The sequence below is a fragment of the Aliidiomarina quisquiliarum genome, from assembly GCF_023922585.1.
GTDB classification, from domain to species: domain Bacteria; phylum Pseudomonadota; class Gammaproteobacteria; order Enterobacterales; family Alteromonadaceae; genus Aliidiomarina; species Aliidiomarina quisquiliarum.
Window position 1 is genome coordinate 114,019 of sequence record NZ_JAMFTN010000021.1, and the last position, 203,057, is coordinate 317,075.

At 49.0% G+C, this 203,057-nt stretch carries 193 protein-coding genes and 2 pseudogenes (1 of these 195 running past the window's edge); 142 read left to right on the top strand and 53 right to left on the bottom strand.

All coding sequences use genetic code 11. The features are described from left to right. A protein-coding gene (locus tag M1L23_RS08515) for an efflux RND transporter periplasmic adaptor subunit (protein WP_252626902.1) crosses the window boundary here: on the bottom strand, positions 1–239 show its beginning. Its footprint begins 892 nt before the window's first position; the window shows 239 of its 1,131 coding nt (coding positions 1–239); it begins with the start codon at positions 237–239; the stop codon falls past the left edge of the window. 80 nt (positions 240–319) lie between these two features. Then, positions 320–961, bottom strand: coding sequence for a TetR/AcrR family transcriptional regulator (locus M1L23_RS08520; RefSeq protein WP_252626903.1), 642 nt, complete (start codon positions 959–961; stop codon positions 320–322). A gap of 195 nt (positions 962–1,156) precedes the next feature. On the opposite strand from M1L23_RS08520, the gene M1L23_RS08525 reads away from it, so the two are divergent. Genes M1L23_RS08525 through M1L23_RS08540 form a run of 4 tightly spaced genes read left to right on the top strand, consistent with a single transcriptional unit; the run spans position 1,157 to position 6,287 of the window. Then, on the top strand, positions 1,157–3,148 hold the full coding sequence (locus M1L23_RS08525) for an acyltransferase family protein (protein WP_252626904.1): 1,992 nt from the start codon (positions 1,157–1,159) through the stop codon (positions 3,146–3,148). Further along, the gene (locus tag M1L23_RS08530; RefSeq protein WP_252626905.1) at positions 3,145–4,425 is read left to right on the top strand and encodes a nucleotide sugar dehydrogenase; all 1,281 of its coding nucleotides are present in this window, start codon (positions 3,145–3,147) and stop codon (positions 4,423–4,425) included. The genes M1L23_RS08525 and M1L23_RS08530 overlap by 4 nt, the downstream gene beginning before the upstream one ends. A gap of 15 nt (positions 4,426–4,440) precedes the next feature. Next, positions 4,441–5,346 (top strand): glycosyltransferase family 2 protein, encoded by a 906-nt coding sequence (locus M1L23_RS08535; RefSeq protein WP_252626906.1) that lies wholly within the window; start codon positions 4,441–4,443, stop codon positions 5,344–5,346. Positions 5,347–5,372: 26 nt separating this feature from the next. Further along, complete coding sequence (locus tag M1L23_RS08540; RefSeq protein ID WP_252626907.1) at positions 5,373–6,287, top strand: Dyp-type peroxidase; 915 nt, start codon at positions 5,373–5,375, stop codon at positions 6,285–6,287. A gap of 12 nt (positions 6,288–6,299) precedes the next feature. On the opposite strand, the gene argR is transcribed toward M1L23_RS08540, so the two are convergent. Continuing rightward, positions 6,300–6,779 carry a transcriptional regulator ArgR gene (gene argR, locus M1L23_RS08545; protein ID WP_420840635.1) on the bottom strand — a complete coding sequence of 160 codons (480 nt, stop codon included), beginning with the start codon at positions 6,777–6,779 and terminating at the stop codon, positions 6,300–6,302. A gap of 135 nt (positions 6,780–6,914) precedes the next feature. Here argR and mdh point away from each other — a divergent pair, with 135 nt between their 5' ends. Beyond that, positions 6,915–7,850 (top strand): malate dehydrogenase, encoded by a 936-nt coding sequence (mdh, locus tag M1L23_RS08550; RefSeq protein WP_252626909.1) that lies wholly within the window; start codon positions 6,915–6,917, stop codon positions 7,848–7,850. 76 nt (positions 7,851–7,926) lie between these two features. On the opposite strand, the gene ispB is transcribed toward mdh, so the two are convergent. Then, positions 7,927–8,898 (bottom strand): octaprenyl diphosphate synthase, encoded by a 972-nt coding sequence (ispB, locus tag M1L23_RS08555; protein ID WP_252626910.1) that lies wholly within the window; start codon positions 8,896–8,898, stop codon positions 7,927–7,929. 245 nt (positions 8,899–9,143) lie between these two features. On the opposite strand from ispB, the gene rplU reads away from it, so the two are divergent. The 8 genes from rplU to M1L23_RS08595 all read left to right on the top strand — a co-directional run bounded on the left by rplU (position 9,144) and on the right by M1L23_RS08595 (position 15,580). Continuing rightward, entirely contained in the window at positions 9,144–9,455 is a 312-nt protein-coding gene (rplU, locus tag M1L23_RS08560; protein WP_252626911.1) for a 50S ribosomal protein L21, read from the top strand. A gap of 18 nt (positions 9,456–9,473) precedes the next feature. Next, a complete protein-coding gene (rpmA, locus tag M1L23_RS08565) occupies positions 9,474–9,731 on the top strand; it encodes a 50S ribosomal protein L27 (RefSeq protein WP_252626912.1) in 258 nt (85 codons plus the stop codon). Positions 9,732–9,864: 133 nt separating this feature from the next. After that, a complete protein-coding gene (gene cgtA / locus M1L23_RS08570; RefSeq protein WP_252626913.1) occupies positions 9,865–11,037 on the top strand; it encodes an Obg family GTPase CgtA in 1,173 nt (390 codons plus the stop codon). A gap of 37 nt (positions 11,038–11,074) precedes the next feature. Continuing rightward, positions 11,075–11,566 carry a type 3 dihydrofolate reductase gene (folA, locus tag M1L23_RS08575; RefSeq protein ID WP_252626914.1) on the top strand — a complete coding sequence of 164 codons (492 nt, stop codon included), beginning with the start codon at positions 11,075–11,077 and terminating at the stop codon, positions 11,564–11,566. Positions 11,567–11,685: 119 nt separating this feature from the next. Beyond that, positions 11,686–12,075 carry a DUF3718 domain-containing protein gene (locus M1L23_RS08580; RefSeq protein ID WP_252626915.1) on the top strand — a complete coding sequence of 130 codons (390 nt, stop codon included), beginning with the start codon at positions 11,686–11,688 and terminating at the stop codon, positions 12,073–12,075. A 164-nt stretch (positions 12,076–12,239) separates the two neighbouring features. After that, positions 12,240–13,697 (top strand): alpha/beta hydrolase, encoded by a 1,458-nt coding sequence (locus M1L23_RS08585; RefSeq protein WP_252626916.1) that lies wholly within the window; start codon positions 12,240–12,242, stop codon positions 13,695–13,697. A 9-nt stretch (positions 13,698–13,706) separates the two neighbouring features. Beyond that, positions 13,707–14,441 (top strand): ABC transporter ATP-binding protein, encoded by a 735-nt coding sequence (locus M1L23_RS08590; RefSeq protein ID WP_252626917.1) that lies wholly within the window; start codon positions 13,707–13,709, stop codon positions 14,439–14,441. After that, the gene (locus M1L23_RS08595) at positions 14,438–15,580 is read left to right on the top strand and encodes an ABC transporter permease (RefSeq protein WP_252626918.1); all 1,143 of its coding nucleotides are present in this window, start codon (positions 14,438–14,440) and stop codon (positions 15,578–15,580) included. The genes M1L23_RS08590 and M1L23_RS08595 overlap by 4 nt, the downstream gene beginning before the upstream one ends. 35 nt (positions 15,581–15,615) lie before the next feature. Here M1L23_RS08595 and M1L23_RS08600 read toward each other — a convergent pair whose 3' ends face one another. The 4 genes from M1L23_RS08600 to folE2 form a co-directional block, all read right to left on the bottom strand. Beyond that, positions 15,616–16,632: an adenosine kinase gene (locus M1L23_RS08600; protein ID WP_252626919.1), complete on the bottom strand. Its 1,017-nt coding sequence runs from the start codon at positions 16,630–16,632 to the stop codon at positions 15,616–15,618. Positions 16,633–16,745: 113 nt separating this feature from the next. Then, complete coding sequence (locus M1L23_RS08605; RefSeq protein ID WP_252626920.1) at positions 16,746–17,687, bottom strand: cobalamin biosynthesis protein CobD/CbiB; 942 nt, start codon at positions 17,685–17,687, stop codon at positions 16,746–16,748. 75 nt (positions 17,688–17,762) lie between these two features. Next, positions 17,763–18,323 carry a DUF2726 domain-containing protein gene (locus M1L23_RS08610; RefSeq protein ID WP_252626921.1) on the bottom strand — a complete coding sequence of 187 codons (561 nt, stop codon included), beginning with the start codon at positions 18,321–18,323 and terminating at the stop codon, positions 17,763–17,765. Positions 18,324–18,431: 108 nt separating this feature from the next. Beyond that, positions 18,432–19,397 (bottom strand): GTP cyclohydrolase FolE2, encoded by a 966-nt coding sequence (folE2, locus tag M1L23_RS08615; protein WP_252626922.1) that lies wholly within the window; start codon positions 19,395–19,397, stop codon positions 18,432–18,434. Positions 19,398–19,552: 155 nt separating this feature from the next. Between folE2 and M1L23_RS08620 the strand changes: the two genes are divergently transcribed. Continuing rightward, positions 19,553–19,906 (top strand): Hpt domain-containing protein, encoded by a 354-nt coding sequence (locus M1L23_RS08620; protein WP_252626923.1) that lies wholly within the window; start codon positions 19,553–19,555, stop codon positions 19,904–19,906. A gap of 7 nt (positions 19,907–19,913) precedes the next feature. Here M1L23_RS08620 and arcA read toward each other — a convergent pair whose 3' ends face one another. The 8 genes from arcA to mutH all read right to left on the bottom strand — a co-directional run bounded on the left by arcA (position 19,914) and on the right by mutH (position 28,526). Continuing rightward, complete coding sequence (arcA, locus tag M1L23_RS08625) at positions 19,914–20,639, bottom strand: two-component system response regulator ArcA (protein ID WP_252626924.1); 726 nt, start codon at positions 20,637–20,639, stop codon at positions 19,914–19,916. A 112-nt stretch (positions 20,640–20,751) separates the two neighbouring features. After that, a complete protein-coding gene (locus tag M1L23_RS08630; RefSeq protein WP_252626925.1) occupies positions 20,752–22,353 on the bottom strand; it encodes a sensor histidine kinase in 1,602 nt (533 codons plus the stop codon). 78 nt (positions 22,354–22,431) lie between these two features. Beyond that, a complete protein-coding gene (locus M1L23_RS08635) occupies positions 22,432–23,436 on the bottom strand; it encodes a class I SAM-dependent methyltransferase (protein WP_252626926.1) in 1,005 nt (334 codons plus the stop codon). Further along, entirely contained in the window at positions 23,426–25,093 is a 1,668-nt protein-coding gene (locus tag M1L23_RS08640; protein WP_252626927.1) for a DUF342 domain-containing protein, read from the bottom strand. The genes M1L23_RS08635 and M1L23_RS08640 overlap by 11 nt, the downstream gene beginning before the upstream one ends. 207 nt (positions 25,094–25,300) lie before the next feature. After that, a complete protein-coding gene (locus M1L23_RS08645) occupies positions 25,301–26,332 on the bottom strand; it encodes a succinylglutamate desuccinylase/aspartoacylase family protein (protein WP_252626928.1) in 1,032 nt (343 codons plus the stop codon). 2 nt (positions 26,333–26,334) lie between these two features. Further along, positions 26,335–27,240 (bottom strand): 30S ribosomal protein S6--L-glutamate ligase, encoded by a 906-nt coding sequence (gene rimK / locus M1L23_RS08650; RefSeq protein ID WP_252626929.1) that lies wholly within the window; start codon positions 27,238–27,240, stop codon positions 26,335–26,337. After that, on the bottom strand, positions 27,237–27,674 hold the full coding sequence (locus M1L23_RS08655) for an ATP-dependent zinc protease family protein (RefSeq protein WP_420840636.1): 438 nt from the start codon (positions 27,672–27,674) through the stop codon (positions 27,237–27,239). The genes rimK and M1L23_RS08655 overlap by 4 nt, the downstream gene beginning before the upstream one ends. Positions 27,675–27,830: 156 nt before the next feature. Continuing rightward, on the bottom strand, positions 27,831–28,526 hold the full coding sequence (gene mutH / locus M1L23_RS08660) for a DNA mismatch repair endonuclease MutH (RefSeq protein ID WP_252626931.1): 696 nt from the start codon (positions 28,524–28,526) through the stop codon (positions 27,831–27,833). Positions 28,527–28,663: 137 nt separating this feature from the next. On the opposite strand from mutH, the gene rppH reads away from it, so the two are divergent. From rppH to tcdA, 8 genes are read left to right on the top strand one after another with little or no spacing between them, the layout of a single operon-like run. Continuing rightward, entirely contained in the window at positions 28,664–29,173 is a 510-nt protein-coding gene (rppH, locus tag M1L23_RS08665) for an RNA pyrophosphohydrolase (RefSeq protein WP_252626932.1), read from the top strand. Positions 29,174–29,178: 5 nt separating this feature from the next. Continuing rightward, positions 29,179–31,449: a phosphoenolpyruvate--protein phosphotransferase gene (gene ptsP, locus M1L23_RS08670; RefSeq protein WP_252627126.1), complete on the top strand. Its 2,271-nt coding sequence runs from the start codon at positions 29,179–29,181 to the stop codon at positions 31,447–31,449. 1 nt (position 31,450) lies between these two features. After that, positions 31,451–32,245: a sulfite exporter TauE/SafE family protein gene (locus M1L23_RS08675; protein WP_252626933.1), complete on the top strand. Its 795-nt coding sequence runs from the start codon at positions 31,451–31,453 to the stop codon at positions 32,243–32,245. Between the two features lie 3 nt (positions 32,246–32,248). Beyond that, positions 32,249–33,067 (top strand): prolipoprotein diacylglyceryl transferase, encoded by an 819-nt coding sequence (gene lgt, locus M1L23_RS08680; RefSeq protein ID WP_252626934.1) that lies wholly within the window; start codon positions 32,249–32,251, stop codon positions 33,065–33,067. Beyond that, the gene (locus M1L23_RS08685) at positions 33,064–33,897 is read left to right on the top strand and encodes a thymidylate synthase (protein ID WP_252626935.1); all 834 of its coding nucleotides are present in this window, start codon (positions 33,064–33,066) and stop codon (positions 33,895–33,897) included. Before lgt ends, M1L23_RS08685 begins: the two co-directional genes overlap by 4 nt. 2 nt (positions 33,898–33,899) lie before the next feature. Further along, positions 33,900–34,934 (top strand): response regulator, encoded by a 1,035-nt coding sequence (locus M1L23_RS08690; protein WP_252626936.1) that lies wholly within the window; start codon positions 33,900–33,902, stop codon positions 34,932–34,934. After that, positions 34,928–35,410: a PAS domain-containing protein gene (locus M1L23_RS08695; protein ID WP_252626937.1), complete on the top strand. Its 483-nt coding sequence runs from the start codon at positions 34,928–34,930 to the stop codon at positions 35,408–35,410. The genes M1L23_RS08690 and M1L23_RS08695 overlap by 7 nt, the downstream gene beginning before the upstream one ends. Continuing rightward, a complete protein-coding gene (tcdA, locus tag M1L23_RS08700; RefSeq protein ID WP_252626938.1) occupies positions 35,410–36,180 on the top strand; it encodes a tRNA cyclic N6-threonylcarbamoyladenosine(37) synthase TcdA in 771 nt (256 codons plus the stop codon). The genes M1L23_RS08695 and tcdA overlap by 1 nt, the downstream gene beginning before the upstream one ends. Here tcdA and M1L23_RS08705 read toward each other — a convergent pair. Beyond that, on the bottom strand, positions 36,177–36,593 hold the full coding sequence (locus M1L23_RS08705) for a SufE family protein (RefSeq protein ID WP_252626939.1): 417 nt from the start codon (positions 36,591–36,593) through the stop codon (positions 36,177–36,179). The genes tcdA and M1L23_RS08705 overlap by 4 nt on opposite strands. A gap of 176 nt (positions 36,594–36,769) precedes the next feature. Between M1L23_RS08705 and M1L23_RS08710 the strand changes: the two genes are divergently transcribed. From M1L23_RS08710 to M1L23_RS08735, 6 genes are all read left to right on the top strand, one after another. Next, positions 36,770–37,519 carry an electron transfer flavoprotein subunit beta/FixA family protein gene (locus M1L23_RS08710; protein ID WP_252626940.1) on the top strand — a complete coding sequence of 250 codons (750 nt, stop codon included), beginning with the start codon at positions 36,770–36,772 and terminating at the stop codon, positions 37,517–37,519. Further along, complete coding sequence (locus M1L23_RS08715) at positions 37,516–38,445, top strand: electron transfer flavoprotein subunit alpha/FixB family protein (RefSeq protein ID WP_252626941.1); 930 nt, start codon at positions 37,516–37,518, stop codon at positions 38,443–38,445. The genes M1L23_RS08710 and M1L23_RS08715 overlap by 4 nt, the downstream gene beginning before the upstream one ends. Positions 38,446–38,660: 215 nt before the next feature. Next, on the top strand, positions 38,661–40,472 hold the full coding sequence (locus M1L23_RS08720; protein WP_252626942.1) for a DUF1302 domain-containing protein: 1,812 nt from the start codon (positions 38,661–38,663) through the stop codon (positions 40,470–40,472). 231 nt (positions 40,473–40,703) lie between these two features. Continuing rightward, a complete protein-coding gene (locus tag M1L23_RS08725) occupies positions 40,704–42,956 on the top strand; it encodes a sulfatase-like hydrolase/transferase (RefSeq protein WP_252626943.1) in 2,253 nt (750 codons plus the stop codon). Then, complete coding sequence (gene ung, locus M1L23_RS08730; protein ID WP_252626944.1) at positions 42,949–43,665, top strand: uracil-DNA glycosylase; 717 nt, start codon at positions 42,949–42,951, stop codon at positions 43,663–43,665. Before M1L23_RS08725 ends, ung begins: the two co-directional genes overlap by 8 nt. A 174-nt stretch (positions 43,666–43,839) precedes the next feature. Then, on the top strand, positions 43,840–44,007 hold the full coding sequence (locus tag M1L23_RS08735) for a DUF3545 family protein (protein ID WP_252626945.1): 168 nt from the start codon (positions 43,840–43,842) through the stop codon (positions 44,005–44,007). Between the two features lie 76 nt (positions 44,008–44,083). Here the strand turns inward: M1L23_RS08735 and suhB are convergent, their stop codons facing one another. Continuing rightward, positions 44,084–44,887 (bottom strand): inositol-1-monophosphatase, encoded by an 804-nt coding sequence (gene suhB, locus M1L23_RS08740; protein WP_252626946.1) that lies wholly within the window; start codon positions 44,885–44,887, stop codon positions 44,084–44,086. 142 nt (positions 44,888–45,029) lie between these two features. On the opposite strand from suhB, the gene trmJ reads away from it, so the two are divergent. Next, entirely contained in the window at positions 45,030–45,758 is a 729-nt protein-coding gene (gene trmJ, locus M1L23_RS08745; RefSeq protein WP_252626947.1) for a tRNA (cytosine(32)/uridine(32)-2'-O)-methyltransferase TrmJ, read from the top strand. A 22-nt stretch (positions 45,759–45,780) separates the two neighbouring features. Beyond that, entirely contained in the window at positions 45,781–46,947 is a 1,167-nt protein-coding gene (locus tag M1L23_RS08750; protein ID WP_252626948.1) for an IscS subfamily cysteine desulfurase, read from the top strand. Between the two features lie 6 nt (positions 46,948–46,953). On the opposite strand, the gene msrA is transcribed toward M1L23_RS08750, so the two are convergent. Further along, the gene (gene msrA / locus M1L23_RS08755; protein WP_252626949.1) at positions 46,954–47,493 is read right to left on the bottom strand and encodes a peptide-methionine (S)-S-oxide reductase MsrA; all 540 of its coding nucleotides are present in this window, start codon (positions 47,491–47,493) and stop codon (positions 46,954–46,956) included. A 227-nt stretch (positions 47,494–47,720) separates the two neighbouring features. Between msrA and ndk the strand changes: the two genes are divergently transcribed. The 8 genes from ndk (at position 47,721) to der (ending at position 56,279) form a co-directional block, all read left to right on the top strand. After that, complete coding sequence (gene ndk, locus M1L23_RS08760; protein WP_252626950.1) at positions 47,721–48,152, top strand: nucleoside-diphosphate kinase; 432 nt, start codon at positions 47,721–47,723, stop codon at positions 48,150–48,152. A gap of 124 nt (positions 48,153–48,276) precedes the next feature. Next, entirely contained in the window at positions 48,277–49,410 is a 1,134-nt protein-coding gene (gene rlmN, locus M1L23_RS08765; RefSeq protein WP_252626951.1) for a dual-specificity RNA methyltransferase RlmN, read from the top strand. A gap of 55 nt (positions 49,411–49,465) precedes the next feature. Continuing rightward, the gene (locus M1L23_RS08770; protein ID WP_252626952.1) at positions 49,466–50,485 is read left to right on the top strand and encodes a RodZ domain-containing protein; all 1,020 of its coding nucleotides are present in this window, start codon (positions 49,466–49,468) and stop codon (positions 50,483–50,485) included. Between the two features lie 18 nt (positions 50,486–50,503). Next, positions 50,504–51,631 carry a flavodoxin-dependent (E)-4-hydroxy-3-methylbut-2-enyl-diphosphate synthase gene (ispG, locus tag M1L23_RS08775; protein ID WP_252626953.1) on the top strand — a complete coding sequence of 376 codons (1,128 nt, stop codon included), beginning with the start codon at positions 50,504–50,506 and terminating at the stop codon, positions 51,629–51,631. A 75-nt stretch (positions 51,632–51,706) separates the two neighbouring features. After that, positions 51,707–52,984 carry a histidine--tRNA ligase gene (gene hisS, locus M1L23_RS08780; protein ID WP_252626954.1) on the top strand — a complete coding sequence of 426 codons (1,278 nt, stop codon included), beginning with the start codon at positions 51,707–51,709 and terminating at the stop codon, positions 52,982–52,984. Positions 52,985–52,997: 13 nt separating this feature from the next. Next, complete coding sequence (locus M1L23_RS08785) at positions 52,998–53,615, top strand: YfgM family protein (protein WP_252626955.1); 618 nt, start codon at positions 52,998–53,000, stop codon at positions 53,613–53,615. Continuing rightward, positions 53,615–54,814 (top strand): outer membrane protein assembly factor BamB, encoded by a 1,200-nt coding sequence (gene bamB / locus M1L23_RS08790; protein ID WP_252626956.1) that lies wholly within the window; start codon positions 53,615–53,617, stop codon positions 54,812–54,814. The genes M1L23_RS08785 and bamB overlap by 1 nt, the downstream gene beginning before the upstream one ends. Before the next feature lie 25 nt (positions 54,815–54,839). Beyond that, on the top strand, positions 54,840–56,279 hold the full coding sequence (der, locus tag M1L23_RS08795; RefSeq protein ID WP_252626957.1) for a ribosome biogenesis GTPase Der: 1,440 nt from the start codon (positions 54,840–54,842) through the stop codon (positions 56,277–56,279). Between the two features lie 7 nt (positions 56,280–56,286). Here the strand turns inward: der and hslO are convergent, their stop codons facing one another. Together hslO and hslR are read right to left on the bottom strand one after the other, a co-directional pair. After that, positions 56,287–57,198 (bottom strand): Hsp33 family molecular chaperone HslO, encoded by a 912-nt coding sequence (gene hslO / locus M1L23_RS08800; RefSeq protein WP_252626958.1) that lies wholly within the window; start codon positions 57,196–57,198, stop codon positions 56,287–56,289. A 10-nt stretch (positions 57,199–57,208) separates the two neighbouring features. Continuing rightward, on the bottom strand, positions 57,209–57,607 hold the full coding sequence (gene hslR / locus M1L23_RS08805; RefSeq protein WP_252626959.1) for a ribosome-associated heat shock protein Hsp15: 399 nt from the start codon (positions 57,605–57,607) through the stop codon (positions 57,209–57,211). A 232-nt stretch (positions 57,608–57,839) separates the two neighbouring features. Between hslR and gspC the strand changes: the two genes are divergently transcribed. The 13 genes from gspC to M1L23_RS08870 all read left to right on the top strand — a co-directional run bounded on the left by gspC (position 57,840) and on the right by M1L23_RS08870 (position 70,136). Further along, positions 57,840–58,724, top strand: a complete 885-nt coding sequence (gene gspC / locus M1L23_RS08810; RefSeq protein ID WP_252626960.1) for a type II secretion system protein GspC — start codon at positions 57,840–57,842, stop codon at positions 58,722–58,724. Positions 58,725–58,733: 9 nt separating this feature from the next. Beyond that, positions 58,734–60,815, top strand: a complete 2,082-nt coding sequence (gene gspD / locus M1L23_RS08815) for a type II secretion system secretin GspD (protein WP_252626961.1) — start codon at positions 58,734–58,736, stop codon at positions 60,813–60,815. Then, positions 60,787–62,391, top strand: a complete 1,605-nt coding sequence (gene gspE, locus M1L23_RS08820; RefSeq protein ID WP_252626962.1) for a type II secretion system ATPase GspE — start codon at positions 60,787–60,789, stop codon at positions 62,389–62,391. The genes gspD and gspE overlap by 29 nt, the downstream gene beginning before the upstream one ends. Beyond that, positions 62,391–63,611, top strand: coding sequence for a type II secretion system inner membrane protein GspF (gspF, locus tag M1L23_RS08825; protein ID WP_252626963.1), 1,221 nt, complete (start codon positions 62,391–62,393; stop codon positions 63,609–63,611). The genes gspE and gspF overlap by 1 nt, the downstream gene beginning before the upstream one ends. A gap of 14 nt (positions 63,612–63,625) precedes the next feature. Further along, complete coding sequence (gene gspG / locus M1L23_RS08830; protein WP_252627127.1) at positions 63,626–64,066, top strand: type II secretion system major pseudopilin GspG; 441 nt, start codon at positions 63,626–63,628, stop codon at positions 64,064–64,066. 11 nt (positions 64,067–64,077) lie between these two features. After that, positions 64,078–64,683, top strand: coding sequence for a pilus assembly FimT family protein (locus M1L23_RS08835; RefSeq protein WP_252626964.1), 606 nt, complete (start codon positions 64,078–64,080; stop codon positions 64,681–64,683). Beyond that, positions 64,677–65,051, top strand: a complete 375-nt coding sequence (gspI, locus tag M1L23_RS08840; protein WP_252626965.1) for a type II secretion system minor pseudopilin GspI — start codon at positions 64,677–64,679, stop codon at positions 65,049–65,051. Before M1L23_RS08835 ends, gspI begins: the two co-directional genes overlap by 7 nt. Beyond that, positions 65,051–65,662 (top strand): type II secretion system minor pseudopilin GspJ, encoded by a 612-nt coding sequence (gspJ, locus tag M1L23_RS08845; RefSeq protein ID WP_252626966.1) that lies wholly within the window; start codon positions 65,051–65,053, stop codon positions 65,660–65,662. Before gspI ends, gspJ begins: the two co-directional genes overlap by 1 nt. Next, the gene (gene gspK, locus M1L23_RS08850; RefSeq protein ID WP_252626967.1) at positions 65,659–66,699 is read left to right on the top strand and encodes a type II secretion system minor pseudopilin GspK; all 1,041 of its coding nucleotides are present in this window, start codon (positions 65,659–65,661) and stop codon (positions 66,697–66,699) included. The genes gspJ and gspK overlap by 4 nt, the downstream gene beginning before the upstream one ends. Next, a complete protein-coding gene (gene gspL / locus M1L23_RS08855) occupies positions 66,692–67,888 on the top strand; it encodes a type II secretion system protein GspL (protein ID WP_252626968.1) in 1,197 nt (398 codons plus the stop codon). Before gspK ends, gspL begins: the two co-directional genes overlap by 8 nt. Then, entirely contained in the window at positions 67,888–68,451 is a 564-nt protein-coding gene (locus M1L23_RS08860) for a type II secretion system protein M (protein WP_252626969.1), read from the top strand. Before gspL ends, M1L23_RS08860 begins: the two co-directional genes overlap by 1 nt. A 1-nt stretch (position 68,452) precedes the next feature. Further along, positions 68,453–69,205, top strand: coding sequence for a type II secretion system protein N (locus M1L23_RS08865; RefSeq protein WP_252626970.1), 753 nt, complete (start codon positions 68,453–68,455; stop codon positions 69,203–69,205). Between the two features lie 88 nt (positions 69,206–69,293). Further along, on the top strand, positions 69,294–70,136 hold the full coding sequence (locus M1L23_RS08870) for a mechanosensitive ion channel domain-containing protein (RefSeq protein WP_252626971.1): 843 nt from the start codon (positions 69,294–69,296) through the stop codon (positions 70,134–70,136). Here the strand turns inward: M1L23_RS08870 and xseA (M1L23_RS08875) are convergent. Continuing rightward, the gene (gene xseA, locus M1L23_RS08875) at positions 70,133–71,488 is read right to left on the bottom strand and encodes an exodeoxyribonuclease VII large subunit (protein ID WP_252626972.1); all 1,356 of its coding nucleotides are present in this window, start codon (positions 71,486–71,488) and stop codon (positions 70,133–70,135) included. The two genes, M1L23_RS08870 and xseA (M1L23_RS08875), sit on opposite strands and share 4 nt — an antisense overlap. Before the next feature lie 134 nt (positions 71,489–71,622). Here xseA (M1L23_RS08875) and guaB (M1L23_RS08880) point away from each other — a divergent pair, with 134 nt between their 5' ends. From guaB (M1L23_RS08880) to M1L23_RS08890, 3 genes are all read left to right on the top strand, one after another. Next, entirely contained in the window at positions 71,623–73,089 is a 1,467-nt protein-coding gene (gene guaB, locus M1L23_RS08880; RefSeq protein WP_252626973.1) for an IMP dehydrogenase, read from the top strand. A 49-nt stretch (positions 73,090–73,138) separates the two neighbouring features. Beyond that, positions 73,139–74,716, top strand: coding sequence for a glutamine-hydrolyzing GMP synthase (guaA, locus tag M1L23_RS08885; protein WP_252626974.1), 1,578 nt, complete (start codon positions 73,139–73,141; stop codon positions 74,714–74,716). Positions 74,717–74,827: 111 nt separating this feature from the next. Continuing rightward, positions 74,828–76,330, top strand: a complete 1,503-nt coding sequence (locus M1L23_RS08890; RefSeq protein WP_252626975.1) for a transposase — start codon at positions 74,828–74,830, stop codon at positions 76,328–76,330. 878 nt (positions 76,331–77,208) lie between these two features. Here M1L23_RS08890 and M1L23_RS08895 read toward each other — a convergent pair. The 3 genes from M1L23_RS08895 to M1L23_RS08905 form a co-directional block, all read right to left on the bottom strand. Beyond that, positions 77,209–79,152 carry a sigma-54-dependent Fis family transcriptional regulator gene (locus M1L23_RS08895; RefSeq protein ID WP_252626976.1) on the bottom strand — a complete coding sequence of 648 codons (1,944 nt, stop codon included), beginning with the start codon at positions 79,150–79,152 and terminating at the stop codon, positions 77,209–77,211. A 209-nt stretch (positions 79,153–79,361) separates the two neighbouring features. Then, a complete protein-coding gene (locus tag M1L23_RS08900) occupies positions 79,362–80,507 on the bottom strand; it encodes a saccharopine dehydrogenase family protein (protein WP_252626977.1) in 1,146 nt (381 codons plus the stop codon). A 368-nt stretch (positions 80,508–80,875) separates the two neighbouring features. Then, complete coding sequence (locus tag M1L23_RS08905; RefSeq protein WP_252626978.1) at positions 80,876–82,846, bottom strand: sigma-54-dependent Fis family transcriptional regulator; 1,971 nt, start codon at positions 82,844–82,846, stop codon at positions 80,876–80,878. Between the two features lie 945 nt (positions 82,847–83,791). Here M1L23_RS08905 and M1L23_RS14860 point away from each other — a divergent pair. Both M1L23_RS14860 and msrB read left to right on the top strand, forming a co-directional pair. Continuing rightward, on the top strand, positions 83,792–83,917 hold the full coding sequence (locus M1L23_RS14860) for a hypothetical protein (protein WP_256473707.1): 126 nt from the start codon (positions 83,792–83,794) through the stop codon (positions 83,915–83,917). Between the two features lie 394 nt (positions 83,918–84,311). Beyond that, complete coding sequence (msrB, locus tag M1L23_RS08910; protein WP_252626980.1) at positions 84,312–84,791, top strand: peptide-methionine (R)-S-oxide reductase MsrB; 480 nt, start codon at positions 84,312–84,314, stop codon at positions 84,789–84,791. 100 nt (positions 84,792–84,891) lie between these two features. On the opposite strand, the gene M1L23_RS08915 is transcribed toward msrB, so the two are convergent. The 3 genes from M1L23_RS08915 to fba form a co-directional block, all read right to left on the bottom strand. Beyond that, positions 84,892–85,959 (bottom strand): methyltransferase, encoded by a 1,068-nt coding sequence (locus M1L23_RS08915; RefSeq protein WP_252626982.1) that lies wholly within the window; start codon positions 85,957–85,959, stop codon positions 84,892–84,894. Positions 85,960–86,138: 179 nt separating this feature from the next. Next, complete coding sequence (locus M1L23_RS08920) at positions 86,139–86,624, bottom strand: hypothetical protein (RefSeq protein ID WP_252626984.1); 486 nt, start codon at positions 86,622–86,624, stop codon at positions 86,139–86,141. A gap of 853 nt (positions 86,625–87,477) precedes the next feature. Continuing rightward, on the bottom strand, positions 87,478–88,542 hold the full coding sequence (gene fba, locus M1L23_RS08925) for a class II fructose-bisphosphate aldolase (protein WP_252626986.1): 1,065 nt from the start codon (positions 88,540–88,542) through the stop codon (positions 87,478–87,480). A gap of 291 nt (positions 88,543–88,833) precedes the next feature. Here fba and M1L23_RS08930 point away from each other — a divergent pair, with 291 nt between their 5' ends. The 6 genes from M1L23_RS08930 (at position 88,834) to M1L23_RS08955 (ending at position 94,104) form a co-directional block, all read left to right on the top strand. Further along, on the top strand, positions 88,834–90,024 hold the full coding sequence (locus M1L23_RS08930; protein WP_252626987.1) for an MFS transporter: 1,191 nt from the start codon (positions 88,834–88,836) through the stop codon (positions 90,022–90,024). A 159-nt stretch (positions 90,025–90,183) separates the two neighbouring features. After that, positions 90,184–91,467 carry an MATE family efflux transporter gene (locus M1L23_RS08935; RefSeq protein WP_252626988.1) on the top strand — a complete coding sequence of 428 codons (1,284 nt, stop codon included), beginning with the start codon at positions 90,184–90,186 and terminating at the stop codon, positions 91,465–91,467. Between the two features lie 145 nt (positions 91,468–91,612). Next, positions 91,613–91,855 carry a hypothetical protein gene (locus tag M1L23_RS08940; protein WP_252626990.1) on the top strand — a complete coding sequence of 81 codons (243 nt, stop codon included), beginning with the start codon at positions 91,613–91,615 and terminating at the stop codon, positions 91,853–91,855. A 189-nt stretch (positions 91,856–92,044) separates the two neighbouring features. Then, positions 92,045–92,269 carry a DUF3565 domain-containing protein gene (locus tag M1L23_RS08945; RefSeq protein WP_252626992.1) on the top strand — a complete coding sequence of 75 codons (225 nt, stop codon included), beginning with the start codon at positions 92,045–92,047 and terminating at the stop codon, positions 92,267–92,269. Between the two features lie 307 nt (positions 92,270–92,576). Next, positions 92,577–93,551: a hypothetical protein gene (locus tag M1L23_RS08950; protein ID WP_252626994.1), complete on the top strand. Its 975-nt coding sequence runs from the start codon at positions 92,577–92,579 to the stop codon at positions 93,549–93,551. Between the two features lie 127 nt (positions 93,552–93,678). Next, a complete protein-coding gene (locus tag M1L23_RS08955; protein ID WP_252626996.1) occupies positions 93,679–94,104 on the top strand; it encodes an HIT domain-containing protein in 426 nt (141 codons plus the stop codon). Positions 94,105–94,125: 21 nt separating this feature from the next. On the opposite strand, the gene M1L23_RS08960 is transcribed toward M1L23_RS08955, so the two are convergent. The 5 genes and pseudogenes from M1L23_RS08960 to xseA (M1L23_RS08975) form a co-directional block, all read right to left on the bottom strand. Then, complete coding sequence (locus tag M1L23_RS08960) at positions 94,126–96,246, bottom strand: putative bifunctional diguanylate cyclase/phosphodiesterase (protein ID WP_252626997.1); 2,121 nt, start codon at positions 96,244–96,246, stop codon at positions 94,126–94,128. A gap of 441 nt (positions 96,247–96,687) precedes the next feature. Beyond that, complete coding sequence (locus M1L23_RS08965; protein WP_252626998.1) at positions 96,688–97,206, bottom strand: hypothetical protein; 519 nt, start codon at positions 97,204–97,206, stop codon at positions 96,688–96,690. Positions 97,207–97,424: 218 nt separating this feature from the next. Continuing rightward, positions 97,425–97,598: pseudogene (locus M1L23_RS14865) on the bottom strand (PA3496 family putative envelope integrity protein); the annotation flags it as partial. Positions 97,599–97,703: 105 nt separating this feature from the next. After that, positions 97,704–98,510 carry a M23 family metallopeptidase gene (locus tag M1L23_RS08970; RefSeq protein WP_252626999.1) on the bottom strand — a complete coding sequence of 269 codons (807 nt, stop codon included), beginning with the start codon at positions 98,508–98,510 and terminating at the stop codon, positions 97,704–97,706. Beyond that, positions 98,507–99,877: an exodeoxyribonuclease VII large subunit gene (gene xseA, locus M1L23_RS08975; protein WP_252627000.1), complete on the bottom strand. Its 1,371-nt coding sequence runs from the start codon at positions 99,875–99,877 to the stop codon at positions 98,507–98,509. Before xseA (M1L23_RS08975) ends, M1L23_RS08970 begins: the two co-directional genes overlap by 4 nt. 135 nt (positions 99,878–100,012) lie before the next feature. On the opposite strand from xseA (M1L23_RS08975), the gene guaB (M1L23_RS08980) reads away from it, so the two are divergent. From guaB (M1L23_RS08980) to trbL, 10 genes are all read left to right on the top strand, one after another. Next, positions 100,013–101,476 (top strand): IMP dehydrogenase, encoded by a 1,464-nt coding sequence (gene guaB, locus M1L23_RS08980; protein WP_252627001.1) that lies wholly within the window; start codon positions 100,013–100,015, stop codon positions 101,474–101,476. 124 nt (positions 101,477–101,600) lie between these two features. After that, on the top strand, positions 101,601–103,178 hold the full coding sequence (gene guaA / locus M1L23_RS08985) for a glutamine-hydrolyzing GMP synthase (RefSeq protein WP_252627003.1): 1,578 nt from the start codon (positions 101,601–101,603) through the stop codon (positions 103,176–103,178). 304 nt (positions 103,179–103,482) lie between these two features. Further along, the gene (locus M1L23_RS08990) at positions 103,483–104,685 is read left to right on the top strand and encodes a tyrosine-type recombinase/integrase (RefSeq protein ID WP_000954590.1); all 1,203 of its coding nucleotides are present in this window, start codon (positions 103,483–103,485) and stop codon (positions 104,683–104,685) included. A gap of 147 nt (positions 104,686–104,832) precedes the next feature. Next, positions 104,833–105,054, top strand: a complete 222-nt coding sequence (locus M1L23_RS08995; protein WP_001179606.1) for a helix-turn-helix transcriptional regulator — start codon at positions 104,833–104,835, stop codon at positions 105,052–105,054. 4 nt (positions 105,055–105,058) lie between these two features. Beyond that, entirely contained in the window at positions 105,059–105,886 is an 828-nt protein-coding gene (locus M1L23_RS09000; protein ID WP_001162384.1) for a helicase RepA family protein, read from the top strand. Continuing rightward, the gene (repC, locus tag M1L23_RS09005) at positions 105,873–106,754 is read left to right on the top strand and encodes a replication protein C, IncQ-type (protein ID WP_000743064.1); all 882 of its coding nucleotides are present in this window, start codon (positions 105,873–105,875) and stop codon (positions 106,752–106,754) included. The genes M1L23_RS09000 and repC overlap by 14 nt, the downstream gene beginning before the upstream one ends. A gap of 1,032 nt (positions 106,755–107,786) precedes the next feature. Then, positions 107,787–107,975: a FitA-like ribbon-helix-helix domain-containing protein gene (locus M1L23_RS09010; protein ID WP_000024442.1), complete on the top strand. Its 189-nt coding sequence runs from the start codon at positions 107,787–107,789 to the stop codon at positions 107,973–107,975. A 140-nt stretch (positions 107,976–108,115) separates the two neighbouring features. After that, positions 108,116–108,895, top strand: a complete 780-nt coding sequence (trbJ, locus tag M1L23_RS09015; RefSeq protein WP_000836966.1) for a P-type conjugative transfer protein TrbJ — start codon at positions 108,116–108,118, stop codon at positions 108,893–108,895. A gap of 12 nt (positions 108,896–108,907) precedes the next feature. Further along, entirely contained in the window at positions 108,908–109,144 is a 237-nt protein-coding gene (gene trbK / locus M1L23_RS09020; RefSeq protein WP_000718002.1) for an entry exclusion lipoprotein TrbK, read from the top strand. A 10-nt stretch (positions 109,145–109,154) separates the two neighbouring features. Next, positions 109,155–109,907 carry a P-type conjugative transfer protein TrbL gene (trbL, locus tag M1L23_RS09025; RefSeq protein ID WP_252627004.1) on the top strand — a complete coding sequence of 251 codons (753 nt, stop codon included), beginning with the start codon at positions 109,155–109,157 and terminating at the stop codon, positions 109,905–109,907. 66 nt (positions 109,908–109,973) lie between these two features. On the opposite strand, the gene M1L23_RS09030 is transcribed toward trbL, so the two are convergent. Both M1L23_RS09030 and erm(42) read right to left on the bottom strand, forming a co-directional pair. Continuing rightward, positions 109,974–110,936, bottom strand: coding sequence for an IS30 family transposase (locus tag M1L23_RS09030; protein ID WP_252627006.1), 963 nt, complete (start codon positions 110,934–110,936; stop codon positions 109,974–109,976). Positions 110,937–111,015: 79 nt separating this feature from the next. Continuing rightward, positions 111,016–111,921 (bottom strand): 23S rRNA (adenine(2058)-N(6))-methyltransferase Erm(42), encoded by a 906-nt coding sequence (gene erm(42) / locus M1L23_RS09035; RefSeq protein WP_252627007.1) that lies wholly within the window; start codon positions 111,919–111,921, stop codon positions 111,016–111,018. Positions 111,922–112,340: 419 nt separating this feature from the next. On the opposite strand from erm(42), the gene M1L23_RS09040 reads away from it, so the two are divergent. From M1L23_RS09040 to M1L23_RS09050, 3 genes are all read left to right on the top strand, one after another. After that, on the top strand, positions 112,341–113,051 hold the full coding sequence (locus tag M1L23_RS09040; RefSeq protein ID WP_194433555.1) for a recombinase family protein: 711 nt from the start codon (positions 112,341–112,343) through the stop codon (positions 113,049–113,051). After that, entirely contained in the window at positions 113,048–113,272 is a 225-nt protein-coding gene (locus M1L23_RS09045; protein ID WP_000743213.1) for a hypothetical protein, read from the top strand. The genes M1L23_RS09040 and M1L23_RS09045 overlap by 4 nt, the downstream gene beginning before the upstream one ends. 210 nt (positions 113,273–113,482) lie before the next feature. Beyond that, the gene (locus tag M1L23_RS09050) at positions 113,483–114,976 is read left to right on the top strand and encodes an IS91-like element ISCR2 family transposase (protein WP_001120888.1); all 1,494 of its coding nucleotides are present in this window, start codon (positions 113,483–113,485) and stop codon (positions 114,974–114,976) included. A gap of 235 nt (positions 114,977–115,211) precedes the next feature. On the opposite strand, the pseudogene glmM reads toward M1L23_RS09050, so the two are convergent. From glmM to M1L23_RS09070, 4 genes and pseudogenes are all read right to left on the bottom strand, one after another. After that, positions 115,212–115,454 (bottom strand): annotated as a pseudogene (gene glmM, locus M1L23_RS09055) (phosphoglucosamine mutase); the annotation flags it as partial. Between the two features lie 86 nt (positions 115,455–115,540). After that, a complete protein-coding gene (gene sul2 / locus M1L23_RS09060) occupies positions 115,541–116,356 on the bottom strand; it encodes a sulfonamide-resistant dihydropteroate synthase Sul2 (RefSeq protein ID WP_001043260.1) in 816 nt (271 codons plus the stop codon). Between the two features lie 404 nt (positions 116,357–116,760). Further along, positions 116,761–118,230, bottom strand: coding sequence for an MDR family MFS transporter (locus M1L23_RS09065; RefSeq protein WP_252627008.1), 1,470 nt, complete (start codon positions 118,228–118,230; stop codon positions 116,761–116,763). Positions 118,231–118,284: 54 nt separating this feature from the next. Further along, complete coding sequence (locus M1L23_RS09070) at positions 118,285–118,857, bottom strand: TetR/AcrR family transcriptional regulator (RefSeq protein ID WP_252627009.1); 573 nt, start codon at positions 118,855–118,857, stop codon at positions 118,285–118,287. Between the two features lie 259 nt (positions 118,858–119,116). Between M1L23_RS09070 and M1L23_RS09075 the strand changes: the two genes are divergently transcribed. Both M1L23_RS09075 and tadA read left to right on the top strand, forming a co-directional pair. Beyond that, on the top strand, positions 119,117–120,529 hold the full coding sequence (locus tag M1L23_RS09075; RefSeq protein WP_252627010.1) for a Na+/H+ antiporter NhaC family protein: 1,413 nt from the start codon (positions 119,117–119,119) through the stop codon (positions 120,527–120,529). A 2-nt stretch (positions 120,530–120,531) separates the two neighbouring features. Further along, positions 120,532–121,074 (top strand): tRNA adenosine(34) deaminase TadA, encoded by a 543-nt coding sequence (tadA, locus tag M1L23_RS09080; protein WP_252627011.1) that lies wholly within the window; start codon positions 120,532–120,534, stop codon positions 121,072–121,074. A 231-nt stretch (positions 121,075–121,305) separates the two neighbouring features. Here the strand turns inward: tadA and mltF are convergent, their stop codons facing one another. Next, positions 121,306–122,763: a membrane-bound lytic murein transglycosylase MltF gene (gene mltF / locus M1L23_RS09085; RefSeq protein ID WP_252627012.1), complete on the bottom strand. Its 1,458-nt coding sequence runs from the start codon at positions 122,761–122,763 to the stop codon at positions 121,306–121,308. Positions 122,764–122,930: 167 nt separating this feature from the next. Between mltF and purL the strand changes: the two genes are divergently transcribed. Then, the gene (purL, locus tag M1L23_RS09090) at positions 122,931–126,809 is read left to right on the top strand and encodes a phosphoribosylformylglycinamidine synthase (protein WP_252627013.1); all 3,879 of its coding nucleotides are present in this window, start codon (positions 122,931–122,933) and stop codon (positions 126,807–126,809) included. Between the two features lie 38 nt (positions 126,810–126,847). On the opposite strand, the gene M1L23_RS09095 is transcribed toward purL, so the two are convergent. Beyond that, a complete protein-coding gene (locus M1L23_RS09095) occupies positions 126,848–128,188 on the bottom strand; it encodes an alkaline phosphatase (RefSeq protein ID WP_252627014.1) in 1,341 nt (446 codons plus the stop codon). Between the two features lie 22 nt (positions 128,189–128,210). After that, entirely contained in the window at positions 128,211–128,816 is a 606-nt protein-coding gene (gene smrA, locus M1L23_RS09100; RefSeq protein ID WP_252627015.1) for a DNA endonuclease SmrA, read from the bottom strand. Between the two features lie 173 nt (positions 128,817–128,989). Between smrA and M1L23_RS09105 the strand changes: the two genes are divergently transcribed. Together M1L23_RS09105 and M1L23_RS09110 are read left to right on the top strand one after the other, a co-directional pair. Continuing rightward, complete coding sequence (locus M1L23_RS09105) at positions 128,990–130,873, top strand: DUF294 nucleotidyltransferase-like domain-containing protein (RefSeq protein WP_252627016.1); 1,884 nt, start codon at positions 128,990–128,992, stop codon at positions 130,871–130,873. A 2-nt stretch (positions 130,874–130,875) separates the two neighbouring features. Next, the gene (locus tag M1L23_RS09110) at positions 130,876–131,532 is read left to right on the top strand and encodes a 3'-5' exonuclease (RefSeq protein WP_252627017.1); all 657 of its coding nucleotides are present in this window, start codon (positions 130,876–130,878) and stop codon (positions 131,530–131,532) included. Positions 131,533–131,566: 34 nt separating this feature from the next. Here M1L23_RS09110 and M1L23_RS09115 read toward each other — a convergent pair whose 3' ends face one another. Beyond that, the gene (locus M1L23_RS09115) at positions 131,567–132,733 is read right to left on the bottom strand and encodes a flagellar assembly protein T N-terminal domain-containing protein (protein WP_252627018.1); all 1,167 of its coding nucleotides are present in this window, start codon (positions 132,731–132,733) and stop codon (positions 131,567–131,569) included. A 98-nt stretch (positions 132,734–132,831) separates the two neighbouring features. Between M1L23_RS09115 and M1L23_RS09120 the strand changes: the two genes are divergently transcribed. After that, complete coding sequence (locus tag M1L23_RS09120; RefSeq protein WP_252627020.1) at positions 132,832–133,317, top strand: LPP20 family lipoprotein; 486 nt, start codon at positions 132,832–132,834, stop codon at positions 133,315–133,317. An 11-nt stretch (positions 133,318–133,328) separates the two neighbouring features. Here M1L23_RS09120 and flgN read toward each other — a convergent pair whose 3' ends face one another. The 3 genes from flgN to flgA form a co-directional block, all read right to left on the bottom strand. Next, positions 133,329–133,766 (bottom strand): flagellar export chaperone FlgN, encoded by a 438-nt coding sequence (flgN, locus tag M1L23_RS09125; RefSeq protein WP_252627021.1) that lies wholly within the window; start codon positions 133,764–133,766, stop codon positions 133,329–133,331. Between the two features lie 2 nt (positions 133,767–133,768). Then, positions 133,769–134,098: a flagellar biosynthesis anti-sigma factor FlgM gene (gene flgM / locus M1L23_RS09130; protein ID WP_252627023.1), complete on the bottom strand. Its 330-nt coding sequence runs from the start codon at positions 134,096–134,098 to the stop codon at positions 133,769–133,771. Between the two features lie 104 nt (positions 134,099–134,202). Then, on the bottom strand, positions 134,203–134,889 hold the full coding sequence (gene flgA, locus M1L23_RS09135; protein ID WP_252627026.1) for a flagellar basal body P-ring formation chaperone FlgA: 687 nt from the start codon (positions 134,887–134,889) through the stop codon (positions 134,203–134,205). 221 nt (positions 134,890–135,110) lie between these two features. Here flgA and M1L23_RS09140 point away from each other — a divergent pair, with 221 nt between their 5' ends. The 22 genes from M1L23_RS09140 to M1L23_RS09245 all read left to right on the top strand — a co-directional run bounded on the left by M1L23_RS09140 (position 135,111) and on the right by M1L23_RS09245 (position 157,589). Next, positions 135,111–136,070 (top strand): chemotaxis protein CheV, encoded by a 960-nt coding sequence (locus M1L23_RS09140; protein ID WP_252627027.1) that lies wholly within the window; start codon positions 135,111–135,113, stop codon positions 136,068–136,070. Between the two features lie 16 nt (positions 136,071–136,086). Next, on the top strand, positions 136,087–136,923 hold the full coding sequence (locus M1L23_RS09145) for a CheR family methyltransferase (RefSeq protein ID WP_252627028.1): 837 nt from the start codon (positions 136,087–136,089) through the stop codon (positions 136,921–136,923). 139 nt (positions 136,924–137,062) lie between these two features. Then, positions 137,063–137,461: a flagellar basal body rod protein FlgB gene (gene flgB / locus M1L23_RS09150; protein ID WP_252627029.1), complete on the top strand. Its 399-nt coding sequence runs from the start codon at positions 137,063–137,065 to the stop codon at positions 137,459–137,461. Positions 137,462–137,463: 2 nt separating this feature from the next. Beyond that, the gene (gene flgC, locus M1L23_RS09155; protein WP_252627030.1) at positions 137,464–137,910 is read left to right on the top strand and encodes a flagellar basal body rod protein FlgC; all 447 of its coding nucleotides are present in this window, start codon (positions 137,464–137,466) and stop codon (positions 137,908–137,910) included. A gap of 21 nt (positions 137,911–137,931) precedes the next feature. Continuing rightward, positions 137,932–138,618, top strand: coding sequence for a flagellar hook assembly protein FlgD (locus M1L23_RS09160; protein ID WP_252627031.1), 687 nt, complete (start codon positions 137,932–137,934; stop codon positions 138,616–138,618). A gap of 33 nt (positions 138,619–138,651) precedes the next feature. After that, positions 138,652–139,983: a flagellar hook protein FlgE gene (gene flgE / locus M1L23_RS09165; RefSeq protein ID WP_252627032.1), complete on the top strand. Its 1,332-nt coding sequence runs from the start codon at positions 138,652–138,654 to the stop codon at positions 139,981–139,983. A 162-nt stretch (positions 139,984–140,145) separates the two neighbouring features. Then, complete coding sequence (gene flgF, locus M1L23_RS09170) at positions 140,146–140,889, top strand: flagellar basal-body rod protein FlgF (RefSeq protein ID WP_252627035.1); 744 nt, start codon at positions 140,146–140,148, stop codon at positions 140,887–140,889. A 37-nt stretch (positions 140,890–140,926) separates the two neighbouring features. After that, positions 140,927–141,715, top strand: coding sequence for a flagellar basal-body rod protein FlgG (flgG, locus tag M1L23_RS09175; protein WP_252627036.1), 789 nt, complete (start codon positions 140,927–140,929; stop codon positions 141,713–141,715). Between the two features lie 24 nt (positions 141,716–141,739). Then, on the top strand, positions 141,740–142,414 hold the full coding sequence (gene flgH, locus M1L23_RS09180; protein WP_420840637.1) for a flagellar basal body L-ring protein FlgH: 675 nt from the start codon (positions 141,740–141,742) through the stop codon (positions 142,412–142,414). 85 nt (positions 142,415–142,499) lie between these two features. Continuing rightward, a complete protein-coding gene (locus tag M1L23_RS09185; protein WP_252627128.1) occupies positions 142,500–143,582 on the top strand; it encodes a flagellar basal body P-ring protein FlgI in 1,083 nt (360 codons plus the stop codon). A 43-nt stretch (positions 143,583–143,625) separates the two neighbouring features. After that, the gene (gene flgJ / locus M1L23_RS09190; protein WP_252627038.1) at positions 143,626–144,639 is read left to right on the top strand and encodes a flagellar assembly peptidoglycan hydrolase FlgJ; all 1,014 of its coding nucleotides are present in this window, start codon (positions 143,626–143,628) and stop codon (positions 144,637–144,639) included. Positions 144,640–144,652: 13 nt separating this feature from the next. After that, positions 144,653–146,662 (top strand): flagellar hook-associated protein FlgK, encoded by a 2,010-nt coding sequence (flgK, locus tag M1L23_RS09195; protein WP_252627040.1) that lies wholly within the window; start codon positions 144,653–144,655, stop codon positions 146,660–146,662. A gap of 10 nt (positions 146,663–146,672) precedes the next feature. Further along, a complete protein-coding gene (flgL, locus tag M1L23_RS09200; RefSeq protein WP_252627042.1) occupies positions 146,673–147,908 on the top strand; it encodes a flagellar hook-associated protein FlgL in 1,236 nt (411 codons plus the stop codon). A gap of 212 nt (positions 147,909–148,120) precedes the next feature. Next, positions 148,121–148,939: a flagellin N-terminal helical domain-containing protein gene (locus M1L23_RS09205; RefSeq protein WP_252627044.1), complete on the top strand. Its 819-nt coding sequence runs from the start codon at positions 148,121–148,123 to the stop codon at positions 148,937–148,939. 134 nt (positions 148,940–149,073) lie between these two features. Next, on the top strand, positions 149,074–149,493 hold the full coding sequence (locus M1L23_RS09210) for a hypothetical protein (RefSeq protein ID WP_252627045.1): 420 nt from the start codon (positions 149,074–149,076) through the stop codon (positions 149,491–149,493). A gap of 195 nt (positions 149,494–149,688) precedes the next feature. Beyond that, positions 149,689–150,507, top strand: a complete 819-nt coding sequence (locus M1L23_RS09215; protein ID WP_252627046.1) for a flagellin N-terminal helical domain-containing protein — start codon at positions 149,689–149,691, stop codon at positions 150,505–150,507. A 363-nt stretch (positions 150,508–150,870) separates the two neighbouring features. After that, the gene (locus tag M1L23_RS09220; RefSeq protein ID WP_252627047.1) at positions 150,871–151,692 is read left to right on the top strand and encodes a flagellin N-terminal helical domain-containing protein; all 822 of its coding nucleotides are present in this window, start codon (positions 150,871–150,873) and stop codon (positions 151,690–151,692) included. A 341-nt stretch (positions 151,693–152,033) separates the two neighbouring features. Further along, entirely contained in the window at positions 152,034–152,471 is a 438-nt protein-coding gene (locus M1L23_RS09225) for a flagellar protein FlaG (RefSeq protein ID WP_252627048.1), read from the top strand. Positions 152,472–152,498: 27 nt separating this feature from the next. Next, positions 152,499–153,941 carry a flagellar filament capping protein FliD gene (fliD, locus tag M1L23_RS09230; protein ID WP_252627050.1) on the top strand — a complete coding sequence of 481 codons (1,443 nt, stop codon included), beginning with the start codon at positions 152,499–152,501 and terminating at the stop codon, positions 153,939–153,941. A gap of 12 nt (positions 153,942–153,953) precedes the next feature. After that, on the top strand, positions 153,954–154,385 hold the full coding sequence (gene fliS, locus M1L23_RS09235) for a flagellar export chaperone FliS (RefSeq protein WP_252627051.1): 432 nt from the start codon (positions 153,954–153,956) through the stop codon (positions 154,383–154,385). Positions 154,386–154,396: 11 nt separating this feature from the next. After that, positions 154,397–154,681 carry a hypothetical protein gene (locus M1L23_RS09240; protein WP_252627052.1) on the top strand — a complete coding sequence of 95 codons (285 nt, stop codon included), beginning with the start codon at positions 154,397–154,399 and terminating at the stop codon, positions 154,679–154,681. 22 nt (positions 154,682–154,703) lie between these two features. Next, positions 154,704–157,589 (top strand): 6-hydroxymethylpterin diphosphokinase MptE-like protein, encoded by a 2,886-nt coding sequence (locus M1L23_RS09245; RefSeq protein WP_252627053.1) that lies wholly within the window; start codon positions 154,704–154,706, stop codon positions 157,587–157,589. Here M1L23_RS09245 and M1L23_RS09250 read toward each other — a convergent pair. Genes M1L23_RS09250 through pseB form a run of 3 tightly spaced genes read right to left on the bottom strand, consistent with a single transcriptional unit; the run spans position 157,540 to position 161,907 of the window. Further along, positions 157,540–159,753 (bottom strand): 6-hydroxymethylpterin diphosphokinase MptE-like protein, encoded by a 2,214-nt coding sequence (locus M1L23_RS09250; protein WP_252627054.1) that lies wholly within the window; start codon positions 159,751–159,753, stop codon positions 157,540–157,542. The genes M1L23_RS09245 and M1L23_RS09250 overlap by 50 nt on opposite strands. 1 nt (position 159,754) lies before the next feature. Beyond that, positions 159,755–160,909 (bottom strand): UDP-4-amino-4,6-dideoxy-N-acetyl-beta-L-altrosamine transaminase, encoded by a 1,155-nt coding sequence (gene pseC, locus M1L23_RS09255; RefSeq protein ID WP_252627055.1) that lies wholly within the window; start codon positions 160,907–160,909, stop codon positions 159,755–159,757. Continuing rightward, positions 160,906–161,907, bottom strand: a complete 1,002-nt coding sequence (gene pseB / locus M1L23_RS09260) for a UDP-N-acetylglucosamine 4,6-dehydratase (inverting) (protein WP_252627056.1) — start codon at positions 161,905–161,907, stop codon at positions 160,906–160,908. Before pseB ends, pseC begins: the two co-directional genes overlap by 4 nt. Before the next feature lie 239 nt (positions 161,908–162,146). Here pseB and M1L23_RS09265 point away from each other — a divergent pair, with 239 nt between their 5' ends. Beyond that, positions 162,147–162,416 (top strand): hypothetical protein, encoded by a 270-nt coding sequence (locus tag M1L23_RS09265; RefSeq protein WP_252627057.1) that lies wholly within the window; start codon positions 162,147–162,149, stop codon positions 162,414–162,416. A 156-nt stretch (positions 162,417–162,572) separates the two neighbouring features. Here M1L23_RS09265 and rpsT read toward each other — a convergent pair whose 3' ends face one another. Then, positions 162,573–162,839, bottom strand: coding sequence for a 30S ribosomal protein S20 (gene rpsT / locus M1L23_RS09270; RefSeq protein ID WP_252627058.1), 267 nt, complete (start codon positions 162,837–162,839; stop codon positions 162,573–162,575). Positions 162,840–163,164: 325 nt separating this feature from the next. Here rpsT and murJ point away from each other — a divergent pair, with 325 nt between their 5' ends. The 22 genes from murJ to M1L23_RS09380 all read left to right on the top strand — a co-directional run bounded on the left by murJ (position 163,165) and on the right by M1L23_RS09380 (position 184,951). Further along, entirely contained in the window at positions 163,165–164,682 is a 1,518-nt protein-coding gene (gene murJ / locus M1L23_RS09275) for a murein biosynthesis integral membrane protein MurJ (protein ID WP_252627129.1), read from the top strand. 119 nt (positions 164,683–164,801) lie between these two features. Next, positions 164,802–165,776, top strand: coding sequence for a bifunctional riboflavin kinase/FAD synthetase (ribF, locus tag M1L23_RS09280; RefSeq protein ID WP_252627059.1), 975 nt, complete (start codon positions 164,802–164,804; stop codon positions 165,774–165,776). Further along, positions 165,769–168,624 carry an isoleucine--tRNA ligase gene (gene ileS, locus M1L23_RS09285; protein ID WP_252627060.1) on the top strand — a complete coding sequence of 952 codons (2,856 nt, stop codon included), beginning with the start codon at positions 165,769–165,771 and terminating at the stop codon, positions 168,622–168,624. The genes ribF and ileS overlap by 8 nt, the downstream gene beginning before the upstream one ends. Then, on the top strand, positions 168,624–169,157 hold the full coding sequence (gene lspA, locus M1L23_RS09290; RefSeq protein WP_252627061.1) for a signal peptidase II: 534 nt from the start codon (positions 168,624–168,626) through the stop codon (positions 169,155–169,157). Before ileS ends, lspA begins: the two co-directional genes overlap by 1 nt. Next, the gene (gene fkpB / locus M1L23_RS09295; RefSeq protein WP_252627063.1) at positions 169,150–169,590 is read left to right on the top strand and encodes an FKBP-type peptidyl-prolyl cis-trans isomerase; all 441 of its coding nucleotides are present in this window, start codon (positions 169,150–169,152) and stop codon (positions 169,588–169,590) included. Before lspA ends, fkpB begins: the two co-directional genes overlap by 8 nt. A gap of 2 nt (positions 169,591–169,592) precedes the next feature. Continuing rightward, positions 169,593–170,543: a 4-hydroxy-3-methylbut-2-enyl diphosphate reductase gene (ispH, locus tag M1L23_RS09300; protein WP_252627064.1), complete on the top strand. Its 951-nt coding sequence runs from the start codon at positions 169,593–169,595 to the stop codon at positions 170,541–170,543. Positions 170,544–170,651: 108 nt separating this feature from the next. Beyond that, positions 170,652–171,146, top strand: a complete 495-nt coding sequence (locus tag M1L23_RS09305; RefSeq protein WP_252627065.1) for a prepilin-type N-terminal cleavage/methylation domain-containing protein — start codon at positions 170,652–170,654, stop codon at positions 171,144–171,146. Continuing rightward, positions 171,140–171,610 carry a hypothetical protein gene (locus M1L23_RS09310; protein ID WP_252627066.1) on the top strand — a complete coding sequence of 157 codons (471 nt, stop codon included), beginning with the start codon at positions 171,140–171,142 and terminating at the stop codon, positions 171,608–171,610. Before M1L23_RS09305 ends, M1L23_RS09310 begins: the two co-directional genes overlap by 7 nt. Beyond that, positions 171,598–172,044 carry a hypothetical protein gene (locus M1L23_RS09315; RefSeq protein WP_252627067.1) on the top strand — a complete coding sequence of 149 codons (447 nt, stop codon included), beginning with the start codon at positions 171,598–171,600 and terminating at the stop codon, positions 172,042–172,044. Before M1L23_RS09310 ends, M1L23_RS09315 begins: the two co-directional genes overlap by 13 nt. A gap of 3 nt (positions 172,045–172,047) precedes the next feature. After that, positions 172,048–172,392 (top strand): type IV pilus modification PilV family protein, encoded by a 345-nt coding sequence (locus tag M1L23_RS09320; protein ID WP_252627068.1) that lies wholly within the window; start codon positions 172,048–172,050, stop codon positions 172,390–172,392. A 114-nt stretch (positions 172,393–172,506) separates the two neighbouring features. Beyond that, positions 172,507–174,609 (top strand): flagellar biosynthesis protein FlhA, encoded by a 2,103-nt coding sequence (flhA, locus tag M1L23_RS09325; RefSeq protein ID WP_252627069.1) that lies wholly within the window; start codon positions 172,507–172,509, stop codon positions 174,607–174,609. Between the two features lie 35 nt (positions 174,610–174,644). After that, complete coding sequence (flhF, locus tag M1L23_RS09330) at positions 174,645–176,051, top strand: flagellar biosynthesis GTPase FlhF (protein WP_252627070.1); 1,407 nt, start codon at positions 174,645–174,647, stop codon at positions 176,049–176,051. A gap of 109 nt (positions 176,052–176,160) precedes the next feature. Then, the gene (locus M1L23_RS09335; protein WP_252627072.1) at positions 176,161–177,000 is read left to right on the top strand and encodes a MinD/ParA family ATP-binding protein; all 840 of its coding nucleotides are present in this window, start codon (positions 176,161–176,163) and stop codon (positions 176,998–177,000) included. Then, entirely contained in the window at positions 176,993–177,718 is a 726-nt protein-coding gene (locus M1L23_RS09340; RefSeq protein WP_252627073.1) for an RNA polymerase sigma factor FliA, read from the top strand. The genes M1L23_RS09335 and M1L23_RS09340 overlap by 8 nt, the downstream gene beginning before the upstream one ends. A 39-nt stretch (positions 177,719–177,757) precedes the next feature. Then, entirely contained in the window at positions 177,758–178,141 is a 384-nt protein-coding gene (gene cheY, locus M1L23_RS09345) for a chemotaxis response regulator CheY (RefSeq protein ID WP_252627074.1), read from the top strand. A 19-nt stretch (positions 178,142–178,160) separates the two neighbouring features. Beyond that, entirely contained in the window at positions 178,161–178,904 is a 744-nt protein-coding gene (locus M1L23_RS09350; RefSeq protein WP_252627076.1) for a protein phosphatase CheZ, read from the top strand. A 12-nt stretch (positions 178,905–178,916) separates the two neighbouring features. Beyond that, positions 178,917–181,052, top strand: coding sequence for a chemotaxis protein CheA (locus tag M1L23_RS09355; RefSeq protein ID WP_252627078.1), 2,136 nt, complete (start codon positions 178,917–178,919; stop codon positions 181,050–181,052). Between the two features lie 8 nt (positions 181,053–181,060). Continuing rightward, positions 181,061–182,215 carry a protein-glutamate methylesterase/protein-glutamine glutaminase gene (locus M1L23_RS09360; protein ID WP_252627079.1) on the top strand — a complete coding sequence of 385 codons (1,155 nt, stop codon included), beginning with the start codon at positions 181,061–181,063 and terminating at the stop codon, positions 182,213–182,215. Positions 182,216–182,223: 8 nt separating this feature from the next. Beyond that, positions 182,224–183,000 (top strand): ParA family protein, encoded by a 777-nt coding sequence (locus M1L23_RS09365; RefSeq protein ID WP_252627081.1) that lies wholly within the window; start codon positions 182,224–182,226, stop codon positions 182,998–183,000. A 20-nt stretch (positions 183,001–183,020) separates the two neighbouring features. Beyond that, positions 183,021–183,893, top strand: a complete 873-nt coding sequence (locus tag M1L23_RS09370; protein ID WP_252627082.1) for a chemotaxis protein CheW — start codon at positions 183,021–183,023, stop codon at positions 183,891–183,893. 29 nt (positions 183,894–183,922) lie between these two features. Then, entirely contained in the window at positions 183,923–184,426 is a 504-nt protein-coding gene (locus M1L23_RS09375) for a chemotaxis protein CheW (RefSeq protein WP_252627083.1), read from the top strand. Between the two features lie 9 nt (positions 184,427–184,435). Further along, complete coding sequence (locus M1L23_RS09380) at positions 184,436–184,951, top strand: DUF2802 domain-containing protein (RefSeq protein WP_252627084.1); 516 nt, start codon at positions 184,436–184,438, stop codon at positions 184,949–184,951. Positions 184,952–185,028: 77 nt separating this feature from the next. On the opposite strand, the gene M1L23_RS09385 is transcribed toward M1L23_RS09380, so the two are convergent. Both M1L23_RS09385 and fliK read right to left on the bottom strand, forming a co-directional pair. Further along, a complete protein-coding gene (locus M1L23_RS09385; protein ID WP_252627086.1) occupies positions 185,029–185,277 on the bottom strand; it encodes an EscU/YscU/HrcU family type III secretion system export apparatus switch protein in 249 nt (82 codons plus the stop codon). Beyond that, the gene (gene fliK, locus M1L23_RS09390) at positions 185,274–186,320 is read right to left on the bottom strand and encodes a flagellar hook-length control protein FliK (RefSeq protein WP_252627087.1); all 1,047 of its coding nucleotides are present in this window, start codon (positions 186,318–186,320) and stop codon (positions 185,274–185,276) included. Before fliK ends, M1L23_RS09385 begins: the two co-directional genes overlap by 4 nt. Before the next feature lie 123 nt (positions 186,321–186,443). On the opposite strand from fliK, the gene ccmA reads away from it, so the two are divergent. The 11 genes from ccmA to M1L23_RS09445 are packed head-to-tail and all read left to right on the top strand — an operon-like array spanning position 186,444 to position 195,406. Next, positions 186,444–187,073 (top strand): cytochrome c biogenesis heme-transporting ATPase CcmA, encoded by a 630-nt coding sequence (gene ccmA, locus M1L23_RS09395; RefSeq protein ID WP_252627089.1) that lies wholly within the window; start codon positions 186,444–186,446, stop codon positions 187,071–187,073. After that, complete coding sequence (gene ccmB, locus M1L23_RS09400) at positions 187,073–187,759, top strand: heme exporter protein CcmB (protein ID WP_252627090.1); 687 nt, start codon at positions 187,073–187,075, stop codon at positions 187,757–187,759. Before ccmA ends, ccmB begins: the two co-directional genes overlap by 1 nt. Position 187,760: 1 nt before the next feature. Next, the gene (locus tag M1L23_RS09405; protein ID WP_252627091.1) at positions 187,761–188,516 is read left to right on the top strand and encodes a heme ABC transporter permease; all 756 of its coding nucleotides are present in this window, start codon (positions 187,761–187,763) and stop codon (positions 188,514–188,516) included. After that, positions 188,516–188,740 carry a heme exporter protein CcmD gene (gene ccmD / locus M1L23_RS09410; protein ID WP_252627092.1) on the top strand — a complete coding sequence of 75 codons (225 nt, stop codon included), beginning with the start codon at positions 188,516–188,518 and terminating at the stop codon, positions 188,738–188,740. Before M1L23_RS09405 ends, ccmD begins: the two co-directional genes overlap by 1 nt. After that, positions 188,737–189,246: a cytochrome c maturation protein CcmE gene (gene ccmE, locus M1L23_RS09415; RefSeq protein ID WP_252627095.1), complete on the top strand. Its 510-nt coding sequence runs from the start codon at positions 188,737–188,739 to the stop codon at positions 189,244–189,246. The genes ccmD and ccmE overlap by 4 nt, the downstream gene beginning before the upstream one ends. Positions 189,247–189,248: 2 nt before the next feature. Next, positions 189,249–191,234 (top strand): heme lyase CcmF/NrfE family subunit, encoded by a 1,986-nt coding sequence (locus M1L23_RS09420; RefSeq protein ID WP_252627096.1) that lies wholly within the window; start codon positions 189,249–189,251, stop codon positions 191,232–191,234. Further along, positions 191,231–191,779, top strand: coding sequence for a DsbE family thiol:disulfide interchange protein (locus tag M1L23_RS09425; protein ID WP_252627097.1), 549 nt, complete (start codon positions 191,231–191,233; stop codon positions 191,777–191,779). The genes M1L23_RS09420 and M1L23_RS09425 overlap by 4 nt, the downstream gene beginning before the upstream one ends. A gap of 15 nt (positions 191,780–191,794) precedes the next feature. Then, positions 191,795–192,271, top strand: coding sequence for a cytochrome c-type biogenesis protein (locus tag M1L23_RS09430; RefSeq protein WP_252627098.1), 477 nt, complete (start codon positions 191,795–191,797; stop codon positions 192,269–192,271). A gap of 3 nt (positions 192,272–192,274) precedes the next feature. Next, on the top strand, positions 192,275–193,474 hold the full coding sequence (gene ccmI / locus M1L23_RS09435; protein WP_252627099.1) for a c-type cytochrome biogenesis protein CcmI: 1,200 nt from the start codon (positions 192,275–192,277) through the stop codon (positions 193,472–193,474). Further along, complete coding sequence (locus tag M1L23_RS09440) at positions 193,471–194,367, top strand: MlaA family lipoprotein (RefSeq protein WP_252627100.1); 897 nt, start codon at positions 193,471–193,473, stop codon at positions 194,365–194,367. The genes ccmI and M1L23_RS09440 overlap by 4 nt, the downstream gene beginning before the upstream one ends. A 55-nt stretch (positions 194,368–194,422) precedes the next feature. After that, complete coding sequence (locus M1L23_RS09445) at positions 194,423–195,406, top strand: response regulator (RefSeq protein WP_252627101.1); 984 nt, start codon at positions 194,423–194,425, stop codon at positions 195,404–195,406. Here the strand turns inward: M1L23_RS09445 and M1L23_RS09450 are convergent. Next, entirely contained in the window at positions 195,384–195,782 is a 399-nt protein-coding gene (locus M1L23_RS09450; protein ID WP_252627103.1) for a DUF6170 family protein, read from the bottom strand. The two genes, M1L23_RS09445 and M1L23_RS09450, sit on opposite strands and share 23 nt — an antisense overlap. 208 nt (positions 195,783–195,990) lie before the next feature. Here M1L23_RS09450 and M1L23_RS09455 point away from each other — a divergent pair, with 208 nt between their 5' ends. From M1L23_RS09455 to M1L23_RS09475, 5 genes are all read left to right on the top strand, one after another. After that, on the top strand, positions 195,991–197,403 hold the full coding sequence (locus tag M1L23_RS09455; protein WP_252627108.1) for a BCCT family transporter: 1,413 nt from the start codon (positions 195,991–195,993) through the stop codon (positions 197,401–197,403). A gap of 12 nt (positions 197,404–197,415) precedes the next feature. Further along, positions 197,416–199,275: a DUF294 nucleotidyltransferase-like domain-containing protein gene (locus M1L23_RS09460; protein WP_252627109.1), complete on the top strand. Its 1,860-nt coding sequence runs from the start codon at positions 197,416–197,418 to the stop codon at positions 199,273–199,275. Between the two features lie 3 nt (positions 199,276–199,278). Beyond that, positions 199,279–200,046 (top strand): 3'-5' exonuclease, encoded by a 768-nt coding sequence (locus M1L23_RS09465; RefSeq protein WP_252627112.1) that lies wholly within the window; start codon positions 199,279–199,281, stop codon positions 200,044–200,046. Between the two features lie 1,313 nt (positions 200,047–201,359). Beyond that, a complete protein-coding gene (locus tag M1L23_RS09470) occupies positions 201,360–201,602 on the top strand; it encodes a helix-turn-helix domain-containing protein (protein ID WP_252627113.1) in 243 nt (80 codons plus the stop codon). Beyond that, the gene (locus M1L23_RS09475) at positions 201,592–202,743 is read left to right on the top strand and encodes a type II toxin-antitoxin system HipA family toxin (protein ID WP_252627114.1); all 1,152 of its coding nucleotides are present in this window, start codon (positions 201,592–201,594) and stop codon (positions 202,741–202,743) included. Before M1L23_RS09470 ends, M1L23_RS09475 begins: the two co-directional genes overlap by 11 nt. Positions 202,744–203,057: the final 314 nt, after the last annotated feature.

A 203,057-nucleotide genomic window follows, 5' to 3' on the forward strand; every position in this document is an offset into this window, starting at 1 on the left:
CCCGACACCTGTGCCCGTACTTCAACTTCACGAGACCCTTGTACCCGCGCTGGCAACTCAATTTTATAGCTGGCGGGCTCGGCTGTTACATTTTGTACGGTAACCAGTGCTGGTGGCATACCACCTTGACCCTGTTGAGGCGCTTCGTTACAAGCAACAAGAAACAAAGCACTACCAGCAAGGGCAATGCCAGCAAGTAGGCTGCGGTGTTTAAAGGGGGTGGTGCTGTGTGTTTTCATATAGGTTGTTTCTCCGTGAACAAATTCGTGGCGTTGCAATTAACAATAGTTGTACAGTGTTTGAAATAATGAACGAGCAATTAATCCACAAGTAAATATTGAGTTGGATTGTCGCTGCGTAAAATGCCATGTAAATAAAACTCAAAAATATCATCAAGCTGCTGGTAAGCGGTTAAACCGTCTTGACCACGAAAGCTCATATAACCGGCGCCATGCATTAGCTCACTAAAGCGTGCCATCATGGCGTCGATGCTAATGTCGCGAACCGGAAAGCGGTCAATGACTTCTTGGAATAATGCGACCCATTCATGGTTGCACGTACGCATACGCTCAAAATAGGTTGGGGTAATGGCACTACCAAACTCAGCTCGCTCTTGAGCAAACAGCTCAATGGTTTCTGGGTAGTGATCAAAAAACAGGAAGTAGGCGCCCATTACCGCCTTAATTTTTGCCAAGGGGTTGTTGATGCTTTGCCCAGCCGCGTGCAAGCGCTCTCTTAAAATATCTAGCTGACGATGTAAGGCTTCACTAAACAACTTTTCTTTGGTAGGAAAGTAACGATAAAGAGTTCCTTTGCCTACGCCTGCTAAATCGGCAATGGCTTGGGTGTCGGCAACTTGATAACCGCGCTCAGCAAATACTTTGGTAGCGGCAGTAAGTATTTCTGCTTGCCGCTGCTCAGGTGATTTGTGTACACGCTTCTTTTTTTCAACGTTCGTCATGAAGTGATTGTTACCAAATGTTAAAAGATCGGCAGTTTCTATGCCGTAGTTACATATAGGACGGACTGGTCAGTCCGCGGTTCGTGGGGATAGTACAGAATAACTAGCGGGGGATCAATAGGCATTTCAGATATACAGCTGTGTTTTCATTATGTATGATCCTTGTAACAATAATTAGAATGTGGGCAAAGTATCTTGTTTGCGCTTAAAAAAGCAGGGTTTCGTTACGATATCAATGGATTGCGCGCATGGGCCGTTATGTCGGTATTGCTGTTTCATTTTGCAGTACCAGGCTTTGCAGGTGGTTTTGCCGGCGTAGATGTGTTTTTTGTTATATCTGGCTTGTTAATGACCGACATTATTGTTTCAGGCCTTCATCAACAACGCTTTCAACTGGGGGTATTTTACTTAGCACGGGCCAAACGTATTTTTCCGGCCTTAATTGTTTTGGTTGCAGTGTTATTAACCGCCGCTTGGTTTGTATTGCCCACCCCTGATTACCAAGAGTTAGGATCTCAGTCGGGCTATGCCTTAGGCTTTATATCTAATATAGATTTTGCCCGAGCCGATAATTACTTCGACAGTGCAGCCCACGAAAAATGGTTGTTGCATACCTGGTCGTTAGCGGCCGAGTGGCAGTTTTACATGGCTTTTCCGCTGTTGTTAATGTTGGTGTACAAGCTGGCTCGGGGCAATTTAGGTTGGATATTTGTCACTTTAGTTACGCTTTTTATTAGTTCATTTGCCTATAGTGTATGGCTAACGCCAAGGTCGCCAAATGATGCCTTTTACTTATTACCGGCCCGAGCCTGGGAAATGGCCGCAGGTGGTATTGTATATATGTTGGCGCATTTAAAACGTAAACCACAAGTTCCAACCTGGTTATATGCAGCTGGTTGGTTGGCAATAATAGCTACCTTTGTGTTCGTGAGTAACGAAACTCAATGGCCAGGGCCTTGGGCTTTTTTTGCCGTTGCGGGAACAATGCTGGTGCTACTGGCCGATCGGCAATCGAATATGTTAATTCGCCACCCAGTTGCACAATGGCTGGGCTTACGCTCCTATAGTATTTACTTATGGCACTGGCCACTGGCGGTATTGTTGTTTTTTATACAACAGCAAGGAACTTTAAGCTGGGTGTTATTAATGATGGTGTTAAGCTTAGTGCTTGGCCATTTGTCGTACCAATGGGTAGAAAACCCCACCCGCAAGGGCCTAACAGCGTTGAACATGAAGCCAGCAACAGCTATTTTATTAGCCAGCCTAGTGTTCACTTTTATCCCTTCTACTATTATTAAAAAAAGCCACTTTGGTGGCCGTGTCGACCCCGCCATTGACCTGATTGCCAGCGAAGTGAAAAATAGTAACCCATTGCGTAGTAAGTGCTTAGCACGTAACTCTAGTGGGGCGCCAGTGGGTTGTACCTACGGTGCAGAACAGCATGAGAACCCACAACTGAGTATAATAGTACTAGGCGACAGTCATGCGGGCTCGGTAGTACGAGCGGTAGAACGGGCATTGCCGCGCAGCGACCAGTATGTGCTCGACTGGACCATGAGCGGCTGTTCTATTATTGCAGGTATACAATCAACCACCGACTTTAATTATGCCTGCGACGACTTCGTGGCTGAAACCATGTTACGCAGCAAAACTTTACCTAGTCATGTGCCATTATTAATAGTAAACCGTTATGCCCAATATATTATTGGCCTTGAGCAGGAAGAAGCGCAGGCGCCTAAATATTATATTACTGAGCCGCATAAGGACCGAAACGAAGCTTTTTTTGCTGAAATGACTACAGGATTAATTAATACTGCCTGTGCGTATGCGGAAGACCGCCCAGTTTATATGTTGCGGCCAATTCCTGAAATGCCCGCAAATGTGCCGCAAGTTATGTCTCGTAGCTTATTGTTTGGCGGCACGCTAGAGCGTGTGGCGCTACCACGAGTAGTTTATGAGTCGCGCCAGGCGCGCATAATTGCCGCCCAAGACGAAGCTGCGGCACAATGTGGCATTGAAATCGTGGAAGTGGCAGAAACCTTTTGTGATCAAGAATACTGCTGGGGTGATAAAGCCGGACGGCCCATTTACTACGACGATGATCATTTAAGTGAATATGGCGCTGATTTTTTAGCGGCTGAATTTAAACGAATAACAACACGAGCAGCAGCACCGGAGGTCGAATGAGCGATAAAATATGTGTGGTAGGTCTAGGTTATGTGGGCTTACCGCTAGCAGTAGCTTTCGCTGAGCACCACCAAGTACTAGGATTTGACGTGAACGCAAGCCGCGTTGCAGCCTTAAACCAAGGCGTTGACGACACTAAAGAAGTCGGCAGTAAAGAGCTCTTAGCAGCTATGGCTGGTGCCAACCCCAAGCTGTGTTTTAGTAGCCAGGTAGCCGATAGTGCCGACTGCACAATTTATATTGTTACCGTTCCTACGCCCATTGATAGTGCCAACCGGCCTGACTTAAGCCCGTTGATTATGGCTTCTCAGGCGGTGGGCTCAGTGCTAAATAAAGGCGATTTAGTTATTTATGAGTCGACGGTTTACCCAGGGGTAACAGAAGACGTGTGTGTGCTTGAGTTAGAAAAAGCGTCGGGTTTGGTATTTAACCAAGACTTTTTCTGTGGTTATTCCCCTGAGCGCATTAACCCGGGCGATAAAAACAAAACATTCAAAAACATTTTAAAAATTACCTCGGGATCAACGCCGGAAATTGCCATTCGGGTTGACGAATTATATAAAAAAGTGGTTACCGCTGGTACCTACTTAACCTCGAGCATTCGCGTGGCAGAAGCCGCCAAAGTGATTGAAAATACCCAGCGCGACGTGAACATAGCACTAATGAACGAGCTGGCGCTAATTTTTAACCAAATGGGTATCGACACTCGGGAAGTAATTGAAGCTGCGGCTACCAAGTGGAACTTTATTAAACTGTTCCCTGGTTTGGTAGGTGGGCACTGTATTGGCGTAGACCCTTATTACCTTACCTTTAAAGCGGAAGAACTAGGGTATAGCCCCAACTTAATTTTGTCGTCGCGGCATATCAATAATGGCATGGCAAAGTATGTGGCGGAACGAGTTATTAAACTTATGATCGACGACGGCTTGGTTATTAAAGGGGCTAAGGTATTAGTTCTTGGTTATAGCTTTAAAGAAGACTGCCCCGATATTCGCAACACTAAAGTGGCAGATATTGTTGCTGAACTGAACGATTATGGCGTTAACACCACGGTACACGACAGTGGTGTGGGTGTTGCGCAATTGACCGCAGTGGGTGGTTTCGACGTGGCCCATAACCCACGCACCGACGGCAAAAAATACGATGCGGTTATTGTTGCCGTTGGGCATAAAGAATACTGTAGTTACAGCCAGGCCGAGTTTGAAAACTTATGCCAAGGCACACCTATTCTTGTAGATGTAAAAGGTATTGTGCCAAAACCAAGCTGGCGGTTATAAACTGAGGAGCCACGAATGAGCGAAAAATTAGTCTACGCAGTGGATGTACCTTGGTATCAAGGAATTCAAGAGTTTGCTTTGCGCATGGCGGTAAGTAAATTACTTCCTATGCGCTTTCTATATGGCAAAGCGCCGCAGCAACTTAACCCTAAAACGGGCCGTTTAAGCATAGAAATAGTAAGTCATTGTTGGCGCTATTCACATTTGCATGCTTACCAGCTCAGTTCACTCGTTCAGCATGCCCCCGAAAATGTAGACATTATTATGACAGTTTTCCACGCGGCCGAAGACGAGGCAACCTGCCAACTGTTGGAGTTTTTTGGCCAACGCCAAGTGGCCAACGTAACTTGGAACTGGCAACAAATAGCGGCACCCGACTTATTTCGTCGGGCCATAGGTCGTAATCGTGTAGCCAAAACCACTAAGGCCGATTGGGTATGGTTTGCCGACTGTGACTTAGTATTTGGTGAAGGTTGTTTAGACAGTTTGGCTCAATCGTTACAAGGTCGCACAGAACCCTTGGTGTTTCCTGCGCAAGAGCGTATTACCCCATTGCTAACCGACGACAGCCCAATGCTGAAAGCAGCAAAACAGCCCAAAATAGTGAGTGTGAATGCTGACGACTTCACCCTGCGGGTGTTAGAACGGGCGGTGGGTGCTTACCAAATTGTGCATGGCGACGTATGCCGTTCTATGGGCTATTGTGCCGATATAGGTGCTTACCAACGGCCTACCGACCGCTGGAAGAAAACCTTTGAAGACCGTGCATTTCGCTGGTTATTGGGCAGCCACGGCGTGCCAGTAACGGTTGATTCAGTGTACCGTATTCGGCATATTGAAAAAGGCCGCTACCATGGTGGCAAAACCAGTTCAAAAATGCGGCAAACCATTCGTAAAGTACAAGATGCTACCCGCGATTAACGTTAAGAAAAAGGATAAGGAACACAATGCACAAACCACAAGAAGGAATCTGTGCAGAACCTAGCATTCACAGTTGGGTGTTGTTATTAGATGTAACTTCCGACGATGTGCATGGCTTACGCCAGCAAATAAGCCGATTTCCTCAATTTGCCGATAAGTTAGCCGACCGATTTTCTGAAGCGCACCTAAGCTGCGTATTAGCCGTGGGTGAAGGCTATTGGGATATTCTTGCCTCAACGCGCCCACGGGAGTTAGCACCACAGCCAGAATTCCCTGATAGCGACTATCCTTTACCTGCTAGCCACGCTGACTTAGCGCTAATTTTTCGTGCCGATCGTATGGATGCTAACTACTTTGCCGGTCGGGTGATGCTAGAGTGGCTACAAGACTTTGTGGCACTAAACGAAGAAGTGCATGGCTTTCGTTATTTAGACGGCCGTGACTTATTTGGCTTTAAACTAGACACGGACATGCCCCATGGCTTGCAGCGTCGAGCTTTAGCCTTGGTGCCAGACAGCGACAGTAAAGAATTTGCTGGTGGTAGTTATTTATGGCTGCAACGTTACTTTTTAGATCTGAAGCGCTGGGACACACTAAGTGTTGAAGCGCAGCGCGACATAATGGGGCGTGAAAAAGTAAGTGGTCAGCCGTGGCCCACAGAAGGGGCTAACCACCATGTCAAAACTAAGCGAACCCTTAGCAACGATCAAGAGCTGGCCTTGTGGCGAGTACAAATGCCGGTAGCTAGCATGCAAACGGCGGGCGAGTTGGTATTTCATTGGAGTCGGTCGCAAAAAGATATTGAGCAATTCTTAGCACAGCGATACTGCGCCAGTGAACTAAATGAGGTAAGTGCAGATCCGTTATTAAACTACCAAACCGCTGAACGCAACGACATTATGTTTGCGCCGTCGCGTACCTGGTTAGCTGAACTGAAGTGATTATAAATTAGCTTAGGGTGCGTGGGTTTCAAATAGGCGACGCACGTTATCAATGGTTTGCTCAATATTTTGTACTTTCACGGGGGCAATAAATATAGTGTCGTCGCCAGCAATAGTGCCTAACACGCCTTCTTTTTTACCTACCGAGTCGAGTAACCGCGCAATAAGCTGAGCGGCACCTGGCGTAGTGCGAATAATCACCATTACGTCGTTGTGCTCTACGTCTAACACTAATTGTTTTAGCGAGCTGCGAGCCGAAGGCATGGAAAATTCAGGTGGCAAGCAATACACCATTTCCTCTTTGCCATTGCGTGCCCGAACGGCGCCAAGGCGACTAAGCATGCGCGACACTTTCGATTGATTCATCGAATGAAAACCTTGCTCTTGCAAGGCTTCAACAATTTCGGCTTGCGATGAATAGCGCTCTTCTTTTAATAGCGTGCGAAAAGCTTCTGTTAGGGGGTCTTGGTGTGAAGTACTCATAAGCTCCATAAATATTCAATATCAGACAAACTAAGTGTACCGTATAATAAGGCTTACACCTAGTATTGCTAATGTGGCAAAAGTTGTATTTCAAGGCAACATAATATAGTGTTTGTGCCCTGCAACTGACAAACGGAGTGAGACATGAAAGTAGCAGTTTTAGGCGCCGCTGGCGGTATTGGCCAGGCGTTATCTCTTCTTTTAAAAACCCAACTACCAGCAGGGTCTGAGCTGGCATTATTCGACATTGCACCAGTTACACCTGGTGTTGCAGTTGATTTAAGCCATATCCCTACAGCGGTTGCGGTAACAGGTTATGGCCAAGACGGCTTAACTAAAGCACTAAAAGGTGCTGATATTGTAATTATTCCAGCGGGCGTACCACGTAAGCCGGGTATGGATCGTTCAGACTTATTTAATATGAACGCGGGCATTATTCGCAATTTGGTCGAACATATTGCAGATACCTGCCCTAAAGCCCTAGTAGGTATTATTACCAACCCAGTTAATACCACCGTGGCTATTGCTGCTGAAGTATTAAAGCAAAAGGGTGTATACGACAAAAACCGTTTGTTCGGGGTAACAACACTTGACGTTATTCGTGCCGAAACCTTTGTTGCTGAACTGAAGGGGCTAAGCCCAACCGACGTCACAGTGCCGGTTATTGGTGGCCACAGTGGTACAACTATTTTGCCACTATTGTCTCAAGTGCAGGGTGTTGAATTTACTGCTGCTGAAGTTGAATCATTAACCTTACGTATTCAAAACGCCGGTACGGAAGTGGTTGAAGCGAAAGCGGGCGGTGGTTCAGCAACGCTTTCTATGGGCTATGCCGCAGCACGTTTTTGCGCTTCGTTAGTAAAAGCAGTGCAGGGCGAAGAGGTTGTTGACTACGCTTATGTGGAAAGCAATGGCGGTGAGGCCGACTACTTTGCCCAAGCAGTACGCTTAGGGAAAGACGGCATTATTGAAATATTACCCTACGGTGAATTAAGCGAGTTTGAAACCACGTCGAAAAACGACATGTTAGCAGGCTTGAATAAAGACATTAAAATGGGCGTGGACTTCGTTCACGGTTAATATGCGCCTATACAGGCATTAAAAAAGGCAGCTGGGTGAATTTCCTCAGCTGCCTTTTTTGTAACTAAAACAAGGGTTAGGTAACCCGTTCAACGGAAAGATGGGCAAGAGCTACCAAGGCGTCTTTATACTCACCTGGTGGAAACAGCTCAAGCTCAGCAATTGCCAAAGCACACTGCTCTAAGGCTTTGTTTTTAGTGTACTCAAGGGCGCCGGTACGTTCCATTATGGCTAGAATTTGGTCGAGTTTGTCGCGTTCGCCGCCATTTTCTATGGCATGACGTATTAATTCAGCATCGTCGCCGGTGCTTTGCCACATGGCATATAGCAACGGTAAAGTTGGCTTGCCTTCAGCTAAGTCGTCGCCGGCATCTTTACCCATGGTGGCCACATCGGCAGTGTAGTCGAGTAAATCGTCTACTAATTGAAAAGCCGTACCTATGTGGCGGCCATAGTTAGCCGCAGCTTGTTCAACATTGGCTGGCTGGTGGCTGATCACTGCAGCCAGTTGCACTGCTGCTTCAAATAGCCGAGCGGTTTTACTGTAAATAACATTGAAGTAGCTTTCTTCGGTGGTGTCGGGGTCGTTGCAGTTCATTAACTGCATTACTTCACCTTCAGCTATAACGTTGGTGGAGTTGGCTAAAATTTCCATTACCCGCATAGACTTGGTCGACACCATTAGCTGAAAAGAGCGGCTGTAAAGGAAGTCACCAACCAACACACTAGCTTCATTGCCAAAGCGCGCATTAGCAGTTTCTTTGCCGCGCCGCACGTGAGAGTCGTCCACCACATCATCGTGTAACAGTGTTGAAGTATGAATAAATTCAATGATAGTGGCTAACACGTGATGTAGTTCTCCCTTATACCCAAGGGCACGGGCAGCTAATACAGTTAACAAGGGGCGTATACGTTTACCGCCACTATTAATAATATAAAAGCCAAGTTGATTAATAAGAACAACATCTGAGCGTAGCTGTGAATTGATCAGATCATTGACTGCTGCCATGTCGTGTTGAGACAGCGATTGAATCGCAGATTGGTCCATGATTACTAATAACCCTTGTCGGATCATTTAAATTGAGGCTTTATTTTACCGATAAATAGAAATTCTTCCAGCCCTTATGCCGTGTATCGTGTATACTTCAGCCTATAAGTAGACGAGTGTAGGTAGATAAAGCAATAAAACGTATTTTTTATATACGTTCGTCTTGCTTTTCTAGGGTGAATTTTGTAGAATTCGCAACCTGAATTTAGATTGAAGCGCCCAATAGGGCATTTTGGAGAATAACTATGTACGCGGTATTTCAAAGTGGCGGTAAGCAACACCGTGTCACCGAGGGCCAGACCGTTCGCCTGGAAAAGCTAGAAGTAGCTACCGGTGATACCGTTGAGTTTGAGAATGTTCTCATGCTCTCTGATGGTGATAAAGTAACTATTGGTGCTCCTTTTGTGGCTGGTGGTAAAGTTACAGCGGAAGTTGTAAGCCACGGTCGTGGTGACAAAATTAAAATCGTGAAATTCCGTCGTCGGAAGCATTCACGTACACAAATGGGTCATCGTCAGTGGTACACTGAAGTGAAAATCACCAGTGTTGGCGCGTAAATAGAGGAGTAACGACAAATGGCAACAAAAAAAGCAGGTGGTTCTACCCGTAACGGTCGCGACTCAGAAGCCAAACGCCTTGGTGTAAAACGCTATGGCGGCGAGTCAGTACTTGCAGGTAACATCTTAGTTCGTCAGCGCGGTACAAAGTTTCACGCTGGGGTAAACGTTGGTGTTGGTCGTGACCACACCTTGTTCGCTAAAGTTGATGGAAAGGTTTCTTTCTCTCAAAGCGGACCAAAAAACCGTAAGTTCATCAGCATCGAAGCTGAATAAAAAACTTAGCGTTTTTGACAAAAACCCCGCCTTTACGCGGGGTTTTTTCGTATAAGGCCCAGTATTTTGTTAGAATGTATGGGTAAAGTAATTCAAGTATGAAGGTTTTCTTGCAGCAGGTAATTAAAATACCATGAAATTCGTTGATGAAGTTGACATTCGAGTAGAAGCAGGCGACGGCGGTAGCGGTTGCATGAGCTTTCGGCGCGAAAAATATATACCTAAAGGTGGCCCCGACGGTGGTGATGGTGGCGACGGCGGCGACGTATACCTGATTGCCGATGAAAACCTTAATACCCTAATTGATTACCGCTTCGAGCGCACCCACCGTGCGGGGCGTGGTGAAAACGGCAAAAGCCGTAACTGTACCGGTAAGCGGGGTGAAGACATCGTGCTTCGAGTACCTGTAGGTACCCGCATTCGCGATCAACAAACCGATGAAGTGATTGGTGACTTAACCACCGACGGTGCCAAAGTGTTGGTTGCAAAAGGTGGTTTCCATGGCCTTGGTAATACCCGATTTAAAAGCAGCACCAACCGAGCGCCACGGAAAAAAACCTTAGGTACACCAGGCGAGCATCGGGTGTTATTGCTTGAGCTAATGTTATTGGCCGATGTGGGCTTGCTAGGTATGCCAAACGCGGGTAAGTCGACGTTGATACGCTCCGTATCTGCGGCACGGCCTAAAGTAGCCAACTACCCATTTACAACCCTAACGCCTAATTTAGGTGTGGTACGGGTGTCGCCGCACCAAAGCTTTGTTATTGCCGATATTCCAGGCTTGATTGAAGGTGCGGCAGAAGGCACCGGCTTAGGTATTCAGTTTTTAAAACATTTAGAACGTTGTGGATTATTACTCCACTTAGTTGATGTAGCTCCCTTTGATGAAACTGATCCTGCACAAAATGCGGTGATTATTATTCAAGAATTGGAAAAATACAGCCCTAGTCTTGCGGCTAAGCCCCGTTGGTTGGTATTAAACAAAACCGACTTAATTGATGCTGAAGAGCTTGCCGAGCAGCGGGAAAGAATTACCAGTGCCTTAAACTGGGAAGGGCCGGTGTTTGAATTGTCGGCGTTAACCGGGAAAGATTGTAACAAGTTAACCCAAGATATTATGCTGTATTTAGAAGACTTATGGGCGCAACAACCCGATGAAGCTGAACAAGAAGCAGACGCGGTAGAGTTCAAGTGGAGCACGCACCATAAACAACAAATGACCTATGTAGACGAAGACGACTTTGACGAAGATGATGATGACTTCGACGATGATATTGACGACGGTCATGTGGTTTACGAACGCTAACGGTTGTGTGGTTGGGTTAGCTTAAGGAGCGGCAGCAATGCAACATATTTCTTTGGTTGCCGCTATGGCAAACAATAGAGTCATTGGCAAAAACGGCCAAATGCCCTGGCATTTGCCAAGCGAATTGCAGTACTTTAAAGAAATTACCATGGGTAAGCCTATTGTGATGGGGCGTACTACGTTTGAGTCGATTGGTAGGCCCTTACCAGGTAGGCAAAATATAGTTATTTCTCGTCAGCCGCATTTATTGCCTGCTACAGTAGACGCAGTAAAGTCGCCTGCCGAGGCGTTAGCGTTAGTGGCACAGGCTGCAGAAGTAATGGTAATAGGCGGTGGGCAAATTTATGACTGTTTTATACCCCATGCGACGCGGATGTATTTAACCCATATAGATATGGCCGTGGAAGGGGATACCTACTTCCCCATTTGGGATGATAAACAATGGCTTAGAAAAAAATTAAGGCAGGTGCCAGGTGTTAATGCCGAACAACCTGCTTATACTAGCTATGTTTATGAAAAGCTGCGATAACAAGCAGGTTTAGCACGCCACATGTCGGTAATCTGATTTGTTTCTATTGCCTATGTTGCGTAGAATTATAATAGTTCGTACTTTGTTTATTTAGTAAAGTAAGGCCTTGGGGGGCTTCTATGAAAAAATTGTTTGTTACTATAGTGAGTGCTGCTGCAATGCTTGCAAGCGCAACTGTGGCGAATCTTACTGTAACAGGGGCAGCTCAGGCAGATGCTTTAGCCCAGAACTTATGTACTTATGTTGAAGGTAATGACCGTTTACGTATGCGCCAGAAGCTGCGTGAAGACAGACTTCAACTACGACGGGTATATGAGTCGATAGTTTGCAATGGAATGACCTTAATTCAGTTTGCTATGCATACGGGTTCAGACGATATCGGTGAGTTTATGGTATCGCAGTTACCAGGCTCGGCGCTTGAAAGCACCGGTGATTTAGAGTGGGCAGAAAGTAATGGCCATGGCAATGGCAGTGTTGCCCAAGCCATTCGCGAGCGTATTGGCGGCTAATAGCCAAGGTTAGTATTATAACTTCAAAAACCACCGCAGCGTTGTTGCGGTGGTTTTTTTATGGTTTTAAATTAATTTTAAAGCGGCTTGCGAATCAGGAAAGTTGTTGTAATAAATATACCTTTTGGGTACAAATACCTATCATTTTTTTAAGGCTACTTGTTATGCATAGATTAATAACCCTTATTGGGTGCGTTGTTGTTCTTCTGCTCGGTTTTTATCTACCCTCAGCAACAGCGACCAACCTAGAAATGGCTCCATGCCATTTGAAAGGCTTTGCCGAACAGGTGGAGTGTGGCTACTTAAGCGTGCCCGAAAATTATGCCGAGCCAAATGGTAAAACCATTGCGATTCACGTGGTACGTTTACCTGCTGTAGCCACGGCTGCCGATAAAGACCCATTGTTATTTTTGGCGGGGGGGCCTGGGCAAGCGGCCACAGAAATTGTTGGCGGTATTGCGCGTATATTTAGAGACGTGCGGCAAACCCGCGACTTGTTATTTATCGACCAGCGCGGCACTGGCAAGTCGAACCCGCTGGACTGTGAAGTAACTGATTTAAATACCCTATGGGATGCGCTTGTATTAGAAGACAATGAACTTGATATAAGTACTGAAATAGCAGCTTGTGCTGCTAAACATAAGGTTAACTACCAGCATTACTCTACCTTAAATGCGGTGCGCGATTTTGATGCCGTGCGAGAAGCTCTAGGCTATGCCCAAGTGAACCTTTATGGTGGCTCCTACGGTACGCGGTCGGGGTTAGCTTACATGCGCGAGTTTCCCGCAAGTATTCGGGTAGCAGTACTTGATGGGGTAGCACCACCTCAGGTGAAGTTAGGTTTATTTAGCCAGTCTGCTAATGCTGCTTTTCAGCGTATGCTCGCCGACTGTGCCGCGCAAGAGGCCTGCCATAACACCTTTCCAAATTTGGCTGAGCAATACAGCCAGTTAATCGAGCGGCTTGGTAAGCAGTCTGAGCTGGTTACTGTGCCTGATCCGCGCAGCCATAGGCCAACCGACGTACGCATAACAGTGAACCGAATAAACCAAATGATTTTCCCAGCACTTTATAGCCCGCGCAGCCGTCAACTTTTACCCTTTGTTATTAGTGAAGCAGCCGCTGGTAACTATTTACCCATAGCGGGGCTATCGGGCCCGGTTGACAGAGAGTCAGCCATTTATATTGGCTTGCATTTGTCGGTGATCTGCCAAGAAGACGTACACCGTATTGTTGCTGCCGATTTTGAACAAGAATCAGCTGGGCAATATATGGGTAGTACCATGATGGAAAACTTCATTGCCATGTGTGTTGAATGGCCGGTAATGCCAAGTGAAACGCCCGTATGGGAGCCAGTGAGCAGCGATATACCTACTTTGCTGTTGTCCGGTGAACAAGATCCGGTAACGCCGCCTGCTTGGGCTGAGTTGGCTGCAGCTACCTTAAGCAATGTTACCCATGCGGTGGCAGCTGCAGGTGGGCATACAATTGCCAGCCATACCTGCGCCAACGAAATTGCCACGCAATTCATTCGTAACCCGAGTGCCACTGTCGATACCTCATGTTTAGCTGAAACCAAGGTATTACCTTTCTTATTGAACATTAATGCCCGCGGTATGTAGGAGCGAACCATGATTGAAGTAACCGAGTTAAGAAAAACCTACAAAGAAGTGACAGCATTAAATGGGTTAACCTTTAACGCTAACGACGGTGAAATTACCGGGTTATTAGGGCCCAATGGCGCAGGAAAAACAACCTGCTTACGGAGCTTATATGGGTTAATTAAACCTGATTCTGGCAGAGTACAAGTAGATGGATTATCGCCGGTAACTGAACCAATTGAAGTGCGGCGTAGTATTGGTATTTTCCCCGACAAATTTGGCTTGCACGAACGCCTTACCGCCCGAGAGCATATTCGTTATATTGCCGAATTACATGGCTTTCGTGGCGAGGCAATGCTAGAGCAGGTGGACAGGGTAATTGCTGAATTAAAAATGACAGATATTGCCGACCGTCGTACACAGGGCTTTTCCCAAGGGCAGCGCATGAAAGTAGCCTTGGCGCAGGCCATTGTGCACCAACCGAAAAACCTTATTCTTGACGAGCCAAGCCGTGGTTTAGATGTAATGAGCACGCGAATATTACGCGAACTGATGTTTGGGTTACGGGAACAAGGGCGCTGCATTTTGTTTTCTAGCCATGTTATGCAAGAAGTTGCTGCGCTGTGTGATCGGGTGGTTATTATGGTGCAAGGCCAAGTAGTAGCGAACGATTCGCCGGCCGCTTTGTGTGCCATGACAGGTAAAGCAAGTTTTGAAGACGCCTTTGTGCAACTGATAGGCACCGACGAGGGGATAATGGCATGAGCCGTACACTGCTAACAATTTGGTTGAAAGAATTGAAAGACGCCATACGTGATCGCCGCTCGTTGATGGCGGCTATGTCGTACGCGTTCTTTGGCCCTATGCTGATGGCGGTTGCCTTTTTTGCGGTGGTGAAAGAAGCAACGTCGGAAAGTGACTTAAAAGTACAATTAGAAGGGCAAGAGTATGCGCCAGAATTAGTGGAGTTTTTGCAACATAAGGGCATTTTAGCAGCCACAGAAGAAGACCTAGATACGGGCATAAAACTAATTATTCCGGCCGACTACCAAGAGCGCTTAGCAGCGGCGAAAGCAGTTAGTATTACTGTTCGCGCCGACTATTCCGAGCGCAAAAATAGTAGCAACAGGCAGCGTGTTGAACGGGCCTTAACCGAATATAATCAAGTGGTTGCTAGTGCGCGCTTAATGATGCGGGGTATTAGTCCAGAAGTGATGTACGCGGTAGTAGCCGAGCGCCAAGACACCGCCACCAAGGAGTCGCGTGCAGCGCTAATAATGGGTACTGTTATGGTATTTGTACTGATGTCGGTATTTTTTGCCGGCATGAATGTGGCTATAGACACCAGTGCAGGGGAGCGGGAGCGTAACTCCTTAGAATTTCTGTTGGCGCAACCGGTGCGGTTAATAGACTTAGTAACGGGCAAAGCCTTAGCGGCTAGTACCTTTGCCATGCTGGGTGGGGCGCTAACTTTAATTATGATACCAGCGGTGTTTTTATTTGTACCGCTAGAAAAACTGGGTATCGATATTTCCTTTGGCTTTGGTAAGCAAGTTATGTTGGCCTTAGTGTTGATACCTTTAGCAATATTGGCAAGTGCGCTGCAGTTGTTTGTGTCTTTTATGGCGAAAAGTTTTAAAGAAGCACAAACCTATATTACCTTCGTTATGTTCGCCCCCATGACGATTGTGTTCGTGTTGGAATTCACTCGTTTTAGTCACGCGGCATTAGACTACTTGCCAGTAACGTCGCAACATCAGGTGCTTTTAGGCTCTATTAATGGCGAGCCAGTGAGTGTTTTGGCTATGGCTATTGGTGCTTTAGGCACACTTGCGGTTGCAGCGCTGATTTTGTTAGCAGTGCAATGGAAATTACGTAGCGAAAAAGCAGTGTTTGGTTTGTAACAGTAGGGCAGCTAGTGCTTAGCTGCCCGGTTACCTTAAGCCGAAATGGCTGTTAAACCGGTCAGCTCGGCAAGAATTTTAGTGTGCGTGGCGGCGGGCAAACGGGGGCCGTAATGGGTTACTAGCTCGGCAGCAGCTCGGCTGGCCAAAGCCCCCGACTGAGCCGTAGACCAACCTTGGGTAACCCCGTATAGGTAGGCACCAGCAAACATGTCGCCAGCACCGTTGGTGTCGATGGCTTTTACTTTAATACCAGGAACTTGTACGCGTTTATCGCGGGTGCCTATTACGGCGCCATCTTTGCCTCGGGTAATAACAACTTCTTTGCTGAACTGAAGTAATTGTTCAATAGCACATTCTAAATTATCGGTTCCCGTATAAAGCTGTGCTTCTTCACGGTTACAAAATAACAGGTCAATACCAGGGCTTAAGAACTCTTCCAGGCCTTCACGGAAATACTTCACCATCGAGGAATCGGAAAAAGTTAAGGCTATTTTGGTATCCGCTTGCTTGGCAATTTTACGCGCTTCACTAACGGCGGCACGGGCTATTTCTGAAGTGGCTAAATAGCCTTCAATATATAAATAGTCACTGTTAGCAATAACGTCGCGCTGTAATTCAGCTAGGGAAAAGTCGATGGTAACGCCTAAAAAGGTGCACATGGTGCGTTCAGCGTCTGGGGTAACCATAACCACGCATTTGCCGGTGTGACCGTCGTTGTTTTGCACACTTAAACGGTTTTCAACACCCGCTTGGTTAAGGTCGTTGCGGTAAAACTCGCCGTCGTCGTCGTTAGCAATTTTACAACAGTAAAAAGCATTGCCACCAAATTTACTTAGCGCCACCATGCTATTTGCAGCAGAGCCGCCGCCGACCCTTTTTTCGAGCTTAAACTCTTTATGCAACTCGCCCAGCAGCAACTGTTGTTGCGGCTCATCGAGTAGCGTCATAATGCTTTTTTCGAAATTGTGAGTTTCTAAAAACTGGTCTGTAACTTGAAACTCGCGATCGACAAGGGCATTACCTAGCCCAACTACGTGATATTTTTTCATTTATCCAGGTCATTGAGTGAGAGTGCAGGCGGCGCATTATATAGCAAACAGCACTTAGTAACCAGTCGCACGTCTGCAATGACGCCTAGCCAGCAGCAATCCAGTAAGTTGAATTAGCCTTTAACAAATAAAAAAATGAGCACGGCAATAAATAACAAAAACAGTTGTACTGCATTAAGGTACTTTATGGTTGTTATAATGCGCTTGTTAGACCCAGCCTTAGGATGCTTAAAGCGAGGGCGAGTCATTCTTTTGTGGTTATATTTTATCGGGCCACCAAGTTCAAGCGGAAAAACCAGCGTTAAGGAATGCCACAGCTGTTGTTCGTGCTGACGAACATAAGGCAAAGAAAATGACTTTCTTGCTGTTACTAGCTGGGCACCCTGCAATAGGGCTAGGGTGAGTAAATATGGTGGCCAATTAACCAGCTTAAATAACGCTGCAGAAATGGTACCAAAGTCGCGCCAATAAGGTAATTGTGCTGGCCAAGCACGGTTTAGCTCAAAGCACACACGGTAACCAAGAGCAGCTATTGGGCCTAGTACCACAAACCAAAATAACACCCCAAACCAGGCTTGCAGTTGTCGTTTTACGCAGTGTTCGCTGGCGGCTTTTTCAATTCCTAACACCGACAAAGGCGCGCAGTCTCTGTTTAACCAGCGTTGCAAGCGAGTGCGAGCCAGCTGTTTTTGGCCGCGCTGTAAGGCCTGTTGAATAAGCTTGGCTTCACGCTGCCATGGTTGGCTAAATAAGCTCAACCATAGTATTACGGCTGCAAACCATAGCTTTAATTCAGCGAGCCAAAATAATAAGGCTGGTATAGCAACCCACAGCAATAGCAGCAGCAGTGTAGCCATTAACCCTGAAATGCGTTGTTGCGAGCGGGGCCGAGTTATGTCTGGGTGAACCCGGCGAGCAAGTTGTAGTGCCATTTGCCGCAGCACCCAAAAAGGATGCAAGTGCACTGGAAGAGGAAAGGCGCGCTCTGCTAAAGGCACGCCTAGTAAAAGAATAATTGCTAAGTGCTGGTTCAGGGTAAGCCAGAATTCAGTCACGCTTTGTTGTCCGCAATGAAAGCCGTCATGGGGTAGCTGTAGCTAAGTAGCAGCTGTTTTGTTGCCTTAAGATTATCAGCTTGCTAGGGCAGCGTCACTTTCTTCCGTATGGCCACGCTTGGGTCCTGCAGCACGAACATAGTCGGCTTGGCGAAGCTTGGCTTGAATAAACTCGCCTAACTCGTCTGGGCGGTAACCTGGGCGTGCTTTAAAGCGCAAAAAAGGCACACCAGCGGCTGACAAAGCGTTTTTTAAAAACCAATTGCGCTTCATTTGTGCACTTGACGGCTCTATGGCTTCAAGCTCAATAACCGCAGCCACACGCATTGTGGTTTTGTCGCACAGTACAAAATCGACTAAGCGGTTGTTTAACTTTTGATTGGCGTCGCGTTTGGCGGCGGTTGACAAGCCTTGTTGACGCACTTTAACCACATCGCCAAGGCGAATTTTAGTGAAAACACGATAGCGATCACCGCAACCACGCTCAAGTAGGTTCAAAAACGAATCTTCTGTGGCAGTGAAAAAACTTTCTTGGCGCTTTTTATAGGGGTAAGGAGCGAAGCTTTCAGAAACTCGCGCCGCTAAAATGGCAACTGCAATCAATGCAACAATAAATAAAATGAGCACGTATTCCATAAAAATTACCTCAGTGTCGAAATGATGGCGCATTCATGTGGAATACGCCGTTATATCGTTACTGATGCAATTCTCTTGCCAAATAGGTACAGGCCTAGTTTTTGTAACTTATGGCTGAAAACCGTTGGCAATGCCTTTGGTAACAATGGCTACCGCATCGTGGGCATGCAGCGACTCGTAATGGTTTACTCGTACTCTGAAGTCAGTGACGTGGTTGGTTTGATTCAGCTGCTGCTTTAAAATTCGCGCCGCGTCTTCACAAAACATATTGTTTTGGGCGTTTAATCGCGCAAATTCCTGTTCGTCTTCACGCTTTACGGCGGCCTGTACCGGGGTTTTTAAAACCCGCTCAGCACTGTCGATTAAGGCTTTAATAGGAAAGTTTTTGGCTTGATTGTCTAAGCGTACTTTAATTTCAGCAACAGAGCGTTGGCTATGGGGTGTTGCAACAATACCGGCGGTGGTGCCTAACCATTCGGCAATTTGCTCGGTGTCTAGCTTGTTGCCACTAAAACGGTTACGAAACGCTTCTTGAATAAGCTGTCGAGCCAGCGCGGCAGAACAAGGGCAGGTCGAAGAGTAGGTAACATCGACACTTAGGTCACAATGAAAATGGCCGTCAATTACGGCAGCGTTAAGTTCAACGGGGTAAGCCTTCCAGCCCGTGTTGTCACTTAATAATGAAGGCCGGCGAAGGTGGTAGTCAAAGCGTAAGGCCACACTAGCCCGTTGGCTTAAACCTTGGTGGCTAGTAAGGAAGCTTTGTAATAAGGCTTTCAAGTCGTTTAGGCTTACCTGGCCGTTGGCAGAAAGCTGCTCAAGCGCTAGGTATAGCCGCGACATGTGAATGCCCTTAGCGTCGGCTACATCTAGGCTTACATAGGCATCGATGCGCGCATTAATAGGGTGCTGCTCACCTAATTCATCGATTAAAATTAAAGGCATGTCAATGTTGCTCATACCTACCCAATCTAGAGTACCTTGATGCTGGCTGTTAGTATCAGCGGCAATGTCTGGCATGTCTGAAGCTGGTGCTTGAGCAGCTTCACTTTGCTTAGTTAATTCGTTGTACATAGTAGGTGTATAGTTCCTCGTCGGCGACCGAAGCGAACAAATGCACTTCACTCTATCCGGTGTAATTTCATAATAGACAGGTTATCATAACTTACCCCATTACGAGTAGTATTGGGCTTTAGATCTACGCGCAATTTACAATATTAGGAATTTATATGAGTCATATTGATACCACACTGCTTGAACAGTATGTGAGCATGCTAGGGCCGAATGGATTGCGGGAAAGTATGACCACCTTTAACGAGCTTATGCCTAGTTATATGGATGAGCTAAAAACAATGGTGGCAGCCAAAGACTCATCGGCAACGCGTCGGCAAGCGCATAAAATGAAAGGTGCCTGTCGCTCATTAGGGTTTGTGCGTTTGGCTTTAGCCATGGAATACATTGAAAAAGATGCCTGGCATTGGCAAGGAGTAGAGTCGCTACTCATGTCTTGGCCCACAGAAATGAGCCAAGACATTAAAACAGCAACCGAATGGCTTGATAAGAATAGCCCCGACCAAGCCTAAGAATGTCTTAGGCTACTTTCACTTCTACGTCGCCCACAAAACGGTACCCTTCACCATGAATAGTGGTAATAAGGTTTGGCGTTTCTGGGTGCGACTCAAAATGGCGGCGAATACGGCGAATGGCCACGTCTACGGTGCGGTCATTTGGGCGTAACTCCCGGTCGAGCATTTTCTTTACTAGGGTTTCGCGGTCATGAATTTTACCCGGTTGGGTAAGAAACAGCTCTAGTGCGCGGAACTCACTTTTTGGTAAACGAAACACTTTTTGTTCTGGAGAATATAGGCAGCGGCTATCGCAGTCTAAAATCCAGTTGCTAAAGTGGTATTGGCGGCTACCTTCTACCATAAACTCTTTCGGGGTATTAATTTGCTCAATACGACGAGACAAATTTCGCGCCCGAATAGTTAATTCCCGTGGGTTATACGGCTTAATTAGGTAGTCGTCGGCACCTAGCTCGAGTGCTAGCAAGCGGTCTTCGTCGCTGTCGCGGCCGGTTAAGAAAATAAGCCCTATATTTTTCTGTTCCCGTAGCGTTTCAGCAAGTTCAAGGCCACTTTGACCAGGCAAGTTAACATCCATAATAATTATATCGATGTCCTGCTGGGCCATAATATGTTCCATTTGTCGGCCATCAGCCGCGTCGAACACCTCGTAGCCTTCTTGTTGAAAAAGGCGGGAAAGTGTTTGGCGGGTAATAACCTCGTCTTCTACAATCAGCAGTTTTACAGTCATAATTGCTTCCATGGTGGTCGCTCGCTGGGTTCTTTAGTAATACCAGCAAATAATAAGTCGTTTGCCTATAAGGATATGATTTATTGTCTAATTAATGCAAGAGCTAATCATATTATTCTGTCAGTGGTATCTTAACAGTGATTAATGTGCCCTTACCCAAGGTGCTTTCGCACTCAATACTACCCTTTAAGATTTGGGTTACAAGATTATAGACTAAATGCATACCTAAGCCAGTGTGCCCACCTACGCGGGTTGAGGTCATGAAGGGCTCAAAAATTCTGTGTTGCATTTCGTCGTTCATGCCAAGGCCATTGTCTTGGCATGAAATAAAGAGCAGTTCATCGTTATTATCCACTTGCAGCTCTATAGTACCCTTTTCTTGCCCCTTAAATCCATGCAATAGGGCGTTTTCCAATAACTCGGCAATAATTGTTTCTAATGGTCGGCGTCGTTGCGTGATAATTTGATCAGGAGCCTCTACCTGTAAAGTAACTATAGGGCCCTGTTGCAGCAAAGGGCGAATATGGCTTGCCACACTTTCAGCGAGCAGTTTTAATTTAATAGCCTCAGGCGCCTCTTTAGCGTGCTCAAAAGCAAGGCTACGAAAGCTGCCAATAAGTTCGCTAGCACGAGCTAGGTTACGTTGTACGATATCAATATTGCTTTTTAGCTCGTGTAAAATGTTAGTGCTTGCGTTAGTACTTAGGTTTTCAATGTCGTTGCTAAAAGCATTAAGTTGCTCTTCCAATATACTAGCGGCAGTCACCGAAAGGCCAATAGGTGTGTTAATTTCATGGGCAATACCAGCCACCATATCGGTCATGGAGGCTAAGCGCTCTGTTTCTATGCGTCGGTGTTGGCTGGCATGCAGCTCTTCAAGGGCTTCAATAAGTTCGCTGTTAGCCGCCCGTAAGGCTTGGGTGCGCTGGGCTATTTTAACTTCAAGCTCGTTAGTAAGGGCTTTATGTTGCTGGTCGCTGGCTTCACTATGTAGGCATACACGTTGTAACTTATCTAGGATACCGTTCACGCCAATACTAAACTGGCTAATTTCGTTATATTTTGCAGGCGGTAAGCGCAAGTGGTAGTTTTTTTGAATGTGAATTTCTCGCAATTGGTTATTGATATCATTTAGCGGCCTTAATAGGCGGCTGTGAATAATTCTGGCAAGCACGGCAGCCAGCAAAGTTAACACAAAAATAGCTGCCAAATGGAGCAGTGTGGTGTGCCTTATATAATTGTTTGATTCAGCTAATGACGTTCGTATGTAAATATAGCCAGCAATACTGTTGTCGCTATTCAGTAACGGGGCAGCAAGTTCAATATGCTGATCGCTTAACTGCGGCTGGTTTAGCGGAGGTAGTTGGTTGGCTCGGCTAGGAAGTGGGTCCATGCTAGAACGGTTATAACTAGTAAAATACTTTGTGTCTGTTGCTGAAACTCGATACAGGTGCAGGTGGGTTATGAAGCTAGAATGTTGCAAATTGCCCAGTACGCGGGCAGCTTGGTTGGCGTCGTCATTTTGTACTGCGTCAAGCAAACTTGGGCTAAGTACGCTAATTGCATTTTGCGTACGTTTGATAAGCGCTTCTTTATAGTGTTGGTTTTGCAAGTAAATGGAGCAGGCAAAAGTTATCAATAGAGCAAGGCCAGTTACCGCAGCCACGGCAATGGATAGGCTTTGCTTAATTGAGTTTCCATGGTTCTCTAGCATTTTTACTGCCAGCTTGTTACGAACTTGTTAATCATGGCGATATAGTAGCGCGTACCTTGTTTAAAATACAAGGCTAGGCTAACGCGCTATGGTTACTGTGTAGCGGTTATTCTGGGCAATAGTGTTAACCTGCTTGAACTCGTTTTGCAGTAAGCTTGGCCAAGGTAAAAAGTTGTTAGCCACCATAACCACACGCCCACCAGGGTTTAAGTGTTGCTTTAGCGACTGAATAAAGCGCGTGGTAATGCGGTAGTCGGTTTGTTTACCTTGGTGGAAGGGCGGGTTGGTAATAATCCAGTCGAAGCGTTCAGTTACCTGCTGGAAGCCGTCGGAAAGCCGAACCTCGTGTGCTGTGCTGCAGCTTGCTAAAGTAAGGCTGGCTGCCGTTGTGGCTAGGGTGCTTAAGTCGATGGCAAGCAATTGAGTGATGGGCCGGTTGGCGCATAACCAAGCAGAAATAACGCCGCTGCCACAGCCAAAGTCGAGCACTGTTCCAGCTATATTCGCAGGCATATGTTCGAGCAGCAGAGCGGTGCCAGCGTCGAGCCGATTTTCACCAAATACACCGGGCAAAAAGAATACGTTATAGGTTTGGCCTTGAATGTTTAAGTGCGTGCATTGTGGAACGTCTGCAGCAACAAAAGGTTGGGTGCTCAGCAGCTCGGTTCTAATGAGTTGGCAGTGGCTACCACTGGCTTGCTTGTGTAAGGCGGCAAAACCCGGAATAGACTTTTTTAGCAGTGCTCGTATACCGCTGTCGTTGGCACCAACAATATAACAAGGGGTATGTATAGGTAGTTGGTTGGCAAGTTGCTGAAATATAAAATCGGCTAAGGCTTTTTCTTTGGGCAAAAAAACCACCACCGCATGGCAGTTGCTGTTGTGCTGGAAGTAAGCGTTAACTTGCTGCCCATGCTTCGGTGTCAAGTCTGCCGTGTAAACACCACTATGGGCATATATATGCCAAGCAGTATCAGCCCCTTGGACAGCCAAGTCGGCGGGTGGGTTTACAAATAAAACAGCGGAATATTGCTCAAGTATCTGCTGGCGCTGCAATAGGCGCCATGTGTTATCAAGACTCAATCTCTACCTTTCCTTCCCTTAAAATTACGGTGCAAGGCCCGCGTGGCTCGTGAAAGCGGGTTATTTTATCATGAAATATAAACTCGGCACCTAAATGCATTACTTTATTTATATGCACTCGCACTGTTGGGTGGGGCGGTTCATTGTCGCGCAGTGACAGCAGTTTACTGCGCGCGGTAGAAATTTGCTGCTTCGTATTATCAAATAGTTTTTTTAATGTGTGGCGAAAGTCTACGTTAAAGCTGTCTGGGTTAGCCAAAAAAGCCTCTTTAGCTTTTAATAGCTTACGCTTGGTTAATACCAATTCTTTTAGTGCCTTGGTGGCCTCGTCTACGGCGGCTAAGTATTCTTCACTTTGCAGCGGAACATTAAAGTGTATTCGGGTTTTTGTGCCCGCTGGGGCGCCTAGTTGGCCAACAAATAAGTCGTCGACAATTTCAATATTGCCGCCAATTACCTTTCCAGCAGCGGCCTTACCTTCACCGCCAACATGAATTTTGTCCGCGGAAATCACTTTGCAGTGGGTAAGTTGGCGCTCAATATGCACCCCATGTAATGCGCTAAGGGTTGCATATTGGCAATAGGCTACCCAAATACTGGCGTCGGAAATAATGCGCGTGCTGTGCTCTATTAGGCCATGCTCATCGTCGTTATCGGTTTCGGTGTGGCGGCCAATAACACCTTTGGTTACGGTAATGTTTCCTTCAGCCCGAATGATAGCTGAATCGACATAACCATTTACTGTAATGTCGCCCGTAGCGCTTACGCGCATGCCTGGGGTAACGTTACCGTCAATAATAATTGAACCGTCGTAGTCGATATGGCCAGTTGAAATATCGACACCTTTTAGCGTTAAGGTGTCATCTACGTTGGCCAAGTTGTCAATGAAAGTGGGTAAGCCATCAACGGTTGCTACCAGTATGTCGGGGTTGTCGATGTCGATGGCGGTGCCAATGCCCGCTTTTAACGGCTTGTCTTTACCGTCTTTGGCGTTAATCGCTTCGCCGGTTACCGTATAGCCTGGAATGCCAGTGGTAAAAGGAATTCGCTGCAGTATGGCGGTGCCTTCCTTCACCGACACTAAGGCACCAAAGTCGCGCATATCTACCCTGTGTTTGTCTTTTGGTTGGGGTTTTAATATACGCATGCGGGCGTCTTCAACTAGTTTTTTGAACCAAGTGTCGGTGCCGTCTACCGCCGCTTTGCCCTTAGCTATAAGTACCGTAAGCGAGGCGCCTGGAGGGGCTTCTCGGCTATGGGCCACTACCGCTTCAATAGCCCGCCGGCGAATACCATTAACGATACCTGCGTTGCGCAATTGGTTCAGTACTTGTTCGGTTACTAGCGAGGTGCCGCTGTAAGGTGCTTCTACAATAGCTTCGACTTCCATTTTGTCGTCGGAAAGCCGCAATGACAGTTGTGCCGGGCGTTGTTCGCCAATACGTATGCTTATTAACGGCGCAGTAGACTCGCCGCTTTCTAACATAAAATTGCGCGCTAAATTAGCCCATGTTTCGTCGCTAACAAAGTAATTATTATACTCTGAACTGCGAAAGGCTTTTTCAAGGCTAGCAGGATCAAGAGTGTCGCTCGACGTTCCCCTAGGAATCTCGATATATAGTTCACGCCGTTTTAGCTTGAAGTTAATGCCATTCATTACAGAACCTTATGAACCCTTATAGTTATTATTCTTGGCTCATTTGATTAGGATATCGGTTTTATCTTAAAACCTTTGCTTATACAACACTATAGCTACAATTAGGCATAAATAGCCAAGCTAGTATGTGGTGTGACTTGATCTTAGCTTACCCCATTGTAGTTAATAGTATATAGGTGAATATAGGGTGGTGCCTAACACGCCCAGTTAAAGGGGAGTGTCTGGGTAGGCTTCAACAAAAGTGTCTACCATTTCTGTGGCTGTTGGTATTTCTTCTTGGCCGAAGCATGCGATATGAAACAGGGCTTCGCCTTCGTTACTTACGGGAATGTTACTCATGCCAATAATAATGCCGTCGATAGGGGAAACAATGCTTACGGTGTCAATTTGGTGGGGGGCGGCAATAGCAGCAATTACTTGCCCTTTACTAACGGTTTGACCAAGTTCCACTTTAACCAACACAATACCGTCGCGGCTGGTGCGTACCCACAATGAACGTTGGGCAAAGACAGGTGTTACTTTTTTCCGGGTGCGGCGACCCTTCATCATTTTTAGCATTTTCATAACGTTGGTCACGCCGTTTAAACCAGCTTGAATAGAGGCGTAATCGAACCGTAAGGCTTCGCCTGCTTCATATAAAATAAGCGGAATACCAAGTTCTGTTGCCTGTGAACGCAGCGAGCCGTCGCGATCTTTAGCGTTCATAATTACGGGGCAATTAAAGGCTTCTGCCATGGCTGTCGCTTCGTCGTTATCAAAATTCACCCGAATTTGCGGTAAATTACTGCGGTGAATGGCGCCCGTATGTAAATCGATAATATGGGTGGCGCGCTCCACTAACTGGGTACGAAATAAATAGGCCAGCCGGCTACCTAAGGCACCACGCTCTGAACCAGGAAAACAACGGTTTAAGTCGCGGCGGTCTGGTAAGTAGCGCGATTGTTGAATAAAGCCAAACATGTTGACTACGGGTACTACTAATAGAGTACCTACCAATTCCTTGGGGTCGACTTTATTAATTAGCCGGCGACATACTTCAATGCCATTTAATTCGTCACCATGTATGGCCGCACAAACTAATAATACTGGTCCGGGTTTTGTGCCATGGATTACTTCCACATGCAGGTCGAGTGGCGTGTCGTTATATAAACGCGCAGCTGGTAACCGCACCGTTTGTTGTGTACCAGGTGCAGTACTACTGCTGCCTAAATCGAAATTGGCAAAGCGTTTACGGGCCATAATTAGCCTCTTCCTTTGGTTTTGGTTTTATGGGCTTTGGCGGTTTTCTCAATAAAAGAAATAATTTGTGAAGCAATGTCTTTTTCTGTTGCTACCTCTATACCTTCTAGCCCAGGTGACGAATTTACTTCCATTACTAAAGGGCCGTGGTTCGAACGTAAAATATCAACCCCAGCAACATTCAAGCCCATGGTTTTGGCCGCTTTAATTGCGGTAGTGCGCTCTGCGGGACTTAATTTCACTAAGGTGGCACTGCCGCCACGGTGCAAGTTGGAACGGAATTCACCGGGCTTCGCTTGGCGCTTCATGGCGGCAATAACGCGATCACCAATAACAAAGCAACGAATGTCGGCACCGCCAGCTTCTTTAATATATTCCTGCACCATAAAGTTAGCGTTAAGCCCCATAAAAGCTTCGATAACACTTTCAGCTGCTTGGCGGGTTTCAGCTAACACCACACCAATACCTTGGGTGCCTTCTAGTAACTTAATTACCAGCGGGGCACCACCCACCATGTCAATTAAATCAGGAATGTCGCTAGGTTTACTGGCAAAGCCGGTTACGGGCAAACCAATACCTTTGCGGGAAAGTAATTGTAATGAACGCAACTTGTCACGACTGCGGCTAATAGCTACCGACTCATTGAGTGGGTAGGTGCCCATCATTTCAAATTGGCGCAGCACAGCGGTGCCATAAAAAGTAATAGAAGCACCAATACGGGGAATGACCGCATCGAAGCTTTCTAAAATTTGCCCACGTACATGCATTTCGGGCTCTTTAGCATTAATATTCATGTAGCAACGTAATGGGTCGAGCACTGAAACCGTGTGGCCACGAGCTTCTGCAGCTTCAATTAACCGCCGTGTTGAATATAAGTTTCGGTTGCGTGACAGTATTGCAATTCTCATTCAGGTTCTCCAAATAGAAAGGAAGCCGCTGGGTTTACCATAAAGCGTCCATTCAATGCTTGTCGGCCAAGCAACATCCGAAACCTCATAGTGTCTCGGTTAGTAAGTGTTAACTCGGCTGGAAAAGATAGCCCGCCTGCCTTCATTGTGGTTTCTATCACGTAGCGTATTTCTTTATGGCCGCCCGAGTCGGTTACTTCACGCTCTTCAAGTATAGGGGCTTCACAAATATGCTCAGCATCACTACCTTGCTGCGGGTGAACCCATATTTTTAACCAGTCGGCGCCGTTTTTTTGAAAACGCTCAAGTTTGAAAGCATGCAAACAAGAGGTTTTTGCACCTGTGTCAACTTTGGCTTTAATGGCGGGAATATTTAAGTCGGGAAGTGATACCCACTCTCGCCAGCCACTCGCTTTAAGATTTGTTGTCAAAATGTTTTTCCTAAGTTGGCAATTATATTTTAATAGCGTTGTATGTTCGTTATAGCTTGTTCAGGTCAGTAAGCCAAAATAAATTAACAGCATAAGTAGGGCCCAAAGAACCATAAAGCGTAGTCGTCGGCAGGTTGGGCACGGGGGGCGTTTAGGCAATTATAACTCCAATGCTTCAGCGAGTACCTGAAAGGTGAATTCTTTTTTCAAATAATACCCTCGCGGCCGGGTTTGTATCATTTGCCCTTTGGGCCCTATAGCGGGAGTTAATACACTGCCGTCGGCGGCTTTGGGCCTTAATTGCAATACGGTGCCGGTGCGAGCGGTAATTTGCTCAATTTGGCCAAGCACAATGCGCTCGGTAATTTCTTCCCAGTCTTGTTGTAACGCCGCGTTTTGTTGCACGGTAGGGCTCCATAATACCGCAGGCCCAATCACTCGCTCGCCAGGAGGCACTTCACGGCGGCCATCGAGTGGCACCCATAGTACCCGTTGTAGCTTGTTGTGCACATTACTTTGTTGCCAGTGCACGCCATTTAAGTGTAATAGCGGCGCAATGCATACATAGGTGGTTTCTAAAGGCATGCCCTCAGCATTAATAGGAATGGTTTTTAGCTCAACTCCTAAGTGTGGAAAGTCTTGCTCTTGGCGCGACCCTGCCGAAGCGCCTAAGTAAAGTTCAAGTAACTGGCCAGCCCAGCCTTTCGCTTGGCGCAAATGGCTGGGGGTAACCCAGCCGGCTTCGGTAGCTAGCTGGCCTAAGGAATAACCTGCCAACGCACGGGCGCGAGCAAATAGTTCGGCTTCGTTGTTAGGCGCCGTAGTGGCAGGTTGGGGAGCATTGCTATTGATCATGGTTCACTTTAAATAGCCCAGACAGTAACCTATGTTAGCTGCGGCTTAAATGCGGTTCAAGTGAAGAACTTAGATTGCCCGAAGGCGTACTTTGTGGTTGAATTGAAGCAATAGAACAAATAACTGAGGATGCTCAAGTGATAGATGCCGAAGGCTATCGTTCAAATGTCGGCATAGTGATTTGCAATGAGCATGGTCAAGTATTCTGGGCCCGCCGTTATGGGCAACAAAGCTGGCAGTTTCCCCAAGGTGGAATCGACGCAGGTGAAACCCCCGAGCAAGCAATGTACCGCGAGCTGTATGAAGAAGTGGGGTTACACAAAGAACAAGTAGAGTTGGTTTATACCAGCCGGTATTGGTTGCGGTATCGATTACCGAAACGCATGGTGCGTAAAGGCCAGCAGCCTTTATGTATTGGTCAAAAGCAAAAGTGGTTTTTATTAAAACTTACTTGCCCAGAATCAGACGTGGATGTGTTGCAGTCTAGCCACCCTGAATTTGACGGTTGGCGTTGGGTTACCTTTTGGTACCCTGTGCGCCAAGTTGTGTCATTCAAACGTGATGTTTATCGCCGTGCGATGAAAGAGTTTGCGCCCGTGGTTATGCCACTTAAACATAAAAAAATAAAACGTAAGCGCAGGCGTTAAGTATGATGTTAAGTACGCTCCAACGTATTGTCGAGTCGGTTAACCAAGCCCCTGAATTTAACGTGGCCCTCGACACCATGGTGCGTAATGTTAAAGCGGCCTTAGGTACCGACGTGTGTTCGGTTTACCTTGCCGATCACGAGCAGCGCGAATTTGTGCTCATGGCAACCGACGGCTTGAACTTGGTTGAAGGTGAGCGCGTTGTGCTTGAGTTTGGTGAGGGCTTAATTAGCCTTGCTGCGGAACGAGAAGAGCCGCTTAACATTGCCGACGCCAGTACCCACCCCAACTTTAAATTAGTTGAAGGCCTTGCTGAAGAACCTTATCGGGCGATGCTGGTGGCACCCATTATTCACCAACGACAGGTGCTTGGTGTATTAGCGGTGCAGCAAAAATTAGCCCGGGCTTTTTCCAGTAATGAAGAATCGTTTTTAGTTACTTTGGCTGCGCAATTAGCAGCTGTTGTTGCACACGCAGAAGCCAAAGACCTAGTGTCTGATCAGCGTTCACCGTGGTTGCGTAACTTGCGTGCCGTGGCAGGTGCACCAGGCGTTGCTATTGGTCATGCGTTTATTGGTAAACCGCTGGCCAGCTTAAGTGCTGTGGTTCCGCGGCGCACCGAGCAGCCCATGCAAGAGAAGCATAAGTTTCGTAAAGCAGTATTAAAAACCCGCCAAGACTTGCGGGCGTTAGCGGCCCAAGTAGCCGAGTATGTGGCGGAAGACACCCTAGCTATTTTTGATGTGTATCAAGGCTTGCTAGACGCTGCCAGCTTAGGCAATGCGGTGGAAAACAAAATTAAAGAAGGCTGGCAGGCCCAAACCGCAGTAAAGCTGGTAGTAGACGACTTCGTTAGCCAGTTTGAAGACCTTGACGACTCGTATTTACGCGAGCGAGCGGTAGATGTACGCGATCTTGGCCAACGGGTATTGGCGCACCTACAAGATAGCGGCAATGTCACCATGGAAGTGCCAGACCAGTCTATTTTAGTAGCGGAAGAAGTGACCGCCAGCATGCTCGCTTCCATTCCTCGGCATCGCTTACAGGGGTTGGTGTCGTTGCGGGGTTCGCCCAATAGCCATGCGGCAATTATGGCCCGCAGTATGGGGGTGCCAGCCGTATTTGCAGTGGAAGACGTGCCACTGAATTACCTAGAAGACCAATACTTAATTGTTGACGGCTACAGCGGCGATGTATTTATTAACCCGCCTGCCCAGGTACTGAAAGAATACCAAGAATTGCTGTTAGACGAACTAGAGCTGGCTAATTTAGTTGATAGCAATAAAAACTTAGCGGCAGAAACTAGCGACGGTATACGGGTTGAATTGCAAGTGAACGCCGGCTTGAACGTTGATCATAACGAAGGCCGCGGTGCCCATAATGGTATCGGTTTATACCGCACTGAAATACCCTTTATGATGCGCGAGCGTTTCCCGACAGAAACCGAACAGTTTGAGTTGTATCGCGAGGTATTTAAAAATTACCGTGGGCAGCCAGTGGTAATGCGTACTCTCGACGTGGGCGGCGACAAGCCTTTGCCCTACTTTCCAATTAAAGAAGACAACCCTTTCCTTGGCTGGCGCGGTATTCGCATGACCCTAGATCACCCAGAAATATTTTTGGTGCAAGTGCGGGCTATGTTGCGCGCCAATGTGGGCTTCGACACGCTAAAAATACTCTTGCCAATGATAACCTCCGTTGATGAAGTAGACGATGCAACCCGGCTAATAAGCCAAGCCTACTTTGAAGTACGTAGTGAATTACAACAAAATGGTGAAGAAGCCAGCCTACAGCGCCCACAATTAGGCGTCATGATAGAAGTTCCCGCCATTTTGTACCAGCTCGACAGCATTGCGCAGCGAGTCGACTTTTTTTCAGTTGGCACCAATGATTTAACCCAATACTTACTTGCTGTAGACCGTAATAACCCACGGGTAGCTAGATTGTATGAAGCCTATCACCCCGCGTTATTAACCGTACTGCAAGACATTGTGGCCAGCTGCAATAGGCTGGGCAAGCCGGTTAGTGTGTGTGGTGAACTAGCAGGCGACCCTGGCGGGGCGCTGTTATTGTTAGCCATGGGCTACCGTAGTTTAAGTATGAGTGGCCACAACATTGATAAAATACGCTGGATAGTGCGCCAAGTTGAAGCACCTATGTTGCAAGTGCTACTTAACCAAGCGTTAACTGCTAAGCACCCCGACGAAGTGCGCAAAGTGGTAAGTATGAAACTAGAGAGTTTAGGGCTAGGCGGCTTTATTCGAGCGGGGAAATAATATGACAGCTTTGGCTACTTTGCTATTAGGTGGTGTGTTTGCCGGTTTGCTGTCAGGCATGTTAGGCATAGGTGGCGGTATTTTAGTGGTGCCACTGTTAATATTTTTACTTCCAGTAATGGGTTTACCGGCCGCTATTATAGTACCAACCGCTATTGGCACCAGTTTAGCTACAATTGCCATAACCACGTTTTCCAGCGCTTATGCACACCAGCGCCATGGCAATATTCAATGGCCATGGGTAAAGCAGCTGGCACCAGTATTAATACTTGGTGGGGTACTTGGGTCTTGGGTAGGGGTGTCTATTAACCCACTCATATTACAGCGAGTATTTGCGCTGATGTTACTTGTGTTAGCCATTCGTATGATTTGGAAGCGGCAACCCCGAAATAAAGAAAAAGCAATAAAAAACTGGAAAGTACGCAGTTTTGGTACAGCAATAGGTGCTATTTCAGCTTTAATTGGTATTGGCGGCGGTGCCTTGGTGGTGCCATTACTGCATTATTACCAAGTTCCTATGGCCCGAGCCGTGGCTGTGGCAGCGGTTTGTAGTGTAGTATTAGCAACTTTTAGTACTCTGCTTTATGCCACCATGGGTGGCAGTGCTCATGGGCTTGAAATACCTTGGCTGGTGGGTTTTATTTATGTACCAGCTTGGCTAGGTATTGCAGCTACCTCGGTATTATTTGCTCCAGTTGGGGCAAAAGTGGCCACCCGTTTGCCAGTTCGCTATTTACAACGAGTGTTTGCTAGCTTGTTAATAGTGGTTGCCATTCATTTATTAATTACAGGATAAAACATGATCGCCGAACCCTTACAGTACCCACAAATCGATCCAGTTTTAGTCAGCATTGGCCCCTTCGACTTGCACTGGTACGGCTTAATGTACTTAATTGGCGCCATGTTTGCGTATTGGTGGGGCAGCAAGCGTGCTACCGCCGACCCTTTTTGGCACAAAGAACAGTGGCAAGACTTACTGTTTTGGGGTTTTCTAGCCCTTATTTTAGGTGGCCGTATTGGCTATGTACTGTTTTATCAATTCGGCACCTTTCTGCAACACCCGCTGTATATATTTAATATCATGTCTGGTGGTATGTCGTTTCATGGCGGTATGTTGGGGGTTATTTTAGCCTTAGCTATATTTGCCAAAAAACGTCAGGTTAGTTTGTGGCAAGTGGGTGACTTTGTGGCACCACTGGTACCGGTAGGGCTTGGTTTAGGCCGTATTGGTAACTTTATTAATGGCGAGCTGTGGGGCCGAGTAACCGATGTTTCTTGGGGCATGGTGTTTCCCCACGCTGGCGCTTTTGCCCGCCATCCGTCGCAGTTGTATCAAGCGCTCGGCGAAGGGCTTTTGTTGTTTGTATTGTTATGGTGGTTTAGCCGTAAGCGCCGCCCAGTTGGAGCCGTGGGTGGGCTGTTCTTAGTAGGTTACGGAGCTGCCCGTTTTGTAGTTGAATATTTCCGCGAACCCGATGCCCATCTTGGTTTGCTTGGCTTCTTTAGTATGGGGCAGTGGTTGTCGTTACCTATGATTATAGCAGGCGCAGTAATTATGTTATTGGCATATAAGAAAAATGGGTTAGCCGCAGCCCGTAAGCTAGGAGGAAAAGCATGAAGCAATATTTAGAATTAATGGCCCATGTACTGGAACACGGCACGGTAAAAGAAGATCGTACAGGTACTGGTACTCGCAGTGTGTTTGGTTATCAAATGCGCTTCGACTTAGCTGCAGGCTTTCCTTTGGTCACCACGAAAAAGTGCCACTTGCGCTCTATTATTCATGAATTACTATGGTTCCTGAAAGGCGACACTAACATTCAATACTTAAAAGACAATGGTGTGTCTATTTGGGACGGTTGGGCCACTGAAGAAGGTGATCTTGGCCCAGTGTATGGGGCCCAGTGGCGTAACTGGGAAACACCTAATGGCGACAGTATTGATCAAATTAGCGAGTTAATTGAACAAATAAAAACCAACCCCGACTCGCGCCGATTATTAGTTAGCGCATGGAACCCAGCGGCCTTGCCTAAAGCAGGCTGGTCGCCACAAGAAAACGCCAAGCAAGGCTTGCAAGCGTTACCTCCCTGCCACACACTTTTTCAATTCTATGTGGCCGACGGTAAGCTTTCTTGCCAACTATACCAACGCAGTGCCGATATTTTTCTTGGTGTCCCCTTCAACATTGCTAGCTACGCCTTATTCACCTTAATGGTGGCGCAAGTGTGCGGCCTAGAACCTGGCGACTTTGTACACACCTTTGGCGATGCACACTTATACTCGAACCACCTAGAACAGGCCAAACTGCAATTAAGCCGCAAGCCCAAAGCATTACCAACAATGAAAATTAACCCAGCGGTATCAGACATTTTTAGCTTTAAATACGACGACTTTGAACTCGAAAACTATCAGGCACATCCGCATATTAAAGCCCCGGTTGCGATTTAATTATGCCATTACACGTACTAATTTGTGACGACTCGTCGCTCGCCCGAAAGCAATTGGGCCGAATATTACCAGCTTCATGGGACATTGAGCTTAGCTTTGCCGAACATGGTAAAGAAGCGCTCGAACTTATTCGGCAGGGTAAAGGCGAACTAACCCTGCTCGACTTAAATATGCCGGTTATGGACGGCTACGAAACCCTAGCCGAAATACGCAAGCACGACTTGCCAGCCATGGTGTTGGTGGTGTCGGGCGATATTCAGCCGGAAGCAAAAGCGCGGGTGTTGCAACTGGGGGCCTTTGAGTTTATTCGTAAACCAACCGACGTAGCCACCTTAGAACGGATACTAATTGAGTATGGTTTTTTTACCGCGCCAGAAGTAAGCGAAACCAGCCCACCGACTAAAGTAGTTCGCCCGGAACGGGGCAGCACCATTCAAGTAAGCCAGCGTGACATGTACCAAGAAGTGGCTAACGTAGCCATGGGGCGTGCGGGCGAACTATTGGCGCGGGCGCTGAATGTGTTTGTCGAGCTGCCAATTCCTACGGTGAACCAAATAGCCGCTTCGGAACTGCACATGGTGTTGTCGTCGGTGGAAGGCGCCCATACGGTGTCAGCGGTTACCCAAGGCTTTACCGGCGACGGTATTCATGGTGAAGCCATGGTTATTTTTAACGACGCCAGTTTTAAAGACATGGGCCGCTTGCTTGGTAATGACATTAACGACCAGCGTTATGAACTTGAAGCCTTGCTCGATATTGGCAATTTACTGATAGGTGCTTGTTTACAAGGTTTAGGCGAGCAGTTGTATGTGCGCATGAATCAAGCCCACCCGGCTATATTAGGCCGTAATGTGTCGGTGGCAGAATTGCTCAAGTCGTCAAAAACGCGATGGGAACAAGTGTTGGCTATTGAAATAGGCTACAGGTTAGAAGGCTTTGCCATTGAATTCGACTTATTGTTGTTATTCCCTAGTAGCTCGCTGCCCGCGCTAGAGCGTCAGTTAGCTTATTTGTTGGAGGGCGACGAACCATGTTAAATGGCGACGAGATGAACGACCTACACATGAAAATGAATATTTTAGCGGCCATTGATGTAGGTATTGTGGTGGTAGATCGCACCTTTGCCATTTCCATGTGGAATGAATTTATGGCCAACCATAGCGGTAAACGCCCCAGTGAAGTGCAAGGGCGTAACTTGTTCTCAGTGGCGCCAGAAATAGACCAAGCATGGTTTCAAGGCAAGGCCAAACGTACTTTCAGCCTGGGTAGCCGAGCGTTTATTATTTGGGAGCAGCGGCCATTTTTATTCCGCTTTTCACCTTATCGACCGGTAACAGGTACCGCTCCTTATATGTATCAAAACATTACGTTGCTGCCCCTTAGTAATGCCCGTGGCGAGGTAGAAAACTTAGGTATTATTGTTTACGACGTCACCGACACGGCGGAAGCGGCACGCTCGGAAGCCTTGCTAAGGCGCCGAGTGACTGAAAAGCCCAAGTGGAAAGAATTCTAATGACAGACTATGCCCGTCGTTTTGGTGGTATTGAACGCCTATATGGTCAAGCCGACGCACAGCGTATTCAGCAATTGCACTTGGCAGTAGCTGGCTTGGGCGGAGTTGGCTCTTGGGCGGCGGAAGCCCTAGCCCGCACAGGCGTTGGTGCGCTAACGCTGATTGACATGGACGACATTTGTTTAAGCAACGTGAACCGGCAGTCGCATGCGTTAACCAGTACAGTAGGACAACTCAAAACAGAGGTGCTAGCCGCCCGTTTGCTAGAAATAAATCCCGCCCTAAACATAACCATAGTAGACGACTTTATTCGTGCAGACGAGCCCGCAGCAGACTTACCAGAAGGGCTTCACGGGATGCTCGACGCTATTGACAGCGTGGCCCCGAAAGTGGCGCTTTTGGCTTGGTGTGTGCGCAACAAGCTGCCGGTAGTAACCACTGGCGGAGCTGGCGGGCAAATAGACCCCACTGCAATTCGTATTACCGATGTGGCGCGCGTGCAGCAAGACCCCTTAATGGCAAAAGTGCGGTATGAACTGCGGCGCCGCTATGGTTATAGCAAAAACCCCAAACGTAAATTTGGTATCGACTGTGTGTATTCAGAAGAGCAGTTACGTTACCCCGTTGGCGATGGCACCGTGTCGCACGCTAAACCGGGGTTGGCAGGGGGGCGGCTCGACTGTGCCACAGGCTTTGGTGCCTCGCTGATGGTTACCGGCTCATTTGGTTTTTTTGCTGCTGCGCGTTTATTACAACGGGTATTGCGCTAAAGCAAGTGGGCACTTTTTAGCTGTAAAGCCTGCACCACTTGGTGTAAACCATTGATGCGTGACTCGCTTAAGTGTTCGGCCAAGGCACATTGCTGCAGCCAGTGGTGAAAGTTAAACTGTTGTAAGTAAGCCACGGGTTGTTGTTGCAATGGCGCTGTAAGTACCAGTAATAATGCTTTCACTAAGCGAGCGTCGCTGTCGGTGTTAATGCAAAGCTTATGGTCTTTTAATTCAACCGTTAGCCACACTTGGGCCTGGCAACCACTGACTTGATTTAAGTCAGTACGAATTGTTGCCGGTGTGTTAGCGTGTTTGGCAAGCAAAAGTAGCTCGCGATAACGTTGTTCCCAACCACGGGCACCACTTAATTGTTGCTGAAGAAGCAAGGCGTCATGGTTAAGCTTTTGATTCATTGAAAGAAAACCTAGTAAGTAGCATTTAAAAGAAGGAAATTAAGGGCGTTGTTACCCGTGATCCGCAGCGAAATTTCGTCTATTATAGCGTTATCACTTGTACGATGCAGGCTGCTTTTACATAATGGCAGGCAAATTTATTCCCTTCCAGGATCTTTAGGATAAGGAAAGTAGTTATGAAAATTTTGGTCGCGGTTAAACGTGTGATTGATTTCAACGTAAAAGTACGTGTGAAAGCTGATCAGTCAAACGTAGACCTCAGTAATGTTAAAATGGCATTGAACCCATTTTGTGAAATTGCCGTTGAAGAAGCAGTGCGCTTAAAAGAAAAAGGCGTTGCGGAAGAAGTGGTAATAGTGTCGATTGGTCCGAAAGCGTGCCAAGAGCAAATTCGTACAGCGTTGGCGCTTGGTGGCGATCGTGGCATTCATATTGAATGTGACGACATGCCCGATTCATTAGTGGTAGCTAAGTTATTGCAAGCGGTTATTGCTGAAGAAGCACCGCAGCTGGTTATTTTAGGTAAGCAGTCTATCGACTCTGACAACAACCAAACTGGGCAAATGCTAGCGGCATTAACCGACATGCCACAAGGCACTTTTGCCTCAGAAGTTGTGGTTGATGGCGACACCGTGCAAGTTACTCGTGAAGTTGACGGCGGTTTACAAACCGTTGAACTTACGCTGCCGGCCATTGTTACCACCGACTTACGCTTGAATGAACCACGTTATGCGTCGTTGCCAAATATTATGAAAGCAAAACGCAAACCTCTCGATGTTAAAGCAGCGGCAGAAATGGGTGTAGAACTAGGCAGTAACATTGAATTACTTAAAGCCGAAGCTCCAGCAGAACGTAGTGCTGGCGTGAAGGTTGCCGACGTTGCAGAACTAATTGAAAAATTAAAGAATGAGGCGAAAGTAATATGAGTATTTTAGTTATTGCCGACCACGACAACACAACCTTAAACCCAGCCATGCTGAAAACCATGACAGCTGCACAAGCCATGGGCGACACTATTCACATGTTGGTTGCTGGTGAAGGCTGCCAAAGCGTTGCTGAAGAAGCAGCTAAAATTGCTGGGGTAAGTAAAGTGTTGTGTGCAGACCATGCTGCCTATGGACACTTTTTAGCTGAAAACCTGTCGGCATTGGTGCTTTCTTTAGGTAAAAGCTATAGTCACATTGTTGCGGCTGCCACAACTACAGGCAAAAACTTTATGCCACGTGTTGCTGCGCTACTTGACGTAGGGCAGGTGTCAGACATTGTTGCGGTTGAAAGTGCCGACACCTTCCGTCGCCCCATTTATGCGGGCAATGCTATTGCCACCGTGCGTTGTAACGAAGCTATAAAAGTGATTACCGTGCGTGCTACTGCGTTCGATGCAGTTGCAGCAGAAGGTGGCAGTGCTGAAATTGAAGCGGTAAGCGACGTATTTAGTTCAGACAAAGTGAAGTTTGTAAAAGAAGAGCTAGCAAAAAGTGAGCGCCCAGACCTTACTTCAGCCCGCGTGGTTATTTCAGGCGGTCGCGGTATGCAAAATGGCGAAAACTTTAAATTACTCGAAGGTATTGCTGACAAATTAGGTGCCGCTATTGGCGCTTCGCGGGCAGCGGTAGACGCCGGTTTCGTACCAAACGACATGCAGGTAGGGCAAACTGGTAAAATTGTTGCGCCTGAATTATATATAGCGGTAGGTATTAGTGGTGCTATTCAGCATTTAGCTGGTATGAAAGACTCGAAAGTGATTGTGGCTATCAATAAAGACGAAGAAGCGCCAATTTTCCAGGTGGCAGACTATGGCTTGGTGGGTGATTTATTCGATGTTTTACCGGAACTAGAAAGCGCGTTGTAATTGTTAGTAGTAGCAAGAAGGTGACAAGCAGGTTAGTGGTCTGCTAATCTGCTTGACAACGAGTTGATAAAAAACAACAACAATATACAAAAACTCAAAGATTTATGTTTGAATGGTTTTAAAGCTTGCGCTTGTGCGACTGTTCAGACATGATTTTTGGAAATTACTAGCCAGGGACTCCAGTTCCAGGTAACGCAGGATAGGTGGCAACAACAATGAAAAAAATGACATCTGTGTATAGAAAACTACCTCTCGCTTCGGCTATAGCGCTTGCTGTTGCTATGCCTGCTGTGAACGCAGCGAGTTTCGACATCGGTTCGGTGAATGTTGAGTTCGACTCAACTTTCTCGCTTGGTGCGCAATGGCGTGTACAAGACCGCGAGATGCGAGTGATACAGCCAGGTAACATGGCTGGTGGTGGCGGGCAGTCGGCCGTAGCCGACGATGGTAACCTTAACTTCGACAAAGGCGACTTAACGTCGTTTGTATTCCGTGGTGTGCACGACATTAGTATTACGGGCAGTGGTAATACCGGTGCGTTCGTGCGTTTTAACTACTGGTATGACGATATTCTTGAAAATAAGAATATGCCTCATGGTCATACGGCGAATAATTATACGCCCAACACGCGCTTAAATAACGACGCATTTGATAAATACTCGAAGGGCAGTGGGGTTAACCTGCTCGACGCCTTCGTATATACCAGTTTCGATATTGGTAGAATGCCAGCCGACTTACGGGTTGGTCGCCAAGTAATCAGCTGGGGTGAAAGTACCTTCATTCAAAATGGTGTGAATGCGGTTAACCCAGCCGACGTAAACGCGTTACGTCGCCCAGGTGCTGAATTAAAAGAAGCACTATTACCAGTGGGAATGGTCACTTTTTCACTCGGCTTAACAGAAAGTTTAAGCTTAGACACCTTCTATATGTACGAGTGGGACAACACCAAACTAGACGGTTGTGGTACCTACTTCTCGTCGGTAGACATACTGGGTGGGCCAGGGTGTAACAAAGTAACGCTTAACCCTAAAGTGGGTGCAAATACTATTCTTGGCGACAAAGAGTCGGTTGAAGCGGGCTTATACGTTGCCCGTGCAGACGACTTAAGAGCAAGTGATAGTGGTCAATTTGGTGTGTCATTCCGTTATTACGCAATGAACTTAGACACCGAGTTTGGTTTTTACTACTTAAACGTGCACAACACGGCGCCTATTATTTCAGCCTACGACTGGCGCACTCCGGCTATCAGCAATAACGTAGTGTCGACCCTAGGGCCGCAGTACTTTGTTGAATGGCCAGAAGACAACGAAATATTTGGCGTTAGCTTTAGTACCACGCTAGGTACTTGGTCGTGGAGTGGTGAAGTAAGTTATCGCCCAGCACAAGCGGTACAAATTAACACCACAGAAATACTAACGGCAGGGCTACAGCCTAATGTGCCAAGTAGTTTCTTGGTGCGTATTGCCGATGCACGGCCAAATGGTATACCAGTAGGCGGTCATGCCCGTGGTTACGAAGAATTAGAAGTATGGCAAGCGCAAACCACCTTCTTACAGTTCTTTGACCAAGTGTTAGGCGCTCAGCGGGTTACCTTTATTGCTGAATTAGCCATGAGCCACGTAGCCGACTTACCTAGCCTAGACGTACAGCGCTTTGGCCGTAACCCGGTATATGGTAAGTGTTTCACTGCTGCCGACGCTGCTGCTAACCCAGGTATAACAGCCGGTAACTGTGAAGGTTTTGTAACTAGCACTTCTTATGGTTATCGTACCCGCTTACAGTTTGAGTACTCGAACGCCATTATGGGCTGGAACTTAACCCCGGCCATTGCTTTTGGTCATGACGTAAGTGGTTACTCGCCAAATACCAACTTCATTGAAGGACGCCGCAATCTTTCGTTGATAATGGGTGGTAACTATATGAGTAAGTATAGCTTCAACCTTTCGTACAGCCGCTTCGACGGAGCTGACTACGACCCAACGCAAGACCGCGACTTTGTTTCTGCGAGCTTTGCAGTGTCGTTCTAAAAAATAGAAAGTACATGCTTAAAAAACCAGCTATATGCTGGTTTTTTGTTTTTATGCCTTTTTAACAGCTCAAAAGCTAACTTGACATTAGGTACAGCGGACACTAGTTTAGTATGAAAAGTGACCACTTTAACCCATGTGCAGCAAACCTTCAAAGCTCTGGGCAGGTTAATGGCCACATTAACAACAACGCTGATTAAGCCGTTCGGCGCTTCTTAAGGTAAGAAAAACATGATGAATATGAAATTACTTATCCTAGCGAGTTTGAGCGGATTATTATTAAGTGGCTGTAACTGGAGCTCAAGCTCTACGCCAGATACTGCGGTTGATCCAATAGAAGAGGATACTCAGCAGGAGCTGCTGCCGAATATTTTATTTATTGTTGTGGATGATGCAGGCGTCGATCAGTTTGAAGCCTTTGGCTATGGTGGTGCAGTACCCGCCGCTACCGATAACATAAATGCCATTGCGCAGGCTGGTGTACGCTTTAGAAATACCTGGTCGATGCCAACTTGCTCTCCCACACGAACAAGCTACTTTGATGGCCGTTATCCTTTCCGCAACCAGGTTTACAACGCCATTGTTTCGAATACCCTCGCAAACTCGCAAATGTCACCTTACCGAGCAACGGTTCCTAAGTTATTGCGTGAACACGCCAATTACCAAAGCGCTTTGATTGGTAAAATGCACCTAACAGGTTCTGACCTTGGTCCTGATAACCATCCTTTAGGCGACAGTGCGCTACATAGCCTTGGCTGGGATTACTTTGCCGGCTACTTAGACGGCGCCCCTTACCCAGTTGACAGCACCGCTGGTGGGGTAGCGCCGCAAGGTACCTACCAGTGCGGTTTTGTACCAAATACCAAGGCCGACGCCATGGCCGGTGCCGACTTTGGCATGTGCTACTTAGCCAATGGCGAACATATATTAATGAATGATACCGCGCTGTTTCCTACCCCGGGCCGAACTTGTATGGAACAAGGGGGTATATTTGATCCGAAACAAACAGAATACAGCGTAGCACGACACGCAGAATTACGCTTTGATAACCAGAATGGATTTTACACGGCAGAATGGAAAATAAGCCGCGCCGACGGTAGCACAGAAACCCTTACGGCCGCTGATCCGCGCGGCCGCGGCTACCGCACCACACAGGAAGCAAATCGCGCTATTGCTTGGATAAAACAGGCCCAACAGGACACCGAGCGGCCATGGATGTTAACCCTTGGCTTTGCAGCTTTGCATACACCCTTGCAACCCCCGCCGGCCCACTTGCTGCCTAATCCTGAAGCCGAAGAAAGCTTGCTTGGGTGTGGCACGCCAGTAGCGTCGGCACTGGCCGATGTAGGCGTGGTTGACCCCACCAACGTAGCCAATGCAGTACAACAACGCGTCATTGCCCAGCACATGTTAGAAGCGGTAGACCATGAAATAGGGCGGTTATTAGAAGAAACTGGTATAGCTTTACGTAATAGTTCGGGAGACCTTGAATACAACCCTAATAGCGACACAGTTATTGTATTTACTACCGACAATGGTACCTACATGCCCAGCGTAAAATTACCCTTTGACCCCTTGCGGGCCAAAGGTACCTTGTACCAAAGTGGCGTGTGGGTGCCTTTAATTGTTACTGGGCCAGTGGTGGAAGCGCCGAATCGAGATGTGGGACACATGGTCAATAGTACCGACTTATACCGACTATTTTTAGATATTGCTGGCATAGACACAGAACAATTAGCCACTACCATGGAAATAGACGCGCAACCAGTAATGCCGTACTTAAGTTATGTAGACCAACAACCCATTCGCAGCACTAACTTTACTGAATTAGGTACCAATAGCGCTCGTGAAGCCGCTCCACCTTGCGTTATACCGCAGGCCAATGTGTGTGTACAAATATTTCCCCAAGCGCAGGTATGCGAAGATCAAGGTGGCAACTGGTATGGCCCAGGTAGCGATGCGAACCCGCAAGGGTTTAGCTCTTGTTGTGCTGTAAACGACTGGCTGGCTGCTGAAGGCAAGGCGCCAACAGAACTGTTTCCAACCGAGCAGCGTGCCATTCGCAGCGCTGGGCATAAATTGCTGCGGGTTAGTACGTTAAATTGTGCAACTAATACCTTAGTTAGCAAAGAAGAGTTTTATGAAATAAATGAAAGCCCCTATACCAGTCAATTAAAACTAGATAGGGCCGAGAGTGATTTGTTAGCCTTGTTCGCAGAAAACCAGTTAACTGCAGTGCAGCAACAGCAGTTAAGTTTTTTACGTAATGAACTCGACAGTTTATTGGCAACCCAAGTAAGCTGCCCAGGCGACGGTAATGGCGACTTGTTAGTCGACAATACAGACATAGAGCAATGGGCATATTGGAGTGATCCAGAGCAGGGTGGTGGCTTGTCGAGTTGGTACGACTTGAACCACGATGGTTTAACCAACGAGTTAGACAAAGAAATTATCATGGCGAACTTAGGAAACATATGTGAGTAGTAAAGCAGTTGTAAACAGTGGGCAAGAAGGTTACTTAGCTAATTTTCCAACACCATGGCAGCCGTTATTGGCCGATGAAACATTCCGTACACAACTAGCTACCACGTGGCAGGCAGTACAAGCAGAACGGGAACAAGGTCAACAGGTGTACCCTACCAACGATCAAGTGTTTGCCGCTTTAGCGGCTGTTGCCCCTGAGCAAGTGCGGGTGGTTATTTTGGGCCAAGACCCTTATCACCAACCGGGGCAAGCACATGGCTATGCGTTTTCGGTGCCTTACGGCATTAAACCGCCTCCGTCGTTGAAGAATATGTATAAAGCCTTAGTTAAAGACATAACTGGTTTTTCAGCCCCACAGCATGGTTGTCTTGAAACTTGGGCGCAACAAGGGGTGTTACTGCTAAATACGGTACTTACGGTGCGTGATAGCGAAGCCGCTTCACATCAAAGCTTAGGTTGGCAAACCATTACCCGCAGCATTCTGCAACATGTTGCGAATGGCCCGCCGGTGGTGTTTATGTTGTGGGGCAAACATGCTGAGCGCACTATGCAAGGTATCGATATAAGCCAACATGGCGTATTAACGGGGGTACACCCGTCGCCTTTGTCGGCCTACCGCGGTTTTTACGACCAACAGCACTTTATAAAGGCTAACGAGTTACTAACAAAGCAGGGGCGAAAGCCAATAAATTGGCATTTGCCAGGCTAAAACCAAGTGCTGCGAGCTACTTACTAAGCAATTGTTGTTCAATTGTGTCAAATTGTTTTAAGTTTCTGATTTTTGTGGTATAAAGAGTCTGTGCAAGGTTGTTGGTTAATTTCAATAGAAGCACTGTTGATAGTACTCTTATTAAAAAAAAGCAGTAATAACAAGGAGATTTCTATGGACAACTCTGAAGAACTAAAAAATACCGAGGCAAAGACGAAAGGACGGAGTTCCAAACGCAAGTGGCGTGAAATAGAAATGCTAAAAGAGCGCCATAGTTTACTGAAAGAGCTTGAAGATATTGATTATTGCTTTGACTACGATTTAGACGAGCTAGAGCTTTAACAGTACAAACAAAAACGCCGACATAATGTCGGCGTTATGTTTTTTAGCGCATATTACGCATGCATGCTCAGGGTTATTAGTCTAATAAAGACTCTGGTAGCTCTTTGCGCATTTTAATCAGCATCGACTGAATTACTTTTTGGTTGGCAGCAACAATATTGCCCGACTTTTGATAATTCATACCACCCGCAAAGTCGGTAACCATACCACCAGACTCACGCACCAATAGCACGCCTGCCGCTGTATCCCATGGGTTTAAGCCAGCTTCCCAGTAACCATCTAAGCGACCACAAGCAACGTAAGCAAGATCAAGTGCCGCAGAGCCAGCCCGGCGCATATCGGCAGCTTCTTCAAAGAAGCTGGCAAATACTTTCTGGTAGTCGGGCAAAATATGTTTCATGCGAAATGGAAAACCGGTGGCCAACAAGGTGCCTTCAAGGTTTTTAGCGCCTGCTACACGGGTTCTAAAACCGTTTAGCTGAGCACCTGCACCACGGCTGGCGGTAAATAGCTCGTCGCGCAAGGGGTCATAAATGGCAGCGTGGTGCGTAACGCCTTTAACGGTAAGAGCAATTGAAACGCAGAAGTGGGGAATTCCGCGCATAAAGTTGGTGGTGCCGTCGAGCGGGTCAATTACCCACTGGTAATCAGCATCTTCACCCACAATAATGCCCGACTCTTCAGCCATAATGCTGTGTTTCGGATACGATTTTTGAATGGTCGCAATGATAGCCTCTTCAGCGGCTCTGTCTACGTTGGTGACAAATTCGTGTAAAGACTTCGATTCAACTTCTAAGTTTTGCGGGTTACCATAAGCTTTAGTGATCACCCGGCCGGCCACGCGCGCTGCGCGAACCGCAATATTTAACATTGCGTGCATGCTGATTTCCTGTACTGGCAAAGAACGTATTAATGGCGCGATTATAAACAATCAAAAGCCCATGCGCAATGCGCACGCACGGTAGTCATTAAAAGGCATGTTGTGATAGGATTGCGCGGCCATAAAACAGGGTGCTGAAATTATGCTCGATAATGTACGAATTGTGCTCGTGAATACTTCCGATCAACGCAATATAGGTTCGGCGGCGCGAGCCATGAAAACCATGGGAATTAGCGATTTAGTATTGGTTAATCCCAAAGAACTACCCGACAGTAAAGCGTCGGCCTTAGCCGCAGGGGCCACCGACATTCTTGCCAAGGCTCGAGTGGTTGCAACCTTGTCTGAAGCTATTGCCGATTGCCAGTTAACCTTTGCCGCCAGTGCTCGTAGCCGTACCCTCGACTGGCCCATGACCACTCCGCGAGAAGCAGCCGCAAAAGTTCTTCAAGAAGGGCAGCAAGGCACGGTAGCCTTGGTTTTTGGCCGTGAAGCAACGGGGCTGACCAACGAAGAATTACAACTTTGCCACTACCATACGCATATTCCAGCTAATCCAGAGTATAGCTCGCTAAATTTAGCCATGGCGGTACAAACCTTGTGCTATGAAGTGCGGGTGGCTTATTTAGACGCCAAGCAAAGCCACTTTCCTGAAGCGCTGGGTGACTATCCTACTGCTGGCGAAATGGAAGGGTTTTATATGCATTTGCAGCGTGCTATAACTAACTCAGGCTTTATTGTGCGCAACCACCCAGGTAAGGTAATGAATAAGTTACGTCGGTTATATACGCGTACTCGGCCCGATAAAAATGAATTAAACATATTGCGTGGTATATTGACCTCGTTCGAACGTAACAATAAGTCTAATAATTAATATAATTTAATGAGCCTAAACTATGAAGCGTCCTATTTATCTTGATTATGCGGCCACAACGCCTGTGGATCCTGCTGTTGCTGAAAAAATGATGCAGTGCCTTACCTTTGAGGGCAATTTTGGTAACCCTGCGTCGCGCTCTCATCGGTTAGGTTGGCAAGCAGAAGAATGTGTCGACGAAGCCCGCCACCAAATAGCTGAACTTATTCATGCTGACCCACGTGAGATCGTGTTCACTTCTGGTGCTACCGAATCGGACAACTTAGCCATTAAAGGCGCCGCTGAATTCCACCAAGACAAAGGTAAACACATTATTACCGTGTGCACAGAGCATAAAGCGGTTTTAGACTCGTGCGCTGAGCTTGAACGCCGTGGTTTTGAGGTAACTTACTTGCCGGTGCAAGCCAATGGCTTGCTTGACCTAGAGGTAGTTCGCGCTGCTTTTCGTGCCGACACAATTTTATTAAGTGTTATGCATGTAAATAATGAAATTGGTGTTATTCAAGACATTGCTGCGCTAGGTGCTTTATGCCAAGAAAAAGACGTATTGTTTCATGTGGACGCAGCGCAAAGCGTAGGCAAAATTCCCGTTGATGTGAATGCGCTAAAGGTTGATTACTTGTCAATTTCAGCCCATAAAATGTATGGTCCAAAGGGCATTGGGGCGCTTTATGTACGCCGTAGCCCGCGGGCCAAGTTAAACCCACAAATACACGGCGGCGGGCATGAGCGTGGCATGCGTTCAGGCACCCTAGCACCGCATCAAATTGTTGGCTTCGGTGAAGCGGCGCGCCTTGCTAAACAACAGCAAGCTAGCGACATGGCACGTTTAACTGCGCTTCGCGATAGGCTATGGGCAACTATTCAGTCGCTTGGCAATGTAACTTTAAATGGCGACTTAGAACACGGCATTGGTACTTTACTGAACGTTAGTTTTGGTGGTTTGTGCTCCGACAGCTTGGCTATGAACTTAGCCGACATTGCCGTGTCGTCGGGTTCGGCCTGTAACTCAGCAACAGTCGACCCTTCATTTGTACTGTTAGCCTTAGGCAGAGAGCGCGAACTTGCCCTCGCTGCCATTCGTTTTAGTTTAGGCCGACACACCACAGAGGCTGATATTGCGGCAGTAGAAGCAATATTACTTGAAGCTATTCCGCGCTTACGTGCCAGTAAACCCTTGTGGCTCTAGGTTAATTTAATCTTTTAGCTTGGCGGCAAAGGTGGCACGGAACTTTGCTAACTTTGGCGCAATAACTGCCGCACAGTAAGGTTGTTCAGGGTTACGGGCAAAATAGTTTTCATGGTGAAGTTCGGCGGGGTACCAATTATTTAGTGGTACCACTTCGGTAACCAAGGGTTGCTCGAAAAGCTGGTCGGCAGTTATTTCAGCTATAATAGCGCTAGCCGCTGCGTGCTGCTCTTCATCATGATAAAAAATTACCGAGCGATACTGCGTACCAATATCGTTCCCCTGACGATTCAGTTGGGTAGGATCATGAATAGCGAATAACACTTCAAGCAATTCACGATAGCTGATGAGGTTTTCGTCGTAGCTAATTTGCACCACTTCCGCATGGCCGGTTGTGCCCGTGCATACTTGTTCGTAGGTTGGTTCACTCACATGGCCGCCGGCATAACCAGAAACAACAGTGCTTACGCCCTTTAATTGTTGAAAGGCGCCTTCCGTGCACCAAAAACAACCACCACCGAATGTGGCAACTTTATTCTTTGACATGATTGAACCTTAATGCTGAATGGAAGTGTAGACGTCTATACTAGAGCATGAAGGGAGCAATATTCAAGGGGAAAATTACCGCTGTTACAATTTGCTGCGCTTGCCAACATGAATAGCAGCAAAAAGTTTTTGTTAGGAATAACGCTGCAGATCACGTATAATTTGCGCGACTTTATAATCGCTGGGTTGTAAGGGCCGAGCGAGCCTAACGAATTGGAGTAATGAACATGGCTTTGGAACGTACACTTTCCATTATTAAGCCCGACGGCGTGGCAAAAAACGTTGTTGGTGCAATTATAAATCGTTTTGAAACGGCTGGCTTACGCGTTGTCGCCCAAAAAATGATGCATTTAAGCAAAGAAAAAGCAGAAGGTTTTTATGCAGAACACGCAGAGCGCCCATTCTTTGGCGCCTTAGTTGAGTTCATGACTTCTGGCCCTATCGTTGTGATGGCGCTAGAAGGCGAAGACGCAGTGCGCAAAAACCGTGAAATTATGGGTGCAACAAACCCACAAGAAGCTGCTGCAGGTACCTTGCGTGCAGACTTCGCAGAAACAATTGACGAAAACGCTGTACACGGTTCTGACGCAGTTGAGTCGGCAGCACGTGAAATTGCGTACTTCTTCAACGACGAAGAAATTTGCCCACGCACTCGCTAAACAAAAATCTGTCGTATTAGCACAGCGTGTGTAAAAAAGGGGCTTCGGCCCCTTTTTGACCATCAGTCAGCTTGTTGAAATATACCGAGCTGCAGGACCAAATGATTATTAGCAAGAGGTAGTTATGACCACCAAGAAGAAAGTAAATTTACTTGATCTGAACCGTAGCCAAATGCAGGTGTTTTTTGCCGACTTGGGGGAAAAAGCGTTTCGTGCCGATCAGGTAATGAAGTGGATCTATCACTACTGTGTTGATGACTTTGAGCAAATGACCAATTTGAATAAGGTGTTGCGTGCCAAACTCACCGACATTGCTGAAATTAAAGCCCCAGAAGTGAAGACACGGCAAGAGTCGAGCGACGGCACCATAAAGTTTGCCATGGACCTAGGCGACGGCCAGGAAGTAGAAAGTGTATGGATACCCGAAGCGGGCCGAGCAACCTTATGCGTATCGTCGCAGGTGGGTTGCGCCCTAGAATGTCCTTTCTGCTCTACGGGCCAACAAGGCTTTAATCGAAATTTACGAGTTGCTGAAATTATCGGCCAAGTGTGGCGGGTAAATAAAGAGCTAGGTGCCTTTGGCGACACCAATGTAAAAGCTGTTACTAACGTTGTTATGATGGGTATGGGCGAGCCTTTATTAAACGTGAAGAACGTAGTGCCAGCCATGGAATTAATGATGGACGACTTTGGCTTTGGGTTGTCGAAACGTCGTGTCACCCTTAGTACATCGGGTGTTGTGCCAGCCCTTGACTTGTTACGTGAACAAATTGACGTAGCGCTGGCTATTTCATTACATGCACCAGACGACGAACTACGCAATGAAATTGTGCCTATTAATAAGAAGTATCCTATTGCCGAGTTTTTAGAGTCGGCACGACGGTATGTAGAAAATTCGAAAGCACAATCGAAAGTTACCGTTGAGTATGTCATGCTAGACCATGTGAATGATTCTACCGATCAAGCACATCAGTTAGCTAAGGTACTGGAAGGCACGCCAAGTAAAATAAATTTAATACCGTTTAATCCGTTTCCAGGCACCGATTACGGGCGTTCCAGTAATTCTCGTATCGATCGCTTCGCAAAGGTATTGATGGAGCATGGATATGTGGTTATGGTTAGAAAGACCCGTGGCGATGATATAGATGCAGCCTGTGGACAGCTCGTAGGTGATGTGGTAGATCGCACCAAACGCTTATTAAAAAAACAACAACGGCAAAAAGGTGGCCAGGCAATTGCTATTAAAGCAACGTCCTAGCAAGCAAGGAGCGTAACATGCGCACCATGGATGGTATGGCGAAAATCAGGCTCTCATGACAGTAGAAGATGAACGTATAAACGACGAGAATGTTAGTACAGCAGCTGTAAGTGCACCACGAATATTTCCTGGTGACTTACTGCGTACGGCTCGTGAAGCAAAAGGCTATACAACTCAGCAAGTGGCAACTCACTTATGTTTGCGACGCCAACTTATTGAGGAAATTGAAGCTAGCAAATTCGACCCCAAGGTTGCAGCAACCTTTATTCGAGGTTACCTCAAGTCTTATGCTAAGTACGTAGGGGTGTCAGAAGCTGAAGTGTTAACTGCTTATGACGATTTAACTTTGGATAAACCCAAGTTAGACGACATGCAAAGTTTTTCCCAAAAAAAGGCGATTGAAAAACAAGACAGTCGCTTAATGCTTATTACTTATATTATTGTTGCCGTGTTAGTGGCTTCTTTTGTGTTATTTCTTTGGCAACAATCGGGAGACGACGAACAGGCAGTAACAACTGAACAACCGGTTCGCACGGAACCTGCGAACGCAAAAACCATGGCTTCTGAGCGGCAATCTGTTACACAGCAACAGCCAATACCACAGCCCGAGCCTAAGGTGGCAGAACAGCCTATAGCGCCCGTTGAGCCAAACGAGCAGGCTTTACTAGCAGAGCCCACGGAAAGTAATGCAGCGGTTTTGGAGGCTAGTAGTGCAGAGCCTGAGAGCACTGCAACCGCAGTGGAACAACAACCTGCGCAGCCCAGAATGAATACTGCGGTTAATCGCACAGGAACTTTCTTAGAAGCTGCCGATCCCCTGGCGGGCGACTTAGTGCTTTACTTCCGCGACCAAAGTTGGGTTGACGTTAGAGACTACGCCGACAATGACCGGGTGTTAGCGGTGGGCATTAAAGAAAAAGGTTACAATATGCCACTAGGTGGAGCCGAGGCCTACAGTGTTATTCTTGGTGCGCCGAATGCAGTAGAAATATATTATCAAGGCCAACGTGTTGACTTAAGTGAACTGCCCAGAAATCGAGTTGTTCCGTTTCGCGTGCCTACATTACAGCCCTAAATATTTGAGTAGTAATTCATGAGTACCACAGTGGATATTCCAAGACGTAAAAGCCGTCGAATTTATGTTGGTAACGTACCCATTGGCGACGGCGCCCCCGTTGCCGTGCAGTCGATGACCAACACAACAACCACCGATGTGGCCGCAACTGTTGCCCAAGTTAATGCAATTGCTGCAGCTGGTGCCGACATTGTGCGCATTTCTGTACCCACCATGGACGCCGCTGAAGCCTTTAAGCTAATTAAACAACAAACCACAGTGCCGTTAGTGGCCGACATTCATTTTGATTACCGTATTGCCCTAAAAGTGGCTGAATATGGGGTGGACTGTTTACGCATTAACCCAGGCAACATTGGTAACGAAGAGCGTATTCGGGCCGTGGTCGACGCAGCCCGTGAACGCAATATTCCAATTCGTATTGGTGTTAATGCGGGTTCACTGGAACGTGATATTCAAGAAAAATATGGCGAGCCTAATGGCGCCGCTTTAGTTGAATCGGCCATGCGCCATGTAAAAATATTACAGCGGCTCGATTTCCACGACTTTAAAGTAAGTGTGAAAGCGTCAGACGTGTTTCTGGCTGTTGAGGCGTATCGCTTATTGGCCAAAGAAATTGACCAACCCTTACATTTAGGCATTACTGAAGCCGGCGGTGCCCGTAGTGGTGCAGTAAAATCGGCCATTGGTTTAGGCTTACTACTGGCTGAGGGCATTGGCGACACCTTGCGGGTGTCGCTGGCAGCAGACCCAGTAGAAGAAGTAAAAGTAGGCTTCGATATTTTAAAGTCGTTGCGTATTCGTTCACGCGGTATTAACTTTATTGCTTGCCCAAGTTGCTCACGCCAAGAATTCGACGTTATCGCCACCGTTAATGCTCTCGAGCAACGGCTTGAAGACATTACCACGCCACTTGATGTTTCCATTATTGGTTGTGTGGTGAATGGTCCAGGCGAAGCATATATTTCCCACATTGGGTTAGCTGGGGCAAAAACTCGTAGCGGATTTTATGTAGACGGTGAACGCCAACGTGAACGGCTAGATAACCTCGATTTGGTTGATCAACTTGAGGCACGCATACGAGCTTACGTAGCGCGTACCAACGATACGAATAAAATACCGGTAGTAGATACGACAAATGTAGGTTAACCGCACCTGCGAGGTTTTACCTCCCCGTCTAAACACCCTATAATGCCGACACTTTTAAATAGGAAGGCTGTTGCAGTGGCAAAGCAAATTCAAGCAATTCGTGGAATGAATGATATTCTGCCCGACCAAACCGGTCGTTGGCAGGCTTTAGAGTCGGTTATTCGCCGCTTGGTGGCTAGTTATGGCTATAGCGAAATTCGCATGCCCATTGTTGAGCAAACCGAGCTTTTTAAGCGTTCTATTGGCGAAGTAACCGACATTGTTGAAAAAGAAATGTATACCTTCGACGATCGTAATGGCGAAAGCCTTACGCTACGTCCGGAAGGTACGGCAAGCTGTGTGCGCGCGGGTAACCAACATGGGTTACTGTACAACCAACAGCAGCGGTTATGGTATATGGGCCCTATGTTTCGTTATGAGCGCCCGCAAAAAGGCCGCTACCGCCAGTTTCATCAGGTAGGGGTGGAAAGTTTTGGTATTGCTAGTGCCGACATAGACGCCGAGCTTATAATTATGACTGCGCGGTTATGGCGTGACTTAGGTATTGCCGACCATTTAACTTTGGAACTAAATTCCTTAGCATCGAATGAAGCACGGGCTGTGTATCGACAGGCACTAACGGACTATTTGCGCGAGCATAAAGAACAGCTCGACGAAGACAGCGTGCGTCGCTTGGAATCGAACCCATTGCGTATACTCGACTCTAAAAACCCAGCCATGGCCGACATGCTCAGCGCTGCACCAAAACTGTCTGCATACTGGGACGATGAGTCGCGTGCACACTTTCAAAGTTTATGTGCTCGGTTAGACGCCGCTGGCGTACCCTACACGCTAAATGAACGTTTGGTACGTGGGCTTGATTACTATAACCGCACAGTATTTGAGTGGGTTACTGACAGCTTAGGCGCCCAAGGTACAGTGTGCGCTGGTGGCCGTTACGACGGTTTAGTAGGGCAGTTAGGTGGCAAAGACACTCCAGCCGTAGGCTTTGCCATGGGTCTAGAGCGTTTGGTTCTAATGCTAGAAATAGCTAATACCCTACCCATTGCCGACACGGTACAGGTTTATATTGCCGTAGGCGGCGATAATGCGGAACTTCCTGCTCAAGCTGTTGCCGAAAAACTGCGCGACCATTTCCCTGGGTTACGGGTTCATTTGCATTGTGGTGGCGGTAATTTTGGCCGGCAGCTAAAGCGCGCCGACCGTGCGGGTGCAACCATCGCTATTATGTTAGGCGAAAGTGAAATAGCTGAAAGTACTTTCACAGTAAAATATTTACGCGAGCAGCGCGAACAGGTATCGGTGAACTGGGCTGGGTTGCAGGCACTTATTGAAGTATTAGGTTTAATATAAAGAGGACTGGCACGTGGATAACGATGAACTACAAGAAGAACAGGTAAAAAAGTTTATTAAAGAATACGGCCCATGGATTGTTGCTGGTCTGGTTATTGGCTTGGGCTCGATGTTTACTTGGCGTAATTATCAAGCGGCGCAAGACAGTGCAGCGCAAGCGAAAACCAGTGCCTATGAGCAAGTGCTCGAACAATTACAAAATAGCGACGGCTTAGCCAATACCGAGTTTGCAAATACCGCATTAACTGAATTTGAAGGCAGCTCTTATGCGGCACTAACCCGCATGCAGTTAGCCGCAATTGCGGTAAACGACGGCGATTTAGACGAAGCCGCACAGTTGTTGTCGATGGCAATTAAGGAAACCTCGCGGGTTGAATTACAAAGCTTAATTTCTTTACGCTTAGCACGGGTTGAAATTGCTAGGGGTGAGTTCGAGCTAGCACAAAAAGCTTTGGCTAATGTGGCTAACGACGGTTTTACCGCCTTGAAAAAAGAAGTAGAAGGCGACTTACTGTTTGCCCAAGGGCAATTAAGCGCAGCAAAAACGGCTTACGCACAGGCCATAGGTTTGTCAGCCAGTGGTGCTAACCCTTTCTTGCAAATGAAACTAGATAATTTGGCGGCTAACTAATGAATCATGCGCTTAAGTTATTGCTGACTGTTGTTGCAACGGCAGTGTTTTTAGTGGGCTGTTCATCGAACGATGTTCAGCAACGTCATGCAGACTTACAGGCATTTACGCCCAGCATTAAAGCCAAAGTAGTGTGGAAAACACGCGTTGGGCTTGGCAGTGAAGAGCATTTCACGGCCTTGCAACCTGCTTACAGCGACGGTGTAGTGTATGCCGCTGAACGTTATGGCTTGTTAATTGCTCACGACGCAAAAACGGGTAAGCGCCTTTGGCAGCAAGATTTTGGCGGCAAAAAACGGTTTTTTGAACATTTTCCTCGGGGAGAGTCGGCGCGCTTGTCGGCGGGCCCAGTCATTGTAAATGATCGTATTTACTTATCGTCGGAAAACGGTGTGGTGTACGCACTGAATAAAAGTAATGGTGAAACCCTTTGGCAAACCCAGGTGAAGGGCGAAGTAATGAGCCCAGTTGCTGTGGGCGAAGGCTATGTGGTTGTGCATTTAAGTAATGGTTATTTAGTGGCCTTGCGCGAAACCGACGGGGTGGAACAGTGGAGCTTCGAAGAAGACACCAGTTTGTTGTCGCTGCGTAGCGTTTCACGTCCTGCTATTACTAGTGGTGGTGTGGTAGTTGGCACCAGTACGGGTAAACTTCAGGTATTATTACTCGACAGTGGCCGCCTTGCTTGGGAAGAGCGAATTGTTATACCCACTGGCTCGTCAGACTTAGAACGCATGACCGATGTAGATGGTAGCCCGTTGATTGTTGGCGACACGGTTTATGTGTCAGGTTATAACGGTCAAACGGTTGCATTAGAATTACGCAATGGTGAAGTGCTATGGAAACGCGAGTATGCCAGTGCTAGCGCGCCGTCACTGATACGTAACCGCTTGTTCTTAATTAGCCAAGAAAGCCATGTGGTTGCACTCGATAGAATATCGGGTACAGAATTATGGCGGAATAACGACTTGCACTACCGCAGCTTAACCGATGTAACCCTGCACGGCGACTACCTTGCCGTGGGTGACCGTTTTGGTTATATGCATTGGTTAAATCGCCTGACCGGTGAATTAGTTGGGCGTATTAAGCTAGACGAAGGCGATGCCATTCGCACCGCTCCAGTTCAAGTTGAAGAAAACCTGGTGGTGCAAAGCGCCGCCGGCCGTTTATATTTAATTAAGCAGCTCGAAGCCAACTAGGCCGAGCTCGCCAAAAGGACGTTTCATGTTGCCAGTTGTGGCCATTGTTGGCCGCCCTAATGTGGGTAAGTCCACATTGTTTAACCGCTTAACCAACAGCCGCGACGCGCTCGTGGCTGACTTCCCCGGCTTAACGAGAGATCGCCAATACGGCTCTGCTCGTTACGACGGCTATCAGTTTATTGTAGTAGACACGGGCGGTATTCAAGGCGACGAAGAAGGTATTGACCGGCTTATGGCAGAACAGTCGTTACAAGCTGTGCATGAAGCCGACCTGGTTTTGTTTCTTGTTGATGCTCGTGATGGCTTAACCGCTTCCGACGAGTATTTAGCCGACTACCTACGTCGTCAAGAAAAAGAAATTCGCTTAGTGGCGAACAAAGTCGACGGCATTGACGGCGACTCGGCCAGTTCCGACTTTTATAAGCTAGGCTTAGGCGAAGTATGGCAAATTGCTGCGGCTCAAGGTCGTGGAGTAAGTAAGTTAATGAAGTTTGCCCTCGAGCCTTTGCTTGAGCGCTTTCCTGATCTTATCGAGCCAGTTGCTGAGCCAATCGACATTAATGAAGACAGTGGCTTTACCGCGCCCGACCCAGCCACGCCCATTAAACTAGCTATTGTTGGTCGCCCAAATGTGGGTAAGTCGACACTTACCAACCGTATTTTAGGTGAAGACCGAGTAGTGGTATTCGACGAGCCAGGTACAACTCGCGATAGCGTATATATACCCATGCAGCGCGATGGCCAAGAATATATTTTAATTGATACGGCGGGTGTACGCCGTCGTGGTCGCATAGACGAAGCAATAGAAAAGTTCTCGGTTATTAAAACCTTACAGGCCATTGAAGACGCCAACGTAGTTATTATGGTGGTCGACGCCCGTGAAACCATTAGCGACCAAGACCTAAGCCTACTGGGCTTTGTGTTGAATGCAGGGCGCTCAATTGTAATTGCGGTGAACAAGTGGGACGGTTTAGAAACAGACGCCCGGGACTGGATAAAGCAAGAGCTCGACCGTCGCTTAGGCTTTGTCGACTTTGCCCGCATTCATTTTATTTCTGCTTTGCATGGTACCAACGTAGGGCATTTATTTGAGTCGGTACAAGAAGCCTATGCCAGTGCCACACGGCGAGTAAGCACGGCGAAGCTTACGGCTATTATGGAATCGGCTATTGATGAACACCAGCCACCACTGGTACGTGGGCGCCGCGTAAAAATGAAATACGCACATGCTGGTGGCTATAACCCACCGCTTATCGTTATTCATGGTAACCAAGTAACCAACATGCCAGAAAGTTATAAACGTTACTTAACTAACTATTTTCGCCGATCCCTCGAACTTATGGGTACCCCGGTTAAAATAGAATTCCGTGCGGGCGATAACCCCTTCTCGGGCCGCCGCAACAAGCTAAGCTTGTCGCAGCAGCGTAAGCGCAAACGTATGATGCGCTTCGTTAAAAAATAACCTTTCATTATTGCGCTTGTGGCGGTGCATCGTGGCCATCAAGCGCTTCCACATCAATACTGTCGTATTGGTAGTCGCTGAGGCAATAGTCGCAGGTTAGTACTAACTTACCGTCTTGGGCAATAATTTCCCGCAATTCGTCGCGCGCAATCGACCGCAAAGCCGTGGCAGTACGCTCGCGAGAGCAACCACAATAAAAGCGCACCTGTTCCGCTGGGTATAAATGAATATCTTCCTCATGGTACAGGCGGTGTAAAATGTCGGTTACACCAAGGCTAAAAATTTCTGCTTGGGTTAAGGTGTCGGCCAAAGTTGCTAAATGGGTAAAGCTTTCGCCTTGATTATTGCTAGCAACGTCGGTACTCGCGGCGGGTAATACCTGCAGCATAAAGCCAGCACATTGTTGTAGTGTGCTGTCGGCGTGCAGCCAAATGCGAGTTGGCAACTGTTCCGACTGGGTAAAGTAGTCTTCTACGGCACTGGCCAAGCTGTCGCCTTCAATTTTTACCATACCTTGGTAACGTTCACCTTGCTCGGGGGTTAAAGTTAACACCAATAAAGCATCGTCACCCAGCATTGCCTGTAACGAAGAGTCGTTAATTTCTGCGCGCACCCGAGCTAAACCACGTAACTTCTGGTCGTGGCGGCCATTAACAGTGGCAAAGTTTAGCGGCCCACTACCTTGTAATTGCACATTAATATGCCCTTTAAATTTCAAGGTGGCAGTAAGCAAACTGGTCACTGCAAGTAACTCACCAAGTAGGTTTGCCACTGGGGTTGGGTAGTCGTGTTTGTCGCATAGGGCGCTATAGCTCGACGACAATTGCACCAATTCGCCACGCACATCGTGATCGGCAAAAGTAAAACGGTGTATTTCGTTTAGGGCCTGGGTATTGGAAACAGTAATGCCATCAGTCATAAAATAAAGCCTATTGATTTTTGAATTTAATAAGTTCGCGCCGCTGTTTACTGTTCGGGCGCTGTTCAGGGTGCGGATTATACAATGCATTAGCCTTGCGGGCGGCGGCATTTTCTTCCCGTTTAGCCAAGCTAGCAGCAGACTCTTGGTAAAGCTCGGCAGCTTTAGTGGCATTGCCGCGTTGCTCGCTTAAACCTGTTACGGTAACAGTCATACGATCATAGCCTCGGGGCACAATAATAATAGCATCTAGCTCTACTATTTTAGCCGGCTTTGTGCGCTGACCATTATATTGCACCTTGCCTGCTTGTACCGCCGTGCGCGCTAAACCTCTGGTTTTAAAAAAACGCGCAGCCCATAGCCATTTATCAAGCCGAACTTGTGGTGCCAACGAGGATTGTTGCGACATAAAGGAACGTTCTCCAAAACAAAGTACCTAAGCTTTACCAAGGTAGATTATAACGCTGAATACCATTATATTTTATTTGTTCAGTGTAACATGGCACTCACCAAGGTGGGTTATTTGCGGCCAAGCAGACAACTTTAATTGCCAAAAAACATGTTAATAGGTTGTTGTATGGTTGTTGCCGCGTGCAACGCAGTATAGAATGACCCGCTAACTTATAAGAATTAAAAGAACCGTGGCACAAGTGATAACAACGCTTACATCAGCTTCAACAACATTAATAGGCCGGCTTCGTTCGGCGCAGTTTATTAGCCCGCTTGTTACTGGTTTAGGGTTGGTTTTTCTGCTGTTTGCCGCTTGGTTGCTGGCCCAACTAACGTGGCGGCTAGTAATGCCGGTAGGGCCGCCAACTCTCATGCCGCTTAGCGCCACGCCGGTAACCTCTATCGAAGTGGCGCAGCTCGATCTAAGCCGAATACAGGGGTTGCATTTATTTGGTAAAAAAGGTGCTGAGGTTAGCCGGCCCAGCACCAACGAAGCGCCTGAAACCACCTTAAACATTCGCTTAGTTGGCGTTACCGCCAGTAACAACCCGCATTTGTCTGCTGCAATTATTCAACAAGGCTCGGAACAAAGTACTTATATTCCAGGCGACACCATTAGTAGCAGTAGGGCAGTGGTGAAAGAAATACGTAGCGACCGGGTTTTGTTAGAACATAATAATCGGTTAGAAACCTTATGGCTTGAAGGCCGCGATGGCAGTGAAGTGGCCTTGGTGCTACAAACACAGCCCGTGCAAGCCGCACCAGCCGCTGCACCAGAAGAAGTAAACTTAACTACACGGCAGTTGGAAATTTTAGAAGTTATTAGCATTTCCCCGCAGCAAGGTGAAAACGGCCTTGTGGGTTATCGGTTAGCACCCAAAGCAAACGAAGCCATGTTTCGTGAATTTGGTTTACGGCCCGGTGACCTTGCAGTAGCAATAAACGGTTACGACTTAACCAATATGGCTGAGGCCTTAGAACTGATGACTCAGCTTGAAGGGCTAACGCAGGCGCAAGTGCGCATTTTACGAGATGGAGAGTATGTAGATATTGAGATCTACATACCAGCAGAGTAGGTATTAGTAATGCATGTATTAAAACGACTCACATGGTTGTCATTCGCCGTCGCTTTATTTTCCTTGCCTGCCAGTGCGCAAGACGATGAGTTTTCAGCTAGCTTTCGAAATACTGAAATAAATGAGTTTATTCAGGTGGTTAGCCGTAACTTGGAAAAAACCATTATTGTTGATCCGGAAGTGCGCGGTCGGGTAAACGTGCGTAGCTACGACGTTATGTCGCGCCAAGAATACTACCAATTCTTTTTAAACGTGTTGTCGGTATATGGCTATGCGGTTATTGAAATGGACACCGGGCCGCTTAAAGTCATTCGTGACCGCGACGCTAAAAATGCGCCATCTTATGTAGCTGAAGGCGACGAGCGCATGGGCGACGAATGGGTAACCCGTGTTGTGCCCGTTGAAAACGTTTCCGTACGTGAACTAGCGCCCTTACTACGGCAGTTAAACGATCAAACCTCCGGTGGCGCGGTAATGAACTACGACGTGTCGAATGTCATTATGATCACCGGCCGAGCGGCAAACGTTAATCGGTTAGCAGAAATTATTCGTCGCGTAGACCAAGTAGGTAACCAAGAAGTTGAAATAGTTGAATTAAAATACGCTTCGGCGGGTGAAATGGTGCGCATTGCTCAAAGCGTGTTTGCCCAGCAAGGCAGCAACACCCCAGAAATGCTAGTGCCGCGTTTAGTGGCCGACGAACGCACCAACCGAGTATTAGTTAGCGGAGAAGATCGCGCCCGCGAACGGGTGGTACGGCTAATTAAACAACTCGACCAAGAAATGCAAACCAGTGGCAACACCCGGGTATTTTATTTGCGCTATGCCAAAGCGGAAGAAATGGTGGCCCTGCTACGGGGCATGACCGCTACCCTTATTGCCGAAGAAGAGCGCGCCTCGTCGGGCGGTACAGGAGCCGCACAACGAAATCGCCGTGGGGCAGCAGAAGTAAGCATTGAAGCCCACGAGCCCACTAATGCGTTAGTTATTACCGCCCAACCAGACATGTTACGGGCCATTGGCGACGTGGTTGGGCAGCTCGACATTCGGCGAGCTCAAGTATTGGTTGAAGCTATTATTGTTGAAGTATTTGAAGGCGACGGCACCACCTTCGGTGTGCAGTGGGTGAGTGAAGACTACGGCATGACACAATATTCCGGCAGCGGCATGGTACCACTTGGCCAGTTAGCTGTTGGGGTAGAACAGGCCCGAGACCGCCCAGGAGCAGAAGTTACCCGGGTGGACAATGCAGGAAACCAGTACACTACCCGCGAACCAGACCAAAAAGGCGACTTGTCGCTATTGGCTAACTTACTCGGTTCGGCTAACGGATTGTTATTTGGTACCGTGCAAGACAGCTGGGCCGCAGTGGTGCAGGCGGTAGCAACTAATACCAACTCGAATATTCTGTCGGCGCCTAGTATTACCACGTTAGATAACCAAGAAGCCGTGTTCTTAGTGGGCCAAGAAGTGCCTACCTTAACTGGTGCTACTGCAGGCTCAAGTAACGACAACCCATTCCAAACCGTCGATCGGCGTGAAATTGGTATTCGCTTACGGGTTACCCCACAAGTAAACGAAGGCGACTCGGTGCAGCTAATGATAGAGCAGGAAGTGTCGAGCATAGCCGGAACCACCAGTGTCGACGTTATTTTTAATAAACGCGAGCTAAAAACAACCGTACTAGCCAACGACGGCGACACCATTGTGCTGGGTGGCTTAATCGACGAAGACGTGCAAGAAAGCTTGTCTAAAGTACCGCTTCTTGGCGACATTCCTATTCTTGGCCATTTGTTTAAGTCGACCAATGTAACCACGCGTAAACGTAATTTAATGATTTTTATTCGCCCTACGATAGTACGCGACGACGGCACCATGTCTGGCTTAAGCCAGCGCAAATACAGCTATATTCGAGCCCAACAGCTAATGCAGCAAGATCGTGGCATATCCTTACGAAGCCGCGACGTAGTGCCAGTATTACCTGACTGGCCAGCCGACCGACCGCTGCCAGAAAGTTTTGAGCAGCTGCTGCGCGAACGCCAAAATTCGACTGGCAATAATAATGACGAAGCACAGCACCATGACCACTGAAACCACCACTGAACAAAGCACTGTTGCCCACAGTGCGCTGCCCGCAGATGCGCAATTAGCCGCCCAACTTGAGGCTGTTGGTAGGGGGCAGCAGCCAGTACGTATTCCGTTTTCATTTGCTAAGCGGTTTGGTGTGGTACTAGTGTGGGAAAACGAAACTCCAGTGGTGCATACCCGCGAGCAGGTAGAATTAAACGTGCTGCACGAAGTGCGGCGTATGTTAGACAGCTCGTTTACGGTGCAGGTGCACCCGAGCAGTGAATTCGACGCTATTTTAGGTTTGGCCTATCAGCGCGACTCGTCGGAAGCTAAGCAGCTAATGGAAGACATTGGTAACGAAGTAAACTTGTTTTCTTTGGCGGAAGAGCTGCCAAAAACAGAAGACTTATTAGCCAGTGAAGACGACGCCCCAATTATTAAATTAATTAACGCCATGTTAAGCGAAGCCATTAAAGAAGGCTCGTCGGACATTCATATAGAAACCTTTGAAAAAGACTTAATTATACGGTTTCGTATCGACGGTGTGTTGCGGGAAATATTACGCCCGCACCGAAAGTTAGCCTCGCTGTTGGTAAGCCGTATTAAAGTTATGGCACAGCTTGATATAGCCGAAAAACGGGTACCACAAGACGGTCGAATTTCGCTCCTTATTGCCGGTCGTGCTGTCGACGTGCGGGTGTCGACCATGCCGTCGAACCATGGCGAACGAGTAGTATTACGTTTACTCGACAAAAACAACGCCCGTTTAGACCTCGCCCAACTGGGCATGACCGCCGCTAACCGCAGTATGTTTGGCGAACTTATTCATAAGCCACACGGTATTATTTTAGTGACTGGGCCTACGGGCTCGGGTAAAAGTACTACTTTGTATGCGGGACTGTCGGAAATAAACACCAAAGACCGCAACATACTCACCGTTGAAGACCCCATTGAATATGCCTTAGAAGGTATTGGCCAAACTCAAGTAAACCCCAGAGTAGACATGACCTTTGCCCGTGGCTTACGGGCCATTTTGCGCCAAGACCCCGATGTAGTGATGGTGGGTGAAATACGCGACACGGAAACCGCACAAATAGCCGTACAGGCCAGTTTAACAGGGCACTTGGTGCTTTCTACTTTGCACACCAACACTGCCGCAGGTGCGTTAACGCGTTTGGAAGACATGGGTATAGAGCCTTTTCTATTATCGTCTAGCCTGTTAGCGGTGCTGTCGCAGCGGTTAGTGCGCAAACTTTGCCAAGACTGCCGCGAACAACATGAAGCCAGCGACGAAGAAATGGCACTGCTTAATTTGCCCTTAGCCACAACAGCAACTTGCAGTGAAAGGCCTAAAATTTATCGCGCCGTGGGCTGTGCCAGCTGTAATGCCTCGGGTTACCGTGGCCGAACTGGAATTCACGAAATGCTAGTGGTCGACGAAACCGTACGCGAGTTAATTCACCATGGTAAAGGTGAACAAGACATTGAACGCTACGCCCGCACTAAATACGCCAGTATTCGACAAGACGGCCGCGACAAAATTTTGCAGGGCATTACCAGCCTTGAAGAAGTCATGCGGGTAACGCGGGAGGAATAATGCCAGCCTTCGCCTACCAAGCCCTTGATGCCGCCGGTAAGAAAAAAAGCGGTGTACTAGAAGCCGACACGGAACGCCAAATTCGCCAGCAACTGCGCGAACAGGGCCTGTTCCCTGTGCATGTTGAACTTGCTGCCGCCGCCGAACATAGCCCAAAGCGCAAACGTAGTTTATTTCAGCGGGGTATTAGCACGCCGGATCTCGCTCTTATTACCCGCCAGCTGGCCACCTTAATAAACGCCGCCTTACCTATCGAGCAAGCGCTTTTAGCGGTGGCTGATCAAACGGAAAAACCGCGCTTACAAAAAATGCTCATGTCGGTGCGTAGCCGAGTAGTGGAAGGTTATAGCTTGGCTGAAGGCTTACGCGACTTTCCAGCAATTTTCGACGACTTATACTGCGCCATGGTGGGCGCCGGGGAAAAGTCGGGGCATCTCGACGAAGTGCTAGAACGCCTAGCCGACTACACTGAGCAGCGGCAAATGATGAAAAGCCAAATTGTGCAGGCGTCGGTGTATCCTGCAGTACTTACTTTAGTGGCAATTGCCGTAGTTAGCTTTTTATTGGCCGTGGTGGTGCCTGAAATTGTTGATCAGTTTACCGACATGGGCGCGGAACTCCCTATGGTAACGCGGGTTCTTATTGTTATCAGCGACTGGATGCAGGCCTATGGGCTTTATACGCTGTTGGCAATTATTGTTTTAGCCCTGCTATGGGGGCGCTTGTTACAACAACAAAAGTTCCGTTACCAGGTGCATACACGGCTACTTTATATGCCGGTAGTAGGTAAGCTAGTTCGCGGCGTAAGTACTGCCCGCTTTGCCCGCACCTTAAGTATTTTAACCGCGTCGGCCATTCCTTTGTTAGACGGCTTATTAATTACTTCGCAGGTAATGAGTAATTTACGAATGCGCGAGGTGGTAGAAGAAGCCGCCGATGACTTGCGTGAAGGCTCTAGCTTGCGAGCGGCTTTAGGCAAAAATAAGCTATTTCCACCAATGATGTTGCACATGATAGCCTCTGGTGAACGCAGCGGCGAACTAGAACAAATGCTACGGCGCTTGGCCGACAACCAAGACAACGAGTTCTCGAATGTAGTGAATGTCAGCTTAAAAGTGTTTGAGCCTATGCTCATTGTTACCATGGCAAGTATCGTATTATTTATTGTGTTGGCTATTATTACGCCAATCATGAATTTGAACCAACAGATAGGATTGTAATTATGCGTGTAGGTATGCGTACAAGTAAGCAGCAAACAGGTTTTTCTCTTTTAGAGCTTATGGTGGTTATCGTTATTCTTGGCATTTTAGCCACTATGGTTATTCCTAACGTGTTTAGTAACCGAGACAAAGCTGAGCGGCAAAAAGTAATTTCCGACTTAACTGCCCTTGAAAATGCCATGGAAATGTATCGGCTCGACAACGGCATATACCCAACCACTGAACAGGGCCTAGAAGCACTGGTGGAAAAAGCGCGAATGGACCCACAACCACGAAACTTCCCTGAAGCTGGTTACATTCGTCGTTTGCCCGCCGACCCTTGGGGCAACCCATATCAATTACTGAGCCCAGGGCAAAATGGTCGCTACGACATTTTTAGCATGGGCTTCGACGGCCAACCCGGCACGCAAGACGACATAGGTACATGGAATATGCATGACCTTGAAAGCCAGTAGCAGGTGGCCTAATGCTGGTTAGTAAACCCACCCTAAGCAAGCAGCAAGGCGGTTTTACGCTTATTGAAGTGCTGCTTGTGGTGGCTATTATTGGTATTGCGGCACTGGTTATTGTGCTGCAATTACCCGCTAGCCAGCAGGGAGAAACGACCAGCGACGCCCGTCGTGAATTTCAACTTAAGTTTCATTACGCCCGCGAACAGGCGTTATTACGCAACTGGGTAATTGGTGTTGAATTTAAAGACGACAGCTACGGCTTTTACCGTTGGCACGAAGCCAAGTGGCAAGAGTTTACCGAAAAGCCCTTGCTGCGGGTGCATTTAAAAGAAAATATGGAACTCGACTTTATTCCCGGCGAGTTTCGTTTGTTCGACAATTTAGCCAATAAAGACACTTTATTTACCAGCGAGCCTGCTCGTGAACGTAGCGACAGCGAAACAGACGAGCCCCTACCTAAACCACAAGTGATCATTTTTGAAAGTACCGAATTTATTCCTTTTAAACTCCAATGGCTTAGTTTTGCACCTAATAGCGGTGGCGGTAATGCTTATCGTACCGTGCAAATTGATGGCAGCGACGGTATTCAGTTACGGTTAGTGGAGGACCAATTGTGGTAACAAGTCGTGGCTTCACCTTGGTAGAAGTAATGTTTGCCTTAGCTATTTTTGGCCTAGCAGCCTTAGCTGCTTTGGCGGTGGCAACCCAACAAATAGACAGTACCCGTTACTTGCAAGAACGTTACCTAGGCCAACTGGTAGCCAGTAACCGCTTAGCCGACTTGGTAGCGCCGGCCGCGGCTAGTAAAACTTGGCCTCCGCGTAATAACGACAGCGGCGAAATTGAACTTGCCGGGCAAACCTGGTTTTGGCAGCAACAGGTGTTAGAAACCGTAACCGACGACTTGCGCGAAGTAACGGTGCGGGTAAAACGTAGCGAAAATGGCCCCGTAGTGGCCGAATTAAGTACTTTTGTGGGGCGCCGCTAATGCATAAAACGCGGGGCTTTACCCTTATTGAAGTAATGGTGGCTATGGTGGTGCTGGCACTTATTGGCTTAGCTAGTGCAGCGGTGTTAAGCCAAATGACACAAGCAGAAGAAGCCTCAAGCAAACGCCATGCACTGCTTTCCGAACTACAGTTTAGCTTGCTGATAATAGACCGCGACGTGCGCCAAATGGTAGCCCGAACCATTCGTGCCACCGACGAGCAAGCCAAGCATATATATTTAACCAATGAAGCCAGCACCGTTGACAGCGACAGTGGCGCTTTGGTTTTTGTTCGTGGCGGTTGGAGTAACCCAGAACACATGCTGCCCCGTTCAGAATTACAGCCGGTAGCTTATCGGGTGCGCGAACGGGTATTGCAACGCGTTTACCAACCCTTTGTCGACAGTGTCAGTAGCGAGCCAACGGTGCAAGACTTACTCAGCCAGGTGGAGTCTTTCGAAGTTGAATTTAGCGGCGAAAGTGGCGAACGTGTAAGCCGTTGGTTACAGCCGCACCAGCTACCGGAACGTGTTTATATTCGTATTGAACATGAGCAACTGGGCATGATAGAGCGGGTACTGCTAACCAGTGGTGGTAAGCCAACGCCATGAGCACAGTAGCCAAGCCCGCCAGTAGCCTACCCCTAGCACAGCAACGCACCCAAGGCGTAGCTATTATTAGCGTGTTGTTAGTGGTGGCGCTGGTAACTATATTAGCTACGCGAATGAGTGGCCACCTACAAATGCAAATAGCTCGGGTAAGTGGCAGCGAGCATGCAGAACAAGCCTATTGGCACTGGCTAAGCGCCGAAGCCCTAGTGCGGCAAGTGCTGTTAAAAGAGCACGAAGAGTCGGAAGGGCGCACCCATTTGCAGCAGGGTTGGGCTACCCAGCAGGGGCCGTTTCCCGTTCGCGGTGGCTTTATCGGTGGCCGTGTATACGACCTACACGCCTGCTTTAACTTAAATAGTTTACGCAAAGACACCGACAACACGGCGAATTTAGCCAAAGCAACAGAGCGCTACCAGCAACTATTAACGGCGCTTGAATTCGATGAATATACCATCCGTCAATTAACCGCCACGCTAATAGACTGGCTTGACACGGATACAGAATTACACAACGCCATGGGCGCCGAAGACTCCGACTACGAGTCGCTGCCACAGCCCTATCAGGCAGCGAATAATTTATTAGCACACCGTTCGGAATTAAGGCAAATTGTTGGTTATCAGCAAGCTATTTATGAACGCTTAAAGCCCTATGTGTGTGTTATTCCGGGTGAAACTAACTGGCAGCTGAACCTTAATACGGTGCCAACCGATAAACCGGAAATAGTAATGGCATTTTTTCGTGGCACACTCGACTTGAGTGCAGCAGAAAGTTTACTGAACAATCGGCCAAATAAAGGTTTCGAGTCGCTCGAACAAATAAAACAAGAGCCTGCAATACAAGCGCTGTCAGGCTCGGGGCCGCTTACCGACGACTTGGCAGATCTCACCGTTAGTAGTCAGTATTTTGAGTTGAACGCGCAAGTAAAGTATGGTGATTTGGAATTTTATGGATATTCGCAATTAAAAATAACCGAAGGTAAAGCGTGGATCCTGCATCGTTCACGTGGCGGTTATGAGGCTGATGACAACAATGAGTGAAATACTACTAATAAGACTGCCTAAACATGCACAGGCACCAGTAAATTGGTTAATAACCGACGCAAGTGGTGGCGAACTAATTGCCAGTGGTGTGCTACCCAACCTAGCAGCGTTAGCTGAGCTTAGTGAGCGCGCCAGTAGCCGCGAGGTATATGTGGCGGTGGCAGGTGAAGCAGTAAGCATGCACCAAGCGGCGGTTCCAGCGAAGTCGCGGCGGCACTTACAGCAAATTATTCCCTTTACATTAGAAGACGATGTGGCCGAAGACATTGGCCAGTTACACTTTGCCTGGCCCAGCCAAAGCCCTAATAATGAACCAATTCCAGTGGCTGTAGTGGCACGGCAACAAATGACATTTTGGCTTGCAGCACTAGCCCAAGCCAATATAGCCGCAACCCAGTTAGTACCCGACTTCTTACTGTTGCCTTACGAAGCCAACTGCTGGACCCTAGCTCAGGTTGATAACACTTGGCTGGTACGCCAAAGCCAATGGCAGGGCGCAAGTGTAGACCCCGCTTGGTTGCCGTACCTAGCATTTGAGGAAGCTGAGTTACCGACAGAGTTGCTAGCAATTGGCGATCTAAACTGGCCGCAAGTACCCGCCCCGGTGCGCCCTTTAAACGTCGACTTACCGCTATTTGCGATGGTACAACAATGGCGCCATACAGCATTAAATTTGTGCCAAGGGGAATTTGCTCAGCACCAGCCAAACCCAGTTAATTGGCAGCAAGTGCGTTGGCCAGCAATAGCCGCGGCTATTTTATGCGTGGTGTATCTAGCCAATTTAGGTGTTACCTGGCTGCAACTAGACCACCAAACCCAGCAAGTGCAACAAAATATTGAAGCCCGTTATTTAGAGCTTTTCCCCGAGCAGCAACGGTTACCTGCCGACGCTCGGCGGCGCATAGAACAGCAAGTGGCGGCTTTTGGCGGGGCTACCCAAGGGGAATTGCTAGGCATGCTAAACGACTTAGTGTTGGCCTTCCAAGACACTGAAATTGAATTAACCCTGTTACAGTTCGACAGTGGCCGGGGCGAATTACGCGTGCAAGCCACGGGTAAAAACTTCCAAACCTTTGAACGATTTCAGCGTGCCGTGCGGGCGCAAGCGCTAGAAGTAGAACAAGGCCAGTTGGTCAGTCGTGCTGGCAAAATAGCCGGAACCTTAACCATACGGAGACCTTCATAATGGGCTGGAAGAAAAAGCAACAGGCCCTGCGGGCGCAATGGCACGCACGGTTTGGCCCACAGGTACAGCAGCTACAGCAGCGCTGGGGTGCCTTACAAAAGCGCGAGCGGTTATTATTAACCAGCCTAGCTGGCCTAGTGGTGCTGACTGTATTTTGGTTAGGAATTTGGCAGCCGCTGCATGAAGGCGTGGCTCGTGCAGAACAAAGGCTAGAGTCGCAGCAAAGTTATCAACGTTGGTTTGAACGCCAAGCTCGGCTTATTTACCAAGGTAAAGCAAGCCAACAAAGTCATCAGCAAGGGCGGCAAGGGCCACTTACTAGCAATGAGTTATCGGCGTTTTTAAACACCACAACAACTGCTTTGAAGCTTGAAATAACACGTATTCAGCCCCAAAACGACGCGCAAGTGCTGGTTTTTAATGAAGCCAGCTTCGACGCCTTGCTGCAGTTACTAGAGCAGTTAGCCAGTCGTGGGGTGGTGATAGAAAACCTCGATGTTGCAGAAACAACAACCCCAGGTGTGGTGCGGGTGCGGCGTTTACAAGTGAAGGCAGGGAGTTAGCATGAGTAAACGTATTCGTTATAGTATTTATGCCGCTGTGGCGGTGTACTTTATTGGACTTATTGTGTTTTTACCGGCTCGATTAGTGGTGGGCTTTGCTCCCTTACCGGAAAACATTCAATTACAGGGCATTTCTGGCACCGTATGGAATGGCCGTGTCGACTATGTGCAGTTCGACGGCCGGGCTTTAGAGCAGATTGAATGGCAGGTTTTTCCGCTCGCTTTATTAGCCGGGCAAATTGCGGCCGATGTGCGCATCGCGGCTACTGAAGCAAACCCCATTACCGGTAGTAGCCATATTCAGGCCGGCTTGTTTAGTTCGGTGCGGGTAGAAAACGCGCGCTTTAACGCAGAACTCGGAAAACTTAGTGCTTGGCTAGACATTCCTAACCTAGTGCCGTTGCAGGGCGACGTTGTGCTCGGTATAACAGAGTTCGAATTGGGAAACCCTGTATGCAGTAGTTTAGACTCGCGCGTGGGCGTATACGCAGTAAAAACTAGAATTGGCCGCCAATGGCATAGCCTAGGCGACTTCGCCATGCAGCTAGGCTGCGAAGAAGGCTGGGCTAGTGTGCAGGTTAACCCAGAAAATAGCTTAGGCTTAACGGTAAACGGACGCTTTGCGCCAGGCAACGTTGATCTTGGCGTAGCTATGCGCCCAAGTAGTTCAACCCCGGCCCCAATTCGCGATTTATTACGCATGGTGGGCGAGCCCGATAGTAGCGGCCAATTTAGTTTCCGCATTCGTTTGTAACACAAAACAATACCCGTAGGCGTTAAAATAACGCTATACTAAGCGGTTGGGCAACCCGCAGGTTTAACAATAGAAAAGGTAGTACAGCATGGAAAACATCTTAGTCTGGATAGGTGACAACCAAGAATTAATTTTACGGCTTGGTATTAAATTAATCGTGTCGCTGCTTATTTTAATTGGTGGTATTGTTTTGGCCCGCTTTACCGCGAACTTTCTTATTCGCCGGCTCGACAATTCAGCCATTGATAATATGGTGGTGTCTTTCCTTGCCAGCATTATCCGCGCGTTAATTATTATTGCTGCGGTGCTTATGGCACTGTCGCATGTAGGGGTTCAAACCACTTCCTTTATCGCTATTTTAGGTGCTGCTGGTCTTGCTATTGGTTTGGCCTTACAGGGCTCTTTGTCGAACTTTGCTTCAGGCGTTATGATCATGATTTACCGACCGTTTAAAGCCGGCGACTACGTTGATGCAGGTGGCATAGCTGGTTCGGTACAACGTATCGAGCTGTTTACTACGGTACTAAAAACCCCAGACAACAAGAAAGTAGTGGTGCCAAATTCACGTATTACCACCTCGGCTATTACTAACTTTTCCGTAGAGGCCACGCGCCGGGTCGACTTAGTTATTGGCGTGTCGTATAACGCTAACCTACAAGACACCAAAAAATTATTTTTAGACATATTGATGGCCGACGAGCGGGTATTAAAAACTCCAGAACCAACCATTGCCGTGTCAGAGCTTGGTGACTCGGCGGTAAAATTTATTGTGCGTCCGTGGGTGAACCGTGCCGACTACTGGGCGGTGTATTGGGGTTGCTTAGAGAAATTTAAAGACGCCCTTGATGCGGCTGGTATTGGTATTCCGTACCCGCAAATGGACGTGCATTTGCACACCAAAGAAAACCCTAAGTTAGAATCGAAAGACTAAGGCTTAATGGTTTCAATACGGCTAATTACTTCACCGCTGGCAAAACGGGTGGTAAGTAATTGGCCCTGCTCTAGCGCATCGGCGCTACGAACCAACTGTTGGTTGGCGTCGAAGGTCATCGAATAGCCTCTCGCTAAGGTATTCAGCGGGCTAACAATGTGCAGTGCTTGTTGGCTGGCAGTAAAACGGCGTACTTTTTCATTTATTAAAGCCAGTATCGCCAGGTTTAGGCGCTGCCGGCTTTTTGCTAAGCTCTGTTGGTGCTCAAGAATGTCGCGGCTTGGGTGTTGCTGGGCTAGCCGGTGCTGTAAGCCGCGCTGCGTAGCAATGACGGCGCTAAGCCGGTAGCCCATGGCGCGCTGCAAGCGTGCTTCAAGGCTATCAAGCAACTGTGCTTGCTGTTCAATGCGGCGTTTCGGGTTTAACGGCTGTAAACGGGCTATTAAATGGTTTAAGTGCAGCTGTTTATTTTGCAAAGCCGCTTTCCAAGCACGCCAAGTACGGGCGCGTAACTGCATTAAATACTGTACATGCGACTGCTTATCTTGGCTGAGTAACTCGGCGGCAGCTGAAGGCGTTGCGGCCCGTAAGTCAGCCACAAAGTCGGCAATGGTAAAGTCTACTTCATGGCCAACGGCACTAACGGTAACAATAGGGCAAGCAGCAATGTCGCGGGCTAAGGCTTCGTCATTAAAGGCCCATAAGTCTTCTAGCGAGCCGCCACCGCGGGTAATTAACAGTACCTCAACTTCGTTACGGCGTATTGCAGTAGCTAAGGCTCGGCGTATGGCGGCCGGCGCTTCTGCACCTTGTACTTGGGTGGGATACACCGTAATCTGTAAACTTGGATCGCGGCGTTTTAACACCGCCAAAACATCGTGCAGGGCTGCCCCAGAAGGCGAAGTAATTACCCCTAGTTTTTGTACTTGCGCGGGAATTTGCTTTTTCTGTTCAGGAGCAAATAGCCCTTCGGCAGTAAGCAAGCGCTTTAATTCTTCATAGCGCTGTTGCAGTAAACCGTCGCCGGCGGGCTCTAAATGTTCGACGATCAATTGGTAATTACCACGGGGCTCGTACAAACTTATGCGTGCCCGCACCATTACCTGCATGCCCGCGTTCACAGCAACCCGAACGCGTTGGTTATTGCCACGGAACATGGCACAACTTATTTGGGCGTCATTGTCTTTCAAAGTGAAATACCAATGGCCAGAGCCCGGGCGCGAAAAGTTCGATATTTCGCCCACTAACCAAATACTTGCCCACTGTTGTTCAAGAAACTGGCGTACTTCACGGTTTAACCGCGTTACTGTGTAAATATCGCGTTTAGCAGTTTCATTATTGGCATAAAGCATGGTGGTTAAGAGCCTTTTAAATATTAATTGCAAATTTTAGTTTACTGTATGCGTCGGTGTGAGTAAAATACCGCCGCAACATTGTACCCACCTGTAGTGTCCCTGTGGTGGTTCAAAAAGAGAGAGATGTTGCCATGCTACGACTTGCCCAAGAAGCTTTAACTTTCGACGACGTGCTACTTTTGCCCGCGCACTCTACAGTGCTGCCTAACACGGCAAAGCTTAACACCAAATTAACCCAAACCATTGAATTAAATATTCCGCTAGTGTCCGCCGCTATGGACACGGTAACAGAAGCTGGCCTTGCTATTGCCCTTGCCCAAGAAGGTGGCATGGGTTTTATTCACAAAAACATGAGCATTGCCGAACAAGCTGCCCACGTGCGTAAAGTGAAAAAATATGAAAGCGGCACAGTGGCCGACCCGGTTACAGTTTCTCCCGACACCACCTTACATGAAGTAAAAGCCTTAGCCCAAGAACATGGCTTTCATGGTTTCCCGGTGGTGGAAAACAATCGCTTAGTAGGCATTGTTACTGGCCGTGATACCCGCTCAGAAAATTCTAATCATTTAAAAGTAGCCGATGTTATGACGCCGGAAGAGCGCTTAATTACGGTGAAAGAAAATACCGACAGCGAAACTATTCTCGAGCTCATGCATAAGTACCGCATTGAAAAAATATTGGTAGTGAACGACCAGCATGAACTAAAAGGTATGATTACCTTAAAAGACTTTGAAAAAGCAGCCAATAAACCTAACGCCTGTAAAGACGAATTAGGCCGCTTGCGTGTAGGTGCTGCGGTAGGTGTTGGCGCCGGTACCGAAGAGCGTGTAGCCGCCTTAATAGAAGCTGGCGTTGACGTTATTTTGGTCGACACCTCCCATGGCCATTCTGAAGGTGTGCTTGAGCGGGTACGTTGGGTAAGACAAAACTATCCGGACATGCAAATTGTTGGCGGCAACGTGGCCACTGGCGAAGGCGCCTTGGCGCTTGCCGATGCTGGCGTGAACGCCGTGAAGGTAGGTATTGGCCCAGGTTCAATTTGTACCACCCGTATTGTTACTGGCTGTGGCGTACCACAAATAACCGCTATTTCGAATGCGGTAGCAGCCCTAGAAGGGCGCAATATTCCAGTGATTGCCGACGGCGGAGTGCGTTTTTCTGGCGACATTGCTAAAGCAATTGCCGCTGGCGCAAGCTCGGTTATGGTAGGCAGTATGCTTGCGGGTACCGAAGAAGCACCTGGCGAAGTTGAGCTTTACCAAGGCCGCTACTATAAGTCGTACCGGGGCATGGGCAGCTTAGGCGCCATGGACCAAAGCCACGGCTCGTCTGATCGTTATTTCCAAACGTCAAACCAAGCCGACAAACTAGTACCTGAAGGCATTGAAGGTCGAGTGGCCTACAAAGGCCCTATTGGCAACATTATTCACCAACAAATGGGTGGGTTGCGCTCAGCTATGGGGCTAACAGGTTCAGCAGACATTGAAACCTTACGCACCAAGCCGCAGTTTGTGAAAGTAACCGCTGCCGGTATGGGTGAATCGCATGTGCACGACGTGCAAATTACCAAAGAAGCGCCAAACTATCGGTTAGGTTAATTTATTAAAGCGGCCACTTTAGTGGCCGCATTTACTTAAAGTGGACACCATGACTCAAGATATTCATCAGCACCGTATTCTTGTTCTTGATTTCGGCTCTCAATTTAGCCAGCTTATTGCTCGCCGGGTACGTGAAATTGGCGTGTATTGCGAATTATGGGACTGGGAATCAAGCGAAGAAGAAATTCGCAATTTTGCCCCAGACGGCATTATTTTATCTGGTGGTCCCGACAGCGTGCTCGATGCGGGCTCGCCACGGGCGCCACAATATGTATTTAATGCCGGCGTACCGTTATTAGGCGTGTGTTACGGCATGCAAACCATGTGTTTGCAGCTAGGTGGCAAGGTGGCAGGCTCGAGCGAGCGTGAATTTGGCCATGCACGGCTTGAGCGTATGGGTGAAAGCCCATTGTTTGCTAACATTGAAGACGCTATTGCAGAAAATGGCGCACCCTTGCTCGACGTGTGGATGAGCCATGGCGACAAAGTGGTCGACATTCCCACAGGCTTTAGCACCATTGCCAAAACCGAGCATTGCCCTCATGCGGCTATCGCCAACGAAGCCAAGCGGTTTTACGGCGTTCAATTTCACCCCGAAGTTACCCACACCAAGCAAGGCTTACGCATGCTTGAGCATTTTGTGGTCGACATTTGTAAGTGCGAAAAACACTGGACACCGGCCACTATTATCGACGACGCAATTGCCCGTATTAAAGAACAAGTAGGCTCTGGCAAAGTTATTTTGGGCTTGTCCGGCGGGGTTGACTCGTCGGTTACGGCCATGCTGCTGCACCGTGCAATTGGCAGCCAGCTTACCTGTGTGTTCGTTGACAATGGCTTGTTGCGATTAAATGAAGGCCAGCAAGTAATGGACATGTTCGGCGACCACTTCGGCCTTAATATTATTAAAGTAGACGCGGAAGAACGTTTCTTATCGGCCTTAGCTGGTACCAGTGAACCTGAAGCTAAGCGTAAAATAATTGGCCGAGTGTTTATTGAAGTTTTCGACGAACAAGCAAAAGCGTTAACCGACGTGAATTGGCTGGCGCAAGGTACTATTTATCCTGACGTGATTGAATCAGCCGGTTCAAAAACAGGTAAAGCTCAGGTTATTAAGTCGCACCATAACGTGGGTGGTTTACCTGCCGACATGAAAATGGGCTTAGTAGAGCCTTTGCGTGAATTGTTTAAAGACGAAGTACGCAAAATTGGTCTTGAACTTGGCTTACCCTACGACATGCTGTTTCGCCACCCATTCCCAGGGCCAGGCTTAGGCGTACGGGTACTCGGCGAAGTGAAAAAAGAGTATTGCGACTTATTACGCCGCGCCGATGCTATTTTTATTGAAGAGCTATACAGCGCCGACTTATACCATAAAGTTAGCCAAGCCTTTGTGGTGTTCCTGCCAGTGAAAAGCGTTGGTGTAATGGGCGACGCCCGTAAATACGACTGGGTAGTGGCTGTGCGTGCCGTAGAAACCATCGACTTTATGACCGCCCGCTGGGCGCATTTACCTTACGAGCTGCTTGAGCGCGTGTCGAACCGTATTATCAATGAAATTGATGGTATTTCACGGGTTGTATACGACATTTCAGGTAAGCCACCGGCAACGATTGAGTGGGAGTGACTGGCACTCACAGGCAATGTCTGGCACTGGCTGGCATCACAGCTGAGACTTCAATATCTCGCAGCTGAGCGATAAACTGTATAAAAACACAGTATCGCAAGGATGCGGATCATGCCCCAAGTGGCGGCCAGGATGGCCAGCCGGGACGAGAACACTGGTCGTTACCAGCGTCACCGGCCCGAGCAAACCCTGCTCTATCGGATCGTCGAAGAATACTACCCGACGTTCGCTGCCCATTTGGCGGCGCAGGGCAGGGAACTGCCCGGTTATGTGCAACGCGAGTTTGACGCCTACCTCAAATGCGGCCGTCTCGAACACGGCTTTCTGCGGGTGCGTTGTGAGTCGTGTCACGCTGAGCACCTGGTTGCGTTCAGCTGCAAACGTCGGGGCTTCTGTCCTAGTTGTGGCGCACGGCGTATGGCCGAAAGCGCCGCGCTACTGGTCGATGAGGTTCTGCCCGTACAGCCCATGCGCCAATGGGTACTCAGCTTTCCCTTTCAATTGCGCTTTCTGTTCGCCAGCCGGCCGGAGGTCATGAGCCGGGTGTTGGGCATCGTTTACCGCGTCATCGCCACGCATCTGGTCAAGAAAGCGGGCTATACCCACCAAGCGGCCAAGACCGGTGCCGTCACCCTGATCCAGCGCTTCGGCAGTGCACTGAACCTCAACATTCACTTTCACATGCTGTTCCTCGATGGCGTGTACGTTGAGCGTCCCAATGGAACAGCCCAGTTCCTCTGGGTCAGGGCGCCGACCAGCGCCGAACTCACCCAACTGGCGCACACCATCGCCCATCGGGTCGGCCGCTATTTGGAGCGGCAAGGCCTACTGGAGCGGGATGCTGAAAACAGTTACCTGGCCTTGGATGCGGTGGATGAAGATGCGATGGCTCCACTGCTGGGGCATTCCATCACGTATCGCATCGCCGTGGGGCCACAGGCAGGGCGCAAGGTGTTCACCCTGCAGACACTGCCCGCCTGCGACCCGGAAGATCAGTTTGGTGACATGCCCGGTAAGGTTGCCGGTTTCTCGCTACATGCCGGCGTAGCGGCCAAGGCCCATGAGCGCAGCAAACTCGAACGGCTGTGCCACTACATCAGCCGCCCGGCGGTGTCTGAGAAACGGCTGTCGCTCACGAAGAATGGCAACGTGCGCTACCAGCTTAAGACGCCGTACCGGGACGGCACCACGCATGTGATCTTTGAGCCGCTGGACTTCATCGCAAGACTGTCGGCGTTGGTGCCGAAGCCACGTGTGAACCTTACCCGGTTTCATGGGGTGTTTGCGCCCAACAGCAAGCACCGCGCCCTGGTTACACCTGCCATGAGGGGCAAGGGGAGCAAAAAGGTCAAGGTATCGGATGAGCCGCCAACACCCGCTGGGCGGCGAGCGTCGATGAAATGGGCACAGCGGCTCAAGCGTGTATTCCAAATCGACATCGAGACTTGCAGCGAATGCGGCGGTGCCATGAAGGTGATTGCCTGTATTGAAGATCCGGTAGTGATCAAGCAGATCCTCGACCATCTGAAGCAAAAAGCCGAAACCAACGAGTCCAGCCCGTTGCCCGAGAGCCGGGCACCACCGGCTGGCCTGTCGCCGGGTCTGTTTACCTGACCCGTCCCAAACGATTCCGATCACGATGCTGCGGTAATTCAGCCGCGGCAGGGATGCGTTATGCCGGCGGCTTGGGTTGGCCCCGGCTGTCGGGAAAAACGGGTGAATTTTCGGCGGGATCGATGGCTACACGGGCCGGATTCAGAATCACCCACTGGCAAAGCAGGCCGTCATTCGCGGTCTACAGTGGCTGGACTTGGAGAAAAACGGCGTTTATTCTTCCTATACTCTTCGTTTGAATGACTCGCTCTTTATCAATTAAGCAAGCATCTGTAAACGTACCTCCATTATCAATCGTCATTAATAGACTCATTCACTATTCCCCCTTTAGTTAAAGATTATTTTCATTCTTGGAATCCCTTACATAATTACTTTTTGTTTAATCCCTCCTCCTTTCATCCTCTTTGCTTATATAAATAAGCAAGAAGTGTGCCAACTTTGAAAAAGAGAGTCAAAACCTTGAATAACATCGGAAAAATCATGTTTTGAGGTTGTTTTTTACACTTCGTCCTTGAAACAGTTTGTGTCTCACTGTCACACAAACTGTTACAAGTGTTTCATGTAATGTGAAATTTTTATCAGTGGTGGGTTACCTGGTTTTACCTAATCTACTGCCGCAATCTTTAGCTACTGTGCAGAGCAGCAGTGCGAACTTAATTGGTTCAAGGGCCTGCTGGTCTCACTTGCAAACCAAACCTCTACTTTCGCAGAGGTAAGATTCACTGTTTCTTACCAATCAGGCCTTTGGGCAGCCCTCCTCCTACTAGCTTGCTTGTGTACTGGTCATTTTGAGGTAGGGATCTTGACTTGCAGTTATGGCCGGAAAAAATAAAAAAACTTCCGGCAACGGAAGTTTGAATGGTGAATCACGTCATGATTTAAATGGTAATCCCATATTTTTTCATCTTTCTATACATAGTGGTTCTAGAAACTCCTAGACGCTCTGCTGCTTTTGAAATATTCTTGTCAGCATTTTCTATGGCTAAAATCAGTTGATTTTTTTCAGATTCTTCCCTTTCCTCCTTCCCTTCTAATACTTCTGGTGGTAGATCACAAGGGAGAATCAGATCACCTTCCATATTGAAAAGTGCCTGTTCCACAACATTTTTAAGCTCACGGATATTTCCCGTCCATGAATGGGATTGTAAATAGTCCATCGTTTCGGGATGTACGTCAATCCGTTTTTTTCCGAATTCACCACTTAATTGGCGGATAAAATGATGGACAAATAGAGGGATATCTTCAGCTCTTTCTCGTAAACTAGGGATTTCCAATTGAATGACTCGAAGACGAAAATATAAATCTTTTCTAAAAGTTCCATTCTCTACAGCTTCGTAAAGATTCTTATGTGTCGCTGCAATCACGCGGACATCCACAGGAATGGGTGTATTTCCTCCAATTCGCGTGACCACTCTTTCTTCAAGAACCCGTAGTAAATGGACCTGTGCATCTAATGGCATGTCCCCAATTTCATCGAGGAAAATCGTTCCACCATTCGCTAACTCAAACTTACCTGGATTCCCCTTATTCCTAGCCCCAGTAAAAGCCCCTTGTGCATAACCAAATAATTCACTCGCTACCAATTCCCGTGGAATAGCCCCACAGTTTAGAGCGATGAATGGTTGATTCGCTCTTTCACTAGCGTTATGAATCGATTGTGCAAACCATTCTTTTCCTGTTCCTGATTCTCCATTCAAAAGGAGCGTTGAACTTAAAGTTGCTGCCTTTTTTGCTTTTTTCACTACTTTAACAAAGTCTGGTGAGGAACCAATCATATGATCAAATGTGTAAGCTTCAGAATTCTTTTTAATAGGACGTTCGTCGATCGTTTTACCTTTATTTGTTGCCTGAATGGTCAGTATGCTTTTTCGTAAACGAACAAAAACACCTAGCAGATGATTATGGTCCATCACGATCGGGTGTGCTGTACAGATAAATCTTTCATTCTTATGACTCATCCATATTTCCTCTTCAACCATGGATTGCTTGTTACTTAGAATAGAATCAAGCAATCTTTCTATTTGAGGGTGTGCAATAAGACTTTGGTCTTTTTCAATGCTAGGAATGAATGATTTCATGATTTCATTCATTTTCAATATGTTCTTTTTTCCATCAACGATCATCACGCCATCTTCGAGAGAGCCAAGTAATGTCATAAGAAAAGGATTCATTGTTAATCCTTCTTGATATAAAAAGCCTTCAATCTGTTTCGTGATATTATTCGCTTTCGAAATAGCCAATCCCAAAGTGTGAGAATTAATATTCTTCCATTTACCCGATAAATCAAGAACCCCCATTAATTCTTCCGTAAATGGGTTTAGAATCGGAGCTGCTGCACAAAACCAATCATGCCAACCCTCACTAAAATGTTCTGTAAATAAAATTTGAATCGGTTTCTTATTATTAATGACGGTACCAATCGCATTGGTTCCTGCTGTTTCTTCGCTCCAAACAGCTCCAGGGAGAAAATTTATTTTCCCCGCTTGTTTTTTTACGTCATTTCCCCCATAAGACTCCAAAAGCAGTCCATTTGTATCTCCTATGGTTATAAAGGTTTCAGAGTCTTCTAAAAACGGAATAAGGGGCTTCAGATTTTTCTCGGCATAATATAGTAATTTTTCATTTCTCTCTTGATGATCAATTAATTCATTTGAAGTTACATTTCTACTTACCTGCTTTTGAAAGGGGTTAACGCCAAACTTCTTAGATCTTTCCCATGCGTTTTGAATTTTGGAAATTGACTTAGATGGGATACGTTTGGAATATGTCATTTTTCTATTCAACCAGACCAACTCCCAATCAAAATTATTCTGAATTTTCATACAATTATACAGTGAAATTGATATTGGTGTAAAGGCACATCCAAACAGTTTAAAAGATCGACTATGTTTATCATTCCTTAGTATTTTTTATCATAGGGCAACATTGGCTTCTAGTTTTCTGTGAAAACAGTATAGGATGTGTACCGAGGAGATCTGATGATGACTAAAAAGGGGCTGTCTTTTCGGACAGCCCCTTTTTTCCATTTATTTTATTCTTCACTAATTTTGATTGTAAACCCTTTGTCTTTAAGTTTACTAAAAATAGTTTCAATTTGTTCACGATCCAAAACTTCAGGTGCATGGACACCCACGTAATTTATTTTACCTTCAGCTATTGTTTGGGCAATAGTAGAAGCAGTCCATGCTGTCATATGTGCACCATTTTCAGCTATTTCATAAATATACTTTTTATCGAAACCATCTTTTTTCCCTTCGACTGTTACTTTGAAATAGCCGTTGACATCTTTAGCTTCCTTTACATCTTTAAATCTACGTTCCATGATACCCATTGAAACCTCAGCTAAATTAAACGTTTTTCCATTCACTTCAATAGGTTCATCATCATTTAATCCAGCTTCCATGAATTTAAAGTAAAGCTCTGTCGCTGCGGTAGGAATCAAACCACCACGAACCGTAACATTCTGCACTCCATCAATATACCTTGGGATCGTTGCAGGTTCCGCATGGCCTACGTAAAAAATATCCCCATTATATTTAGCATCTGTTGAAGTTAATCTCGTTTTTTCTGTTCCAGCTGGAATACCCGTATGTTTTCCTTCCACAAATTGAAGGGAATCGCCGCTTAATATATGGAAGAAGTGGTTAAATACACCTGGCCCTCCACCAGCTAGTGATGGCCATATCCAGTCAATCGTAATATCATCTGTTTCATCCAGTTGAGTGAAGGCATGTTTACTGAATAAGTTCGTTAATCCAGGGGAAACCCCAGCACCGATAATGACAGGAATGTTCGCCTTTATGGCGGCATCGTTTAGATTTTTCATTATTTCTAACGTAGGTTTATAATCATCATTGATATCTACGTATGGAACGCCTGCTTCGATCACTGCTTTAACAATCGGTTCCCCAAATTTGTAAAATGGACCAATGAGGTTACATACAACATTTGGGTTTTCCTCTTTTATAAGACTTACTAACTCGTCATGTTTATTCGCATCTGCTTTAACTGCTGTAACTTTACTATTGCCTGCTGATTGTAATTCTTTAGCAAGTTCTTGCGCTCTTTCAATATTGAAGTCTGCTAATACAACCTCTTCCACCTTACTAATCACTAAGTCCCGAGCTAGTACCGAACCTTCTGTTCCAGCCCCACCTAACACTAAAATCTTGGACATAATATCTACTCCTTTAACGTGTTTATATAGGGTTTACATTCGATTTAATAGAATTGATTTCCCCTATATACTTTTTGGTTGTTGCATGTTCTTTTATTTTTCACTCATGAAACCCCTTACACAAACTTATTTATTGCTTCATCCTCCCTCCTCTCAGCTTCTTCGCTAATATAAATAAGCAAGAAGTATGCCAACTTTGAAAAAGAGAGTCAAAACCTTGAATAACCTTGACGGAATTGTGCTTTCTCATTTATTTTTATTCATACCCCCAAACAGTTAGTGTCTCAGTCTCACACAAACTGTTTCAAGAGTCTCATATAAAATAAAAAAACTTCCTGTAAAGGAAGTTTGAATAAGATATATATGATCTAAATGATAATCCCATACTTTTTCATTTTTCTATACATCGTGGCTCTCGAAATTCCTAGACGCTCTGCTGCTTTTGAAACATTCTTGTCAGCTGTTCGAATGGCTAAAATGAGCTGATTTTTTTCAGAGTCTTCACTTTCTTCCATCCTATCTCTTACTTCAGGCGGAAGATCACAAGGCAGAATCAAGTCACCTTCCATATTGAAAAGGGCCTGTTCCACAACATTTTTAAGCTCACGGATATTTCCTGTCCATGCATGGGATTGTAAATAATCCATCGTTTCGGGATGTACGTCAATCGATGTTTTTCCGAATTCTCCACTTAATTGGCGGATAAAGTGATGGACAAATAGAGGGATATCTTCAGCCCTTTCTCGTAAACTAGGAATTTCCAAATGAATGACTCGAAGGCGAAAATATAAATCTTTTCTAAATGTCCCTTTCTCTACAGCTTCGTAAAGATTTTTATGTGTTGCTGCAATCACGCGGACATCGACAGGAATCGGTTTACTCCCTCCTATTCGTGTGACCACTCTTTCTTCAAGAACCCGTAGTAAATGGACTTGTGCATCTAACGGCATGTCCCCAATTTCATCAAGAAATATCGTTCCACCATTCGCTAACTCAAACTTACCTGGATTCCCCTTATTTCTAGCCCCAGTAAAGGCCCCTTGTGTATAGCCAAATAACTCACTCGCTACCAATTCTCGGGGAATAGCTCCACAGTTTAGAGCGATGAATGGTTGATTGGCTCTTTCACTAGCGTTATGAATCGATTGTGCAAACCATTCTTTTCCTGTTCCTGATTCTCCATTCAATAGGAGCGTTGAACTTAAAGCCGCTGCCTTTTTTGCCTTTTTCACCACTCTAACAAAAGCTGATGAGGAACCAATCATATGATCAAATGTATAAGCTTCAGATTCCTTTTTATAAGGATGTCCGTCCATCGTTTTACCTTTATTTGTTTTCTGAATGACCGGTATGCTTCTTCGTAAACGAACAAAAACACCTAGTAAATGATCATGGTCCATAACGATCGCTTGTGCTGTACAGATAAATCTTTCATTTTTATGACTCATCCATATTTCCTCTTCAACCATGGACCGCTTTTTACTCAGAATAGGATCCACCAATCTTTCTATTTTAGGATATTGATTAACACTCTGCTCCTTACCAATGCCAGGAATGAATGATTTCATGATTTCATTCATTTTCAATATGTCCTTTTTCCCATCAACAATCATCACGCCATCCTCGAGGGTACCAAGTACCGTCATAAGAAAAGGATTCATACTTAATCCTTCTTGATATAAAAAACCTTCTATTTGTTTGGTAATATTGTTCGCTTTCGATGTAATCAATGCCAGAGTGTGGGAATTAATATTCTTCCATTTACCCGATAAATCAAGAACTCCCATTAATTCTTTAGTAAATGGGTTTAAAATCGGAGCTGCTGTAGAAAACCAATCCTGAAAACCCTCACTAAAGTGTTCTGTAAATAAAATTTGAATCGGTTTCTTATTATATATCGCCGTACCAGTCGCATTGGTTCCAGCTATTTTTTCACTCCAATCCGCCCCTGGGAGCCAATTTATTTTCTCAACTTCTCTTTTTACTTCATTCACTCCATAAGACTTTAAAAGGATTCCATTACGATCCCCTATTGTGATAATCGTTTCAGATTCCTCTAAAAACGGAATAAGAGGCTTCAGATTTTTATCGGCGAAGTATAGTAATTTTTCATTTCGCTCTTGATGTTCTATTAATTCATTTGAAGTTACATTTTTATTTACTCGCTTTTGAAAGGGGTTCACACCAAAACCCTTAGATCTTTCCCATGATAAAAGAATTTCAGAACGAAGCAGAGTTTCAGATTTTACACCTTTGTTAATATAATTTTCCCAAGCGTTTTGAACTTTAGAAGTTGACTTAGATGGGATACGTTTAAAATATGTCATTTTTTTATTCAACTTGACCAACTCCCATTCAAGTAATTGTGAATTTTCTTATAATTATACAGTGTTCTCATTATAAAGGCACATCATTACAGATTAAAATATCAACTATATTTTTAAATCCCACGTGATTTTCCTTTCTCAGGGTTAAAGATTCTTTTCTAAAGATGAGTGCATATATATGATTAAAAATACTACTGAAGTCAAATCACCTATTGGGATTGTTTCACACGACTTAAAAAAGATACCTGTCTTTAGACAGGCATCCTGGTATTTACGCTTACAATCTAGCAGGGTTTTTGTTCATAAGGGAAATATCTAGTTGGAGGTTTCCTTATCTATTTGTATCCCGAGATAAAGAGCGAAGCTAAAGATTGATTATGGGACCAAAATTGGTTCCCGCTTTACTACCGGCAATTAGAACTAGGTGACTCTGCCGGCTGCTAAGTTCATGGAAGTAGAGACCTTACAATGATACAAACTCAATTGTTTTAGCTATTCTATCAGCAGTCCTTTTTCCCATCATTTGTTCAACAAGATATAGTGCCATGTTAATTCCTGAAGAAACCCCTCCAGTAGTTATAAGGTTACTTTCATGTACAACGTGGCTATCTGCTGAAACCACTCTAACCTTAGGGTACCGTTCTTGTAGTATATTCAATGCTAAATGATGGGTCGTCCACTGAAAAACAAGAGTTTTGCCCCCATGTTATAATCGCGATTGACTCTCAGTTACATAAGTCTTTTTCGGCACCTTGGTATCCAAGTCGCCCCCGCTCCCGTTTTAATGTGGGTAGTGCTTGGATCAAAGTCCCCTAACTATGGGTAAAAAATTCATTGAAAGCACAAAAGAAAACTGAGGCCGCTCCTACTGCACCAGCGCCCTACGTGAAGGGTACATTCAAAGAGACGTGTGGTCCTTGTGGAGCCACCTTTGAGGTGGTGGTGCTAGGTGGGCGTATGGCTAAAGCCTCACAGGAAGATCGTGAAGATTATGAGTGCCCTGAGTGTGGCCAAGCTTATCACTGCCGCGGCGCCGCGCCACCACGGATTACCTTGCTGACGGCACGTACGGACGGCGGTTAAAGCACGAGTATTTTGACGCGGCGAGTGCTCTCTCGCCGTGGTTTTTTGCTCATTCCTCAGGGTCGAGTTTCGCCTCATAGCCTACTCCACTCGCATTGCTTCTCTACATGACGCAATAAGTCAGACAAGTAGAGCAGCTCTTTATGCGTTCATTACGTTGTTGCCAGAGCTTTATTGGCGGATAAGCTGCGCTTAAGCACTATTGCGCTGACTCGGCTTTCTAGTGGGCATGGAATTATTTTAAGGATTTGTGGTCTTAACTGTGTGGATATGGCTCCCTGTGTAAGCAGGTAGTAGCCAAACAATAAGATGAGTAATTGCTCCTGTTCACCACCTGACTTTTATAAGTTTGGCTGAGCACGGCAGCAACAGATAAATAAGGGAGAGGATGCCCATGCAAAACATACAAAAGGATTGGTTTTTGTACCTTCCAGAAGATGCTGATATCAATCTAAATATTGCGCCGCTAAACGTATCTGAGGCTCAGTGGCGAAAGCGTTTAACTGATGCTGAATTTAGAGTGTTGCGTGAAAAAGCTATTGAGTGGCCAAGTTCGGGGGATTTAAACGAAGAAGAGCAGATGGGTGTTTATGTCTGCGCAGCCTGCGAACTGCCTTTGTTCACCTCGGCAATGAAGTTTGATAGCGGCACTGGTTGGCCAAGCTTTTTTAGTCATATCCCCGGTCATCTAGGGACCCAAGAAGACCATTCGCTGTTATTACCTCGCACTGAGTACCACTGCGTACGCTGCGAGGGTCACCAAGGTTATGTCTTTGAGGATGGCCCAGCGCCTACGGGCGAGCGTTGGCACAATAACAGCGTGTCACTGCACTTTTGGCCAACCGACTCAAAGCAGCGTGTGGCTAGGGCGTAGTGGGTTTTGCCGCTGAGAGCGCCGAGCTAAGAGCTTAAGAGACGATTCTTGTTTTATGACAATGCCGCACCGGTCAAGAACGGTGCGGCATTTAAGCTCTTTACGCACGCTGACAGCGCAGCACGGTATGACCAACACCCACATCATCAATTTCTTGAGTAATACGCAGTCCTGCGTCTTCAATCAACTGCTTGAACTGCTGGTAGTAGTACATCCGGCTATTGCCGTTAGCGATGCAGGTAAAGTAAAGCGAAGTGGCGTTAATGCTAAAAGAGGCCGCTTCGAAGGCCTGCCGGTCGGGGAAGTTCTCGATGATATAGAGCGTGGTATTGGTATCCATGCTTGCGGCCGTGCGACGCAGGATGCTGACGATATCCTCGGCAGAAAAGCAATCCAGAAACTGGCTCATCCAGATGGTATCTGCGCCCTGATAAAAAGGTTGAGCTTCATCAAGTAAGTTGGTGGGGTGATAGTGGACTCGTTCACCATAGCCCGCCGCCTCAATGTTTTGCTTTGCCACAGCCAATTGTGAGGGTAGATCCATTAAGGTGATTTTAACCTGCGGATTGTAGGCTAAACATTTAAGTGCCCAGCGTCCGGTATTGCCGCCGACATCAAGCAATTCTCTGACCGGATGCTCAAAGACGATAGGCAGTAGCGCATCAAAAACCTGATCCGAGTAGTAGTGATCAAAGCTAAACCAACTGGATTTTGCTGGCTCTGGCTGCTCGGTAAGGCCTTCGTAAATATTATCCCAAGGGCCCAACGTTTTTAGCCCAGCCGGTGTTTGGGTGCGTAGCGCTTCTTCCAAAAACGGCAGGCCTTGGTAACAGACATCGCGGGTGAAGTTCATGTTCACCTCGGTCATTTTGTCGTGCAAGATAAAATGACCGACCTTATCGAGGATAAAATAATCGCCAGACTTGGACACCAAATTGAGATCGGTGGCGAAATCAAGCAGCACTGAGGTGCTGTACTCTGACAATTCAGTGGCAGCGGCAAGTGATGCCAGATCAGCACCGCTGCGACCGGCATCAGCGACAGCTTGGAGCAAGCCGGTGTCACGCATGGCAACTGTGGCATAAAAGACTACCGGACCGAAGGCAATCCACTGGGCGCGGGACTTTGCCTCAACCGCGCTAAGTGAACTCTTGTTTGATTTAACCATCGCTATCGTTATTCTCCGCCACGCCAATGTCAGCGCCGAAACCGGCTCTTACTAAAAGCTCTCCAATAAGGCTTAGTCCTCTGTGAGGCACCCTTATTGGCGGCATACATTACCATGCGATGACGAAGAGGTGAGCTTCTGGCTGTTGCTCTCTTGTTAGCTTAGCTCCATCGGGGCTGCTACTGGATGGTTTTTATCCCTTCTTCAGACGGCTCACTGATGTTGCCGACACTATCGACGGCCTGTATCGCGAAGTACCAAGAAGCCGAGGAGAGGTTTTCTACCATATAACTGCAGTTAAGTACCTCACCGCAGGTCGTTTGCTGGCCAGTGCTGCTGCAGGCGGCGGCTTGAGAGTCTAGAGTGTCAGTGTGCCCATACACTCCAGACGATAAACCGTAGTTGATGTTGAAAGACTGTAGATTAGTTAGGCAACTACCATCGGTGTTAGTTGTGGGCGCTTCCCAGGTGAGTGTTGCGCTTTTGTTCGCAGGCCCGAGTGGTTTGTTTGTTGTGTCAGGTTCATTTTTATCGGGTGCTTGGCTATCGGTGGGAGGCTGCGAACCGGAGCTGTTGCTTTCGCCACCACCGCCACCACCACAGGCGCTCAAAAAAATACTGGCGAGAAGAATGGTCAAACTCTTGCGAAGTAATGCTGTGCTCATGAACTCATACCCTTAATCTTACTCCTTCCTTGGTATTGGCTTGGTTGAGCAGACCGAGTTTAGTTAAGACTAAGCAGCATCCAGCCACTGTCAGCTGATCCGGTCTGCTTGGATCTGGCATGCACGATAAGGGGGAGGGGAAAGGGGTTCTGTCGACGGCTTCACTGTTTGCTGGGCTGTCTACGAACAACGACAGAGTTTGGCTTTGAAGTGGGTAGTGGTTGGCAGTTTTTTGTGCTTACTGTTTGTATTAAAAGGGGAACTTACAAAAATCCGCCTCCCTAACAAGGTGTCGCTAGCTACCATGGTGCCTTTTAAAAGTTGGGTAGTAGCGCAAAGGGCAGAGTATGTAAGACCGGAAAAACTAGGATTATGAGTGATCTGTTTTTAGGCAGACTTAAGAGGATGGATTCTAAGAGAACACGAGGGAATAGCCGGTATGTTAAAGCGCTCACTGCAGCCTTTGTTTTTATTCGCGCTCGTATTTCCGCTTAGCGGCTGCAGCTACGACCAGTTGTAGACAGATGATGAAGCGGCCAAAGCCGCTTGGGCTGAAGTGCTTAATCAATATCTTCGCCGCACTGATTGGCTTTCTAGTCTGCTTAATGTCGTGAAGGTTCATGCCTCGCTGGCGAGTGCGTAGCCTATCAGCAGATGTAAGCGGCGTTTTCAGCAAGGCGGGTTTGAGGCCGCAGTGTTGCAGGGTGTGGCGGCTATCTGTGCTGAGTTGGTGCAGTGTTTTTCTCTAACGGGAGAGTTCAGCAACGAGTTGCCGGACACGCCGATACTGCTTTAAGGTCGAAGTGTCCAGAGCTTACCGCATCGCTTGGCGACGCGGTAAGCCTCAAAGCGCCTATTTAAGCTGTTGTTTTAACTCACCGCGCTCATAGCGCTGAGCCATGGCATCTAGGCTTATTGGCTTGATTTTGCCAGCCTGGCCAGCAGCACCAAAAGCCTCGTAACGAGCGACAACAATCTCTTTCATCGCCTGTGTCGAAGCCGCCAAATACTTGCGCGGATCAAACTCGGCCGGATTCTGTGCCAAGTAGCGGCGAATGGAACCGGTGGAGGCCAAGCGCAGATCGGTGTCGATATTGACCTTGCGTACACCGTGCTTGATGCCCTCAACGATCTCGGCTACCGGTACGCCGTAAGTCTCCGGAATCTCACCGCCAAACTCGTTAATGATCTTCAGCCACTCCTGCGGCACTGATGAAGACCCGTGCATCACCAAGTGAGTATTGGGTATGCGCGCATGGATAGCCTTGATGCGGTCGATGGCGAGAGTGTCGCCGGTAGGTGGGCGAGTGAACTTATACGCGCCATGACTGGTGCCTATAGCAATGGCCAGTGCATCAACCCCGGTTTTACTGACAAAGTCAGCTGCTTCCTCTGGATCAGTTAGCATCTGTTCTAAGGACAAAGTGCCCTCAGCGCCCACGCCATCTTCTTCGCCAGCTTGGCCGGTTTCCAAGCTACCCAAGCAGCCTAACTCGCCCTCTACTGACACACCACCTGCGTGCGCCATTTCGACTGTGCGGCGGGTGACTTCGACGTTGTACTCATAGCTGGAGGGGGTTTTGCCGTCTTCGAGCAAGGAGCCGTCCATCATCACCGAGCTAAAACCTAGCTGGATGGAGCGCTGACAAATTGCTGGGCTGGTGCCATGGTCTTGGTGCATACATACCGGAATGTGCGGGAACTCCTCTATAGCCGCCAAAATAAGATGGCGCAGAAAGGGGGCTCCAGCGTATTTGCGAGCGCCAGCAGAGGCTTGGACAATGACCGGTGAGTCGGTCAGGTCGGCGGCTTCCATGATGGCGCGCATTTGCTCGAGGTTGTTAACGTTGAATGCGGGAACGCCATATTCGTGTTCAGCGGCGTGATCCAATAACTGGCGTAAGCTAATAAGGGCCATAAACTTTCACCTCTGCAAAGCGGTGCCACCCATCGGTGGCGAACAAGAGCTGGCTGCAGATTCTATGGGGTGTGGCGCGCTATTGCATCTGCCTAGAAAAATAAACTGTCGACGAACGACTCTAAATGATGCCGATAAGCCGCTAACGGCAGGCTTTATCAGCGGATTAACGCTATTCTGATTTTTTTCTAAATGTGGACCTTGTTGATGATTGCTAGTGAACATGAGGACGAGAAAGCGCGATTTCGCTCCGACGCTAACGTAATAGGGCTAGTCGGTGTCGCACACAGCATGTCGCACTTTTATCAGTTGTTACTCGCGCCGCTGTTTCCTTGGATTAAAGCTGAGCTTGGACTCAGTTACGCCGAGCTGGGCGCGCTCATGAGCGTATTCTTTGTCGCTTCAGCCTCGGGTCAAGCGCTGGCAGGCTTTGTGGTCGACAAACTGGGTGCGCGCAATGTGCTCTTTGCTGGTTTGGCTTTGCTAGCTACGGCTGCTGTATTTATTGCCCTAAGTACCGGTTATACCGGCTTGGCTGTGGGAGCACTGATAGCGGGGTTGGGTAATAGTGTCTTTCATCCGGCTGATTTCACCTTGCTCAACCGGCACATCTCACCCTCACGACTTGCCCATGCTTTTTCGGCTCATGGAGTCTCCGGTAGCCTAGGTTACGCGGCCGCGCCGGTGTTTCTGGTTGGCATTGCCCAGCTGACGGGCTCTTGGCGCACGGCCGTTTTAGCAGCGGCCGTGCTGGCTGCTTTGGTACTGCTGCTGTTGTTTTTTCAACGGGCTCTGCTGGATGATCGTAAGCCCTTGCTGGGTGAGCAAGCAGAGGGTGAGGTGAAGCCTCATAAAGTCGCCAATGCATTGAGCTTCGACTTTTTGAAATCGCCGCAGGTCTGGATGTGCTTTAGTTTTTTCTTTATCTCCAGCCTAGCTTTAGGCGGAATCCAGAGCTTTGCTCCAACAGCACTGCATGAGTTGTACGGCATGCCGCTGACTCTGGCGGCGCTGGCCTATACTTTTTTCATGTTGGCTAATGCAGGCGGTATTTTATTTGGCGGTTTCGCTGCTCGTTGGATTCCTGATCATGATCGTTTGATTGCTATCAGCTTTCTCACTGCTGGCAGCTTAGCTGTGCTGTTGGGTACGGCGATTTTACCAGCCATCGCCGCCTTGCCTGTGATGGCGCTGATAGGTTTTGGTGCAGGTGTAGCTAATCCTTCGCGCGATCTGATGGTGCGCAAAGCTGCGGCTAAAGGCTCCACTGGGCGAGTTTACGGTGTGGTTTATTCTGGGCTTGATGTGGGCATGGCGGTAGCGCCGGTGATATTTGGACTGCTCATGGATCTTGAGCGACCCGCATGGGTGTTCGTTCTTATTGGTGGTTTCCAGTTTTTGGCCATTTTTACCGCCTTGGGTATTGGTGGCAACAGCCGTAAGCTCAAGCCCAAGTCAGTGACCAGTGAACTGAGTGCGTAGACCACAAGAAATACCACTATATGGATCAAGCCTATGGCGACCATCCTTCGTACAGGTAGGTTGCTGCAGTGATGGTTCAATCTAATGTGAGCGTAAATGACGTCCTTTACTGATCCCTGTCAAAGTCTGGGCCGCTCATTATTTCAGATGACTTGGCCCATGGTTTTTGGTGCCTTCGCACTGATGGGCTTTCAGCTTGTCGACAGTATCTTCATTAGTCGCCTAGGCGTAGCGCCTCTTGCAGCTTTGGGTTTTACCGTCCCTGTCTATCAGTTGATGGTGGGCTTTCAGGTGGGCGTAGGCATCGCCGCCACTGCGCTGATCGCACGAGCGCTGGGTGCTAAGCAGTCTAAGCAAGCGAAGCAGTTGGCGGCTATGGTGGTAGTAGCCGGTGGTTTGTTGATGCTGCTGCTTTGTCTGCTGATTTGGTTTTTTCAGGTTGTGATACTGCAAGCATTAGGTGCCGAGTCGGCGTTGTTGCCGCTGATTAACAGCTACTGGCTGGTTTGGCTGTTCAGCAGTTGGCTGGGGGCCATGCTCTATTTCGCTTACAGCATCTGTCGAGCCAATGGTGACACCCGTTTGCCGGGTCTGATGATGGTGGTCACCAGTCTGATCAATTTGGTGCTCGATCCTCTGTTCATTCTTACTTTCGGCTGGGGCTTAGTAGGCGCAGCATTAGCAACCTGGGTGGCGTTCGCGGTGGGTGCCATTGTGGTCTATGGGCGCTTGTTCCAACGAGGCTGGTTGGACTTTGATCTGGCTTCATTGCCGCCAGTGGTGGCGCTTCGCCAATTGAGCAGCATCAGTGCTCCGGCGATGCTCAGCCAGTTAATGCCCGGCATGGCGGCTTTATTGGCGACTGCGCTAATTGCCAGCTTTGGAGCTTCGGCTGTTGCCGCTTGGGCGCTAGGAACGAGGCTAGAGTTTTTCTCACTGGTACTGGTGTTGGCGCTGACCATGTCTTTGCCACCGATGGTCGGGCATTTCTTAGGCGCAGGAGAGTTGGAGAAGATACAAGCGCTTATTCGATTGGCAGTGCGTTTTGTTCTGCTGTTTCAGTTAGGAGTTGCTTTAATGTGGCTAATCGCTAGTCGTTGGTTGCCGTCTGTATTAACCCCTGACGCTCAAGTGGGCTCTCTGCTAGCCAATTACTTGCTGCTGGTGCCACTTAGCTACGGCAGTCTGGGCGTTACTATGATTATGGTCTCGGTATGTAATGCACTGGGCTGGCCGCTGCGTGCTGTGCTGATCTCATGTCTGCGCTTGTTTGTGTTTTATTTGCCTGCGCTGTGGCTGGGTGCTTATGTTGCAGAAATGCCTGGTGTGTTTGTTGGCGTACTGGGTGGCAATCTGCTCGCCGGAATAAGTGCGTGGCGCTTGTATCAACATGCTATGCGGCGCTTACAGAAAGATTCATATCCTAGTTCAGCAACTGGATAGGGGGTGGCGATGAACGTTCTAACTAAAACAGAGCTCAGCGGGATGTTGATTTAAGCGCTCAAACCGCCATTTTTTTATCTAGCTCCGCTTTTGTGAGATTGGTGGCTAAACGGTTTTCTCTAAGAGAACAAGGAGAATGTCACTTATGGAACTCGTTGACATGGCGCAAAAAAAGGAATTTAAAGCTAGCCAGAACTTGGAGCAAGAGCGTCTTGAGTTTTTGGAAAACGAGCGTGGTAAAGACGCTGCTTTAAGCTTTGCTGAGCAAACTCGGCGCACCTATCGTCGCGCCATTCTCAGTCGCTCGCCGCCGGCCGGTGACGCTGTTTTCCGACTGCGACTGTTGGCTTCCTACTGTTATCTGAAACGCTATATAGAAAAGAGCTAATGCTTATTTAGAGAGTCCACCAAGTGGCGGTAGGACTTGAAGAATCTTTCTTCTCTTTTGTGAAGCCACGCCTTGGGAGCAAGCTCCGTCAACCCCAGAGTTAGCTTAGAGCGCGCTTCCCTAAGCTTTTTTTGGTGTGTGGATGCGCCGTAGAGCAGATAAAAACCAAGGGTCAGGATGCAGATGCAGATGCAAAGAAAGATACTGGCTTTTCAAAAAGATGATCAAGGCCACTGGATGGCGGAGTTGGAGTGCGGGCACAAACAGCATGTACGTCATCGGCCACCATGGATTAACCGACCTTGGGTGGTCAGCGAAGAAGGTCGTCAGCGCCACATTGGTCGCAGAATTAACTGTAAACCCTGTGATCTTGAGCAATCTTCAGAGCATAGCGGCTTTGATACCCACCATTAAATGCAGGTTTGTCCCTGCGCAAATTTGCTCTGCTTTCTTCTGAGCTAAACCGTTGTTTCGTGTCGGATTGTTTTTTCTCTATCTCGCCCCAATTTTTATGTCGGTGTAGGGGTGCCTAACAGCTTGATTGTTATCATCGATCTGAATGCCTACTTACTCTGTGCTCTCAATAGATTAGAGCTTGCGATTGAGCTGCATAAAACCACAGTCAGTAGTTGGCGCAGCTGAAGACTCGTGTTAGCGCAGACGTATCGCCGTTGGCGGGGGTCATCATGCAGGAACAGTTATTACTATCGAGGCAGACACAATGATGGGTGGCGGGTTTGGTGAGTGGTTTTTAAACCTTTCAGGAGTTGTTTATTTTTCTTTATTTGTGCTTCTCATCGTTTTCCTCGCTGCGGTATATCATCTCTACGATGCTTATCTAAGCGAGGTGCACAAAGAGCAGGAGTTCATTCGTAAGCGCAGTGAGCGCGATTTTTTGTTGCGCCGCGATGTTTATCTCTCTGCGGCAGAGGCAATCGCACGAGCTCAAGAGTTTCTCACCAAAACCGCCGGCCTAGATCTTAACCGCCAGGCTGCCTCCCAAGTGGTGGACCATGTCGTTGGGGCGCTGGGTCGAGTGCATCTGGTTGCCAGCGAGCGTACTTTAAAAGCTACCATGGCTTTTTCCACCGAGTTAGACCTCGCTTATATTGACCTGATGGCGCGTAAGCAGCCTTTAGTTATCTTGCAGAATGAGATTGAATCTCTGGATAGAAAAATATCGCAACTCGCCTATGAGCGCGATAATTTGTTGGCTAGCCTGACTCGTTTGGCGAGCGATGAGCCGGAGCAGCACGGCAGTATTTGGAGCGAGATGAATCTGCGCTTTGATAAGTTGCATCGTGATATATCCAAGCTTGGCACTGAGCGCTGCGATAAGGTCGCCACACTGGCGCGCCTGCGTCGGGAGTTCTCTAGCAACTCAGCTAAGAGTTCGCTAAAGCTTGCCAAGCTGGGGATTCCCCTTTATTTGGCGTTTCGCGCTGAACTGGGCTTGCCGCTTGATGAGTTGGATTATCGAGGATTAGCGACACAGAACTTTGCAGAGATTGAGAAAGCCTTGCGTTTACTGGATACGCCTACCGAGGCCTCTTCATCAGTGCTTGGCTCATCACGGCTAAACCAGTCCATGCACGCCGCTGCAATGGGCGCGGCCGCGATATCGGCAGCCGTTAAGCCGCAGGAGGCGCGCCTAAAAATGGTGCTAGGCCGAAAGGCGGTTAAGGCGCCAGTTTGATGGCTTAAAGCTCTAAGCATTTATTTGTATAGACGTCGATTGGTCTTTTTTGAATGCCGAAGCTCACGCTTTTGCGGACGAGGCGTATGCGTTAGTGTTTCGCTAAGCATTTAATCAAGGAAATTTAATGGCTGGTGGCTTTGAGTTGCATCCGCAGTTGCGGGTCGATTCGTTTGATTTGGGGCAGTTGAATTTATCTCGTCTGCTGTTGATTAATGATGCGAACTATCCTTGGTTTGTGCTGGTTCCACAGCGTGAGGGGATTCGTGAAATCTTTCAGTTGAGCGATGCTGATCAGGCAACTCTGCTGGCTGAGTCAAGTCGCTTAAGTCAGGTTTTGATGGCTGTTTTTTCTGGCTACAAACTCAATGTGGCTGCACTGGGCAATAGCGTTCCTCAGTTGCATATACACCATATTGTTCGCTATCAAAATGACCCCGCATGGCCCGCGCCCGTGTGGGGAAAGTTGCCAGCTTTGGCTTATAAGAGTACAGAGCGCGATAAGCGTATAAATCTGTTACGTGCAGCGCTGAATGGCTATTTGTACGACTAATCCGAGCTACGGTATGGGTTTTTAGTGAAAGGGATGAGCTGAATTCGACGCCTTACGCAAGTGATGCATCATGACGCTAGGCTCTAGTGCAGAGTTAAACAAAAAGCCTTGGGCATAACGGCAGCCAAGTTGTGTGAGTAAGCGGCGCTGCTGCTCATGCTCGACACCTTCAGCGATGACTTGTATGCCTAGGTTATTGCCTAGACCGATGATGGCTTGAACGATGGCACTACTCGTGATGTTCTGATCGATATCGTGAATAAAATAGCTAGATATTTTGATGGTATCTATCGGTAGTAGGTGTAAGTGTTTTAGGCTGGAATAGCCTGTGCCAAAGCCCCCCACACAGACATGTATGTCGAGCTTTCTTAAGGTTTTTAGCAAGTTGGCTGTCAGGGTTGGATGATCCATTAACACCGATTCAGACAGTTCTAAGGTAATGTTATGTCCGCTAATTTTGTTTCTTGACAGCATCTGACTGATTTGATTAACCAGGCCGTGGTGAGTAAGTTGTTTGGCGGTTAGATTGATGTGGATGCGAAAATCTTCGGGTAGAAGTGATTCGGTTTGCCAGCGCTTTAACTGTCGGCCGGTTTCTTCGAACACCTTCTGACCAATGGGAATGATTAAGCACGTTTCTTCGGCAGTGCTGATGATCTCTTCGGTTGAAAGCTCTGAAGAGTTGGAGGCTTGCCAGCGTAGTAGCGCTTCGCAACCAACGCAAAGACCGCTTTGAAGATCAACAATGGGCTGGAAGTGCACGCTAAATTGATTGTTCTCCAAGGCTAGGCGCACACGGTTTTCGCGTTTGAACTGGCTGAGCGAGCGATCATGCATGCCGCTCTCATAAATGACATGGCAGCCCTTGCCCAGGGCTTTGGCGCGGTACATGGCGATGTCGGCATCGCGGATGGCATCGCTGGGCTCTTGGTAGTTAGAGACACCAAAGGTGATGCCAATGCTGACACTGGTGTAGACCTCGTGACCGTTGAGTAAAAAAGCTTGTGCCATCTGCTCGTGAATACGTTCAGCGACTCGGATAGCATCGACGGTGTGAGGGACATTTTCTAGCAAGATGGTGAACTCGTCGCCGCCCAAGCGAGCTAGTGTGTCGCCAGGGCGCAGGCAAGATTCAACTCGCCGCGAGAACTGAATTAATAGTTCGTCGCCTACCAAGTGCCCTAGGCTGTCGTTGATCACTTTAAAGCGATCCAAGTCGAGCACAAGTACCGCGTATCGGCCATCTTCGCGACTGCCACGGGCGATTGCGCTGGACAAACGGTCACTAAATAGGGCGCGATTGGGTAAGTCGGTCAAGGTGTCATGAAAGGCACTGTGCTCGAGCTTCTTTTCGACTTCTACCCGCTCACTGATGTCATTTGTTACGCCAATATAACCGTTGATTTGCTCAGCTTCGTTACGAATAGCAGAGAAGGTGAGCAGGGCGGGAAAAGTGTCGCCGTTCTTGCGTTTAAGCGTAAGCTCACCTTCCCATGTCAGATTGCGCTTAAGTCCAGCGTGGATTTCTTTGATTAGCGGCTGATTGCACTCTGGGACTAACAGTTCATTAAACGCTTGTCCTAGCGCCTCACTCGCGTGCCACTGATACAGCTGGCTTGCTGGTTGATTCCAAAAAATAATGCTGCCATCGGCTGCTGTGGCAAAAACCGCGTTGCGCACCTGATTGAGTAGAGAAGCTTGAAAGCGGATATGAGTTTCTGCCTGCTTACGCTCGATGGCGTAATAGATGGCTTTGCTGAGTGATAGAGCGTTGATTTCATCTTTGACAAGATAGTCTTGAGCGCCTTCTTGGATTGCCGTTAGCGCAAGCTTTTTATCCAAGTTGCCGGTGAGAACGATGATGGGGATTTGAGGGGCGTGCTGGTGCAACTTTCGAAAGGTCTCTAGCCCTATGCTGTCAGGGAGCGAGAGGTCGGCCAGGATGACGCTCACGGGTGAGCTTTTAAGCAAGCTTAGGCCATCATCTAAACGACTGACATGCAGCAGTGTTTGTTTAAAATCGTTGGCTTCGGCGAGCATTATCTCGGTAAGTACCGCATCACCGCGATTATCTTCAATCAGTAGGATGGTGCATTGAAGATCTCTTGGCTCATCCGAAGAGATGTTCCGGCTCTCTTGCATGCGGGGCCTGCTAAATAGTGAGTGAGTTGCAGCAGATCAAAGCTTTGTCAGTAGGCATGTAAACTCCGGCGACTGAGCGGCGCTGTGTGCAAGAGTTTGAGTGTTTTTAAACAAAATTTTTGCACTGCATGCTGGTTAATTTTTGCTCAACGCTTGCTATTAGGTGTTGTTTGTTACTAGTGTTTTTGACGACACGTGATGTGTTTATGATTGAAGCGAGCTGGACTTAGCAGCACCTTCAAGCCTGTCCACTTCAGTGATTTATACGCGGCCAGCATCCGTGGCCTACTTCAAGATTAGGCCTTGCGAAGGTTTAAGCAAGGTGGATCTAGGGAGGATGCTAGGAAGAGCGCGCGCCGATCGGCATGGGTCGAAAGGTTATATAACAACTTTTAACCTTGGCGTGAGTTTTCCCGCCAAGGTTTCGAGCTTTTGTGCTATTTATTCATCGGCAGGCGCGCTTTCACTTTTGCTTTGCCATGCATCGAACTTTTCGTTAACCAGTTCAATGGTTCGTTCTGAAACCTCTGGCAGCCAGCCTCCCAGAGCCTCTTTTGCTTCCTGGAAGCCTTTTAGGACAGCCGCCTTAACCTGTTCAAGGCGCTCAGGGTCGTCCTGCACTTGGGCAATAGCAAACTCGAAGATCCGACTCGCGGTCTGGTCGGCTCCCCAATAACCATCATCAGCGATGGCAGCGGTGGCCTCTGCAGAAGTTTTGGCTAATCCCTTCGTCTCTATGCCTTGTTCTTGCAAAAGATTGAGAACGTAATCGCGCAGGGCATTAAAGCTTGGACCCCAGTTGGACTTGGCGCTGATTTGACTGCTGTAGTCGGGGCTGACGCCGGCTTGCTCGGAGGGAGTGTAGGTATCCGCGCTGGACTTGGTCGCTGCTGCAGGCGCAGTTGGCTTGGTGTGCGCGACCGGCTGTATGGGAGGTGTATTTGTGATGCTGCTGACCATATCGATACCTTTTCCTTGAGTCTCTGCAGGAACTATCGGCAAAGTCTGAGGAAACTTTAGTCGGCGATAGGTTGGGGAGGTGTTTTCGATCTTGCGGTGGGAGAGACGTTGGACTCATGGCTTCTCACGGCCCAAGCACCCGCAGGTGCGGGTGCGGTTGGCGTGTTCGTGAGCTTATGAATCAGCTTTTCTGAGCATAGCGCTTCAGGGTGCATTTTTTACAAGTCATCATCGCCATCGGCGTCAAGATCGTAAGCACTTAGTTCGGCTTGTAAACGTTTTTGCTCGCGCAGATCTTCTATGGCGCGTCGGTAATCACGTTCACGTTCTTTATTTGACCCCGGGTTGCGCACCCGCGGGGGCTCTTCTTCAGGAATGGTATCGTCGATATCATCGTCGTTATCGTCGAGCNGGAGCTAGTGCTCAATAGCTGCGCTATATACCGTGTTTTAGCGCCGTTGAGAAATACATTTTTCATATGACGCGAAAAATCGTCCTTATGGTGACAAAAAAAGATCCGGATCGACCAGTGCACCGTTTAGGGCGATTCCCCAGTGTAAATGCGCTCCAGTGACCCGTCCGGTAGCGCCTACTAAACCAAGCACTGCACCGGTATCCAGTTCATCACCGGCTTTTACATCGATACGATCCAGATGGCAATACATGGTGATCACGCCGCCGCCATGATCAAGAAATACCGTGTTGCCATTAAAGAAAAACTCACCCGTGTCCAGTACCCGTCCTGGGGCGGGGACTTGGATGGGGGTTCCTGTGGGGACGGCGATATCTAGGCCGCTGTGAGGATTGCGCGGCTGACCATTGAAGACACTGCGTACGCCAAAAGGGCTGCTGCGTGGGCCTTGCACGGGCAGTACCATCGATAAGCTAGAAGGCTTTGGCGTGCTGAAGGTGTTTAGCGCGGCGCGTGAGCGCGCTGCTTCGCGTCGGTAACGTGCCAGTTGCTCGTCGCTGGGTTGAACATATTTAGGCTGTACCTTTAACTGGCGTTCAAGATAGGCCTTATCCTGCACCTCAAAACGATGCGGCTGACTGTTGACCATCAGCGTATGGGTACCGGGTTTGGCGGCCAAAGCCAGGCCGATGATGGCATGCCAGCCGTCTTGCTCCACAAGCAGCACGGGTTTGTTTTGATAGCGCACTTGAGGGGCTTTGGCGTAATCGCCCAGTGCGAGCACGGCAATGCCGCCGGGCACTCGGCTGTCTTGCGGCAGAACGAGTTCAGCAGATGCCGTGCCGGTGATGGTCAGCAGTAAGAATAGTGCGCTCTTTAGCCAGATTTTCATTTTTGATCCTCAATAAATTCAACTCGGCAGTGCAGTACGCCTTCTGCCAGCTCAGCTCGCACCGGCTCTCCCACCCTCACCTCGCGGTGACTCTTGATGACGCTGCCGCTGGCTTCGTGGCGCACGACGGAGTAGCCGCGGGCCAAGGTGGCAAGTGGGCTGATGGCATTAAGCTCAGCAGCCAGCGCTTGTAGGGTATGACCATGCTTTTGTAGCTGATGACGCATGGCTAAATTCAGTCGACGACCCAGTTCGCCGCGCTGAGTTTCAAGTTGGCTGATGCGCAGCTGCGGGTTTTGCCGCTGCAGTCGCTGCGTCGCATTTTGCTGGCGCAGCTCAAGCTCGCGCAAACGCCGTTGCTGCGCCTGTTGTAAGCGAGCCTCAAGCTCATCTAGGCGCTGTGTGGCATCAAGAAGACGGCGGCGGGGGTGATGTTGATCCAAATGTCGGCGCAGCCAGCCGATTCGCTCGCTGTGCCTATCCAATTGCCGGCGCATGGCCTGTGCGAGTCGCTGCTCTTGTTGTTCGATGCCCGCCAGCCAAGCGTGGCTGTCAGGACTGATCAGCTCGGCTGCCGCTGAAGGCGTGGCGGCGCGCTGATCGGCGACAAAGTCGGCGATGGTGAAGTCCACCTCATGGCCCACCGCCGACACCAGCGGCAACTGGCAGTCGAAAATGGCGCGGGCGACCCCCTCTTCGTTAAACGACCAAAGATCCTCCAACGAGCCACCGCCACGAGTGAGTAGCAGCATGTCCACTTCGTTGCGCTCAGAGGCTAAACGGATGGCATCGGCGATCTGCTCGGCTGACCCCGCACCTTGCACCGGCACTGGATAAATCAGCACCGATAGAGCTGGGAAGCGTCGTTTTAGCACCGTTAGCACATCTTGGATGGCTGCGCCGGTGGGTGAGGTGATTACGCCAAGGCGCTTAGGCAGGGCGGGCAGCGGTTTTTTATGAGCTGCGTCGAATAAGCCTTGTGCTTGCAGTTTGACTTTGAGCTGCTCAAAAGCCCGCTTGAGTGCACCGTCGCCGGCATCTTCCATGTGCTCAACGATGAGCTGAAAGTCCCCGCGCGCCTGATAGAGACTGATCCGCGCACGTACTAACACTTGATCGCCGTTTTTCGGCGCGTGACGCAGATGTTGGGCTTGGGAGCGGAACATGGCGCAGCGTATCTGCGCGCCGGAGTCCTTCAGCGTGAAGTAGCAGTGACCCGAACTGGGCCGCGAGAAATTGGATATCTCGCCTTCCACCCACAGAAGAGGAAAAGCGCTCTCTAAGAGCAGACGCACTTCCTGATTGAGCTGAGAGACGGAGTAAACCGCGCGGCCGTCGTTTGAGTCAGGTGTAAAGAGGCTAGTCATGCGCGGATGATAACAACGCCAACGGTCTAAATGTCTAAAAATCACAGGGTGGTTGAGGCCGGCGGCTCAGCTTTCTATAATGGCGGGCTATTTCACCGGTTCACGCCCTGTGGCCGGACATTAAGGTGGCATTCTATGCGGATCGTCCAAGACGCCCTGACTTTCGACGACGTACTTCTTATTCCAGCCCACACCACGTTTTTGCCTCGCGATGTTGATCTTTCAACGCAGCTAACTCGTGGTATCCGGCTCAATATCCCTCTGGTGTCGGCCGCCATGGACACGGTGACCGAGGCTAGGCTGGCTATCGCCATTGCTGAGCAAGGCGGTATCGGTATCATTCACAAAAACCTCACCGTCGAGCAGCAGGCGTATGAGGTGCGCAAAGTTAAGAAATTTGAAAGCGGCATTATCGCTGACCCGATCACCGTCTCGCCGACAACCACCATTGCTGAAGTGCTGGACCTAACACGTGCTCACGGCATCTCCGGCATGCCGGTGGTTAACGGTGAAGAGTTGGTTGGCATTGTCACCAGCCGTGATCTGCGTTTTGAAAACCGCTATGACGAACCGGTGTCGGTCGCCATGACGCCTAAAGAGCGACTGGTTACCGTGCGTGAAGGTACTGACCGCGAAGAAGCGTTGCGCTTATTGCATCAGCATCGCATCGAGAAAGTGCCCATTGTTAATGAGCGCTTTCAATTGCGCGGCATGATCACCGTGAAAGATATTCAAAAATCCAAGCACTATCCCTTTGCCTGTAAGGACGAGCACAGTCGTTTGCGCGTTGGCGCGGCCGTGGGCACGGGTGTGGGCACTGAGGAGCGTATCGCCGCACTGGTAGAGGCGGGAGTGGATGTGATCACGGTGGACACCGCTCATGGACACTCCCAAGGCGTACTCGATCGCATCAAATGGATTAAACAGCACTATCCTGATCTGCAGCTGATTGGCGGCAACATTGCCACTGCTGCTGCCGCACTGGCTTTGCAAGAAGCCGGCGTGGATGCGGTTAAAGTCGGCATAGGTCCTGGCTCGATCTGCACCACACGCATCATCGCTGGTGTGGGCGTGCCGCAAATTAGCGCCATTGCTAATGTCGCCAATGCGCTAAAAAGCAGTGGTCTGCCGGTTATTGCTGATGGTGGTGTGCGTTACTCCGGTGACATGGCCAAAGCACTGGCTGCGGGTGCACATAGCATCATGGTCGGTGGCCTGCTGGCCGGTACCGAAGAGGCGCCTGGCGATGTGGAGCTATACCAAGGCCGCTCCTACAAGTTCTATCGTGGCATGGGCTCTATTGGCGCGATGGCGCAGGCTCAAGGCTCTAGTGATCGCTACTTCCAGGAAGGCTCCGGTCAAGAGAAGCTGGTGCCAGAAGGAATCGAAGGCCGTGTGCCTTACAAAGGCAGCTTAGTTGCCATCGTCCACCAAATGATCGGTGGCGTACGCGCCAGCATGGGCTATGTGGGTTGCCAGAGCATCGATGAGATGCGAACCAAAGCTGAGTTTGTGCGCATCACCAACGCGGGCATGCGCGAGAGCCACGTACACGATGTGAGCATCACCAAAGAAGCACCTAACTACCGCATGGAGTAGGGCGCTTTGCGCAGCATCTTCTCTGCTACCCCTTGTTTTTGGGTAGCAGGGAGCGTTGATCAACAACACTCCTGCTGCTGGATTCGGTAGTGGGTTTTTGACTTTTAGGGCGAGTAAAAATTCTATGGCTGACGATATCCACGCCCACCGCATCCTAGTCATCGACTTTGGCTCGCAGTACACCCAACTGATTGCCCGGCGCGTGCGCGAAGCCGGCGTTTATTGTGAGATCTACGCTTACGATGCCGGCGATGAGTTGATCCGCGATTTTAGCGCTCAAGGCATCATCCTCTCTGGCGGACCCGAGTCAGCCGTGTTTGCGGACACTCCGCGCGTGCCGCAGGTCGTGTTTGATCTGGGCGTGCCCGTGTTAGGCATCTGCTACGGCATGCAGGCTATGGCCGCGCAATTAGGCGGCCGAGTTGAGGCGGTAGAGAGCAAAGAGTTTGGCTACGCGCAAGTGCGCGCCCACGGCCACTCGCTACTCTTAAAAGATATTGAAGATGAGCGCAGCAGCGAAGGCCATGGTCTGCTCGATGTTTGGATGAGCCACGGCGACCAAGTGGTAGAGCTGCCCGCTGGCTTTAAACTCATCGCCAGCACCGACAGCTGTCCCATCGCCGGCATAGCCGACGATGCACGTCGCTTCTACGGCATGCAATTTCACCCTGAAACCACCCACACCAAACAGGGTAAGCGCATTATCGAGCGCTTCGTGCATCAGATCTGCGGCTGCCCAGGCAACTGGACGGCAGGTAATATCATTAGCGATAGCGTTGCTAGCATTCGCAAGCAGGTTGGCAGCGATGAGGTGCTTTTAGGTCTCTCCGGTGGTGTCGATTCTTCCGTGGTCGCCGCGCTGCTGCACAAAGCCATCGGCGATCAACTCACCTGCGTGTTCGTCGATCACGGTCTGCTACGACTGGGCGAAGGTGATCAGGTGATGTCCACCTTCGCCGAGCACATGGGCGTGAAGGTGATTCGCGTGGATGCAGCCGAATTGTTTTTAGGACGGCTGGCCGGTGTCACCGACCCAGAAGAGAAGCGCAAAATTATTGGTCGCACCTTCATCGAAGTGTTCGATACCGAGTCGGCCAAACTTGAGAATGTCAAATGGCTGGCTCAGGGCACGATTTATCCGGATGTGATTGAGTCGGCGGGCAGCAAGACGGGGAAAGCTAAACCGATCAAGTCTCATCACAACGTCGGTGGCCTGCCGGAGACCATGAAGCTCAAGCTGGTGGAGCCGCTGCGCGAGCTGTTTAAAGATGAAGTGCGCCGCATCGGTGTTGAGCTCGGCTTGCCGGCCGGCATGGTTTACCGCCATCCTTTCCCCGGTCCCGGTTTGGGGGTGCGCATCCTAGGTGAGATCAAACCCGAGTACGCTGATCTGCTGCGCCGTGCTGACCATATCTTTATCGAAGAGCTGATTCGGCACAACTTGTACGACAAGGTCAGCCAAGCGTTTGCCGTGTTCCTGCCGGTCAAGAGCGTGGGTGTCGTAGGCGATGATCGGCGCTATGAGTACGTGATCGCACTGCGCGCGGTAGAGACCATTGATTTTATGACCGCCGGTTGGGCGCATCTTCCCTATGCGTTTCTGGAGTTGATGTCGCGAAGAATTATTAACGAAATTAGCGGTATTTCACGGGTGGTTTATGACATCTCAGGCAAGCCACCGGCAACGATTGAGTGGGAATGATTCCGCGTCTGGCACAGCCAGGCACCTGATGGCATGAAATGCCGCTAAGCCCGCGTAATTGCGGGCTTTTTTTTGTTTGTGTTTGGCACGATCTGGCAACGGGAGGAAGCGCCAAGCACCGTTTGAGCATGGCATTAAAGCTGGTATTATGGTTTGGCGATGCCATGATTGATGCCGATACCATGCTGCGTTCTTTTGTGTGTTCATGGTATTAATATTCTATAAGTTACTGTTTCGTAAGAAAAAATACGATAAATTCGAGATTTTTTCAGCATGGTATCGGAGACGAAGAAGGACAAGGTACATGCTGACCGATACCAAGCTGCGCAATCTCAAGCCCAGGGACAAACTCTACAAAGTGAATGACCGGGAAGGTCTCTATGTGGCAGTGACTCCAGCCGGCTCCATCTCGTTCCGTTACAACTACTCAATCAACGGTCGGCAGGAGACCATCACCTTTGGGCGTTATGGTGTCGGTGGCATCACCCTGGCCGAAGCCCGCGAGCTGTTGGGTGACGCCAAGAAGATGGTTGCGGCGGGCAAGTCGCCGGCCAAGGAGAAAGCCCGAGACAAGGCGCGGGTGAAAGATGCAGAGACGTTCGGTGCCTGGGCGGAGAAGTGGCTGCGTGGCTACCAGATGGCCGACTCCACCCGCGATATGCGCCGCTCGGTTTATGAGCGTGAGCTGAAGCCGAAATTCAGCAATCAGAAGCTGGTGGAGATCACCCACGAAGACTTGCGGGCGCTGGCTGATGCCATTGTTGAGCGAGGCGCACCGGCCACCGCCGTTCATGTGCGTGAAATCGTGTTGCAGGTATTTCGCTGGGCCATCGAGCGTGGGCAGAAGGTCGAAAACCCGGCAGAACTGGTGCGCCCAACAAGCATCGCTCGATTCGAGCCACGTGACCGAGCGTTGACGCCAGAAGAAATTGGGCTGATGTACCAGTACATGGAGCGAGTGGGCACAAGCCCAACAAACCGTGCGGCGGCCAAGCTGTTATTGCTGACGATGGTGCGCAAGAGCGAGCTGACCAATGCGACCTGGAGCGAGATCAATTTCAGCGAAGCGTTGTGGACGATTCCAAAGGAGCGGATGAAACGCCGTAACCCGCACCTGGTATTTCTGTCCCAGCAGGCTCTGGATATTTTCATTGCCATGAAAACCTTTGCCGGTGGTTCCGACTTCGTTTTGCCATCACGGTACGACTCGGATGCGCCGATGAGCGCTGCCACACTTAACCAGGTGCTGACGCTGACTTACAAGGCGGCGCAGAAAGATGGGAAGTCACTTACCAAGTTCGGACCGCATGATTTGCGGCGCACAGCCAGCACGCTGTTGCATGAGGCCGGCTACAACACCGACTGGATCGAGAAGTGCCTGGCGCACGAGCAGAAGGGCGTGAGGGCTGTCTACAACAAGGCTGAGTACCGCGAGCAGCGGGCGGCGATGTTGCAGGATTGGGCCGATATGATTGATGAGTGGACTTCGGGAGGCAGTAAGGGTTGATGTTTTTGCTATCTTTGATAGCATTGAAGTTGATGCCGTGAATTTATAAATAAGGCCGCCATTGGCATCGGGCAGGTCAATTACCGATTAGCTGCTTCGCGCAGCTACTCGATGAATAGCAACTATTCATTTGAGAGGTATTGACCCATGCAAAATATAAAGACCCTCATCAACAGGAAGAAGCTCCTGGAGATGATCCCGCTTTCGACACGAACAATTTATAACCTGGAGCAGCGAGGGGATTTTCCACGCCGTATCGCGTTAACCAGTAGAAATGTCGCCTGGGATTTGTCAGAGGTCGAAGAGTGGATTGAGGCACGTAAATCATCGGGTGATCAAGCTGCGCGACCTGGCCCTATAGAGGGCTAGTTATATGGCTCTTGATCTTATGGCGGCTTTCACGGAATTGCCGCCACCCATTGATTATGTTCTGCCTAATATGGTTGCTGGCACTGTTGGTGCTCTTGTGTCGCCTGGTGGGGCTGGTAAATCCATGTTGGCCCTTCAATTGGCTGCACAGATTGCAGGCGGGCCTGATTTACTTGAAATAGGCGAGTTTCCCACCGGGCAAGTGGTCTATCTGCCTGCTGAAGATCCACCGGCCGCTATTCACCATCGTCTGCACGCCCTTGGGGCACACCTCAGCGCAGCGGAACGGCAAGCCGTGGCTGATGGTTTGCTCATTGAACCCTTGATCGGTAAATGCCCAAACATCATGGCTGCTAGCTGGTTCGATGCTCTCAAACGAGCCGCTGAAGGTCGTCGCTTGATGATCTTGGACACTTTGCGGCGCTTCCACATTGAGGAGGAGAACGCTAGCGGGCCGATGGCGCAGGTTGTTGGGCACATGGAGGCCATAGCCGCTGATACAGGCTGCTCCATTGTGTTTCTGCACCACGCGAGTAAAAGCGCAGCCATGATGGGGTCGGGCGATCAACAGCAGGCCAGTCGTGGATCGTCCGTACTGGTTGATAACATCCGTTGGCAATCGTACCTATCCGGCATGACGCAAGGCGAGGCCGAGATACTGGGGGTCGATGATTGTCAGCGTGGGTATTTTGTCCGCTTTGGCGTCAGCAAGGCCAACTATGGCGCACCTTTTCAAGAACTCTGGTTTAGACGGCACGACGGCGGCGTGTTGAAGCCTGCTGTACTGGAGCGGCAGTGCAAGGTGAAAAGGAGACAGCGTGAAGAAGCCTAAGCATGACCTGACCCACGTCCGACATGATCCCGCGCACTGTTTGGCACCTGGCCTGTTCCGCAGCCTCAAGCGTGGCGATCGCAAACGCTGCAAGCTGGACGTGACCTACACCTTTGGCGAGGACGAATCCATGCGTTTCGTCGGATTCGAACCTCTCGGGGCCGATGATATGCGTCTTTTGCAAGGCATCGTGGCCCTTGGCGGCCCGAACGGCATCTTGCTAACCCCGGAACCGACCAGTGAGACGGGGCGACAGCTACGGCTATTCCTTGAACCCCGTTTCGAAGCCATTGAGCAAGACGGCTTGGTGGTTCGTGAGAGCCTGACCAAACTGCTCTCAGAAACGGGCATGACGGATAGCGGCGACAACATCAAGGCGCTCAAAGCCAGCCTGCTGCGCATGTCGAACGTCACCATCCTTGTGACGAAGGGACGGCGGCAAGCCGCGTTCCACCTGATGAGTCATGCTTTTGACGAGACGGACGGCAGGCTATGGGTTGCCCTGAATCCGCGTATTGCCGAAGCGATCCTGGGGCATCGTCCATATGCCCGTATCGACATGGCGGAAGTGCGGGTGCTACAGACTGATCCGGCACGGCTGATGCACCAACGGCTATGCGGCTGGATCGACCCCGGCAAATCCGGGCGCGTGGAACTGGACACGCTTTGCGGCTATGTCTGGCCAGATGAAGCCAATGCCGAAGCTATGAAAAAACGCCGTCAGACTGCCCGGAAGGCACTGGCCGAACTTGCCGCCGTGGGTTGGGTAGTGAACGAATACGCCAAGGGAAAATGGGAGATCAAGAGGCCTGGCCCCACGGCAACGGCACCCGTTTACCGTCGTAACGTTCCCTTGTTACCGTCGTAACGCTCCCCTTCTGCCGTCGTAACGTTCCCCGTCCCAATTTGGAAAACCCAGACGGTGCGCTGCTTTGCGGGCAGTTTGGGAAATCCATCCAAGATTATCTAAAGATAATCCATCATGCGCGGTGCAGCTCGCGCCTTGAGGGCGCGTTCTGACCTTGCCAATAAAGCCCTGGCGGGCTTTATCAATCGGCCATAGGCCGATGGTTTAACGCCAAGAAGAGAAGGCGGCTTCAGTGGCCGCTGAAACGCCTTGTGAGAGGGGAAAACAACCCGGAGTCCCTTATTCCATGAGCTGAAGCAGAATCTGCGTCTAACGGTGCTGGAGGGCCGCTGTGTGCACTTGTAGTTATCTGTACTGAAACCTTGGCTCGAAACGTGAAATGGCTAAGCAGTGCCCATTCGTTCGGTAAGAATAATAAGAAGATTATTATTCTTATTATTACCAAGCAGGAATGAGCCGTGTGTGTTGGACGCCCATAACCAGTAACCTGCGTGAAGGTGTCAACATCAGGAAAGGTTGCCCCTCAAGTATCAATACGTCGCCTTAGTGGTATGACGGGAGGGGAGGCAAATTTCTTGTGTTCATTGACACTTGAGGGGCGGGTTATGCCCTTCTTTTTTGGCGTCCAACTCGCCCCATCGGGGCGAATGGTTTGTGTCGATTGTTGGCATTTTAGGTTCCGATTTAAAGCCGATTGAGCAGCGATTTTGAAGCGACTATGTCGATTGCAGGCCGATTTGGTGACGATTACGGTTATGTTGCCAAGAATCGGTGTTTGTTTGACGATAAAACGCTTTACGTTCGATATGCGCTAGATTTTCAATAGTGGGTGAAATGCGGGCAGGATGGGTGAAGTTAGCTAACCGGCAAGCCGGTTATCTATCTTCACTGTCCCTTATTCGCGCCGGGGGCACTCAACGGGAATCCTGCCCTGCGGGGCTGATCGGCTACCGCCGGTTGCAAGAGTATAGGTCTTGCTATTTTTAATATCTTTGATAGCATGGTTGTCGGGTACACCAAAAGGGTATTGATATGGCAAATGTGCTTATCAGGAATTTACCCGCCGAGGTGCACCGTGCGTTGAAAGTTCGAGCAGCGCTCAACGATAGGAGCACCGACGCGGAAATACGCGAAATACTGACGGCGGCAGTACAGCCGCTAGAGCTTGAAGAGATTGGCCGGGAAGTTGGCTTGTCCGAAAGCGATAAAAAAACAGAGTAGTTTTACGTTTGTAAGTCCGGGCCTCAGCGCCAAGGGCAATACCGATCAGCTAGTGGCGTAGCTCTTCGATGAAACGTTGCCGAGAACAAGCACAACGCTTGGTCAAGGCAATGCCTTCTTTTCATCGACGGAGTACGACCATGAAGTCCAAAATTTTAGCGGCTAAAAAAACCGCTCTAGCCGTTGCACTCGCAACCGGCTTTATCACCACTACCACCGCCCCTGTGCAAGCTGGTATCCCCGTCATCGACGGCGGCAACCTGGCCCAGAACATCATGACGGCCATCGAGTCGGTGGCGCAGACGCTCAAGCAGATTGAGCAGTACCAGACCCAGTTGCAGCAGTACGAAAATCAGCTCCAGAACACGATGGCCCCAGCCGCGTATATCTGGGATCAGGCGCAGACTACGATCAACCGGCTGATTGCCGCGCAAAACACGCTGGCCTATTACGAGAACCAGCTAGGCAGCCTGGATCGTTACCTGGCCAAGTTTCAGGACGTGGCCTATTACCGCAGCTCGCCATGCTTCAACGGCAGCGGCGGATGCACGCCGGCCGAAAAGGCAGCGATGGAAGAGAACCGCCGCCTGGCGTCAGAGTCGCAAAAGAAGGCCAACGATGCCCTGTTCCAGACCGTTGCCGACCAGCAAAAGGCTTTGAAGGATGACGCCCGTACCCTGGAGCGGCTGCAAGGCGCGGCCCAGGGTGCAACTGGCCAGCTACAGGCCATCGGCTACGCCAACCAGCTCGCCAGCCAGCAGGCCAATCAGCTCTTGCAGATTCGCACCATGTTGACCGCCCAACACAACGCGGAGGCAGCCCGGATTGCAGCAGAACTCGATGCCGAGGCGCGAGGTGATGCCAGGGCCGAGCAAATGCGTACCTGGACGTTTCGCCCGAGTCCGGCAGACAACTACTAGGGAGGCGGTGAGATGAAAAAAATCTTTTTTACTACCGCGGCTACGTTGCTGTTGTTGGCTGGATGTGAACAGGAAAGGATGCCCGAACCAAATGCGGCGACGTGTGCCCCCGATGCGTTCCAGGCAGCACTGAATGAAATGCGCAGCGAAGCGAACCGAGAGGCCTTTACCGAGGAATGCAGAGCATTCCAGAAGGCCAAGCAGATGCGTCAGTGGGAGTTCAAGCCCAGCCCTAAAGATGATTATTGAGGTGGTCGCCATGAGAAAGAAAATTGCTCTAGGTGGCTTGATGATGGTCGCCACAATGGTGCTGGCTGAACCTGCAATGGCGCAGGAGCTAAGTAGCAGCGGTGTTATGAATGATGTGCTCAAGCGTTTTCATGATGCTGCCGCAACATGGGGGCCAGCTATTGAGTCCGCTGCATCGCGTTTGTTCTGGACGCTGGTTGTGATTTCGATGGTCTGGACATTCGGCATGATGGCTTTGCGCAAGGCCGACATTGGCGAGTTCTTCGCGGAGTTCGTTCGCTTCACGATCTTCACCGGCTTTTTCTGGTGGTTGCTGACGAATGCGAACCAGGGCATGAATATCGCCGGTACGATTGTTCAGTCATTGCAAACTCTGGGCGCGCAGGCGGGGGGACTTTCCAATAGCAATCTTGGGCCCTCCAGCATCCTTGATCTTGGTTTCGAGTTATACAACCGCACAGTACAGGCCACCTCGGAGCTGGGATGGCGGCAGATGGCAACTGCTCTGGTCATGGAGCTAATGGCCCTGGCTGTTTTGTTTGTCCTGGCGTTGATTGCGGTCAACCTGTTGCTGTTGCTCGCATCAGCCTGGATTCTGTTGTATGCCGGTGTGTTCTTCCTTGGCTTTGGTGGAAGTCGTTGGACTTCCGACATGGCGATCAATTACTACAAGACCGTGCTGGGCCTGGCCGCACAGCTTATGGCAATGGTGCTTCTGGTTGCGATTGGCAAAGAGTTCATCAAGCAAAATAACAGAAAATAGATAAACGGCAGATAAGGAAAAGCTAAATGTTAAAATTAAAGCTAGAAAACATAACTTAGATTCAACTCATAAGTGCAACGCAACTAAGTGCTCGTAAAGTACTTCATTTGGTGTTCGAAATCTAAGTGTTTTTCTTGGTCTATTGTTTAGTTGATCCATTACTTGCTCCATATCCTTGTCTGCCAATTCAGTGAAAGAACTCTTTTTCGGAAAGTACTGACGAATCAGTCCATTCGTATTTTCGTTGAGTCCTCTTTCCCACGAAGCATAGGGATGAGCAAAATAAAAATCTGTCTTAAGCTCTTTAGCAATTTCACGGTGCATTGCGAACTCTTTACCGTTGTCGGCTGTGATAGTATGCACCAAGCCTTTGAATGGCTTAAGCATCGATATTATTGCGTTCTTGACGTTATCAGCCGTTCTTTTTTCAACCTTTCTGATTAAGGTTGTTTTGGTTTTCCGTTCAACCAACGAAACAATTGCTTGCTTGTGGCCTTTGCCGATAACCGTGTCTACTTCCCAGTCGCCAACTCGCTCTTTGGTGTCAACAACGGATGGGCGCTCATCTATCGATATTCTGTGCGGTATCTGGCCTCTAGGTGATTTACCGTTGATGCGCTTACCATACTTTTTCTTACGGCGAAGATGTCTATGTAGAGTGCCGCCGCAGGCTTTGTCAGCGTATATGTGCTGGTAAATTCGTTCGTGACTCACACTAAAAAGCTTACAGATTGCTAGCCGCCCACTGATTTGCTCTGGGCTCCAATCTAGCTTTAAGTAGTCTTCAATAATCGCCCAGTGGAGCTCCGTTAAACAGCGTTTAGACTTCTGTTTATGACGGCTTTCTGCAAACTGTTGAGCCTGATTGGGTTTATAACCACGAAGCCCCTTATTGCGTTGTATTTCACGACTAACAGTCGACTTATGTACGCCTATCACTTCCGCTATTTTGGTGAGCGATTGACTTGTTTTTAGTAAGGCAGAAATCTGGTATCGTTGCCCACTGGTGAGCTGTGTGTAGTGTCTCATAGTGCTTCTCTAATCTTGCCGGATTAAAAAGCTAAGATGCTACCGCAGCTTGCCTTCCAACCCAAATCAAGTGTTGCACTTACGAGTTGAATTCACCCTTTCTATTTCTATGAATCTTTTCTAAACTAGACTCATGTTCTAACATTCTTTTATACGAATTGTTAACTAAAACTTTTTTATCCTTGCTTACCATGTTCGAATTATAGAGTTTAAACATTTTTAGCCAAAATTCATAACTCCAATTACTTATATTTGAATCATCATTAATTCGGCTTTCTTTTAAAATTATTTTTTGTTGCTTATAACTAAAAATTCGTTTTGTTTTTTCTTTAAATGTAACTCCCTTTTCTAAAAAGACAAAGGCTAAAAAATCTTTCCAAGCATGCCTGTCTTCAAGGTTTATATCTGTAAAGTCTTTATAAGAAAATTGGCCCAAAATAATGTTTGCGTTTGGAGCTGGCTTAAAATCAAATTTGCTAAAGCTATGCAATATGTTAGTTTTGAAAAATGGTTTATATAATAAAGATTTATAAGACTCCTTGTAAGATGGTGCACCCGCATACTTTAAAAAAGGTTCATATTGCATAATTAAAAAAGTATCTAAGGGTGGGTTCTCACTATCTAACAATTTATTTAAAATGCTTGCCGTTATGTTAAATGGAATGTTTGAAAAAACTTTATAATTATGGTCTGGTAAATTGTATTTTAAAAAATCGGCTTCAATAATAGACACATTTGAACTTTTAAATTCATGGGTCAACTTATCAGCCAATACACTATCGAACTCAATAGCAGTAACGGCTTTGCAGATTTTGCTTAATGCCTTGGTTATTATGCCTTTTCCAGGCCCAATCTCAACAACAAAATCCTCCTTAGTTATATTGCTTTTAAAAAGCAAATCTTCGACTAATTTAGTATTATGCAAAAAATTCTGTGAGTCTTTAATGTTGAAATTTTTGTTTTTTATTTTAGTGTTTTTATTCATATCCATATATTACAATTATAGACTGATTTTGTCAAGTAAGAATTGTTTTGATTTATGTATAATTCCTACAAGTTCGGAAATTTAAAAATGAAAGAAGCCTGAAATTATCAGGCTTCAAGCTTGTAAGATTTTTAAGATTATATTCTGCTATAACAACAAGTTTAAAAAGCGTTTATTATTCAGCCTGCGCTCTATAAAATACCGCAACTACATTAGATATTAAATGCACAACTTGTAATACCATATAATAGCATTAAAAATTTGATGTTCTAACGGCAAATTTCTCATTAATAAACTTATTATCAAAACCATAATTGAGATGGTTACTATCTGAATAATGTATAATGGCTTGTTTTTTCTATTACTTGATTTTTTTATAAAATTATTAATTAATAAACCACCAAATAAAAGTAATAAAATTGGTATTATTAACAGAAAGTAAAAAACTCAGCACCGACGCGCAGGACTTGGAACGCCAAGAGGCGATCACTACGGCCGCGAAGGCCGCCGGCTACTACGTCGCCGGCATCTACCGTGAGAAGGCATCCGGCGCACGCGCCGACCGGCCTGAGCTGCTGCGCATGATCGGCGACCTACAGCCCGGCGAGGTGGTCATTGCCGAGAAGATCGACCGCATCAGCCGCCTACCTTTGCCCGAGGCCGAGCGCCTGGTGGCCTCGATACAGGCCAAAGGCGCACGCCTGGCCGTCCCTGGCGTGGTCGATCTATCCGACCTGGCGGCCGAGGCCCAGGGCGTCGCCAAGATCGTGCTGGAAGCCGTGCAGATCATGCTTTTTCGCCTGGCCTTGCAGATGGCCCGCGACGACTACGAGGACAGGCGCGAACGCCAGCGCCAAGGCATTGAGTTGGCCCGCCAGGCCGGGCGGTACAAGGGCCGCCGTGCTGATCCGAAGCGCCGCGCCCAAGTTGTCGCGCTGCGCAAGTCCGGCTACAGCATCAACAAGACCGCCGAGCTGGCCGGGTACAGTGCGGCCCAGGTGAAACGGATATGGGCCGAGGTCAGCCAGGCCGAAGCGAAGCAGCACGGCGCGTTCGTGGAGGACGCATTGACGGAAGCCGATGCCCTGGCCGCTGTCGGCCAGGATGAGCGCCAGGAGGAAAGGGCATGAAGAAGCCGAACCAAGACGACGAGCCGTTTTTCATCACCGAGGAGATTGCGGCCGAAATGATCGCCGGCGGCTATGAGTTCGAGCTGCCGCCCATTCCTTGCACCATCCGCCTACGCGACGTGCTGGAGCGCATGACCGATGCTGAGCTAGCATTGCAGCCGGGCGAGATCGCCGACCAGGAGCGTGAACGCTGCCGGCGCAAGCCGTGTTCAACCTCATGATCTGGTCATGGTATTTTTCATGGCACTGAGCCTGATAGTTCTTGCAAATTGTTGTCACTAAAGGGTTTTGTGTGCTTGTTTACAATCGAGTGGGAGTGACGGGCACTGGCTGGCAATGTCTAGCAACGGCAGGCATTTCGGCTGAGGGTAAAAGAACTTTCCGCTAAGCGATAGACTGTATGTAAACACAGTATTGCAAGGACGCGGAACATGCCTCATGTGGCGGCCAGGACGGCCAGCCGGGATCGGGATACTGGTCGTTACCAGAGCCACCGACCCGAGCAAACCCTTCTCTATCAGATCGTTGACGAGTATTACCCGGCATTCGCTGCGCTTATGGCAGAGCAGGGAAAGGAATTGCCGGGCTATGTGCAACGGGAATTTGAAGAATTTCTCCAATGCGGGCGGCTGGAGCATGGCTTTCTACGGGTTCGCTGCGAGTCTTGCCACGCCGAGCACCTGGTCGCTTTCAGCTGTAAGCGTCGCGGTTTCTGCCCGAGCTGTGGGGCGCGGCGGATGGCCGAAAGTGCCGCCTTGCTGGTTGATGAAGTACTGCCTGAACAACCCATGCGTCAGTGGGTGTTGAGCTTCCCGTTTCAGCTGCGTTTCCTGTTTGCCAGCCGGCCCGAGATCATGGGGTGGGTGCTGGGCATCGTTTACCGCGTCATTGCCACGCACCTGGTCAAGAAAGCGGGCCATACCCACCAAGTGGCCAAGACGGGCGCGGTCACCCTGATCCAGCGTTTTGGATCGGCGCTCAATCTGAATGTTCACTTCCACATGCTGTTTCTCGACGGTGTGTATGTCGAGCAATCCCACGGCTCAGCGCGTTTCCGCTGGGTCAAGGCGCCGACCAGCCCAGAGCTCACCCAGCTGACGCACACCATCGCCCACCGGGTGGGTCGCTATCTGGAACGGCAAGGCCTGCTGGAACGGGATGTCGAAAACAGCTATCTGGCCTCGGATGCGGTGGATGACGACCCGATGACACCCCTGCTGGGGCACTCGATCACTTACCGTATCGCTGTCGGTTCACAGGCGGGGCGAAAGGTGTTCACTTTGCAAACTCTGCCGACCAGTGGTGATCCGTTCGGTGACGGGATTGGCAAGGTAGCCGGGTCCAGCCTGCACGCCGGCGTGGCGGCCAGGGCCGATGAACGCAAGAAGCTCGAACGGCTGTGCCGGTACATCAGCCGCCCGGCGGTATCCGAGAAGCGGCTGTCGTTAACACGAGGCGGCAACGTGCGCTACCAGCTCAAGACGCCGTACCGGGACGGCACCACGCACGTCATTTTCGAACCATTGGATTTCATTGCAAGGCTGGCCGCCCTGGTACCGAAGCCCAGAGTCAACCTAACCCGCTTCCACGGGGTGTTCGCACCCAACAGTCGGCACCGGGCGTTGGTCACGCCGGCAAAACGGGGCAGGGGCAACAAGGTCAGGGTGGCTGATGAACCGGCAACACCAGCACAACGGCGAGCGTCGATGACATGGGCGCAACGGCTCAAGCGTGTTTTCAATATCGACATCGAGACCTGCAGCGGCTGCGGCGGCGCCATGAAAGTCATCGCCTGCATTGAAGACCCTATAGTGATCAAGCAGATCCTTGATCACCTGAAGCACAAAGCCGAAACCAGCGGGACCAGGGCGTTACCCGAAAGCCGGGCGCCACCGGCTGAGCTGCTCCTGGGTCTGTTTGACTGACGAGCCTGAAGGCCAACGATACCAATCAAAATGCTGCGTTCACAGCGCCGCGGCAGGGATCCGCCGTGCTGGTTGTCGGAAAAGGAGCCGCTAGTGGGAAAGAGGAGGGTAAATTTTCAGCGTTGCTGGCTCCCCGTCAGCCGGATTGGGTTGCATCGCAGGGGTGTCGAAAGAGTCAACTGCGGTCCAAAGCTGTTGGACTTGGGTGAAAAGGGCGTTTATTCTTCCTATACGTTGTCGGCAGCGGGCCAAAAAGGAATACGTCCATGCCCATCGAGGTGAAACCGGCTGTGAGCGCGGGTTCAAGCATATAGCCCGACAGGCGCGTATCCTTGCCGATCACGACACGATGGCGGTGGTCACCGCGACGAAAGACACGGCCAGCCGCCATGCCGACGCGCAAGGCGGTTTCCGCCGTCATCGCGCCTTCGTTGGCTTTGCCACGAATACCGTCTGTGCCGAAATATTTGCGCACCATAAGGTCGATTATCCTGTCGTCGGGTCGCCCTCAAAGGGGACATGCCTGCTGAACCGCGAATATAGAGAAATATCCCGAATGTGCAGTTAACGAATTCTTGCGGTTTCTTTCAGCGCCGCCAATACCGCCAGCCCGTCGCGCAAGGGGCGCGGCTCGTGTGTGCGGATGAAGTCAGCTCCACCTGCGGCGGCGGCAAGCTCTGCAGCGAGTGTCGCGGCCCCGACATCCCCCGGACCACGGCCTGTGAGCGCGCGCAGAAAGGATTTGCGCGAAACAGACAGAAGCACCGGCAAATCGAAGCGCAGCCGCAATTCATCGAACCGCGCCAGCACCGAGAGCGAGGTTTCGGGAGCAGCCCCCAGAAAAAACCCCATGCCGGGATCAAGGACAAGGCGGTTGCGTTTGATACCGGCACCCGTCAGCGCCGCGATGCGCGCGTCAAAGAACGCCGCAATGTGATCCATGATGTCGCCAGCGGGTGCCTCGCGCCGATCTGCCTGCCCGTCTTGCACCGAATGCATAACGACGAGTTTGGCAGATGATTTCGCCAATTGCGGATAGAACGCAGCGTCTGGAAAACCGCGAATATCATTGAGATAGGCCACACCACGCGACAAGGCATAGGCTTGCGTCGCGGGTTGATAACTGTCGAGCGAGACGGGAATGCCATCTGCCTTGAGCGCGTCCAGCACCGGCGCGATACGCGCGATTTCTGTGTCGGACGAAACAGGCGCGGCGTCGGGATTGCTGGATGCCGGACCGAGGTCGATCACATCTGCCCCCTCGGCCATCAGCTTACGCGCCTGCGCAATGGCTGCGTCTGGCGCCAGATACCGGCCTCCATCGGAGAAACTGTCCGAGGTTATGTTGACGATGCCGAAAATGATGAGCGATTTATTCATGGGGGCTTCTATAATAATAATAATCGAGCATGAGTCTCATACGGATGCTCGGGTCGAAAGGGAATCCCCAGGCGAGTAACCTGTTTGCGGTGATCCATTAGCTGCAGGAGCAGAATAGCATACATCTGGAAGCAAAGCCAGGAAAGCGGCCTATGGAGCTGTGCGGCAGCGCTCAGTAGGCAATTTTTCAAAATATTGTTAAGCCTTTTCTGAGCATGGTATTTTTCATGGTATTACCAATTAGCAGGAAAATAAGCCATTGAATATAAAAGATAAAAATGTCTTGTTTACAATAGAGTGGGAATAGCTCCTACTAAGTTCCCAGCTTAGTTCGACATAAGCAACGTAATACCAAAGCCCATGATGAAGTTATTCGCTCATCATGGGCTTTTTTGTTGATACCCTTAATGAACTCGCGAAGACTTTATAAACAACGACAGAATAAAGCCGCTCAGCGCAAGGGTAATGCCCAAAATAAACGCGGTTTGTACCCCAGCTGTTAGTGAAGTGCTGGCAAGCAATGGGTCTGAAGGGTCGGCAACCCGCTGCAAGAAACTATTCTGTGAGGTGGACATAATGGTAATCGCCAGCGCCGTGGCAATAGACCCAGACACCTGCATAAAGGTGTTGATCAAGGCTGTTCCGTCTGGGTACAGCTCTCGGGGTAGCTGATTCAACCCATTGGTTTGGGCAGGCATCATTACTAAAGTAACGCCAAGCATAAGGCCTGAATGCAACATAACCATCATGCTAATAGAGGTTGTGGTGGTTACATTCGACAGCTGCCACAACACTATAGCCATAATAATAAAGCCAGGGGTAATAAGCCATTTGGGGCCAAATCTATCAAATATCCGCCCCGCAATTGGCGACATAATGCCATTTAAAACGCCGCCAGGCATAAGCACCAAACCCGCCGCAAGGGCAGTAAGCCCAAGCCCCATTTGCAGGTATAAGGGCAACAGAATCATGCTCGATAAAATAATCATGAAGGTGGCAATAACGCACAGCACCCCTAAAGTAAACATAGGGTATTTAAAGGCGCGCAAATCGAGCATGGGCTTTTCGAGCTTGAGCTGCCGTAAGGAAAATATAACTAGCGAAATTAGGCCTATAATAAGTGCACTAATTACAACCGCACTGCCCCAACCTTTGCTGCCAGCTTCGCTAAACCCGTACACAATGCCACCAAAGCCAAGGGTTGAAACCACAATGGAAAACACATCTATTTTAGGTTTAGTTAGCTCCGTAACGTTTTGCACAAAGGCCAGCCCGTATACTAATGAAAAAGCCAGAAACGGCATCAGTAACCAAAGAATCCAATTCCAACTCAATAGCTCAATAATTAAGCCAGCAGCAGCGGGCCCAGTAGCCGGTGCTGTCATTAACACCAGGCCAATTAAACCCATAATGGAGCCTCTTTTCTCAATAGGAAAAATAATAAGTACCGTATGAAACATAAGGGGAATAATTAAGCCGGTACCAACTGCTTGAATAACACGGCCTAGCAGTAACACACTGAACGAAGGAGCTATGCCCGATACCACAACGCCAACAATTGAAAACAGTAATGAAGCAACAAATAATTGCCGGGTTGTAAACGATTGTATTAACAAGGCTGAAACAGGAATAAGTATGCCCATGGTTAATAAATAACCAGTGGTTATCCATTGCACCGTAGAAGAAACCACATTTAGCTCAATCATTAAACGGCCAAGGGCCATATTTAATGCGGTTTCACTAAATAGGCCGATAAAACCGGCAATTAAAAAAGAAATTAAAATGGGTACAGGGCGGATAATTTTTTGTTCTTGCTCGCTTGTGTTAGAAGGCGTTGCAGCGCAGTTATTTGGTTCAATTGCAATACTAGACATTAAATTACTCTTCGCTGATTAACAGCATCGTTTGTTATGAAAGAATGTGGGAATTTACTTTTTAGCCAGTAAAAATGGAATTTGCTCAGCTATCGTTGCAAGGGGCTTGCCGCTTTTCATGGTTAAGGCTAATAAAATGCCGCCTTCTGTTAAGGCATGAAAAGTAACGGCTAAACGAGTGGCTTGCTGCTTGCTATAACCCGCTTGAAGGAATTTCTCAGCATAAATGGCCTGCCAACTTTTAAATGTTGCTGCACAAGCCAAGCGAATTGGTTCGCTGGTGGTATGTGTTTCACCAGCAATAGTACCGATGGGCGAACCAATAGGATCACCCCCTTCGCCAAATGCCTTCGATAATTCATACATATAGGTTTGAAATGCAGTTAGCGGATCAGTAGCGTTAGCAAACACTTTATTAATATCGTCCATAACCAACACTTTTGTATTGTGAATGGCTTCCGTGGCTAGCTGCTCTTTACCTTCGGGAAAGTAATGATACAAAGAGCCCTTAGGCACACCACTAGCTTCAATAATGTCGTTTAGGCCCACACCACAATAACCGCGTAATTTAAATAAGCGCGATGCCGCCTCAATAAGTGCGTCTCTCGGCTTTATTTTGTCATTCATTACTAAACACCCTACAAAGTTATAACGACTGGTCTATTAGTATGGTAAAAGGGAATCTATTAGGTGTCAATGCTAACCACCTTTTAACTACAACATTGCTCCTTAACTATGTAACATGACTATCAAAGTGGTGAGAAGCCAGTAGAGGTAGATATGAGACATACAAAACGTCGACCAGTAACTGTTGGGCAAATGCTAACTATGGAGTTCTTGGCGCCAATGGGAATTTTTACGCCCCATGTGGAAGTGGAAATAGCGCATGAATATTGAGCTAGGATGGCTAAGCTTACTTCCTTCGTTGTTGGCAATAATATTAGCCGTGGCAACTCGGCGGGTAATTTGGGCCTTACTAGGAGGCGTAATTTTCGCCAACGGTTTGCTGTTTATGCCCAATTGGGGCACTGCGGGCATGGCCGGCGGCAGCAGCTTATTCGAATCGCTGGTGGCGCCAGGCAATATGATGATTTGGGGGTTTACCCTAGCCATTGGCGCGTTATTTGGTGTGCTTGAACATGGCGGAACCTTTAATAGCTTTGTGCATGCGCTGGAAAAAAAGCAGTGGGTACATAGCCGGCGGCGAGCGCGGTTGTTTACTTGGTTATTAGGCGTGGCGGTGTTTATTGAATCGAACGTTTCTATTATGACCGCAGGCACCACCTCGCGCCCGGTTTATGATCGCTTGGGTATTTCGCGACAAAAACTTGCCTACCTGATCGACTCCACCTGTGCCCCCGTGTGTATTCTTATTCCATTAAATGCTTGGGGGGCGTTCAACTTAGGGCTAATAGGCCAGCAAGACGTAACCAACCCACTGATGGTGTTAGTAGCGTCGGTGCTTTTGAACGCCTATGCTATTTTTGCGTTGTTTTTGGCTCTTTGGGTGGCTTGGTCGGGGTGGAGTGTTGGCCCCATGAAAAAATTTGAACAAGCGGCACAACAAGCCCGTGCGGAACAAGAACTAACTGCGCCAACGGAAGCAGAAAAAGTCAACCGAGGGGCCTTGGCCACGGTACTGCTGAGTTTAATTAGCATGGTATTACTGGTGCCTATTATGTTGGTTATTACCGGCGACGGCAGCATGGTAAAAGGCGACGGTATGCTCAGTGTGTTTGTGGCTATTTACGTGGCATTATTTATTGCCGTTATTGGCACACTATGGTCTACCCCAGGCTCGCTGCAGCGGGTAATTCAAGGCATAGGGCAGGGGGCTTGGAAAATATTGCCACTGGCGGTTATTCTTTGGTTGGCCATTACTCTAGGCGACGTAACCAAAGCCTTGGGTACAGGCGACTACTTAACAGGTTTACTGAACACCTCGGTACCGCAATATTTCATTCCGGCCTTAGTATTTTTATTGTCGGCCTTAACTGCTTTTGCCATCGGCTCCAGCTGGGGCACCTTTGCGTTAATGATCCCTTTGGCCATTCCACTTGCCGTCGGCTTAGGTATGCCAATGCCGCTGCTCATTGGTGCCGCCTTAGCAGGGGGTATTTTTGGTGATCATGCCTCGCCTATCAGCGACACCACCATTATGGCCTCTTTAGCATCGGGCTCAGAACACATTGAGCATGTTCGTAGCCAATTGCCGTACGCCTTGCTTGCTGCTTTGCTAACGACAGTGTTTTACCTGCTCGCAGGCTGGTATGTAAGTAGTCAGCTAGTGGTACTATAAAAATGGTTGATGCAGCAGCAAGCACCCCTGAGCAAGAGCGCGATCACTACTTTATGCAGTTGGCAATTGCGCAAGCACAGGCTGCAGAACAACTGGGCGAGGTGCCGGTAGGTGCAATTGCCGTTTATAATAATGAAGTAGTTGGCCAGGGCCATAATCGGGTTATTACTAACCTTGACCCCTCAGCCCATGCAGAAGTGTTGGCGCTGCGCGAAGCGGCGCAGCATTTAGGTAACTATCGGCTTGGTGACGTTACTTTGTATGTCACGCTAGAGCCCTGCACTATGTGCGCCGGGTTAATGGTACATAGCCGTATTAAGCGCTTAGTGTTTGCCGCTCGCGACCCGAAAAGTGGTGCCGCTGGAAGTTTGTTTACTATTACCCATCACCCTAGTTTAAACCACCAAGTGGCCATTACCGAAGGGGTGTGTGCGGCCGAATGTAGCGCGTTGTTAAGTGCGTTTTTTCAGCAACGGCGGGCGGCTAAGAAGCGTCGTCGTCAGTTGGATAAGTTAGCAACTCAGAGTTCAGACAAATTGGCGTAGAGCGAGTACGTTCGTTCGCTTCATTAATATAAAACCACTTTTGTCTTCTTTCCATTACCCGCCGGCTAAAGGTGCGCAGCCGTTGGTGGCGACGTTCGTTGCGCCTAACAATACGTAATGAGCGTTTCTGTACAACAGCCATAGAAGTGGTCCAACCGAAACTTTGTTTAGTGTGGGTAGGATTACAATTTTATTCTCACATTACCAGAGCCGTAGTAAAAATAGTGGTGGTTAGCCGTCTTCCTCTGTTACATAGGGAATACGGCCCTGCTCGTCAAGCCAAGTTAAGGTGTCGTAGTAACGGCGAATATTGCCCACATAACGAACTGGCTCGTCGCCCCGAGCATAGCCAAAGCGCGTAGTACGGTAAAACTGCTTTTGGCGCAACAAGGGTAAACGGTCACGTACGTCTACCCAATAGTCGGGGTTGCCACCTTGGCGCTCGGTAATTATGCGGGCGTCGTTTAAATGACCTAAGCCCACATTATAGGCAGCAAGAGCAAACCAAGTGCGATCTGGCTCAGTAATACGGGCGGGAATACGCTGGCGCAAGCGGGCTAAATATTGTGCGCCACCGCGAATGCTTTCTTCCGCATCTAGCCTGCTACGTACCCCCATAGAACGAGCCGTTGGCAAAGTGAGCATCATCATACCTCGCACCCCAGTTGGCGAGCGGGCCCAAGGGTCCCAATGCGACTCTTGGTAACTTACTGCCGCCAATAATTTCCAGTCTAAACTACCGGCATATTGCTGAAACAAACGAATATAAGAAGGTAAGTTGTTATTAACAGCTTCAATAAATAGCCGCGTATCAACATAGTTGAACTCTTCCACATGGCCAAAATAGCGGTCTAACAGCTTGGTAATATGCCCTGAATCGTGTTGTGCACCTAAATATTCAATTGAGGTGGCAAACAGGCTGTCGTCTTTGTCTTTAGGAAATGCCCAGGCCAGAGAAACCCGGTCGCGCACGGTAAAGGCAATGCTTAGTTCAGGGTAATAACGGCGCTTAATATCTAAGTGATTAGAATCGACAATAGCAAAGTCAATTTCTTCTGACATTACTTGGTCAAGTAATTCGTCGGCGTCGTATAAGTGGGTGCTGCTCCAATTCAAATGCGGGTGTAAGGTAGCAATGCGCTCCAATAATTCTTCGTGGCTGCTATTGCTTACTACCCGTATGGTACCGTCTATTTGACTCCAGTCGCGCGGGCGTTCGCGGGTGCCTTGTTTATATACAATTTTTTGCTCAATACTGTGGTACGGGGGGCCAAAGCGTAGGTTTTCGCGGCGTTGTGCAGTAACATCGAGGCCGGCGGCAAGAAAGTCTACTTCACCGTTGTCTAATAAGCTCCATAAGGCCTGAATATCGAGGGCGGGCTTAACTTCTATGTCGACACCAAGGGTTTTAGCTAAGCCCAAAGCTAGCTCGTATTCAAAACCAGAGCGCTGTTCATTACGTTCCACATAGTTGGTAGGGGTCATTAAGGTTCCTACTCGCAACACACCCTGGCTTTGTACTTGCTGTAAGCGTGTAGTTGCTACTGTGTCGGGGCTCCAACCGCTAAATAATAAAGGAATAATAAGCAATAACAGCAACACGGCCGCCACCCGCAAAGCACGAAAACGGATAATACTCTGCCTAGTTGGCGTGGCAGCCAATGGCCGATTTTTGTGACTTGCCGACATAAAAACTTCCCTGAAAATTACCTAGGCTATTTATAACACTTAAGCCAATGAAGTGCAGTCGATAACTACAGTGGCTAACAGTGGGTGTTAGTTGTCGCAAAATGTAACACAAGCCCGTATACTATTGCGCCAAATGAGTATCCCAGAACCTACCTGGAGCCGAGCCTGTGATCATACTTCAAGGTGCGTCTGCACTGTCTAAATTTCGTGCTGAAAAGCAAATGCAACACTTACAAGCGGCGGGCATTCATGCTCGTGCAATTCATGCGCAGTATTTCCATTTTGCGGAATTAAACCAAGCCTTGTCGGCTGCCGAGCAAGCAAGGTTGGAAAACCTAATGGGTGGCGGCGTTATTGCTGCGCCAGCTGCGCAACCAGGGCAGTTTTTAGTGGTGCCGCGGTTAGGTACTATTTCACCTTGGTCGTCGAAAGCTACTGATATTGCCCATAATTGTGGTTTAACAATGGTTAATCGGCTTGAACGCGGCATACTTTGGACCATAGAGGGCGAAGGCTTAACCGCTGCTAACCTTACCCTAGCGGCCTCATTGTTACACGATCGTATGACCGAAAGTGTATTAAGCGACATAGGCAAGGCGCAAGCACTCTTTACCCATCATGAACCAGCGCCTTTAACCACCGTTAACCTGATTGGTTTAGGCAAAGCTGCGTTGGTCACCGCCAACGAAGAAATGGGCTTAGCCCTAGCGGAAGACGAAATAGACTACTTGTATGACAGCTTTACCGCCATGCAACGTAATCCTACCGACGTGGAACTGTATATGTTTGCGCAGGCAAACTCAGAACACTGCCGGCATAAAATATTTAATGCCTCTTGGACCATCGACGGCGAAAACCAGCCGAAGTCGTTGTTTAAGATGATTAAAAACACCAACGAAGTTACCCCAGACTATGTGCTGTCGGCCTATAAAGACAACGCCGCAGTTATGGAAGGTAGCGAAGCTGGGCGTTTTTTCCCGAATGAAAGCTTTGAATACAACTATCACCACGAACCTATTCATATATTAATGAAGGTTGAAACCCACAACCACCCCACGGCTATTTCGCCTTATGCGGGTGCAGCTACTGGCTCTGGCGGTGAAATTCGTGACGAAGGTGCCACCGGCATTGGTTCTAAACCGAAAGCGGGCTTAACTGGCTTTACCGTTTCAAACCTGCGTATTCCTGGTTTTGAACAGCCCTGGGAACAAGACTTCGGTCGCCCCAATCGTATTGTTAGCGCACTCGATATAATGATCGAGGGCCCACTTGGTGGCGCGGCCTTTAATAATGAATTTGGCCGACCAAACTTAGTTGGTTATTTTCGTACCTACGAAGAAGAAGTGGTTAGTTTTAATGGCAAAGAAGTGCGTGGCTTCCATAAGCCTGTAATGATTGCCGGTGGTTTAGGTAACATTCGCGAAAACCACGTGCAAAAGCGTGACATTCCTGTGGGCGCACCGCTGATTGTGTTAGGTGGCCCAGCCATGAACATTGGTTTAGGTGGTGGTGCGGCGTCGTCAATGGCGTCGGGCGAATCGGCCGAAGACCTCGACTTTGCCTCGGTGCAGCGCGAAAACCCAGAAATGGAACGCCGTTGCCAAGAAGTCATCGACCGCTGCTGGCAGCTCGGTGAAGACAACCCCATTGCCTTTATACACGACGTGGGCGCCGGTGGGTTGTCGAACGCCTTACCTGAATTAGTGAACGACGGCGAGCGTGGCGGCGAATTTAAATTACGCGCCATTCCAAACGACGAGCCAGGTATGCCACCGGTGGCCCTGTGGTGTAACGAAGCACAAGAGCGTTATGTATTGGCAGTTATTCCAGAGCGCATGGCCACCTTTGAAGCCTTGTGCTTGCGCGAGCGGGCACCCTTTGCAGTGGTAGGTGAAGCCACCGCCGAGCGTAACTTGCGCGTGTACGACAAAGTATTCGATAACTACCCGGTCGACATGCCGCTTGAAGTGTTGCTTGGTAAAGCACCCAAAATGCACCGCGACGCGGTTCGGTTAGCGCCACAAGGCGACAGCTTCAGTGTGCAGTCCGTCGACTTAAATAACGCGGTGCAGCGCTTAATGCGCTTACCTGCCATAGCAGAAAAAACCTTCCTGATTACTATTGGCGACCGTTCGGTAACTGGCTTAGTGGCCCGCGACCAAATGGTTGGCCCATGGCAAATACCTGTGGCGAACTGTGCTGTGACAGCGGCGTCTTACGACACTTACGCCGGTGAAGCGATGGCCATGGGTGAACGTAGTACCATTGCGTTGCTAAACCATGGTGCCTCGGCGCGCATGGCGGTGGCAGAAGCCATTACCAATATTGCCGCCACCGCTATTGGCGACATGAAGCGCATTAAGCTTTCGGCCAACTGGATGTCGGCAGCAAGCCACCCAGGCGAAGAAGCAGGCTTGTATGAAGCCGTGAAAGCTATTGGTGAAGAGCTTTGCCCAGCCTTAGGCATTACTATTCCAGTGGGTAAAGACTCCATGTCGATGAAAACCCAGTGGCAAGAAAATGGCGAAGACAAAACAGTTACCTCGCCTATGGCCTTGGTTATTACCGCTTTTACCCGTATTACCGATATTCGCAAAACCATTACCCCGCAGTTACGCCCAGAACAAGGTGGCCAACTGTTGTTGATCGACCTTGGCCGCGGCCAAAACCGCATGGGGGCTTCTGCCTTAGCGCAGGTGTACCGTCAAATAGGGCAAACCCCAGCCGACTTAGACAGCCCCGAGTTGCTGGCGTTTTTCTTCGAACAAATACAGCAACTGGTTGCCGCAGATAAGTTAATTGCGTATCACGACCGTTCCGACGGTGGGTTGTTTGTTACCTTGGCAGAAATGGCCTTTGCTGGCCATTGTGGTGTGTCGGTTACGCTAGCGGATAATGTTGATGCCCGTGCAGCACTATTCAGTGAAGAGCTTGGTGCCGTTATTCAGGTGTCAGACTCTGTAGCAGCCGAACTAAGCGCCGCTTTTAAGGCCGCAGGTTATGCCGACATGTTGGTTGAGCTAGGCACAGCAACAACCAACGACGAAGTGTTGATGAAGCAAGGCAGCGCAACGGTTTATCAAGAAAAACGTTCTGTATTGCGTAACCTTTGGGCGGAAACCACCGACCAAATGCAACGCTTACGCGACAACCCTGAGTGTGTCGACGAAGAGCTAGCCATTAAACAAGACATTCATAACCCCGGTTTACACGCTGAACTGAGCTTTGATACCAAGGAAGACATTGCCGCACCTTACATTTTAACAGGTGCCGCACCGCAAGTAGCAATACTGCGCGAGCAAGGCGTGAACAGCCATTATGAAATGGCCGCAGCATTTGACCGCGCCGGCTTTAAAGCCGTCGACGTGCACATGAGCGACATTTTAAGTGGCCGCCAAAACTTAAGCGACATGCAATTACTTGCGGCTTGTGGTGGCTTTTCTTACGGCGACGTATTAGGCGCTGGCGGTGGTTGGGCGCGGTCAATTTTATTTAATGAGCGCGCACGTGAAGCCTTCAGTAATTTCTTCTTGCGAGAAAATACCCTAACCCTTGGCGTTTGTAATGGCTGCCAAATGCTGTCGAACATTAACGAGCTTATTCCAGGCACGGAAGACTGGCCAAACTTTGTTACCAACCGCTCTGAGCGATTTGAAGCCCGGGTGGCCATGGTTGAAGTGCAGCAAAATAGCTCACCATGGTTTAACGGTATGGCCGGCTCGCGTATGCCTATTGCCGTGTCGCATGGTGAAGGTCGAGCCCATTTCCGTACTAGTCAAAACGCCGACAGTATAAATGCTCGTGCTGGTGTAGCCCTTCGCTTTGTCGACAACTATGGCAAGGTGACGGAACAATACCCAGCTAACCCTAATGGCTCCATTGCTGGGGTTACCGGGGTTACCAGTGCCGACGGGCGGGTAGCTATTATGATGCCTCACCCAGAGCGGGTGTTCCGTAGTGTAGCAAACTCGTGGTACCCAGAAACTTGGGGCGAAGACGGCGCCTGGATGCGCTTATTTAGAAATGCGCGAGTTACCCTAGGGTAACTCGCGGTACGAAGGTAAGAGCTTCAATAAAAGCCTGCTTAATTGCGGGCTTTTATCCATTCAATATACTGCTTGGCAATATCCGTATGGTCTTGTTGACCACGGAACTTCGCTGCCCAAGGTCCAACGGCAATTACCGGTACGTCTTCAGCCGTATGGCCACCGGTGGTAAAGCCTGTGCCCGTGTGAAAGCGCACAATATCAATCAGTACAGTGTTTATTTCTTTCCACTGCTCGTCACCGGTTATAGCGGCAACCCGATCAAGCTCTGCTTGCTGGTCGGTACTTAATGGAAAAGGAATGTTTTCACTAATAATGTCATGCCAGTCAATCATTGGCAGCTCGGCTAATTCTTGGGCCAGCACCCGCAAACTTCGTTGAATACGGTTTACTTGCGCGGCACGCCATTGGTACTGGCCGTCGGCGCCTAAGGTTAAGCCACCAGTGGAATGGTCGGCGGTTAACACTAAAGCCGTGTCGTTGCGGCCTTCCACGTAGCCCACCAAGTGTTCAAGGGCAAGGTCTAGCTCAAGCATTTCATGCATGGCGCAGGCAATATCGTTGGCGTGGCCACACCAGTCAATCATCGACGCTTCAATCATCAGCACATAAGGTCGGCCGTCGGCTTCAATTAACCGCAGCGCTTCCGTTACTAACTCTTTTAACCGTGGTTTATCGTCGATCACGTAAGGAAAGTTATTCTCATGAATAAAAGCGGCCACCGGCAAGCGATGCTGTGTTTGTAAGGCTTCGTAACTTTCCACCACGCGCACGCCACCGCGGGTCATGTCATTTAGGTAATCTACTTGCTTGCCGTCGTCGTTGGTAAAACGAAATTTGTTACTACCACTACCAATAATTAAGTCGAACACATACTGGCCATCGGCGCGCGGGGTGGCATATTGGCGGGCAATTTCATTTTCCATGCGGCGACTGCGCACATGGGTAAAAAAGCCCGCAGGGGTGGCATGGGTTAGCCGAGTAGTGGCAACAGTGGCAGTTAAATAACCACGGTCTTTGGCAATTTCCATCATGGTGGGTAAATGGTTTTGCTCAGCATCAACGCTAATGGCGCCATTGTAACTTTTTATGCCGGTAGCTAGCGCCGTTGCGCCTGCGGCAGAATCCGTTACCCAGGTATCATCAGCAGGATAGGTGCTGGCGGTACCGACAAAATAACGGTCAAGCACAGTACGCTCAACATCAGTTGCAGCGGTGTGAGCGCGACCGTCTTTAAAGTAACGGTAAGCGGTTAGGTAAGGCATACCCATACCATCGCCAATGATTAAAATCATATTTTTTGGCGTTTCTTCAGCCTGTGAAGCGGGGCTGACAACAAGAACTGCTACGGTTAGCAGCATAACGAACCAATTACGCATTATAAGGGCCTCATTAAAGGAGTTAACGTTTTCTGTTTTGCTCTCTATTTGCTATTTTACTTTCATCGCTTTTTCGAATCATAACATAGGTGGCGCCGGCACCGCCGTCGTGCTGTTGTGCCGTGTGGAAGGCAAGTACCAAGGGTAAGTCGCACAGCCACTGGTAGCACAAACTTTTTAATAACGCAGGGCGATCTTTGCTGCGGCTACCTTTACCATGAATAACCAAGGCAGTACGAACATTTCTGCGATAGCATTCCTGAATAAACTGCGCAATTTCTACTCGAGCCTTTTCTGCCCGCATTTTATGTAGGTCAATTTCAGCATCGTAGCCATATTTACCCAATTTAAATTTTTTAAACACCGCTTTTTGAATACCGCTGTCGCACCATTCCATAATGCCTTCGGGCTGTACCCATTCACGTACTTGGTCGGTTAATCCAGCTCCAGGGTCAGTTTGAACGTCGGCAATGGCGGCTTTGCGGCGTAGCGCGTGGGCAAGGCCTTTGTTTTTAGCAAAGGTACGAATAGCCACAGGATCACTTTTCAATGGTTTAACACCCGACATAAAGTCTGGCATTAATTCGTCCATTAATTGATTAAATTGCTGTTGGTGTTTGTTTTTCATTTGCCGCCCCGTCGATTTCTCGCCTAGTTTAGCAAAAATTATACAAATGGGGGTACTGAAGGAAAGAAGTCATATTACCAAGGCCGTACGGCAGGCTATGGCTATTGCAAAGGTGGTTTACATGGCAACCCGTAGTGCAACGACATATAATGCAAAACCTACCGGAGAGTATTATGAATATGAATAGTGCTGATGCTAGCTTGTTACGTGAAACCCCACCTTTCGATGTACTAAACGACCTCGACTTTGCCTTTGCGTTAGAAAACATGGCAGCTATGTATTTAAGCACCGAAAGCCGCGAAGAAATTATTCGCTCCGGTAGTGTGTTGCTGTATTTGGTACGGTCGGGCACTTACGACTTGGTTAGCCAAGATAATCGCCGTTTGGAACGGCTTGAACAAGGTGACTTATTTGGTTTCCCTTCGCTGCTAAGCGGGCGTGCGGTGACGAACCGTATTGATGTCGTGGCCGACGGCATTGTGTGGACCTGGACAGCGGATGTTTTTCATAAATTACGACAACGCAGCCCTGCCTTTGAGCGGTATTTCCTCGATGCCCATAGCCGCCGACTGTTACGCGAACACTATGTTACTCATCCTGCACTGCCCACCGAGGGCGGGCTGGCAGAACATGCAACAGACTGGACTATAAAACCCATCAGCGACGTACTGCAACGCAGCGCGGTTTGCATCCAAGCCGCAGCAACTGTTCGTGAGGCAGCCGAATTAATGTCGCAGCAACAGGTATCTAGTTTGTTGGTGTTAAAAAACAAAACCTTGCTCGGAATTGTGACCGACCGCGATATGCGCGAACGAGTCGTTGCGCAAGGGCTTCATTACGCCACCGCAGTGGCCGACATTATGACGCAAATGCCCCACGTGATTGATTGCAAAGAAAGCTTGTTCGACGCGCTCACTCTTATGGGGCAATGGAATATTCACCATTTACCCGTAGTCGACGAAAACGATCAGCCCGTTGGAGTGATCACCGTGAACGATTTAATGCAGCAACAGCGCAGCGAGCCGGTTGTATTGTTACGGGCGTTGTTTAAAGCATCTGATCTCGATGTACTGATCACCGAGGCGGCACAAATACCAGAGTACCTGCAAAGTTTTTTACGCAGCTTAGTGGGGCGAGTACGGGATATTACGATACTAGGGCGTTTAATTAGTTCACTGACCGACGCCATTACACGCAAGCTCATTGCTTTTTATGAACAGGCGCATGGAGCTGCGCCAGTGTCTTACGCTTGGCTGGCGTTTGAATCGCAAGCGCGCCAAGATCAAACACCAGATTCAGAACAAGCGAATGGATTATTACTTGCCAACGGGATAACCAGTAGCGAACGGCAATGGTTTGCCGGCCTAGCTGAGTATGTTTGTGAAGGGCTCGCTGCGTGCGGAATACCATTTTCCAGCCATCAGCTGATGGCGGTAAACCCCCAATGGCGCATGACACCATTAGAATGGCGTAATCATTATCAACAATGGCTCAGAGTAAACAATGGTGAAACGCTATTACTCAGTATGTATGCCGCCGACAGCCGCTTTATTGCAGGTAATAAATATTTATATAGGCAGCATCGACAAGAACTAGTGCGCCATGCGCAAAACCCCCATTACCTCAGTGCTATTGCGCGCTATATCAACACTTTAACGGTGCCCATTGGCTTGTTTTATCGTATTCGCAGTAGTGCCGATAAGCATGGCGACTACTTAGATATAAAAAAGCATGGCATTGCTATTTTAAACCAGCTCATTCGCCTTTATAGCTTAGCCGAAGGGCTTACGGTGGCACCCATTCCCGAACGTCTTAGCAGTTTGCAGCAAAGCGAGCTGCTTACTCCAGAGGAAATAGAAAACTTACACGAGGCGTGGTACTTCTTAACCGACTTACGGCTACAAAGCCAATTTTCACAACGAACTGTCGACATGCCCACCCACACAATCGATCCTACCCGGTTAACAACCATGCAACGGCGGCAGCTAAAAGCGGCGTTTCGGGTTATTAAGGAAGCCAAGCAGGGGGTGCTATATAAGTTTGGTAGGGTGTTATAAGTATGTGGCAAGGGGTTCAGCAAACACTGCGGGCATGGCAACAACAACGGCGTGCAGCCAAGCAAAGCTGGCGCAGTGTCACTTGGTTTGCCATCGACTGTGAAACCGACGGCTTAGACACGGCCAAAAATGCCTTGCTTAGCCTAGCTTGGGTGCCTATTGAACCGCCTTTTGTACGCTTAGGTGCAAGCCAATATGCAGTGGTGCAACATCAACAGCCACTAAGCCAAAGTGCCGTGGTACACCAGCTAACCAGCGCTGAATTACAGCAAGGCGAGCCTTTAGCCCAGCTGTTACAACGTTTTGCTAAGGCCACACAGGGGGCTTATATTGTTGCTCACTATGCGGAATTTGACCGTGCCATACTAACCAAAGCCATGCGCCAAGCGGGCGTTTCTTGGCAGTCGCGGGGTTGGTACGACACCCTTGCAGTAGAAAAAAAACAGGCCGCAGAAAAAACCCCGCGCCAACAACATAGCTTTAGTTTATCAGCCAGTCGTGCTCGTTATGGCTTGTTGCCTATGGCCGAGCATCATGCCCGCAACGACGCTATCGGTTGTGGCGAGCTTTTTTTAGCGCAAGTGTACCGTCGCCAACGTCGCCGTAAGCTAGCGGGCAGTGAATTAACTCTAGGGCAGGTGTTGCGGCGTGGGCGCTAAGGGCGTACAACCCTAGCAAGTTAAGTCATCAGCTTTATTTAATTAAAATAATATCGCGCTGTTGCACACCTATTAAAGGCTCGCCATTACTTACCTGTAGCACACTCGACGAACCATACACTTGGGTAACTACTAATTCAGCAGGATTAACCACCCATTGCTCGCGGTATTGGCCTAGCTCGTCAAGAAAACCGCCACGGTGCAGCAGTTGTGCTTTGGTGCCCGGCATAATTAAATTGCGCTCGCCTAAATTAGTGTAAATTTGCTCGTTGTCTGTTCGCAGCACTAAACCTTTTAACCCCTGGCATTGTAGCTTCTGGTCGAAACCATACACCAAGTCGCGCATGCGGCTTTCTAATTGTTGGCCAAATTCGTTACGCCAAAAGGCGTCGCTGCTGGTGTCTACCTGGGCGTTGTAAGGGTAGGGCCAAGCTGTTAAACCGGAAACACTGGCCGTGGTTAATAATTCGCCACTGTAACCGTCGAGTAAATAAAGGCTGAGTTCAAACTGGCGGTTGTGGGCCGGGTGGCGCCAAAATAACAAGTTTGGGCCGTCAACGGGGGTGGCACTTAAGTCATGAAAAATGCCCGCAATAATATATTGACTATTATATTCACGGGCTACGCGGCGAGTAAATTCAGCTAGCTCTACATTTTGGTTGGCTTTTACAAAGCGGCTAACGCCCTGAGGGGCAGAAAGTAACTGCGCCACCCGTAACGACTGGCTATGCTGCCCCAATAAGCGGCTAAAACGAAAGCTACTGGTGGCCCCAATTGTTTGAATGTCGCCATGGCGCAAATGCTCAGGGAAGGCTACCTCAAACGGAGCCAGCACCACGGCAGGCTTGTATTGGCTGTTTCCGCAGGCACTTACATTTGGCCGAATAAGGGTACGCAAGGTAACTTCATGGCGTTGCTTGTTGGTGCGCTCGCGAACTAATTCAGCATGCTCTATAGCGCCGTTACTGCGCCACTGCATACGCTGGCCGGTAATAACACCGTCTACCACTTCTTCCACGCTTTGTACGCTGCCGCCGGCAAGATCAAGCCCTTGCCGTAAGGCATTTTCAACAGCACGTTCACGGGCGGCTTCCACATTGCCATTAATAATTGGTGCCCAACCACGGGTTTCATACCAGTCGGCAGCCTGGGCTGCGCTGGTAAGTGCTGCAGCCATTAAAACAAATGCTATTCGCCACATATTTGACACCTTTATTGCTGAAATCGGATTTCTCACTTAACTATGCAGAATCTGTGCCGATACAGAATATATGCAATTCAGAATGAAGGACGAGGTTTATGGCAAGGTTTAACTTAACGCAAGTGCGTCGTGCTATTGGTGCGGTTTTAGTGGTGGGTGGGCTCAGCTCGCTGGCGGGCTGCTCGTCGTTAGAGCGCCATGTGGAATACCAAACTATTAAGCCCGACCAATACCCAATTATTACTGCAACCGGTTATGCGCCAGTGGCTGCCCAGCGTGGCGAAACCGAGCAAGCTCGAATTTTACTGGCCATGCGGGCATCTCGGCTTGAAGCCTACCGAGAGCTTGCCGAGCAGGTGCAAGGCGCATATTTAAATGGCGAAACCAAAGTAGCCGACATGGTGCTACAAAACGACAGTTTTCGCAGTGAAGTAAGTGGTTTAATTCGTGGGGCCGAAGTGGTGCGTAGCTATCCGGTTGGCGACTACTATGCTACGGAATTAAAAATTGACTTTGAACGGTTACAACAAGTGTATATTAGCACAACACGGCCTACACAATTGAAAAGCATTCACTTTTATTAATAGGAAAAGCCCTAGGCTTTAATACCTTTACTGGAAAGGCCACTACGGGTGTGGCCTTTTTCGTTATAGGTCATGGCCGAGTCGCCATGCATGCTTTGCAGGTTTTGTTTTAAGGTTTGAATACGGCCCAAGGTTAAGCGTACTACCTGGCCGTTGACCGAGTTTTGCTCTTGCACCAGCTGTAATAGATTTTGTATGGCTAGGTATTTTTCTTGTAGCTCGGCAGGTGGTTTGGGCGAGCGTAACTGCGCTGCCTCGGGGTGCTTGGCAATTTGCTGGTCGGTTTGTTCTAAGCCGGAAAGCAACAAGCCCTTGCGCTCGGTAAGCTCTTCCAACGCTGGGGCGTTGCGCTGTTCAAGAACTTCAAGCTCAAGGGTTTGTAAGTCGTACAAGCCTTGCAACCGCTCAAGTTGTTGGTCAAGCAGTTGCAGCAGCGTTTGTTCGCTCACAATTAACGACGCTCTACTTGCTCGCCAAACATATCACTTTCAAAGTGAGCTATTTTGGCTGCTAAGCGTTCTGGGTTTATCGCATAGGAGCCATCAGCAATTGCTTGCTTAATGCGTTCAACCTTTTCCTTGTCAACGCCCGTATCTTGTTCTGCACGGCGTTGCAGTTGGGTTAATTGTTGCGCTTGCTGAGTTAACGAAACCGCATCTTGGCGCGGTGCCGTGGTGGTGCTAGCAACATTAGCCTGGCTAGCGCGGTTTTGTTGTTCCGTACGCGCACTAGTGGTGTTTAAAGCTTGGTTAATATTAGAATTTAATTTATCGATAGCCATTGTATTGCCCCTACAGTATTTCCTCTACAGCCCATGTATCGGCCGTCGGAAAATTTACTTTAATCTTTTTCAGCTTAGTTGTACATATTATCAACAAGTGGTCATCAATAGCCAATGGTTACTTCGCCCATTGCCGTAACTACACCTTGTATGTCTTTGTTGCTACTCTTGTTTTTAACCACTATGCGCTCGCCTAATAAACCATCGCTGCGCGCCAAGCCGGTAGCTTGAAGGTGCAAATTACCCAGTACAGAAACTATGGTAACACTCTCGCCACGACAGACAAAGCAAGTGTGGCGAGCTTGTATCGGCTGTTGGCTGCCAACCCGCCGTTTAATTTTAGCGCCAATCAGCTGCTCTGGGTTAGTAAACACCGAATCGCGAACTTGCTGTACGTCTACTTCCGTTACTTGCAGGTCGCTGGCGCTAATAACTTGGCCCGCCGATAAATTATGGGCGGCTACCACAACGGTTTGCACCTGTTGAATACGCACTGGTATAAATAGGCGCCAGGTATTGTTAGGGTCTAAACATTCCACTTGTACTGTGGCTTGGCGATCAGGAATATGGTTACCGGCCAGCGTAATGTCGAGGGGGCTAAGGCAACTGCGCTCGGGCATACGCGAGTCGAGCGTATGGGCTTTGGTATTGGTGTTGCCATCTAAATGGGTTAGTTGCTGTTGTAAAAACTGTTCCGCCTGCACAGCAAGTTCTGCGTGCGTATAGGTTACGCTGTAAGCAGGAGCAGAAAAAACAGCAACTATACTGAGTAATATTATGGCGTATTTCATCACTTACCTCGAAGCTCGAAAGGGTTAATGGCAAGAATTTGCTCGCCTAATAACGCTTAATCGTGAGCTTTTTATGAAAAGTCGTTATACTTAAATTTAACCGTCAAGTTTTTGTCATTAAAGCCGTAAAATAGGTACAAACTAAAGCGATGCAAGGCTTGTGCCGTAATTACTACAGGTAATGAAAAAAGTAAGGCAGCCAAGCAGAATATGGAGCAGATATGGCCGGAATATTAGATTCAGTGAATCAGCGCACGCAGTTGGTTGGGCATAACCGACTGGAGTTGTTATTGTTTCGCCTGCACGGGCGGCAGCGCTTCGGCATTAACGTATTTAAAGTACGTGAAGTATTACAGTGCCCTAAACTAACGCCAATGCCATATAGCAATAAATATATTCGTGGAGTTGCTTATATTCGAGGTCAAGCCATATCTGTAATCGATTTAAGCTTAGCCACCGGTGGTCGCGCTATTCAAAATTTAGCCGAGCGCTTTATTCTTATTACGGAATACAACCGCAGTGTGCAAGGCTTCTTAGTCGACGGTGTCGAACGTATTGTCAACATAAACTGGGAACATGTTATGCCGCCGCCAAAAGGGGCAGGGCGTACCAGTTACTTAACTGCTGTTACGCAAATTGACGACGAACTAGTGGAAATTATCGACGTAGAAAAAATTCTTGAGGAAATATCGCCTGCTAATACCACCGTAAGTGAAGACCTACACGGGGCTGTCGGTGGGCGCGACTGGTCAGACTGCATTCTCCTTATCGCCGACGACTCGGGCGTGGCCCGAAACCAAATTAAACGTGCGTTAGAGCCGTTAAACATACCATTAGTAACCACCAAAGACGGTCGCGAAGCGCTTAACTGGCTAAAGGCCAAGGCCAAAGAAATAGGTGGCGATATTAGCCAAGTTGTACCATTAATGGTGTCAGACATAGAGATGCCCGAAATGGACGGTTATACTTTAACGGCTGAAGTTAAGGCTGATCCAAACTTGAAGAATATGAAAATAGTGTTGCATACGTCCTTAAGTGGTGTGTTCAACCAAGCCATGATCAAGAAGGTTGGCGCCGATGATTTTATTGCTAAGTTTCACCCCGACGAATTAGCGGGTGCAGTACGAAAATGGCTCGGTGCTGACGTTGCAGTCCCATCGGTTGACGAACAAACAAATTAAGGTTGGATTGCAGTACGTGACAAATCGCGAATTAGACAATGCAGAGTATGATCAATTTCGGCAGTTTCTGGAGCACCAAAGCGGCATAGTGCTAGGCGACAGTAAACTCTATTTGGTCAAGAGCCGGCTGGCTCCTTTGATGAATCAGTTCAATATCGATACCCTGTCTGAGTTGGTGAAGCGTTCCATGCAAGTTAGTGAACGGGCAGTGCGTTCGGCGGTACTCGACGCCATGACAACGAATGAAACCCTTTGGTTTCGCGACGTGTATCCGTTTGAAATGTTAAAGAAAAAACTCTTCCCTGAATTTAGAAACCTTAAGCGACCGTTACGAATTTGGTCTGCGGCGGCCTCGTCGGGGCAAGAATGTTATTCCATAGCCATGAGCTTTTTAGAATGGCGCGCCGCCAACCCAGGCGCTATGCCTCATGGTATAGAAGTGGTTGGTACCGACATTTCTAATAAAGTGCTGGAACAAGCGCGCCTTGCTGAATACGACGGCCTAGCCTTAGGCCGAGGCTTAAGCCCAGAGCGGCAGAAACAGTTTTTTGAACCGGTCGACGGCAACAAAGTCATGCGGGTTAAAAGCGAAGTACGTCAATTTGTTAGCTTTCGCCATTTAAACTTACTCGACAGCTACACCTTATTAGGTAAGTTCGACATTGTATTTTGTCGTAACGTGCTTATTTATTTTTCTACTGAAAGTAAGAAAAAAATACTCAGCCAAATGCGCAGTACCATTCACCCGAATGGTTATTTGTTACTAGGGGCGTCGGAATCTATTTCTGGCATCAGCGACGACTACGAAATGATTCGTTGTAACCCCGGAATTCTATACCAACGGAAAACCTAGCGGCAAAAACTGCCGCTTTTCTATTCTAGGCACACCTCCTTCTTGGTGTGCTGTTTTTTTTACCCCTTCCCATCACCGCGTTAGAATGTTGGCATACATATTGCTTTGTTCCTGTTAAGTAATCACAGGAGACAAAATTATGTCGTCTATCGGTATTGATAATGGCTTAGGCATTCATCCTCACGCGTTATTAGCCCGTGAACGCCGCGCCGAAATATTGGCAAGTAATATCGCTAATGCCGACACGCCCGGCTACAAAGCGCGTGATCTCGATTTTCGTGCTGCCCTCGAAGGTGCCCAAAAGCGGCAAGACTTCTCCCTTAACCGCTCGCACAAGGAACACTTTGGGGTAACCTTACGTAACACCGGTGGCGAGCAATATCGCTCAGTAAATCAAGCAGATACTGGCGACCGCAACTCAGTTGATGTTGATGTGGAACGAAACTTGTATCTAAGAAATGCAATGGAATACCAGGCCACGTTAACCTTTTTAAACAGCCGTATTTCAGGCATGAACAAAGCACTGAAAGGACAATAATTATGAGCTTATACACAGTAATGGACATAGCCGGTAGCGCAATGAGTGCGCAAAACGTACGGTTAAATACCACAGCGAGTAATTTAGCTAATGCGAACTCGGTAAGTAGTTCGTCGGGCGAAACCTATCGTGCTCGTCATCCTATTTTTGCCCCCCAACTCGACGCAGCACTGCAAAGTGGGCCAGGAAAATTAAGCATGCGCAATAGCAACGGCGTGGGGGTAGAAGTACTTGGCATTGTTGAAAGCGACAAACCATTAGTGATGGAGTATTCACCGAACCACCCTATGGCCGACGACAATGGCTACATCTACAAACCAAATGTGAATGTAATGGAAGAGATGGCAAACATGATGTCTGCCTCGCGCTCCTATCAAACCAACGTGCAGTTGGCCGACACCAGTAAACAGTTATTAAGTCGGACCTTACGTATGGGACAGCAGTCTTAATAATTAAGCGGAGAATTTCCGATGGAAAATGTATCAAATTCAGCTCTCGATGCTCTTTATTGGGGGGACGAAAGAACAGTCCCCAAAGATCCCAATAATGGCAAGTTAGGTCAGGAAGACTTCTTCCGCTTGCTTACTCAACAAATGAGTATGCAAGACCCAACCAAGCCAATGGACAACGATCAAATGATCGCGCAAATGACCAACTTTACTATGGCCGAAGGTATTAGCGATCTGTCGAAAGACTTCAAAATGTTTGCCGACAGTATGACATCGAACCAAGCCTTACAGGCGTCATCGTTAGTTGGGCAAAAAGTACTGATTCCATCTGATGTGTCCTATTTCAACGGCACTCGACCGGTCGACGGCATTGTGTCGTTACCCCAAACCGGCGACAACGTGCAGGTACGCATTAAAAACGCCGCAGGTGAAACGGTGCACACCATTGATATGGGCACCTTGCCACAGGGGCAGCATAACTTCAGTTGGGACGGCACCCTAGCCGACGGTTCAAAAGCACCGCAGGGCGACTATATAGTGGAATCAACGGGTCGTATGGGTAGCCAAACGGAAGGTTTGCCAGCATTAACCTATGGTTTTGTAGAAAGCGTCAGTATGGGTGGTCAGCGTGGCGTTATTCTAAATTTAGAGTCTATCGGTCGAGTTGACTTGAAAGACGTTATTCAAATTACTAGCGGCGGCGGTTAAGCCCCGAAACGTTTTAAAAATAAGAGGTGACTTATGTCCTTTAATATTGCACTAAGCGGTTTGTCCACGTCGCAGAAAGACCTAGACGTAACAGCTAACAACATAGCCAACGTAAAAACCACAGGCTTTAAACAATCGCGCGCAGAATTTGCCGATGTGTATGCGTCGTCTATTTTCTCAAACAACCGCACCAAAACTGGCGACGGTGCCCTTACATCTATGGTGGCACAGCAGTTTTCACAAGGTACGCTTAGCTTTACTGAAAATGCCCTCGACATGGCCATTAAAGGTAATGGCTTCTTTACCACAGCACCGTCGATAAGTTCACAAGACTTATCGTACACCCGAGCGGGTAACTTTAAGCTAAATCGAGAAAACTTTATTGTTGACAACGAAGGCAACTATTTACAAGCATTCCCGGTTGATCGCCGCTCAGGTACCACGTCGTCGGTGGCTTTAAGTACCATGCAGCCCGTACGCATACCCGACGTAGCTGGGGCACCAAGCCAAACCAGTAATGTGTACACAGCCTTTAACGTTGACGCTCGTGTAACTCCTATAATAGAAGCGGCACCAGGGGCTTCGAATTTCGATCCTGCGTCACCCTCTACTTATCATTCTTCTACTTCAACCACCGTGTATGACTCCTTAGGTGAATCGCACATTGTAAACTTGTACTTTGTTAAGCGCGAAGCCAACGAATGGGACATGTACACCACCTTTGACGGTCAAGAAGTAAACCTTAACACCGGCACCCCAAGTGCCACCAGTGTGGCCGGTTTTACCGGTACGCGGGTTACTTTCGACGCCAGTGGTAACCCCGCAGTGGTGCCACCTAACTTGTCGTTCCCACCGGTCGACTTTGATTTGTCAGCCGCCTTATTAGGCAACGGTGCCGACGTAACGCAAAACATTCAGTTGAATTTCCAAAACGAAGCGGGCACCAACGTACCAACGCAATACGCGTCTAACTTCGAAGTAACCAACCTAAACCAAGACGGTACCACGGTTGGTCGTTTAACCAGTGTCGAAGTCGACTCGTCTGGTTTGGTGGCGGCCTCTTACTCAAATGGCGACACCCAGTTTTTAGGCCGTGTGGCATTAGTTAGCTTTGCCAACGAACAAGGCCTACAGCAAGTTGGTAGTAGCATGTGGCGAAAAACCATTGAGTCGGGCGACGCTATTGCCGGTGAAGCCAACAGTGGTGTATACGGTGCTATTGAATCGTCGGCGCTAGAAAACTCGAACGTGAATCTAACCCAAGAGCTGGTAGACATGATTATTGCGCAAAAGAACTTCCAGGCGAACTCACGTGCCCTTGAAGTGAACTCAACCCTGCAACAAACCATTCTACAGGTTCGTTAAAGTTTCATTGCGGTATAGCAATATTGCGCGGCTTCGGTCGCGCTTTTTTTTCTGCAGTTCCCTTCCTGATGTTATTTCACCCGCTTTTAAGGCTTTGGCACGAAACCTGCATTTGTATATGTAGTGACCATGCAGTGACAAAATTCTGTCGAGGAGCACAACGTGGACAATTTACTTTATATCGCTATGAGCGGCGCCAAAGAAAGCATGAACGCAATGGCGTTGCGAGCAAATAACTTAGCGAATACCAATACCACAGGGTTTAAGGCCGACTTACAACACGCCCGTTCTATGCAGGCGTATAACGAAGGTTTGCCTACCCGGGTGTTCGCATTAACCGAAAGCCCAGGGCAAAACTATGCCGACGGGGCATTACGCACCACTGGCCGTGATCTTGATATTGCTATTCGCGGAGCAGGTTGGGTTGCAGTGGCCGACGCCGACGGCAATGAAGCTTATACCCGTAACGGTAATTTACAAATGGACACCAACGGCATGCTGCAAACCAGCAGTGGCCAACCGGTGTTAGGTGACAATGGGCCCATATTTGTACCGGTACCTATTACCAACATGCTAATAGGCGCCGACGGCACTATTTCGGTACGACCTGAAGGGGCTCCAGAAAATATTGTAGAAACGGTTGATCGCATTAAATTGGTTAACCCGGTGAATCGAGAAATGAATCGCCTTGAAGACGGTTTATTTCGTATGAAAGACGGTTCCTTGGCGCCAGTTAACGGCTTGGTTCGTATCGAACAAGGTGCTTTAGAAGGCAGTAACGTGAACCCTGTGGAAGAAATGACACAAATGATTTCGTTACAGCGTAATTACGAAATTAACGTCAAGATGATGAAAACAGCGCAAGAAAACGATCAGCGCTCAGAACAGCTCTTACGTATTGTTTAATGCTGGCTAGCCAGCTAAATGTGGATTGAGGTGACTTATGCATCCCGCCCTATGGATTAGTAAAACCGGACTTGACGCGCAGCAGCGTGACATTGCAGTAACGTCGAACAACTTGGCTAACGCCAGCACCATTGGCTTCAAAAAAAGCCGGGCTATTTTTGAAGACCTGCTGTACCAAAATATTAATCAACCGGGTGGTCAGTCGACACAAGACACTGAATTACCATCAGGGTTAATGCTGGGTGCCGGTACACGTGTGGTGGCCACGCAGAAAAACTTTTCCCAAGGTAACTTAATTACCACGGAAAACTCTCTTGACTTAATGGTCAGTGGTAAAGGTTTCTTTGAAATACTGATGCCAGACGGCTCTGTATCTTACACCCGAAATGGCCAGTTTACCCTTGATCGCGATGGCCAAATTGTTACCCCAGGAGCAGGCTATCCACTGCAGCCGGCAATTAATATTCCGAACGACGCGCTGTCAGTTACGGTAAGCCAAGACGGTGAAGTGTCGGTCACTATGCCAGGCCAAGCGGGTAACCAAGTGGTGGGGCAAATTAACTTAGCCGCCTTTATTAACCCAGCCGGGTTAGAGCCCGTGGGAGAAAACTTATTTAAAGAAACTGCCTCGAGCGGTGCGCCATTACAAGGCGTGCCTGGTGTCGATGGCATGGGCAGTGTGCGGCAAGGGGCGCTAGAAACGTCGAACGTGAACGTTACCGAAGAACTGGTCAATCTCATTGAGTCGCAGCGGGTCTATGAAATGAACTCGAAAGTTATTTCCTCTGTTGACCAAATGATTGGCTTTGCCATTCAACAACTTTAACGCGGGGTAGCAGTTATGCAAACCATTAAGTTAGCACTCACTGTTGCTACAGCGCTGGTACTTAGCGCTTGCGCGGCACAGCCGCAGCCGTTACCAGTGCCCGACGACCCTTTCTATGCACCGGCCGTTCCGGAAGCAAGTTTACCTGCCGCAGTACCTAATGGGTCGTTATTTAATGGCGAAAAAAACAATTTATATTCCGACATTAAAGCCCGCGACCTAGGCGACATTATTACTGTGCGTTTACAGGAAAGCACTTCCGCCTCGAAAAGTGCCAAAACCGGTACCTCGCGAGGTACCAGTGTGAACTTACCCACGCCAACGGTACTAGGTAAAGACCTAAGCTTCCGTGGCTATTCGTTGTCAGCCAACCTAGAAGGCAGCACCGAGTTTCAGGGCGACGCGTCGGCTAATCAAAGTAACCGTTTAAGTGGCGACATTAGCGTAACGGTTATCCGAGTACTACCCAACGGTAGTTTAATAGTGCGCGGCGAAAAATGGCTCACCTTAAACAATGGCCAAGAATATGTGCGTTTAACCGGCATGATAAGGCCCCAAGACGTAGCGTCCGACAACACGGTGTTATCGAATCGAGTGGCGAATGCCCGTATTGAATATTCTGGTACGGGTAGTTTAGCCGACACCCAGCGGCAAGGCTGGTTAACACGCTTCTTTAATGGCCCCTTGTGGCCTTTATAAGCAACCTATTGCACGTGGAGTAAATACAATGACCATGCACACCAACTTTAAACGAACAGCAGCACGCCAATGTTCAGCATGGTTTATGTGCGGCTTAATGCTTATTAGTGGACTTCTTATGCCCGTTGCCCAGGCACAGCGCATTAAAGATGTGGCCACCGTAGCAGGTATTCGTTCTAACCAATTGATTGGTTATGGTTTAGTGGTGGGCCTACCCGGCACCGGAGAGCGCACCCCCTTCACCGACCAAACTTTCCGCACCATGTTAGGTAATTTTGGTATTAACTTGCCAGAAAACCAGCGCCCACAAATAAATAACGTGGCGGCGGTTGCTGTACATGCGGAATTACCCGCCTTTGCCAAACCAGGTCAACAAATTGACATTACCGTAAGTTCCGTCGGCGACGCTAAAAGCTTAGTGGGTGGCACCCTCATGCAAACCTACTTGCGTGGTGCCGACGGAGAAATATATGCGGTAGCCCAAGGCAGCTTAGTGGTGGGCGGACTTGGAGCACAAGGGCTCGACGGTTCAAGTATTGTTGTGAACACGCCAACGGTGGGCCGAATTCCTAATGGCGCCATGGTTGAGCGCGAAGTAGACACCGGCTTTGCTCACAGCGAGTTTATTACCTTTTTATTAAATCGGCCCGACTTTACCACCGCACGCCACATGGCTGAAGCCATTAATAAATTAATAGGCCCCAATTCGGCCATGCCAGTAGACGCCGTGTCGGTGCGAGTAATTGCCCCACGAGATCCAGGCCAACGGGTTAGTTATTTGTCTACGCTAGAAAATATTAGCATTGAACAAGGTCAGGCCGCTGCTCGTATTATTATTAACAGCAGAACTGGCACGATAGTTGTAGGGCAAAACGTACGCTTGCACCCGGCTGCTGTGGCCCATGGTAATTTGCAGGTTACTATTTCAGAAAATATTAATGTGTCGCAACCGAACCCTTTTGCTGGTGGTGAAACAGCAATTACACCCGACTCGGCCATTCAGGTGCGGCAAGAAGAAGCACGTATGTTTCATTTCGACCCAGGCGTGTCTATTAACGACTTAATAAATGCCATTAACCAAATTGGGGCGGCACCGGGCGACATTATTGCAGTACTAGAAGCGCTAAAGCATGCGGGCGCCATCGACGGCGAGCTGGTTATTATTTAACCCTTGCGCTGGCTTAGATAGCAGCAAACTAAGGAACCTAAACATGGACAATAACTACGGACAACAAATGTTACAGCAGGCGCAGTCAAGCTATGTGCATGACTTGCAGTCGCTCGACACATTGCGTCGGCAGGGATTGCAAGGCAAAGGCGAAGAACAACAAGCGCTACGCAAAGCGGCCGAGCATTTCGAGTCTATTTTTATGAGCCAATTGCTATCGAGCATGCGCAAAGCCAACGAAGTGTTTGGTTCCGACAACCCGCTGAATACTCAATACACCAAGTTTTATGAAGACATGCACGATCAGCAGTTAAGCTCTGATTTAGCCAAAAATGGTAGCCTAGGTTTGGCCGACTTAATTGTGCAGCAGCTTAGCCCAGCTGGCTCGAGTAACTTTACTCCTGCCAGCTTATTGCCGGTAGCAAATTTAGAAACCAGCATGGCCCAGCGTGGTATTCGCGTAAACCGTGGCAATGACAACACGGCACCGTCAATGAGCATACAGCCATTGCCCGAGGCAATAAACCGAATTCCAGCCTTGAAATTAGCGGCCGAAGGTAGTGATTGGAAGGCGGCTAATCCAACGGAGTTCTTAGAGCGTTTAGCTCCTTATGCACAACGTGCCGCTGCCGCTGCTAATATTTCGCCAGTGCCTGTACTGGCACAAGCGGCGTTAGAAACCGGTTGGGGGCAACATGTGGTGCCTAATAGTGCCGGTGAATCGAGCAATAACGTGTTTAATATTAAGGCCGACCAGCGCTGGGCAGGACCAAGCGCAGCCACCACCACCCTTGAATTTGAACAGGGCGAGGCCAAGCCAGAACAAGCGCAATTCAGAGCCTATGCTTCTGTGGAAGAAAGTTTCCACGACTATGTGAGCTTCTTACAAAATAATCCGCGTTATCAGCAGGCGTTAGAACTAGGCCGCGACGGGGCGCAGTTTGCTGAACAATTACAGCAAGCCGGTTATGCAACAGATCCAGAATATGCCAATAAAATTAAACGCATTATGAATAGCGACGCCATGCAGGTAATTCGTCAACAGTTTGGCTTTTAGGTGAGGACAGTTTATGTCATTTGATTTAATCCGCGTCGGCAGCCAAGCGGCCCAAGGGCATCAGCGCTCGCTACAAGTAACGGGTAATAACATTGGTAATATTAATACCCCAGGTTATGTGCGTGAACGCCCAGTATATTCCGAAGCACCCTATGGGCCAGGTATATCGCGCGTAGAAGTTGAACGTATGCTGGACAAGTTCACCCAGCGCCAGTTTTGGACCGACACCTCGCGCCATGGCTATGCCAATGCGTTTCTAACCGAAGCAGCAAAAATAGACACCATGTTGGGCAATAGCGACACCAATATTAATAGTGCTATTTCAAAGTTTTTTAACAGCCTGCAAGACTTGAACGACGATCCTGCTTCGGTTACCCAGCGTGAACTTGTGCTAGGCCAAGCTGGTTCAACGCTGGCGCAAATGCGCGATATGAATAGCTTTATGAACAACCAAGGGCGCATGTTTAACGAGCAGCTAGAACTAACCGTCGACTCGTCGAATAGTATTATTCGCAGCATCAGCGACATTAATGCCCAGCTAAGCTTTATTCCGGCCAATGCCACTAGCGGTGAACGTCATACCTTGTTAAACGAGCGCGATGAAAAAATTCGCGAACTTGCTCAGTTGGTCGACATATCAACCATCGAAGACCCAAATGGACGCTTACGGGTGAACTTGTCGAGCGGACAGGCCTTAGTACTCGAAGACGGCAGTTACAACCTAATGGCGCTAAAAGGCAACCCCGATCCAGACCGCCCAGAACTGGTGGCCATGGTTGAATCTGGTGGTAAAAAAATTAGTCAAGGTATCGACGAACATACGATAGGCGGCCGCATTGGTGGCTTATTAGCCTATCGGGCGGAAGTGCTTGAACCTTCACAAATGAAACTAGGACAGCTGGCATTAACATTTGCCGACAGTTTAAATAAACAGCAAGCCCAAGGTTTAGACTTAGACAATGAACTTGGCCAGCCTATTTTTACCTTTAATGGCTCTATGGTTACAGGCCAGCCAGCGGTAACCAACCAAGGTAGTAACCAACGCATTGAAGCGAATTTAATGCCAGGTGAATTAAGCCGCATGGTGGCGAATAATTTTGAAATTGAAATTGTCTCTGCTAATAGTTACAAAATAATGCCCCTCGACTCGGGCGGTAACGTCATTGGCGACGTAAACAGTTATCCTGTTTATGACATTACACCGCCAAATGGCGGCGGCGAAGAATATGGACTACAGCTCGACTTTGTGGGCGGAACCTATGTGGCCGGCGACCGCTTTACCCTGAAACCAACTAAAAATGCCGCCGACAATATACAGTTAGCCATGAAGCGGCCAGAAGACTTAGCCTTAGCTTCACCGGTGCGGGCGAGCGACAATGGTAATAACCAAGGTCAGGGCACCCTTAGTTTAGAAGGTGTGAGTGGCACAGGTAACTATTTTACCGGTCATGCCTTAAGTGCTTCGGCGCCGGTACAAATTACTTATCAAGGTTTTACTGGCGGGCAGCATAATCTTGAAATTACTTTAAACGACGGCACGGTTATCGCCCATAACACCGCCGACATGAAAAACATTTTTAGCCAAGTACCGGCAATTAGCCCGAACGACTACGAAGTCAGCCTGTCGGGTCGGCCAGCAGTGGGCGACGTGTTTACCATTGGATTCAATAGCGGCGCCATTAACGACAATAGTAATGGCCTTGCTATGGCCGAACTGCAGCGGCAACAAGTGCTACGCCGTAATACGGAAGTGGCTTCGGAAGCCAACACCATGACCCTCAGTGAAGGCTATGGTCGCTTGTCGTCTGATGTGGGTAACAAAGTGTCACAAGCCCGTACCGCCGATAAAGTAGCCGACGCTATGCTAAAACAGTCGAAGCAGTTCTTCGATTCTGTATCGGGCGTTAGCCTCGACGAAGAAGCGGCAAACTTAATTCAATATGAACAGGCGTACAACGCCGCCGCACGTATCATTAGTGTGGCGCAGCAAATATTTGACACGCTGCTGAATGCAACACGATAAGGGGTAGCTAATGCGTATTCCAACCAGTCAAATTTATGAACGTGGTTTAAACTCGGTGCTCGACGCGCAGCGAAAACTACTGAATGTGCACAACCAAATTGCCAGTGAAACTAAAATATTAACGCCAGCCGACGACCCAGCAGGTAAAGCACAAGTATTAGGCTTAGACGACAAAATAAGTCAGAACGAGCAGTTTCAGCGTAACTCAGACTTATTAAAAAACCGTCTGCAACGTACTGAATCAGTGTATTCCAGTATGACCACCGGCTTAGATCGTGCCCGAGTATTAATGATCCAGTCGGGTAATGGCGTGTACGACGACCAAGATCGTCGAGCCATTGCCGCCGAGTTACGAGGCATTCGCGACGAAACCCAAAACCTCATGAATTCGCAAGACGAAAATGGCGACTATTTATTTTCTGGCTTTCAAAAGCGTACCAAACCATTTTCGAAAGACCCAGTAACCGGCGCTTATAATTACCATGGCGACGATGGCCGTAACCAAGTGCAGCTATCACCTTCTTTAAGAGTAACCAGCGTTGAACCAGGTAGTTCTGCGTTTCAAAATGTAGCAGCCAATCGCACAGTTACATTTGCCAATAGCAGCGGCGGGGTTTCTGATCTCGACGCCCGAGTAACCGATCGCGCCGCCTTCGACGCTTTCCATAGCAGTCAATATAATAAAACCCAAGCGCCGAACTTAAACGAATTACGCTTTGACTTCGACGGCACTCATATTAATGTGCACCGTATTAATAGCCCTGGCGACCCATTAGTAGCAGGCCCAATACCCTATACTACGGGCGAAGCATTCCAATTTAATGGTTTAGAAATTAACTTTAGAGGCAACTTCGCCGCAGGCGAAAGTGTTGCCGTACGTTTAAGCGAACCCACTCAAAACGTACTAACCACCTTAGACAGCTTTATTGAAACACTGGAAAAAGGTGGTTTGTCGGGTGAAATGTTTAGCGCCCAACTAGGCAACGCCCTCGACAACCTCGATCGGTCACAAGAGCGGTTATCGTCGGTTCGTGCTCAAACCGGTGGTCGCTTAAACGTGCTCGATAATGCCTACAAGAACAATTTAGACTTGGAAATATCAAACCGTGAAACCCGCTCTAAAATTTCTGATGTGGATTACTCTGAAGCCATGACCGAATTAACCAAGCAAGACATTTCACTACAAGCAGCGCAAGCCACCTTTACCCGTATTACCCGGCTTAGCTTGTTCGACTTTATCAGGTAATTAACAGTCGCTTTAAAGTATAAAAGGCCCGAAAGGGCCTTTTTTATAGTTTGAGCATGAAAGCACATTAAAAGGCATGTTTTTGGTGTTTATCTTATAAAAAAACTAAAGGAAATAGTTCCCATACCGATACATTAATTGAAAGGTACACAGACTGATTAAAAGGCCGGCTAGAGCCTTCACTCTGACGAAAACTATTTGGAGACTCAATTATGAGCTTATATGTAAACACAAACATTTCCTCATTGAATGGCCAGCGCCAACTCATGAACTCATCAAATGCTTTAAACACTTCGTTTGAACGTTTGTCATCAGGCTTCCGCATTAATAGCGCGGCCGACGATGCCGCTGGCCTTCAAATTACTAACCGTATGACCTCACAAATTATGGGTCTAAACCAAGCGGTAAGTAACGCCCAAGACGGTATTTCAGTAGCCCAGGTGGCTGAAGGTGCTATGCAAGAAATTACTACGTCGTTACAGCGTATGCGTCAGCTAGCCGTGCAGTCGCAAAACGGTATCAACGACGTTGACGACCGCGTAGCACTGCAAAAAGAAGTGTCGGCACTGAAAACTGAAATTGATCGAATTGCCACTACTACTGAATTTGCTGGTAAAAACTTGCTCGACGGAACCTACCAAAATGAAAACTTTTTGGTTGGAGCAAACGCCGGTCAAAACATTTCTATCTCAATAGGCAACGTAAACGGAGCTACCTTGGGTATGACTGGTTTAACAGTTGAAACCCCAGGTGGTGCTTCAGCGGCGCTCGCCACGTTAGACGCGGCAATTAAAACAGTTGGTGAAGAGCGTGCAGACTTAGGTGCAATTCAAAACCGCTTCCAGTCAACTATACGTAACCTAACCAACATTTCTGAAAACATCAGTGGTGCCCGGTCACGTATTATGGACACTGACTTTGCCAAAGAAACAGCTGAATTAACTCGTAACCAAATTATTCAGCAGGCCAGCACAACCATTTTAGGCCAGGCGAACCAGCGTCCACAAGCAGCCTTGTCACTGTTAGGCTAATAATACAGGCTAGTGTTTTACCAAATGCCGGGCCAAGTTGGTCCGGCATTTTTGTATCTACTGGCTGGCTTTATTGCCATAGCAGCAATAACCCCATAAACTCATTTAACTTTAGTTTTAAATAAGGACACCTTATGTCACTTTCCGGCTCCAACCTACAGCAGCTCATGGCCGACACAGCCCAAGACGCAGCCGCCTATGCAGCAGAAGAATTTTCAATCCAGCTCGACCATTCGGTGGCAAGCATAGGGCTGATAGACGACCTTATTTTAAGCGCGCGCGACAAGTATGGCGAACATGTGCACGACAGCAAAATTATCTTTACCCTGTGTAATATGTTTGGCGCCTATGTGGGCGAAATTTACCGTGCTCAATATGGTGGCAGCTGGGTGTACGACGAAACTAAGGCCACCTCACCTTCGGTTTTTTTGCAGCATGGCGACTATACCTTCGCCTTCCCAGGTATTGTTTACCAGCGTCTTATAAATGACCAAAACTTAAGTGTACGCCTGTATTATGAAGAAGCAGTGGCAAATTCGATCACCAAACAATAAAAGTTGCCGTTATTATTACTCGTAAAATCAATGGTTTAAAAGTCATTTTAAAAAAGCGGCAAATAATTGCCGTTTTTTACTAAAGATTTGCCGCCCCCTTCCGATAACTAGTGTGAGCATCGTAAAAGATGCCTTGATCACAACACCGAAATGCACTTCCCATTGCGGGAACCGGATTAAATAGAAGGGGGACTTATGTCTCTATATGTAAATACGAACGTTTCTTCATTGAATGGCCAGCGCCAACTCATGAACTCATCTAATGCTTTGAGCACATCGTTTGAGCGTCTGTCATCAGGTTTCCGCATTAACAGTGCGGCCGACGATGCGGCCGGTCTTCAAATTACCAACCGTATGACCTCACAAATTATGGGTCTTAACCAGGCAGTAAGTAATGCTCAAGACGGTATTTCAGTAGCCCAGGTTGCTGAAGGTGCGATGCAAGAAATTACTACGTCGCTACAGCGTATGCGTCAGTTAGCAGTACAGTCACAAAACGGTATTAACAGTGCAGACGACCGCGTAGCACTACAAAAAGAAGTGTCAGCACTGAAAACTGAAATTACTCGTATTGCTACAACAACTGAGTTTGCTGGCAAGAACTTACTTGACGGTACTTTCACAGGTGAAAAATTCCTTGTTGGTGCGAACGCAGACCAAAACATCTCAATTTCAATTACTAACGTTGACTCGGCCACTTTGGGTGTAGGCACTTTAACAGTTGAGACAGCAGGCGGTGCTTCAAGTGCATTAGCCACGCTAGACGCAGCAATCAAAACTGTTGGTGAAAACCGTGCAGACCTAGGTGCGATTCAAAACCGCTTCCAGTCAACTATACGTAACTTAACCAACATTTCTGAAAACATCAGTGGTGCACGTTCACGTATCATGGACACTGACTTTGCTAAAGAAACAGCTGAATTGACTCGTAACCAAATCATCCAGCAAGCAAGTACGTCAATCCTTGGTCAGGCGAACCAGCGTCCACAAGCAGCATTATCGCTGTTAGGTTAATAGCGAAAGCTAGGCAGAATTAAGGGGCAACCCTTAAGTAAGAGTCAGCCGCAAGAGGGAAGGAGGAAACTCGTGGGCACCTTAAGCGGCTGATAGGCAGTAAATTTAAGATCTCTCTTAAATATCTCTCTCGTCAGAGAACCTTTAACCAGACCTTCGGGTCTGGTTTTTTTATGCCTGTCATTTAGTTTTTGGTTAATAAATAAACACTTGTGCGGCAATGGCTTGCCGCTTATTTGGCTGTAAGTGGCAAAAAAATGCTCGAGTTTGGCTAGATATTGCCGATACCTTAGACGTAGGGGATAGGGCGAATGTAGACAGCATTCTACCTATATTGAGTCCGCAACAGCGGAGCAGGGGCAAATGGCACTATATTTAAATACCAACATGGCAGCACTGCGGGCGCAGCGCAGCTTAAGCGTGGCTACGTTAGGCTTAGAAACAAGCATGCAACGCTTGTCGACCGGTTTTCGTATTAACTCAGCCGCCGACGACGCTGCTGGGCTGCAAATAAGTACGCGCTTAACCAGTCAAATACAAGGCTTGCAACAGGGCGTACGCAACGCCAACGACGGCATTTCTGTGGCCCAGGTGGCCGAAGGTGCCTTACAAGAAACCACCACTATTTTGCAGCGTATTCGTGTACTAGCGGTGCAATCACAAAACGGTATTAACAGCACCGCCGATAGGCAGTCTTTACAAAAAGAAGTGGGGGCTCTTACCACTGAACTGAATCGAATTGCAGAAACCACCGAGTTTGCCGGCAAGAAACTACTCGACGGCACCTTTAAGGGGGGCTTTTTAGTTGGTGCCAATGCGGGCCAAAACATTGATATCGATTTAACCAAACACGGCTTCGACGCCGCCGCATTAAACTTAAGCGATTTGTCTATTTCACAAGTAGCAGGCGCTGCCAGCGCGTTAGAAAAGCTCGACGAAGCCATTGCTACTATTGGTAGTTCGCGGGCAGACTTAGGTGTCGTGCAAAACCAATTCCAATCGCGCATTCGCTCTTTGTCAATCACCGGCGAACAACTCACCGGCGCCCGCTCACGCATAATGGACACAGACTACGCCAAAGAAGCAGCGGAGCTAGCCCGCTGGCAAATACTGCAACAAGCAAGCCTGGCTATGCTGGCACAAGCTATACGGCAACCAGAAATGATTTTACGGTTGTTGGGTTAATTCACAGCAACAGCTAGTTGGTAAGGAGCTGGCTGACCCGAGAAAGGAGGTTGTAGGGGGGCACTCGAATCAGCCAGCAGACAGTCGTCAAAATATTGTCTATCAAACATATTTAACGTCTGACACTGATTAACTAAGCACAACTCGTGCCAAGTTTTAATTTCATGGGAAAAGCTCGACTTTAATTGAAATTAAGTAATACTTAAAAACAGTGAAATAATTCCTCAAGTATATTTTGTTGCAGCCGATACAATGAGATGTAGGGGAAGCTTGAGATTCTGGGAGGGGCTCAAGCAGCAAAGGCAAACAAGTTCGCTTGTTAAGGGTTGGGAGATCAATCAATGAATATTGAAATGACCGCAAAACTGCCCGTAGATACTGAACGGACTCAAGCGGAGCGTCTTTCAAAGAACGTGCTGAAAGAATCAGCAACGCAACGTTCAGTTGGTAGTGAAAAGGCCGTCGCGCAGGAGTATTCTAAGCAAAAGGAAAAAAGCGCTGACGAGAGCAAAAGTAGCCTGTACACGGAGATGGAGCCTAAAGATATCGCCGCCGTAGTCGATGAACTTAATCAGGCCATATCATTACAGGCACGTCAATTGCATTTTGAAATTAATGAAGACGCAAACCGAACCGTCATATCGGTGCTCGACAAAGACTCAGGTGAAGTTATTCGCCAAATACCAAGTGAAGAAGCCTTGGCATTGGCAATTCGGTTGCGGGAAGCCTCGCAAGGGGCAAATCAGTCTGTTGGCGTTTTACTCGACAGTAAAATATAAAACAGCAACAAACAAGTGAGGTAAGACATGGGTATTTCGTCTCTAGGTATTGGCTCAGGGCTTGATTTAGACTCCTTAGTGAGACAGTTAGTGCAAGCAGAGCGTGCGCCTCGTATGGCAGCACTAGAAAAACGTGAAAGTGAAACTAAAGTACAAATTTCAGCGTTGGGCTCGTTACGTTCAGCTATCAATGAACTAAAAGAGCCGCTCAGTACTTTGGCTAATCCGGAACGTATGCAAGCACGAGCTGCAACTGTTAACAATCCAGAAGGTGAGAATCCATATTTTACCATGGAGTCATCGCGCTCCGCCGCTCGCGGCAACTATATGATTGAAGTGCTTGAATTGGCCCGCGGTAGTCGTGCCCAATCAGGCTCTTTTACTAATGCACAAGAAGTGGTTAGCAGCACCGCAGGCAATTTAAACTTTGCCACCGCCGATGGTGAAAATAATTTCGCAATTGAAGTTGCGGCCGGCGCCACTCTTGAAGACATTGCTCGCCAGGTTAATAACTCGAACGACAATTTCGGAGTGACCGCCAGTATTATCAACACGGGTGGCTCATCGCCAGAAACGCGTTTAGTGTTCACTTCTAATAAAACCGGCGCAGCCCGTGAAATGAGCATTACCAACGACAATGCAGAGCTCGACAAGCTGTCAACAGTGGCAACTGGTGCGGCACCTGCGGGAATGACCATAAGCGCCGCCGACAGCGCCGCCGACGCCCGTATTAATATCGACGGTATTGAAGCCTATAGCAGCACCAATACCTTTGAAAACGTGATTCAAAACTCAACCATTACGGTAGAGCGGCTTACTGAAACCAATAGCCCTATTCGTGCCAGTGTCGATTACGACACCAAAGGCGTAGAAAAAGCCATTGAAGATTTCGTTAAAGCCTACAATGGTATGGTCGATAAAATTAACAGCAGCACCAAATATAGCCCTGCCGGCGAAGACGGTAAAAACAACAGTGGTCCGCTAATTGGCGACGGCATGGTGCGGTCTATTCAAGGCAGCTTTTCCTCTATCGTGTCAGGGCGCTCAGGTAGCGGCGATGTGAACAACCTATTTCAACTGGGTTTAACCTTCGACAAAAGCGGTAAGCTAGAATGGGACAAAAAATCCATTGGCGACTTAGGCACTGGCAAAGAGCGCTTAGCCGATGCGTTAGAAAATAACTTTAGCTCGGTCAGCGAAATGTTTGCCGGCGAAAGTGGTATAGCTTCACGCTTAAGTACGTTAGTGGAGCAATACGGCCAATCAGGCGGTTTGTTGCAGTCGCGCAGCTCAGCGGTTGAACAACAACAAAAAATGATTAAAGAAGAGCGCGCCTCCTTCGAGAAATATTTAAAGTCGTATGAAGAAACGCAACGTATGCGCTTCGCCGGCTTAGACAAAACCATTACTAATCTTCAAAGCGGTGCCAACATTTTGTTCGCACAACTAAATACCGGCAATCAGCAGTAATAAGGTGAACCTATGTATAACAAAGGCTTAAAAGCATATAACTCTGTAGGCGTGAGCAATCAAGCGGCTATGGCAGATCCGTATCGCGTAATCCAAATGTTATTACAAGGGGCGCTCGATAAAATGGCTTACGCCAAAGGGGCCATAGAACGTAAAGATCACGCGGAAAAAGCCAAGCACCTAACTAAGTCAGTGGCTATTGTGTCGGCCTTACAAGGCGCCCTCGACATGGACGTAAAAGCCGACGTTACCAATAACCTGTTCGACTTATATAGTTTTATTATGGACCAGCTTACCGACGTAAGTATCGACAACGACGTGGAAAAGCTCGACCAAACCATGTTTGTTATTCGCCAAATTAAAGAAGGTTGGGACGCTATTCCCGTGTCGGCTCGTGAAGAAGGCCTACGGCTACAAGCACAACGACAAACAGCGCGCGCCTAATGAACGCCTTAATGGAAGAAATTAGTGCCCTAGAAGCAGAAATCGACACGCTGTTTGCTGATCTAGAAAACCCGCTCGACACGTTACCCGAGCGGGTGAACAGCCACCAAGAAAAAATAGTGCAGCTAATTGAATCACTCAATGGCGCCCCACCAAATGCCGAAACCCTCGCTTTCCTGCAACACGCGCAGCAAAAAATAGCCGACTGGACTAAACAAGCCATTGAAGAGCGTACTGAAACACGGCAAACTCTTCTAAATCTGGCTCAAGGCCGTAAGGCAAGAGATCAATACTAGTCACAGCGGAAAAGCGACGTTCATGATCAAAGCAATTCAGTACCACCTAGCCGACACCCCGGAACAACAAAGCGAACTTGAAAACCAAAGTGCCCACGCTCTTGAAACTCGGAAGCAACTGAACCGGTCGGCATTTCAAACCATGATGCCAAACTTGGCAGTGGTGTTTACCGAAGACATAGTCGACGACTTTGGGTTGTTTTGTAATAAACAAGGGCAGCTTAACTTAGCCAGTCAAAGCTCTGGCCAGGTGCTGTATGGGTTAAACCCCATTGCTGAAGCTCAGGCCGACATAGAGCGCTTTATTGCCAGTGCGCCGCATATTAAGCTAAGCGGTACTCCGGTACGGCAAGTACCGCTGCTGCGCGCATTTCAAATGCCCGAGTCGAAAGGGTTTGTGCCAGCGTTACCGCTTAGCCCAGTGCCCACACAGGCCGACACCATTGTTATGCTAGGGCTAGGCTTAGGCCATGCCTTAGAAGCTTTGCTACAGAGCGCTATAACGCCAAAAAACATTGTTGTTTACGAACCCACCCTCGACTTTTTTCGCGGCAGTGTGCAAGTTGCCAATTGGTACTTTATTCTTTCTAGCGCCGCCGAGCGGGGCATTCAGCTGTTTCTGCAAATTGGCCAAAACGCAGTCAACATAGGCCAAGACTTACAAGAGCTACAATCGGCGTTTCAAGCGGAAAATGTCTATGTGTACCGGCATTATCACCACTCGGTTATGGACGCCGTGTTCGAAGCACTAGTCCAGCCAAACTTTAATGCTCAGGTTTTTGCCAGCAACACCTCGACATTACAGGCCATGGACCACGTTACCCAGTATTTAGCGCCCCGTAGTGGCTTAATAACAAGTGACATAACCCGCGAACAAGCCAGCGAACAAAGCGCAGCCGCCTTAGCCTTAAAAGAGCTCAACTTAGCCGCCTTTGCGCAACAATTTCCCGAAGTGTATCAGCAATTTGTTAACTACCAGCCCATGCAGTGGCAGGCCTTTTTCGACAATTCCGGTGAAATTAATCTTTACCATGAAGGCCGTTTAGGCGCTTTGTATCACAGCAAACCTAGCGAACTCAGCGCACAAACTATGCAATTGTTCGCCGACGAACCAAATAGAAACGACATGTTGGCCGGCTATAAGGGCGGCAAACTGTGGAACTATATTCACTTTACCCAAGCCAGAAAATTCGGCGCTTTAGCCGAAAAGCTTGAAAGTGACGGTCACTTTGTGCCCGACATTATTAGTAGCTTAATTTGGTTTGGCTTAGGTTTAGGCTATCAACTAAGCGACATGGTAAATAAGTACCACATGAAGTCGCTGTATATTTACGAGCCCAACCCCGACTTTTTCTACTGGTCGTTATTTACCGTGCCATGGCATGACATTTTACCTGCCCAGCGTGAAGCGGGCATGCACTGGTATTTAAACATTGGCGACGATGGCAAACACCTACAAGACGACATGTTCTTGCAGTTTCAGTCTAGCGGCGGTTATTTAGCCGCCAGCGCATTCTTTTATTCGCCCATGTATTCACCTGCCATGCAGCCGCATATTCGGCAGTTAAAGCGCGACTTAGAAAGTTATTTAATGCTCGGCGAATACTTCGATCATGTGCGCTATAGCTTCCGCCATATCGAACGTAACCTAACCACAGGCATGCGTTTATTAAAGGCCGATGCCCGCTTAGCCGAACATTTTGCCCACCTGCCTATTGTGGTGGTGGGTAACGGCCCGTCTCTCGATAGCTGTATACAGGTACTACAACAACGCCGTAGCGAATTTTTAGTCGTGTCGTGCGGTACGGCGCTAAAAGCCCTATATGAAGCGGGCATTACCCCCGACTTTCATTGCGACGTGGAACAAAACCGCGCCACCTATAGCTGGATCACCCAAGTACAAGACTTTGCTTGGCTAAAGCGCATTACCTTGTTGTCGCTTACCTCTATTCACCCCGACACCGCCGCCTTGTTTAAACAGCAGCTAGGCGTGTTTAAGTACGGTGAAGCCAGCACTAGTGCGTACTTAAACCGTAGTGGGCTAACGCAACAGCTAATGGCGCTGAACTACTGTTACCCCACGGTAACCAACTTGGCCCTTAGCCTTACTTTAGCCTTGGGCTTTAAAAACATTTACCTACTTGGCGTCGACTTAGGCTTTAAAAGCCTTGATCACCACCACTCCAAAGGCTCGGCCTATTATCAGGCCGATACGGGTAAAAGCTGGCACGACGCGCGTAAATCAGCCGGTGAAGGTATTCCGGTAAAAGGTAACTTCACCCCGGTGGTGCTTACTAAATACGAGTTTCAACTGTCGCGCCGCATTATGGAACAACTGTTAAGCGAGCACGAGCAAGTTGTAGTTACTAATGCCAGCGACGGCGCTTATATTGAAGGGGCGGTAGCACAGCGGTTTAAAGACATTCCACCGCAGCCAACCCTCGAAAGAGAAGAAATTAAAGTATGGATGGCACAACAGCTGTATACCCGCCACGGGGTTGAAGCCCTGTTAAACGTGGTGGCAAAAGGGTTTGATAATAATTTGCTGCAACAAGAAGCCGAGGCCTTATTAGCTATCAGCCAAGCGCCCGTGCATAGCATTGAACAAGCGCTGCAACGGCTGGAAAAAGAAAAGCAGTACATGTTAAAACTCTACCAAAACAGCAGCAGCTTGTGGTTTTACCTGATGTTTGCCAGTTCGCATTTTGCTAGTGCCGCCCTAGTGCGGTTTTTATATTTAGCTAAAAATGAACAACAAGCCCTCGATTATTTCGAACAAGGTAGTGATATTTGGCGCGAATATATTAAAAAAGCCATCGGCTCGTGGCTTGCAGATCCGGAACAAATCGACCAAACCGTTATAAAATATTTGCCTCATGTTGAGCCAAATCCGCCAGCATCGCCATAAACAATTCTTCAGCGGCAGGTAACTCTGCCAATGAAGTTATTTCTAGGCGCAAAAGTAACGCGGCTAAATTCCGTTTTAGGTGCTCGGTCCATAATTCTGCTGGCGCCCGCTTACGGTGCGCTTGACTGCGCAGTATAAAGGGCTGCTTTAATATATTACGGTATTGCTCGGCAGTAGGTGGGGGCATCTGGTCGGGTAAAAACAAGGCTAAATAGGGCGCAGCTTTACAGGCATGAGGCAGCTTTTGCCAATCCACCACCACTGGCGTACAGGTATTGGTTAACGCTACCTTAGGCTGCCTTTGGTCCGCCGCATTGGCCAATGGCGGTAGGCTAGTTCGCAGCTCGGCGCCTAAGTCTAAACCATTGCATAACTGGTAAGCGGTCATATTGGGGTAGTGCTGCAAAATGTCTTGGGCTTGAAAAGCCGCCAGTTGAAATTCCCGCTTGGTAAATACCGCTCGCCCATCTATTGCGGTTGCCGAAATTAGCTCCCCACTCGACAGCACATAGCGTTGGGTTTCCATTTGCGCGTACACGGAGCCCTGAGCATGGTGGTTGTCGAGGTTGGAGAAGGCTAAATCAAACCCCGCTAACCACAGCTGTTCAGCGCCTAACCGGCCCGCTAACGACAAGCCCAAATTTAATACGGTAGGAAAACCGTCGGTTACCCGTATGGTGTCGTCGGGCAAACCAGGTACCAAGCTGTCCACGGGGTAGCTGTCTGAAATAAAGCTAGAATGAGAGCCAAAGCGTTCGCGCCATTGGTGCTGAAACCCTAAGGGCGCAATAAAATGAATATGGGCCAAGTAGCTTCTATCAATGTCGCTAAAAATATGGGTGGCCAACTCAAGCTCTAGGTGCACATGGGGTGTAATGTTATGCCGATACAAGGTTAACAAAGTGGTGCCACAAGAAACCAGCAAATAGCCCTTGGCATGGCCCTGTTGAATGGCAGTAATAGTAGCGTTAAGGGAAGGCCCATTACCTAGCAATAACACCGGTTGTTTTTGGCCTTGCAGCTGCGGCCAAGTGGTACGCCGGGTTAGCATGTTTTGTGGCACTGCGCTGGCCTGCACCGCTGCTACCAAGCTACGGCGAACGCCCATGGCCGGTTGCACCCGAAACCGCAGCTCTAGCTCTAGGCGCTGGCGCAGCTGCTGTGCCTCGGGGCTGGTACCCGCCTGATACAGACGACAAAACCACGGGGTTTCTACCGGCAGCTGGCTTAACAACTGCACAAACAAGCTGGCGGTTGCTTTTACTGAGCCAATACATTCATGCACCTGAATCGAGCGTTGAATAAACAAATCCAGTAAGGGCGCAGGAATGGGCTGGCTGTCGATTAAAATTACCCGCTGTAAATGGGGTAATTGAGCCGCAGCAGTGTAAACAGCCGCCTGCGTACCGCATAAAATAAGTGTCCAGGGCTCGCTCGGTAACCGCATGGGGCGCTGGCGCGCGGTTTCAATCAGCGCGTTTTGCAAACGAAACTCAGGTTGCCATTTATATTTATGGCTGTGGCAGCGTAGCACAGGGTCGCAGTCGTGCTGGTAATACAGGCTTTGCTCGAAATGCCAAGCGTGCTCGGCGTTAGATATTTCGGGTTGTGCTGTTATTACCCAATGAGGGGTGGTAGGAATACCATGCGACGCCAAGGTGTCTAGGTCTTGCTTCAGTTGGCGTTGTTCGGTTGGTGGCGCCAGCTGCACAAATAAGGTTTTACTATGTAGCACAGGTAGCCAGTCGGTGAAGTGTAAGCTGGCATGAAACAACTCTAGCGACGGCACATAAAGTAACACATAAGGTACGTTTTGGGCGGCTAAAAAAGGTACTAGCCGGGCCGCCGAATCTTCTAAGTCAACGGCAACTATTGCTAATTCATCGGCGGCTAATTCGCTTGGTAGGGTGTAGCTACGCATAAAAGCTGGCGGCGGCCAGTGCATGCGAAAATTATTCGAATCAATACAGTTGCCCGCACCAGCACGATCTATCGCTAAGGTATAAGTGGTTGGTTTAAGTTCACGTAGCCGCTGCGCCAGTTCGGGTAGTTGCAACTGCAACACACTTAGGTTGGTAAAAAACCGCTCCCGCGCCTGCTCAAGCTTAGCGGTTAGTTGCTGCTCATTTGGCTCAATTTGATGGCGAAAGTCGCGGCAATACATATCATTCCCAGTGCTTAGCTAAGGCCAACAAGGTTTGAATAATATGCTCTTGTTCGCTGGCGCTTAAGTCTACGTACAACGGCAAGGTAATCGCTTGGTTATAATAGAGTTCCGACTGCGGAAATTGACCACGGGCAAAACCTAAAGGGCGAAAGTCGGGCTGCCAGTGCACCGGAATATAATGCACATGCACACCAATATTCGCGGCCCGTAAGTCATTGAATAGTTGTAACCGTTGCGCCGCCGGCACCTGAATAACAAACAAGTGATAACTAGAATACACCTGCTCGGACAGCTGTAAAAAGGCCACCTTGGTGTTACTAAAGGCCTTGCGATATTGGCTAGCCAATTCATTGCGCGTGGCTACAAAAGTGTCTAACTGGCTTAATTGGCTTAAGCCCAGGGCCGCTTGAATGTCGGTCATGCGGTAATTAAAGCCCAGTTCGCGCTGTTCATAATACCAAGGCTCTGGGTGTTTCGCTTCCATTCGCTTAGGGTCGCGGGTAATGCCATGGCTACGCAATTCTTGGGCGCGCTCGGCAAGGGCTTGATTGCGGGTGGTTAGCACGCCACCTTCGCCGGTGGTAATGATTTTAACTGGATGAAAACTAAACACAGTAAAGTCGGAATAGGTACAAGCACCTACGGGTAAGTTTTGGTAGCGGCCACCAATGGCATGGCTGGCGTCTTCAATAATAAAAATACCTAGCGGCTTGGTAAGCGCGGCAATGGCTTGCATGTCGCAGCTGGCGCCAGCAAAGTGCACTGGAATAATAACCTTGGGTAAGCGCCCGGTGTGTTGGGCGTGGGCTAATTTAGCTGCTAAGGCCTGCACACATAAGTTGCCCGTAGTGGGATCAATATCAACAAAATCCACCTCGGCACCACAATAGCGGGCGCAGTTGGCCGAAGCCACAAAGGTATTAGGCACCGTCCACACTAAGTCACCGGGGCCTACATTTAAGGTTAAGCAAGCCACATGCAAAGCCGCCGTAGCCGACGACAGCGCCACCCCATAAGGGGCATGGCAATAATCGGCAATAGCTTGTTCAAAGGCTGCCACCCGTGGCCCTTGGGTAATTAAGGGGCTTTGTAAAGCCTCTACTACAGCGTCTATATCGGCGGCTGAAATGCGCTGGCGACCATAGGGAATCATGAGTAAGCCATCATGTTAAATTGACGTATTTGCTCCTGGGTTAAAAACTCAGGGTTTTTTTCTGAATTGTATTCAAAGCCAACGGGCACTTGCTCACCCTGTTCGCCTAAACCGTTTTGGGCATAGTTGCGTTTGCCATCGTACATACGAATGGTTGGTGCAATAACAAAGTGATCATCAAACTCAAAGGTATGATAACTGTCGTCGGCAGGGCACATAACTTCATGCAGTTTTTCACCAGGCCGAATACCAATAATTTTGTGCGGCAAGCTGGGTGCCATGGCGGTGGCCAAATCACTAATCCGAATCGACGGAATTTTAGGCACGAATATTTCGCCCCCACGCATACGGGCAAAGTTATTCAGCACAAAGTCTACCCCCTGTTGTAGGGTAATCCAAAAGCGGGTCATGTGGCTGTCGGTAATAGGCAGTTCGGTGGCGCCTTGGTTAATTAGTTTTTGAAATAGCGGTACCACCGAGCCACGAGATCCAACCACATTACCGTAACGCACCACGGCAAAGCGGGTTGGGCGGTCGCCAGTCATATTATTGCCGGCCACAAACAATTTGTCGGAACACAGCTTGGTGGCGCCATATAAGTTAATAGGGTTGGCGGCTTTGTCTGTCGAAAGCGCAATCACTCGCTTTACCCGGTTGTCAATGGCGGCAAACACCACGTTTTCAGCACCATCTACATTGGTTCGAATACATTCAATAGGGTTGTATTCCGCCGCAGGCACCTGTTTAAGGGCCGCTGCGTGTATCACGTAGTCAACACCATACATCGCACGAGACAAACGCTCTCGGTCACGTACATCGCCAATAAAGTAGCGCATACACGGCTGATCGAACTGCTGCTGCATTTCCGACTGCTTCAGCTCATCGCGGCTAAAAATAATAATCTTTTTTGGTTTGTAGTGTTTTAATAAGGTTTCAGTATAACGCTGGCCAAAAGAGCCCGTGCCGCCGGTAATAAGAATAACTTGGTTGTCAAACATGCTTTCGACTCACTGTGTTAGTTTAGCTTTTGCCGCAGCCACTGGCGCTGCACCAGTTACAGACTGTCAAATACGTGACCATTATCGCTGCTAAGTATATGAAGTACACCATTTATACACGAGTATATGCAACTATCATGCAAACCAGCGGGTTTTTCTACTACTAAACTTATATTTTCTCGTTGCTTTCTCCGTGCTATTGTGTGCTCACGTTTATCCATGGCAGTAGGGCTAGTTAAGTGACCACGCGAGAGTTACAAATAGAAAGAGAGCTTTTAAGATGTCTGGAAGAAGTAGCGGCACAAACAGGGGTAACCTTGGCCTCTGACTTAAACCAACATTCTACCTTAGTAGAATCCGGTTTAGACTCGTTAGCCATGTCGATGGTTATTGCGTTAATGGACGAACGGCTTGGCAGCCAACCCTTTGGCGACGCGTCGTTAGAAGGGGTGCCTAATACCTTAGCCGAACTGGTATTAGCTTATAAGCGAATGGAAGAAGACTACTAAACAGGGCAGCTCGAGATATAGAAGGGGATGCCCGCACAAGGTAACGGATCGAAATTTCCGTAACCGAAAAATTCTATGCTGGAATGGGAAGGGGATAAAACAGAAATGTTAACATCAGGCAATGCGTAGAATAGCATCGCCTGACATCAAACAAAATTAAGCAGCAAGTGCCTTAATTTGTGCAGCTAGGCGGCTCTTATGACGAGCAGCTTTATTCTTATGAATCAAGCCTTTGGTCGCAGCGCGATCCAAAATTGGCGTTAAATCAGCATAAGCTGTTTTCGCTTTTTCCTGATCGCCAGCAGCAATAGCTGCAATAACTCGTTTCATGTAAGTGCGCATCATAGAACGACGGCTGGCGTTGTGCTGACGGTTGTTCTCTGCCTGTACCGCACGCTTTTTCGCAGACTTAATGTTAGCCAAGGTGAACTCCTGAAATAATTCGTATAAAAAACTGTACTTGATTTTAAGGTCGAGGACTATGCCTTTTCCGCATTAAAATGTCAATGGAATAGACACTTATTTGCATAGATTATCGCTTACAACACGGGTTTAGATCAAGCGCCATGTTATATCGCTCTACAAAAAGAATGCCATTGCGTAACATTAGCAAGCTTTCGAGTTATTTCGCTGCGTGTTAATCTGAGCCGCAGAACGCTTCTTAAATGCCGTGGACCCATGCCCAGTGACTAAACAAGCAACACCCAAACCACCCAAATTACTTCGCTCTGGGCTAATTGTAAGCACCATGACTTTCCTTTCCCGCGTATTAGGGTTACTGCGCGATGTGGTTATTGCCGGGTTAATGGGCGCGGGCGCAGCCGCCGACGTATTCTTTTTTGCCAACAAAATACCAAACTTCTTACGCCGCCTATTTGCCGAAGGCGCCTTTGCCCAAGCTTTTGTACCGGTGCTAACAGAATACCACCATGGCAAAAGCCTTAGCGACACTCGGCTACTTATTGCCCGTACCGCCGGTACCTTAGGTACGTTAGTGGGCGTGGTTACTTTGGTGGCCGTCGTGCTGTCGCCGGTAGTGGCAGCATTATTTGGCATGGGCTGGTTTTTAGACTGGTACAACGGTGGCCCCGACGGCGCTAAGTTCGAGCTGGCCAGTTTATTATTAAAAATAACCTTTCCTTATTTGTTCTTTATTACTCTTACAGCTTTGGCTGGCGCGGTACTAAATACCATGGGCCGTTTTGCCGTGGCGGCCTTTACCCCAGTGCTATTGAACGTGGCTATTATTACTGCTGCTATTTATGTAGCCCCTAAGCTGGCACAGCCTGAAATTGGTTTAGCCCTCGGGGTATTTTTTGGCGGCCTTATTCAGTTTTTGTTTCAGCTACCGTTTTTAAAGCGGGCAGGAGTTTTAGTGTGGCCCAAATGGGGCTGGCGCGACCCCGGCGTGGTGCGTATTCGCACCCTTATGATCCCCGCCTTATTTGGCGTGTCGGTAAGCCAAATTAACTTACTGTTCGACACCCTCATAGCTAGCTTTTTACAAACGGGCTCTATTAGTTGGCTGTATTATGCCGACCGTTTACTTGAATTTCCGCTCGGCTTGTTTGGTATTGCCATTGCTACGGTTATTTTACCGGCGCTTTCCGCGCGCCATGTTACCGAGTCGCTCGACGACTATCGCCAAACCCTCGACTGGGGCGTGCGCATGGTAGTTATTTTAGGCGTGCCAGCCATGGCGGGGCTTATTGTATTAGCCGAGCCCATGCTTATGGCGCTGTTTATGCGTGGCGAATTTGCCGCTAGCGACGCCTTGCGGGCATCTTGGGCGCTTACCGCCTACGCCACGGGCTTATTAAGCTTTATGTTGGTGAAAGTATTGGCCACCGGCTTCTTTTCGCGCCAAGACACAAAAAGCCCAGTGAAATACGGTATTATAGCCATGGCGTCGAACATGGTACTGAATGTGGTGTTTGCAATTCCTTATGGTTATGTAGGCTTAGCTATCGCCACCGCTTTATCGGGCACCATTAACGCCTTGCTGCTAGGTACCGTATTATATAAACAAGGGGTGTTGGCGCTACCCAAAGCAACCTTAGTGTTCTTTGTACAAGTGGTTGCCGCAGCGCTCATAATGGCGGCGGTAGTAGTGTGGTTTAACCCGGCCCGAGAACTATGGATTCAGGCCGCGCTGCTTGAGCGTATACTTTGGCTCGGTGGCCTCATTAGCGCCGGTGGTGTTACCTTTGTCGCCAGTTTTTTTATGCTCGGTGGCCGCCCACGGCATTTACGCACCGAACACTAAGGTTAAGTAACAAGTTATGCTACAAACCCAATAAATAAGCACAAGGTTAAATATGAAAGCCAACAATAGAAAACGCAGGTGCTGAATCCTATGTTTAATTTAGCTATACTCGCGCGCTTATGAAGTTAATTCGTGGTTTACATAATATTCGCCCGCGGCACCGCCATTGTGTGCTAACCATCGGCAATTTCGACGGCGTGCATTTAGGGCACCAAGCGGTTTTAAAGCGCCTGCAAGAGCATGCGCGGCAGCTGCAGGTGCCTGCCGCAGTAATGATCTTTGAGCCACAGCCACTAGAATTATTTCGCCCGGAACAAGCGCCGGCACGAATTAGCCAATGGCGGGAAAAATACGAGCTCATGTGCAAGCTGGGGTTAGACTACTTAGTGTGCACGCGCTTTAGCGCCGAATTTTCGCAGCAGCCAGCCCGGCACTTTATTGAAGAAGTGTTAGTGGGCAAGCTTGGTGTGCAACACTTGGTAGTGGGCGACGACTTCCGCTTTGGCCGTAATCGCGAAGGCGACTTTGCCTTGTTGCAACAAGCTGGCGCCGAATTAGGCTTTAGTGTTACCAATACGGAAAGTTATCGGCAGTCGGCTACTCGGGTATCTAGCACATTAATTCGCGAAGCCTTAGTGCGAGGCCAGTTTGTCGACGCGGCCACCATGTTAGGCCACCCGTTTCATTTTAGTGGTCGCGTGGTGCATGGTGAAAAAAATGGCCGTAAATTAGGCTTCCCCACCGCCAATTTACCCCTGCGTAGGCTGCATAGCCCATTACATGGGGTGTTTGCGGTTAGTGTTACCGACGGCAAGCAGCATTGGCAAGGGGTCGCTAATGTGGGTAAACGGCCTACATTTGGTGGCGAACAACTTCAATTAGAAGTACATTTAATCGACTTTAATGGCGACCTGTACGGCCAGCGGCTAAGGGTTTATCCAGAATTTCATATTCGCGAAGAGCAGCGGTTCCACTCTTTGCCAGCGTTAAAAGCGCAAATAGCACAAGACGTAGCGGCAGGGCGCAACTGGTTTGCGCATAAGCCACATTTATTTAGTATTCAAGCGACTACAACGGACAGCATTCATGAGTGATTACAAAGCAAGTTTGAACTTACCAGACACACCTTTTCCAATGCGTGGAAACCTGGCTCAGCGCGAGCCCGACATGCTCAAGCGCTGGTATGCAGACGACTTGTACGGGCAAATACGTAATGCCCGTGCCGGCCGTGACAAATTTATTTTGCACGACGGCCCTCCCTATGCCAATGGCTCGATTCACATTGGCCATGCGGTTAATAAAATTATTAAAGACATGGTGGTAAAGTCTAAAACCATGAGTGGTTTCGACGCTCCTTATGTACCCGGCTGGGACTGCCACGGCCTACCTATTGAATTAGTAGTGGAAAAAAAGCACGGCAAACCCGGGCAGAAGCTAACCGATGCTGAATTTCGTGCCAAGTGCCGTGAATACGCTTTAACCCAAATCGACGGCCAGCGAGAAGACTTTAAACGCATGGGCGTGTTTGGCGACTGGGACAACCCGTACCTCACCATGGACTTCAAACAAGAAGCCAATATTGTTCGGGCGCTTGGTACCATTATGGAACGCGGCCATTTACAGCAAGGCTTTAAGCCTGTGCATTGGTGTACCGACTGTGGTTCAGCCCTAGCGGAAGCGGAAGTTGAATACCAAGATCGTACCTCACCGGCTATCGACGTGCGCTTTCAAGTAACCGACGAAGCCGCCATGCTGAGTAAGTTCGAACTTAGCACTGACAGTGGCAATGAAGGCCAAGGCCCTATTAGCGTGCTTATTTGGACCACCACACCGTGGACTATTCCGGCCAACATGGCGGTTACCCTTTCCGCGGGCATGGAATACGCCTTAGTACAGGTGGAAGCCGACGGTGATCGCGCCGCAGAACGCCTTATTTTAGCCAGCGACTTAGTTACCGAAGCCATGAACCGCTACGGCGTTACTAACTACCAGCAGCTTGGTTTTTGTAGTGGTGCGGTACTCGAACACTTACTGCTGCAACACCCATTGCAAAACCGCACCGTGCCTCTTATTTTAGGCGACCACGTTACCACCGACTCAGGTACCGGTTGTGTGCATACGGCCCCAGGCCATGGTGTCGACGACTTTAACGTAGCCCAGCAGTACGGCATTGAAGTGTACAACCCAGTAGGCGACAACGGTGTTTACCGTGCCGACACGCCTGAATTTGCTGGCCAGCATGTGTTTAAAGCCAACCAAACTATTATCGACAGCTTAAAAGCTTCAGGGCGCTTAATGCACCACGAAAGCTATCTGCATTCGTACCCCCACTGCTGGCGCCATAAAACCCCAATTATTTTCCGTGCCACGCCACAGTGGTTCGTAAATATGGATCAACAAGGCTTGCGCGCCCAAGCGTTAGAAGAAATTAGTAAAGTGCGCTGGATCCCAGAATGGGGCGAACAGCGTATTGCCGGCATGGTCGACGGACGTCCCGACTGGTGTATTTCCCGCCAGCGTACCTGGGGTGTACCGTTAACCTTGTTTGTGAATCGTGAAACCGACGAACTGCACCCGCGCTCGCTAGAACTACTTGAAGCAGCGGCACAAAAAATTGAACAAGCAGGTATTCAAGCCTGGTTTGATCTCGATCCAGCCGAATTGCTAGGCGACGAAGCCGATCAATACCGCAAACTCACCGACACCCTCGACGTCTGGTTCGACTCGGGCGTTACCCATTATGCGGTATTGGCGCAAAACAAAGACTTAGCCTGGCCGGCCGACTTATATTTAGAAGGCTCCGACCAGCACCGCGGTTGGTTCCAATCGTCGTTGCTCACCGGCGTTGCCACCCAAGGTAAAGCACCTTACAAACAAGTGCTTACCCACGGCTTTACCGTCGACGGTCAAGGCCGCAAAATGTCCAAGTCGCTTGGCAATGTGGTTGCGCCACAAGAAGTATGGAATAAAATGGGTGCCGACATTCTGCGCCTATGGGTAGCCTCTACCGACTACACGGCCGAAATGACCGTGTCCGATGAAATTTTAAAGCGCTCCGCCGACGCCTACCGCCGTATTCGTAATACAGCCCGGTTCTTATTAGCCAACTTAAATGGTTTTGAGCCAGCCAAGCACGAAGTAGCCGTAAGCGACATGGTGGCGGTTGATCACTGGATTTTAAACCGTGCTCGAGTGCTGCAAGACGAATTAGAAAAAGCCTACGATGGTTATCAATTCCTTACCGTGGTGCAAAAACTAATGCACTTCTGCTCTATTGAGCTAGGTAGCTTCTACCTCGACATTATTAAAGACCGCCAGTACACGGCCAAACTCGACAGTGTGGCGCAGCGCTCGTGCCAAACCGCCATGTGGCACATTGTTGAAGCCATGGTGCGCTGGATAGCCCCAATTATGAGCTTTACCGCTCAAGAAATTTGGGAGTTTATGCCAGCCCCAACCACAGGTACACGCGACAAATATGTATTTACCGCTGAATGGTACACGGCTTGGCCGGAAGGTGTAGAACAAGCCGACCGCATAGGCAACGCCAATTGGTTGCAGTTATTAGCTGTGCGCGCAGAAGTGAACAAAGCCTTAGAACAAGCCCGCAAAGACAAACATATTGCTGGCTCGTTACAAGCAGAAGTTACTTTGTTTGCGGCACCTGAATTACTTAAAGTATTAAGCTTACCAGGTGAAGAGCTGCACTTTATTTTGCTTACCTCGGAAGCCACCGTGGTACCGAACGACCAAGTACCAGCCGCAGCACAGGCCACCGAAGTAGAAGGCTTAAGTGTGCTAGTAGCCCGTACCGAGCATGAAAAGTGCAGCCGTTGTTGGCAGCACCGGCCCGACGTGGGCAGCCATAGCGAACACACCAGTTTATGTGGTCGTTGTGTAACTAACGTCAGTGGTAACGGCGAAATACGGGCCTTTGCCTAATGCCGGCTAAACATAAACAGTCGGCCAAACCGCAGCACTGGCGCGACAGTGGGCTAAAATTACTGTGGCTAAGTGGGTTAATAATTGCCCTCGACCAACTCACCAAGCAGTGGATTTTACACAATGTGGCGTACATGGCAGAACGCATTGAAGTACTGCCATTTTTTAATATTATTCACGTGCGAAACTACGGCGCCGCTTTTAGTTTTTTAAGCGACCAAGGGGGCTGGCAAAAGTTTTTGTTTGTCGCTTTAGCACTGGTTATTAGTGGTGCATTAGCGGTTATGTTGCGCCGCCAAGGCAGCGACCAGCGCCGGGTAAATATTGCCTTTGCGCTAATTATCGGTGGCGCCATTGGCAATGTTATCGACCGTATTTGGCTTGGCTCAGTGGTCGACTTTCTCGACCTGTACTACGGTAATTACCACTGGCCGGCCTTTAACGTGGCCGACAGTGCCATTGTGTTAGGCGCCCTTACTATGGTGCTCGACAGTGTGCTTGGCGTCCGTCAGAATAGGAAAGAACATGAGTGAACTAGCAATAATAGGTGCCAACAGCAAAGTGGTTATGCACTTTGCCATTAAACTCGACGACGGCTCTGCCGCCGACAGCACCCGTGTGCATGGTAAGCCGGCCCGCCTTACCATTGGCGACGGCAACCTAACACCAAATTTTGAAAATTGCTTGCTGGGCTTAAAAGCAGGCGACCAGCGCGAGTTTACCCTCGAGCCTGCCGACGCCTTTGGCGAGCCAAACCCGCAAAACATTTACCGTGTCGAGCACAGCCGCTTTTCTGCTGATGCACCGGCGGAAGTAGGCAATATTATTGCTTTTACCCAACCCGATGGCCGCGAACTACCTGGCATTATTCGCGACATATCTGGTTCAATGGTCACTGTAGACTTTAATCATCCACTGGCGGGGCAACGTGTTACCTTTGCCGTGGAAATACTAAGTGTGGAGTAGACATGAAAATTATTTTGGCTAATCCGCGTGGTTTTTGTGCCGGTGTTGATCGGGCCATAACCATTGTTGAACAAGCATTAGAACTGTTCGAACCGCCTATTTATGTACGCCATGAAGTGGTACATAACAAGCATGTGGTCGAAGGCCTGCGCGGCCGTGGCGCAGTGTTCGTTGAAGAGCTCGATCAAGTACCCGACGACAGCATTGTTATTTTCAGTGCGCACGGGGTTTCTCGGGCGGTACGCGACGCAGCTACCGAGCGCGGGTTAAAAGTATTCGACGCCACCTGCCCATTGGTAACCAAAGTACACATGGAAGTTACCCGAGCCAGCCGGCGTAATAATGAATGTGTGCTCATTGGTCACTCGGGTCACCCGGAAGTAGAAGGCACCATGGGGCAGTACTCCAGTGCGACTGGCGGCATTTACCTGGTAGAATCCGTGGCCGACGTGGCCAAGCTTGCAGTAAAGCACCCAGAAAACTTGCACTACATGAGCCAAACCACGTTGTCGGTCGACGACACGGCCGATATTATCGACGCCTTACGTGAACGCTTCCCTGAAATTCAAGGGCCCCGTAAAGACGACATTTGTTACGCCACGCAAAACCGCCAAGACGCAGTGCGTGAACTGGCTAACGAAGTCGACGTTATGTTAGTCGTTGGGGCGAAGAACAGCTCCAACAGTAACCGCTTACGTGAGCTAGCAGAAAAAATTGGCCCACGCTCCTATTTAATCGACGACGCCGACAGTATCGACGCCGCTTGGCTCGAAGGTGCTAATGCCGTGGGCGTTACCGCAGGCGCTTCAGCACCAGAAATACTGGTACAAGAAGTTATTCAGCGCCTTCGTAACTGGCATGGCGAAGGTGCCAGCGTGGAAGAGCGCGAAGGCCGAAAAGAAAACATTACCTTCTCTATACCGCCAGAATTGCGAGTGCAAAACGTCGGCTAAGTTGTAACTGCTGGCGTAACTGCTTACGTAAGACAAAGCTTAACTTGTTAGCGCCGCTGCTCAAGCCGCACCATACTAGCCCTACCATATTACTGGTGGGGCTTTTTTATGGCTGAACAACACATACAAAATAACGGCTTTACACTGCTAGAGCTTATGCTAGTGGTTAGTTTATTGGCGGTATTGGGCGGCCTTGGGGCAACTAGCTTACTCAATTGGCAGTGGCGTAGTCAGTATTTAGCCAAGCTAAACGCTATTGCCGTGGCCGTGCAGCAGGCCCAGCGCCATGCACAGCGCGGCCATCACGACTATTGGCTGAGCGTTGAAGGGCATTGTATTTGGTTGCATACCCACGCCACGGGGCAGTGCGAAGCCCATGGGGTGGTGTTTCAGCAGCCGTACCTAAGCTGGCAGCCACAATTTACCCATGGCCACCAACTGCGCTTTATGGCCGGGCGAGGTTTGTCGGGCTTTGGCTCTGGGCGTATTCGGCTGGCGCATCAACGCTTTCCCAGCCACGAAGCGGCGGTTATTGTTAGCTCCCTTGGCCGGGTGCGGGTGTGTGAAAACGAACCCTTACTGCGTGGGGTGCCCTTATGCTAAAAACTTGGCTGCTCAGCCGCCAGCGTGGTTTAACGCTGCTAGAAATTCTGCTTACTACCGGTTTAGTGGCTATGCTTAGTACAGCACTGCTCAGCTGGCATTTACACTTTCAACACAGCTTGCACCAAAGCCAACAGCAACAACAAACCGAACAAGCGTTGCAGCACTGGCTGCATTGGTTGTGGCGCGACTTACAAAATACCTTGGTGGCTTCGCCACACGACTGGAGCTACGACACCAGCAACCAATGTTTATTGTATGGCGAAGTAGGCGTACGGGTGAAGTCGAACAACTTACAGTGGCGGCCGCAACAAGCCACCTGCGACAGCCCCGGCTGGCAGGCCCTGAACAACCCCCAGCAAATACGCATTGCTCGGTTAGAAATAACAGCACAGCGATTGTGTCTAAGTGCTCGCCTCCGTGGCCAGCAGCAAACAAAGGCTTGTTTACCGTGGCCAGTATAAATTTAGCTAAATTAGGCCGGCCCCAGCAGGGCAGTGTGATTTTGCTGGTGCTTGGTACCTTAGCGGTTAGCTCCTTAGTGCTGGCAGACACAGTACTCGACCACCAACAACGGTTACAACAAGAGCTCGAACGAACCTATTTAGCCGAGCTACATATTGTTGCCCAGTCCGTATTCGACCAAGCGGGCTTAGTGCTTGAAGCGGGCCTAATATCGGGCCAAGCACACCCAAGTTGGCCCACCCAATGGCAGGTGCCGCAGGGCATTACCTATAGGGCTGAACTTAGCCCTGAAAGCTGCCCCGGCAACTACCCCGGCCATTGCTATCGTATCGAACTCACCTTGTATGGTCGTGGTGGTACTAGCTTGCAACGACAGCAAAAATACTGGGGCGAGGCCGGTTGCGGTAGTGCTTGGCTAATGGGTAGCAACTAAGTCATGTCGCTGCTTGAAGTGGTGGTGGCTATGAGCATTGCTTTAATGGGGGCGTTGGGGCTCAATCTTGCATGGTCCCAATCTTTAGTACTCGAACAACAGCTGGTACAAGCCCGCGCTGCCCGCAGCGAAGCCTTAGCATTGCTATATCAATGGCAGCAAGCCCCACAGCCAACCATGTGGCAGCAACAACAATTGCGCTTTCATAGCCAAGCTAAAGGTAACAATGTGTACAGCTGGCAGCTTGAATTCCACAGCCTCGCAGGCAAAGCCAAGTGGCACGGAATATGGGCGCCACGGCCGCAAATTCACATCACTAATACCACGCCACCAGTGTCTTGCCGGTAGGTTGGCTTGATTCTTGAATAGTAACCTATGAGGTCGTAGGGGTGACGGTAAACCGCCGCTCTGTAAGTGTGCTTTGTAAGCGCGCATCACAGGTAAAGACAGGAATAAAGCGTTATGCAGCAATTGGCAGTTATGCAAGGGTTTTATAATAATCATAAGCGTCATTTAATTGGCGTCGGCACGCCTATTGGAGTATTGGCTATTCTGGCCATGGTGGTGTTACCTATGCCACCGCTGCTGCTCGACATTCTTTTTTCTTTTAATATAACCCTGTCTATGATGGTGCTGTTAGTGGCGGTTTATACCCGCCGCCCGTTGGAATTTGCTGCCTTTCCGTCTATTTTGCTTATCGCCACCGTATTCCGGTTGGCGCTTAACATTGCTTCTACCCGCGTGGTACTACTTAACGGTCAAGAAGGCCCAGGTGCGGCCGGTAAGGTTATCGAATCTTTTGGTGCCGTGGTTATTGGTGGTAACTACACGGTAGGTATGGTGGTGTTCCTTATTTTAATCATCATTAACTTCGTGGTTATTACCAAAGGTGCAGGCCGAATTTCAGAAGTAACGGCACGTTTTACCCTCGACGCCATGCCCGGAAAACAAATGGCCATCGACGCCGACCTCAACTCTGGCCTTATTACCCAAGAAGACGCCAAAGAAAAACGTGAAGACGTTACCCGTGAAGCCGACTTCTACGGCTCCATGGACGGTGCCAGTAAATTCGTAAAAGGCGACGCTATTGCGGGCTTGCTTATTCTTGGTATTAACATTGTTGGCGGTGTGCTTATTGGTACCCTACAACACGACTTACCCTTTGGCGTTGCCATGGAAGTATATTCACTACTTAGTATTGGTGACGGCCTAGTAGCGCAAATTCCCTCGCTGTTACTGTCGGTAGCAACGGCAATTATTATTACCCGAGAAAATGCCGACAAAGACTTAGGCGAACAGCTCACCAAAGTGCTGTCGGGTAATCCGCGGGTACTTATTATTGTTGGCGCTATTTTGTTTGTTATGGGCATAGTGCCGGGCATGCCGCACATTGCTTTTCTGTCAATGGCCGCCCTGTGTATTGGTTTGGCTTATTTGCGCATTAAAGCCGCCAAAGACGGCAAAGAAGGCGAGCTAGTGAAAGAGCGCACGGAACTTGCCACGCAAAATCAAAATATCGACAGTAAGGAAATTAGTTGGGACGACGTGCACCAAGTCGACACTATAGGCCTAGAAGTAGGTTACCGGCTTATTCCAATGGTCGATAAAAACCAAGGTGGCGAATTACTGGCGCGTATTAAAGGCGTGCGTAAAAAGCTGTCCCAAGAATTGGGCTTTCTGGTGCCACCGGTGCACATTCGCGACAACCTCGACTTAGGCCCCAACCAATATCGTATTACCTTGCTGGGAGTCACCTTTGGCGAAGCGGAAATACGCCCCGACTGGGAACTAGCCATTAACCCGGGCCAAGTGTTCGGGCAGTTAAAAGGTGAAGCCACCAAAGACCCAGCCTTCGGCCTCGACGCGGTTTGGATTAAGAAAGAAGATCGCGAGCACGCACAAACCTTAGGCTACACAGTGGTCGACGCGGCTACGGTAGTGGCCACCCATGTTAGCCAAATTCTTACCAATAACGCCGCTCAGCTGGTGGGCCATGAAGAAACCCAGCAGTTGCTCGACCTATTAGCCAAGCAGCAACCGAAGCTTATTGAAGGCTTAGTACCAGACGTTTTAAGCTTGTCGATTATTGCCAAAGTGCTACAAAACTTACTTGAAGAAGGCGTACCCGTGCGCGACTTCAGAACCATAGTACAAACCTTGGCCGAGTACGGTAGTAAAAGCCAAGACGCCGACGTACTTACTTCGGCAGTGCGCATTGCCCTGCGCCGGTTAATTGTGCAAGAAGCCGCTGGCGGCATGGAAGAACTGCCCGTCATAACATTGGCGCCAGAGTTGGAACAGATGTTGCATCAGTCACTACAGATGGCAGGAAATGAAGGTGCGGGTATTGAACCCGGCTTGGCCGAGCGGTTACAAACAAGTTTAAAAGACGCTCACCAGCAGCAAGAAATGAACGGTCAACCGTCAGTTTTGCTCACTTCAGGAATGTTACGGGGTACATTGTCACGCTTTACCCGTAATAGCCTGCAAGGACTACACGTATTGTCGTACCAGGAAATACCCGACGACAAACAAATTAGAATCGTCAGCTCAATCGGTCAGTAACGGGCAGCTGAGCTAGCTTGGCGGAGTTAAGCAACATGAAAATAAAACGTTTTTTTGCAAAAGATATGCGTTCAGCATTGGCAGAAGTGAAGCGCACCTTAGGACCAGACGCCGTTATTATGTCGAATAAAACCGTGTCTGGTGGGGTTGAGTTGGTGGCCGCTTATGACCCCGACACCGCACCGGCACAAGCCATGTCATCGGCGCGTCGTCAAAACACCGTCACCCCTATTGAAGAGCTTGCCGGAGGCGTTGAAAAACAACAGGCTATTGCCACTTCTTTAGAAGCCTTATTGCAACGTCAACAAGAAGAAGCGGCACCCTCGCAAGCGGAAGCTCTCGAGCCAGTTGCTGCGGCACCACAGCCAGAGCCACAACAGCCGGTGGCCGAGCCGCTGCAGCCAGCAACACGCCAAGAACCAAGCTTACAAGAGCCCGTTGCCCAGGTAGCAGGGCAAATGGTGGCAGAATCACGTATACTCAACGACGCCCAAGTTGCAGCACGGCTTGCCGCCCAAGACAGCCAAATGGAAACCATGCGCGACGACATGGCCGCCATTCGGGCCTTACTCGAGCATCAGGTATCGGGTTTAATGTGGCAAGAAGTTGAGCGCCGCGAACCCATGCGGGCTTTGCTAATTAATAAATTAAAAAAGCTTGGCTTTACCGGCCAAGTGGCAGATCAAATCTCGTGCTTTATTCCAGAAGGGCTAAAGAAAGACGAAGCCTGGCAGCAAACCCTTGACTTGATGCAAAGCCAAATACAAACCACCAGCAACGACATTTTACAAAAAGGCGGCGTGGTTGCATTAGTCGGGCCAACTGGCGTAGGGAAAACCACCACCGTAGCTAAATTAGCGGCGCGCTTTGCTCGTCGCCATGGTGCCGACAGCGTGGCCATGATCACCACCGACACCTACCGCATAGCTGCCGCGGAACAGTTACAAACCTATGGCCGCATTATTGGCTGCACGGTTAAAGTGGCCAAAAATGCCGACGAACTCAATGTGGTGTTAGCGCAATTACGCCAGCGTAAGTTAGTACTTATTGACACCGCAGGCATGAGCCAGCGCGACATGCGCTTAACCGACCAATTAGAAACGCTAATGCGCAACACCCGTTTACGTATTCGCCCTTACTTGGTTTTGGCAGCTACGGCCCAAGGCGCCGTACAAGAAGAAATTGTTCGCCGCTTTAAAAAGTTACCCTTAAGCGGCTGTATCTTCACCAAACTTGATGAATGTCTAAGTATTGGTGAATCATTAAGTGTTAGCATTCAAAATTCATTGCCAATAAGCTATCTTACAGATGGACAGCGCGTACCCGAAGACATTAAAGTGGCCGATGCCGGCGATTTAATCGCCCGAGCCGAAACAATGGCTGCAGCATCAGCGGTTGTTGACCACCAGTTTTCTACTGAAGCCGACTTTGCTTATGTATAATTTGCACAATAATGGTCGAAGTGAAGTAAACTGATAACATAAGCAATTAATACACGTAGTAGCAGGACACCCAGTAGTGAACGATCAAGCGAGCGGTTTGAGACGGATAATGAAAAAAAACCAAATTAAAGTTATTGCAGTTACTGGCGGCAAAGGCGGCGTAGGAAAAACCAACGTATCGCTGAATATGGCTATGGCCATGGCCGACCAAGGCAAGCGCGTATTGGTTCTCGACGCCGACTTAGGCTTGGCAAACGTCGACGTTATTTTAGGCTTGCGTGTAGAAAAGAATTTATCCCATGTGTTGTCGGGCGAATGTGACATCGACGACATCTTAATAGAAGGGCCGCGGGGCATTTTTATTGCGCCTTCCACTTCCGGTACGCGCTCCATGGTCGAATTGTCGCCACAAGAGCATGTAGGCCTTATTCGTGCCTTTAGTAATATGCGAACCGAATTCGATGTGCTTATTGTCGACACCGCCGCCGGTATTTCTAACATGGTGCTTAGCTTTGCCCGCGCCTCGCAAGACGTAGTAGTGGTAGTGTGCGACGAGCCCACCTCTATTACCGACGCCTACGCGCTAATTAAGCTACTAAGCCGCGAACACGGCGTGTTTCGGTTTAAAATAGTAGCCAATATGGTACGCACCATGCGCGAAGGGCAAGTGCTGTTTAATAAGCTAACCAAAGTAACCGACCGCTTTTTAGACGTGGCCTTAGAACTTGCTGCCATCGTGCCGTACGACGAAAACCTGCGAAAAGCAGTACGCAAACAACAATTATTAATTGAAGCCTTTCCGCGTTCACCGGGCTCGCTGGCCTTTAAAGCTCTGGGAACACGCGCAATGAACTGGCCTATACCAGCGCAGGCGGGCGGGCATTTAGAATTCTTTATTGAACAATTGGTGGCCCAGCCACAGCCTGGAAAGGAGCCTGCTAATGAGTAAAGTAGCTGCCTATGCTTCAGAAGCTCGCCACCAACAACAAATTGTTGAACAGCACACTAATTTGGTTAAACGCATTGCCCATCACATGGTGGCGCGGCTACCGGCCAATGTGCAGGTCGACGATCTTATTCAGGCTGGTATGATAGGCTTACTCGAGGCCTCAAAAAACTTTCAAACCGGTAAAGGTGCAAGTTTTGAAACTTTTGCCGGTATTCGTATTCGTGGCGCTATGCTCGACGAAATCCGCCGTGGCGACTGGGCCCCACGCTCGGTGCACCGTAATAGCCGCATGTTAGCCGAAGCGGTACGGCAAGTAGAAAATGAAACAGGCCGCGACGCTCGCGACCATGAAGTTGCAGAAAAATTAGGTATACCATTAGACGAATATCATCAAATTTTGAATGATGTTAGTTCAGGACGTATAATTGGTATCGAAGACTTAGGCGTTTCTGAAGACGTTATCGTAACCGGCAGCCAAGACGCCACCCACAACGAACCTTTTGCTGAAGTCGAGCAAAAGGCGTTTCAACGTGCGTTGGCTGAATCTATTCGTGGTTTGCCTGAGCGCGAATCACTGGTGCTGTCATTGTATTACGACGAAGAACTGAACTTAAAAGAAATAGGCCAAATTTTAGACGTGAGTGAATCACGAGTAAGTCAAATTCATAGTCAGGCCATGGTACGATTAAAAGGTCGTATGCGAAGTTGGACTGATTAACACGACTCGTTTAGGTATTAAGCCTCGCTGGAGGGCACATTGGACAAAAACATGAAAATTCTTGTCGTGGATGATTTTTCAACGATGAGGCGCATTATAAAAAACTTGCTGCGCGATCTAGGCTTGCAGAACGTTTCTGAAGCCGACGACGGCACCACCGCTTTGCCTATGCTGCAAAACGGCGAATTTGATTTCGTTGTTACCGACTGGAACATGCCAGGCATGCAGGGTATCGACCTGCTACGGGCCATTCGGGCCGACGAACGGCTGAAGCACATTCCCGTACTAATGGTAACGGCGGAAGCAAAGCGCGATCAAATAATTGAAGCGGCGCAAGCAGGTGTAAATGGCTATATTGTGAAGCCCTTTACCGCTGCTACGTTAAAAGAAAAGCTCGAAAAAGTATTCGAACGGCTAGCATAATCTGACAAGGAGAACACAGATGGTGCCATCCGTCGGAACGATTACGCTGGAGCAAGCGCAGGAATTAGTGCGCTTACTAGAACACGAAAAGCAAACTGAAGCCGACCGGTTGTTACGGCAGTTAGCCGACGCCGATCAAGACGAGCTGTTTGAATCGATTGGTAGATTAACCCGCCAACTGCACGACTCGCTACAGGAATTTTTAGAAGATCCGCGGTTATCAACGTTAACCACCGACGAGCTACCCGATGCACAAAATCGCTTGCAGTACGTGATGCAACGTACTGAAGAAGCTGCCAACCGCACCATGGATGCGGTCGAAGCGTCGCTACCCTTAGCCGAAGAAATGGGTACCGAAGTGAGTGCAATTTTGCCCGTGTGGAACGGGTTAATGTCGCGCGACATCGACTTACAGCAGTTTAAAACACTGTGCCATCAAGTCGACGGCTTTATTCGCCGTTCAGCCGAGCGCAGTGAACATTTGCATACGCTATTAACAGAAGTATTAATGGCACAAGACTTTCAAGATTTAACCGGCCAAGTTATTCGCCGGGTAATCGATTTAGTGCAAGAAGTAGAAAGCCAACTAATATCGCTGCTGACAATTTTTGGTGAAGACTACCAAAAAGCAGCACAAGAAAAAAACGCAAAGGCAGTGAAGGGTAACGGGCCAGAAGGGCCTGTAATCGATCCTGAAGTAAGAGATGACGTTGTCAGTGGACAAGACGGCGTTGATGATCTGCTGTCTAGTTTAGGGTTTTAGGAGCAGCTGCACATGAGTTTTGACCTCGATGAAGACATCCTGCAGGACTTTTTAATTGAAGCCGGTGAAATTTTAGAACTGCTTTCTGGGCAGTTGGTGGAATTAGAAAACGATCCTGATAACCGTGATTTACTGAACGCTATTTTCCGTGGCTTTCATACGGTGAAAGGTGGCGCCGGGTTTTTATCGCTAGGCCATTTAATCGACACCTGTCACGGTGCCGAAAACGTGTTCGACACCTTACGTAATGGTGGCCGCGAACTGTCGTCAGAACTTATGGACGTTATTTTACAGGCCCTCGACACCATAAACGAACAATTTGCCGCGGTGCAAGCCCGGGAAGAAATGCAGCCGGCTGATCCGGAGCTATTGGCCGCCTTAACAATTTTAAGCGAGCCGGGCACCCACATGCCGGGCGACAGCGGTGCAGAAGTAACACAAGCTGACGAAGCCGAAGAAGTAGCAGAAAGCGAGGCAGAAAAGCCCACGGCTATTTCCGGCGAAGGTGGTGTCGACGACATTACCGACGAGGAATTTGAATCCTTACTCGACGAATTGCACGGTGTCGGTGGGGAAACAGCAAGCACCCCGCCAGCGGCAGCAGCAACGCCCGCGGCTGAACAAGCCGCCGGCAGCGACAACGACGAAATGAGCGACGAGGAATTCGAAGCTTTACTCGACGAATTACAAGGGGTTAAACCACCAGCACAGCCCGCCCAAGAGCCACCCGCCGCACCAGCAACACCAGCAGCTGCAGCCGCCGATGGTGAAATGAGCGACGAAGAATTTGAAGCCCTGCTCGACGAATTGCACGGCAGTCAAGCACCAAGCAGCGTGCAACCTGCTACCAGCGAGCCTACTGCAAAACCAGCCGCTAAACCTGAGCCTAAACCAGCAGCAGCCAAACCAGCCGCCAAGCCAGCAGCAAAACCAGAACCAAAGCCGGCACCACGGCCAGTAGCGCCGCCGGCAGAAACCACCGTACGGGTCGACACCCGCCGCCTCGACGACATTATGAACATGGTGGGCGAACTGGTCTTGGTTCGAAACCGTTTATTGTTACTCAATAGTAACTTTAACGACGAAGAGCTAGGCAAAGCTATTTCTAACCTCGACGTGGTCACCGGCGACTTACAAGGCTCGGTAATGAAAACGCGCATGCAGCCCATTAAGAAAGTATTTGGCCGCTTCCCCCGCGTAGTGCGCGACATGGCGCGTACCTTAAATAAAGAAATTACCCTCGAGCTCATTGGCGAAGACACCGACCTAGACAAAAACCTGGTAGAAGCACTAGCCGACCCCTTAGTGCACTTAGTGCGTAACTCCGTCGACCACGGCATTGAAATGCCCGACGAGCGGGTAAAGGCGGGTAAGCCGCGCATGGGTGTGGTTACTTTAGCGGCGTCGCAAGAAGGCGACCATATACTGTTGTCAATTGAAGACGACGGCGCCGGCATGGACGCAGAAAAATTAAAAGGCATCGCTATTAAGCGTGGCATTTTAGACGTCGACGCCGCCGCGCGTATGACCGACGAAGAAGCCTACAACCTTATTTTTGCTGCCGGCTTTTCCACCAAAGAAGTTATTTCCGACGTGTCCGGTCGTGGTGTGGGCATGGACGTGGTAAAAACCAAAATAAACCAGCTTAATGGCTCGGTGCGTATCGACTCAGAAATGGGCCGCGGCACCCGCTTAGAAATTAAGGTGCCCTTAACCTTAGCTATTTTACCAACGCTTATGGTGCGGGTTGGCAAGCAGGCTTTTGCGCTGCCATTAGCTACCGTAAACGAAATTATAAACTTAGACTTAAAGCTAACCAACACCGTCGACGGCCAGCTCAGCATGATCGTGCGCGACAAAGCCATACCATTGTTTTATTTAAACCTGTGGCTGAACAAAGGCAACAACCCCAACTTCAAGCGCGACGAAGGGCATGTGGTGGTGGTTACCTTAGGCACCCAACAAGTGGGTTTTGTGGTCGACGCTTTAGTGGGCCAAGAAGAAGTGGTAATTAAGCCGCTCGACCGTATGTTGCAAGGCACGCCAGGCATGGCTGGTGCTACAATTACCAGCGACGGCGGTATTGCTCTTATTCTTGATATACCAAGTTTGCTCAAGCGTTATGCGAAACGCTCTATTAAACACTAAAGGAAAACATGACAGTCAGGGTATTAGTTGTAGATGACTCCAGCTTTTTCCGTCGCCGAGTGACAGAAATTTTAAATGGGTCGCCTGAAATAGAAGTTATTGGTCAAGCCGCTGATGGCGAAGAAGCTATTATACAAGCTCGCAAACTGCGCCCCGATGTCATTACCATGGACATTGAAATGCCGGTACTCGACGGTATTAGCGCGGTGCGGCGCATTATGGCAGAGCGACCGGTGCCCATTTTAATGTTTAGCTCGCTTACTCACGACGGTGCCAAAGCTACGCTTGATGCCCTCGACGCCGGCGCAGTCGACTTCCTACCAAAAAAATTCGAAGACATTGCCCGTAACCGCAGCGAAGCTATTCAGGTTTTGCAGCAACGGGTAATTCAAATTGGGGGCAAACGCACACCGCTGCGCACGCCCCTTAGCACGCCTGCCAGAACGCCTATTAGCCGGCCGCCCTTAGGCAGCAGTTTAACCGACCGGCTTAGTGTGCGCCAACGGCCCGCTATTCAGCCCACAGTAAGTACTCAACAAGCCCAGGCCGCACCAAGTACGGTAGCGCCAATAGCGCGCACGGCACCATTTAAAGTGCTGGCTATTGGCACTTCCACCGGTGGTCCCGTTGCGTTGCAAACAGTACTTAGCGCCTTGCCGGCAAACTTTCCCGTGCCCATAGTGCTAGTGCAGCACATGCCAGCGGCCTTTACGAACGCCTTTGCTAATCGGCTCGACAGTCTTTGCGCTATCAAAGTGAAAGAAGCACAAGACGGTGATATTCTGCAGCCAGGGCATGCTTATTTAGCCCCAGGTGGCAAACAAATGATTGTCGACGGTCGGGCTAATTCTGCCAAACTACAAATACGTGAAGACGACAGTGAAAAGCTAACCTACCGGCCCAGTGTCGATCTTACCTTCGCTTCGCTAGCGCGCACCTATGGTGGCGATGTTCTCGCCATTGTATTAACCGGCATGGGTGCCGACGGCCGTGAAGGCAGTCGTATGTTAAAAGATCGCGGTGCCACTATTTGGGCACAAGACAAAGACACCTCAGTTGTTTATGGTATGCCACAGGCGGTGTCAGCAGCAGGGCTTTCCGAGCGCGACCTGCCGCTGCAAGATGTATCGCGTCATATTTTACGTGCGTTTGACTTAAATTAGGTATCGCCATGGTGATATGGACAGTCGCAAACCAAAAAGGTGGGGTGGGTAAAACCACCAGCACCATAGCCTTGGGCGGTTTATTGGCTGAACGTAATAACCGCGTGCTGCTTATCGATCTCGATCCCCATGCTTCGCTAACATATTACTTTAATATCGACTCGGAAGAACTGCAGCAAAGCGCCTACGACCTGTTGCTAGAAGGCCCAGAAGTTAGCTATGAAAAAATAACCGCGGCTATTCAGCAAACTAGCTTTGAAAATATCGACGTATTACCCGCCACCATGGCTCTTGCCACCCTCGACCGTAAACTCGGTGGCCGCAGTGGCATGGGCTTAGTGTTACGCAAGGCATTACGCAAATTACGTATGGACTACGACTACGTGCTTATCGACGTACCACCGGTGTTAGGCGTACTTATGGTGAATGCTTTAGCCGCATGCAGCCAAGTTATTGTGCCGGTGCAAACAGAAACCCTAGCGCTAAAAGGGCTCGACCGCATGCTGCAAACCTTGGAATTGGTAAAGAATTCCTTGCGGCAAAATCATTTGGTTACGGTGGTACCTACCATGTACGACAAGCGTACGCGGGCTTCACTCGACGCCTACCAAAAACTAATTAAAAAGCATGGCAGTAAAGTGTGGGCCGGCATGATCCCCGTCGACACCAAGTTTCGCGATGCTAGTGCTGAACATACGCCGCCGTCGTTGCATGCGCCAAAGGCCCGAGGTGTGTTAGCATATACCCAGTTGTTACAACATTTACTTAGTAAAACAAACTCTTAAGCAGGTTTAGCAGGCAGGTCATGAGTCAAAACTCAACGAGCAATCGTGCAATGCACGAATACCTTACAGCGTTGTTAGAAGAAGAACAGCCGAGCAAGCTCGACGACTTAACCCGTGCGCCATTGGAACGTTTGCTGGCCAAAGGCCCAGCCGTGGAACCGCCCCCGGTTGTAGAAACACCCACCGTGGGCACGGCACCCCCGGTTATAAAAACGCCCACCGTGGGCACGACACCCCCGGTTATAAAAACGCCCACCGTGGGCACGACACCCCCGGTTATAAAAACACCCACCGTGGGCACGACACCCCCGGTTATAAAAACGCCCACCGTAGGTACGGCACTGCCGTACGAAGAGGCACTGCCGTACGAAGAGGCACTGCCGTACGGAAAGGCACCCCCACCGCCGCAACAGCCAAACGCCATGGCCGAATATCAAAGCGAACCTTTCCAAGCGTTGTTTTTTAGCGTGGCAGGGTTAAACTTAGCGGTGCCGTTAAAAAGTTTAGGTGGTATTCATAAGTGGCAAACGCCAAAACCCTTATTTGGCCGGCCCGCATGGTATCTAGGCATGATGCCCCACCTAGAAGAGCAGCTTAACGTGGTCGACTCAGCCCGCTGGGTAATGCCAGAAAAATACACTGAAAAACTAGCCGCAGGGCTTAATTATCAGTACCTTGTTATGTTAGGTGCAAGTAATTGGGGGCTCGCCTGCGAACAGTTAATTAATACCGACACGCTGCAGCCCGAAGAAATAAAATGGCGAGTTGCTAGTGGTAAACGCCCTTGGTTGGCAGGTATAGTAAAAGACAAAATGTGCGCTTTAATTAATGTAGAAGCGCTTATCGCCTTGCTCGAGCAAGGTTTAGACAATAGTGCCAAAGATAACAAATAAAACGGCTTTCGTTTTGGGAGAAGAAAACCATGAGTCAAACAAACCGCAGTCTGAAATCTAAAACCGCAGTGGCAGATAGCGACGATCCAGTTTTACAGTGGGTTACTTTTCAATTAGACGAAGAAACCTATGGCATTAACGTTATGCAGGTACAAGAAGTACTCCGCCATAGCGAAATTGCACCGGTACCGGGTGCTCCCGACTATGTGTTAGGCATTATTAATTTACGTGGCAACGTGGTTACCGTTATCGACACCCGCACCCGTTTTGGCTTGCCTTCTAGCGAAGTGAACGACAACACCCGCGTGGTTATTATTGAAGCCGACCAACAGGTTATTGGCATTTTGGTCGACAGTGTTGCAGAAGTGGTTTACTTGCGTAGCTCTGAAATTGACAGTGCACCAAATATTGGTACCGAAGAAAGCGCCCGCTTTATTCAAGGGGTAAGTAACCGCGACGGCGAACTGCTTATTTTGGTTGACCTAAATAAAATGCTCACGGAAGAGGAATGGGGCGAAGTTGCTCAAATTTAGCCAATGCCTATGACCAATATACTTTTTCTTTGGCTGCCAATCAGCATTAGCCTAGCCGCCTTGGTGGGGCTAATTGTAGTGTTAATCGCGGTTATTCGTAGCCGCGACGAGCAACACAAACTGCTAGCCGTGCTGGAACAATTGCGCAGCGACCAAGTAGCCACGGCCGAGCACGATCAGCAAAAAGAACAGCATCGGTTGCAGCAACAACAGCTGCAGGAGCAGGTTGGCGCGCTCAAAAGGCAACTAGCGGCGGTCATGCAGCAAATTGAACTGAGTGTTAATAACAACACCGAAGTGAAACAACAACTCGACAACCTGGCCCACAGCCAAGCAGCGTTAGAGCAACAAATTTTACAACAACAAGAAGCCATTCAAGAAGTGGCCGAGCAAGATCCAGAAAGCAAATTCTACCAACGGGCCGCCCGCCTAGTACAACAAGGCGCAAGCTTAGAAGAAATCATGGACGCCTGCGAACTCCCCCGCGCCGAAGCCGAACTGCTCTACAGTTTGTATAAAAAATAACCTTGGGGTCAGAACAAGCTTTTTAGGATGGCTTGTTGAATTCATTGGGCTGTAGCGGGTTGGTTCTGACCCCATCATTAAGCTTTTAGGTTAAGCCAGGTGGCGAAGGCGATAAGTTCGGCAATAATAACGTACAGGTCGCGGGGAATTTCGTCGCCCACGTTTAGTTTGGCAAGAAAGTTAGCCAGTTCCGGATCTTCATGCACTAACACCCCAGCCTCTTTGGCGGCAGCAATAATCTCTTCTGCTAAACCATCAAAGCCCCGCGACACCACTTTTGGCGCATCATTGCCGTCATATTTCAGGCCAATGGCTTTTTTACTCATACTTTCACTCGAATCAGCTGGTTAGGATCAGGCGCCAGGCTGGCAGGAATACGGCCGGTTTGTACGTCTAAGCTGTGCACATGAATGTTTTTAGCCACTAATTGATTCTGCAATCGCTGTACCTTGCCGGTTAACCAGCGGCTGGCGGCATCGTTATCCGTGTACAGCATAATGGCGGCTTTCTCGCCGTTCCAGCGCACCCGCGCTAAAATAGGCCCAATGCGGGTAATTTGTAGTCGCATCGACAGTACCCACACCTCTTCCGGCTGCTCTTTGTCCCGTTGTTGTTGGCGTTTTTGCAGCAATAATTCAATTAAGCGCGCCTCTTCCCCCACCTGCCAGGGCAAGGTTAAAAAATAATCAGGCTCATTTCGCGTTGCCGTGTCGGCGTACAACACTTGGCTCATGCGCACATGTTGCAAGGCTCCTTGCAAGTCACGCAATAACTGGCTCATAGCCGTACCCATGGCAGCCGTTTGGCCGGCCCCACCAAATAATTGGCCTAAAGCTTGGGCTAAATTTGGCGTGGCTTTATTGCCGGTGGCGGTTTGTGGGCGTAATAGTAACAACAACAGCGGTAAGGCCTGTTGCAACCAAAGGGCATTTGTTTGCGAACTACTCTGGGCACTGGCTTGGGCCCCAAGCAAGCCCGGCGACAATAAGGCCGCCGCAGGGTTCAAGCCAAACCAAGCACTCACTAAAGCTGGGGTTACACTAGGTTGCGCCCCAGAACCCGCAGCTTGGCCAAGGGCTTGGCTTAACACCTGAGTCATTAACGCCCGCACATTGGGCGCCACATCTGGGTGGTCACGCATGGTCGATAGGCTTTGTAATAGTTGGGCCGGCGACTGGGCTTGAGCAATAATTTGGCGCAGGGCAGGGGGAATTTGCAACGACAAACTCGGCCCGCCAAAGGGCAATTTCCCATAGGTATTTGCCGCGCTACTGGCCTGGGCAGCGCTAGTGTTCAGTAAGCTACTAGGCGGTGCTTGCAGCAATTGGCGCAGCAGCGACTGAGTTTGAGAAGAGGTTAACTTGTCCATAAGTGCACTATACCCGTATGCGAGCGTGCCGCAATAGGTCATTGATATCGGCCAGTTTAAGTCGCAGAGCCAGTGGTATTTATGATAACATACGGGCCATTTAGTTTTGCTGTTCGAGGGGCTATGACAAGTCTGTTAGAAGCCAAAGGCATCCGCTCTATTCGAGGTGAACGAACTTTGTTCAACCAGCTCGATCTGTGCGTAAAAACCGGCGAATTATGGCAAGTGCAAGGTCCAAATGGCGCTGGCAAGTCCAGCTTTTTGCGTATTGTGGCCGGGTTACTGCCAGCACAAGCGGGCGAAGTGCGCTTTCGTGGCGAGCTTATTCAAACTATCCGCAGCCAATATCATAGTAACTTACTCTTTATCGGCCATAAGGCGGCAGTTAAGCCTGAGCTAACCGCTATCGAAAATCTCGAGTACTACGCAGCTATCCAAGGCCAGCCATTAACTGCGGCGCCCTACGAATTACTCGAGCGCGTTGGTTTAGTGGGCTTAGAAGACATTCCCGCCCAGCGCCTATCGGCGGGCCAGCAGCGGCGCATCGCGTTAGCCCGATTATGGTTAAGCAGTGCCAACTTATGGATTCTCGACGAGCCCTTTACGTCGCTCGACGTCAGCGGTATCGCCATGTTGCACGAACGTTTTAGCTGGCAACTAGCCCGCGGCGGCTCGGTGTTACTTACCTCGCATCAGCCCCTCGACAATATTCCCGTGCAAGTGAATATGTTAAACTTGGAGTATCAACATTAATGGCAAGTGAGTTAAGTGTTGGCAGCCAAGTACGGGCATTAATGCGGCGCGAATTTCGAGTGGCCATGCGGCAGCGCAGCGATTTAATGAACCCAATTTTGTTTTTGCTGGTGGTGGTCACTTTATTTCCCTTAGGCGTTGGCCCCGAGCCCGCCACCTTAGCCCGCATTGCCCCCGGTGTTATTTGGGTGTCGGCGTTGTTGTCAGCTTTATTAGGGCTCGAGCGGTTGTTTCGCGACGACTTTAGCGACGGCGCGCTAGAGCAAATGTTACTTATGCCCATGGCCGTTGAATGGGCAGTACTGGCGAAAATAATTATGCACTGGCTGCTTACAGCGGTGCCATTACTTATTTTAGCGCCCTTATTGGCGCTGTTACTGAACTTACCCAAGGAAGCTTGGGGCACACTTTGGCTGTCGTTACTGCTAGGTACTCCGGTACTAAGTAGTGTAGGGGCCATTGGCGTAGCACTTACGGTTAGCCTCAATAAAGGCGGCGCGCTGTTAAGTTTACTATTATTACCACTGCTGATTCCGCTGCTTATTTTTGCCACGGCAGCTGTGGAAACCGCGGCCACAGGCTTATCGCCCGCTGGCCCTTTGGCGCTAATGGCCGCTATTACAGTGTTAGCCTTGGTTTTATCACCTTATGCTGTGCATGCAGCTTTACGAGTGAGTGTAAATTAATATGTGGCGATGGTTACACCCTTATGCAAAACCGGAAGCAACCTACCGGTTAAATAAAAAATTACTACCCTGGTTCGCTATTCCCGGCGTGGTTATCTTAACCATCGGCATGATTTGGGGCTTAGCCTTTGCGCCGCCCGATTACCAACAGGGCGAAAGTTACCGCATTATTTTTGTTCATGTGCCTTCCGCTTTTTGGGCTATGGGCTTTTATATGGGCATGGCTATTGCCGCCTTAAGCGCCGTGGTATGGCAAATTCGCACCGCCGAATGGGCTATTTTAGCTATCGCTCCGGTGGGCGCAGTGCTGACCTTAATCTCCTTGTTTACCGGCGCCGTATGGGGCAAACCCATGTGGGGCACCTGGTGGGAATGGGACGCGCGCTTAACCGCCCAGCTTATTTTATTCTTCCTTTATTTAGGCGTTATGGCCCTTTATGCGGCCTTTGAAGACGAGCGCACCGGCGCCAAAGCCGCAGGCATATTGGCCCTTATCGGGGTTATTAACATTCCCATTATTCATTATTCAGTGTACTGGTGGAACACGCTGCATCAGCAGTCCACCATTACCCAAGCTATTACCCGGTTTGAAAAACCAAGCATGGCGCCGGAAATGCTGTGGCCATTATTGGTCAGTATTCTCGGTTTCCTACTGGTTTCCAGCGCTTTAGTTATCTTGCGGTTAAACAACGAAATACTTAAGCGCGAAGTGCGCCGTCCCTGGGCTCAAACCTTACTGTTAAAGGAGAACCGCTAATGTACTTCGACAGTTTCAGCGCCTTTATTCACATGGGTGGCTACGGCGTATACGTCTGGTCGTCTATGTTTGTTACTTTTTTCGGCCTCGGGGCATTAGCCCTTGAAGCCAGTTGGGCCCGACGCAAAATCACCCAAGAAGCCCGTGCCCAACAAGCCCGAGCCGAACGAATTCAGCGCGCCAAAAGCGCCTCAACACAGCAACAAAGTGGCCAGCCATCATGAACCCTAGACGTAAAAAAAGACTCGCCGTAATCGGTAGTATCGTTGGTGCGGTAGCCATAGCCACCGCCTTGGTGCTTTACGCCTTATCGCAAAATATCGACTTGTTCTATACTCCTAGTGAAATTGTTGAAGGCAAGGGCAGCGAACAGACCTTACCGGAAATAGGCCAACGCCTTCGGGTTGGCGGCTTAGTGGTACCGGGCACCGTTGAACGCCTTGGCGACAGCCTACACGTGGCCTTTCGCTTAGTGGGCAGCGGCGAAGCAGAAGTTATCGTGGAATACGAAGGCGTATTACCCGACTTATTTCGCGAAGGCCAAGGCATTGTGGCGCAGGGCGTGTTAGTTGCCCCTAATCGCATTGTGGCCACGGAAGTACTAGCCCGCCACGACGAAGAATATATGCCACCGGCCTTAGCCAAAGAGCTAAAAGGTATCGAGCATGTGCCTCCTTCGCAAAGCGGTTATGGTCAAAGCGACTACAAGAATAACAAAGGCGGTAACTAATCATGATCGCTGAATTAGGTCACTTTGCTTTAGCCTTAGCCTTTGCGTTCTCGCTAATGCTCGCTATTGTTCCGCTGGTAGGCGCATACCGCGGGCATGGCGGTTACATGGCCTTAGCCAGACCGCTTACCTACGGCATGTTTATTTTCACGCTCATCTCCTATATCGCACTTACCTGGGCGTTTTTAGTCGGCGACTTCTCGCTTATTTATGTGGCAAATAACTCCAGCTCAGTGTTGCCTTGGTATTACCGCATAACCGCCGTTTGGGGCTCGCACGAAGGCTCCTTCTTACTGTGGATGCTGGTGCAAGCGGGTTGGGCCGCTGCCTTAGCGCTGTATTCAACTCGCTTACCCCTTACTTTTGCCGCTCGAGTACTGGCAGTTATGGGTATTATTGGTGTTGGCTTCTATTTGTTTATGTTGCTTACCTCCAATCCATTTGATCGAACTTTGTCCTATGTCATGCCAATGATTCCTATCGACGGCCGCGACATGAACCCCTTATTACAAGACCCCGGCATGATCATTCACCCACCGTTGTTGTACTTCGGTTATGTGGGCCTGTCGGTGGCGTTCTCTTTTGCTATTGCCGCACTTATGGGCGGTCGGCTCGACTCGGCTTGGGCCCGGTGGTCACGACCCTGGACCCTCGCCGCTTGGATCTTTCTTACCCTCGGCATCATGGTGGGCAGCTGGTGGGCCTACTACGAGCTCGGTTGGGGCGGTTGGTGGTTCTGGGACCCGGTTGAAAACGCTAGCTTTATGCCTTGGCTTATCGCAACTGCACTGATTCATTCGCTGGCAGTAACGGAAAAGCGCGGCACCTTTAAGTCATGGACAGTCCTCCTCGCCATTTCAGGCTTTAGTTTAAGTTTACTGGGCACCTTTTTGGTGCGCTCCGGGGTATTAGTGTCGGTGCATTCCTTTGCCGCCGACCCCAAGCGGGGCTTATTCTTACTCGCTTTCCTAACGGTGGTTATTGTTGCCTCCCTGTTGTTATATGCCCTGCGGGCGTCAAAAGTAGTTAGTCATACCCGTTACGAACTGTTCTCCCGTGAAGTAATGTTGCTGGGTAATAATATTCTGCTGGTTACCGCCACCATGGTGGTATTGCTTGGCACCTTATTGCCCTTAGTGCACCAGCAGCTTGGGCTTGGCTCGGTTTCTATTGGCGAGCCGTTCTTTAATACGGTGTTCTTCTGGCTAGTTATTCCGTTCGTGGTGCTAATAGGTATAGCACCAATGGTGCGCTGGCGCAGGCAGTCAATGGCTGAACTTATTAAGCCTTTACTACTGGCTTTATTCCTAGCCGTGGCGGTTGGTTTTGCTCTACCCTTGGTGTTCGCAAATCATGTGTCGGGCATGGCGGTTATTGGCTTAATTATGGCAGCGTGGATCACCATTACCACGGTGCAAGAGCTGCGCTTACGTATCGCTAATCGCGAGCACAAACTACCGGCGCTGGTAAAACTTGGCCGTAGCCATTGGGGCATGGTGCTCGGGCATGTGGGTTTTGCCGTGGTTATCATTGGTATTGCCTTGGTGCAAAACTACGAAGTTGAGCGCACGGTGCGCATGGCGCCTGGCGACACCTTTGTGCAAGAGCCATACAGTTTTACTTTCCAAAGCTTAAAGCACCGGGAAGGCTCGAACTGGATCAGCGACGCGGCGGTGTTTGAAATTTCCCGCAACAATAAAGTTATTGGCACGGTGCTCAGCGAAAAGCGTTTTTATACCATTCAACGCCAAGTACAAACTAAAACCGCGTTGCAAGTGAACCCGCTGCGCGACCTATATATTGCCATGGGCGAAGAGCTCGGCGACGGTAGCTGGGCGGTGCGTATTCAAATTAAGCCCTTCGTACGCTGGATCTGGTTTGGTGGGGTGTTAATGGCCATTGCAGGTTTATTGTCCATAAGCGACAAACGCTACCGCATTAAACGCAAGCCCTTAGTGGCGGCGCAAGCCAAGGAGGCCAAAGCATGAACAGTAAACTGCGTTTGTTAGTGTTTCTAACGCCCATGCTGTTGTTTATTGGCTTAGGTGGGTTTTTGCTCACGGGGCTGTTTTCCGACCCCACCGAGCTCGACTCGGCGCTGATAGGTAAGCCGGTACCAAACTTTGAGCTGCCCGACTTATACAACCCCGATCGGACCCACACGCAAAGTATTATTGGTGGTAAGCCCATGCTCATAAATGTGTGGGCCACCTGGTGCCCAACCTGCTACCAAGAGCATTCGTTTTTAAATGAATTGTTAGCAACCAAAGACATTTACATTATTGGGCTAAACTACAAAGACGACAGCCGTGCGGCCGCTATGAACTGGCTGCAAGATTTGGGCGACCCGTACCAAATCAATTTATTCGACTTTAGTGGTTTGCTCGCCTTGGACTTAGGCGTGTACGGCGCGCCAGAAACCTTTGTGGTGGACTCGAAGGGCATTATTCGCTATCGCCATGTGGGCGACTTAAATGCACGGGTATGGCGAGAAAAAGTAGGCCCGGTTTATTACAGTTTGTTTGACCAATAAAAGGCAGGTAAAGCAATGAGAATACTGGCTTTTGTATTGTCGATACTAGTTTCCATAAGCATCTTGGGTGCGGTACAGGCGCAAGGGGAATTTTACGCCTTTGAAACGGCGGCCCAAGAGCGTCTGTATAATAAATTAAGCAAAGAGCTGCGTTGTCCGAAGTGTCAAAACCAGTCTATTTCCGACTCCGACGCGCCGCTGGCAGAAGACATGCGTAAAAAAGTCCATGAAATGGTACTTGCAGGCGCAAGTTACAACGAAGTGGTTGATTTTATGAAGGCCCGTTATGGCGACTTTGTGCATTACCGGCCGCCAGTAAACGCCAGCACTATTATACTTTGGGTTGGGCCGCTATTAGTGGCGCTGATTGGTATGCTGTTTATTTTCGGCTTAGTACGGGGCCAGAAAAAAGGCGACGTGGTGCTTACGGCCGACGAAGAAGCTAAGCTCGCCGCTGCTTTAAACAAGCACTCGCAAAAGGGAAGTAACTAATTTATGTGGTATGTGGCTTTATGTGTTCTGGCGTTACTTGCGGTGGCCATTTTATTGTTGGCCAAGCGGCAACAGCTGTCAACCTTGTCAACCTTGCAAGCGAATAAGTCGGTGTATGAATCGCGCTTATTAGAGCTCGAGGAAGATCGTAAACAAGACTTATTAACCGACAAAGACTTAGCCAACGCTCAGCGCGAGCTGAAAAAAGCCTTTGTTACCGACGTGCACGATCCCGACGAACAAGTCAGCATGAAACCTGCGTCTATTAGCTGGGTTATTGCCGTGGTGGTTATTAGTGCGCTGGGGTTATATTTATGGGCTGGATCGTGGCAGCAACAGCGCCTGGCAGATCACGCCTTAGCGCAGCTGGAAGAGCGCAGCCAGCGGTTGCTGAACGACAGTTCAGGGCAAATTGAACCGGAAGAAATGATGCTGTTTGCGCTTGGTTTACGCCAGCGCTTGGGCGAAAAACCAAATGCCAGCGCTTGGAGCCTGTACGGGCGAATTATGCTGCAATTAGGCCAGCTCGACGAAGGTATAGAAGCTTTTGAGCAGTCGCAGCGGTTAGAGCCAAAGAATATTTCCAACCTCATGTATTATTCCCAGTCATTAATTATGTCTGGTAGCGACAACGACTTAGCCCGGGCGGCGGGTTTTGTGCGCACTATTTTAGAAGAAGATCGCGGCAACGTCGACGCACTCGCCTTACTTGGCGTAATTGCCTACGAGCGTGGCGACTATGAACGGGCGGTGCAAGCCTGGGAGCTTACGCTACAGTTATTAAACGACGGTGATCCTCGCCTGCTTGCGCTGGAAAAATCCTTAGCCGACGCCAAAGCTCGCGCCGACGGCTCGGTGTTAGCTTTAACGGTGAATGTGAATATCAGCGAGCAGCTGCGCAACGAAATACCCTTTGGTGCCACCTTGTTTGTGTTTGTTCGTGATCCAGACGGCGGCCGCGCGCCAATTGCCGTGGTGCGTCAAGTCGTTGCCGACTTCCCTGTTACAGTCACGCTTACCGACGCCGATGCCTTAATGACAGCAACGGGCTTGTCCGACGCTAGTAACTGGCTGGTGGGGGCGCGCTTAACCCGTAGCGGCACCATTGAAATGGAAATAGGCGACATGGAAGCCCGCCCGGTAGTGGTTGAAGCAGGCCCTGGCCTAAATGTTGAGCTACGCTTAACGGAGATGCGTCAATGACACGAACACCGCCCTGGTGGCTGGGGCTTGCCTTAACCACCATGCTTATACTAACGGTGACTGGCTGTGCAACAGCTCCTGAGCCGATAGCAACTGACAGCGAACAAGGCACAGAGCCCGACTTCGACTTTAGCGACGCCCGCGACCCGTTTGAAGACTTTAACCGTAAGTTATGGGACTGGAACCGAGAAACCCTCGACCCCATGATTCTACTCCCTTTGGCCAACACCTACGAAAAAGTACCCTCGGGCTTTCGGCAAAGTATTTATAGTTTTACCGACAACTTAAACGAGCCGGTGAACTTTATTAACAACGTATTACAGCTGAAAATGCGCGACGCGGGCATTAGTATTACCCGTTTTGCAATGAACAGCTCGTTAGGTTTTTTAGGTTTTTTCGACGTGGCCACAAGCGTGGGTATTACCGAGCAAAAAGAGTCCTTCGGTGAAACCTTAGCAACCTATGGGGTGCCGCAAGGGCCTTATATTATGTTGCCCGGCATTGGTCCTACGGTGGCAATCGACCGTGGTGGCGACCTTGCCGACAGTGTGCTGTGGCCGAATCTTATTTATGGCTGGCACATTACCGTGGCCAAATATGTACTCCGTGGGTTGTCGCAACGTATTGAATTAAAACAACTTGAGCCTATGCTCGAAAACTCCATCGACGAATATAGTTTTGTGCGTGAAGCCTACTTTTCTTACTGGCTAGACAAAGTGTTCGACGGTAATGTGCCTGCCGACAGCATGTGGGACGACCCCTGGGATAGCGACTGGGACGACGAATGGAAAGACGAATGGGACGACCAAGACGGTTTTAATCCCAGCGCAGCAGTGGAATATAATTCCCAGAGTTGGCAACAAATTAAGCGCGAATTTACTGCGCCACATTGACGAAAGCGGATCTCTGGTCAATGCTCAAAGCTAGCGACTGCAACGGAGAAGTTGAATGTCGGCATGCAAAGTTTTAGTTATTGAAGACGATGCTATCTTTGGTGGTATCGTCGAAACCTATCTTACCAAGCTAGGCTATCAGGTTACTTTAGCCACCGACGGCGAAACCGGCTTGGCGCTTTGCGCGCTAGAAAAGCCCGACGTGGTAATATGCGATCTGATCTTACCGAACCTGTCGGGTTTAGAGGTGCTCGAGCAGCTTATTCAGGCTACGGAAAGCATTCCGGTTATTGTTATTTCTGCCTCAGAGCGCATGTCCGACATTCGCGACGCAGTGCAATTAGGGGCCAGCGACTATTTAATTAAGCCCCTGCAACAGTTAGCCACCCTCGACCAAGCCATTCAAAATTGCCTAACCGTTAGCAGCCTTGAAGACGCCTGGGAGCGCGAGCGCTGGGAGCTCGATAACCATATCGACGTGTTGTTTCGCGACGACCATTTAATTGACAGTTTAGTTGGCGAATTTACCCCGCAAGACCAGCTCAACCTACCCATGTGCGACATTAGCCATACGGTGAACGCCAACGCAGAGTCGCAAGTGTTGGTGGTGTACCAACGCTTTCCAAACCACGGCGCCTTTGTGCTCATTGCAAAATCACAAGCCGCTACCGGGCAAGATATTATTGCTTTATTGGTGCTGAAAAGTTTATTGAACCCGTATTTGCGCCAAGGCTTTAGCTCGAAAATGGGAATATTACGCACGCCGCAGCGGTTGCTGGAATTATTAAACCAAGAATTGTGTCATTCGCGCATTCGCTCCGCCTTCGACGTGGCAGGGCTATGGGTCGACGGCGTAACGGGGGATTTAAGCTGGGCCCACTGTGGCGACAAAGTGGTTATTAATACCGCCAGCCGGCCCGATTTAGCTATTGGTATTTGGGCGCAGGCCAGTTTCACTGGGCATCGGGGCAAGCTAGGTAGCCAGCCCTTTACCATGACCGCCCAGGGCGCTTCAGTTAGCTTGACCCCGCGTCGTTAGTGCTGTCGCCATCGCTGTTCGACAGCGGGCTATGATCGCGATCTTTAGGCGTAGGCTCTTGCCGAGCAAAGGCTTTATTGTCTGCCCGGCGGGCAATTTCGTCGCCAATATAGGGTAGGGCAAGGTTCAAGGTTACCGGCATTAACAGCAATGGATACAACAACCCCGCCGCCAGTAAGCTCACTACCTTCCAAATAATACCGGGCACAAACAACAAGGCCCAAAACAAGCCAATTAATAGCAATAACTTCAGCGCCACCGCCACTGCACGCCGACCGTAAGGCATGCTTTTGGCCGCAGCTTGAATAATCTCAACCCGCTCAGCAGCCGTAAAAGGTTGCAACACCTCAATGTTTTTTGAAGAAAAATAAACCATATATAACTCCACAGGCAATCAATGCGCTTATCTTACAACACTTTCAGGTAATTGTGGGGTCATAATTGTGGGGTCAGAAGCAAGCTGCTACAACCCGCATAACGCCACAAAGTTGGCGGTGAAGTTGGTTCTGACCCCAGTATTAATTTTTTCATTGGGGTGTGAATTTGCTAGGATAAGAACTAACAGTACATAAAAAGGAATGTCAATGGCGCAGCCAGACAGCGAGAACGAGTCGATTAAACCCGACGGCGAAGCAAAACTAATTAATACAGACTATCAAATCGGGCAAGACAATATTGCATTCAAAGTGGGCCCTTTTAGCCTCGACATTCACAACCGCGTGTTCCTCATTTCAGGTTTAATGGTCATTGTTTTCGTGGCCATCACCTTATTCTTCAAGGCGGAAGCCGAGCCAGTTTTTACCAGCACCCGTAATTGGTTAACGTCGAACCTAGACTGGTTCTTTATGGTCGCCACCAATATTTTCGTGCTGCTGGCCATTGGCTTAATTATTTCGTCTTTAGGCCGAGTGCGTATTGGTGGCACGGAAGCCTGTCCCGATTTTTCCTACCTCAGCTGGTTTGCCATGTTGTTTGCGGCGGGTATGGGCATTGGCTTAATGTTTTACGGTGTTTCCGAGCCCCTCACGCATTTCACCGCGGCCTATGAAGGCACCAGCGCGGCACCTCTGGCCGGGGCTGAAGGCGACGCCTTAGCGGCACGGCGGTTAGGTATGGCGGCTACCATTTATCACTGGGCGCTGCACCCTTGGGCTACTTATGCCATTTTGGCGCTGGGTTTGGCTATTTTCTCCTACAATAAAGGCTTGCCACTAACGGTTCGCTCCATTTTCTACCCAATCTTGGGCGAGCGCATTTGGGGCTGGCCAGGGCATGTTATTGATATTTTAGCCGTGCTGGCTACCTTATTTGGCCTGGCTACCTCGCTCGGCTTTTGGGCCTCACAAGCGGCCGCGGGTATGAATTACCTGTTCGGCACCCCAGAAGGGGTGGGCATGAAAGTGCTGCTCATTGTCGCTATTACCATGATTGCCTTAGTGTCGGTTATGGCTGGCTTGAATGCCGGGGTAAAACGCCTGTCAGAAATTAACCTCGGGTTAGCAGCCTTGCTTATGCTGTTTGTCATTATTGTTGGCCCAACGCTGGCTATTGTTACGGGCTTTTTCGGCAATATTTACGCCTACATAACGGCCTTGCCGGCCTTAGCGAACCCTATTGGCCGCACCGACACCAGCTATATGCATGGTTGGAGCACCTTTTATTGGGCCTGGTGGATTTCTTGGTCACCCTTTGTCGGTATTGTGTTGGTGGTTATCTTTTTCGTAACCTCGTCCGACTCAGGCTCATTGGTTATCGACACCATTGCCGCTGGCGGCAAAGTGAATGCACCAACACCACAACGGGTGTTTTGGTGTACATTTGAAGGGGTGGTGGCCATCGTGCTTATGCTCGGTGGTGGCTTAGTGGCACTGCAGGCCATGGCGGTTTCTACCGGCTTTCCCTTTGCCATTGTGCTGTTGGTTAGCTGTGTGTCGCTGGTCAAAGGCCTCATGGAAGAGCCACGGCCAAAAGCAGCCCGAAAGCTGAAAAAGTCTTAAGGAGCAAGTTACATGCAAGCTGAACATTTGGAAGTGCTCGACTTTCTTCGTCCTTACCCGCCCTTTCGCGAGTTGCCCGACGAAGAGCTAGAACGTTTAGCTGCGGTGGTTGAAGTGGGTTATTTTAAGCACGGCAGCCAAATACTCGAATATAATCAGCATGTGAAAGACTTACATGTGGTGCGCAGCGGTGCCGTGGAAGTACTCACCCGCACCGGCGAACTGCATAACCGGCTTAGTGAAGGTGGGTTTTTTGGCGAAGGCGGGCTGCTGCGTAATGGCCGCGTGCGTTACCCGGTTACGGCGCTAGAAGACTCGCTTATTTACTTTATTCCCGGTAAAGAATTCAGCCGCTTATACGACGAATACGAAGAATTTGCCGACGCGGTAGAAATTGAAGATCGCGAACGCCTTAAGCGCACGGTGTCCCGTACCCGTAAAGCCAGCGATTTAATGACCGCCACTATTGCCAGCCTCGTTTCGCGCGAGCCAGTTACCATTAGTTGCAACAACACGGTGCGCGAAGCGGCCGAGCTCATGACCGCAGAAGACATTTCGTCACTGCTGGTACACAACAACAACGCCGACTTGCCAGTAGGTATTATTACCGACAAAGATCTGCGCCGCCGAGTGCTGGCGGTGGGCTTAAGCGACCAAACACCCGTGTCAGACATCATGACCGAAGGTTTGGTGTTTGTTGAATCGCACCAGCGCATTTTCGAAGCCATGCTAATTATGCTGCGCCGCAACGTGCGCCATTTACCAGTGGTGAACAAAAAGAAAACCATTGGCGTGCTGTCAATTTCCGATCTGGTACATTACGAATCGAAAAGCAGCCTGTTTGTGGTTAGTAATATTTTCAAACAAAACACCGTCGAAGAATTGGTTTGTTTGGTAGACGACGTGCGTGGTAGCTTTATTCGCTTGGTGGAAGAAGACGCCAACTCGCGCATGATCGGCTCAGCCATGGCGGTTATCGGCCGTAGTTTTAAGCAGCGCCTGCTGGAACTGGCAGAAGAAAAACTGGGCCCAGCGCCGGTGCCTTATTGTTTTCTAGCCCTTGGGTCTATGGCTCGTGGCGAACAGCTTATTGTTACCGACCAAGACAACGCCTTGGTGCTTAGCGACCGCTTTGTGCCCGAGCTGCACGACGACTATTTCCGCGAGCTAGCGCAATTTGTCTGCGACGGCCTCGACGCCTGTGGTTACCCCTATTGCACAGGCAATATTATGGCCACTAACTTGCAGTGGCGCCAACCGCTGGCGAAATGGAAGAAGTATTTCAGCGATTGGATCGACAATCCGTGCCCAGAAAGCTTGCTGCACAGTTCGATATTTTTCGATTTAGAAGGAGTGTGGGGTCGTACCGACTACGCCGACATGCTCAACGATTTAATTCGTAAGCGGGCTAAGCGCAGTAAACGTTTCTTAGCTTGTATGGCGCGCAATGCCTTAAATCGTACGCCACCACTGGGTTTCTTTAAAAGCTTTGTGATGGAAAAAGACGGTAAACACAATAACTCAATTAACACCAAACGCCGTGGCACTGCGCCCTTGGCCGATTTAATTCGGGTGCATGCGCTGGCGGTGGGCTCGAAGCGGCGCAATAGTTTTGCTCGTTTAGAAGACATTCACGAAGCCAATATTTTGCCTAAAGGCCGCGCGGCCGACTTGCGCGACGCGCTGGAATTTATTTCCATGGTGCGCATTCGCCATCAGGCCTTGGCGCTGCAACGGGGCGACGAGCCTAATAACAACGTCGCACCCGACGAGCTGTCAGATTTCGAGCGTAATAACCTTAAAGACGCCTTCCAAATACTGAGCAATTCGCAGAAGTTTTTACGCTTTCAGTACCCAATGGGGCTCAGCTAACGCATGTTTTATTTAGATAAAGACAAAGTAAAGCCCCATGTGTGCGAGGGCGAGCTCGACGAAGAACTGCTGGAAAGCATTAACGACTGGCGTGGGCGCTACGAAGAATTAGAGCGTAAAGCCCGCGACCCGCGGTTGAAGCGATTTTATGCTGCGGGCATTGCCAGTGCCGAAACACCGATTCGCGACGTGCCCTTATTGTCGCTCGACTTTGAAACCACCGGCCTTGATCCCGCCCGCCACGGTATCGTTAGCGTTGGCTGCATGCCCATGACTCTGTCGCGTATTAACCATAGTGTGGCCAAGTTTTGGGTAACCAAACCACGCCGGGCTTTATTAGACAGCTCAGTGGTTATTCACGGTATTACCCACACACAAATAGAAAACGCGCCCGATTTCAATGACATCGTCGACGAATTACTAGAAGAAATGGCCGGGCGGGTTATGGTGGTGCATTACCGTGGTATCGAGCGGGCGTTTTTCCACGAAGCCTTGAAAAACCGCCTGGGCGAAGGCATCGAATTTCCGGTTATCGACACCATGGAACTTGAAGCACGCCTGCACCGTTACCAAAGCCGCTCCATTTGGCGTCGTTTTCGCGGCGTCAGGCCCGTTTCCATACGCCTCGCCGACTCGCGCAAACGCTACAATTTACCCTGGTACCGCCCCCACGACGCCGTCATCGACGCCCTCAGCGCCGCCGAATTACTCCAAGCCCAAATCGCCCACCATTACAGCCCCGAAACCCCCATACACGATTTGTGGGTGTAGCACATGCCCTACGGGCATGGCGATAAACGGACATAACGCGGTAATAGAAACATCGTAGGTCATGCATTGCATGACGCCGCTCGGTGGTTAACGTTCACACCCACACAGCAGGCAGTGCCTGCCCTACGGGCATGGCGATAAACGGACATAGCGCGGTAATAGAAATATCGTAGGTCATGCAATGCATGACGCCGCTCGGTGGTTAACGTTCACACCCACACAGCAGGCAGTGCCTGCCCTACGGGCATGGCGATAAACGGACATAACGCGGCAATAGAAACATCGTAGGTCATGCATTGCATGACGCCGCTCGGTGGTTAACGTTCACACCCACACAGCAGGCAATGCCTGCCCTACGGGCATGGCGATAAACGGACATAACGCGGCAATAGAAACATCGTAGGTCATGCATTGCATGACGCCGCACGGTGGTTAACGAATAACAACAACCAATGGATTAACGGCAGGCAATGCCATGCCCTACGTATACGGTGGCACCGTAGGTCATGCATTGCATGACGCCGCTCGGTGGTTAACGTTCACACCCACACAGCAGGCAGTGCCTGCCCTACGAACATGTCGATAAACGGACATAACGCGGTAATAGAAACACCGTAGGTCATGCATTGCATGACGCCGCTCGGTGGTTAACGTTCACACCCACACAGCAGGCAATGCCTGCCCTACGGGCATGGCGATAAACGGACATAACGCGGTAATAGAAACATCGTAGGTCATGCATTGCATGACGCCGCTCGGTGGTTAACGTTCACATCCACAGCAGGCAATGCCTGCCCTACGAACATGTCGATAAACGGACATAACGCGGTAATAGAAACATCGTAGGTCATGCATTGCATGACGCCGCTCGGTGGTTAACGTTCACACCCACACAGCAGGCAGTGCCTGCCCTACGGGCATGGCGATAAACGGACATAACGCGGTAATAGAAACATCGTAGGTCATGCATTGCATGACGCCGCTCGGTGGTTAACGTTCACACCCACACAGCAGGCAGTGCCTGCCCTACGGGCATGGCGATAAACGGACATAACGCGGTAATAGAAATATCGTAGGTCATGCATTGCATGACGCCGCTCGGTGGTTAACGTTCACACCCACACAGCAGGCAGTGCCTGCCCTACGGGCATGGCGATAAACGGACATAACGCGGTAATAGAAACATCGTAGGTCATGCATTGCATGACGCCGCTCGCCACTGGTGTTTTTATCAGCAATAAAGTTGATCGAGTGTACAAAATATCCTACATTATCTCTAAATACATGAAAAATGTTTAATATATTGGACGCCTATGGATTTCTACTCACTAGCTCAAAAAGTGCAAAGCTTACGAAAAGAACAAAATATAACGCAGGCACAAATGGCCGAGCATTTAAAAATATCACGATCCACACTCAGTGCATTTGAAACTGGGCGTGCTACAGATATTGGACTAAAAAAGGTACTCGCAATGCTTGATTATTTGGGTTACGAATTAAGTTTGCGTGAGCAATCGCCATTCCCAACTTTTGAAGAGCTCCTCGATGCCCAATAAATTAAGTGTGTTAGTAAGCCAACAAGCCGCAGGAACATTGCTACAAGAACATGGCAGCTGTGTATTCAGTTATAACAACACGGCAACTGCAGAGCAGTTTGTTTCACTTACTATGCCTGTAAGAGCTCGCGACTATGTGCATACGCAGTTGCATCCTATTTTTGAAATGCACTTACCAGAAGGTTACTTGTTAGCGTTGATAAAGCGGCATTTTAGCAAGTTAATTGCTGCAAATGACTTTGGTTTACTGCAATTAATGTCCGTTGGCATTCGAGGCAGGTTGCAATATCAAGAAACTATTAATAATAAGCCGCCTTTAACCCTTGATGAGCTGCTATATCCTGAAAACCAGAAGCTTTTTGATGAACTAGTACAGCGTTTTGCATTGCAGTCCGCGGTGAGTGGGGTACAACCGAAAGTATTAGCGCAAGTATTAAATAAAGCCACCCTCAAACTTGAGAACTACATTGTTAAGGCATGGGGGCCTGAATATCCACAGTTGGCATTAAATGAATACTGGTGTATGCGAGTTTTACAAGAAGCAGGTGTGCCCGTACCGGAGTTTTACTTGTCGAATGATGCCGCTCTTTTTATTATGAAACGCTTTGATATTACTGACACGGGCGATTTTTTAGGCTTCGAAGACATAGGGGTACTACAAGCGCGCGGTCGAGAGCAAAAATATGAAGGTAGCTATGAACAAATGATAAAAACCATTTCCTCATTTGTATCTCCGCAACATAAAAATGATGCTATGCATTCTTTTTTTAAAATGATGGTGATAAATCAAACGTTACAAAACGGAGATGCTCACTTGAAAAATTTCGGGGTCTTGTACACCAACATCAATAACATTTGGCTCGCCCCTGCTTATGATGTTATTAGTACGACTGCTTATATATGGAATGATAGTGCTGCCTTGACACTAATGGGCAGTCGTAAGTGGTGGTCGCGAAAACATCTAATTAAATTTGGTGTTAACAGTTGCGGCTTGAGTACAAAACAAGCGAACGAGTTGTACGATGAGTGTGAAGCTGCACAAGAAAGCGTAGCTAAACAAATAGAAAAACATATAGTTGAAGTAACTAATAGCGATCAGCGCAAAATATTAGAGCACCTGTTATCACTATTAAAACAGTAGAACCAAGCACCGCCGTACGTCGCACGGTGGTTAACGTTCACACCCACACGGCAGGCAATGCCTGCCCTACGAATATGCCGGCCCCGTAGGTACGGCACCGCCGTACGTCGCACGGTGGTTAACGTTCACACCCACACAGCAGGCAATGCCTGCCCTACGAATATGTCGGCCCCGTAGGTACGGCACCGCCGTACGCCGCACGGTGGTTAACGTTCACACCCACACGGCAGGCGATGCCTGTCCTACGAATATGTCGGCCCCGTAGGTACGGCACCGCCGTACGCCGCACGGTGGTTAACGTTCACACCCACACA

What these genes read in the sequence shown, in the direction of transcription:
- M1L23_RS08520 (WP_252626903.1), bottom strand. Translation starts at nt 961, where the DNA reads ATGACGAACGTTGAAAAAAAGAAGCGTGTACACAAATCACCTGAGCAG.
- M1L23_RS08530 (WP_252626905.1), top strand. Translation starts at nt 3,145, where the DNA reads ATGAGCGATAAAATATGTGTGGTAGGTCTAGGTTATGTGGGCTTACCG.
- M1L23_RS08535 (WP_252626906.1), top strand. Translation starts at nt 4,441, where the DNA reads ATGAGCGAAAAATTAGTCTACGCAGTGGATGTACCTTGGTATCAAGGA.
- M1L23_RS08540 (WP_252626907.1), top strand. Translation starts at nt 5,373, where the DNA reads ATGCACAAACCACAAGAAGGAATCTGTGCAGAACCTAGCATTCACAGT.
- argR (WP_420840635.1), bottom strand. Translation starts at nt 6,779, where the DNA reads ATGGAGCTTATGAGTACTTCACACCAAGACCCCCTAACAGAAGCTTTT.
- mdh (WP_252626909.1), top strand. Translation starts at nt 6,915, where the DNA reads ATGAAAGTAGCAGTTTTAGGCGCCGCTGGCGGTATTGGCCAGGCGTTA.
- ispB (WP_252626910.1), bottom strand. Translation starts at nt 8,898, where the DNA reads ATGGACCAATCTGCGATTCAATCGCTGTCTCAACACGACATGGCAGCA.
- rplU (WP_252626911.1), top strand. Translation starts at nt 9,144, where the DNA reads ATGTACGCGGTATTTCAAAGTGGCGGTAAGCAACACCGTGTCACCGAG.
- rpmA (WP_252626912.1), top strand. Translation starts at nt 9,474, where the DNA reads ATGGCAACAAAAAAAGCAGGTGGTTCTACCCGTAACGGTCGCGACTCA.
- cgtA (WP_252626913.1), top strand. Translation starts at nt 9,865, where the DNA reads ATGAAATTCGTTGATGAAGTTGACATTCGAGTAGAAGCAGGCGACGGC.
- folA (WP_252626914.1), top strand. Translation starts at nt 11,075, where the DNA reads ATGCAACATATTTCTTTGGTTGCCGCTATGGCAAACAATAGAGTCATT.
- M1L23_RS08580 (WP_252626915.1), top strand. Translation starts at nt 11,686, where the DNA reads ATGAAAAAATTGTTTGTTACTATAGTGAGTGCTGCTGCAATGCTTGCA.
- M1L23_RS08585 (WP_252626916.1), top strand. Translation starts at nt 12,240, where the DNA reads ATGCATAGATTAATAACCCTTATTGGGTGCGTTGTTGTTCTTCTGCTC.
- M1L23_RS08590 (WP_252626917.1), top strand. Translation starts at nt 13,707, where the DNA reads ATGATTGAAGTAACCGAGTTAAGAAAAACCTACAAAGAAGTGACAGCA.
- M1L23_RS08595 (WP_252626918.1), top strand. Translation starts at nt 14,438, where the DNA reads ATGAGCCGTACACTGCTAACAATTTGGTTGAAAGAATTGAAAGACGCC.
- M1L23_RS08600 (WP_252626919.1), bottom strand. Translation starts at nt 16,632, where the DNA reads ATGAAAAAATATCACGTAGTTGGGCTAGGTAATGCCCTTGTCGATCGC.
- M1L23_RS08610 (WP_252626921.1), bottom strand. Translation starts at nt 18,323, where the DNA reads ATGGAATACGTGCTCATTTTATTTATTGTTGCATTGATTGCAGTTGCC.
- folE2 (WP_252626922.1), bottom strand. Translation starts at nt 19,397, where the DNA reads ATGTACAACGAATTAACTAAGCAAAGTGAAGCTGCTCAAGCACCAGCT.
- M1L23_RS08620 (WP_252626923.1), top strand. Translation starts at nt 19,553, where the DNA reads ATGAGTCATATTGATACCACACTGCTTGAACAGTATGTGAGCATGCTA.
- arcA (WP_252626924.1), bottom strand. Translation starts at nt 20,639, where the DNA reads ATGACTGTAAAACTGCTGATTGTAGAAGACGAGGTTATTACCCGCCAA.
- M1L23_RS08630 (WP_252626925.1), bottom strand. Translation starts at nt 22,353, where the DNA reads ATGCTAGAGAACCATGGAAACTCAATTAAGCAAAGCCTATCCATTGCC.
- M1L23_RS08640 (WP_252626927.1), bottom strand. Translation starts at nt 25,093, where the DNA reads ATGAATGGCATTAACTTCAAGCTAAAACGGCGTGAACTATATATCGAG.
- M1L23_RS08645 (WP_252626928.1), bottom strand. Translation starts at nt 26,332, where the DNA reads ATGGCCCGTAAACGCTTTGCCAATTTCGATTTAGGCAGCAGTAGTACT.
- rimK (WP_252626929.1), bottom strand. Translation starts at nt 27,240, where the DNA reads ATGAGAATTGCAATACTGTCACGCAACCGAAACTTATATTCAACACGG.
- mutH (WP_252626931.1), bottom strand. Translation starts at nt 28,526, where the DNA reads ATGATCAATAGCAATGCTCCCCAACCTGCCACTACGGCGCCTAACAAC.
- ptsP (WP_252627126.1), top strand. Translation starts at nt 29,179, where the DNA reads ATGTTAAGTACGCTCCAACGTATTGTCGAGTCGGTTAACCAAGCCCCT.
- M1L23_RS08675 (WP_252626933.1), top strand. Translation starts at nt 31,451, where the DNA reads ATGACAGCTTTGGCTACTTTGCTATTAGGTGGTGTGTTTGCCGGTTTG.
- lgt (WP_252626934.1), top strand. Translation starts at nt 32,249, where the DNA reads ATGATCGCCGAACCCTTACAGTACCCACAAATCGATCCAGTTTTAGTC.
- M1L23_RS08685 (WP_252626935.1), top strand. Translation starts at nt 33,064, where the DNA reads ATGAAGCAATATTTAGAATTAATGGCCCATGTACTGGAACACGGCACG.
- M1L23_RS08690 (WP_252626936.1), top strand. Translation starts at nt 33,900, where the DNA reads ATGCCATTACACGTACTAATTTGTGACGACTCGTCGCTCGCCCGAAAG.
- M1L23_RS08695 (WP_252626937.1), top strand. Translation starts at nt 34,928, where the DNA reads ATGTTAAATGGCGACGAGATGAACGACCTACACATGAAAATGAATATT.
- tcdA (WP_252626938.1), top strand. Translation starts at nt 35,410, where the DNA reads ATGACAGACTATGCCCGTCGTTTTGGTGGTATTGAACGCCTATATGGT.
- M1L23_RS08705 (WP_252626939.1), bottom strand. Translation starts at nt 36,593, where the DNA reads ATGAATCAAAAGCTTAACCATGACGCCTTGCTTCTTCAGCAACAATTA.
- M1L23_RS08710 (WP_252626940.1), top strand. Translation starts at nt 36,770, where the DNA reads ATGAAAATTTTGGTCGCGGTTAAACGTGTGATTGATTTCAACGTAAAA.
- M1L23_RS08715 (WP_252626941.1), top strand. Translation starts at nt 37,516, where the DNA reads ATGAGTATTTTAGTTATTGCCGACCACGACAACACAACCTTAAACCCA.
- M1L23_RS08720 (WP_252626942.1), top strand. Translation starts at nt 38,661, where the DNA reads ATGAAAAAAATGACATCTGTGTATAGAAAACTACCTCTCGCTTCGGCT.
- M1L23_RS08725 (WP_252626943.1), top strand. Translation starts at nt 40,704, where the DNA reads ATGATGAATATGAAATTACTTATCCTAGCGAGTTTGAGCGGATTATTA.
- M1L23_RS08735 (WP_252626945.1), top strand. Translation starts at nt 43,840, where the DNA reads ATGGACAACTCTGAAGAACTAAAAAATACCGAGGCAAAGACGAAAGGA.
- suhB (WP_252626946.1), bottom strand. Translation starts at nt 44,887, where the DNA reads ATGCACGCAATGTTAAATATTGCGGTTCGCGCAGCGCGCGTGGCCGGC.
- trmJ (WP_252626947.1), top strand. Translation starts at nt 45,030, where the DNA reads ATGCTCGATAATGTACGAATTGTGCTCGTGAATACTTCCGATCAACGC.
- M1L23_RS08750 (WP_252626948.1), top strand. Translation starts at nt 45,781, where the DNA reads ATGAAGCGTCCTATTTATCTTGATTATGCGGCCACAACGCCTGTGGAT.
- msrA (WP_252626949.1), bottom strand. Translation starts at nt 47,493, where the DNA reads ATGTCAAAGAATAAAGTTGCCACATTCGGTGGTGGTTGTTTTTGGTGC.
- ndk (WP_252626950.1), top strand. Translation starts at nt 47,721, where the DNA reads ATGGCTTTGGAACGTACACTTTCCATTATTAAGCCCGACGGCGTGGCA.
- rlmN (WP_252626951.1), top strand. Translation starts at nt 48,277, where the DNA reads ATGACCACCAAGAAGAAAGTAAATTTACTTGATCTGAACCGTAGCCAA.
- M1L23_RS08770 (WP_252626952.1), top strand. Translation starts at nt 49,466, where the DNA reads ATGACAGTAGAAGATGAACGTATAAACGACGAGAATGTTAGTACAGCA.
- ispG (WP_252626953.1), top strand. Translation starts at nt 50,504, where the DNA reads ATGAGTACCACAGTGGATATTCCAAGACGTAAAAGCCGTCGAATTTAT.
- bamB (WP_252626956.1), top strand. Translation starts at nt 53,615, where the DNA reads ATGAATCATGCGCTTAAGTTATTGCTGACTGTTGTTGCAACGGCAGTG.
- der (WP_252626957.1), top strand. Translation starts at nt 54,840, where the DNA reads ATGTTGCCAGTTGTGGCCATTGTTGGCCGCCCTAATGTGGGTAAGTCC.
- hslO (WP_252626958.1), bottom strand. Translation starts at nt 57,198, where the DNA reads ATGACTGATGGCATTACTGTTTCCAATACCCAGGCCCTAAACGAAATA.
- hslR (WP_252626959.1), bottom strand. Translation starts at nt 57,607, where the DNA reads ATGTCGCAACAATCCTCGTTGGCACCACAAGTTCGGCTTGATAAATGG.
- gspD (WP_252626961.1), top strand. Translation starts at nt 58,734, where the DNA reads ATGCATGTATTAAAACGACTCACATGGTTGTCATTCGCCGTCGCTTTA.
- gspE (WP_252626962.1), top strand. Translation starts at nt 60,787, where the DNA reads ATGACGAAGCACAGCACCATGACCACTGAAACCACCACTGAACAAAGC.
- gspF (WP_252626963.1), top strand. Translation starts at nt 62,391, where the DNA reads ATGCCAGCCTTCGCCTACCAAGCCCTTGATGCCGCCGGTAAGAAAAAA.
- gspG (WP_252627127.1), top strand. Translation starts at nt 63,626, where the DNA reads ATGCGTACAAGTAAGCAGCAAACAGGTTTTTCTCTTTTAGAGCTTATG.
- M1L23_RS08835 (WP_252626964.1), top strand. Translation starts at nt 64,078, where the DNA reads ATGCTGGTTAGTAAACCCACCCTAAGCAAGCAGCAAGGCGGTTTTACG.
- gspJ (WP_252626966.1), top strand. Translation starts at nt 65,051, where the DNA reads ATGCATAAAACGCGGGGCTTTACCCTTATTGAAGTAATGGTGGCTATG.
- gspK (WP_252626967.1), top strand. Translation starts at nt 65,659, where the DNA reads ATGAGCACAGTAGCCAAGCCCGCCAGTAGCCTACCCCTAGCACAGCAA.
- gspL (WP_252626968.1), top strand. Translation starts at nt 66,692, where the DNA reads ATGAGTGAAATACTACTAATAAGACTGCCTAAACATGCACAGGCACCA.
- M1L23_RS08860 (WP_252626969.1), top strand. Translation starts at nt 67,888, where the DNA reads ATGGGCTGGAAGAAAAAGCAACAGGCCCTGCGGGCGCAATGGCACGCA.
- M1L23_RS08865 (WP_252626970.1), top strand. Translation starts at nt 68,453, where the DNA reads ATGAGTAAACGTATTCGTTATAGTATTTATGCCGCTGTGGCGGTGTAC.
- M1L23_RS08870 (WP_252626971.1), top strand. Translation starts at nt 69,294, where the DNA reads ATGGAAAACATCTTAGTCTGGATAGGTGACAACCAAGAATTAATTTTA.
- xseA (WP_252626972.1), bottom strand. Translation starts at nt 71,488, where the DNA reads ATGCTTTATGCCAATAATGAAACTGCTAAACGCGATATTTACACAGTA.
- guaB (WP_252626973.1), top strand. Translation starts at nt 71,623, where the DNA reads ATGCTACGACTTGCCCAAGAAGCTTTAACTTTCGACGACGTGCTACTT.
- guaA (WP_252626974.1), top strand. Translation starts at nt 73,139, where the DNA reads ATGACTCAAGATATTCATCAGCACCGTATTCTTGTTCTTGATTTCGGC.
- M1L23_RS08890 (WP_252626975.1), top strand. Translation starts at nt 74,828, where the DNA reads ATGCCCCAAGTGGCGGCCAGGATGGCCAGCCGGGACGAGAACACTGGT.
- M1L23_RS08895 (WP_252626976.1), bottom strand. Translation starts at nt 79,152, where the DNA reads ATGAAAATTCAGAATAATTTTGATTGGGAGTTGGTCTGGTTGAATAGA.
- M1L23_RS08900 (WP_252626977.1), bottom strand. Translation starts at nt 80,507, where the DNA reads ATGTCCAAGATTTTAGTGTTAGGTGGGGCTGGAACAGAAGGTTCGGTA.
- M1L23_RS14860 (WP_256473707.1), top strand. Translation starts at nt 83,792, where the DNA reads ATGGCTAAAGCCTCACAGGAAGATCGTGAAGATTATGAGTGCCCTGAG.
- msrB (WP_252626980.1), top strand. Translation starts at nt 84,312, where the DNA reads ATGCAAAACATACAAAAGGATTGGTTTTTGTACCTTCCAGAAGATGCT.
- M1L23_RS08915 (WP_252626982.1), bottom strand. Translation starts at nt 85,959, where the DNA reads ATGGTTAAATCAAACAAGAGTTCACTTAGCGCGGTTGAGGCAAAGTCC.
- M1L23_RS08920 (WP_252626984.1), bottom strand. Translation starts at nt 86,624, where the DNA reads ATGAGCACAGCATTACTTCGCAAGAGTTTGACCATTCTTCTCGCCAGT.
- fba (WP_252626986.1), bottom strand. Translation starts at nt 88,542, where the DNA reads ATGGCCCTTATTAGCTTACGCCAGTTATTGGATCACGCCGCTGAACAC.
- M1L23_RS08930 (WP_252626987.1), top strand. Translation starts at nt 88,834, where the DNA reads ATGTCGCACTTTTATCAGTTGTTACTCGCGCCGCTGTTTCCTTGGATT.
- M1L23_RS08935 (WP_252626988.1), top strand. Translation starts at nt 90,184, where the DNA reads ATGGTTTTTGGTGCCTTCGCACTGATGGGCTTTCAGCTTGTCGACAGT.
- M1L23_RS08940 (WP_252626990.1), top strand. Translation starts at nt 91,613, where the DNA reads ATGGAACTCGTTGACATGGCGCAAAAAAAGGAATTTAAAGCTAGCCAG.
- M1L23_RS08945 (WP_252626992.1), top strand. Translation starts at nt 92,045, where the DNA reads ATGCAAAGAAAGATACTGGCTTTTCAAAAAGATGATCAAGGCCACTGG.
- M1L23_RS08950 (WP_252626994.1), top strand. Translation starts at nt 92,577, where the DNA reads ATGATGGGTGGCGGGTTTGGTGAGTGGTTTTTAAACCTTTCAGGAGTT.
- M1L23_RS08955 (WP_252626996.1), top strand. Translation starts at nt 93,679, where the DNA reads ATGGCTGGTGGCTTTGAGTTGCATCCGCAGTTGCGGGTCGATTCGTTT.
- M1L23_RS08960 (WP_252626997.1), bottom strand. Translation starts at nt 96,246, where the DNA reads ATGCAAGAGAGCCGGAACATCTCTTCGGATGAGCCAAGAGATCTTCAA.
- M1L23_RS08965 (WP_252626998.1), bottom strand. Translation starts at nt 97,206, where the DNA reads ATGGTCAGCAGCATCACAAATACACCTCCCATACAGCCGGTCGCGCAC.
- M1L23_RS08970 (WP_252626999.1), bottom strand. Translation starts at nt 98,510, where the DNA reads ATGAAAATCTGGCTAAAGAGCGCACTATTCTTACTGCTGACCATCACC.
- xseA (WP_252627000.1), bottom strand. Translation starts at nt 99,877, where the DNA reads ATGACTAGCCTCTTTACACCTGACTCAAACGACGGCCGCGCGGTTTAC.
- guaB (WP_252627001.1), top strand. Translation starts at nt 100,013, where the DNA reads ATGCGGATCGTCCAAGACGCCCTGACTTTCGACGACGTACTTCTTATT.
- guaA (WP_252627003.1), top strand. Translation starts at nt 101,601, where the DNA reads ATGGCTGACGATATCCACGCCCACCGCATCCTAGTCATCGACTTTGGC.
- M1L23_RS08990 (WP_000954590.1), top strand. Translation starts at nt 103,483, where the DNA reads ATGCTGACCGATACCAAGCTGCGCAATCTCAAGCCCAGGGACAAACTC.
- M1L23_RS08995 (WP_001179606.1), top strand. Translation starts at nt 104,833, where the DNA reads ATGCAAAATATAAAGACCCTCATCAACAGGAAGAAGCTCCTGGAGATG.
- M1L23_RS09000 (WP_001162384.1), top strand. Translation starts at nt 105,059, where the DNA reads ATGGCTCTTGATCTTATGGCGGCTTTCACGGAATTGCCGCCACCCATT.
- M1L23_RS09010 (WP_000024442.1), top strand. Translation starts at nt 107,787, where the DNA reads ATGGCAAATGTGCTTATCAGGAATTTACCCGCCGAGGTGCACCGTGCG.
- trbJ (WP_000836966.1), top strand. Translation starts at nt 108,116, where the DNA reads ATGAAGTCCAAAATTTTAGCGGCTAAAAAAACCGCTCTAGCCGTTGCA.
- trbK (WP_000718002.1), top strand. Translation starts at nt 108,908, where the DNA reads ATGAAAAAAATCTTTTTTACTACCGCGGCTACGTTGCTGTTGTTGGCT.
- trbL (WP_252627004.1), top strand. Translation starts at nt 109,155, where the DNA reads ATGAGAAAGAAAATTGCTCTAGGTGGCTTGATGATGGTCGCCACAATG.
- M1L23_RS09030 (WP_252627006.1), bottom strand. Translation starts at nt 110,936, where the DNA reads ATGAGACACTACACACAGCTCACCAGTGGGCAACGATACCAGATTTCT.
- M1L23_RS09045 (WP_000743213.1), top strand. Translation starts at nt 113,048, where the DNA reads ATGAAGAAGCCGAACCAAGACGACGAGCCGTTTTTCATCACCGAGGAG.
- M1L23_RS09050 (WP_001120888.1), top strand. Translation starts at nt 113,483, where the DNA reads ATGCCTCATGTGGCGGCCAGGACGGCCAGCCGGGATCGGGATACTGGT.
- sul2 (WP_001043260.1), bottom strand. Translation starts at nt 116,356, where the DNA reads ATGAATAAATCGCTCATCATTTTCGGCATCGTCAACATAACCTCGGAC.
- M1L23_RS09065 (WP_252627008.1), bottom strand. Translation starts at nt 118,230, where the DNA reads ATGTCTAGTATTGCAATTGAACCAAATAACTGCGCTGCAACGCCTTCT.
- M1L23_RS09070 (WP_252627009.1), bottom strand. Translation starts at nt 118,857, where the DNA reads ATGAATGACAAAATAAAGCCGAGAGACGCACTTATTGAGGCGGCATCG.
- M1L23_RS09075 (WP_252627010.1), top strand. Translation starts at nt 119,117, where the DNA reads ATGAATATTGAGCTAGGATGGCTAAGCTTACTTCCTTCGTTGTTGGCA.
- tadA (WP_252627011.1), top strand. Translation starts at nt 120,532, where the DNA reads ATGGTTGATGCAGCAGCAAGCACCCCTGAGCAAGAGCGCGATCACTAC.
- mltF (WP_252627012.1), bottom strand. Translation starts at nt 122,763, where the DNA reads ATGTCGGCAAGTCACAAAAATCGGCCATTGGCTGCCACGCCAACTAGG.
- M1L23_RS09095 (WP_252627014.1), bottom strand. Translation starts at nt 128,188, where the DNA reads ATGCGTAATTGGTTCGTTATGCTGCTAACCGTAGCAGTTCTTGTTGTC.
- smrA (WP_252627015.1), bottom strand. Translation starts at nt 128,816, where the DNA reads ATGAAAAACAAACACCAACAGCAATTTAATCAATTAATGGACGAATTA.
- M1L23_RS09105 (WP_252627016.1), top strand. Translation starts at nt 128,990, where the DNA reads ATGAATATGAATAGTGCTGATGCTAGCTTGTTACGTGAAACCCCACCT.
- M1L23_RS09110 (WP_252627017.1), top strand. Translation starts at nt 130,876, where the DNA reads ATGTGGCAAGGGGTTCAGCAAACACTGCGGGCATGGCAACAACAACGG.
- M1L23_RS09115 (WP_252627018.1), bottom strand. Translation starts at nt 132,733, where the DNA reads ATGTGGCGAATAGCATTTGTTTTAATGGCTGCAGCACTTACCAGCGCA.
- M1L23_RS09120 (WP_252627020.1), top strand. Translation starts at nt 132,832, where the DNA reads ATGGCAAGGTTTAACTTAACGCAAGTGCGTCGTGCTATTGGTGCGGTT.
- flgM (WP_252627023.1), bottom strand. Translation starts at nt 134,098, where the DNA reads ATGGCTATCGATAAATTAAATTCTAATATTAACCAAGCTTTAAACACC.
- flgA (WP_252627026.1), bottom strand. Translation starts at nt 134,889, where the DNA reads ATGAAATACGCCATAATATTACTCAGTATAGTTGCTGTTTTTTCTGCT.
- M1L23_RS09140 (WP_252627027.1), top strand. Translation starts at nt 135,111, where the DNA reads ATGGCCGGAATATTAGATTCAGTGAATCAGCGCACGCAGTTGGTTGGG.
- flgB (WP_252627029.1), top strand. Translation starts at nt 137,063, where the DNA reads ATGTCGTCTATCGGTATTGATAATGGCTTAGGCATTCATCCTCACGCG.
- flgC (WP_252627030.1), top strand. Translation starts at nt 137,464, where the DNA reads ATGAGCTTATACACAGTAATGGACATAGCCGGTAGCGCAATGAGTGCG.
- M1L23_RS09160 (WP_252627031.1), top strand. Translation starts at nt 137,932, where the DNA reads ATGGAAAATGTATCAAATTCAGCTCTCGATGCTCTTTATTGGGGGGAC.
- flgE (WP_252627032.1), top strand. Translation starts at nt 138,652, where the DNA reads ATGTCCTTTAATATTGCACTAAGCGGTTTGTCCACGTCGCAGAAAGAC.
- flgG (WP_252627036.1), top strand. Translation starts at nt 140,927, where the DNA reads ATGCATCCCGCCCTATGGATTAGTAAAACCGGACTTGACGCGCAGCAG.
- M1L23_RS09185 (WP_252627128.1), top strand. Translation starts at nt 142,500, where the DNA reads ATGTGCGGCTTAATGCTTATTAGTGGACTTCTTATGCCCGTTGCCCAG.
- flgJ (WP_252627038.1), top strand. Translation starts at nt 143,626, where the DNA reads ATGGACAATAACTACGGACAACAAATGTTACAGCAGGCGCAGTCAAGC.
- flgK (WP_252627040.1), top strand. Translation starts at nt 144,653, where the DNA reads ATGTCATTTGATTTAATCCGCGTCGGCAGCCAAGCGGCCCAAGGGCAT.
- flgL (WP_252627042.1), top strand. Translation starts at nt 146,673, where the DNA reads ATGCGTATTCCAACCAGTCAAATTTATGAACGTGGTTTAAACTCGGTG.
- M1L23_RS09205 (WP_252627044.1), top strand. Translation starts at nt 148,121, where the DNA reads ATGAGCTTATATGTAAACACAAACATTTCCTCATTGAATGGCCAGCGC.
- M1L23_RS09210 (WP_252627045.1), top strand. Translation starts at nt 149,074, where the DNA reads ATGTCACTTTCCGGCTCCAACCTACAGCAGCTCATGGCCGACACAGCC.
- M1L23_RS09215 (WP_252627046.1), top strand. Translation starts at nt 149,689, where the DNA reads ATGTCTCTATATGTAAATACGAACGTTTCTTCATTGAATGGCCAGCGC.
- M1L23_RS09220 (WP_252627047.1), top strand. Translation starts at nt 150,871, where the DNA reads ATGGCACTATATTTAAATACCAACATGGCAGCACTGCGGGCGCAGCGC.
- M1L23_RS09225 (WP_252627048.1), top strand. Translation starts at nt 152,034, where the DNA reads ATGAATATTGAAATGACCGCAAAACTGCCCGTAGATACTGAACGGACT.
- fliD (WP_252627050.1), top strand. Translation starts at nt 152,499, where the DNA reads ATGGGTATTTCGTCTCTAGGTATTGGCTCAGGGCTTGATTTAGACTCC.
- fliS (WP_252627051.1), top strand. Translation starts at nt 153,954, where the DNA reads ATGTATAACAAAGGCTTAAAAGCATATAACTCTGTAGGCGTGAGCAAT.
- M1L23_RS09240 (WP_252627052.1), top strand. Translation starts at nt 154,397, where the DNA reads ATGGAAGAAATTAGTGCCCTAGAAGCAGAAATCGACACGCTGTTTGCT.
- M1L23_RS09245 (WP_252627053.1), top strand. Translation starts at nt 154,704, where the DNA reads ATGATCAAAGCAATTCAGTACCACCTAGCCGACACCCCGGAACAACAA.
- M1L23_RS09250 (WP_252627054.1), bottom strand. Translation starts at nt 159,753, where the DNA reads ATGTATTGCCGCGACTTTCGCCATCAAATTGAGCCAAATGAGCAGCAA.
- pseC (WP_252627055.1), bottom strand. Translation starts at nt 160,909, where the DNA reads ATGATTCCCTATGGTCGCCAGCGCATTTCAGCCGCCGATATAGACGCT.
- pseB (WP_252627056.1), bottom strand. Translation starts at nt 161,907, where the DNA reads ATGTTTGACAACCAAGTTATTCTTATTACCGGCGGCACGGGCTCTTTT.
- murJ (WP_252627129.1), top strand. Translation starts at nt 163,165, where the DNA reads ATGACTTTCCTTTCCCGCGTATTAGGGTTACTGCGCGATGTGGTTATT.
- ribF (WP_252627059.1), top strand. Translation starts at nt 164,802, where the DNA reads ATGAAGTTAATTCGTGGTTTACATAATATTCGCCCGCGGCACCGCCAT.
- ileS (WP_252627060.1), top strand. Translation starts at nt 165,769, where the DNA reads ATGAGTGATTACAAAGCAAGTTTGAACTTACCAGACACACCTTTTCCA.
- lspA (WP_252627061.1), top strand. Translation starts at nt 168,624, where the DNA reads ATGCCGGCTAAACATAAACAGTCGGCCAAACCGCAGCACTGGCGCGAC.
- fkpB (WP_252627063.1), top strand. Translation starts at nt 169,150, where the DNA reads ATGAGTGAACTAGCAATAATAGGTGCCAACAGCAAAGTGGTTATGCAC.
- ispH (WP_252627064.1), top strand. Translation starts at nt 169,593, where the DNA reads ATGAAAATTATTTTGGCTAATCCGCGTGGTTTTTGTGCCGGTGTTGAT.
- M1L23_RS09305 (WP_252627065.1), top strand. Translation starts at nt 170,652, where the DNA reads ATGGCTGAACAACACATACAAAATAACGGCTTTACACTGCTAGAGCTT.
- M1L23_RS09310 (WP_252627066.1), top strand. Translation starts at nt 171,140, where the DNA reads ATGCTAAAAACTTGGCTGCTCAGCCGCCAGCGTGGTTTAACGCTGCTA.
- M1L23_RS09320 (WP_252627068.1), top strand. Translation starts at nt 172,048, where the DNA reads ATGTCGCTGCTTGAAGTGGTGGTGGCTATGAGCATTGCTTTAATGGGG.
- flhA (WP_252627069.1), top strand. Translation starts at nt 172,507, where the DNA reads ATGCAGCAATTGGCAGTTATGCAAGGGTTTTATAATAATCATAAGCGT.
- flhF (WP_252627070.1), top strand. Translation starts at nt 174,645, where the DNA reads ATGAAAATAAAACGTTTTTTTGCAAAAGATATGCGTTCAGCATTGGCA.
- M1L23_RS09335 (WP_252627072.1), top strand. Translation starts at nt 176,161, where the DNA reads ATGAAAAAAAACCAAATTAAAGTTATTGCAGTTACTGGCGGCAAAGGC.
- M1L23_RS09340 (WP_252627073.1), top strand. Translation starts at nt 176,993, where the DNA reads ATGAGTAAAGTAGCTGCCTATGCTTCAGAAGCTCGCCACCAACAACAA.
- M1L23_RS09350 (WP_252627076.1), top strand. Translation starts at nt 178,161, where the DNA reads ATGGTGCCATCCGTCGGAACGATTACGCTGGAGCAAGCGCAGGAATTA.
- M1L23_RS09355 (WP_252627078.1), top strand. Translation starts at nt 178,917, where the DNA reads ATGAGTTTTGACCTCGATGAAGACATCCTGCAGGACTTTTTAATTGAA.
- M1L23_RS09360 (WP_252627079.1), top strand. Translation starts at nt 181,061, where the DNA reads ATGACAGTCAGGGTATTAGTTGTAGATGACTCCAGCTTTTTCCGTCGC.
- M1L23_RS09365 (WP_252627081.1), top strand. Translation starts at nt 182,224, where the DNA reads ATGGTGATATGGACAGTCGCAAACCAAAAAGGTGGGGTGGGTAAAACC.
- M1L23_RS09370 (WP_252627082.1), top strand. Translation starts at nt 183,021, where the DNA reads ATGAGTCAAAACTCAACGAGCAATCGTGCAATGCACGAATACCTTACA.
- M1L23_RS09375 (WP_252627083.1), top strand. Translation starts at nt 183,923, where the DNA reads ATGAGTCAAACAAACCGCAGTCTGAAATCTAAAACCGCAGTGGCAGAT.
- M1L23_RS09380 (WP_252627084.1), top strand. Translation starts at nt 184,436, where the DNA reads ATGACCAATATACTTTTTCTTTGGCTGCCAATCAGCATTAGCCTAGCC.
- M1L23_RS09385 (WP_252627086.1), bottom strand. Translation starts at nt 185,277, where the DNA reads ATGAGTAAAAAAGCCATTGGCCTGAAATATGACGGCAATGATGCGCCA.
- fliK (WP_252627087.1), bottom strand. Translation starts at nt 186,320, where the DNA reads ATGGACAAGTTAACCTCTTCTCAAACTCAGTCGCTGCTGCGCCAATTG.
- ccmA (WP_252627089.1), top strand. Translation starts at nt 186,444, where the DNA reads ATGACAAGTCTGTTAGAAGCCAAAGGCATCCGCTCTATTCGAGGTGAA.
- ccmB (WP_252627090.1), top strand. Translation starts at nt 187,073, where the DNA reads ATGGCAAGTGAGTTAAGTGTTGGCAGCCAAGTACGGGCATTAATGCGG.
- M1L23_RS09405 (WP_252627091.1), top strand. Translation starts at nt 187,761, where the DNA reads ATGTGGCGATGGTTACACCCTTATGCAAAACCGGAAGCAACCTACCGG.
- ccmD (WP_252627092.1), top strand. Translation starts at nt 188,516, where the DNA reads ATGTACTTCGACAGTTTCAGCGCCTTTATTCACATGGGTGGCTACGGC.
- ccmE (WP_252627095.1), top strand. Translation starts at nt 188,737, where the DNA reads ATGAACCCTAGACGTAAAAAAAGACTCGCCGTAATCGGTAGTATCGTT.
- M1L23_RS09420 (WP_252627096.1), top strand. Translation starts at nt 189,249, where the DNA reads ATGATCGCTGAATTAGGTCACTTTGCTTTAGCCTTAGCCTTTGCGTTC.
- M1L23_RS09425 (WP_252627097.1), top strand. Translation starts at nt 191,231, where the DNA reads ATGAACAGTAAACTGCGTTTGTTAGTGTTTCTAACGCCCATGCTGTTG.
- M1L23_RS09430 (WP_252627098.1), top strand. Translation starts at nt 191,795, where the DNA reads ATGAGAATACTGGCTTTTGTATTGTCGATACTAGTTTCCATAAGCATC.
- ccmI (WP_252627099.1), top strand. Translation starts at nt 192,275, where the DNA reads ATGTGGTATGTGGCTTTATGTGTTCTGGCGTTACTTGCGGTGGCCATT.
- M1L23_RS09440 (WP_252627100.1), top strand. Translation starts at nt 193,471, where the DNA reads ATGACACGAACACCGCCCTGGTGGCTGGGGCTTGCCTTAACCACCATG.
- M1L23_RS09445 (WP_252627101.1), top strand. Translation starts at nt 194,423, where the DNA reads ATGTCGGCATGCAAAGTTTTAGTTATTGAAGACGATGCTATCTTTGGT.
- M1L23_RS09450 (WP_252627103.1), bottom strand. Translation starts at nt 195,782, where the DNA reads ATGGTTTATTTTTCTTCAAAAAACATTGAGGTGTTGCAACCTTTTACG.
- M1L23_RS09455 (WP_252627108.1), top strand. Translation starts at nt 195,991, where the DNA reads ATGGCGCAGCCAGACAGCGAGAACGAGTCGATTAAACCCGACGGCGAA.
- M1L23_RS09460 (WP_252627109.1), top strand. Translation starts at nt 197,416, where the DNA reads ATGCAAGCTGAACATTTGGAAGTGCTCGACTTTCTTCGTCCTTACCCG.
- M1L23_RS09465 (WP_252627112.1), top strand. Translation starts at nt 199,279, where the DNA reads ATGTTTTATTTAGATAAAGACAAAGTAAAGCCCCATGTGTGCGAGGGC.
- M1L23_RS09470 (WP_252627113.1), top strand. Translation starts at nt 201,360, where the DNA reads ATGGATTTCTACTCACTAGCTCAAAAAGTGCAAAGCTTACGAAAAGAA.
- M1L23_RS09475 (WP_252627114.1), top strand. Translation starts at nt 201,592, where the DNA reads ATGCCCAATAAATTAAGTGTGTTAGTAAGCCAACAAGCCGCAGGAACA.